This is a genomic window from uncultured Paracoccus sp. (assembly GCF_947496875.1).
Lineage (GTDB): Bacteria > Pseudomonadota > Alphaproteobacteria > Rhodobacterales > Rhodobacteraceae > Paracoccus.
Map to the genome: position 1 here is coordinate 1 of NZ_CANMEH010000006.1, position 204679 is coordinate 204679.

A 204679-nucleotide genomic window follows, 5' to 3' on the forward strand; every position below is an offset into this window, starting at 1 on the left:
CCACAATGTCCACTATCAATGGTGGACACTATCCCGCACTCTCACACCGCGGCAGAGCGGTTAGACCGGACGGTTACTAATTTATGCGTGCTCGAGGATATGAAACCGAAAAGGAACGAGCGCGGTTTCCGAGAGGAGCCAGCAGTAGGTTCCTTGGCGCCACGACCCAGCCGCCGCGTGATGGCCCGAGTAGTGCCTGCTTGCCATGGGGGGCGTCCATCGGCTCAGTCCCGGAGCCAGCTTATGTACGCCCGAAAACCTTGATTAGTGATCACAAATGGGGTGACCACGCCATACTCACCGGCTAGGCTCACCATCGAGTAGATTGGCCCGTGCACGTTGGCGTAGGCGAGACTCGCTCATCAAGGGAGGAACCATGAACAGGATTTCGACTGTCGCAGCCGTTTCGGTCATGATCAGCGCCTCTGTGCTGCCGGCAAACGCGACCGCAATAGACATCGCCAGCACGTTCCCCGAGGACATGATCTTTCTTGGAGATGGGCTGAAGAGCTTCAAGGAATCGCTCGAAGCAATCTCCGCCGGCGAAACTACAGTGAACATCCACGGTGCCGGCGAACTCGTTCCCGCTCTCGAGGTGCTGAACGGGGTTTCGACTGGCGCGGTGTCTGCCGGCTATGACTGGGTCGGCTATTGGGGTGGCACGATTCCGGTGGCGAATCTCATCGGCTCGCTCCCCTTTGGCCCACCTCCAGAGGTTCTGGCCGAGTGGATATGGGAAGGTGGCGGCCTCGAAATCGTTCAGAAAGCGTACGACCCCCACAACATCAAGTTCCTGCCCTGCGTCATTGTTCCGGCCGAGCCAGCCGGCTGGTTCCGCAAGGAGATCAACACGGTTGAAGACCTTCAGGGCTTGCGGTTCCGGATTGGCGGCCTCGCCGGTCGCGCCCTGACCAAGGTTGGCGTGTCCCCGCAACTGATTCCTGGTGGCGAAGTATTCGTGGCGCTCGAACGCGGGCGGATCGATGCGGCAGAGTTTTCGCTGCCGACGATCGACGTGACGCTTCAGCTCCAGACGGCCGCCGACTACTACTACTTTCCGGGCTGGCACCAGCCGTCGAGCATCAACTCGATCACGTTCAACAAGGGGTTCTGGGACGGCCTGACGGAACTCGAGCAGACCCAGATCACGGCGGCATGCCGCTCGTCGTTCCTCTGGACGATGACGAGCGCGGTTCAGCAGCAGGCCGAAACGCTGAGCCAGCTCGAGGAGGGCGGCACCCAGATCAAGCGGTTCCCGGATGAGGTGCTCGCTGCGCTGCGTACCGCCACGGACGAGGTGATCGCCGAGGAGCGGGCCAACGATCCGATCTTCGATGAGGCCTATCAATCGCTCACCGCTCACATCGACTCGCGGGCGCGCTGGAACGAATTGCAGAGCCTGGACTGAACCCGTAATGGCAAATCGCTCCCTCGGCCCCGGCTTGGTTAGGTTCGGGGCTGCGCTGATGAAATTCAGCGCAGCGCCCGGTTGGGCGAGTTCGATACTCGTTCTTGTATTGGTGATCGTTGTCAGCCTGGGCGTTCTCGGTGCCTGGTTTGGCTACAGTACCGTTGCAACTTGGGACACCTCGGTCCCGCTGTTCGGCGATCGGCTGACAATGACGGGCATCGGCGAGCTGCAGTGGCATATCTTCGCGCTGCTCATCATGCTCTCGGCGGCTTACGCGACCACTGCCGACCGTCATGTGCGGGTCGACGTGTTTTCTTCATCTTTCTCTCCTCGAACCCGCATCATCATCGACATGGTCGGGGATATCGTTCTGCTGGTCCCGTTTTTTGCGCTGCTGTTCTGGTTCTCGTGGTCGTTCGCAGCAAACGCGTACCAGTTTGGCGAACAATCAAACAGCGGTGGGCTGATAGACCGCTACCTGGTCAAGGCCGTATTGCCCATCGGCAGCCTGCTGATGCTTGGCGCCGGTATCGGTCGGATTGTCCGCAATGCCGGTCTGCTTCTCTCGGGACCAGACGCAATCGCGACCGTTGCCACCTCGACCCACCAGGAATTGACATGAGCTATGTCGTACCTTCCATGATGCTTGTCGCCCTCGCGGCAGGCATTTTCTCCGGCTACCCGGTCGCGCTCCTCCTCGGAGGCCTTTCGGTCATCTTCATGGTCGTGGGCGACGTCCCGATGACCTCGTTTCTCCTGGTCGTCAGCCGGGTGTTCGGCGCGGTTCTCGAGAACTGGATCCTGGCGGCGATCCCGCTGTTCATCTTCATGGGCATCATGCTGGAGAAGTCGAAGGTTGCAGCTAGCCTTCTGACGGAGCTGGAAGCCATGTTCGGCAACCGCGCCGGCGGGCTTGGCCTGGCCGTCATCGTGATCGGGATCATCATGGCGGCGAGCACGGGCATCATCGGTGCGTCGGTGGTTCTGATGGGATCACTCGCGTTGCCGATGATGCTCAAGCAAGGTTACGACAAACCAGTTGCGATTGGCACTATCCTGGGTTCCGGCACGCTCGGGATCCTGATCCCGCCTTCTATCATGCTCGTCGTATTCGGCGACATCATGCAGGTGCCAATCGGCGATCTGTTCGCCGCGGCTCTTTTCCCGGGCCTCCTTCTCGGAGGGCTTTACGCAGCGTACATCGTGTTCCTCGCCCTGGTCCGCCCCGCCAGAGTGCCGCCGAGTCCGCGCACAGCAACCAGCAGCTTCGGCGCGACCTTGTTGCGGGTGCTCGCAAATCTCATCGTCCCCGCGCTGCTGATGTCGAGCGTGCTCGTTTCCATCATCGTCGGTCTGGCGACTCCAACCGAGGGCGCGGCCATTGGGGCTCTGGGTGCCCTTCTTCTTGCCTTGGCAAAGGGTCAATTGTCCTTCCGTGTTCTGGGTGAGAGCCTCAAAGAGACCACGCTTACGACCGCGATGATCCTGGTTCTCGCCATCGGCGCGACGGCCTTCAGCCTCGTCTTCCAGCGCGTCGGCGGGCAGGAGATGATCGAGGACGCAGTCGGGATCATCGGCGACAACGCGGCCCTGGTGCTGATCGCCATCATGCTGATCGTGTTCGTCCTGGGCTTCTTTCTCGAATGGATCGAGATCTCGTTTCTCGTCCTTCCGCTGTTTACGCCGATTGTCGCCGGCCTCGATTTCGGCTCCGGATTCGCCCACTCGGGTGAAGTTCTTATCTGGTTCGCCGTGCTGATGGCCGTAAATCTTCAGACATCGTTTCTCACGCCGCCCTTCGGCTATGCGCTGTTCTACCTGAAAGGGATTGCTCCGCCGGAAGTTTCGACCGCCGATATCTATCGTGGCGTCACCCCGGTCGTCGTCATGCAGCTCCTCGGCTTGCTGCTGGTGGCGCTGTTCCCGGCCCTTGCGCTGTGGTTGCCCTCGAAACTCTGACTGTAGCTGCCCCGGGACGCGGCTGAGGTGGCGGTCGGCTGCCTTCGTTCGCCGTGGTGAGTAACTTAGGCGAGCTTTTCTGAGCCTTCAATGTAGCAGGCAGCATCCTGTATATCGGATACTACCGCCAGCCGCGCCATCGCCGCGTCACGGCGTTCCAATGCAACGAGAAGGCGTCGATGGTGATCGAACGACTCCCACGCGTCCGCCCGACGATCTTTGCTCGACATGCTGAGCGAGAAGATCGGCGAAACTTTCAGCCAAATGGTTTCGATCATGTTGACGAGGACCGGCATCCGCGACGCCTCGTAGAGGGCGAAATGCAACCGTCTGTTAGCATCGATCACCTGGACAGGATCGAGCGGCTCGGCTTTGCCGACCGCTTCATATCGTGCCACCAAGGCTGCAATCCGGTCTATGTCTTTCGCGGTGAGGTGGGCAACAGCCTCCTCCGTTGCAAGTCCTTCAAGGGCCAGACGAATCTTCACCACTTCACGAAACTCAAAGAGGCTCGGCTTGTGAACCCGCAAGCCGCGTGACGGCATCAGGTCGAAAGCGCCTTCGGTCACGAGACGCCGCACGGCGTCGCGTACCGGCATCGGACTTGTGCCTGTGAGCGCGGCAAGCCCGCGGAGGGTAATTTTCTCGCCGGGCGGGATGGCGCCCGTCATGAGAAGCCGCCGAATATCCTCGTAGACCTCGTCCGCGATGGTGGTGCGCGGCTGGCGCTTAACCAATCCATCAAAGGCGCTCGTCATCCGCAGCCTCAGTTCATGTAGACGCCGCCATTGACGTCGAGGGTGGTGCCACAGATATAGCTCGCCGCGTCCGACAGGAGGAACGCTACCGGCCATGCGATTTCTCGGGGATGTGCTACACGACGCAGCGGGATGCCGGTGTTGTCGAACTCCTGTCCTGCGGTCATGGACGTCGCCGTGGCGCCAGGGGCTACTGCATTGACCGTGACACCGTAAGGAGCCGCCTTGCGAGCCATCCACTTTGTCATTGCGATGACGCCGCCCTTCGCCGCGACATAGTGGGGCGCGGCCTTGAGGCCGCCCATCCGGCCTGCGACCGAAGCGAGAATAACAGCCCGACCCCCACCGCTCTTCGTCATTCGGGTGAGTGCCGGTCGCATCAGGTTGATGACGCCGAGTACATTCACGTCGGTCACGTCGCGGAATACCGCGTCCCAGTTCTCATCGGCCCAATCATCCCAGGGGCACCAGCCGGCGTTTGCCACTACCCCGTCGAGCTTGGGGAGGCCATCGATAAGCGCCTCGGTGGCTTCCCGGTCCCGCACGTCGAAAGCGGCCGTGGTCACCTCCGCACCTGAGGCGGCGAGCCGGTCGGCGACCGCACCGGGTGTTTCCCGGTCGGCGAGTACCAGCGCGGCCCCGAGGGAGGCGCAGATCGTCGCGATCTCCGCTCCGATGCCGCCTGCTGCGCCGGTGATGACGATGGTCTTCCCGGCGAGACTGAAGCTCATTGCAACGTGCCGATGTTGAGACCTGACTCGGCAAACATCTCCACGATCATCGCTTCGACATCGCCGGGCCCCGCCAGCGCAGCGTTCTCGAGGACTTTCGAGACCACCGGCGGTGCCCACCGGCCTGTCACCCGCTTCACCGGCTGATCGAGATAGTCGAAGAAGCGCCGCTGGATTTCGTCGGCAATGATCGCGCCGATGCTCGCACCCCGTGTCGTCTGCTCGATGATGGCGACGCGCCCGGTCTTTTCGATGGAGTTGCCAATAGTGTCATAATCCATGTCCCGTTGCGAAAGGGTGCGCAGGTCGATGATGTCGGCACGGACCCCCATTCTTTTCGCCGTCTTGACGCAGACATCAACCATGGAGAGCGTGGCGAGCAGGGTCATGCTGCTGCCTTCGCTTACGACTCTCGCCTTGTCGAGCGGCAGGACGTGGTCGCAGGCAGTCGGCACCATTGTCTTGCGCCGATGCAGCTCCTGCGGTTCGATCACCAGCACAGGGTCGTTGCAGAGCAGTGCCGCGTTCATCAAACCGACATAGTCGAAAGCGTTGGACGGGGCGACGATGTGCCAGCCAGGAAAATGAGCGAACAGGCCGGACGGGTCCATCGAGTGTTGCGATCCATAGCCTTCGCGGCCCGGCACACGGCACCGGAGCACGAGTGGGACATCGGCCGTGCCGTTGAACAGGTGCCGTATCTTTCCGGCCTGATTAAGAAGCTGATCGCCCGCGACCAGAAAGAAGTCGCTGTACATCAGCTCAACGATTGTCCTGAGGCCCGACATGGCGGCGCCTGTCGCCAAGCCGCAGAACCCGTTTTCCGTGATCGGCGTATTGACGATCCGGCCAGCAAACTGCTCCAGCAGCCCCCTTGTGGCGCCGACCGTGCCGCCTCCGAGGTTTGCGACATCCTCGCCGAACAGATAGATGGACGGATCGCGGGCCATTGCCCTTCCCACAACCCGCGGCACGGCCTCGATATACGACATTTCCGACATCTCGTCTGCCGCGAAGTCCTCGGCCTCCCGATATCGGACACCGGCGAACTCGCGCAGGTCGGTCGTCAGATGCAGATCCACAGAAGCGATGTCTGGCCAGAGCTCCGGCTTGATCCGCGACGCTCGGCCTTTGCCGTCGATGCACGAGTCCGCCGCTGACTCGACCGCGTCGACGACAGCGGCGTCGATTGCCTCAAGTTCTTCCTCTGGGACGACATCCCGGGCGAGAAGTGCCCCGCGGAAAAACTCCCAGGGACTCCGGGCACGCCACTCCTCCTCTTCCTCCTTGGTTCGGTAGCCGAAGGCGCTGCCGACAACCGACGAGCTCTGATGATAGTAGCGGTAGACATCCGCCTGGATGAAGGCAGGCCCGCCCGTGGCGCGGACCTGATCGGCGGCCCAGCGAGTGCCCAGCCAGACGGCAAGCGGATTCATCCCGTCCACCTTCACGGCAGGGATGCCGTGTGCAACAGGACGCGTAATGAGCTCCGTCTCGTAAGTCGACTGCTCGATGCTCATCGACACGGCGTAACGATTGTTCTCGAGGAAGAAGACAAGTGGCAGGCGATAGAGGGCCGCAAGGTTCATCGCTTCGTGCGTCGCGCCCTGGTGCAATGCACCGTCTCCGAAGTAGCTGACGGTCAAGGTACCCGAGCCACGAACTTTCTCCGCAAAGGCGTGACCGCATGCGATCGGCAGGCCGCCCGCAACGATCGCGTTGGTGCCCATGACTCCCAGATCGGCCTTGCGCAGGTGCATTGATCCGCCGCGCCCGCCTGTCCAGCCGTCCTTGAGACCGAGGATCTCGTGCATCACTCGCCGGACCTCGTCGCGCATCCTGTCCGAGAGGCCCGCTGCGGGGTCGAAGTCGCTCGAGTAGAGCGCGTTTATTGTCTTTGCGATGACCTGGTGGTGAGCTCTGTGGGTGCCGTTGATCAGGGTTCCGGTCGGGAGCGCCGCCACCGAGGCCCCGGCGCCGCCCTCCTGGCCGAGGCTCGAGTGCGCCGGGCCGTGCACGAGACCCAGCTTGTCAAGCTGGAGAATCTTCTCTTCGAACCGTCGGGCGGACAGGATCAGGGTCGCGATGCGCTTGGCGTCAGGAGCAGAGAGGCGGGACCAGTCCGCATCTGTCACTTGGAGCCACAATGCCTGGGTACGGGCTTCGAGCGGAACGAGGTTCAGTGGAGGAGAATCGAGCATCATACCTGCGCCATTACACCGCCATCGACGACGACGTGCGCGCCAGTCACGAAGTCCGAGGCGGAGCTGGAGAGAAATATGGTAGCGCCCACCAGATCAGCTGGCATGCCCCAGCGTCGCATCGGCGTCGTCTCGACAACACGCTCGGCATGTCCCGGGATGTCGATCCGAGCCTGTCGGGACAGGGGGGTGTCGATCCAGCCCGGAAGGATGGCGTTCACCGAAATGCCGTCCTCCGCCCAGGCGCAGGCCAACGATCGCGTCAGCTGCAGCACACCGCCCTTGCTGGCGGAATAAGGCGCAGTGACCGCATTCGATGCCAGGGACAGGATCGATCCGAAGTTGACGATCTTCCCGCCACCTTTCAGCGCGGGATAGGCCGCCTGGCTCATGAGGAACGTGCCCTTGAGGTTAACGTCAACGATCTGGTCCCAGGTGGCCTTGTCATACGCCTCCGGCCGCAACCGCGTATTCACGCCGGCGCAATTGATGAGGACATGCAGTCCGCCGTAAGCCTCCATTGCGGCACTCACGGCGGTGGCGCAGGAGGCCTTGTGCGCAACGTCGAGGGAAACCGCCGTGGTATTCTCGAGCTGATCCGCGAGCCGCTTGGCCGCCTCGGCACTGCGGTCTGCAACGACGAGGCGGGCTCCCGCCGCTGCAAAGGCGCCGGCGATAAATGCGCCGATTCCACCCACCGCACCCGTGATAAGCACGACCTTTCCGGAAACGTCGAACAGAGCCGCATGGGCCGCCTGGCCCTGCCGCACGGCTTCGATGTCGGGACCGTTCATCCGCAGGATCCTCTCTATCGCCCTCTCTGCGCCCCACGCGACGGTACCCGTGCAGCGCGCATGCTGCAAGATCATATCTGTGATCACAAGATACGTTTAGTTCGCCGATCCAACTGACTCCCCGCAGACGTCCAGCATATCCGGTGGAAATGGCTAACGCGCTGTCAGGTCAAAAAAGGCAGAGGATGCGCGCCGCCCGCAGTCCAAAGATTCATATGTTGCCACATTCCTGCCGCCTGTCGGCTGCCAACAGGATTAGCTCGCTGCTGAGTCATAACGATAAATCGTTGACGACGTGGTTCCATCACTCTGGACGGCATTATCGATGCTGCGTGAGTCACGGTCGAGGGCTGCCGGATCATGCCACAACGCACAGAAGGGGCGGTTTGACATCGGTATCCCACGCGGCATACGCTTCGGCGGCTGGCCGCAGGTCGCACTAACTATAATCGTGAACTTGGGAGGGTTTACATGAAAAGGAAGATTCTCGCCTGTGTGGCGGCCGTGTTGCTCGCGGCTGGGCCTGCCGCGGCTCAGTACCAGCTGTCTCACAACGCCGCGCCGGGGAATCCGAAGTCAGACGCCTCGATCCGCTTCGCCGAGCTCGTCGCTGAAAAGACCGAGGGCAGGGTCAATATCGACGTTGGAGGCAGCGCCCAGTTCGGCGAGGATGCCGAGGCGCTCACCAACATGCGACTTGGCACGCTCGCCTTCAGCGCGAACTCACAAGGCACGTCGTCCGCAGTGGTTCCGGAATTTGCCCTCCTGGGCTTGCCCTTTTTGTTTGAAAGTCTGCCGCAAGCTTGGGAGGTCATGGACGGACCGTTCGGGGAGAAGCTCAGTGCCGCCGCAGAAGAGCAGGGCCTGGTCGTTCTCGGCTTTTGGGACAACGGCATTCGCCAGACCAGTAACAACGTTCGGCCGATCAACGTGCCCGGAGACTTGGCAGGGTTGAAAATTCGGACGCCGCCGGACCCGATGACGATAGACATATTTACGGCGCTTGGTGCGAACCCACAGCCGCTCGCTTTTTCCGAGCTCTATATTGCCCTGCAGCAGGGGGTAGTTGATGGGCAGGAGAATCCCATGATCAACATCTATTCTTCCAAGCTACACGAGGTCCAGAAGTATATCTCGCTTACAAATCATAAGTACGAGGCTACTCTGCTTCTAGCGAGTAAGGCGATATTCGATACATTTTCGCCGGAGGATCAGGAAGCTATTCGGGAGGCAGGCATCGAGGCGGGCGACTTCAATCGTGAACGTTCGCTGAACGACGAAGCCGAATTGCGGACCACGCTCGAAGAGGCCGGCATCGAATTCAATGAGGTGGAAGCGGACGCTTTCGTAGAAGCGACGGAAGCTGTGTACGGCAAATGGCGTGAGCAGTTCCCCGACCTCGTCGACGAAGTTGTTGCGGCTGCGGCGGCTGCCAAGAAGTAAGATGGAGTCGCGGGCGACTGAAACCAAAACGACACGCGAGGAGGGTTCCCCTGCCTTGCGTGTCATTGTCATGGTTGAAGAGGTTGTGCGCTACGTCGCCTCGGCGATTGCGGTGTTCTCTCTTGTCGCAATATTTCTGGCGCTGATGGCCGACGTAATCGTGCGCTACCTTACCAATCGGGGCCTCGGCTGGCCGGCCGAAGTGCCCAACTTGCTTTTTCCCTGGATGGTCATGGGAGGTATCGTGCTTGCTGCGCATCGCGGTGCACATATCGCCGTCCCCATCCTGCTCTCTTCCTTGAGCCGGGCGTCTGCACGGATACTGCTGGCAGCGATGCAACTGCTCGTCTTCGCGACCTTTATTTTTCTGTCCTACATCGCCATTGATGTGATCCAGATCACGGGGCAGCAACTCTTTCCGGTCACCGGGATTCCCCAGTTTTACGCGTATGCCGCCATGATCTTCGGCTTTCTCGGTATTGCGGCGATGTCGCTTACTACATTCGTGCGCGTTATGGTTACCGAAGATCCGAGATCCATCCACCACGGCGAAATAGAGGGTTAGCCAACATGACGGCCATGATGATTGCTGTCTTTGCTGTTCTGCTAATTCTCGCCTTTCCGGTCGGCTACGCACTGATAATTGCTGCCGGCTCTGCCGTTCTGTTTTTGGGCGGCGTTCCACCAGTTATTGCGGTGGTCAAGCTGTTTCAGCCGACCCAAAGCTTTCCGCTGTTGGCCATTCCCTTTTTCATTCTGTCTGGATCGCTCATGATGTCCGGCACGCTTGGCAAGCGGCTCGTTGACTTCGCCGCCGCGCTCGTCGGTCGGTTCCATGGTGGCCTAGGTCAAGTTACCGTCGTGGGCTCCACCATCTTCGGTGGTGTTTCAGGATCAGCAGTTGCCGAAGCGTCAGCCCTGGGGTCGATGTTGATTCCCTGGCAGAAGCGGGAAGGGTATCCGCCGGCATTTGCCGCAGCTGTTACGTCATCGTCGTCGGTTATCGCCGGATTGATTCCGCCTTCCATCCCTCTGATTATCTTTGCGACGGTGTCGAACGCGTCGATCGCGTCACTCTTCCTGGCCGCAGTTCTACCAGGTCTGATGCTGGCTGCCGGGATGATGCTTGTGTGCTATGCCAGCGGTCGAATGCGGGGGTTCCCCCGCCTGTCCACCCAAGTTGGTCTGCGCGGGATCGGCCAAGCCGTGGCCACCGCGGCGCCGGCGCTGATCATGCCGATATTCATTGTTGCCCTTCTCCGGCTGGGGGTTGCCACGCCGACAGAGGTCAGCGTGATCGCCGTTGCCTACGCCCTGCTGGTCAGTGTTATCCTTTACCGCGATCTGACGCTGTCGCGGTTGCTCGACGCGCTTATCACCACCGCCGTGACGACGGGAGTTGTCATGCTGGTCATCACTGCCTCAAGTCTTGTCGGTCACGTTCTCATAACTGAGCGCGTGCCAGCGACAGTTGCTGCCTGGGCGATGGAAACGTTGCGTGACAAGTGGCTGATCATCCTTGCAATGAACTGCATGATGTTGGTCATCGGGATGTTCCTTGATCTGCCCGCCGCAATCCTACTGCTCGGACCGATGCTCGTCGCGATCGGGCAGGAAGTCGGGATGGACCCGATCCAGCTCGGGATCATGGTAGCTGTCAACTTGTCGATTGGTCTGTTCACACCGCCGATTGGCACGACCCTGTTCATTGGCGCGGCCTTGGCACGGGTGCCGATCATCTCGGTCGTGCGCGAACTCTGGCCGTTCTATCTCGTCGCCTTCGTGGTACTGGGACTGATCTCCTATGTGCCGGCATTCACACTCTACTAACTGAAAGTGGGGTCACAGTTGAGCGACATCGCGTTCTTTGGTCTTGGGTCCATGGGGCTTCCTATGGCCGTCAACCTCGCCAAAGCCGGCTTTCGTCTTCGCGGCTTTGATTTGCGGCGCGAGGCGATGCACCGGCTTGCAGAGCAAGGCGGGGAAGCGTCAGCGACCATCGCCGAGGTCTGTGCGGGGGCCGATATCCTGATCCTCATGGTGGTTGATGCCGATCAGGCGGAAAGCGTTCTCTTCAACGAGGGCGCGCTAAACATGGTGGAGCCGGCGAGCACAGTTTGCCTTATGTCGACCTGTGCTCCGGGCGCCGTGCAGAAGCTGGCCGAGCGGGTCCGCGCAGCGGGACACGCCTTCGTCGACTGTCCGGTGTCCGGTGGCGTCGCCGGTGCGGAAGCCGGGACGCTGACGATGATGGCTGCATGTCCTCAGGAGCTGTTCGCACTGATCAGACCGGTACTCTCGGCGATGGGTTCCAAGCTCTACCATGTGGGCGAGCAGCCGGGTCAAGGCGCAGTCGTGAAATCCATAAATCAACTGCTCTGCGGCGTTCACCTCGCGGCCGCCGCCGAGGCGCTGTCGCTGGGATCTAAGGTCGGTCTCGACAATTCAGTTCTACTTGAGATCATCGGGGGATCGGCCGCGTCAAGTTGGATGCTCCGGGATCGGGGGCCTCGAATGCTCGAGGTCGACCCGGCGATCACCAGCGCCGTCGACATTTTCGTGAAGGATCTCGGCATCGTAATGGAGGCGGGGAGGGACGCGAAGACTGCCCTTCCGCTCGCCGCTATGGCTCACCAATTGTTCCTGTCGGTATCTGGTGCGGGTGACGGAGCGGCCGACGACAGTCAGGTAATCCGTGCTTATAAGCGCATCAACGCCCTCGTATGAGGGCTTTCGCCCGTTGGGAGCCGCGGTATACTACTTGGTATCCCAACTGCAGAACGGGTGTGCGCTTGTCCCAGATGCATCACCTCTACAGCCAGATCCGAGACGACATCATGTCAATGGCTGTCGCGCCTGGGGAGCGGTTGAGCGAACGGATCCTGGAGTCGAAATACGGCGGCTCACGGACGCCAGTGCGCGCGGCGCTCTCCCGGTTAGAGGTTGATGGGCTTGTTCAACGTGACGCCCGCGGATGGGCGGTCACGCCACTCTCGTTTCAAGAAATGGAGAGGGCATTCGAGTTCCGGGGAGCAGTGGAGAGAGGGGCAGTGGCTCTGGCCTGTAGCCGTGCGAGCGGTGAACAGATCGATGCAATCGAGGAGATGGTGGTGTCCGTCGCCATGGACATGTCCCACGACGAGTGGCACCGAGCGGGCCGCGATTTCCACGTAGAGCTTGCTCGTCTGTCCTGTAACGCTTTCTTCGTACGGGCAATCGAGGACGTAATGACCCGGCTTGGGCGGGTTCGCTGGCTGGAGATTCGGACCGAGGCGGGCCGCGCGCGCACGGTAACCGAGCACTGTCACATCCTTAGTCTGGTCCGGCGCGGTGACGCCGACGCAGCGATCAAGGCAATCTCCGACCATGCGGGAAGTGCGCAGAAACGACATGCCGAGGCCCTAATGGGCGGTGCACGCCAGCGTGGCGAAATTGTCATCCTGGCGGGAGCACGGGCATGAGCGAAGCGTCAAATGCGGGCTCTCTCGCGGGCCTGAATGTCATTGAGATGGGGTCGTTCATCGCGGGCCCGTTCTGTGGGCAGCTACTGGCGGACCAAGGTGCCGACGTCATCAAGATCGAGCCCCCCGGGAGTGGTGACGCGATGCGTCAGTGGGGTACAGTTCAGCACGAAGGCAAGTCCCTCTGGTGGCCAGTGATCGCGCGCAACAAGCGGTCTCTGACTCTCGACCTCCGCAAGCCTGAGGGAGTTGAAATTGCGGCGCAGTTGCTGTCGCAGGCCGATATACTCGTGGAAAATTTTCGCCCCGGTACGCTTGAGCGGTGGGGGTTGGCGCCGGCTCAATTGCTCGAGCGCAACCGAGGACTGATTGTTGCGCGCGTTTCGGGGTTCGGTCAAACGGGTCCCTACGCCGAACGGGTTGGTTTCGGCGCCGTCGCCGAGGCCATGGCTGGCATGCGGGCGCTTGGCGGATTCCCCGATCGCCCACCTCCTCGGGCAGGGCTTTCGCTCGGCGACAGTCTCGCTGGGATGTTCACCACGATCGGCGTGCTATCCGCGCTGAACGCTCGCCGAACGACGGGGAGGGGCCAGATCGTCGACGTCGGCATCACCGATGCGGTTCTCGGTGTCCTGGAAAGCGTCCTTTCGGAATACTCCGCCACGGGCTTGATCCGGGAACGCGCAGGCACTGTTCTGCCCGGCATCGCACCGTCAAACCTCTATCCGACGGCCGACCACCAGTGGATACTTATCGCCGGCAATGGCGACGCAATCTTCCGCCGACTGGCGCAGGTGATGGATCGACCGGAGCTCGCGAGCGATGCGCGTTTCTCGACGCACAGGGCCAGAGGCGATCGGCAACAGGAACTGGACGGAATCGTTGCGGCTTGGACGCGTACCTGCACGCTTGCCGATCTTCTCTCCATTCTCGAAGAGAGCGGTGTCCCGGCAGGACCTGTGTCCGACGCTGCCGAAATCTCTCGGAATCCGCATTTCCTAGAACGTGGCGCACTGGTGCAGGTTCCAAGCGAAGAGTACGGCGCCCTCACCATGCAAGGCGTCGTACCCAGACTGTCGGACTCTCCTGGCGAAATCCGGTGGGTCGGCCCCGCGCTCGGCGAGCATACCGATCAGATCCTCGGTGAGGAACTCGGATACGATTCCGACGCTATCGACGACCTCCGCCGTCGCGGCATCGTCTGAACAGCTACAGGGGAGTGTGATGGGAATGGCAAGCGCTACCGTCTTCGGGTCGATAGAACGCATCGTGCATGGCCGCGGACAGATCAGGACTTTGCCTGAGGAGGTCGAGAGGCTACGCGGATCGAAGCTTCTGATCGTTACCGATATGGGGCTCGTCAAGGCCGGAATAGCGGACCACGTGCAGCAACTGCTCGCCTCATACGACGTAGAGATTTTTCGGGACGTGGAGCCCGACCCCAGTATTGAAACCGTGGCAGCGTGCGTTGAACACGCTCGACGTTCCGGATGCGACCTGGTCGTCGGGCTCGGAGGGGGCAGCGTTCTCGATGTCGCCAAATGCGCGGCTGCGCTTGTAAAAAACCCAGGGGACGTGCGCGAATATCTCGGCATCGACCAGGTGCCCAACCCCGCGGTACCGAAGATCATGGTTCCGACGACGGCGGGCACCGGGAGCGAGGTTACAAACGTCGCCGTTCTAAGCTTGAAATCCGAGAAGACCAAAAAGGGAATTGTCAGCCGACATCTCTTCGCAGACGCGGCAATCCTTGATTCAGAATTGCTGCTGGGGCTTCCCGCTGCCGTGACCGCGGCAACCGGGATGGACGCCCTGACTCATGCGATCGAAGCATACGTCTCTCGCTTCGCCCAGCCGTTGACGGACCGCTTCGCTATTGACGCTATCACCATGATCTCCGCATCACTTCGCACTGCCGTCTTTCACGGTGCCGATATCGAAGCGCGCGAGACGATGCTGACGGCCAGCCTTTATGCCGGGCTGGCATTTGGTAGTGCGGCAACGGGCATGGTACATGGTCTCGCAATGCCACTCGGTGGACAGTTCAACGTTGCCCACGGCATCGCTAACTCGGTTCTGCTACCTCATGTGATGCGCTGGAACCTGAGAAGCGCGCTCTCACGCTATCGAGACATCGCAGTCGCCATGGGTGAGAAGGTGGAGCATCTGTCTCTCCGCGAAGGAGCCGAGCGCGCCGTGTCGGCGGTCGAGGCGCTGTCGCGAGATATCGGCATTCCGGTCTATCTCGACGATCTCGATGTTCCGAGAGACGCCATTGAGGCGCTGGCGCGCGACGGCATGACCAACGAACGCCAGATCCGACCCAACCCTCGCGACGTAACCTACGACGGACTCGTGGGCATTCTGGAAGGAGCCTTTCGGAAGTGACGAACCTCAACGTGCCCTCCAATGTTCGGATTGTCGAAGTCGGCCCCCGCGACGGCCTGCAAAATGAACCCGAGAACCTTCCAACGGCGCAAAAGATCGAACTGATCCGTCGACTTGCAGCTGCCGGCCTGACGGAAATCGAGGTGACGTCATTCACCCATCCGAAGTGGATCCCCAATCTCGCCGACGCCGAAACGGTGACGAGAGAGATCGCAGACCTGTCCGTGATAAGCTTTGCGCTTGTTCCAAACCGTCGGGGTCTAGAGCGCGCGCTGGCGTCGGGTGCGAAAGGGGTCACGCTGGTCCTCTCGGCAAGCGAGTCCCACAACAAGGCCAATCTTAACCGTTCAACCGCCGAATCTCTCGACGAATTAGTCATGCTGGAAAGCGATGCACGGCAGGCGGGATTGAAGACGCGCATATCGCTCTCGGTGGTCTTCGGCTGTCCGTTCGAGGGCGAAGTCCCGCCCGACCGCGTGGCCGAGATCGTCGCACGCTTCGTCGAAGCTGGATCTACGCGCATCGGACTCTGCGACACGATAGGGGTCGCCAACCCGCAACAGGTCTTCGCGGTGTCCAGGAAGTTACGGGAGCGGTTTTCCACAACGGAGTTCGAGCTTCACCTTCATGACACCCGCGGCCAGGCTCTCGCGAATACGCTCGCGGGGTTGCAGGCAGGGATCGTTTCCTTCGACAGCTCTATCGGTGGGCTTGGGGGCTGCCCATATGCGCCGGGAGCGACGGGCAACGCTGCGACTGAGGACGTCGCGTCAATGCTGCACGCAATGGGCATCCATACGGGGGTCGACGAGACGCGGCTTCTCTTCGCGGCGTCTCTCATAGCCGACTGGCGGGAAAGACCGCTTGACAGCGCAGCTTGGCGCGTCAGCGCCGCGGGAAGAACCGCCGCTACGGTGAACGGATGCAATGCGATGGAACGCAGGGAAACGACATGATGCAGAAATACCAGCTCTTCATCGACGGGCAGTACTGCGATCCGACCAGTGGCGAATGGTTCGACAGCGTCAATCCGTACACTGGAGAAGTCTGGGCGCAGATCCCACGAGCTGACCGCGCAGACGTCGATCGCGCCGTTGCCGCCGCCAGCCGGGCCCTGCACGACGGCCCGTGGGCTACGATGACGCCCTCTGCGCGTGGTAAGCTCATGCGCCGACTGGGTGATCTCGTTGCCGAGCACGCCGATCGGCTCGCTGAAATTGAAGTGCGTGACAATGGCAAGCTGCTGGCGGAGATGGCAGGGCAGGTCCGCTACCACCCGGAGTGGTGGTACTATTTCGGGGGGTTGGCGGATAAGGTCGAGGGTTCGGTCGTGCCGATCGACAAGCCGGATCTGTTGACCTACACGACGTCCGAACCAGTTGGCGTCGTCGCTGCATTAACTGCTTGGAACTCACCGCTGCTCTTTATCGCATGGAAGTGCGCGCCGGCAATCGCTGCGGGTTGCACGGTGGTGATCAAGCCCTCTGAATACACCTCCGCCAGCACGCTTGAATATATGGAACTGACGAAACAGGCCGGTTTCCCTGACGGCGTGTTCAACGTCGTTACAGGGGTCGGCGCGGAGACCGGCGCGATGCTCGTTGAGCACAGGGACGTTGCCAAGGTTACTTTCACTGGTTCCGACGTGACGGGTCGGGCCGTCTATCAGTCCGCCGCGAAAGGCCTCAAGCGCGTCTCACTAGAACTCGGCGGCAAGTCACCGAACATCGTCTTCGATGATGCCAACCTCGACGCAGCCGCGGCCGGTGTGGTCTCCGGTATCTTCGCAGCGACAGGCCAGACCTGCATCGCGGGCTCACGGCTTCTTGTCCAGAACTCGATCAAAGACCGTTTCGTAGAGAAGCTGGTCGGGATGGGCCAAACCGCGAGGATCGGTGACCCGATGCTGCCGGACGTCAATATCGGGCCGGTGACTACACCGCCGCAATTCCAAAAGATCCTCGACTACATCGACGTGGCGCGGACGGAAGGCGCGCGATGTGTTCTCGGCGGCAAGCGCGCCGAGGGTGATGACGTTGCCAATGGTCTCTTCGTTGAGCCGACAATCTTCGTTGATGTCACGAACGACATGCGAATTGCACAGGAGGAGGTCTTCGGACCGGTTCTCTCCGTGATCGGATTCGACGACGAGGACGACGCCGTTCGAATTGGTAATGACGTTATCTACGGTTTGGCGGCCGGAGTGTGGACCAAGGATATCGGACGCGCTGTCCGGATGACGAAGGCGTTGAAGGCCGGCATGGTCTGGGTAAATACCTATCGGGCGGTCAGTTACATGATGCCGTTCGGAGGCATCAAAGGTTCAGGCATAGGGCGAGAGAGCGGAATGAAGTCCATCAACGAATTTCTTGAGACCAAGAGCGTATGGATTTCGACGTCCGACGCCGCTCCTGCAAACCCCTTTATTCAACGGTGACGGTCCCATCGCCAGCGCCGCTCACATAGCAGATGTGGCGTGCTACGATGCTGCTGCTTGGACGCACTGATGATAATGACTAGGGCACGCCTGTTATGCAGGTGTGGGTTGATGGGGGCTCAAGGGCCCTGTCCGTTGCTCTCGATGACACTGCATGCTGTAGTTTGTCGAACGACGACCTGCACATGCCCGCTAAGCAGAAGGAGCGTCTCATGATGAAACCGACAAGCGCGATCGGGCCACTCTCCAACGTGTCGCTTGCCCGAAGGGCTTGGAACATCCGGCGAAAGGCGTTGCTGATGGGCGAAGTTCAAGGACAAGGTTATATAGGCCAAGCGCTCGGCGTCGCCGATGTCCTTGCCGCGTCGTATTTCCATGCGCTGAACTACCGACCAGACGACCCGGAATGGGAGGGACGAGACCGCTTCCTTCTTTCGATCGGCCATTATGCCATTGCACTCTATGCGGTGCTGATGGAGGCTGGCATTCTGCCCGAAGACGAGCTGGAGACATACGGGATGGACGACAGCCGCATGCCGATGTCGGGCATGGCGTCCTACACGCCAGGGATGGAGATCACTGGCGGCTCGCTTGGTCACGGCCTCGGCATCGCGGTCGGCATGGCAATGGGCCTCAAGCGAAAGAACTCCAGTTCCTTCGTCTACAATCTCATGTCTGACGGCGAACTCGGGGAGGGCTCTACTTGGGAAGCCGCAATGGCGGGCGCTCACCACAAGCTCGATAATCTCATCTGCTTGATAGACTTCAACAACCAGCAGGCAGACGGCAAATCGACCGAGATGCTCTCGTCCGAGCCTTTGGAGGCGAAGTGGGAGGCCTTCGGCTGGCATGTCCAGCGCGTTGACGGCAACGACATGGAAGCGGTGGTCGCGGCCCTTGACGCCGCCAGAGCCGTCGCAGAGTCGAAGCCTCGCGCTATCGTTTTCGACACCCGGATGTGCAAAGGCGTGCCGTTCCTCGAAACACGCGAAATCACTCACTTCGTCCGTGTCGAGCCCGACGAATGGTCGAAAGCTCTGGCCGTGCTCGAGGAAGGAACACCCGCATGACTCGAGCATCCATGAGTCGCAAGTACGAGCGGCGTGCTACCATCGCGCCCGAAAACCGGATCGCCACCTCCGCGATGATAGCGTCGCTGGCGGCAGAAGGATACGACACCGAACCTGCTCCCTTCGGTCACGCCTTGGTTGAGCTCGCCAACGAGCGTCCCGAGATCGTTGGTCTTACCGCTGACCTGGCAAAATACACCGATCTCCACATATTCGCCGAGGCGATGCCTGACCGCTTCTACCAGATGGGTATGGCGGAACAGGTGATGATCTCCGCCGCGGCAGGCCTCGCACGCGAGGGGTTCGTCCCCTTCGCGACGACCTACGCCGTGTTCGCCTCACGTCGCGCTTACGACTTCATCGCAATGGCGATTGCCGAGGAGAACCTGCCGGTCAAGATCTGCTGTGCGTTGCCTGGGCTCACCACGGGATACGGTCCTAGCCACCAAGCGACCGAGGACCTGGCCATCTTCCGCGGCCTTCCGAACATGACGATCATCGACCCCTGCGATGCGGTGGACATCCGCCAGTCGGTGAGGGCCATGGCCGATCACGATGGACCGGTCTACTCGCGCTTGCTCCGTGGCAAGGTCCCCGCGGTTCTGACGCGCTACAAGCCGGAGTACACATTTGAGCTCGGTCGCGCGCAGGTGATCCGCGAAGGAAAGGATGTTCTGGTCGTCTCGTCAGGTTTCATGACAATGCGTGCGCTTGATGCTGCAGAAGTGCTGGCGCAGGATGGGATCGATGTTGCAGTGCTGCACTCGCCGACGATCAAGCCGCTCGACACCGAGACAATCCTAGAGCAGGCCGGCAAAGGTCGACTTCTCGTCACGGCCGAGAACCACACGATTGTTGGGGGCCTCGGTGAGGCGGTCGCGGCCGTTCTTCTGCGTGCGGGAGTCACGCCAACCTTTTGCCAGATCGCGCTCCCCGACGAGTTCCTGGAGGCCGGCGCACTGCCCACGCTTCATGACCTGTACGGCATCTCGGTCGAAAAAGTGGCCGAGCAGATCAGGAGCTGGATCTGAGAAGCGGCCGAATAATCAAATCACCGGAGGACGGGAGCCATGGGACTGCTCAAGGGTAAATTCGCGGTTATCACCGGCGCGGCATCCCCGCGCGGCCTCGGCAAGGCGACCGCCCGGCTATTCGCCGAACATGGTGCTAAGGTTGCGATCCTCGATCTTGACAAGCAGCAGGCAGAGGGTGCCGCGGCCGACCTGGGGGAGGGTCATGTCGGGCTCGTTTGCAACGTGGTGAACAAAGTCGCGTGCAGTGCGGCGATCGAGGAACTGATAAAACTCTGGGGGCGTGTCGATGTACTCGTCAACAATGCCGGTATCACCCAGCCGCTCAAGATGATGGAGATCGGGCCGGAAAACTATGACGCGGTTCTGGACGTGAATCTGCGCGGCACCCTCTACATGAGCCAGGCCGTGATTCCGGGTATGCGCGAGCGGAAGTCGGGGAGTATCGTCAATCTAAGCTCGGTTTCTGCGCAGCGCGGCGGCGGCATCTTTGGAGGCCCGCACTATTCCGCGGCAAAGGCAGGGATTCTCGGCCTCACAAAGGCCATGGCGCGCGAGCTCGCACCTGAAAATGTCCGCGTTAACGCGATCTGTCCGGGCTTCATTGCGACGGACATCACTGGCGGAAAGCTGACGCCAGAGATGAACAGTGCGATACTCGAGGGCATTCCGATGGGTCGAGCTGGAGAGGCGAAGGATGTGGCTGGCTGCGCACTTTTTCTCGCATCAGAGCTCTCCGCTTACTGCACGGGCACCGAGGTCGACGTGAACGGTGGCTCCCTCATCCACTAACTGGGTTTGCCGCTTTGGGCCGACTTCGTCGTTCACTCGACAACCAAGTACATCAACGGCCACGCCGACGTGGTCGGCGGCGCAGTGATGGCCGCCGCGCCGGCCGATGTCGAGGAGCTCTCGGCCTGGGCCAACATCGTGGGCATTGGCGGCGCGCCGTTCGATGCAGGAGGGGTTCGGCGCGATGCTGAGCTTCAACATCGCCGGGGACGGAGGCGGTGCGGCGCTTTGTGGAGGCGGTGGAGGTCTTCACCCTCGCCGAGTCGCTGGGCGGCATCGAGAGCCTGGTCGCCCACCCGGCCACGATGACCCATGCGGGCATGGGCCCCGAGACGCGGCGCGCCGCCGGCATCAGCGACAGCCTGCTGCGTCTCTCCATTGGTCTGGAGGCCGAGACCGACCTCCTCGCAGACCTCCACCGCGCCCTTGTCGCAGCCGAAGGGCTGGCGTGAACCGGTGGCGGCACTCTCAATGGAGCAACGCGACAAGCGGCGATGCCGCGGGCAACGCGGACGAACCACCCGGCGCTTGTCCTGCTGTGCGCGGGGACGGCCGGACCCGGCCTCTGCGATGCCGACGCAGAGGATGCTGTCGCAGCGCTACGGATTGGTGGTGCTCCGCGTTCAGCTTGGACGCAGGGCACTGGTGCGGCGGGAACTGGCGCATGTCCCTGCCGGGATCACGACATCGACGACGTGCGCGCCTGTGTCGGGCTGGATCGATCACCGGCTCTGCTGACAACCCGCCGCTTGTCGAGCAGGTCCGGGCCCTGCTGTCGAACCGGGGCGCGGATGCCCCCTGCTTTACCTACCAGGGGCTGGCGACAACGCTGGGCCTGACGCCCCCCGGCACCATCCAGCGGAGTGCCGCCGCGCTGGAGCAGACCATGCGCGAGAATGTTGTCGCAGGCCCCCCCATGATCGCGGCGCTGGTCGTCAGCCGTGCGGATGGCCTGCCCCGGCGCGGTTTCTTTGATCTTGCGGTCGCTCTAGGCCGCTTTCCGGCCGACCCGAGCCGCCATCGCGCGGCGTGGCAGGCGGAATGTGCCACGGTGCTCGGGCAGGTCGAGGAAAGGTGGGCGTGATCCTGGTCGTGGAAGCGGGGCCGCCCGAGGCGTCTTCTCCATGCTCGACCAGTTGGAGACCCGCCCCCGCAAGGCGCAGCATCACGGCGTCTGTGATCTTGGCACCAGCGCCAGTCCCCCCAGACCAGACGCGAAGATCACGGCGAGGCCGACGAGCGCCAGCGGTTCGGGCCAGTCTCCGAACACGAGAAAGCCGATCAGGGTGGCGGCGATCAGTTGGAAATAGATCAGCGGCGCGGACACCGTGGCCGGCGTGGTCCGGTTCACGACCACCAGGAGATAGTTACCGAAGGCCGAGGCAAGCGAGTTGACGATCAGCAACGTCCAGATCCGAAGGTCAGCGCTTGCCGGAATGCCGGCAAGGCCTGCCGGCAGCAGCAGTATGGCCCCGATGACCAGTTGCGAGGCCAACAGGAAGGACGGCGGATGAAAGGGTGCCAGCCAGCGCGTTGCGGTGAGGTAGGAGCCGTAGAACCCGCCGGCCATCAGCGCGAAGAGCATGCCGGTTCCCATCTCGCCGCCCGGCCGGACCACCAGCAGCACGCCGCCAAATCCCAGCGCCAGCATCGCCGTGCGCGCCCAGGAGACCCGTTCGCGCAGCAGCAGGGCCGACAGCGCATAGGCCACGACCGGGCCGATGAAGAACGCGCCGAAGACGTTTGCGATGGGCTCGGTCCTGAGCGCGGTCATGATCGAGCCGATGCCGCCGACGATCAGTGCCGCCCGCAGGATCAGCCGCCAGTCAAGCAGGTCGCGCAGGTTGGAGCGCCGCAAGCCCAGCGACCAGGCGAGCAGCAGCGCGGCCAGGGCGAAACGCGACCATGCCACGAACAGCGGCCGCACCCCTGCCTCCGTCAGCAGCTTGCCGGCCGTATCGCCGCAGACGATCGCCGTTGTGGCGAGGGCAACAAGGCCGAGAACCGCCAAGGGCGCAGGGGTGTGCATCCGCAATTTCCTTTAGCTGGATGAGCGTGCCCACTTGTCAGGGCGCGAGCCCGTTCAGAGCCCCTGCGCCCCACTGCATCTGCAAGCCACCACCCAGCTGAAGGGCCAGAGCAGAAGATGTCCGGAGCAGAGGCGGCGACCCCACGGAGATTCGAGCCATCGGTCCGTCAGGTATCCGGGGCGAGGCAAACAATGAAGCCCGCACAAGCTCCGACTCGACCACGACGGGGCATGTCGAACTGCCATCGGGGCGTCGCCGCGGAGGGCGAGATGGCGAAGGTGACGGAGGAAGGTGGGCTAGATAGCAAAGGCTTACGCCATCTAGCGGCGCCGACCGTGTCAGCGCGCAAGTGAGTGCGTGACCTTGCATCAGGTTACCGGCTGATCCCGTAAGGCTGAGGCGGCCTTCGTCAGGAACGGGGTGTATCGCCGATGCCGGGGTTGAAGCGTGCCAATGGATCGAGGCTTTCGTAGAATGCGGCAAGCTGGGGCTTGGCATGGTAGAGATGCCCCACGTTATGCTCCGCGGGATACTCGGCGCCGTCGGCATCGAGCATCGCCAGCATGGCTTTCTTGAATGCGATCGGGTCGGCCCCCTTCTTGAGTACGTAATCCAGATGGAAGACGTGGCACAGGAAGTGGCCATAGGCGAGTGTCGCGGCGACCTGGTGCGCGAGCGCCGGGGGAACCGGCTTAATCCAGTCGCGGTCGTTGCGTCGCAGCGCCACGTCAAGTGCCACGAGGCCGCCGGTGCGCCGGCGGTTCATCGCTTCGTAGCGGACAGCCGCACCCGCCACCGCAAAGCGGTGCAAAAGCGCCTTCGTGCCCTCGGTCTGCGTGCAACGGAACCAGCCGTCGGCGCCGACCGTCTCGGTCAGGATCCGCTCGGCCTGGTCGCTCGGGGCTTCCACCTTGATTATCAGGTGGTGCTCGAAGCGGTCCCGGAAGTGCCGCATCCGGCGCGGCAGGCGTCCCGGCGCCAGTTGTCCCGCAAACTGAAGGAAGCGGTCGCTGAGGTCGGAGGTCAGCGGGACTTTCCTGAGCCGCGCATCCGCCCAGCCCTTCAGTGCGAACATCGCCGGCATTCGAGCGGTGCCGAACCATTCGATAAACAGGCGGGTGTCGCGTCCGAAACGAGCCGCCATGTCCCAGGCTTCGCGATGAATGTACTCACCGACGATCGGCAGGGGCTCGAGTTCCGTCAGCAGCCGGCGGCGCAGGGGGGCCAGAGCGTCGGCGCTGTTGGTTCCGACATAGAGGACATCGGTCGCGGCCGGCTTTGGGAACGTGTCGAGCATGGGGTTCAACGGAGACGGGGTGTGCCTCGACACTGGTCTGGGATGGCTGCTTCACGGTCATGAGCTCCAGTCATATCGGCATAAAAGGTGCGCAGCCTGGCCGAGGGACGGCCGGGCGGAAATGGCCGGGACTAGGATCCGACCATGACGACGTGCAGAAATCCCGGACCATGCGCACCCCGGACATAGCTGCCCTCGATGTCCGTCGTGCCACTCGGCCCGGTAATGAGGATGGCGTTGCGAGGCTGCGCCTCGCCCTGCATGATCGCGGCGTAGTCATCGAGATGGGCGACCAGGGTGTCTGCGCGCAGCACAACGATGTGGTGCAGCGGCAGGAACGACAAGAGGATGGGCTTGTCAGCCCCCGAGCGGATGACAAGCGAGCCGCTTTCGGCGATGCCCCGCACGGCGATCCCCAGCGCAGCAACCTCGTCCGGAGCGATGCTGGCGTGCGTCTCGATTCCCGACCAGTCCAGCCCGGTCAGGTCCCTGGATTGCTGCAGAGCCAACGAGGGGGGCAGGGCGTGGGCAGCGAGGTACCGGCGAACGGACCCCGACATCTGATCCATGCTGGCCACCCGCTCAACCGTGGTTCCCAGCACCGCGGCCTTGAGCTCGAAGGCCTCAGGCAGGGTGGTTGCGACGAGCGCCGGCCGAATGAACTCCGGGTCGTCAAGCAGCATCGCGGCTTGCGCGGCGATGGCTGCGGGGGGCCGCCGCGTGCCTCCCAAACCCCGGCGGACAGCGGTCAGGATGCGGTTGCGCGCGGTCATGGTCGCCCCCTCTTCCGGCCCTGCTTGGCGCGGTACTGGTCCATGAATGTCCGTCCCGGCGGACGCGGCAGGTCGCGGTGTCTCGTCCACCCTCCGGCCAGCGGAACACTGGAAATCCAGCCACCCTTCCCGAACAGCCGCAGCGCGCGCACGCCGATACGGCTGCCGAGACGGTAGAGCGCCGGCCGCCGCGCCAACTGCGCCCAGAGCCCGACGGCGACTCGCGGCAGGCCGTTCTCCAGACCCGACCGCCAGCCGCGCCGCCGCCAGGCGCGCAGCAACGTCGGCAGCGGGATCTCGACCGGGCAGACCTCGGCGCGGCGGCCGTTCATCGTGCAGGCATGCGGCAGGTCGCGCGACGCGGCCAGCCCGTCCAGCACCGGCGTCAGCACCGAACCCATCGGGCCGGGATAGAACCCGCCATAGGCGTGCCCGCCGATCTGGCGATAGACCACACAGTGATTCATGCAGGCGCCGCAGCGGATGCAGCGCAGCATGTCGCGGAACTCGTCGGCCAGCATCCTTGTGCGTCCGTTGTCGACCAGCACGATGTGCATCTCGTGCGGCCCGTCGGCGTCGCCGTCGCGCCGTGGACCGCAATGGAAGGTGGTGTACTGGGTCAGCTCGCCCCCGGTGGCCGACCGCACCAGCAGTCGCAGCAGCGCGAAGGCATGCGCAGTCGAGGGCACCAGCTTTTCGATCCCTGCCGTGACGATGTGGATGCGCGGCGGGGTAGTGGTCAGCTCGGCATTGCCTTCGTTGGTCACGGTGCAGGTGGCGCCGGTATTGGCAACAAGGAAGTTCGCGCCGGAGATGCCGATGTCGGCGGACATGAACTTGACCCGCAGCTCGCGCCGGGCGCTTTGCACCATCGTCGCGGGATCGTCCGCGGCGGGCGGCGGATGGTGACCGACCTTGAAGAGTTCGGCCACCTGTTCGCGGGTGCGGTGCATGGCCGGCCAGACGATGTGCGAGGGCCGCTCGCACGCCAACTGAATGATGTGCTCGGCGAGGTCGGTCTCGACCCGCTCGATCCCGGCATCGGCGAGAGCATGCGGCAGCCCGATCTCCTCGCCGAGCATCGACTTGGCGCGGGTGACGAGCTTGGCGTTCGCATCCAGGCAGATGTGGGTCACAATGGCGCGGGCCTCGGCGTCATCCGAGGCCCAGTGGACCTTGGCGCCGGAAGCCGTGGCATTGCGCTCGAACTGCTCGAGATAGTGGTCGAGGTTGGCGATGACGTGGTCCTTGATCGCCCGGCCGCGCGCGCGTGCCGCCTCGAACTGAGGGAAGGCGGCAACCGCGCCCGCGCGCTTGCGCTCGGCGGTGTCGGTGGTGCGGTCGATCGCCAGCTTCAGCGTGCGGTCCGCCAGCGCGGCGTCGGTACGGGCCTTGAAGGACGGCTGTGGCGCAGTCATGGTCAGGCCTCCTCACCGATTGCAGGGCCGTCGGCGCGGCCCGCCAGAACCTCTCGATGGTGTGGAAGCAGCGGGTCTTCGCGCCGCGCCGGTGCAGCTTGCCAGCCATGTTCATCAGGCAGCCGAGGTCGGTGGCCAGCAGCAGGTCGGCCCCGGTGCGCTCGATCGCCTCTGCCTTCTCGGTGACGATGGCGTTCGAGATGGCTGAATACTTGACGCAGAAGGTACCCCCGAAGCCGCAGCAGACGTCGTTACCCTCAAGACCTCGCATCTCCAGGCCCGCGACATGGGACAGAAGCTGGCGGGGCTGCGCGGCGATGCCGAGTTCGCGCAACCCCGCGCAACATGGGCCAATCTGCGGTCGACGTCGGATGCCATGGCTAGGGCGGCGCCGTGATCGACATGCACATAGGCCAGATACCTGCCGTTAAACGCCTCGATGCGGTCCATATAGCGCCGGCACACGTCGAGTGCAGTCTATTGCCGGGTGCGGATGCGGTTCGCAAGACCCCTGATGCCGCCCGATGCGGTGAACTCGGTCTGCATAGGCCGCTCCTTTAGATCAGTGCCAAGCTGATGAACGGGATGTACATGATCAGCAAAAGCGCGACCAGCATTGCTATTAGAAAGGGAACGACGGCCCAGCTCAGCTTTTCGATGCTAATGCCGCTTATTCCGCAGCCGACGAATAGGTTGACGCCGACCGGGGGGCAAAAAACCGATGACCACGCTAACGATCACTACGATTCCGAAATGCGTCGGATCGACGCCGACCTGTTTCACGATGGGCAGGAACAGCGGCTTGAAGATCAGGATATTGGCCAGTGCAACCATAAATGTTCCAAAAACTAGAAAGATCAATACGATCACCAGCAGCACCAGAAACTTGCTGTCGGGGATGTGCGAAAACAGCTCCATCACGGTGCCGGGCACGTTGTTGTACAGCAGCACCTGACCGAATGCGGTGGTTGGTGGCGACTAGGAACAGGATCGTGCCATGGTCATCGAGGCGCTCCGCAACGCGTCCCACAGCTTGGCCAAGGTCATCGATTTGAGAAAGAACGTCTCGGCCAACAGTGCATAGGCGACAGCGCTCGCACCAGCCTCGGTCGGGGTCATGATGCCGCCATAAATCCCGCCCAGCACGATCACAGGCACCATCAAAGCATGGCCGGCGCGCCGCAGGGCCGCGAAGGTCTCGGCCCAGCTGGCGCGCTCCGCTGATGCCGCGTAGTCCCGGCGCCTGGCGATGACATAAGCAGTGACCATTAGCGCCACTCCGACCAGGACTTCGGGGACAATGCCGGCAATAAATAGGTCGCCCACGGACACGCCGGCGGTGGTGCCATAGATGATCAGCGGAATGCTGGGCGGTATCAGAACGCCCAGACAGCCGGCCGATGTATTGACCGCATTGGAGAAGGCATTGTCATATCCCCCCCTGCGCATGGTTGGGATCATGATTCCGCCCACGGCGGCAACCGTCGCCGGTTCCGAACCGCTGAGCGCACCGAAAAACAGGCTGGTCAACATCGACACCTGCGCCAATCCGCCCCGGATATGGCCCACCAAACAGCGAGAGAAATCCAGCAAACGATGGAGACCAGCTTTGTAGAACTGCCCGTTCTAGGCTCCGATCGCCTGATTCCAGTATTCGCGGCATCGCGTCTCGCCGATCTGGAGTACGATATCGACCATGGCGAGCTGCCGGTCGTCGCCTATCCTATAAATGTCCTCTTCGGCAGGGTCGTGCGGGATGAGATCTGGCCGCGCCTCGATGGGCTGACCCTCAGACCAAAAGCAGAAACAGCGCTGACCTTGGCTGCGCTGCAGCTTGCTTCGACCGGGGTCGCCGTGGCTTGGGTGCCCGAGACCTTGGCATTTCAACCTGTACGAACGCGAGATGAAGGGGCTGGACGATGGCATAGCCGCCCCGATCCAGGGCGCCCAAGGCACCACCCTTCCTCTCACCCGCAAGAATGACCAGGAGTGACCCTCGCGGTGGTTCCAGGCGCGACATACCTCGGTGACTGAAGCGCGGCCCTTCAACAAGCCTCAGCATCCCGTCCGACAACGAACGCTACAGCTTTCCGGCAATCTCGACGGCCGCGGTCATCCACGTTTCCCAGTCCTCGGGATGCGTCAGAATGACCGGCATCGCCCCTGGCCTCACCTCGGCGTTCGGCTCGGTCGTCAGTACGACGAACAGGTCGTCTGTCCTTTCGCTATACTTCGCCTTGCGCAGAGCGCTCCAGCCGCGACCCTGGATATGATCCTCCGCGTCGCGCAATGTTAATCACTCCGGGCTCCCAGATTGCGCCATGGTCCGTTATCGCTTAACGTCGGACGCTGAACCTTCATCCGATCTGCCGCTCCGACGGTGCATCGTGCAGCCGGGACAAGGCGCGTGGAGAAGCGAGCACTCAGTGAGCGAGACATTTGCACCAAATTTGTCACCACGGCGCTCCGAGCTGCCGGTTGGGACGAGATAACCCAGATCCGCGAGGAGGTCAGCTTTACCAAGGGCCGGATCATCGTTCGCGGCAAACTGGTCAGCCGGGGAAGCGGCAAGCGGGCCGATTACATCCTTTCCGTCAAGACGAACATCCCCCTCGCCCTGATCAAAGCAAAGGCGAACGCCCAAGCCATCGGTGCGGGAATGCAACAGGCTCTCGAATACGCGGAGACACTCGGTATCCCGTTTGTATTTTCGTTGAACGGCGACGGATTCGTCTTCCATGACCGGACCGGCATGAGTGCGACGCCAGAGGTCACGCTCGGCCTGAACTAGTTTCCATCCCCTTCCGAACTCTGGGCGCGTTACCGTCAATTTCGAAGACGGCATCGGCAAGGCGCCGCGCTACTATCAGCTCAATGCCGTGAACGCGGCCATCGAGGCGATCGCCAAAGGACAAGACCGGGTGCTACTCGTTATGGCGACCGGGACGGGCAAGACCTATACGGGGTTCCAGATCATTTCGCGTCTTTGGAAAGCCGGGCAGGAGAAGCTGAAACTTTTCCTAGCCGACCGAAACGTGCTCATCGAGAATACTATGGTGAATGACTTTCGACCCTTCGCGGGCAACATGGCCAAACTGTCGACCCAGTCAAAAACCATCGAACGTCCCGATGGCACATCAGTCGACCTCACGCTCGCCTTGGATAGGCGACGCCGGATTGACACATCGTATGAAATCTACCTCGGACTCTATCAGGCCATCACCGGCCCGCACGGAAGTCAGAAGCTCTACAAGGAGTTCTCCCGGGATTTTTTCGATCTGATTGTGATTGACGAATGCCACCGGGGCAGCGCTGCGGAGGACAGCGCCTAGCGAGAGATTCTCGACCACTTTACATCAGCGACACAGATAGGGTTAACTGCCACGCCGAAGGAAACGGAGTACGCCTCCAACATCGATTACTTCAGGGGATCAGTTTATAGCTACTCGCTTAAGCAAGGTATTCGTGATGGGTTCCTCGCCCCTACAAGGAAGTCAAGGTCCACATCGACCGCGACGTAGAGGGATATCGCCCGACGCCGGGTCAGCTCGACCGCGATGGCGAAGAGGTGGAGGATCGGAACTACAATACAAAAGACTTCGACCGGACTCTGGTGCTCGATAATCGCACCAAGTTGGTTGCGCGTGAGGTGACTTCCTGAAGCAGAGCGGCGACCGGATGGCAAAGACAATCGTCTTTTGCGTTGATCAGGAACATGCCGCCTGGATGGGCCTGGAAGCCTATGACCAGCGCGCAATGTGCCATCGAGGGGTGATGGAGCTGGCTGCGATGACGACGAGATCGCCAGCTATGCGGACACTCCTCGAAGGCGATGATCATCAAGTACGCGGGCGAGGCCGGGCAGATCATGAGGGCCAAGCGGGTAGCGAAGAAACGGAAATGAACAGAACGGGTGCAGAACAAGAAACTGATAACCGGGGTGATAACTCCCGCCGAGTGTTCTTGACGCGACTCGCGTCAAACCCTATCAGGGCTGGGCTGCAGGGGTATAGCTCAGTTGGTAGAGCATCGGTCTCCAAAACCGAGGGTCGTGGGTTCGAGTCCCCCTGCCCCTGCCAGTTCCGCCGGCCGCGCGTTGCCTGCCGGGCTGAGGGATAAGGGCGCCTTGCATCGCTGGCGCCCCGCGTCTATCTGACCTGCTGCACGGCCAAGGGAACGTCATGACCAACCCCGCACAATTCATCAGTCAGGTTCGCGCCGAGGCGGCCAAGATCGTCTGGCCAGGCCGACGCGAGGTGACCACGACCACGATCATGGTCTTCGTGATGGCGGCGCTGTTCAGCCTGTTCTTCTTCCTGGTCGACCTGCTGATCCGGACCGGTGTGACCGAGGTTCTGCGGGCAGTGGCTGGCTGACCGAGCGTTTGCCGGGGTGGTCCTGGGCCGGGTCGCGCCCTGGGTGAATGGCTTGCCAAGCCGGGCAGGGGTCGATATGTCGCCCCGACCTTGCTCCTGACGGGCGTGCAGCGAATCGGCATGCGCGCCCTTTCGATTTGGGGCAGGGGCATTCTGGAATTCCGACGGGCCGCGCGCCCGAACGCAGGCACGAACGGGGAATGGTCTGACTATGGCAAAACGGTGGTACTCGGTCAGCGTCCTGTCCAACTTCGAGAAGAAGGTTGCTGAGGCGATTCGCCAGTCGGTCGCCGAAAAGGGTCTCGAGGACGAGATCGACGAGGTCCTGGTTCCGACCGAAGAGGTCATCGAGGTCCGCCGCGGCAAGAAGGTCACCTCCGAACGCCGCTTCATGCCCGGCTATGTGCTGGTGCACATGGACCTTTCGGACCGCACCTACCATCTGGTCAACTCGATCAACCGGGTGACCGGTTTCCTGGGCGCGCAGGGCCGGCCGATGCCGATGCGCGACGACGAGGTCAACCTGATGCTGAACCGGTCCGGCATCGGCGGCGCGGCGCCCGAACCGCGGAACCTGATCCGCTTCGAGGTGGGTGAGAATGTCAACGTGACCGACGGTCCTTTCGAGGGGTTCTCGGGCATGGTCGAGGAGGTCGACGACGCGGCGGGGCGCGTGAAGGTCACGGTGTCGATCTTCGGCCGGCCCACGCCGGTCGAACTGGAATTCACGCAGGTCACCAAGGCCTCGTGAACATCGAGCGGGAGGCACGAGCCGTACCGCTATATCGGCCCGCATCCGGGCGTGATGAAAAGGAGAAGGCCACATGGCCAAGAAAGTCGTCGGCAGCCTGAAGCTGCAGATCAAGGCGGGGCAGGCGAACCCGTCCCCGCCGGTGGGCCCCGCACTGGGTCAGCGCGGGATCAACATCATGGAATTCTGCAAGGCGTTCAACGCGCGCACGCAGGAAATGGAACAGGGATCCCCGGTTCCGGTCGTGATCACCTATTTCGCAGACAAGTCGTTCACGTTCGACACCAAGACGCCGCCGGCGGCGTTCCTGCTGAAGAAGGCCGCTGGGCTGAAGCCGCAGGGCAAGCGCAACCGCGCGCGGGGATCGGACAAGCCCGGTCGCCAGCCGGCGGGGACCGTGACGGCGGCGCAGGTGCGTCAGATCGCCGAGACGAAGATGAAGGACCTGTCGGCGAACGACGTCGAGGCGGCAATGCAGATCATCCTGGGCTCGGCCCGGTCGATCGGCATCGAGGTGAAGGGCTGAGATCATGGCAAAGCTGGGAAAGAAAAAGGCTGCTGGCCGCGCCGCGTTCGAGGGCAAGTCGCAGATGCCGGTCGAAGACGCCGTGCAGCTGGTCAAGGCCAACGCCACCGCCAATTTCGACGAGACGGTCGAGATCGCGATGAATCTGGGCGTCGACCCGCGCCACGCCGACCAGATGGTGCGTGGCGTCGTCAAGCTGCCCAACGGCACCGGGCGGGACGTCCGCGTGGCGGTGTTCGCCCGCGGCGCCAAGGCTGACGAGGCCAAGGCCGCCGGCGCCGAAGTTGTCGGTGCCGAGGACCTGATGGAATCCATCCAGGGCGGCACGATCGATTTCGATCGCTGCATCGCCACCCCGGACATGATGCCGCTGGTCGGCAGGCTCGGCAAGATCCTGGGGCCGCGCAACCTGATGCCGAACCCCAAGGTCGGAACCGTGACGATGGACGTCAAATCCGCCGTCGAGGCCGCGAAGGGCGGCGAGGTCCAGTTCAAGGCCGAAAAGGCGGGCGTGGTCCATGCCGGCGTCGGCAAGGCGTCGTTCGAGCCCGAGAAGCTGGCGCAGAACATCCGCGCCTTCGTCGAGGCGGTGAACCGTGCCAAGCCTGCGGGCGCCAAGGGCACCTACATGAAGAAGGTGTCGATCAGCTCCACGATGGGCCCGGGCGTGTCGCTGGACCTGGCGTCGGCGACCCAGGCCTGATCCTGCGCAGGACGCCGGATCGGCTTTGCGGTCTTGCGTCCTGCCTTGCGTTCCGGCCCATGCGCACGTATGAGGCCGGTTCCATCCTGAATCCTCGCGATTCGGGATGCCTGTCCGAGACGGAGGGTGCGGGGCCGGCGGCCTCGCTTAATGTCCTTCCCGAGATGGAAGTCGAGCATTTTTCCGAAGGTTCCGCCTTCGGGGCGATCTCGGGTCCATCAAGCGGACCCGACCGGTGGCCGCCGTGCGACCGGATAAGAGAGCCGGGGGGAAACCCCCTACTTGGAGTGAACCGTGGATAGAGCCCAAAAAGAACAGGTGGTCGAGGAACTCGGCCAGATCTTTGCAAGCTCTGGCGTCGTGGTGGTTGCCCACTACGAGGGGATGACGGTTGCCGAGATGCAGGACCTGCGGGCGCGCATGCGCGACGCCGGCGGGTCCGTACGCGTTGCCAAGAACAGGCTTGCCAAGATCGCCCTGGATGGAAAGCCGTGCGCCAGCATTGCCGACTATCTGACGGGGATGACCGTTCTCGCCTATTCCGAGGATCCCGTGGCTGCGGCCAAGGTCTCGGATGGCTATGCCAAGGGTAACGACAAGTTCGTGATCCTGGGCGGCGCCATGGGCGACGCGGCGCTTGACCCGGCTGGTGTCAAGGCCTTGGCGCAGATGCCGTCGCGCGAGGAGCTGATTGCTTCGATCGCGGCCTGCATCGGCGCTCCGGCCGCGAACATCGCGGGCGCGATTGGCGCACCTGCTTCGAACATCGCGGGCATCCTTTCGACGCTGGAAGAGCGTGAAGCTGCCTGAGGCAATCCCGTCCCGTCGTGTGGCTGGTCCCTCGACGTCGGAACATTTACTGAAAGAACGGAAAAATGGCTGATCTGAAACAACTCGCCGAACAAATCGTCGGTCTGACCCTGCTGGAAGCGCAGGAGCTGAAGACCATCCTGAAGGATGAATACGGCATCGAGCCCGCCGCCGGCGGCGCGGTGATGATGGCCGGTCCGGCTGCCGGTGGCGCCGCCGAGGCGGCCGAGGAGAAGACCGAGTTCGACGTGGTCCTGACCGAGGCCGGTGCCAACAAGATCAACGTGATCAAGGAAGTTCGCGCGATCACCGGTCTTGGCCTGAAAGAGGCCAAGGATCTGGTCGAGGCCGGCGGCAAGGTCAAGGAAGGCGCGGCCAAGGCCGACGCCGAGGAAATGAAGAAGAAGCTCGAGGCGGCTGGTGCCAAGGTCGAGCTGAAGTAATCAGCGGGTCTGATTGCGTGACAGGGCAGGGTCCGGGCAGCGCCGGTCCCTGCCGAACCTGTCTTGAAGGGCGCTTGGTGGATCCCGATATGGGCACCCGAGCGTCCTTCAGGGCATGTTCGCGGTTCGGGAGCCGTGCGGTGGGACGCGCGGCACGAATGGGACCGCACCCCTGACATTCGTAGGCGTGCCATCGATCGTGCCCCCGACGGTCGACCACACGCGGTGACGAAAGGCGAGAGACCCCATGGCGCAAGCTTATGTCGGCCAGAAGCGCATCCGGCGCAATTACGGCAATATCCGCGAAGTTCTGGAAATGCCGAACCTCATCGAGGTGCAGAAAAGCTCGTATGACCTGTTCCTCGCCTCGGGCGAGGGCGAGGGGCACAACGACGGCGAGGGGATTCAGGGGGTCTTTCAGTCGGTCTTTCCGGTCAAGGACTTCAACGAGACCGCGACGCTGGAATTCGTCAAATACGACCTGGAGAAGCCGAAATACGACGTCGAGGAATGCCAGCAGCGCGACATGACCTATGCCGCGCCGCTGAAGGTGACGCTGCGCCTGATCGTGTTCGATGTCGACGAGAATACCGGCGCCCGGTCGGTCAAGGACATCAAGGAACAGGATGTCTACATGGGGGACATGCCCCTGATGACCCAGAACGGAACGTTCATCGTGAACGGCACCGAACGCGTGGTCGTCAGCCAGATGCACCGCAGCCCCGGCGTGTTCTTCGACCACGACCGCGGCAAGACGCATTCCTCGGGCAAGCTGCTGTTCGCCTGCCGGATCATCCCCTACCGCGGCTCGTGGCTGGATTTCGAATTCGACGCCAAGGACCTGGTGTTCGCGCGCATCGACCGTCGCCGCAAGCTGCCCGTGACGACACTGCTGTATTCGCTGGGGCTGGACCAGGAAGGCATCATGGATGCTTTCTACGACACGGTCGACTACACGCTGCAGTCGGGCAAGAAGGGCGCGCCGTCCGGCTGGGTCACGCGGTTCTTCCCCGAGCGGGTTCGCGGTACCCGTCCTGCCCATGACCTGATCGACGCCGACACCGGCGAGGTGATCACCAAGGCCGGCGAAAAGGTCACCCCGCGTCTGGTAAAGCAGCTGATCGAGGCCGGCGAGGTCACCAGGCTGCTGCTGCCGTTCGAGCGGATCATCGGCCGGTTCGTGGCGCGGGACATCATCAACGAGGAAACCGGTCTCATCTATGCCGAGGCAGGCGACGAGATCACCGCCGAATACAGCAAGGACGGCACCGAACTGACCGGTGGACTGCTGAAGGTCCTGCTGGACAACGACATCACCGATGTGCCGGTGCTGGATATCGACCACGTCAATGTCGGCCCGTACATCCGCAACACCATGGCCGCGGACAAGAACATGAACCGCGAAGGTGCCCTGATGGACATCTATCGCGTCATGCGCCCGGGCGAGCCGCCGACGGTCGAGGCTGCCTCGGCCCTGTTCGAGTCGCTGTTCTTCGATTCCGAGCGCTACGACCTCTCGGCCGTGGGCCGGGTCAAGATGAACATGCGCCTGAACCTGGACGCGCCCGACACCCAGCGCACGCTGCGCCGCGAGGACATCATCGCCTGCATCCGCGGGCTGGTCGAGCTGCGCGACGGCAAGGGCGAGATCGACGACATCGACCACCTCGGCAACCGCCGGGTGCGCTCGGTCGGCGAGCTGATGGAAAACCAGTACCGCATCGGCCTGCTGCGCATGGAGCGGGCGATCCGCGAACGCATGTCGGGTGTCGAAATCGACAACGTCATGCCGCAGGATCTGATCAACGCCAAGCCCGCGGCCGCGGCGGTGCGTGAATTCTTCGGCTCATCGCAGCTCTCGCAGTTCATGGACCAGACCAATCCGCTGTCCGAGGTGACGCACAAGCGGCGCCTGTCGGCGCTGGGGCCGGGTGGCCTGACGCGCGAACGGGCGGGTTTCGAGGTGCGCGACGTGCACCCGACCCATTACGGCCGGATGTGCCCGATCGAGACGCCCGAAGGTCAGAACATCGGCCTGATCAACAGCCTTGCCACCTATGCACGGGTGAACAAGTACGGCTTCATCGAGACGCCCTATCGCAAGGTGATCGAGGGGCAGGTCACGGACGACGTTGTCTATATCTCGGCCACCGAGGAAATGCGCCACACCGTCGCGCAGGCGAACGCCGAACTGGATGAGAACGGCCGGTTCGTGCAGGAGCTGGTCAGCACGCGGCAGGCCGGCGACTTCACCATGAACCCGGTCGAGGCGGTGGACCTGATCGACGTGTCGCCCAAGCAGCTGGTTTCGGTTGCCGCGGCGCTGATCCCGTTCCTGGAAAACGACGACGCCAACCGCGCCCTGATGGGGGCCAACATGCAGCGCCAGGCCGTGCCGCTGCTGCGGGCCGAGGCGCCGTATGTCGGAACCGGCATGGAGGCAATCGTCGCCCGTGACTCGGGTGCCGCAATCATGGCGCGTCGCGGCGGGATCATCGACCAGGTTGATGCCAGCCGGATCGTCGTACGCGCAACCGAGGATCTGGGCGCCGGCGACGCAGGGGTCGACATCTATCGGCTGCGCAAGTTCAAGCGGTCGAACCAGTCCTCGACCATCAACCAGCGCCCGCTGATCAACGTGGGTGATCGGGTCCAGATGGGCCAGGTCATCGCGGACGGTCCGTCCACCGACCAGGGCGAGCTGGCCATCGGGCGCAACGTGGTTGTCGCGTTCATGCCGTGGAACGGGTACAATTACGAGGACTCGATCCTCGTCAGCGAACGCATCCACCGCGACGACGTGTACACCTCGATCCACATCGACGAATACGAGGTTGCCGCCCGCGACACCAAGCTGGGCCCGGAGGAGATCACCCGCGACATCCCGAACGTGGGCGAGGAGGCGCTGCGCAACCTCGACGAGGCTGGCATCGTCTATATCGGCGCCGAGGTCGGGCCGGGCGACATCTTGGTGGGCAAGATAACCCCCAAGGGTGAAAGCCCGATGACGCCGGAAGAAAAGCTGCTGCGCGCGATCTTCGGCGAAAAGGCCAGCGACGTGCGCGACACCTCGCTGCGTCTGCCGCCGGGGGCCTATGGCACGATCGTCGAGGTCCGGGTGTTCAACCGCCACGGCGTCGACAAGGACGAACGCGCGCTGCAGATCGAGCGCGACGAAGTCGAGCGCCTGGCCCGTGACCGCGACGACGAGATGGCGATCTTGGATCGCAACATCTATGCCCGCCTGCGGACGCTGATCGAGGGCAAGAAGGCGGTCAAGGGTCCCAAGGGCATCAAGTCCGGGTCCGAGATCACCGACGAGCTGCTGGGCAGCCTGAGCCGTGGCCAGTGGTGGCAACTGGCCGTCGCCGAAGAGGACACGGCGAAGGAAGTCGAGGCGCTGAACCAGCAGTACGACAGCCAGAAGAAGGCGCTGGAAGCCCGCTTCGAGGACAAGGTCGAGAAGGTCCGCCAGGGCGACGACCTGCCCCCCGGCGTGATGAAGATGGTCAAGGTCTTCGTCGCGGTGAAACGCAAGCTGCAGGCCGGCGACAAGATGGCCGGGCGCCACGGCAACAAGGGCGTTGTGTCCAAGGTCGTGCCGATGGAGGACATGCCGTTCCTTGCCGACGGTACCCCCGTCGATCTGGTGCTGAACCCGCTGGGCGTGCCGTCGCGCATGAACGTGGGCCAGATCCTGGAAGTGCACATGGGCTGGGCGAGCCGCGGCTTGGGCCAGCAGATCAACGAGGCGCTGGAGGAATACCGGCGCAACGGTGACATGACCCCGGTCCGCGACGCCATGAAGAACGGCTATGGCGACGACATGTTCGACGCGGAATTCGCCGGCCTGGACGATGACCAGCTGATCGGCCATGCCGAGTCGGTCCGCGAAGGCGTCCCGATCGCGACGCCGGTCTTCGACGGCGCGAAGGAGGCGGACATCAACGACGCGCTGCGGCGGGCCGGCTTCGACCAGTCGGGCCAGTCGGTCGTCTTCGACGGCCGCACCGGCGAGGCGTTCTCGCGCCCGGTGACGGTGGGGGTGAAGTACTTCCTCAAGCTGCACCACCTCGTCGACGACAAGATGCACGCGCGTTCCACCGGACCCTACAGCCTGGTCACCCAGCAACCGCTTGGCGGCAAGGCGCAGTTCGGCGGCCAGCGCCTGGGCGAGATGGAGGTGTGGGCCCTGGAGGCCTACGGCGCCGCCTACACGCTGCAGGAGATGCTGACCGTCAAGTCGGACGACGTCGCGGGCCGCACCAAGGTCTACGAGTCCATCGTCAAGGGCGAGGACAATTTCGAGGCCGGGGTGCCGGAATCGTTCAACGTGCTCGTCAAGGAGGTCCGGGGTCTGGGCCTCAACATGGAACTCCTGGATGCGGAGGAGGACGGCTGAGGGCGCGCTGCGCCCTCTGACCCCCTCTGCTCCATCACAAGGATCGAAAGATGAACCAGGAACTGTCCACCAATCCGTTTAGCCCGGTCGCCGCGCCCCGCCAGTTCGACGAGATCAAGATCTCGCTCGCCTCTCCCGAGGAAATCCTGGCTTGGTCGTTCGGCGAGGTGAAGAAGCCCGAGACCATCAATTACCGCACCTTCAAGCCCGAGCGCGACGGGCTGTTCTGCGCCCGCATCTTCGGGCCGGTCAAGGATTACGAGTGCCTGTGCGGCAAGTACAAGCGCATGAAGTATCGCGGCCTGGTCTGCGAGAAATGCGGCGTCGAGGTGACGCTGCAGAAGGTCCGGCGCGAGCGCATGGGCCATATCGAGCTGGCCTCGCCGGTCGCCCATATCTGGTTCCTCAAGTCGCTGCCCTCCCGCATCGGCCTGATGCTGGACATGACGCTGCGCGATCTCGAGCGGATCCTGTATTTCGAGAACTACGTCGTGATCGAGCCGGGTCTGACGGACCTGACCTATGGTCAGCTGCTGTCCGAGGAAGAGTTCCTGGACGCGCAGGACCAGTACGGCGCCGACGCCTTCACGGCCAATATCGGCGCCGAGGCGATCCGCGAGATGCTCGCCAACATCGACCTGCAGGCGACCGCCGATCAGCTGCGCGAGGAGCTGAAGGAGGCGACCGGCGAGCTGAAGCCTAAGAAGATCATCAAGCGGCTGAAGATCGTCGAGAGCTTCCTGGATTCGGGCAACCGGCCGGAATGGATGGTGCTGACCGTCATCCCGATCATCCCGCCGGAGCTGCGGCCGCTGGTTCCGCTGGATGGCGGCCGGTTCGCGACCTCGGACCTGAACGACCTGTACCGCCGGGTGATCAACCGCAACAACCGCCTGAAGCGGCTGATCGAGTTGCGCGCGCCCGACATCATCGTCCGCAACGAAAAGCGGATGCTGCAGGAATCGGTGGACGCGCTGTTCGACAACGGCCGCCGCGGCCGCGTCATCACCGGCAACAACAAGCGCCCGCTGAAGTCGCTATCGGACATGCTGAAGGGCAAGCAGGGCCGGTTCCGCCAGAACCTGCTGGGCAAGCGCGTCGACTTCTCGGGCCGCTCGGTCATCGTGACCGGGCCGGAGCTGAAGCTGCACCAGTGCGGCCTGCCGAAGAAGATGGCGCTCGAGCTCTTCAAGCCGTTCATCTACTCGCGGCTCGAGGCCAAGGGGTATTCCTCCACCGTCAAGCAGGCCAAGAAGCTGGTGGAAAAGGAACGTCCCGAGGTCTGGGACATCCTGGACGAGGTGATCCGCGAACATCCGGTGCTGCTGAACCGCGCGCCGACGCTGCACCGCCTCGGCATCCAGGCGTTCGAGCCGATCCTGATCGAGGGCAAGGCGATCCAGCTGCACCCGCTGGTCTGCTCGGCCTTCAACGCCGACTTCGACGGCGACCAGATGGCCGTGCACGTTCCGCTGAGCCTCGAGGCGCAGCTGGAAGCGCGCGTCCTGATGATGTCCACGAACAACGTGCTGTCGCCGGCCAACGGCGCACCGATCATCGTGCCGTCGCAGGACATGATCTTGGGGCTCTACTACACCACCATGTTGCGCGAGGGCATGAAGGGCGAGGGGATGGTGTTCGGCTCGGTCGACGAGGTCGAGCACGCCCTTGCGGCGGGCGAGGTGCATCTGCATGCCAGCATCACCGCGCGCATTCCCCAGATCGACGAGGACGGCAACGAGGTCCTGAAGCGGTTCGAGACGACACCCGGCCGGGTCCGTCTGGGCGCGCTGCTGCCCCGCAACGCCAAGGCCCCGTTCGATCTGGTCAACCGCCTGTTGCGCAAGAAGGACGTCCAGAACGTCATCGACACCGTCTACCGCTACTGCGGCCAGAAGGAGTCGGTGATCTTCTGTGACCAGATCATGTCCATGGGCTTCCGCGAGGCATTCCGCGCCGGGATCAGCTTCGGCAAGAACGACATGGTCGTTCCCGACGACAAGTGGTCGATCGTCGGCGAGGTGCAGGAGCAGGTGAAGGAGTTCGAGCAGCAGTATCTCGACGGCCTGATCACCCAGGGCGAGAAGTACAACAAGGTCGTGGACGCCTGGTCCAAGTGCAACGACCGTGTGACCGACGCCATGATGGCGACCATCTCGGCCAACACCAAGGATGAGAAGGGCGCCGAACCCGAACCCAACAGCGTCTACATGATGGCCCATTCGGGCGCGCGGGGGTCGGTCAGCCAGATGAAGCAGCTTGGCGGCATGCGCGGCCTGATGACCAAGCCCTCGGGCGAGATCATCGAGACGCCGATCATCTCGAACTTCAAGGAAGGTCTGACCGTTCTCGAGTACTTCAACTCGACCCACGGCGCCCGCAAGGGGCTGTCCGACACCGCGCTGAAGACCGCGAACTCGGGTTATCTCACCCGGCGTCTGGTCGATGTCGCGCAGGACTGCATCATCCGCGACCATGACTGCGGCACGGATCACGCGATCACCGCGTCCGCGGCGGTCAACGACGGCGAGGTCATCGCGCCGTTGTCCGAACGCGTGCTGGGCCGCGTCGCGGCCGAGGATGTCCTTGTTCCGGGTGGCGACGAGGTGCTGGTCCGCAAGAACGAGCTGATCGACGAACGCAAGGCCGACGCCATCGAGACGGCGGGGGTCGAGGCGGTTCGCATCCGTTCGGCGCTGACCTGCGAGGCCGAGGACGGGGTCTGCGCGCTGTGCTATGGGCGCGACCTGGCCCGTGGCACGCTGGTCAATATCGGCGAGGCGGTGGGGATCATCGCCGCCCAGTCGATCGGCGAGCCGGGCACCCAGCTGACGATGCGGACCTTCCACATCGGCGGCATCGCGCAGGGCGGGCAGCAGTCCTTCATCGCCGCGAACCAGGACGGCACGGTCAAGTTCGAGAACGAGGCGGTTCTGGAAAACGCCGCCGGCGAACTGATCGTGATGAGCCGCTCGATGCAGCTGCATGTCGTGAACGAGCACGGCACGGCCCTGGCCAGCCACAAGCTGTTCTACGGCTCCAAGCTGTTGGTGCGGGACGGCGACCACGTCGCGCGGGGCGGCAAGCTGTTCGAATGGGACCCCTATACCCTGCCGATCATCGCGGAAAAGGGCGGCATCGCCCGCTTCGTCGACCTGCTCAGCGGGTTGTCGGTGCGCGACGACACCGATGACGCGACCGGGATGACCCAGAAGATCGTGACCGACTGGCGGTCGGCGCCGAAAGGCAGCGACCTCAAGCCCGAAGTCATCATCATGGGCGAGGATGGCGAGCCGGTCCGCAACGAACAGGGCAATCCGGTCAGCTACCAGATGTCCGTGGACGCGATCCTGTCCATCGAGGACGGGCAGGAAATCAGGCCCGGCGACGTGATCGCCCGGATTCCCCGCGAGGGTGCCCGCACCAAGGACATCACCGGCGGTCTGCCGCGGGTGGCGGAACTGTTCGAGGCGCGGCGCCCCAAGGACCACGCGATCATCGCCGAACTCGACGGCACGGTGAAGTTCGGCAAGGACTACAAGAACAAGCGCCGGGTGATCATCCAGCCGTCGGACGAGAACCTGGAGCCTGTCGAGTACATGGTGCCCAAGGGCAAGCACATCCCGGTGCAGGAAGGCGACTTCGTGCAGAGGGGTGAGTACATCATGGACGGCAACCCCGCGCCGCACGACATCCTGCGGATCATGGGGATCGAGGCGCTGGCCGACTACCTGATCGACGAGGTGCAGGACGTCTATCGCCTGCAGGGCGTCAAGATCAACGACAAGCATATCGAGGTGATCGTGCGGCAGATGCTGCAGAAGATCGAGATCCTCGACAGCGGCGACACCACGCTGCTGAAGGGCGAGAACGTGGATCGCGACGAGTTCGAGGAGGAGAACGCCAAGATCGAGGCCCGGGGCGGTCGCCCCGCCAGCGGCGAGCCGGTGCTGCTGGGCATCACCAAGGCGAGCCTGCAGACCCGCAGCTTCATCTCGGCGGCGTCGTTCCAGGAAACCACCCGCGTGCTGACCGAGGCTGCGGTCCAGGGCAAGCGCGACAAGCTGGTCGGGCTGAAGGAGAACGTCATCGTCGGTCGGCTGATCCCGGCCGGGACCGGCGGAGCGACGCACCGGATCAACCGGATTGCCGAGGACCGCGACAAGGAGGTCATCGAGATGCGCCGCGCCGAAGCCGAGGCCGCGGCTGCCCTGGCCGCCCCGGAACCGGCCGCCGACACGGGTGCCGCCGACGTCGATATCGACGAGGTCATCACCTCGCCCGAGGAGTGATCCCGCCCGAGGAGTGATCCCGTACAGTGAAGAAAGGCCCGGCGATCACGCCGGGCCTTTTCATTGCGCGCGTGGGTTCCGGCGGCTCCACCTGTTATCGCCCCCCCGCCGCAACCGAAGTCCCGGCGCAGGCAATGCGCCGCAGGGCCTTTCATTAGCGGTCCTCGACGCATACAGGCGACCTGATCCGGTCAGGTAGCAAGACGCGATGCGCACCCCTTTCATCTCCGTCAACCGGCGGGTCAGACCCCAGTCCGAGCCCAGGGCGCGCACCCAGGCGGGTGACAACCTGCGCGGTGCCGGCCTGATGGTTGCTTCGATGGCGGCCTTCATCGCCAACGACACGGCGATCAAGCACGTGACCCAGACGCTGCCACTGCCGCAGGCCATTCTGGTGCGGGGGGCGCTTGTTCTGATCCTGCTGTGGTTCATCGCGCAGCGCGACGGCGGCATCGTCTGGCGGCCCGAGTTGCGGCGCGACCGCAGGCTGCTGACCGTGCGGACGCTGGGCGAGGTTGCTTCGACCCTGCTGTACCTCACTGCGCTTCAGCACATGGCGCTGGGCAGTCTGTCGGCCATCATGCAGTCGCTGCCATTGCTGGTGATGCTGGCGGCCGCCGTCGCCTTTCGGGAACGGATTGGCTGGCGGCGTCTGTCAGCCGTGGCGGTGGGCGTCGCCGGGGTGCTGCTGATCCTGCGCCCCGGCACCGCCGCGTTCAACCTGTGGTCGGTTGTGGCGCTCGGTGCGGTTCTGATGATCGTCCTGCGGGACATCACCACCCGCAGCCTCGGGCCTGAAATCCGGTCCAGCACCGTTGCCTTCCACGCCGCCCTTGCGGTGACCGCAAGTGCGTTCGTCATGCCGTCCGATGTCCCGTGGCGCCTGCCCACGATCCCCGAAGTCGGCTGGCTCGGGCTGGCGGCGCTCTTTCTCTCCGGCGGATACCTGACCGCGGTGGCGACGATGCGGGTGGGCGAGGTCGCCTTCGTCTCGCCCTTCCGCTACACGTCGCTGATCTTTGCGGCTACGCTGGGTTATGTGTTCTTCGACGAGCGCCCCGACGGCTGGACGCTGATCGGGGCCACCCTCATCGTGCTCGCCGGGCTGTATTCGATCTGGCGGGAAACCCGCCTGAGAGGGGGCAGCTGATGCGGGTACAGATGCTGGGCCTGTGCCGGTTCTCCCATCTCGGCGCCCCGGCGTTCCAGCAGGAACACGCGACCCTGCAGGAGCGCCGCGCCTTTCTCTATGACCCCGCTCGCCTGGCGCGCCGCTGGTTCTGGTTCGAGAACGTGGCGCTGCCGGGGCTGCTGGCGCAGACCGATCCGGATTTCACGCTGGTGGTGATGACCGGACCGGACCTGCCCCAGCCCTATCTGGACGACCTGCGCGAACTGACCCGGCTGGTGCCGCAGCTCAGGCTGGAACTGGTGGGGCCGCGCGACACGCATCTGCAGGCATGCATGGCCGCGATCCGCCCGCATGTCGATCCGGCCGCCGATGTCGTGGGTCATTTCCGCCACGATGATGACGACGCGATCTCGACCGATTACATCGCGGCTGCCCGCGCCGATTTCCGGTTCGCCCGGCCGCTGTTCCGGCAGGCGGGCCGGGTGTCCGTCGACTATTGCCGTGGCTTCGTGCTCAGGGCCGACGGGACCGGCGTGCGGGCCCGCCCGCAGGTCATCCACAATGCCTCGGCCGCGCTGACGATCTATCTTCAGCCCGACGTGGATCGCTGCGCGATCCATTTCCCGCATTGGCAACTCGCCTTGAGCATGCCGGGACTGGTGCTGGCGGACCAGCCCCGGTTCGTCCGGGTTCTGCACCACGACAACGACTCGGGCGCGATCGGGGCGGGCTACCCCTGGATGCTTCCGCAGGACCAGGTGTCGGAGATGCTGGCAAACCGGTTCCGCCTGCATCTGCCCACGATCGACCAGGGGGTCCGCCGCTTCGGAGAGCCGCCGGCCGGGTAGGCTGCTCAGCCCCGCGCCGCCGCGGCGGCGGCGTTGACACCCTGGAGGAATCTCCGTATAGCGCCGACACCTGCCGGGAAACCGCGCGGGGCCCAGAACCTTTTTGGTCATGATCCGGGCCACACCTGCCCCGATCCTCTGGAATATCCGCCCGTCCCGCCCTGTCCGGGGTTGGATGGGTTTGGGCATTTTGCGATGGGCGCAGAATGTCGTCGAGAAGTGGCGCGCCTAGGCCCGGGTGCGAGTATTGACGAAAGCAAGGCGGGGAACCGAATGCCGACGATCCAGCAGCTGATCCGCAAGCCGCGGCAGCCCAAGGTGCAGCGATCCAAGTCGCAGCACCTGCAGGGAAATCCACAGAAGCGCGGCGTGTGCACGCGCGTCTACACCACCACACCGAAAAAGCCGAACTCAGCCATGCGGAAGGTCGCCAAGGTGCGGCTGACCAACGGGTTTGAGGTGATCAGCTACATTCCGGGCGAAAAGCACAACCTGCAGGAACACAGCGTCGTGCTGATCCGCGGCGGCCGGGTCAAGGACCTTCCGGGTGTGCGCTACCACATCCTGCGCGGTGTTCTGGATACCCAGGGCGTCAAAGATCGTCGTCAGCGTCGTTCGAAATACGGCGCCAAGCGTCCGAAGTGAGGGTTTGAGAGATGTCCCGTCGTCACGCCGCTGAAAAGCGCGAAGTCCTGCCCGACGCCAAGTACGGCGATCGCGTGCTTACGAAATTCATGAACAACCTGATGGTCGACGGCAAGAAGTCGATCGCCGAACGCATCGTCTACAACGCGCTCGAGCGCGTCGAGGGACGCCTTAAGCGCGAGCCGATCGAGGTCTTCCACGAGGCGCTCGACAACGTGAAGCCGTCGGTCGAGGTCCGCTCGCGCCGGGTTGGTGGTGCGACCTATCAGGTCCCGGTCGAAGTCCGTCCGGTCCGCCGCGAGGCGCTGGCCATCCGCTGGCTGATCGACGCCTCGAAGAAGCGCAACGAGCACACGATGGAAGAGCGGCTGGCCGGCGAGCTGGCCGACGCGGTGAACAACCGCGGCACCGCCGTGAAGAAGCGCGAAGACACCCACAAGATGGCCGACGCCAACAAGGCGTTCAGCCACTATCGCTGGTAAGGAGCCATCATGGCACGCGAATATCCGCTGCAGCGGTACCGCAATTTCGGCATCATGGCCCACATCGATGCCGGCAAGACCACCACGACCGAACGCATCCTGTTCTACACCGGCAAGTCCCACAAGATCGGCGAAGTCCATGACGGCGCCGCGACGATGGACTGGATGGAGCAGGAAGCCGAGCGCGGGATCACCATTACCTCGGCCGCCACGACCACCTACTGGCAGCGCCAGGAGGACCCGACCACCGAGGGCACGAGCGACACCAAGTATCGCTTCAACATCATCGACACCCCCGGCCACGTCGACTTTACCATCGAGGTGGAGCGGTCCCTGGCCGTGCTGGATGGCGCGATCGCGCTGCTGGACGCCAATGCCGGGGTTGAGCCGCAGACCGAGACGGTCTGGCGCCAGGCCGACCGCTACAAGGTGCCGCGGCTGGTGTTCGTCAACAAGATGGACAAGATCGGCGCCGACTTCTTCAAGTGCGTCCAGATGATCAAGGACCGGACCGGCGGCACGCCGTGCCCGATCGTCCTGCCGATCGGGGCCGAGGACAAGCTGGAAGGCATCATCGACCTGATCAAGATGGAAGAGTGGGTCTGGAAGGGTGAAGACCTCGGCGCAAGCTGGGTCCGTCAGCCGATCCGCGACGATCTGCAGGATCTGGCCGACGAATGGCGCGGCAAGATGATCGAACTGGCCGTCGAGATGGACGACGACGCGATGGAGCAGTACCTGGAGGGCAACGAGCCCGACGAGGCGACGCTGCGCAAGCTGCTCCGCCAGGGGACGCTGACCATGACCTTCTTCCCGGTGCTGGCCGGGTCGTCGTTCAAGAACAAGGGCGTGCAGCCCCTGCTGAACGCCGTCATCGACTACCTGCCGGCGCCGGTCGACGTGCCGACGCTGATGGGCTTCTCGCCCGACGACGAGGCGGAAGAGCGCAACATCGCCCGCGAGGCTTCCGACGAGGCGCCGTTCTCGGCGCTGGCGTTCAAGATCATGAACGACCCCTTCGTGGGCTCGCTGACCTTCACGCGCATCTACTCGGGCACCCTCAAGAAGGGTGACCAGATGCTGAACTCGACCAAGGGCAAGCGCGAGCGTGTCGGCCGGATGATGGTGATGCACGCCATCAACCGCGAGGAAATCGAGGGGGCTTTCGCCGGCGACATCATCGCGCTGGCCGGTCTGAAGGACACCACCACGGGCGACACGCTGTGCGATCCCGCCAAGCCGGTGGTGCTGGAAACCATGACCTTCCCCGAGCCGGTGATCGAGATCGCCGTCGAGCCGAAGTCCAAGGCCGACCAGGAAAAGATGGGCCTGGCCCTGCAGCGCCTGTCTGCCGAGGACCCGTCCTTCCGGGTCGAGACCGACCTGGAATCCGGGCAGACGATCATGAAGGGCATGGGCGAACTGCACCTCGACATCCTCGTTGATCGCATGAAGCGCGAGTTCAAGGTCGAGGCGAACATCGGTGCCCCGCAGGTGGCCTATCGCGAAACGATCAGCCAGCCGGCCGACATCGATTACACCCACAAGAAGCAGACCGGCGGCACCGGCCAGTTCGCGCGCGTCAAGCTGGAGATCCAGCCGACCGAGCCGGGCGAGGGCTACAGCTTCGAGAGCCGGATCGTCGGTGGCTCGGTGCCCAAGGAATACATCCCGGGCGTCGAGAAGGGAATCAAGTCGGTGATGGATTCCGGTCCGCTGGCCGGGTTCCCGGTGATCGACTTCAAGGTCGCGCTGGTCGACGGGGCGTTCCACGATGTCGACTCGTCGGTTCTGGCCTTCGAGATCGCTTCGCGGGCCGCCATGCGCGAGGGGCTGAAGAAGGCCGGCGCCAAGCTGCTCGAGCCGATCATGAAGGTCGAGGTCGTGACACCCGAGGAATACACGGGATCGATCATCGGCGACCTGACCAGCCGCCGCGGCATGGTTCGCGGTCAGGACACCCGCGGCAACGCCAACGTCATCGACGCGATGGTGCCGCTGGCGAACATGTTCGGCTACATCAACAACCTGCGGTCGATGTCGTCGGGTCGGGCGGTGTTCACGATGCAGTTCGACCATTACGAGGCCGTGCCGCAGAACATCTCGGACGAGATCCAGAAGAAATACGCCTGACGCGCGCGGCGGGGCTTGCCCCCGCCCGCCTCACCCCAGAGATTCAAGGAGCTTTGCAATGGCAAAGGCAAAATTCGAACGGACGAAACCGCACGTCAACATCGGGACGATCGGTCACGTCGACCACGGCAAGACGACCCTTACGGCGGCGATCACCAAGTATTTCGGCGAGTTCAAGGCCTATGACCAGATCGATGGCGCGCCCGAGGAGAAGGCCCGGGGGATCACCATCTCGACCGCGCATGTGGAATACGAGAGCCCGAACCGCCACTACGCTCATGTCGACTGCCCCGGCCACGCCGACTACGTCAAGAACATGATCACCGGCGCCGCGCAGATGGACGGGGCGATCCTGGTCGTGAACGCCGCCGACGGCCCGATGCCGCAAACGCGCGAGCACATCCTGCTGGGCCGCCAGGTCGGCATCCCCTACATGGTCGTCTACCTGAACAAGGTCGACCAGGTCGACGACGAGGAGCTGCTGGAGCTGGTCGAGATGGAGGTACGCGAGCTGCTGTCCTCCTACGACTACCCGGGCGACGACATCCCGATCATCAAGGGCTCGGCGCTGGCGGCGCTGGAAGGCCGTGACCCGGAGATCGGCGAGAACTCGATCCGTGCCCTGATCGAGGCGGTCGACGCCTACATCCCGACCCCGGAACGCGCGATCGACCAGCCGTTCCTGATGCCGATCGAGGACGTGTTCTCGATCTCCGGCCGCGGCACCGTGGTGACCGGCCGCGTGGAACGTGGCGCGGTCAATGTCGGCGACGAGCTGGAGATCGTCGGCATCCGCCCGACCAAGAAGACGACCTGCACCGGCGTCGAGATGTTCCGCAAGCTGCTGGACCGCGGCGAGGCGGGCGACAACATCGGGGCGCTGCTGCGCGGCGTGGACCGCGACGGGGTGGAGCGCGGCCAGGTGCTGTGCAAGCCGGGCTCGGTCAAGCCGCACACCAAGTTCGAGGCCGAGGCCTACATCCTGACCAAGGAGGAGGGCGGGCGGCACACGCCGTTCTTCGCCAACTACCGCCCGCAGTTCTACTTCCGCACCACGGACGTGACCGGGACGGTGAAGCTGCCCGAGGGCACCGAGATGGTGATGCCGGGCGACAACCTGAAGTTCGAGGTCGAGCTGATCGCCCCGATCGCGATGGAGGAGCGGTTGCGCTTCGCCATCCGCGAAGGCGGCCGCACCGTCGGCGCCGGCGTGGTCTCCAAGATCCTCGAGTGATCTGACCCTGCGGCGCTGCTGCACAAGAACCCGAAGGCCGCCCCACCGGGCGGCCTTATTCCGTGTTCATGATCTGCTGGAACGGTCGCGCATGGGGGTGATCTAGGCCTGCGGCCCGGATGTACCGCGGTACCGGCTATGCGAGCCTAGCAGCGAAGATAATGGGCCATTCACGAAGTGCCCGGACCCCGGACAAGCCGCGAACATCTCGTTGTGTGCAGACGCCTTGACTCGGCGGCTACCGCTCGCCATAAGCCCGCATCGCCGCCGGTTCAGTCCACTCGCGCAGAATCGGTTGCACCTGCGAAGGCCGCCCGCTATGGGGGCGGCCTTGCAGTTTTTCAGACAGGTCCGACGCTGGCCCCGCGTGGTGCGTGGTCAGCCTCTCGACTGAAATCCCCGTTACGAGGGATGCATCGATGCAAAGCCAGACCATCCGTATCCGGCTCAAGGCGTTCGATTACCGGGTGCTGGACGCCAGCACGCTGGAAATCGTGAACACCGCCAAGCGGACCGGCGCGACCATTCGCGGCCCGATCCCGCTGCCGAACAAGATCGAGAAGTTCACCGTCCTGCGCGGCCCCCATATCGACAAGAAGTCCCGCGACCAGTGGGAAATCCGCACCCACAAGCGGCTGCTGGACATCGTCGACCCGACGCCCCAGACCGTGGACGCCCTGATGAAGCTCGACCTCGCCGCCGGCGTGGATGTCGAGATCAAGGTCTGAGGGGAGCATCATGCTGCGAACTGGTCTGATTGCCAAGAAGCTGGGCATGACCCGGCTGTTTCTTGAAGACGGGCGCCAGGTGCCCGTGACCGTGCTGCACGTCGACAGCCTGCAGGTTGTCGCGCAGCGCACCGCCGAGCGTGACGGCTATGTCGCCGTCCAGCTGGGCGCAGGCGAGGCCAAGGCCAAGCGCGTGTCGGCGCCGATGCGCGGGCATTTCGCCAAGGCGAATGTTGCGCCCAAGCGCAAGATCGCCGAATTTCGCGTGGCCGCGGAAAACCTGATCAACGTCGGCGAAGAGATCACCGCCGACCATTACTTCGCCGGCCAGTATGTCGACATCGCCGGCACCTCGATCGGCAAGGGTTTCGCCGGTGCCATGAAGCGGCACAATTTCGGCGGTCTGCGGGCCAGCCACGGCGTGTCGATCAGCCACCGCTCGCACGGCTCCACCGGCCAGTGCCAGGACCCCGGAAAGGTGTTCAAGGGCAAGAAGATGGCCGGCCATCTGGGCGCGGTGCGGGTCACCACCCAGAACCTGCAGGTGGTGCGGACCGACAGCGACCGCGGCCTGATCATGGTCAAGGGCTCGGTGCCCGGTTCCAAGGGCGGCTGGGTCACGATCAAGGATGCGGTCAAGAAGCCGGTTCCTGAGAACGTGATCTACCCGGCCGGCCTGCGGTCGATGGCCGAGGAGGCCCGTCGCATCGCCGAGGAAGCCGCCGCCGCCGCCGCCGCCGAAGAGGAAGCCGCGCGTCAGGCTGCCGCCGAGGCCGAAGCCGCCGCCATTGCTGCCGCCGAAGCCGAAGCCGCCAGCGCGACGGGCGACGAGGGCGACGCCGCGCCGGAAGGAGACAAGGAATGAAACTCGACGTGACGTCTCTGTCCTCGGGCAGCGCCGGGGACATCGATCTGGCCGACGACATCTTCGGGCTGGAGCCGCGTGCGGACATCCTGCACCGGGTGGTGCGCTGGCAGCGCGCCAAGGCCCAGGCTGGCACCCATTCGACTTTGGGCCGGTCCGAGGTGTCGTATTCTACCAAGAAGATCTATCGCCAGAAGGGGACCGGCGGCGCACGCCACGGATCCCGCAAGGCGCCGATCTTCCGCAAGGGCGGAATCTACAAGGGCCCGGTTCCGCGCAGCCATGCGTTCGACCTGCCCAAGAAGGTTCGGGCGCTGGGGCTGAAGCACGCGCTGTCGGCCAAGGCCGCGAGCGGCGAGCTGGTGATCCTGGACAATCTGGATCTTGCCGAAGCCAAGACCTCGGCGGTGGCAAAGGCGATCAGCGAAAAGGGCTGGAAGCGGGTTCTGGTCATCGACGGCGCCAGCATCAACGAGAACTTTGCCCGCGCTGCCCGCAACCTGGACGGCGTCGATGTGCTGCCCTCGATGGGCGCCAACGTCTATGACATCCTGAAGCGTGACACGCTGGTGATCACGCGGGCCGGTGTCGAAGCCCTGGAGGCCCGACTGAAATGAGCGCGACGGACACCACGAAGCCCGAGCATTATGACGTGATCGTTCGCCCGATCATCACCGAGAAGGCCACGATGATCGGCGAGACCGCGAACGCGGTCGTGTTCGAGGTCGCCAAGTCGGCCAGCAAGCCGCAGATCAAGGATGCCGTCGAGGCGCTGTTCGGCGTCAAGGTCAAGGCCGTGAACACCGCGATCACCAAGGGCAAGACCAAGCGGTTCCGCGGTCGCCCGGGCGTGCGCAGCGATGTCAAGAAGGCCTACGTGGCGCTTGAGGCAGGCAGCACGATCGACGTGAACACCGGTCTCTGACCGTCGGATGATAGAGCGCTGTCCCCGGAGGTGACCGGGGACCGCGCGTCGAACTGAAACGGACCTTTGGTCCAAGGCAACGGAAGACAGAAAGCATGGCACTCAAGTCGTACAAACCGACGACGCCTGGCCAGCGCGGGCTGGTTCTGATCGACCGTTCGGAGCTTTGGAAAGGCCGCCCCGTCAAGACCCTGACCGAGGGACTGACCAAGACGGGCGGCCGGAACAATACCGGACGCGTCACGATGTGGCACAAGGGCGGCGGAGCCAAGCGGCTCTATCGCATCGTCGATTTCAAGCGTCGCAAGTTCGACATGGCGGCGACGGTCGAGCGGATCGAATACGATCCCAACCGCACCGCCTTCATCGCGCTGGTGCGCTATGAGGATGGCGAGCAGGCCTACATTCTTGCGCCCCAGCGTCTGGCGGTCGGCGACAAGGTGGTCTCGTCCGCACGGGCCGACATCAAGCCGGGGAATGCGATGCCGTTCAGCGGCATGCCGATCGGCACGATCGTCCACAATGTCGAGCTGAAGCCCGGCAAGGGCGGGCAGATCGCGCGGTCGGCCGGCACCTATGCCCAGTTCGTGGGCCGGGACGGCGGCTATGCCCAGATCCGGCTGAGCTCGGGCGAACTGCGCCTGGTGCGCCAGGAATGCATGGCGAGCATCGGGGCCGTTTCGAACGCCGATCATTCGAACCAGAATCTGGGCAAGGCGGGCCGCAAGCGGCACATGGGCGTGCGTCCGACGGTGCGCGGCGTTGCCATGAACCCGATCGACCACCCGCATGGTGGTGGTGAGGGCCGGACATCGGGCGGTCGTCACCCGGTGACGCCGTGGGGCAAGCCGACCAAGGGCAAGAAGACGCGCAGCAACAAATCGACCGACAAGTACATCCTGCGGTCGCGTCACGCCAAGAAGAAGGGGCGCTAATCCATGGCACGTTCTATCTGGAAGGGCCCTTTCGTCGACGCCTACGTCCTGAAGAAGGCCGAAAAGGCGCGCGAATCCGGTCGCTCGGACGTCATCAAGATCTGGTCGCGCCGCTCGACCATCCTGCCGCAGTTCGTCGGCCTGACCTTTGGCGTCTACAACGGCCACAAGCACATCCCGGTCAACGTGTCCGAGGACATGATCGGGCAGAAGTTCGGTGAGTATTCGCCGACCCGGACTTATTACGGTCATGCGGCCGACAAGAAAGCGAAGAGGAAGTAATCCCCATGGGTAAGGAACAAAATCCGCGCCGCGTGGCGGAGAACGAGGCGATGGCGAAGACCAAGATGCTTCGCACCTCGCCGCAGAAGCTGAACCTTGTGGCAGCGCTGATCCGCGGCAAGAAGGTGGACAAGGCGCTGGCCGACCTGACATTCTCCAAGCGCCGCATCGCTGGCGACGTGAAGAAGTGCCTGCAGTCGGCAATCGCCAATGCCGAGAACAACCACAACCTGGACGTCGACAACCTGGTGGTTGCCGAGGCCTGGGTGGGCAAGAACCTGGTGATGAAGCGCGGACGCCCACGGGCCCGTGGCCGGTACGGCAAGATCATGAAGCCGTTCTCGGAGATCACCATCAAGGTGCGTGAGGTCGATCTGGCCGCTGCCGAAGCCGCGAAGAAGGCGGCCCGGGACCAGAAGCGCACCGCGTCCAACCGGCAGGCCGAGGCCACCGCCACCCCCGAAGCCGCCGTCGAGGAGCACGCGTAATGGGACAGAAGGTCAACCCCATCGGGATGCGGCTGCAGGTCAACCGGACCTGGGACAGCCGCTGGTTCGCCGACAGCAAGGAATATGGCAACCTGCTGCTCGAGGATCTGAAGATCCGCGAGTTCATCCACGACGAGGCGAAGCAGGCCGGCGTCAGCCGCGTGATCATCGAGCGCCCGCACAAGAAGTGCCGGGTCACGATCCATGCGGCCCGTCCCGGCGTGATCATCGGCAAGAAGGGCGCGGATATCGAGACGCTGCGCAAGAAGCTGGCGAACTTCACGGACTCGGAGCTGCACCTGAACATCGTCGAGGTCCGCAAGCCGGAGCTGGACGCCCAGCTTGTGGCCGAGTCCATCGCCCAGCAGCTGGAACGCCGGGTGTCGTTCCGCCGTGCCATGAAGCGGTCGGTGCAGAACGCCATGCGCATGGGTGCCCTGGGCATCCGCGTGAACGTGGCCGGTCGCCTGGGCGGCGCCGAGATCGCGCGGACCGAATGGTACCGCGAAGGCCGGGTGCCGCTGCACACGCTGCGCGCCGATATCGACTATGCCCTTTCCGAGGCCACCACCCCGTACGGAATCATCGGGGTCAAGGTCTGGATCTTCAAGGGCGAGATCATGGAACACGATCCGCAGGCTCACGAGCGCCGCGCGTCCCAGGCGCAGGAAGGCCCGGCCTCGCGCGGTGGACCGCGCCGCGATCGTGACGCGCGGTAAGGAGACAGGGACATGCTGCAACCGAAACGCACCAAGTACCGCAAACAGCACAAGGGCCGCATCCACGGCGAGGCCAAGGGCGGGTTCAACCTGAACTTCGGCTCGTTCGCGCTGAAGGCCACCGAGCCGGAACGCGTGACCGCGCGCCAGATCGAGGCCGCCCGGCGGGCGATCACCCGCCACATGAAGCGCCAGGGCCGGGTGTGGATCCGGATCTTCCCGGATGTTCCGGTCTCGTCCAAGCCGACCGAAGTGCGGATGGGCAAGGGCAAGGGCTCGGTCGACTTCTGGGCCGCCCGCGTCCATCCCGGCCGGATCATGTTCGAGATCGACGGCGTCAGCGACCAGATCGCCCGCGAGGCGCTGCGGCTGGGCGCGATGAAGCTGCCGATCCAGAGCCGGATCGTTCATCGCGAAGACTGGTAAGATACCGGGGCGACGTCCCCGCAGTCGAAGCCCCGCCCGAGACGGCGGGGCTTTTTCGTTGTAGAGTGCGGGCATGAGCGACAGCGACCCGCCGAAGCTGCTTGCAGGTGGAAACCCGCAGATCCCCAAGGGTGATGGGAACGGGCCGGTGCAGGCATGGATTGCGGCTGCGCCCGGCTGGAAGGGCGAAGTTGCCGCCAGGATCGACGGGCTGGTGACCGAAGCCGTGCCCGGCGTCCGCAAGGCGGTGAAGTGGAATTCCCCCTTCTATGGCGCGGGCGAGGACGGCTGGTTCCTCAGCTTCCACGCCATGACCCGCTATCTGAAGCTCGCGTTCTTTCGCGGCGCCAGTCTCGACCCGCCGCCACCGGTCGGCTCGAAGCATCCGAAGGTTCGCTACCTTCACGTCGGGCCCGACGATCTCGACGAGGCGCGGCTTGTGGACTGGGTGAAACAGGCAAGCCGGCTGCCGGGCGAGAAGATGTAGCCTGCGCTGGTCTTTGTGCTTGCCAGGGCGCCGATCGGCCTGTATGCGCAGGCCTTCATCTCGAAACTCCACCGGGAATCAGGGTGGCCCTGGCGACAGGGGCTCTCCGGTGATGTTGAAAAGGAACACGCGCATGACCGCGCAGGAACTGAATGACAAGACGCCCGAGCAGCTGCGTGAGCAGTTGCTGGCGCTCAAGAAGGAAGCGTTCAACCTGCGCTTCCAGCAGGCGACCGGCCAGCTTGAATCGACCGCGCGCATGCGGGCCGTCCGCCGCGACGTGGCCCGCGTCAAGACAATCATGAACCAGAAAGCCGCGCAAGCGGCCGCGTCGAACTGAGGAGCCGTAGCCCATGCCCAGACGCATCCTGCAAGGCAAGGTGACCAGCGACAAGAACGAGCAGACCGTCACGGTCCTGGTCGAGCGCCGGTTCAAGCACCCGCTGCTGCACAAGACCGTCCGTTCGTCCAAGAAGTACCGGGCGCACGACGCGACCAACCAGTTCAAGGTCGGCGACACCGTCCGCATCGTGGAATGTGCGCCGATTTCAAAGACGAAACGCTGGACCGTCCTGACGGACGAGGCCCAGGCCGCGCAGGCCTGATCCGCTCCAGTCTGATCGAAACCCTGGGGCCGGTCCTGCAAACGGTCCCCAAAGGTCGGGAGTTACCAAATGATCCAGATGCAGACCAACCTGGATGTCGCTGACAATTCCGGCGCACGCCGGGTGCAGTGCATCAAGGTTCTGGGCGGATCGCACCGGCGCTATGCGTCGGTGGGCGACATCATCGTCGTCTCCGTCAAGGAAGCCATTCCGCGCGGCCGCGTGAAGAAGGGTGACGTCCGCAAGGCCGTCGTCGTGCGCACCGCCAAGGAAGTCACGCGCGAGGACGGCACGTCGATCCGTTTCGATCGCAACGCCGCCGTCATCCTGAACAACCAGGGCGAACCCGTCGGAACCCGTATCTTCGGGCCGGTCGTTCGCGAACTGCGCGCCAAGAACTTCATGAAGATCATCTCGCTTGCCCCGGAGGTGCTGTGATGGCCGCCAGGCTCAAGAAGGGTGACCGCGTCGTCGTTCTGACCGGCAAGGACAAGGGCCAGACCGGCGAGATCACGCAGGTCATGCCCAAGGACAACAAGGCGATCGTCGATGGCGTGAACATCGCGCTGCGTCACACCCGCCAGTCGCAGACCAGCCAGGGCGGCCGCATTCCGAAGGCGATGCCGATCGACCTGTCGAACCTGGCGCTGATGGACAAGAACGGCAAACCCACCCGGGTCGGCTTCCGCATGGAAGGCGATCAGAAGGTGCGCTTCGCCAAGACCACGGGAGACGTGATCTGATGCTGGACGACGCGAACTACACCCCGCGGCTCAAGTCGGTCTATCGCGACCAGATCCGCCCCGCGCTCAAGGAAGAGTTCGGCTACAAGAACGACATGCAGATCCCTCGCCTGGACAAGATCGTCCTGAACATGGGCGTGGGCGAGGCGGTCAAGGACACCAAGAAGGTCAGGCAGGCCGCCGAGGAGCTGTCGCTGATCGCCGGTCAGAAGGCCGTCATCACGCACGCCAAGAAGTCGATCGCCGGCTTCCGTGTGCGCGAGGAAATGCCGCTGGGCTGCAAGGTCACGCTGCGCGGCGCCCGGATGTACGAGTTCCTGGATCGCCTGATCACCATCGCGCTGCCCCGCGTCCGCGACTTTCGCGGCGTCAAGGGCACGTCATTCGATGGCCGCGGCAACTTTGCCATGGGGCTGAAGGAACATATCGTGTTCCCGGAAATCAACTTCGACAAGGTCGACGAAGTTCTGGGAATGGACATCATCATCGCGACCACGGCCAAGACCGATGCCGAGGCAAAGGCGCTGTTGAAGCATCTCAACATGCCCTTCAACAGCTGATCGCGCGAGGAAACTGATATGGCAAAGAAATCCATGGTCGAGCGTCAGAAGAAGCGCGAGCGGCTGGTGAAGAAATACGCCAGCCAGCGCGCCGCTCTGAACGAGGTGATCAACGATCAGGACCGCCCGATGGAAGAGCGGTTCAAGGCAACGCTGAAGCTGGCCGAGCTGCCGCGCAATTCGTCGCCCACGCGGCTGAACAACCGGTGCGAACTGACCGGTCGTCCGCGCGCGTATTACCGTAAACTGCGTCTCAGCCGGATCATGCTGCGCGAGCTCGGCTCGCAGGGGCAGATCCCCGGCATGGTCAAATCGAGCTGGTAAGGGGGCAATCGATGTCGATGAACGATCCGCTCGGCGATATGCTGACCCGCATCCGGAATGCCCAGATGCGCGGCAAGTCGACCGTACGCAGCCCCTCGAGCAAGCTGCGGGCCTGGGTTCTGGATGTGCTGAAGGCCGAGGGCTATATCCGCGGCTATGAGCAGGTGACGACCGAAGCCGGTCACGCCGAACTGGAAATCAGCCTGAAATACTTCGAAGGCACCCCGGTGATCCGCGAGCTTGCCCGCGTGTCGAAGCCCGGGCGCCGCGTCTATGCCGGCGCCAGGGAACTGCCACAGGTCCGCAACGGCCTGGGTGTCTCCATCGTGTCGACGCCCCGGGGCGTCATGTCTGATGCAGCGGCTCGCAGCGCCAATATCGGCGGCGAAGTCCTCTGCACCGTGTTCTAAGGAGGGCAGGATGTCTCGGATTGGTAAGAAGCCGGTCGATCTGCCCAAGGGTGTCACGGCCGACATCAAGGGGCAGACGATCGAGGTGAAGGGTCCCAAGGGCACCCGGTCGTTCACCGCGACCGACGACGTGACTCTGACGGCCGAAGATGGCGCCGTGACGGTGACCCCGCGCGGCACGTCCAAGCGGGCGCGTCAGCAGTGGGGCATGACCCGCTCGATGGTCGAGAACCTGGCCGTGGGCGTGAGCGAAGGCTTCAAGAAGGAGCTGGAGATTCAGGGCGTCGGCTATCGTGCCCAGATGCAGGGCAAGACGCTCAAGCTGGCGCTCGGTTACAGCCACGACGTGAACTTCGAAACGCCCGAGGGCGTGACGATCACGGCACCCCGGCAGACCGAGATCGTTGTCGAGGGGATCGACCAGCAACTGGTCGGCCAAGTCGCCGCCGATATCCGCGAGTGGCGCCGCCCCGAGCCCTACAAGGGCAAGGGCATCCGCTACAAGGGCGAGCAGGTCTTCCGCAAGGAAGGCAAGAAGAAGTGAGGATTCGCAAATGGCACTGAACAAACTAGAGCTGTTCCAGAAGCGCCGTCTGCGCGTCCGGAACAAGCTGCGGGCAATGTCGAACGGCCGTCCCCGGCTGTCCGTCCACCGGTCGTCCAAGAACATCAGCGCCCAGCTGATCGACGACGCGAACGGCGTCACGCTGGCCTCGGCCAGCACGCTGGAAAAGGATCTGGGCCTGGCCGGCAAGAACAATGTCGAGACGGCGGCGCGGATCGGGGCGACGATCGCCGAACGGGCGCGCGCCAAGGGGATCGACGAGGTCGTGTTCGACCGCGGCGGGTTCCTGTTCCACGGCAAGATCAAGGCGCTTGCCGATGCCGCCCGCGAAGGTGGCCTGAAGTTCTGACAAGGTGGGTGGCGTCCGCGCCACCCCGATGATCCGGGGGTCCCGGCGGTCGCCGTTGCCCACCAAGGATCGATGATGACGGCGCAGGCTGCGCCACCACGAAAGGGAATGCCGCATGGCAGAACGTGACAACCGCCGGGGCCGCCGCGACGACCGCGACGAGAACCCGGAATTCGCCGATCGCCTCGTGGCGATCAACCGCGTGTCCAAGACCGTCAAGGGCGGCAAGCGCTTCGGCTTTGCCGCACTTGTCGTGGTCGGCGACCAGCGCGGCCGCGTCGGTTTCGGCAAGGGCAAGGCCAAGGAAGTGCCCGAGGCGATCCGCAAGGCAACCGAGCAGGCCAAGCGCGGTCTGGTCCGCGTCCCGCTGCGCGATGGCCGCACGCTGCACCACGACATCGAGGGGCGCCACGGTGCCGGTCGCGTCGTGATGCGCACCGCCGTCCCGGGAACCGGCATCATCGCCGGCGGTCCGATGCGCGCCGTGTTCGAGATGCTGGGCGTCCAGGACGTGGTGGCGAAGTCGCTGGGGTCGCAGAACCCCTACAACATGATCCGCGCCACCATCGACGGGCTGAAGGCCGAGGCCAGCCCGCGCAATGTCGCGCAGCGCCGTGGCAAGAAGGTCGCCGAGATCCTGCCGTCGCAGGACCGCGCCCCGGAATCGCAGCAGGGAACGGACGCGACCGTCACCTCGGCTGCCCTGCAGGAGGCCTGATCCATGGCAACCATCGTCGTCAAGCAGATCGGCTCGCCGATCCGTCGGCCCAAGGAACAGCGGGCCACGCTGAAGGGCCTGGGGCTGAATAAGATGAACCGGACCCGGGAACTGGAGGATACCCCTGCCGTTCGCGGCATGGTCAACGCCATCCCCCATCTGGCCCGGATCGTCGAAGAACGCAGCTGAGCCACGGCTCGGCATCTTGGCAAGGGCGCTCCGATCCCGCGATCGGGGCGCCCTTGTCACAGCAGGGATCCTTCTGTGACTCGGACCATGCGACGGCCTTGCCGTTGGGGCAGGCCTGTTCTATAGCCCCCACTTGGCCCGCCGGGCCTTCACTCGACAATATGCCGTGTCCGTCCCGCTACGCTTCCGGGGATGCGTCCGGCTTGCAGGAGAAGCGACATGAGACTGAACGAACTTCACGACAACGAAGGCGCCACGCGCAAGAAGAAGCGCGTTGCACGGGGCCCTGGCTCGGGCAAGGGCAAGACCGCCGGCCGCGGGATCAAGGGCCAGACCTCACGCTCGGGCGTTGCGTTGAACGGCTATGAAGGCGGCCAGATGCCGCTGTACCGCCGCCTGCCCAAGCGCGGCTTCACCAAACCGAACCGGCTGAAGTTCGCAGTCGTCAACCTCGGACAGCTGCAGGCGATGGTCGACGCTGGCAAGCTGGACGCCGGCACCGCGCTGACCGAAGATCTGCTGATTTTGGCGGGCGCCACCAAGCGCAAGCATGACGGGATCCGCCTGCTGGGCAAGGGCGAGCTCACCGCGGCGCTGAACCTGACGGTCGCCGGGGCATCCAAGTCGGCGATCGAGGCGGTCGAGAAGGCCGGTGGCAGCGTCAGCCTGACCCGTCCGGTGCGCGAGACCGCCGACGCCACCGCCGAATGAGCTGTTGAAGGTGTCCCGGGACGCCAATAGATAGCTAGGACGATGCAAGCGCCGCCGACCGGGTGACGGGCCGGCGGCCTTCACATGACCGCCGGCACGCGCTGCCGGACCGCACATGAGGACAGCATGGCGTCAGCCGCAGAACAGATGGCCGCGAATCTCAGCTGGGGTCAGCTGGGCAAGGCTACCGAACTCCGCCAGCGGATCTGGTTCACCATCGGCCTGCTGATCATCTATCGGCTGGGGACCTACATCCCCGTGCCAGGGATCGACGGCGGCGCGCTGCGCAGCTTCATGGAGCAGGCGCAATCCGGCATCGGCGGAATCCTGTCGATGTTCACCGGCGGCGCGCTGGGGCGCATGGGCGTCTTTGCGCTTGGCATCATGCCCTATATCTCGGCCTCGATCATCGTTCAGCTGCTCGCCAGCATGGTCCCGGCACTGGAGCAGCTGAAGAAAGAGGGCGAGCAGGGCCGCAAGAAGATCAACCAGTACACGCGTTATGCGACCGTGGCCCTGGCCTTCTTCCAGGCGTACGGGCTCGCCGTCAGCCTCGAGGCTGGCGACCTAGCCCATGATCCGGGGCTGTTCTTCCGCATGGGGGTCGTGATCACCCTTGTCGGGGGCACGATGTTCCTGATGTGGCTGGGCGAACAGATCACCGCGCGCGGGATCGGCAACGGCATCAGCCTGATCATCTATGTCGGCATCCTGGCGGAAATTCCGGGCCAGCTGGCCCAGTTCTTTGCACAGGGGCGGTCCGGCGCGATCTCCACCCCCGTGGTGCTCAGCATCATCGTCCTGATCATCGCGGTCATGGCGTTCGTCGTGTTCATGGAACGGGCGCTGCGCAAGATCCGCATCCAGTACCCGCGCCGCCAGGTCGGGATGAAGGTGTATGACGGCCAGTCGTCGCATCTGCCGATCAAGGTCAATCCGGCGGGCGTGATCCCTGCGATCTTCGCCAGTTCGCTGCTGCTGCTGCCGGTCACGATCTCGACCTTCTCGGGGAACGAGACGGGTCCGATCATGTCCACGGTGCTGGCCTATTTCGGTCCGGGCCAGCCGCTGTACCTGCTGTTCTTTGCGGGGATGATCATCTTCTTCACGTATTTCTATACGCAGAACGTCGCCTTCAAGTCCGACGACGTGGCCGACAACCTGAAGAACCAGGGCGGCTTCATCCCGGGAATCCGGCCCGGCAAGCGGACCGAGGAATACCTGGACTATGTCGTGAACCGGATCCTCGTGATCGGATCGATCTATCTGGCCGCCGTCTGCCTGCTGCCCGAGGTGATCCGCGACCAGTTCTCGGTTCCGTTCTATTTCGGGGGAACGTCGCTGCTGATCATCGTGTCGGTGACCATGGACACGATCAACCAGCTGCAAAGCCACTTGCTGGCGCATCAATATGAAGGTTTGATCGAGAAATCGCAGCTGCGTGGTCGGCGCAAGCCGGGTCAGCGCAAGATCCGCAAGGCACCGGCGCGGCGCTGACAAACACTCGATCGTCAGAGGGGGGACATGACGATGACGACCAATATCATCCTGCTGGGGCCGCCGGGCGCCGGAAAAGGCACCCAGGCCCGCCGGCTGGTCGAGGAGCGCGGTCTGGTCCAGCTGTCGACCGGCGACATGCTGCGCGAGGCCCGCAGTTCCAACAGCGAGATGGGCAAGGTCGTCGCCGACGTCATGGACAAGGGCCAGCTGGTCACGGACGAGATCGTCATTGGACTGATCCGTGAAAAGCTGGAAACCACCGAGGCACCCGGCTTCATCTTCGACGGGTTTCCCCGCACCCTCGCGCAGGCCGATGCGCTGGGGGACCTGCTCACCGGGATGGGTCAGCAGATCGACGTGGTGATCGAGATGCAGGTCGATGACGCGGCCTTGGTCGACCGGATCAGCGGCCGCTTCACCTGCGGCAACTGCGGCGAAGTCTATCACGACACGACCCGGCCGACGGAAAAGCCGGGGGTTTGCGACGTGTGCGGCTCGACGGACCTCAAGCGGCGTGCCGACGACAATGCCGAAAGCCTCAAGACCCGCCTGCTGGAATACTACAAGAAGACCTCGCCCCTGATCGGCTACTACTATGCGCAGGGGCGGCTGCAATCGCTCAACGGGCTGGCCGACATCGAGGAGGTGGCCGGCAGGATGGGGCAGATCGTGGACGCCGCCGTGTCCGCTTGACAGCACTTTGGCTGTCCTCTAACCCACACTCTCTCGCTTGAGAATCGGCCATCATGGTTGATCGAATCGGGCCCGAAGGTAAGCCTTCGGGTCTTTGGTTGTGAAAAAAGGTTCCGGTGCTACGGAACCGCAACGATAAGGATACACGCGTGGCTCGTATTGCTGGCGTCAACATTCCGACGGGGAAACGCGTCCCCATCGCACTGACCTACATCCATGGCATCGGCCGGATGTACGCAGACCAGATCTGCGAAACCGTGGGGATCGACGCGTCGCGCCGGGTCAACGAACTGTCCGACGCGGAAGTTCTGGCCATCCGCGAATATATCGACGCCAACCTCACCGTCGAGGGTGACCTGCGCCGCGAGGCGCAGATGAACATCAAGCGGCTGATGGACCTCGGCTCGTATCGCGGTCTGCGCCACCGTCGCGGCCTGCCAGTGCGCGGCCAGCGCACCCACACCAACGCCCGCACCCGCAAGGGCCCGGCCAAGCCGATCGCCGGCAAGAAGAAGTAAGGGGCAGGACCATGGCACGCGACAAGACGCGCATGAAGCGCAAGGAACGCAAGAACATCGCCACCGGGGTGGCGCATGTGAACAGCAGCTTCAACAACACCAAGATCCTGATCTCGGACGTGCAGGGCAACGCCATCGCCTGGTCGTCGGCCGGGGCCATGGGGTTCAAGGGGTCGCGGAAATCGACGCCCTATGCCGCGCAGATGGCGGCCGAGGACGCCGGCAAGAAGGCCCAGGAACACGGCGTCCGCACCCTCGAGGTCGAGGTTCAGGGTCCTGGCTCCGGACGGGAATCGGCGCTGCGGGCGCTGGCTGCGGCGGGTTTCAACATCACCGCCATTCGCGACGTGACGCCGATCGCCCATAACGGCGTTCGCCCGCCCAAGCGCCGCCGCGTCTGACCCTGCTTCTGATATTCACCGGCCCGACCGTGCATCGGTACGGGCCGGATATTCGCATTTTACCTCGGGCGTTTCCGGCGGCTGGACATGAGCCGGAGACAGGAATGGAGGAAATCGCATGATCCACAAGAACTGGGCCGAACTGATCAAGCCGATGCAGCTTGACGTCCGTGCGGGCGCCGACGCGGCACGCGTCGCGACCCTGATCGCGGAGCCGCTGGAACGGGGTTTCGGCCTGACGCTGGGCAACGCGCTGCGGCGGGTCCTGATGTCGTCGCTGCAGGGTGCCGCGATCGTCAGCGTGCAGATGGACAACGTGCTGCACGAGTTCTCGTCGGTGGCCGGTGTCCGCGAGGACGTGACCGACATCGTCCTGAACCTCAAGGGCGTGACGCTGAAGATGGACGTGGACGGCCCCAAGCGGCTGACCCTTTCGGCCAAGGGCCCGGGCGAGGTCAAGGCGGGGCAGATCCAGGAAACCGCGGGCATCACCATCCTGAACCGCGATCACGTCATCTGCCACCTGGACGAGGGGGCAGAGCTGCACATGGAACTGACTGTCGCCAACGGCAAGGGCTATGTCGCGGCGGACAAGAACCGCCCCGAGGATGCGCCCATCGGGCTGATCCCGATCGACGCGATCTTCTCGCCGGTCAAGAGGGTCAGCTATGAAGTCACGCCGACCCGCGAGGGCCAGGTGCTGGACTATGACAAGCTGCTGATGAGGATCGAGACTGATGGCAGCCTGACACCCGATGACGCCGTGGCCTATGCCGCGCGCATCCTGCAGGATCAACTGTCGGTGTTCGTGAACTTCGACGAGCCGGAATCGGCCTCGCGCGGCGACAGCGACGACGGACTGGAGTTCGACCCGCGGCTGCTGAAGAAGGTCGACGAGCTGGAGCTGTCGGTGCGGTCGGCGAACTGCCTGAAGAACGACAACATCGTCTATATCGGCGATCTGATCCAGAAGACCGAGGCCGAGATGCTGCGGACCCCGAACTTCGGCCGCAAGTCCCTGAACGAGATCAAGGAAGTGCTGTCGGGCATGGGCCTGCACCTGGGCATGGACGTGGTGGACTGGCCCCCCGAGAACATCGAGGATCTGGCCAAGCGCTTCGACGACCAGTTCTGAGATCCCGGTGCGTGTCGTGCACGCGCCGGAAAGACCGGGCTTTAGCCCCAAGGAGAGCGGACCGCACGCACGGGACGCCGGACAAAGCAAAACACGGTATAGGAGATCATCATGCGTCACGCCCGCGGCTATCGCCGCCTGAACCGCACCCACGAACACCGCAAGGCGCTGTTTGCCAACATGGCCGGCAGCCTGATTGAGCACGAGCAGATCAAGACCACGCTGCCCAAGGCCAAGGAACTGCGCCCGATCATCGAGAAGCTGATCACCCTGGCAAAGCGCGGCGACCTGCATGCGCGCCGTCAGGCCGCCGCGCAGCTGAAGCAGGACGCGTATGTCGCCAAGCTGTTCGACGAGCTGGGTGCCCGCTACAAGGACCGGCAGGGCGGATATGTGCGCGTCCTGCGGGCCGGGTTCCGCTATGGTGACATGGCCCCCATGGCCATCATTGAATTCGTTGACCGGGACGTGTCGGCCAAGGGCGCGGCGGATCGTGCCCGGGTCGAAGCGGAGTTCGACATGGAAGATGCGACCGCCTGAGGCGGTGACGTCGCGTCGCAGATTTCAGCCCCCTGTCCTTCGGACAGGGGGCGTTTCGATGCGGCAGGATGAATGTGGTGGGGCGACGGATCGGTCGGGCGTCAGCCCCGGGCGCGCTTCGTCAGCCACGACGGGAGACAGACCACGGCGCTCGCAGGTCTTTGATTCAAATGCGTTGCAAGTCGATCGGCGACCTGATCGGCCTCGCTCGGCGACAGGATTCCGGCTTGCTTCATGGCGTTAAGGGCAGATTCCGCATGTGCCGGCAGCTTGCCCCGAGACCGTCCCGTCTGGATTATGTCACCCACTGAGCACACCCAACTGAACCACGCGCCTTCCCCAAGCGATAATCAGATTGACGGCCACGAAAGCAATTTGTCTAAAAGGTCATGTCTGCTCGTGCTGAAATCAACGCGGCTCTGACCCGCTTCAACAAGATCGCGCCGGCGGGGTACTACGCGGCGTTGCACATCCGCTTTGCGGCGCCCGTGATGCAGTTCCAGACATACCCGGCCGCGTGGACGCAGCGTTACGCGCAGAATGGCTACGCCTTGCGCGATCCGACGATCGCCTGGGGCTTTTCGACGACGGGATCATGCCGGTGGTCGGCACTGCCGGTTCCGGACCCGTTCGGGATCATCAAGGACGCGGCGGCACACGGGCTGCCCTTCGGCATGACGGTTTCGTGGGGTCCGATCACCTCACGCTCAATTTGCAGTTTCGCGCACAACAAGCGCGAGTTCACGGATGACGAGGTCGAAACGATCTTGGTCACGGTACGACGGCTTCATGACATCACAGAGCCGCCGGAGAGCCTGACAAAGGCTCAGCAAGAGGCCCTCCGGTGCATCGCGGAGGGCGACCGTCATGCAGCAGCGGCTGCCAAGTTGGGAATCACCGAAAGTGCCTTCAAGGCTCGTCTCATCGCGGCCCGCGAGCGTTTGATGGCCCGCACGACAGCGGAGGCGCTTCAACGTGCCAAAGAGTACCGCCTGCTTTAAGGACGGCGCCCGATTTCGCCGCGTCACTCCGGAGGGTTGTTTCATAACCCCAGGAGTAGTTCCATGCAGACCACCACGCTTTCCTTCAGCAATCTCCACGTCCACGGCGAACTGTTTGCCAACCTGTTCCGCGCTCGGCGTGAAAGCTTCATTGTCCAGAAGAACTGGGACCTTCCGCAGGCGGACGGAATGGAATTCGACCAGTACGACACGCCGCAAAGCCGCTGGATCGCGGTTCACGACGCCGGACAGGTGCTGGGCGGGTTCCGCCTGACCCCCACCACCGCCCGGTGCGGCATGTATTCCTACATGATCCGGGATGCCCAGAACGGCATGCTGGGCGGATCGATACCCCAGGACCTTCTGTACGAGACCGCGCCCGTCGACCCGCAGGTCTGGGAATGCACGCGCGTGTTCGTCACCCATTCGACACCCCAGGCGATCCGCCGCAAGGTCCATTTCAGCATGGTCGATGCGATGACCGGGGCGGCCCGCGAACTGGGCGCGACCCGTCTGATCGCCCTCACTGGCGCCACGTGGCCGCGCTGGTACGCCCGCTGCGGCCTCGAGGCCGAGGCGATCGGTCCGGTGAAGTGGATTGACGACGGGGATTTCCAGTGCGTCTCGATCAACCTGACCGGCAAGATGCACTAAGTGGATGAGTAGGGGGATAGCAAGAACATGACGGGCGGCCTAGTGTCTGCCCGTCATGACCGATCTCTTCGACAGCCTTCCTGAAGCGCCGCCCCCGACCGCCCCTCAGGCGCACAGGCCATTGGCCGATCGCATCCGGCCAACCGCGCTGTCAGAGGTCATAGGTCAGGAGCATGTTCTGGGCCCGACCGGCCCGCTGGGTGCCATGCTGGCCGCCGGGAGCCTGGGTTCGCTGATCCTGTGGGGTCCGCCGGGGGTCGGCAAGACGACGATCGCGCGGCTGCTGGCCCATGAGGGCGGGCGCAGCTTCGTTCAGATCTCCGCCATCTTTTCGGGCGTGCCCGAACTGCGCAAGGTGTTCGACGCGGCTGCGCTGCGGCGCCGGCAGGGGCAGGGCACCCTGCTGTTCGTCGACGAGATCCACCGGTTCAACCGGGCGCAGCAGGACAGCTTTCTGCCGCACATGGAGGACGGGACCATCCTGCTGGTCGGCGCCACGACCGAGAACCCGTCCTTCGAACTGAACGCCGCGCTTCTGTCGCGGGCGCAGGTCATCGTCCTGAACCGCCTGACCCTGGCCGACCTCGAGCGGCTGGTGCAGCGCGCCGAGCGGGAGCTGGGGCGCGCGCTGCCGCTGTCCGGCCCGGCCCGCGAGGCGCTGCTGGACATGGCCGACGGGGACGGCCGCGCCTGCCTGAACCTGGTCGAGCAGGTCATGGCGTGGCAGGTTGCCGCGCCCCTGGACACCGAGGAACTGGGCCGACGGCTGATGCGGCGGGCACCGCTCTACGACAAGTCGGGGGACGGGCACTTCAACCTGATCTCGGCCCTGCACAAGGCGGTGCGGGGATCGGACCCGGACGCCGCCGTCTACTGGCTCGCCCGGATGCTCGATGGCGGCGAGGATCCGCGCTACCTGGCCCGTCGGATCACCCGCATGGCCATCGAGGATATCGGGCTGGCCGATCCGGCGGCGCAGCGGCACTGCCTCGACGCGTGGGCGCTCTACGAACGGCTGGGCAGCCCCGAAGGCGAGCTGGCGCTGGCGCAGGCGGTGATCTACCTGGCCCTGGCTCCCAAGTCGAACGCCGGGTACATGGCCTACAAGGCCGCGCGCGCCGAGGCGAAGCGCACCGGCAGCCTTGCGCCGCCCGCCCATATCCTGAACGCCCCGACCAGGCTGATGAAGGAGCAGGGTTACGGGGCCGGCTACGCCTATGATCACGATGCCGAGGACGGGTTTTCGGGGCAGAACTATTTCCCCGACGGCATGAAGCGCCCGATCTTCTATCACCCCGTCGAACGCGGTCACGAGCGCGAGCTGAAGAAGCGTCTCGACTGGTTCGTGGCCCAGCGACGCAGGCGCGGCGGTTGACTTTGATGCGGGCCGGGAACAGGACGGCAGCATGATGAACCCCTTCCTTCAGGTGGCGCTGGGTGGCGCCGCGGGCGCCGTCGCACGCTACGGCGTGAACCGCGCCACGATGGCCGTGCTTGGTCCCGGATTTCCGGTGGCGACCCTGATCGTCAATGTCGTCGGATCCTTTCTGATGGGGCTGCTGGTGGTGCTGCTGGCGACCCGCGGCAATGCCTGGGCACCGCTGCTGATGACCGGCGCCCTGGGCGGCTTCACCACGTTTTCCGCGTTCTCGCTGGATGCACTGACGTTGTGGCAACGGGGGCAGCACGGGGCGGCCGCGGCCTATGTCCTGCTCTCGGTGGGTCTCTCTCTTTCGGCGATCGTCGCCGGGCTGGCCGTGGGGCGCGCGGCATGAGTGGTGTCCAGACGGTCCGCGTGGGCGGCGACGAAGGCTACCAGCGGCTGGACCGGTGGCTGCGCAAGCGGTTTCCGCAGCTGAACCAGATCGCGATCGAGAAGCTGTGCCGCACCGGCCAGCTGCGGGTCGATGGCGGTCGCGTCAAGCCCGCGACCCGGATCGAGCCCGGCCAGGAGGTCCGCGTCCCGCCCTTGCCCGACGCCGCACCACCGGCCGCGCCGCGGCCGGGCCCGCGTGACAGCGACGCGCAGATGATCCAGGCGGCGGTGCTGTGGCGGGACGATCACATCATCGCCCTGAACAAGCCCGCCGGGCTGCCCAGCCAGGGTGGCTCGGGGCAGGGCGACCGGCATGTGGACGGGCTGACCCCGGCGCTGATGTTCGGCTACAAGGACCGGCCCAAGCTGGTGCACCGGCTGGACAAGGACACCTCCGGCGTCCTGCTGCTGGCCCGCACCGACCGGGTGGCGCGACGGCTGTCCGAGGCGTTCCGCGCGCGGACGACGCGCAAGATCTACTGGGCCGCGGTCGCCGGCGTTCCCGCGCCGCGGATGGGCACGGTCCGGTTCGGCCTGGTGAAGGCGCCGGGCCACGGCCGCGGCGGCGAAGGCGAGAAGATGATCTGCATCCACCCCTCGCGCGTGGAGCAGACCGAAGGCGCCAAGCGCGCCACGACCGACTACGCGGTGCTGGACAGCCTGGGGACACGGGTCAGCTGGTGCGCGCTGGTACCAATCACCGGGCGCACCCACCAGCTGCGGGCCCACATGGCCGAGCTGGGGCACCCGATCATCGGGGACGGCAAGTATGGCGGATCGGGCCAGGAAAACCTGGGGGACGGCTGGGGTGCCCAGCTGGGCGGCGAGATCAGCCGCAAGCTGCATCTGCACGCCCGCTCGATCGCCTTCGATCACCCGATCACCGGAAAGCGCGTCACCCTGACCGCGCCGCTGCCGGACCACATGGCGCGCACCTGGAAGACGCTGGGATGGCACGAGAACGACGTTCCCGCCGATCCGTTCGAGGTGCAATCGTGAAGCTGGTCATCTGGGATGTGGACGGGACGCTGGTCGACAGTCACGACATGATCGTCCGGTCGATGGCGCACGGGATGGCCGCCGCGAACCTGCCGGAACTGCCCGCCGCGCAGGTCAGCCGGATCGTCGGCCTGTCCTTGCCCGTCGCCGTCGCGACGCTGTTGCCCGACGCCGACGAGCCCACCCGGGGCGCCGTGGTCGCGGGCTACCGGCGCAGCTATCAGGCCGCCCGCACCCGGCAGGAATCGCCGCTGTTCAGTGGCGCCCGCGCCTGCCTGGACCGGCTGGCCGGCTGCACCGACCTGCTGATGGCGGTCGCCACCGGCAAGTCGCAGCGCGGCCTGTCGGCCCTGATCGCCGCACATGACCTGTCCCGTTATTTCGTCAGCACCCACTGTGCCGACGGTCACCCGTCGAAACCGGCCCCCGGCATGGTGCTGGCCTGCCTCGCCGATGCCGGCGTGGCGGCAGACGACGCGGTCATGATCGGCGACACGACATTCGACATCATCATGGCCGGCAATGCGGGTGTCGCCGGGCTGGGGGTGGCGTGGGGTCATCACGCGCCGGCGGACCTGACCGCGGCCGGGGCGCGCGCCGTCGCAGGTGATTTCGATCACCTGACACGGCTGATCGAGGAGTGGGCGGCGTGAGTGAATGGAAGTTCCGCCGTTTCTGGCAGGACGCGGCGCTGGTGGACTTGCCGGATGGCTGGCAGGTCGTGCTCGACGGAAAGCCCGTGAACACCCCCGGCAAGCTGCCGCTGGTGCTGCCTACCCTCCCCTTGGGGCAAGCAGTCGTCGCCGAGTGGGATGCCGTCGACGAGGTGGTGAACCCCGGCGCCATGCCCCTGACCCGCGCCGCCAACACGGCCATCGAACGGGTCACGCCGCAGTTCGACGGCGTGGCCGCCATGTTGGCCGACTATGGCGGCACCGACCTGTTATCCTATCGGGCCGACCGGCAGGAAGCGTTGCGCCGGGAACAGGCGGCTGCGTGGGATCCGCTGCTGGACTGGGCCGGCGATGTGCTGGGGGCGCGACTGGTCGTGACCGGCGGGGTGATCCCCGTCGCGCAGGATCCGGCGGCGATACGCGCGCTGGCAGGCCATGTCACCGCGCTGGATGTCTGGGGTCTGACGGCGCTGCATGAACTGGTGACGCTGTCGGGGTCGCTGGTGCTGGGCCTTGCCGTGCTGCACGGGCGCCTGTCGGCCAACGACGCGCACGGGCTGGCGCGGCTGGACGAGGCCTATCAGGCCCGCATCTGGGGACCGGATGAGGAAGCCGAGGCCGCGGCCGAGGCGCGCCGCCGGGCCATGGCCGATGCCGAGCGCCTGTGGCAGTTGTCCCGGCCGGCCTGAGCGGGACCTTTCGATCCGTCCGGCCAGCCGTCCTCGCGTCCCCCAGCCGTCATGCTGGGGTTGATCGGCAGCCGCCGGCGCGTCGCTCTGCGGGCTTCTTCCTTGACGGGCTCCGATCGATCGTCACAATCATTGGCGATCGGGCCCGCAGGCCCGCAATTCGCAGGGCCGGACCACGGCTCGTCATTCTTCCCGGCCGCAGGGGCGGGTCAACAGAGAGGTTCGCATGAACAATTCGGTATTCTTCGGTGCCGTGGCAGGTCTGGCCGTCCTGTCTGGTGGTCCTGCGCTTGCAGCCGAGGGCGACACGCTGAAGGAGGTCAAGGCGCGCGACCAGCTGATCTGCGGGGTCAACACGGGTCTGGTCGGGTTCGCGGCGCCGGATGCGAACGGCAACTGGTCCGGTTTCGACATCGCGCTGTGCAAGGCCATCGCCGCTGCGGTGCTGGGCGATACCACCAAGATCAAGTACGTGCCCACGACCGGCCAGACGCGCTTTACCGCGTTGACCTCGGGCGAAGTAGACGTGCTGGCCCGCAACTCGACCTGGTCGTTCCAGCGCGACACCGACCTGACGATGGATTTTGCCGGCGTGAACTATTACGATGGGCAGGGCTTCATGGTCAGCAAGGATCTGGGCGTCAGCAGCGCCAAGGAGCTGGACGGCGCGACGATCTGCGTCCAGACCGGCACGACGACCGAGCTGAACCTCGCCGACTGGATGAAGGCCAACAGCATATCCTATCAGCCGGTCAACATCGATTCCAACGCCGAGGGCGAACAGCAATACCTGGCGGGGGCCTGCGACGCCTACACCACGGACGCATCCGGACTGGCCGCGACCCGCGCGGCGTTCGCCGATCCGGAAAACCACGTCATCCTGCCGGAGATCATCTCCAAGGAGCCGCTTGGCCCGGTCGTCCGCCACGGGGACAACAACTGGGGCGACATCGTCCGCTGGACCCTCTACGCGCTGATCGCGGCCGAGGAATACAACGTCACCTCGGCCAACATCGAGGAACTGGCGAAATCGTCCACGAACCCCGAGATCCAGCGCCTGCTGGGCGCCAGCGACGACCTTGGCGCGATGATCGGGCTGGACAAGGAATGGGCCAAGCGGGCGATCAGCGCGTCCGGCAACTACGGTGAGATCTTTGCCGCGACGATCGGCGAGCAGACACCGATCGGTCTGGCCCGGGGCCTGAACGCCCAGTGGACCCAGGGCGGGCTGATGTACGCGATGCCGTTCCGCTGATCCGCGACACCCGAAATCGGGATCGCGCGGCCGCAGCCGCGCGATCGCGCCTGCAGGACCGAACCTGACGCCGGGATCGCCGGGACAGCCCCGTCGACCCGCGCCACCAGAGGACATTGAATGACCGACCTGCCGCCGGCAGACCACAGGCCGTTCCGTCTCTCCATGCTGGTCTACGACCGGCGCTATAGATCCCTGACCATCCAGGCCGTCGTGTTCATCGCGGTGATGCTGGTTGCCGCATGGCTGATCGACAATACGGTCCGGAACCTTGCCGCGATGGGCAAGACGTTCAGCTTCTCGTATCTGTGGAACCGCGCCGGGTACGACATCCCGTTCAGCGTCATCCCCTATACTTCGGATTCCACGCATCTGCGCGCCGCCGGTGTGGGGCTGCTGAACACCCTGCTGGTGTCGGCGCTGGGCTGCGTGCTGGCCACCATCGTCGGCGTGCTGGTCGGCATCCTGCGGCTGTCGAACAACTGGCTGATCGGCCGTTTGATGACGGTCTATGTCGAGATCTTCCGCAACATCCCGCTGCTGCTGTGGATCCTCGTCATCCTGGCCGTGTTCACTGAGGTCATGCCGACCCCCCGCGATTATCGCGGTGACAACCCGGCCGCGACGATGATCCTGTTCGACGCGGTGGCGCCGACCAACCGCTATACCGCGGTCCCCCGCCTCGCGATGGAACGCGATCCCGGAGTCGTGATGCTGGGCGACGTGGCGATCAGCAAGGCCTTGCTGGCATTCGTCGCGGCGCTGGTCCTGGCGTGGCTGGGGTGGCGCGCCCTGCGCCGCTGGGCCGCCGCCCGGCAGGACCGGACCGGCGTGCGCCCGACCACCTGGTGGATCTCGGTCCTGCTGTTCGTGGTTCCGCTCGTGGTCCTGATCCGGCTGTTCGGGATCCACCTGGTCCCGCCCGAGCTGCGCGGCTTCAACTTTGCCGGCGGGATGAACCTCGACAACGGCTTTGTCGTGCTGCTGCTGGCGCTGACGCTGTATACCGGCGCGTTCATCGCCGAGATCGTGCGGGCCGGCATCCTGTCGGTCAGCCGCGGGCAGTCCGAGGCTGCCGCGGCGCTGGGAATGCGGGCGCGTCCGACCATGGGGCTGGTGATCCTGCCGCAGGCGCTGCGGGTGATCATTCCGCCGCTGATCTCGCAATTCCTGAACCTCACCAAGAACAGTTCGCTGGCGATCGCCGTGGGGTTTCCGGACCTGCGGGCCACCCTGGGCGGCACGACCCTGAACCAGACCGGGCGCGAGATGGAATCGATGATCCTGATGATGGGCGTGTATCTGGCGATCAGCCTGATCATTTCGGCCGTGATGAACGTCTACAACGCCCGGATCAGGCTGAAGGAGCGGTGAGATGAGCGAACTGCACGCCGAAACCGTCCCCTATGTCCGCGACACCATGCTGCCGCAGGCCGCCCCGCCCGCGTCCCAAGCCGGCGCAGTGAAATGGCTGCGCGACAACCTGTTCTCGGGGCCCGTGAACACGCTGCTGACCGTGATCGGGCTGGCGATCATCTGGTGGCTGTTCCAGCACTTCTACCCGTGGTTCCGCCATTCGGTATGGAACGCGTCCAGCATGGCCGAATGCCGCGCGCTCATCACCGCGCAATGGGGCGACGGCGCGACCGGCGCCTGTTTCGGGGTGATCCGCGAACGCTGGAACCAGTTCATGTTCGGATTCTACCCGTCCGAACACTACTGGCGCCCCACGGCCACGTTCGGCCTGCTGTTCCTGGCCGTCGCGCCGGTGCTGTTCACCGAAAGCAGGCTGCTGCGCTGGACGGTGCTGGCGATCGCGGGGGTGCTGACCTTTGCCCTGGCCATGGTGCTGGACGGCCCCACGACAGGCCTGGCGCTGCTGGCCGTCGGTATCGTTCTGTGGACCGCCCTGATCGAATACGCCCCGTCGCGGGCGCTGCTGCTGAGCCTGATCTATCCGTTGTTTGCCGTGTGGATGCTGTGGGGCGGCCCGGTCTGGGGACCGGCGATGGTCCTGGCGGGGGCGATCATCGGGCTGGTCGTCTGGCGCCTGCTGGCGCGTCTGGGGGTGGTCGGCGCGGTGCTCGGACTGCTGGCCGCGGTGGCGTGGTGGGCGTTCTACGCAGGCGCGGCGGCGGCGGATCTGCAGGTCCTGGTGCCGGCGGCGCTGCCCCCGGTGTCGTCGCGGATGTTCGGGGGGTTCCTGCTGGCGATCACGATCGGCGTCGCGGGGATAGTCATGTCGCTGCCGCTGGGGATCATCCTGGCGCTGGCGCGGCAGTCGGACATGGCGGTGGTCAAGTCCTTTGCCGTGATCTTCATCGAGTTCATCCGCGGCGTGCCGCTGATCACGCTGCTGTTCGTCGCCTCGATCCTGCTGAACTATTTCCTGCCGCCGGGGACCAGCTTCGACATCATCCTGCGGGTGATCATCATGGTCACGCTGTTCGCGTCGGCCTACATGGCCGAGGTGATCCGCGGCGGCCTCGCCTCGTTGCCGCGCGGGCAGTACGAGGCTGCGGGGGCGCTGGGGCTGGATTACTGGAAGGCGCAGCGCCTGATCATCCTGCCGCAGGCGCTGAAGATCTCGATCCCCGCGATCGTCGGGACGTTCATCGGCGTGTTCAAGGACACGACACTGGTCACCTTTGTCGGGCTGTTCGATCCGCTGAAACAGATGGCCGACACGATCCGCGCGTCGTTCGAATGGAAGGGTGCCTACTGGGAGCCGTACATCTTCACCGGCGCCATCTTCTTCATCCTGTGCTTCAGCATGTCGCGCTATTCCATGTATCTGGAACAGCGGCTGAAGCGCGAGCATAGCTGAGGGCCGATCATGACCACCCCCGACCCCCGACCTGCCGCCGCCGCGCCAACGCCGCTGGACCGCAGCCGCATGACCGTGGGCGACGAGATCGCGATCGAGATCGTCGCGATGAACAAGTGGTTCGGGACGTTCCACGTGTTGCGCGACATCGACCTGACCGTGCGGCGGGGCGAGCGCATCGTCATCGCCGGCCCGTCCGGGTCGGGAAAGTCGACGCTGATCCGCTGCATCAACCGGCTGGAGGAGCATCAGTCCGGCCGCATCGTCGTCGACGGGGTCGAACTGACCAACGACCTAAAGAACATCGACAAGATCCGATCCGAGGTCGGGATGGTGTTCCAGCACTTCAACCTGTTCCCGCATCTGACGGTGCTGGAGAACTGCACGCTGGCGCCGATCTGGGTGCGCAAGACCCCGCGCCGGCAGGCCGAGGCGACGGCGATGCAGTACCTGGAAAAGGTCAAGATCCCGGAACAGGCCCACAAATATCCGGGCCAGCTGTCCGGGGGCCAGCAGCAGCGGGTCGCGATCGCCCGCAGCCTGTGCATGGAACCCAAGATCATGCTGTTCGACGAACCGACCAGCGCCCTTGACCCCGAGATGATCAAGGAGGTTCTCGACACCATGATCGAGCTGGCCCAGGACGGCATGACGATGATCTGCGTGACCCATGAGATGGGCTTTGCCCAGGCGGTGGCGAACCGGGTGATCTTCATGGACCAGGGGCAGATCGTCGAGCAGAACAACCCGCGCGACTTCTTCAACAATCCCCAGTCGGAACGGACCAAGCTGTTCCTCAGCCAGATCCTGGGACATTGACGGGCTGAGCATCCCGCGAGGAGAGAGTGATGAACCAGATGTACATGATGCTGTTCGGGGCGCTTGCCCTGGCCGGACTTGCGGGGCTGATCAGCAGTGCCGACGACGATGACGAGGAGGAGCTGCCGCCGCTGCCCGAAGACATCTTCGAGGGGCGCGAGCAGGTCGAGGGGACCGACGACGACGAGGTCCTGACCGGCACGGACGGACCGGACGTGGTGCAAAGCTACGACGGCGACGACACGGTGAATGGCGGGGCCGGCGACGACTACATATTCACCGGCCGCGACGACGACGTGGTCACCCCCGACCCCGGCAACGACCACATCTATCTGGGGCTGGACGACGACCTGTACAATCCGGCGGGTTCGACCTCTAACGCGGGCAACGACACGATCTGGGGCGGTAGCGGCGACGACACGATCGCCACCGGCGAAGGCGCGCATCTGCTCCTGGGCGACGACGAGGATGACGACCTCCGCGGCGGTGACGACAGCATCGTGGCCACCAACGGCACCGACCGGCTGCTGGGTGGCGACGGGGACGATTACCTCAGCGCCCTGGATGACGCGGGACGCGAGACGGAGCAGGCCGACTATCTGGACGGCGGCGACGGCGACGACACGCTGGTGGGCGACGGGGACGACACGCTAGCAGGGGGCACGGGCGCGGACCGGTACGTGCTGGCGGCGGATTCGGATGCGCCGGCGCGGGTGGTGTACGGGTCGAGCGACACGGTCGTCATCACGCACGACGACAGCTATGCCGGGCGGGGCGTGGTCAGCGTCGAGCAGGTGGACGAGAATGCCCAGGTCCTGCTGGACGGAAAGCTGGTCGCGGTGCTGCCCGAGGTGCCCGCGTCCGAGGTCCGGGCGATCGTCGAGAGGGTCTGACCCGCCGCAGCCGAGGTGCGAGCGGTCGCCGGGCGGCATGTGCGCCGCCTGGCGATGTTCACGCATGGTTCATGCAGTTTTCATGCATCGTTCCGGGGGGCGTTGCGCAACACCCGCGCCGTCGTGCGGGCGATGACCGGGGCGGGCGGCCCCGCCCTCGGCCCGCCGCGGTTCGGCAGCCGGTGCCCGCGGGATCTGCGGTCGTGGGGGCGGGCGTGCGCCCCGCGATCAGATCGCGGCCTTGCGGCTTTCCTCCAGGTAGATCTCGCGCAGGCGGCGGGCCACCGGGCCCGGAGTGCCGCTGCCGATCGTCGCGTCGTCGATCCGGACCACCGGCAGCACGAAGGCGCTGGCCGAGGTGATGAAGGCCTCGTCCGCGGCCTGAGCCTCGTCCACGGTGAAGCTGCGTTCCTCGATCGTCATCTGCGCCTCGCGCGCCAAGCGCAGCACCGCGGCGCGGGTGATCCCGTGCAGGATGTCGTTCGACAGCGCCCGGGTGATGATCCGGCCGTCCTTGACGATATAGGCGTTGTTCGACGTGCCCTCGGTGACCAGCCCATCCTCGACCAGCCAGGCGTCGTCGGCGCCGCGGGCCTTGGCCTCCATCTTGGCCATCGAGGGGTACAGCAGCTGCACCGTCTTGATGTCGCGCCGGCTCCACCGCAGGTCGGGCAGGGTCACGACGGTGAGGCCGGTGTCGGCCTGCGGGTTGTCGGCCAGCCCCGGCTTGTTCCAGCCGAACAGCACCACGGTCGGGGGCGTGTCGGCGGGCGGATAGACGAAGTCGCGGTCGCCGCCGTTGCCGCGGCTGATCTGCAGGTAGATCATGCCGTCGGTGATCCCGTTCTCGGCGATCAGGCGGCGATGCACCGCCAGATAGTCGTCGCTGTCCATCGGATTGCGGATCCCGAGTTCGGACAGCGACCGGTCGAGCCGGGCCATGTGGCCCGGAAAGTCCACGAGCTTGCCATCCAGCACGCTGGTCACCTCGTACACCGCATCGGCCATGACGAAGCCGCGGTCGAAGATCGACACCCTGGCCTCGGTCTCGGGCAGATAGTCGCCGTTCAGATAGACGGTGCGCTGGGCGGGGCTGGACGGGACGGCGCCGGATGGGGCGGTCGTGGGGGGTGCGGTTGTGGCAGTCATGGGGGGGCCTCTTGCCGGATGCTCTGGCCGGTCCTGCGCCAGCCGGGCGGACCCGTCAAGGCGGCGCGGCCGGCCGGGGCCGCCGCGGGGCCGCAACTTGCCGCCCCGGCCGCAATAATCTACGCACGGGGCCAGCACCCACGACACATCGTTACGCAGGAAACCGCATGTCCTTTCGCATCCAGCCCGCCCCGCCCGCCCGCCTGAACCGCTGCCAGCTGTTCGGGCCCGGATCGCGCGAGTCGCTTTTCGCCAAGATGGCCAAGTCCGCGGCCGACGTGATCAACCTGGACCTGGAGGATTCGGTCGCCCCCGACGACAAGGCGCAGGCGCGGCGCAATGTGATCCAGGCGATCGGGGATATCGACTGGGGCAACAAGACCCTGTCGGTGCGGATCAACGGGCTGGACACGCCCTACTGGTATCGCGACGTGGTCGATTTGTTGGAGCAGGCGGGCGAGCGGCTGGACCTGATCATGATCCCCAAGGCCGGCAACGCGTCGGACATCTATGCCGTCGACGCGCTGGTCACCGCGGTGGAACGGGCGAAGGGCCGCAGCAAGCAGCTGGGGCTGGAGGTGATCATCGAATCGGCGGCCGGCATCGCCCATGTCGAGGAGATCGCGGCATCGTCGCCGCGGCTGCAGGCGATGAGCCTGGGGGCGGCTGACTTCGCGGCGTCGATGGGCATGGCCACCACCGGAATCGGCGGCACGCAGGAAAACTATTACATGGCGCATGGCGGCCAGAAATACTGGTCCGACCCGTGGCACTGGGCGCAGACGGCGATCGTCGCGGCCTGCCGCACCCATGGGGTGCTGCCGGTGGACGGGCCGTTCGGCGATTTCAGCGACGAGGAGGGATTCCGCGCCCAGGCGCTGCGCTCGGCCACGCTGGGCATGGTCGGGAAATGGGCGATTCACCCGAGCCAGGTGGCCATGGCCAACGAGATCTTTTCGCCCAGCGCGCAGGCGGTGGCCGAGGCGCGCGAGATCCTGGCCGCCATGGAGGAGGCGCAGAAATCCGGCGCCGGCGCGGCGGTATACAAAGGTAGACTGGTTGACATCGCGTCCATCCGTCAGGCAAAAGTGATCGTGTCGCAGGCAGAGTTGATCGGCGACTGACCAATTCCCAGGGCGCTGTGCGTGGAGGCGCAGGGCCCGTACGGGGGAGGAGCAGCAGGCCCCGCGCCGTCACCGGCCGGGGCCTGTTCGTGTCAGGCATAACGTTGTTGCAGACCAGGAGTGCCGCGGAGGCCGCCCTGCAGGGTGGCGCGCGCGACCCCGGGGGCTGCGCGCGCGGGGCGTCACTGGTTCTCGGCGACGTGGCGGTGTTCGTCCATCAGCCCGCGGACGACCGCATAGCAGGCGCCCAGCAGCACGAAGGTGAACGGGAACCCGGTCGAGACCGCCATCGCCTGCAGCGCGGTCAGCCCGCCGCCCAGCATCAGCGCGATCGCCAGCAGACCCTCGAAGGTGCACCAGAACACCCGCTGCGGCACCGGCGAGGCGACCTTGCCGCCTGACGCAATGGTGTCGATCACCAGCGAGCCGGAATCCGACGAGGTGATGAAGAACACCAGCACCAGCACGATGCCGAGCAGGCTGGTGATCGCGGTCAGCGGCAGCTGGCTGAGCATCGCGAACAGCTTGAGTTCCAGCGCCGCGTCCACCGCCTCGGTGAAGCCGCCCAGATACTGGGTGATGGCGGTGCCGCCCAGTGCGGTCATCCACAGGATCGAGATCAGCGACGGGATCAGCAGCACCGCGATCAGGAACTGCCGCACGGTACGACCGCGCGAGACGCGGGCGATGAACATGCCGACGAAGGGCGACCAGCTGATCCACCACGCCCAGTAGAACCCGGTCCAGGCCTGGCGGTAATTGTCGTCAGTGCGGCCGAACGGGTTCGACAGCGGCACGATTTCCCGCGCATAGGCGGCGAGGTTGCCGAAGAACCCGGTGAGGATCTGCAGCGTGGGGCCGGCCAGGATGATGAACAGCAGCAGCCCCATCGCCATGATCATGTTGATCTCGGACAGCATCTTGACGCCCTTTTCGACGCCCAGCATGACCGACAGGGTGGCGACGAAGGTGACCGCCACGATCACCAGGATCTTGGTCAGGTTGGTTGCCGGAAACCCGAACAGCTGGTTCATCCCCGCGGTCGCCTGTTCGGCGCCGAAGCCCAGCGAGGTGACGAGGCCGAAGATCGTCGCGAACACCGCCAGGATGTCGATGACATGGCCGGGCCATCCCCAGATCCGGTCGCCGAAGATCGGGTAGAACACCGACCGCATGGTCAGCGGCAGCCCCTTGTTGAAGCTGAACAGCGCCAGCGCCAGCGCGACGATCGCGTACATCGCCCAGGGGTGCAGCCCCCAGTGGTAGATGGTCGCGGCCATGCCCAGCCGGCGCGCGGCCAGGGGATCGCCCTCGGCCCCGTTCAGGGGGGCCCAGTCGGTGCGGACGCCGTTCTCGACGGTCACGCCGCCCAGCGACGATTCGAAATGGCTGAGCGGTTCGCTGACCCCGTAGAAGACGAGGCCGATGCCCATGCCGGCCGCGAACAGCATCGCGAACCAGCCGAACAGGGTGAAGTCGGGGGTGGCGTCCGGGCCGCCCAGCCGGACCCTGCCCAGCGGGGTCACGATCAGCACGAGGCACAGCAGCACGATGATGTTGCCCGCCGACAGGAAGAACCAGTCGAGATTGCCGGTCAGCGCGTCGCGCAGGCTGGTGAAGGCGCGTTCCAGGCCGCTGGGCTGGGCGACGCCGTCGATCGGCGGGGTGGCGGTGACGATCTGGCCGATCAGGGTGCCGATCGTGAACAGCGCGATCATGCTGGCCGAGATCAGGAAGACGATCTTGTGGATGTCGATTTCCAGCGTGATGGCGTGGCTCACGTTGTCCTGCCCGAGCTCGTAGTCGGTCTCGATGATCCGGGTCGGACCTTCGGGTTCGGGCATGTCGGGTTCGCCGGTGGACGGCGGTTCGGCGGGCACCTGCTCGGGGTGCCCGGCCAGGATCGGCTGTTCATAGCGCGGGTCGCCGGGGTGACCCGGCCCGTGCAATGGATCGCTCATTCGGCATCCTTTCGCTGAGGGGAAGCGGCTGCATACCCGATCGTGACGAAAGGTGAAATCCCGGTGAGCCGGAAACCGGGTGCCGCTCAGCTGAAGTCGAAGATGTCCGACAGGAACGACTCGCGGCGCTTGCGGGGCCGATAGTCGTCGCGGGGGCGGTCGTCGCGGTAGCGGTCGTCGCCGCGCCAGGGCTCGGGCGGGCGGGCGTCGCGGCGGTCGTCGGGATAGCCGCGCGGGTCGGGGCGGTGATCTGCCGGGAAGCGGTCGCCGCCGAACGCGTCACGCGGCCCCGGGTCGGCCACCCGGGCGGCCTGGGCGATGTCGGCGCCGGCGCGGTCGACGATCTTGTCCAGCTCGCCCCGGTCAAGCCACACGCCGCGGCATTTCGGGCAGTAGTCGATCTCCACCCCGCTGCGTTGGGTCATCACGAGGGTTTCGCCGTCGACGGGGCACTGCATGGCACGATCCTTTTGCTGGCGCGGTCCGGGGTCCGGCCCGGCGCGCTGGGTGTGGAGCCGAGTTGGGATGACCGGGGCGGCGATGCAAGGCTTGCCGCGCGCGTCGGCGCCGGTCCGCGCTGGCCGCCCGTTGTCGGGCGAGGGGTCAGCCGGGCGCCCAGCCCTCCGGGATGCGCGGGGTCGCGGCGACCAGTTCGCGGGCCGGGTCGCTGCGCGGGGCCTGCAGCACCTGTTCGGTCGGCCCGTCCTCGACCAGCCGCCCCTGGTCCATGACCAGCACGCGGTCGGTGATCGAGCGGACCACCGACAGGTCGTGGCTGATGAACAGCCAGGCGATGCCGTGGCGGCGGCGCAGATCGGCCAGCAGGTCCAGCACCTGCGCCCGCACCCGCACGTCCAGCGCGCTGACCGCCTCGTCCAGGACGATCAGCCGGGGGCGGATGATCAGCGCGCGGGCGATCGCGATGCGCTGGCGCTGGCCGCCCGAGAACTGGTGGATGTGGCGGTTCATCGCGTCCGCCTCGATCCCGACCTCGGCCAGCGCCTCGGCGACGCGTTGCCGCCAGTCGGGCGGGCGGCCGGTCAGGTGGAACGGCTCGGCCACCAGCCGGTCCACGCGCCAGCGCGGGTCGAAGCTGCCGAACGGGTCCTGGAACACCACCTGGACCCGGGCCCGCAGCGCTGCGGGCATGCGCCCGGCGATCACCGGCTGGCCGTCCAGAAGGATGCTGCCCCCCTGCAACGGGTCCAGCCCGAGGATGGCGCGGGTGAGGGTGGATTTGCCGCAACCGGATTCCCCCACCAGCCCGACGCTTTCGCCTTCGCCCAGGGTGAAGCTGACATCGTCGATGGCGCGCAGTTCGGTCGCTGCAGTCGCGTCCGGACCGACGGGCGGGCCCGCGGGCCGGGCGGCGCGCTGCAGGTGGTAGATGCGCGTCGCGTTCTGCACCTGCAGGATGGGCTGGCGGCCGGTCCGCGGCGGGGCCGCCGCCGGCTGGTGGCGCGCGGCCGCGAACAGCGCCCGGGTATAGGGGTGGTGCTGGGTGCGGAACAGCGTCTCGGTCGCGGCTTCCTCGACGATGCGGCCGTGCTGCATCACCGCGACCCGGTCGGCGATTCCCGCGACGACGGCCAGGTCGTGGGTGATCAGCAGCAGCGCCATCGCCTCGTCCCGGACCAGGTCCCGCAGCAGCTCCAGGATCTGCGCCTGGGTGGTCACGTCGAGCGCGGTGGTGGGTTCGTCGGCGATCAGCAACTCGGGCGCATCGGCGATGGCCATGGCGATCGCCACGCGCTGGCGCTGGCCGCCGGACAGCTGGTGCGGAAACAGGTCGAGCGGAAAGCGCGGCGCCGGCAGGCCCACGCGGTCCAGCCGCTGGCGCGCCACCTGCCGGGCGGCGCGGCGGGTCATGCCGTGATGAAGGGTCAGCACCTCGGCCACCTGGTCGCCGATGGTCATCAGCGGGTTCAGCGCGGTCATCGGTTCCTGGAAGATCATCCCGATCCGGCGGCCGCGCAGGTCCGCCATCTGCCGGTCGGTCAGGTCCAGCAGGTTGCGCCCGTCCAGCCCGACATGGCCGCCGGTCTGCGCCCGGTGCGGCAGCAGCCCCATGATTGCTAGCGCAGTCATCGACTTGCCCGAGCCGCTTTCGCCCACCAGCCCGGTGATGGTGCCGGACTGCAGCTGCAGGTCGACATCGGCCAGCACGGCGGCGGTCCCGATCGTCACCGACAGGTCGCGCAGTTCGATCACGTCAGCCTCGTGCGCAGCCGCGGGTCCAGCGCGTCGCGCAGCGCGTCGCCCAGCAGGTTCAGGCCCAGCACCGTGCCGACGATGGCGAGGCCCGGGATGATCGCGACATGCGGGGCCAGCGTCACCATGGTCTGCGCCTCGGCCAGCATCCGGCCCCAGCTGGGAATCGGGGGCTGGGCGCCCAGACCGACATAGGACAGCCCGGCCTCGGCCAGGATGCCCAGGCTGAACTGGATGGTGCCCTGCACGATCAGCAGGTTGGCGATGTTGGGCAGCACATGTTCGGCGCTGATCCGGGCCCGGCCCTTGCCGGCCACCCGGGCGGCGCGGATATAGTCCAGCGTCCAGATCGGCAGCGCCCCGGCCCGGGTGACGCGGGCGAAGACGGGGATGTTGAAGATGCCGATGGCAATGATCGCGTTGACCGCCGACGGCCCCATCGCGGCGGTGATCAGGATCGCGATCACCAGCGACGGAAAGGCAAAGATCAGGTCGTTGCCGCGCATGATCACGTCGTCGACGAGGCTGCCGCGGGTCGCCGCCGCCCACAGGCCGAGCGGTACCCCGAAGGTCATGCCGATTCCCACCGCGACCAGCGCCACCGCCAGCGAGGTGCGCGCGCCCACCATGACCATCGACAGGATGTCGCGGCCGAAGTGATCGGTGCCAAGCCAGTGGCCGGGGCCGGGGGGCTGCAGCCGGTCGGCAATCGCCATGCTGGTCACGTCGAAGGGGGTCCAGACGAAGGACAGCAGGGCGGCCCCCAGCGCCACCGCCGTCAGCACCGCACCGAGCCACAGGCCCAGGCGGGCCCGCCCCCCCTCGGGCCGACCGGCCCCGGACCGGCCGGCACCCGATCCGCCTGCGGGCAGCCGCGCGGCGCGGGGTCGCGGCGCGGTCATCGGGTCCGCAACCGCGGGTCGATCAGCACATAGGCGAGATCGACGAGAAAGGTGACCAGGATCACCGCCGCCACCAGGACCAGCACCGCCGACTGCACCACGACCAGGTCGCGCTGGGTGATCGCCTGGAAGATCAGCCGGCCGATGCCGGGCAGGTAGAACACGTTCTCGATGATGATGGCGCCGGCCAGCAGGAAGGAAAACTGCATCCCGAGGATGGTCAGCACCGGGATCAGCGCGTTGCGCAGGGCGTGGCGGCGCAGCGCCTGGCCGCGGGTCAGCCCCTTGGCCCGGGCCGAGCGGATGTAGTCCTGGCCCAGCGTCTCGACCAGCGCAGAGCGCAGCACGCGGGCCAGGATCGCGCCCTGCGGCAGGGCCAGCGCGACGGCGGGCAGGATCAGGGCGCGCAGCGCCGCCAGCGGCTGGTCCCAACCCGGAAAGCCGCCGGCGGGCAGCAGCCGCAGCTTGACCGCGAACAGCAGCACCAGCAGCATCGCGAACCAGAAATTCGGCAGCGCGATGCCCAGCTGCGTGGCCCCCATCACCGCCACGTCGCCGCCGCGGCCGCGCCGCGCCGCCGCGAACATCCCGGCCGGGAACGCCACCGCGACCGCCAGCACCAGCGCCATCACCGCCAGCGGCAGCGACACCTGGATCCGGTCCCACAGCATTCCCGCCACCGGCGTCTTGTAGGCGAGGCTGGTGCCCAGATCGCCGGTGAGGATGCCGCCCATCCAGCGCGCGTAGCGGACCGGCCAGGGCAGATCGAGCCCCATCTGCTGGCGCAGCGCGGCCAACGTGTCGGGGCGCGCCCCGGTGCCCAGCATGAAGCTGGCCGGATCGCCGGGAACCAGGTCGACCACCGCGAAGATCGCCGCCGAGGCGACGAGCAGGCTGAGGATCAGCGTGGCCAGGCGGCGGGACAGGTGGCGGACCATGGGCCTGACGCTAAGGCGCGGGGCGGCGCGCCGTCCAGCGCCTTGGCACCGGCGTCGGGCCGTGACCCCGGGCGGGACCGGTGCGACGGGGCGCCGCGGTCATGCCCCCGGCACCTCGAGCTTGCCCAGCAGCGGCAGGTCGTCGGCGGGACTGACGCTGTGGCGCTCGATCATCCGCACCACCACCGGATCGTCCGGTCCCCGGTGCAGGGCGCGCAGGGCGACGGTCACCTCGGCGTCGGACTTGGTGCGGCGCAGGTTGTGGCGCACGTAGTCGTCCCAGGTGGCGATGTGGTAGCTTTCGGTCCAGCGTTCCGGGTGTTCCAGATCGCGCAGCAGCGCCCAGTTGCGGGCGCCGTCGCGGCGGCGGATGATGCGGCGCCGCGCCATCAGGCGCAGGAAGGCGGGCACGTCGTCCTGGTCGACAAGGTACTGGACCATCACCATGATCGGCCCCGACCGGCCGCGCAGGTCCAGCGCCAGCGGCGGTTCGCGGAACCGGTTGGCCGGGTCGAGGTCCAGGTTGCCGAATTCCGGCTGGCTGAACCAGCGGCCGATCAGCGCCCCCACCAGCAGCAGCGCGCTGGCGGACAGCAGCGCCGCCTGCACCGAGTGGCTGCCCGCGATCCCGCCCCACAGCCAGGCGCCCGCCGCCATGCCGCCGAAGGTCGCGGTCTGGTAGAGCGCCAGGCTGCGCGCGACGACCCAGCGCGGCGTGGACAGCTGCACCGTGACGTTGAACAGCGACAGCGCCATGACCCAGCTGGCGCCGGCCGGCAGCAGGGCCAGCCCCTGCAACCAAGCGCGGTCGGTCAGCGCCAGCACCAGCGTCGCCAGCGAAAACCCCAGGAAGGCCAGCCGCACGATCGCCTCGTTCGACATGGTGGCGCGCAGCCGCGGGTTCAGCACCGCGCCCAGGATCGCGCCGACGCCATAGCAGCCCAGCAGCAGCCCCAGCATCAGCGACCCGCCGGTCGGGTGCTGCACGGCGATCAGCGGCAGCAGCGCCAGCACCGCGACCGCCGACAGGCCGAACAGCGCGCCGCGGGCCAGCACCCGGATCAGGTGCGGCGACAGCGCCACATAGCGCAGCCCCGCCGCCAGCGCCGGACCTAGCGTTTCGGGTCTGCTGCGGCTGGACCGCTCCGGCGGGGTCCAGCGCGCCATCGCGGCCAGCAGCGGCAGGTAGCTGGCGGCGTTCACCGCGAAGGCCGCGGCGGCGCCAAAGGCGGCGGTGATCAGCCCGCCGGCCGCCGGGCCCACGCTGCGCATCAGGTTGAAGCCGACCGAGTTCAGCGTGACCGCAGCCGGCAGATCCTCCCGCGGGACCAGATCGCCCATGCTGGCCTGCCACGGCGGATTGTAGAGCGCCTGGCCCACCCCGATCAGGAAGGTCAGGGCCAGCAGGCTCCACGGGGCGAGCACGCCCCGCCACGCGGTGACCGCCAGGATCAGCGACACGGTCGCCATGATCGCCAGCGCCACCAGCATCACCCGCCGCTTGTCGAAGATGTCGGCGAGCGCCCCCGACACCAGCGCGAACAGCATGATCGGCAACGTGTTGGAGGCCTGGACCAGCGCGATCAGCGTGGCGCTGTCGGTGAGCCGGGTCATCATCCAGGCGGCGCCCACCGCCTGCACCAGCCCGCCGAAGTTCGACACCAGCGTGGCTGTCCACAAGGTGCGGAAGGCGGTATGTCGGAACGGTTGAAGCGCAGCGCCGGGGACCATGGCGGCCACAGTAGCGCGGCGTCAGGCGGGGGCAATCGCTCCGGGTACGCTACCGGCGGCCCGACGCGCCACAAGGATCGCCCGGAACCCGGGCCGGAGGAAACGAGGCATGGACGAGGCGGCGCGAACCGAGGGGCCGGAAGCGGCGCGGGACAATGACCGGGCCCGGCAGATGGCGATCCGCGCGATCATCGATGGCAGGGGGGCGGAACTGGCCGTGCTCACCTCGTCCGACAGCATCTGCTGGCTGACCGGGCGCCGGGCGGACGACGCATCCGGGATGGTGGCGGTGATCGTGACCGCCTCGAGGTGCGTGCCGGTCACCGACTGGGCGCAGATCGCGCGGGGAGCGGGGCAAGGCCGGCCCGTCGCCGTCGAGACCGGCGCGCTGGGCGCGGACGGGCTGGCGGCGATCCGGGCCGCGCTGGCGCCTGCGCGGATCGTCTGCATCGCAGCGGACACGGCCCGGCTGTGCGCGCCGCGCCGCGACGGGACCACGGCCGGAACCGGGACCACCCCCATGCGCGGCGCATCGGCCCCGGCGCCCGGCACAACGAAAAGCCCCTGCCGCGCGGGCAGGGGCTGATCGAGGGCGAAGCGGGCGGCCGTTATCAGGCGCGCCGGAACATCCGCAGCAGCAGCAGCAGGATGACGGCGCCGATGGTCGAATAGATGACCGCGCCGATGAAGCTCGCCTCCGGCCCGATCCGCAGGCCGATGGCCGGGAACAGGAACGAGGCCAGCAGCGCGCCGACGATGCCGACGACGATGTTCATCACCACGCCATGCCCTTCGCCGCTCACGATCTTGCCAGCCAGCCAGCCGGCGATCGCGCCGATGATCAGAGAGACGATCAGTCCCATGCCGTTCAATACCATGGTCAAGTACCCTTCTGTTTGCCGGTCCCGCAGAGCCGGCGTGCCATATTCCCCCGAACAATCAGGATATTCGCATTGTTCCAGCCTGGTTGCAGCGTCGCATGTTTCGGCGCCGCGTGCGACATTTTGGCAACTTGCCCCGGCACAGCAGATCCGAAGCATTTTTATCACGTCACGATCTGGTGCAGGCCCCTGCGCATTGACCTTTGAGTCGTGTAAACGGCGAATGAATGTCAGACGAATCGCCCCCGGTTCTGCCGCCGGGAGGTGCGGTTTGCTGTCCGCTGCCATGGGCGCGCCCCGCGCCGCCCGATGAACTCGAAGGATATCGCGATGCGTTTCGCCACAATTTCGCTGGCGGTCGCGCTGGGCCTTGCGGCCTGCGGCCCCGCAGACAACCCGCAATCGCAGGCACCGGCCGCCGCCGAAGCGACGCCACCGATCTATCAGGAGCGGATCGACACCGGACCCAATGGCGAGCCGCTTCGGATTCCCGCCATCAAGCCCGCCTATCTGACCGAACGCAACCAGCGCCAGCGCGTCGCCTATTACGGGTCCGAGGCCCCGGGCACCATCGTCGTCGACCCCTATGCACGCGTGCTCTACGACGTGATGGAAGGCGGCGAGGCGATGCGGTTCGGCATTGCCGTCGGCAAGGAAGGCACCGGTTTCGCGGGCGAGGCCAACATCAAGCGCAAGGCGAAATGGCCGTCCTGGACGCCAACCGCCAACATGGTCGCGACCCAGCCGGAGCTGTACGAGCCCGTCAAGGCCGGGCTGCCGGGCGGGCTGGAAAACCCGCTGGGGTCCCGGGCGCTGTATCTGTACCAGGGCGGTCGCGACACGATGTACCGCATCCACGGCACCATGGACCCGTCGTCGATCGGCAAGGCGACCTCGGCCGGGTGCATCCGGCTGTTCAACCAGGACATCATGGATCTGTTCGACGAAACCCCGCTGGGGACTCGTGTGAAGGTCCGGACCCCGGCGGAAAGCGCCCAAATGGAAGGCCCGCTGACCGAAACGCCCGATGGCTATCTGCTGCCCGCCGGCCCGACCCCGCAGCCCGGAACCGGGCAGGTGTCGGCTGCGGCGCCGGCGCCGGTCGCCCCGGCCGCACCGGTGCGGGTCGCCGCCGCGCCGGCCGCCACGGCCCCGGCTGCGGTCGCGCAGGCCAGCCCCGCACCCGTGACCGTCACCCCGCTCGCCGCCGCGCAGACCAGCCCGGCGGCCGTCCCGGTCGAACCGGTGGCCATCGCGCCCACCTATGTCGCACCGCTGCCGGTCGCTCCGGTCGCTCCGGTCGCCGCGGCACCGATGGTGTCCCCGGTCGAAAGCGCCGTGTCGCCGCGGCGGGGCATCGTCCCGGCGTTCCGCCCGTCCGTGATAGCGGTCGACGGCACGTCGCCGGTCGAAAGCGCCGTCAAGCCGCGGTTCTGACCTCCCGCCAGGCCGGACCGCTGTCAGTTGCCCCCCCGGCGTCCTGCGCCGGGCGGCGCGTGAGGCCGGCCCGATCGGATAGTCCGGCCGACCATGGCGCAACCGCCGGGCGCATGCCCGCCCGGTTCCCACACGTGGACAAATCTGCTAATCCTGCGCGGCTGATGCGAGGGCCATGATGCTGCGGATTGTTCTGACGATGGTCGGGCTGGCGCTGGGGGTCGGCGCAGCCCCTGCGCGCGAGGCGGTGGACGCCTATGAGGGGCTGACCCCGCCACGCCTGTCCGACGACCGGCGCTGCACCGACGACGGGCGCAGCTGCATCGAGGCCGCGACCTATGTGGTCGATGTGTGCACGACGATCGAGCGGGCGGCCACCGACAACAAGCTGGACCCGAATTTCCTCGCGCGCCTGCTGTGGAAGGAAAGCCTGTTCGAGCCCAACGCCGTGTCGCATGCCGGCGCGCAGGGGATCGCGCAGTTCATGCCGGGCACGGCCCGGATCCGCAAGCTGGACGACCCGTTCAACCCCGCCAAGGCGATCCATGCCTCGGCCGCCTATCTGGCCTATCTGGCCGACGGGTTCGGCAATCTCGGCCTGGCCGCCGTCGCCTATAACGGGGGCGAGACGCGGGCGATGAACTTCTACAACGGCGGCCAGGTTCTGCCGTACGAGACCCAGGACTATGTCGAGGCGATCACCGGCCACAACGCCTGGAAGTGGCGCGACAACCCGCCGGCCGAGGTCGACCTGCGCCTGGACAAGGGCCAGCCGTTCCGCGAATCCTGCATCAAGCTCGCCGGAAACCGCAAGCTGAAGGAATTCGGCATCAAGCCCCGCGACTGGCCGTGGGGGGTGATCGTCGCGTCCCACCCCAACCAGTCGGGCGCGCAGGCCCAGGTCAGCCGGCTGAACCGGCAGTTGCGGCCGATCCTGGGCGGTCGCAAGGTCGATTACGTCCGCAAGTCGCTGACCGGCAATGTCCGAAAGGTGTACACCGCCCAGGTCGGCTATGGCTCGCGCGGCGAGGCGGCGGCGTTCTGCAACCGGCTGAAGTCGCTGGGCGGCCGCTGCATCGTGCTGAAGAACTGAGCGCCCCGGCGCGGCCGGGACGCGCCGCAACCGGATCGTCGGGGCCGTCGAAACCCCGGCCGGGCGACCCGACCGGGGGGGCGGTTCATTCGGTCCAGCGCACCTCGGTCAGGTCGTTGGCGGGGGTGGGCGAGTTTTCCCACAGCCCCTCGATCTTCGCGTTCGCGACCCCGGTCTTGGCCAGCTGGAAGAGCCAGGCGACCGGCTGATCCTCGGCCAGCTTGGCCTGGATCTCCTTCAGCAGGGCGCTGCGTTCGGCGGGATCGACCGCGGCCTTGAGCCGGTCGTGCAGGGCCACGTAGTCCGGGTCCGCATAGCCGAAATAATAGTCCGGGCGGGCAAAGATATCGACGTCCATCGGCTCGACATGGCTGATGATCGTCAGGTCGTAATCATGCCCCTTGTGGACCGTTTCCAGCCACTGGGCCCATTCCATGTTGGTGGTCTCGGTGGCGATCCCGACCGCGCGCAGCTGCGTCGCGACGATCTCGCCCCCGCGGCGGGCATAGGGCGTGGGCGGCAGGGCGAGGCGCAGGGTCAGGTCCTGAACCCCCGCCTCGGCCAGCAGCTGCCGGGCCTGCTCGGGGTCGTGGGGCGACTTGTCCAGCAGGTCGACGTAATCGGGGTGATGGGGCGGGAAATGGCTGCCGATCGGGGTGCCGTAGCCGAACATGGCACCGTCGATGATCGCCTGCCGGTCCACAGCCAGCGCGATCGCCCGGCGCACCCGGATGTCGTCCAGCGGCGGGTTCCTGTTGTTCATCGACAGGATCGTCTCGCCCTCGGTGGTGCCGACGATCACCTTGAAGCGCGGGTCGGCCTTCAGCTGTTCCAAGGTCTCGGGCGCCGGATAGGTCGGGAAGGCGTCGACATCCTCGGCCATCATTGCCGCAAACGCCGCAGTCGGGTCGCCGATGAACCGGAAGGTGGCCTGCGCCAGTGCCGGCTTGTCGCCCCAGTAGCCGTCGAACCGGGTCAGCGTCAGCCGGTCGCCCTGGCGCCACTCGCCGAACATGAACGGACCGGTGCCGACCGGACGGGTCGAATTGCCGGCGGCCGACGCCTCGTCCACCATGGCCGCGTCGCCCCAGGCCATCTTGAACGGGAACGCGCCGTCCGGCGCCTTCAGCGTGACGCGCGCCAATTGCGGGGACACCGCCTCGACCGACTCGATCCCCTCGAACAGGCCCTTCTGTGCATTCGTCGACTCCTCTGCCATGGCGCGGGTCAGGGAAAAGACGACATCGTCGGCGGTGAAATCGGCGCCGTCGTGGAACTTGACGCCCGGATGCAGGTGGAAGTCGTAGACCCGGCCGTCTTCCTGCACGTCCCAGCGCTCGGCGAGGGATGGCAGGATCGATCCGTCAGGACCGAACCTGGTCAGCCCCTCGAACAGGTTCGTGTAGGTGACCTCGTCGATGGCGGCAGCCGCACCCGAGGTCGGGTCGAGCGTCGGCGGTTCCAGGACCATGCCCAGCGTGATGGCGTCCTTGGCGGCCAGCGCCGGACCGGACAGCACAGCCAGCGCGGCGGCCGTCGTCAGTAGCGTGCGGAACATCGTCTTCCCCCGGTGATGCGTCCGGCCAGCGGGCCAGTTCGGTCAGGGCGCAGCCTGCGGTCAAAACCGGGTCCGATCAAGCCCCGCGCGGCACCGCCCGGCTGGCGCTGGTCCGGTCCGGTCAGGCCCGGACACCGCGCGTGGCGCGGGCGGGGATCAGCTGCTGCACCAGCCCGGCCAGCAGCAGCCACAGCGAGGTGATGACCAGCCCCCAGTGGGCCCAGCTCTGCGGGTCGAAATGGACCAGCGCGGCCCAGGCGGCAAAGCCGACCCAGGCGACGGCGATCGGGAGGGACACCGCGCGCCAGCGTTCGGTGCGGACCGGGTGGATGAACTTGATGTTGGTGAACATCGTGATCGCCAGCGCGACCACCACGAACAGCGTCAGACGCCAGTCAGGTTTCAGCGCGAACAGCACCAGCACCACCATGTTCCAGCAGGCCGGAAAGCCCGCAAAGCTGTTGTCGCGCGTCTTCATCCGCGTGTCGGCGAAATAGATGACCGAGCCGTAGACGATGCAGATGATCGCCACCCAGCCGGTCCAGCCGTCCAGCAGGTTCGACTTGAACAGCGCATAGGCCGGGATGAAGACATAGGTGATATAGTCGATGATCAGGTCCATCAGGACCCCGTCATAGGTCGGCCAGTTTTCCTTGGCGCCATAGCGGCGCGCCAGCGGCCCGTCGATCCCGTCGACGGCCAGCGCCGCGACCAGCCAGGCGAACATCACCGACCAGCGCTCCTCGACCGCCGCCAGCATCGCCAGCATCGCCAGGACCGCACCGGTGGCCGTCAGCAGGTGGACGGACAGGGCCTTGAGCCGCAATTCCATGGCGCGCCTTGTCGCATTGCGCGTCGCAGGGTGCAATGGCAGGAGCCGGGGCACAGGCCGGGGCAGGCCCTGATGGCCCCGGATCCGACGCTCACCGGCTTGCCGTCTTTCGATCGGGCGCGGATTGGCCTAGACAGCTGCCAGATTCCAACGGGGACCACCGCATGGCCGACATGCCGAAGCCGACCAGATCCGTCACGCAGCCCGACCTGCAGACGGTGACGCATGTGCGGCACTGGACGGACTGGCTGTTCTCGTTCCGGGTGACGCGGCCCGCGAGCCTGCGGTTCCGGTCGGGCGAGTTCGTGATGATCGGCCTGCCCGACGACGCCGGCAAGCCGGTGCTGCGGGCCTATTCGATCGCCTCGCCGGCCTGGGACGACGAACTGGAGTTCTATTCGATCAAGGTGCCGGACGGGCCGCTGACCTCGCGGCTGCAGCATATCCGCCCCGGCGACCCGATCATCCTGCGGCCCAAGCCGGTCGGCACGCTGGTGCTGGACGCACTGCTGCCGGGCCAGCGGCTGTGGCTGCTGGCGACCGGCACCGGGATTGCGCCGTTCGCGTCGCTGCTGCGCGACCCCGACACCTTCGGGCGCTATGCGCAGGTGGTGCTGATGCACACCTGCCGGACCGGGGCCGAGCTGGCCTACGGGGCGGCGCTGGTCGCGGGGCTGGAGGACGACCCGCTGCTGGCCGAGCTGTTCGGCGACGGCTTTGCGGACCGGCTGCTCTACTATCCCACCACCACGCGCGAGCCGTCGGCGCGGATGGGGCGGATCACCGACAACCTGCGCTCGGGCCGGGTGTTCGCCGATCTGGGGCTGCCGCCGATGAATGCGGCGGACGACCGGGCGATGGTGTGCGGGTCGCTGCCGTTCAACCAGGACGTCAAGGCGGTGCTGGAGGGATTCGGCCTGCACGAGGGCGCCAACAGCGACCCGCGCGAGTTCGTGGTGGAAAAGGCGTTCGTGGGCGAGGGGGTCTGAGGGCGGCGGCGGGCGGGGCAGGCAGCGGGCGGCGCGGGCGGTAGTCGGGTTCTGACCGGATCGGCGGGTCCCGCGCGATGCCCCGGAACCGGCCGGACAGCGGGGCTCCGCGCCGGGACGCAGCAACGGCATCCGCGCCGAACCGGCTGGCGGCGCAGGCCACGCGTCATTGACAGGCCCGGCGGCGCCACCCATGTTCGCCCCCCGAAACGCCCAGGGGGCCTGCCATGCCAGTCGTCGTCGTCGAATCGCCTGCCAAGGCCAAGACCATCAACAAGTATCTGGGCGACGACTACACCGTGCTCGCTTCGTTCGGGCATGTCCGGGACCTGCCCGCCAAGGACGGTTCGGTGGACACCGACGCCGATTTCGACATGAAGTGGGAGGTCGCGTCCGAGTCCAAGAAGCACGTCAAGGCGATCCGCGACGCGCTGGCCAGCGACCCCAAGCTGATCCTGGCCACCGACCCCGACCGCGAGGGCGAGGCGATCAGCTGGCACCTGCTCGAGGCGCTGGCCCCGGCGCTGAAGAAGGGCGCCGAGGTCAGCCGCGTCACCTTCAACGCGATCACCAAGTCGGCGGTGACCGAGGCGATCGCCAACCCCCGGCAGATCGACCAGCCGCTGGTCGACGCCTATCTGGCGCGGCGCGCGCTGGACTACCTGGTCGGCTTCAACCTGTCGCCGGTGCTGTGGCGCAAGCTGCCGGGCGCCAAGTCCGCGGGGCGGGTCCAGTCGGTGGCGCTGCGCATCATCGTCGACCGCGAGATGGAGATCGAGGCGTTCCGCGCCCGCGAATACTGGACCGTCCATGCCACGCTGGCCACGCCGGGGGGCGAGACCTACCGGGCGCAGCTGGTCAGCTATGCCGGCCGCAAGCTGGACCGGTTCGACCTGGGCGACGCCGAACAGGCGCGGCTGGCGGTCAGCGCGGTGCAGTCCCGCGACCTGACCGTGACCTCGGTCGCGTCCAAGCCGGCCAGCCGCAATCCGTGGCCGCCCTTCATGACCTCGACCCTGCAGCAGGAGGCGTCGCGCAAGCTGGGGCTTGGCGCGCGCGCCTGCATGTCGGCGGCGCAGCGGCTCTACGAGGCGGGCCACATCACCTACATGCGGACCGACGGGATCGACATGGCGCCCGAGGCGGTGATGGCCGCGCGCGACGCCATCAAGGCGCGGTTCGGCGCCGAATACGTCCCGAAATCGCCGCGGATGTACAAGAACAAGGCCAAGAACGCGCAAGAGGCGCATGAGTGCATCCGTCCGACCGACATGATGCTGTCGCCCGACCGGCTGAACGCCGAGACCGAGCAGAAGAAGCTGTACGATCTGATATGGAAGCGTACGCTGGCATCCCAGATGGAGGCCGCCCGGATGGAGCGTACCACCGTCGAGATCGGCAGCGCCGACGGGCAGGTCGGGCTGCGCGCCACCGGGCAGGTGATGCTGTTCGACGGTTTCCTGCGCGTCTATGACCAGGGCCACGACGATGACGAGGGCGAGGACAGCGCCCGCCTGCCGCAGATCGCCGAGGGCGAGGCGGCCGCCAAGCGCGACGTCGTGCCGGAACAGCATTTCACCCAGCCGCCGCCCCGCTATACCGAAGCCACGCTGGTCAAGCGGATGGAGGAGCTGGGGATCGGCCGTCCGTCCACCTATGCCAGCATCGTCACGACGATCCAGGACCGCGAATATGTCCGCAAGGACAAGAACCGCCTGATCCCCGAGGACAAGGGGCGGCTGGTGACGGTGTTCCTGACCCGGTATTTCCCGCGCTATGTCAGCTATGACTTCACGGCCGACATGGAAGGCGAGCTGGATGACATCAGCAGCGGCAGCCGCGCCTATCGCGAGGTCTTGCGCCGGTTCTGGCGCGATTTCTCGGCCGCGCTCGAGGACACCAGCGAGCTGCGCATCACCGAGGTGCTGCAGGCGATCGACGAGGCGTTGGCCCCGCATCTGTACCCGCCGCGGGCGGACGGGGGCGATCCGCGCGAATGTCCGCTGTGCGGGCAGGGCCGTCTGAACCTGAAGACGGCGCGGTCCGGCGGCGCCTTCGTCGGCTGCACCAACTATCCCGAATGCCGCTATACCCGGCCGCTGTCCGGGCCGGAGGGCGAGACGCTCGGCGACACCGTGCTGGGACAGGACAGCGCCGGCAACGAGATCAGCCTGAGGAACGGCCGGTTCGGCCCCTATGTCCAGCGGGGCGAGGCGACCGAGGACGATCCCAAGCCGCAGCGGGCGTCGGTTCCCAAGGGGTGGGACGCTGCATCGGTCGATCTGGACCGGGCGCTGATGCTGCTGGACCTGCCGCGCCAGATCGGACCGCACCCCGAGGATGGGGTCCCGATCGAGGCGTCGATCGGCCGCTACGGGCCCTATGTGAAGCACGGGCCGAAATACGCCAACCTGCCGGATGTGGACGAGGTGTTCACCATCGGCATGAACCGGGCGGTCGAGGTGCTGGCGCAGAAACAGCAACGGGGCCGCGGTGCGGCCGCCGCACCGCTGTCCGAACTGGGCGAGCATCCCGAGGGCGGTCCGGTGCAGGTGATGAACGGGCGGTTCGGCCCCTATGTGAAATGGGGCAAGATCAACGCCACGCTGCCCCGCGACCTGGCGCCCGAGGCGGTCACCATGGACCAGGCGCTGGAACTCATCGCCGCCCGCGCCGCCAAGTCGGGCAAGGGCACCGGCAGGACGGCCGCTGCCAAGACAGCGTCGAAGCCCAAGACGGCGGGCAAGACCGCGACGAGCAAGGTGGCCAAAAGCGGGGGCAAGGCCGCGGCAGGCAAGACGATCCGGGGCACGTCGAAAGCCGCGGCCGGGGCAAAGTCCAAGGCGGCCGGCACGACAACCCGCAAGGCGCCGGCCAAGGCTGCGCCCCGCAAGAAGGCCGCCGCCACCGGTGCGGCAGGGGGCAAGGCCGCCGACCCGGCCGTCTGACGACAGGCGGTTTGACCTTGCCGTGAGCTCCGCTAGCCTTGGTTCAACCCAGGGAGGAGACATAACGATGACCACGCTGACGCACCGCACGGGCCGCGCTGCCCGGCAGGGACTGATCGCGCTTGCGCTCTCGGCTTTCGCCCTGCCGGCCGGGACGCTGCCCGCGATCGCCCAGGATGCCGCGATCTATTCGGGCATGGACCTGTTCCATCCCGTCTGGGCAAAGAACGGGCTGGTCTCGGCCCAGGAACGTGTCGCTGCCGAGATCGGGCGCGACATCATGGCCCAGGGCGGCAATGCCGTCGATGCCGGGGTCGCCGTGGCATTCGCGCTGGCGGTCACCCTGCCACGGGCCGGCAATCTGGGCGGCGGCGGCTTCATGCTGGTCCACGACGCGGAGACCGGCGAGACCCACGCGATCGACTATCGCGAGATGGCGCCCAGGGGGGCCAGCCGCGACATGTTCCTGGATGCGCAGGGCGAGGCCGACAGCGACAGGTCGCGCTATACCGGTGCCGCCTCGGGCGTGCCGGGGACCGTGGCGGGGATGAAGCTGGTTCTGGACAGCTATGGCAGCATGGACTGGGCCGACGTGATCGCCCCGGCGATCCGCCTGGCCGAGCAGGGGATCACCGTCACCCCCGATCTGGCCGACAGCCTGGCAGGGCTGAGGGACCGGCTGACCCGCTATCCGTCCGCTGCCGCGATCTTCTACAAGCCCGACGGATCGCTCTATGCGCCCGGCGATACCCTGGTGCAGGCCGACCTGGCGCGGACGCTGAAGAAGATCGCCGACGAGGGGCCGGCCGGTTTCTACACCGGCGAGGTGGCGCAGGCGATCGCCAGTTCCGTGCAGGCCGCCGGCGGGCAGATCACCGTCGAGGACATGGCCGCCTATCGGGCCGTCGAGCGGGAGCCGGTGCGGGGCAGCTATCGCGGCCACGAGGTCGTGTCGATGCCGCCTCCGTCCTCGGGCGGGGTGCACCTGGTGCAGATGCTGAACGTGCTGGAAGCCTATCCGATCGGGGCGCTGGGCCAGAACAGCTCGGAAACGATCCACCTGATGGCCGAGACGATGAAGCGGGCCTATGCGGACCGGTCCGAGTTCCTGGGCGATCCGGACTTCGTCGACGTGCCGCTGGACGCGTTGATGTCCAAGGCCTACGCGGCCGACATCCGCGACGCGATCAGCGCCAGCTTTGCCACGCCGTCCGAACAGATCCGCCCCGCCGACCTGGCCGCCTACGAATCCGACCAGACCACCCATTTCTCGATCATCGACAAGGCGGGCAACGCCGTCTCGAACACCTACACGATCAACTTCTCCTACGGGTCGGGGCTGGTCGCCGACGGCACCGGGGTGCTGATGAACAACGAGATGGACGATTTCTCGGCCAAGCCCGGGGTACCCAACGCCTATGGCCTGATCGGCGGCGAGGCCAACGCGGTCGAGCCCGGCAAGCGGCCGCTGTCCTCGATGACGCCCACCATCGTGCTGAAGGACGGCAAGCCGGTCCTGGTCACCGGCTCGCCGGGCGGGTCGCGCATCATCACCACGGTGCTGCAGGTGGTGATGAACATGATCGACCACGGCATGAACGTGGCCGAGGCCTCCAGCGCCCCGCGCGTCCACCACCAGTGGCAGCCCGACGAGCTGCGGACCGAGGAGGGGATCAACCTGGACACCATCCGCGCACTGCGCGCCAAGGGCCATGCCGTGACCGTCGAAGAGGCGATGGGATCCACCCAGTCGGTGATGATGGACCCCGAATCCGGGTTCCTGCTGGGCGCGTCGGACCCGCGCCGGCCCGACGCGGCCACCGTCGGCTTCTGACCCCGCGGGCCGACGGCGGCCGGGCGCGGCCACGTTCCGCGCCACCGGCCGGGCAGCGGCCAGCCGCCGGGGCGTGTGATTGACAGCCGGTCCCCGCCGGGCGAAACACGGCGGTGACTAGTCAGTCGGGGGATGGATGAAAAAGGTCTACGAGAACGCCGCCGCCGCGGTGGACGGGCTACTGAAGGACGGGATGACGATCGCCGCGGGCGGGTTCGGCCTGAGCGGGATCCCCGAACTGCTGATCGATGCGATCCACAAGGCCGGCACCAGGGATCTGACCGTCGCGTCCAACAACTGCGGCGTGGACGGCTTCGGGCTGGGCATCCTGCTGGACAGCAAGCAGATCAAAAAGATGATCAGCTCGTATGTCGGCGAGAATGCCGAGTTCATGCGCCAGTATCTGTCCGGCGAACTGGAGCTGGAGTTCAACCCGCAGGGCACGCTCGCCGAACGGATGCGCGCCGGCGGTGCCGGGATCCCCGGGTTCTATACCAAGACGGGCGTCGGCACGGTGATCGCCGAGGGCAAGGAATCCAAGATCGTCGACGGCGAGGAATACATCTTGGAACGCGGGCTGGTGGCGGACCTGGCCATCGTCAAGGCGTGGAAGGCCGACGAGACCGGCAACTTGGTGTTCCGCAAGACCGCCCGGAACTTCAACGTGCCGGCAGCCACCTGTGGCAAGGTCTGCATCGTCGAGGTCGAGGAAATCGTGCCGGCCGGCGGGCTGGACCCGGATCACATCCACCTGCCCGGGATCTATGTCCACCGCATCTTTCAGGGCCCGCACGAAAAGCGCATCGAACAGCGCACCGTGCGCCAGCGCAAGGAGGCCTGAGCCATGGCCGATGGAAACAAGGGTTGGGACCGCAACCAGATGGCCGCCCGGGCCGCAAAGGAATTGCGCGACGGGATGTATGTGAATCTGGGGATCGGCATTCCGACCCTGGTGTCGAACTACATCCCCGAGGGCGTGCACGTCACGCTCCAGTCCGAAAACGGCATGCTGGGCATGGGACCGTTCCCGTATGAGGGAGAAGAAGATCCCGACCTGATCAACGCCGGCAAGCAGACGATCACCGAACTGCCGCATTCCGCCTATTTCGACAGCGCCACCAGCTTTGCGATGATCCGCGGCGGCAAGATCGCAATGGCGATCCTGGGCGCGATGGAAGTGGCCGAGAATGGCGACCTGGCGAACTGGATGATCCCCGGCAAGCTGGTCAAGGGCATGGGCGGCGCGATGGATCTGGTAGCCGGCGTCGGCCGCGTGGTGGTGGTCATGGACCACACCAACAAGCACGGCGAATCCAAGGTGCTGCAGGAATGCACCCTGCCGCTGACCGGCAAGGGCGTGGTCGACCGGATCATCACCAATCTGGGTGTGCTGGACGTGGTGCCGGGCGGGCTGAAGATCGTCGAGTGTGCGGACGGGGTGTCCGAAAAGGAACTGCGTGCCGCGACCGAGGCCACGATCGTCGACTGATCGGTTGCCGGGACGGCCATCATGGAAGGCGGTCTGCCGCGCCGCCGGTCCGTTCAACCGGCGTCCGTCGGTGCCGGGCAGGCGGGCGCACCCGGCATGACCGGCTCCGATACCGAGCCGGCACTGACGTCCGATGCCATCGCATCGCTGTTCACCCGCCCGGACGGGACGTTCCTGTGCGCCCGCTGGGGCCGCCCGGTGGCTCCGGTGGTGTTCGGGCTGGATGACGCCACCCTGGCCGTGTTCCGATCGGCCCTGCGCGCCGCCTTCACGCATGCCCGCCAGCCGCTTGTCGAGACCGATCCCGAGATGGGCGCGAACCTGATGGTCTTTGCGGTGCGGGACTGGGGCGAACTGAACGGCCTGCCGGACCTGGAGCGTCTGACCGGCATGCTCGACCTGCCGCAGCGCCTGGCGGACGAGGGGGACGGGCAGGGCGCCGACCGCTATCGGCTGTTCCGGTTCGACCCCGACGGCAGCATCCGCGCGGCGCTGGTGTTCCTGCGGCTCGGGCCCGCGGCCGACCGGACCCATCCGGCCGCGCTGGCCGAGGAGGTGGCGGTGAACGCGCTGCTGACCTGGGCCCATCCGGTCCGCGCGTCGGGCGCCTTGGCGGGGCTGATCCGGGCCGCGTATGATCCGTTGCTTCCCGCCTGTGCCCGCGACCCCAGCCATGCGCTGCGCCTCGCCGCACGGCTCTAGCGCGCCGGAGGGCGGCGGCGCGGCCATGCCGTCCGCACAGATCGGCGTCCCGTCCGCGACGCCTGCCCTTGGGATCCGTCGCGTCGATGCCCACGTGGTGAGGCGGAAACCCGCAACGGCCGCATGGCTGCAAAGCAAGGAACACCCATGAAGATCCTGATGATCCTGACCTCTCACGACCAGCTGGGCGACACCGGCGACAAGACCGGTTTCTGGCTCGAGGAGTTCGCGGCACCCTATTACGTCTTCCGCGACGCGGGGGCCGAGGTCACCCTGGCCTCGCCCAAGGGCGGTCAGCCGCCGCTGGACCCGAAAAGCGCGGATCCATCCGCGCAGACCGAGGCGACCCGCCGCTTCGATGCCGATCCGCAGGCGCAGGCCGCGCTCGCCTCGACCCGCAAGCTGGCCGATGTCGACCCGTCTGAATTCGACGCGGTGTTCTATCCCGGCGGTCACGGCCCGCTGTGGGACCTGGCCGAGGATGCCGACAGCCGGCGGGTGATCGAGACGACCCTGGGCGCGGGACGTCCGCTGGGCGCCGTGTGCCACGCCCCGGCGGTGTTTCGCCACGCGCAGGTCGATGGGCGCCCGGTGGTCCAGGGCCGCCGCGTGACCGGGTTCACGAATGGCGAGGAAGAGGGCGTGGGGCTGACCAAGGTAGTGCCCTTCCTGCTCGAGGACATGCTGCAGGAGCGTGGCGGGCTGTATGAGAAGGGCCCGGACTGGGCGTCTCATGTGGTGACCGACGGAATGCTGGTCACCGGTCAGAACCCCGCCTCGTCCGAGGACGCGGCCCGGGCGCTGCTGAAGCTGCTGGGCTGAGGCCCGAAACCCGTGCCGACGCGGCCCCCGGTCGCGTCGGCAAACCGTGCCACCCGCCAGCAGGACCAGCCAATGCCGCATTGCTTTCCCGTACGGGTCTATTACGAGGACACCGATCTGGGGCAGGTGGTCTATTACGCAAACTACCTGCGCTTCATCGAGCGGGCGCGCAGCGAATGGCTGCGCGCTGGCGGCGTCGACCAGGCGGGGCTGCTGCGCGACCACGGCATCGCCTTTGTCGTCCGCCGGGTCCAAGCAGACTATCTGCGGCCCGCGCGGTATGACGACCTGCTGCAGGTGAGGTCCGAACTGCGCGAGGTGACCGGCGCCCGGATCCGCCTGACCCAGCGGGTCGAGCGCGCGGGCGAGATCCTGTTCACGGCCGAAGTCGATCTGGTCTGCATCGCGCAGCCCTCCATGCGGCCGGTGCGCGTGCCGGCCGGGATCAGGACCGCCCTGACGTCCGCCTGACGCCGCAAGGGCTTGAGCGGGCCCGGCGACTCGACGTGCGGACATGTCGGTGACACAACTGTGTTGGCCTTGACGTCGGGTTTGGAGTTAAAAGGCCGCGCAAAGATCGCGACAAGGCGACCCACGCACAGGGGCAACGACAGGCACGTCTCATGGAAAACCTCGCTGCCGGCTCACCGGCTGATTTCACGCTGATCGCGCTGTTCCTGCGCGCCTCGCTGACCGTCAAGCTGGTGATGGTGGTGCTGGTGCTGGCGTCGGTCTGGGCCTGGGCGATCATCATCCAGAAGGTGATCACCTACGCGGCGGCGCGCCGCGACGTGGACCGGTTCGATCGTCGCTTCTGGTCTGGCGAGCCGCTGGACGACGTCTATGACCGCCTCGCCGGCAATCCCAGCGGGGCGTCGGAACGGATCTTTTCGGCCGGGATGCTGGAGTGGCGCCGCTCGCAGACCGATGACGGCGGGATCATTCCGGCCGCCCAGGCGCGCATCGACCGGGCCATGACCGTGGCGATCAACCGCGAGGCCGACCGTCTGACCGGCGGCCTGCCGTTCCTTGCGACGGTCGGATCGACCGCCCCGTTCATCGGCCTGTTCGGGACCGTCTGGGGAATCAAGAACGCGTTCGAGGGCATCGCGCTCAGCCAGAACACCAGCCTGGCGGTCGTGGCGCCCGGCATCGCCGAGGCGCTGGTCGCCACCGCGCTGGGCCTGCTGGCGGCCATCCCGGCCGTCGTCGCCTACAACAAGCTGGCCTCGGATGCGGACCGGATCAGCGGCAGTCACGAGGCGTTTGCCGACGAGTTCTCGACCATCCTGTCGCGCCAGATCGGGGAAGAGTGATGGCTGCGGGGCTGGTCCGCCGCGCCGCCACCCGCAAGGGCCGCCGCCGGCATATGCCGATGGCCGAGATCAACGTGACGCCGTTCGTCGACGTGATGCTGGTGCTGCTGATCATCTTCATGGTGGCGGCGCCGCTGCTGACCGTGGGGGTGCCGCTGGAACTGCCGCGCACCGCGGCCGAGGCGGTGCCCACCGAACCGGAAGAGCCGCTGACGATCAGCGTGCCCCCGACCGGACCGCTGATCCTGATGACCGCCGAGGTGCCCGAGGATCAGCTGATCGGGCGGCTGCGCGCGGTGCTGGCCGAACGGCAGAGCGGGCGGATCTACCTGCGCGCCGACGGCACGATCCCCTATGCGCGGGTGATGCAGGTGATGGGCGCCCTGAACGCTGCCGGGTTCAACAACATCGTGCTGGTCACCGAGACCGGCGGACCGCGGATGGACGGCTAGGCCGATGGATCGGGCGGGCCGGATCGGCGGATGGGTGTCGGGCGTGACGCACGCCGGGCTGATCGCCTGGGTGGCGGTCGGCGGCGCACTGTTCCGTGGCCAGCCGTCCGAGCCGATCCGGATGACCAATGTCGAGACGATGACCGACGCCCAGTTCCAGCAGATGGCCGCCGCGACCCGCGGCGCGGGACCGGTCGGGACCGAGGCCGCGGCCCAGCCGGCGCAGCCCGCCCCACCCTCGGCCGAGGTCGTAGAGGGCGGAACCGTATCGGTCGCACCCGAGGCGCCGCAGGTCGATCCGCTGGCGATGCCGGCCCCCGAGACCGCCCCCGAGCCGGCCCCCGACCTGTCCGAACTGCGCGCCCCGCAGGAGGCCGTGGCCGTTGCCTCCGTCGCCCCGGTGCAGCCGGACGCCCCGGCCGAGGTCAGCGGCACCGTGATCCTGCCCGACACCGCGCCGGGACGCGCCGTCGCCGTGGCCGCACCCGGCGCCCGGCCGGCGCCGACCGAACGGCCGTCCGAGACGGCCGCCCCGGACAGCGCCCCGGATGTCAGCGACCTGCAGGCGCCCCAGCCCCAGGTCGTCGTGACGGATGCGGCGCCCGCCCAGCCCGGCGCCCCCGCAGAACCGGCGGCGCCGGCCGACCTGCCGCAGGCCGCACCCGCGCCGCGCCAGATGGCGGCACTGCCGCAGCCCGTGCGCCCCGCCGCGCCGGGGTCCGAGGCGCCGGTCGCCCCGCTCGCGCCACCCCCCGAACCGGGGCTGGCGCCGCTGAGTTCGGCGGTGCCGCTGTCTGCCGATGCGGCCCGCGAACGCCGCGCCGAACGGCAGGCTGCGGCGCGGGCCGAGGAGCTGGCCCGGCAGGCCGCCGCCGAGGCCGCCCGGCAGGCGGCCGAACGGGCCGCAGCAGAACAGGCGGCGGCCGAACGGGAAGCGGCGGAGCAGGAAGCGGCCGAGCAGGAAGCCCGGCGCCTTGCCGAGGAAGCCGCGGCCGAGGAACGCCGCCTTGCAGAAGAAGCGGCGGCCGAGGAACGCCGGCTGGCCGAGGAAGCCGCCGCGGCCGCCGCCCGCGAGGCCGCGGAACGGGAACGCGAGCGCCTGGCCCGCGAGGAGGCCGATCGGCGGGCTGCGGAAACCGCCGCCGCGGCAGAGGCGGCGCGGGTCGAGACCGAACGCCGCGCCGTCGAGGAACGCGCCCGCGAAGAGGCCGAGGCGCAGCGCCGCGAGGAAGAACGGCTGGCGGCCGAGGCCGCGGCCCGGGAACAGGCCCTTGCCCGCGAACTCGCGGCGCGAGCCGAGGCCGAGGCGCAGGCGCGCGAACAGGCTGAACGCGAACGCATGGCGCCCCCCGACGATGCGCTGACCCGGGCGCTGGAGCTGGCCATGAACCGGGATCTGCCGCTCGACGGCGCCGGCGCAGAAGGTGGTGGCGGCCGCGCGCCGTCCGGACCGCCCCTGACCCAGGGCGAACGCGACGGGTTGCGGGTGGCGATCCAGGACTGCTGGAACTCGGGCGCCCTGTCACGCGAGGCGACAGCGGTCACCGTCTCCGTCGCGTTCTCGATGACGCCGGATGGAATGCCGCGCGAGGACAGCGTCGAGTTGATCGGATCCGACGGCGGCCCGGAGCAGGCGGTGCAGCAGGCATTCGACGTGGCCCGACGTGCCATCATCCGCTGCGGATACCAGAAGGAGGGCTATGACCTGCCTGTCGACAAGTATGGACGGTGGAAGGACGTGATCGTCGACTTCTCCGTCGCCGGATCGGGCATCAGCCTGAGGTGACCCGTCATGGCATCCCGCGCGCGCCTGCTCTAGGCTGCGCCCCCCGAACCGCAAGGACCCGCCCGATGTTCCGTTTTCCGTCGATCGCCCGATCGACCGCCCTGTCGAGAACCGTGACCACAACCCTGTCGCTCACCCTGTCTGCCGCACTGGCCGTCGCGTTCGCCGCGCTGCCGCTGCCGCTGCGGGCGCAGGAGGACACCGGCCCGTTGCGGATCGAGATCACCGAGGGCGTGACGGAACCGATGCCCATTGCCATCGCGCCGTTCCTGAATGCCGGCAACGGGGGTGACATGGTGGACCGGGTCCAGCAGGTGGTGACCGACGACCTGACCGGCACCGGGCTGTTTCGCGCCATCGGACCCGCGGCCCAGATCGCCCGCCCGACCGGCATCGACGACCCTGTCGCCTATGAGGACTGGCGCGCCATCAATGCCGAGGCGCTGGTGATCGGCGACGTCGCCATGGCCGACGGGATGGTCACGGTCCGGTTCAGGCTGTTCGACGTGTTTTCCGGGCGGCCGCTGGGCGACGGCATGCAGTTCGAGGCCACGGAACAGGGCTGGCGTCGCGCCGCGCACAAGGCCGCCGACCAGATCTATTCCCGGCTGACGGGCGAGGATCCGTATTTCGACAGCCGTGTGGCGTTCGTCAACGAGACCGGGCCCAAGGACGCTCGCCGCAAGCGGGTCGGCCTGATGGATTATGACGGGGCCAACCAGATGTGGCTGACCGGCGACGCCACGCTGGTCCTGTCGCCCAAGCTGTCGCGGGACGGCCGGCGGCTGCTCTATACCTCCTACAGCTCGGGCTCTCCCCGGCTGATGCTGATGGATGTCGAGACAGTGACGGAGGTCGAGGTGCCGACCGATCCCGGCACCATGGCGTTCGGCCCGCGGTTTTCCCCGGACGGACGCTGGATCATCTATTCCCGCGCGCAAGGGGGCGACACGGATATCTGGCAGATGGACCCCGGCACCGGCGCAGGCCGGCCGCTGATCGCCGGGCCCGCGATCGAGACGGCACCCAGCTACAGCCCCGACGGCACCCAGATCGTGTTCGAAAGCGACCGGTCCGGCACCTCCCAGCTGTACGTGACCGGCGCGGACGGCAGTGGCGAGCCGCTGCGCATCAGCTTTGGCGAGGGCAGCTATGGCGCCCCGGCCTGGTCGCCGAAGGGAGACCTGATCGCCTTCACCCGACAGGACGGCGACAAGTTCCATATCGGGGTGATGCGGCCCGACGGCTCGGGCGAAAAGACCCTGACGGAGTCGTTTCTGGACGAGGGGCCCACCTGGGCGCCGAATGGCCGCGTGGTGATGTTCACCCGCCAGACCCCTGGCGGGAACGGGGTCGCGCGGCTGCATTCGGTGGACGTGACGGGCCGCAACATGCGTCCGCTGGACATTCAGGGGGCGGCGTCCGATCCTGACTGGGGCCCGCTTCTGCCGTGACGAGGACCGCGATGACCACATCGAAACCCGCTTTTCTGCTGCTGCTGGCACTGACGCTGGCGGGCTGCGCCGCGCCCCCGCCCCCGGCGGTTGTTACCGATCCCTATGCCGGCTTGCCAGGTGGCGGGGCGGTCTATACCGCGCCGATCCCTGACGGGACGCTGGGCGGCACCGGGACCGCCGACTATTTCCGCACCACTCTCGGCGACACCGTCCTGTTCCCCAGGGATCAGGCGGCGCTGACCGCCGAGGCGCGCCTGACGCTGGCCCGCCAGGCCGACTGGCTGAAAACCAACGGCAGTTTCTCGACCGTCGTCGAGGGCCATTCCGACGAACAGGGCACGCGCGAATTCAACCTTGCCCTGGGCGCGCGCCGGGCCGGGGCGGTCGAGGAATACCTGATTTCGCAGGGCGTGCCCGCCGGCCGGATCCGCACCGTCAGCTATGGCAAGGAGCGTCCCGTGGCCGTCTGCTCGGACGAGGAGTGCCTGGCGCGGAACCGGCGCGCGGTCACGGTGGTACAGCCGGGGGCCGGGGTATGAGCCGCGCCACCAGACGCGTCCGTGGCGCGCCCCGGGTCTGGCGCGGTCTGCGCGCGGGCGTTGTGGCGATGACCATGCTGGCGCCGCTGACCGCAGCGGCACAGACAGCGCCGGATGCGCCGGCACAAGCCCCGAACGGTGGCGAAACCCTTGCCGATCTGCGGGCGTCGCTGACGGTGCTGGCGGCCGACCTGCAATCGCTGCGGGCCGAGCTGCGCGCCGGGGGCCAGTCCGCCTATGCGGCGGCGGGCGGCGAGAGCGCCATCGATCGCATGAACGCGATGGAGGCCGAGATTGCCCGCCTGACGGCGCAGGCCGAGGGGCTGCGCCACCGCATCGAGCGGGTCGTCGCGGATGGGACCACCCGGCTGGGCGATGTCGAATTCCGCCTGTGCGAGATGGAGGAGGGCTGTGACCTGGGGGCGCTGACCACGCCGCCGCTGGGCAGCCAGGGCGACGGGGCCGGGATGCCCTTTGCCGCGCCGCCCGTGCCCGGGTCAGCCGGAACCGCGTCACGCGGGGCCGAGGCCGCACCCGATGGCGCCGCGACCGCGGAGGAGCAGGCCGCCTTCGACCGCGCCCGGGCCGTGTTCGACGCAGGTGACGCCCGGGCCGCGGCGGCCCAGCTTGCGGATTTCGCCGCCAGCCATCCCGGCAGCCCCCTGACCACCGAGGCGCTGTGGCTGCAGGGCGCCGCGCTGGAACAGGCCGGCCAGCCTCGCCCCGCCGCGGCGGCGTGGTTGCAGGTGTTTTCGGCCGATCCGAACGGCGGCCGGGCGGCTGACGCCCTGCTGGGCCTCGGCCGGCTGGCCGCCGAAAGGGGCAGCACCGAACAGGCCTGTACCTATCTGGCCGAGATCCAGGCGCGGTTTGCGGACTCCGCCCAGGCCGCCGCTGCTGCGACAGAGCAGCAGGCGCTGTCCTGCCCCGCGCCGCCCGCCCCTGACGCCGCGCAGGATCCCGAGGATGCCGCCGACGCGGCCCTGGTCCCGGATGGCGGCTGAGCCGCAGGCGATCGTCCACGCCGCGCTGGATCGACTGGCCGGGGGCCAGCGTGCCCTGGGGATCGCGCTGTCAGGCGGGGGGGACTCCACAGCGCTCATGCACCTTGCGGCGGAGTGGGCCCGGCCGCGCGGCATCGTGCTGCGCGCCGCCACCGTCGACCACGGGCTGCGCCCCGGATCCGCGGCAGAGGCCGAGGAGGCCGGGCGTGCCGCGCGGCGGCTGGGCATCGCGCACGAGGTGCTGCGATGGACCGGCCCCGGCGGCGGCAACCTGATGGCGCAGGCGCGGGCGGCGCGGCTGGAGCTTCTGGCGGCATGGGCCGGGCAGCAGGGGATCGGTGCTGTGGCCCTGGGGCACACACGGGACGATCAGGCGGAAACCGTGCTGATGCGGATGCTGCGCGGGGCGGGCGTCGACGGCCTGTCGGGGATGGCACCGGCCCGCCGGTCGCACGGCATCCTGTGGTTGCGGCCCCTGCTGGCCACCGGCCGGGCCGAACTGCGCGACCTGCTGCGACAGCGCGGGGCGACATGGACGGACGATCCCACCAACGACGATCCGCGCTACGACCGTGCCCGGCTGCGCCAGATCATGGCCGCACTGGACCTGCCCGCCGAGGCGCTGGCGCGCAGCGCGGACAACCTGCGTGCCGCGCGCGTGGCGCTGTACCACGCGGCCCGCGAGGTGGCGCGCGGCTTTGCCGCCGATCGGGGCACCCTGTGCCTGCCCCGACAGGCGTTCGCGTCCGCCCCGGCGGAACTGCAGCGCCGGGTGATCGTGGCCGGGCTGCAGTGGGTGGCGGGCGCCGAGCATCCGCCGCGCCACGACGCGATCGCCGCCGTCCTGGGCAGCCTGGCGCAGGATCGGCAGGCCACGCTGGCCGGCGTGATCGTGTCGCCCGTTGCCTCGGCCGCGGGTGGACTGATCCGGCTGACCCGGGAACCCGCCGCGGCGGCGAAGGCGCCAGTCGTCACGGGAGATCCGGCCATCTGGGACCGGCGCTGGCGGCTGACCGGCCTGCCGGCGGGGGCGCGGGTCACCACGCTGCCGCCCGGCGAACTGCCGCGTTTCGACTGGCGTGCCGCTGGTCTGACCCGCGCCGAGGCTGCGGCAAGCCCGGCCGTCTGCCTGCCGGACGGGACCTGGCACGCGCCGGTGATCGAGCCGGGGCAGGGGATCGGCGCGGTTCCGCTGCGCGGCGCAAATGACTTTCTGTGCCCAGAGTCACATTGATCCCGGACCCTGCGGCACCTATTTTCAGACAAACGTCTTATCCCGCGGAGGACATGCCCTTGGGCAACGCGCGCAACATCGCCTTCTGGGTGGTTCTGTTCCTGATGATCCTGGCGCTGTTCAACGCCTTCGGCGGGAACTCGGCCCAGCTCAACAGCAGGCAGATCAGCTATTCCGAGTTCATCGAGCGGGTGGAACAGGACGAGGTCGCATCCGTGACCATCGACGGCGAACAGGTCGGCATCGTCGGAAAGGATGGCAAGCAGTACATCACCGTCCGTCCGCAGGGCGAGGAAATCGCCGACCGCCTGATCGACCGCGAGGTCGAGGTCAAGGTCGAGCGTCAGCAGCAGTCGGGCTTCATGTCCCTGCTGGGCGTGTGGCTGCCCTTCATCCTTCTGATCGGCGTGTGGATCTTCATGATGAATCGCATGCAGGGGGGCGGCAAGGGCGGCGCCATGGGCTTTGGCAAGTCGAAGGCCAAGCTGCTGACCGAGAAGCACGGCCGTGTCACCTTCGACGACGTCGCCGGGATCGACGAGGCCAAGGAGGAACTCGAAGAGATCGTCGAGTTCCTGCGCAACCCGCAGAAGTTCTCGCGGCTCGGGGGCAAGATCCCCAAGGGCGCGCTGCTGGTCGGCCCCCCGGGCACCGGCAAGACGCTGCTCGCCCGCGCCATCGCCGGCGAGGCGGGCGTGCCGTTCTTCACCATTTCCGGTTCCGACTTTGTCGAGATGTTCGTGGGCGTGGGTGCAAGCCGCGTGCGTGACATGTTCGAGCAGGCCAAGAAATCCGCCCCGTGCATTGTCTTCATCGACGAGATCGACGCGGTGGGCCGGGCCCGTGGCGTCGGCATCGGCGGCGGCAACGACGAACGCGAACAGACGCTGAACCAGCTGCTGGTGGAGATGGACGGGTTCGAGGCGAACGAGGGGATCATCATCATCGCCGCCACGAACCGCAAGGACGTGCTGGATCCGGCACTGCTGCGCCCGGGCCGCTTCGACCGCCAGATCCATGTGCCGAACCCGGACATCAAGGGCCGCGAGAAGATCCTGAACGTCCACACCCGCAAGGTGCCGCAGGGCCCCGATGTCGACCTGCGCCTGATCGCGCGCGGCACGCCCGGGTTCTCGGGTGCGGACCTGATGAATCTCGTCAACGAGGCGGCGCTGATGGCGGCGCGGATCGGCCGGCGGTTCGTCACGATGGCCGATTTCGAGAACGCCAAGGACAAGGTCATGCTGGGCGTCGAACGCCGCAGCATGGTGCTGACCCCCGAGCAGAAGGAAAAGACCGCCTATCACGAGGCCGGGCACGCGATCGTGGGTCTTTCGCTGCCGAAATGCGATCCTGTCTACAAGGCCACGATCATTCCGCGCGGCGGGGCGCTGGGCATGGTCGTCAGCCTGCCCGAGGTCGACCGGCTGAACTATCACAAGGACGAGGCCAAGCAGAAGATCGCCATGACGATGGCCGGCAAGGCCGCCGAGATCATCAAGTATGGCGAGGAAGGCGTCTCGAACGGTCCCGCCGGCGACATCCAGCAGGCCAGCGCGCTCGCCCGTGCGATGATCATGCGCTGGGGCATGTCGGACAAGGTCGGGGCCGTGGATTACGCCGAGGCGCACGAAGGCTACAGCGGCAATACCGGCGGCTTCTCGATCAGCGCCAAGACCAAGGAACTGATCGAGGATGAGGTGCGGGGTCTCATCGACGAAGGCTACGAGACGGCGCACCGGATCCTGACCGAGAAGACGGTCGAGTTCGAGCGACTGGCGCAGGGTCTGCTGGAATACGAGACCCTGACCGGCGAAGAGATCGGCAAGGTGATCCGCGGCGACAAGCTGGGTGGCGACGACGACACGCCAAGTTCGTCGGTTCCCACGGTGGCACCGCCCCGGGTGGTCCAGCCGTCCGGCGGGCCGGAGCCGGTGCCGACCGCCTGACGGTTCCATCAGCACGACAGCGACCCCGGCCTCAGGCCGGGGTTCTTGCATGTGAGACGGCGGGATGTGGGTGCCGGGCGATGCCGTCGCCGGCGCGCCGAGGGCTTGCACCCGGTCGGCCATGCGGGCAATGACCCCACTATGACAAGCCGCGCCCCTGCCTGCCCGCGCCCGCTGACCGATGCCGACATCGCCGCCTTGCCGGACATGGCGGCGCTGCGCAGCGCGATCGACGGGCTCGATGCGCAACTGGCGCAGCTGCTTGCTGTGCGGTCGCGCCTGATCGACCGCGCCGCCCAGATCAAGGCGGCAAGCGGGCTGCCCGCCCGGATCCCTTCGCGCGTCGAGGAAGTCGCAGCGAACGCCCGGCGCAACGCTGCCGCCGCGGGCTATGACCCGGATCTGGCCGAGGCGCTCTGGCGGACGATGATGGACCACTTCATCGCGCAGGAGGCCCAAATCCTGGGGGAAGCCGATGACCGCTGACCTGATCGACGGAAAGGCGTTCGCCGCCGGACTGCGCGGCCGCATTGCCGAACAGGTCGCAGCGATGCGTCAGGCGCACGGGATCACCCCCGGTCTGGCCGTGGTGCTGGTCGGCGAGGATCCGGCCAGCGCGGTCTATGTCCGCTCCAAGGGCCGGATGACCGCCGAGGTCGGGATGCAGGGATTCACCCACCGTCTGCCCAACACCACGGCGCAGCACGACCTGCTGGATCTGGTCGCGCGCCTGAACGCCGATGCGGCGGTGAACGGTATTCTCGTCCAATTGCCGCTGCCCGCGCATCTGGACGAGATCGCGGTGATCAACGCCATCGCCCCGGAAAAGGACGTGGACGGGTTCACCGTGCTGAATGCCGGCCGTCTGGCGACCGGGCAGCGGGCCATGGTTCCCTGTACGCCGCTTGGCTGCCTGATGCTGCTGCGCGACCGGCTGGGGGCGCTGGCGGGCAGGGACGCGCTGGTGATCGGGCGGTCGAACATCGTCGGCAAGCCGATGGCGCAGCTGCTGCTGTCCGAAAGCGCCACGGTGACGGTCGCGCATTCCCGGACCCGCGACCTGCCGGGCCTGTGCCGGCGCGCCGAGATCGTGGTCGCGGCGGTCGGACGCCCCAGCTTCGTTCAGGGGTCGTGGATCCGCCCCGGCGCGACGGTGATCGACGTGGGGATCAACCGTACGGATGAAGGGCTGGTCGGGGACGTCGACTTTGCCGCCGCGCGCGAGGTGGCGGGGGCGATTACCCCGGTGCCGGGCGGGGTGGGGCCGATGACCATCGCCTGCCTGCTGGCGAATACGCTGACCGCGACGGCGCGGGTCCACGGGCTGCCTGACCCCGAGGGGCTGACCCCCTGATGACGCGCGCTGCCCGCGTGGTGCAGCCCCGGGTCTAGATGTCGCGCAGGAACAGCGTGTTGAAGAGCCAGGCAAAGACCGCCATCGCGGGGATCGCCAGAATCATCCAGCCGGTCGAGAACGCCCAGATCGTCAGCGCCAGCGGCACGGCCAGCACCAGCAGTTTCAGGATCAGCGGCCAGCGGCTCATGGCGTCACCGGGATCATCGTGCCCTGCAGCATGGCGATGTGCTTGCGGCCCTTCGCGGTCTCGGACCACACGTCGGCGGCCACGACGGCGATCCGACGCCCCGACTTGATCACCCGCCCTTCGGCCACCAGCCGGTCACCCACGGCCGGGGCCAGCAGGTTGATCTTCATCTCGACCGTCATGACCTCGGCCCCGTCGGGCATCAGCGACAGCGCGGAATAGCCCGCGGCGCTGTCCCCGATCGCAAAGGCCAGGGCAGCGTGGCCCGCACCGTGCTGCTGCAGTACATGCGGGCCGACCGGGGCGGCGATGACCGCCCGCCCGGCGCCCGTCTCGACCAGTTCGGCCCCCAGCGTGGTCATCATTGTCTGCCGGGCAAAGCTGGCCTTCAGCCGTTCCGCGATCTCATCCATCGAACAATCCTGCCTGTACCACCCTGGGCTGTTCCAGTCCCAGATGCCGCCAGCCCAGATGGCCCAGCATCCGCCCGCGCGGCGTGCGCTGGATCAGCCCCTGCTGCAGCAGATAGGGCTCGATCACCTCTTCGATCGCGTCGCGGCTTTCGGCGAGGGCTGCGGACAGCGTTTCCACGCCCACCGGGCCGCCGGCGTAATGTTCGGCCATCAGCGTCAGATAGCGGCGGTCGGCGCCGTCCAGCCCCAGGTCGTCTACCCCCAGCCGGGTCAGGGCGCTGTCGGCGATGGCGCGGGTCAGCCGCCCGTCGCCCTCGACCAGCGCAAAGTCCACCACCCGGCGCAGCAGCCGGCCCGCGATGCGTGGGGTGCCCCGCGCGCGCCGGGCGATTTCCCGGGTTCCGTCCGGTTCGGCGCTGATCCCCATCAGCCGGGCGCCGCGCGCCACGATCTGGTCCAGCTCGTCGATCGTGTAGAACTGCAGCCGGGTCGGGATGCCGAACCGGTCGCGCAGCGGCGTCGTCAGCAGCCCCAGCCGCGTCGTCGCACCAACCAGCGTGAAGGGCTGCAGCTCGATCCGCACCGTGCGCGCCGCCGGCCCCACGCCGATCACCAGGTCCAGCTCGAAATCCTCCATGGCGGGGTAGAGCACCTCTTCCACGGCGGGGTTCATGCGGTGGATCTCGTCGATGAACAGCACGTCGCGGGCATCCAGATTGGTCAGGATCGCGGCGAGGTCGCCGGCCCGGGCCAGGACCGGGCCCGAGGTCATGCGGAAATTGACCCCCAGCTCGCGGGCCATGATCTGGGCCAGCGTGGTCTTGCCCAGCCCGGGCGGTCCGTGGAAAAGGGTGTGGTCCATCGCCTGGCCGCGCATCCGGGCGCTGTCGATGAACACCCGCAGATTGGCCCGCGCCTCGGCCTGCCCGACGAAATCCTCCAGCCGCTGGGGGCGCAGGGCGCGATCCTCGGCGTCGCCCTCGACCGGGTCGGGCCGCAGGGTGGGGTCGGGTCGGGTCATCCGGCGGCCAGGGCTTGCAGGCGGGCGATCCGTTCCTCGGTCGGCGGGTGGGTCGCGAACATCCGGTCCATCCGCATCCCCGACAGCGGATTGATGATGAACATCGCGGCCGATGCGGGGTTGCGCTCGGCCGGGATGTTCACGGTGCGCCCGGCGGCATTCGCGATCTTGACCAGCGCCGAGGCAAGGCCGCGCGACGAGCCGGCGATCAACGCCCCGTCGCGGTCCGCGTCGAATTCGCGGGTCCGGGAAATCGCCATCTGCACCAGCGTGGCGGCCAGCGGCGCCAGGATCATCAGCAGCAGCGCCCCGATCATGCCGCCCTGACGTTCCCGGTTGCCCGACCACATCAGCATGTTGCCCATGATCGCGATCGCCCCGGCGAGCGTCGCGGTCACGGTCATGATCAGCGTGTCGCGGCTGCGGATATGGGCCAGCTCATGCGCGATGACCCCCGCCAGCTCGTCCCGGCTCAGCGTCCGCAGCAGTCCCTGGGTCACCGCCACCGCCGCGTTCTGGGGGTTGCGGCCGGTGGCGAAGGCGTTCGGCTGGTCGGTCTGTAGCACGTACACGGCCGGCATCGGCAACCCGGCATTGTCGGCCAGCTGGCGCACCAGCGCGATCAGGTCACCGCCGTTCGCCTCGGTCACCGGGACGGCGTTGTGCTGGCGCAGCAGCGCCTTGTCGCTGTTCCACCAGGCCCACAGATTGCCCGCGCCGGCCAGCACCAGCGCCAGGATCGCCCCCTGGGTGCCGCCCAGCAGCCAGCCGAGGGCGGCCAGCAGCCCGGTCAGCGCGGCCATCAGGACAAAGGTGCGAAGGGTTCCGGACATCACGCGCTCCTCCTTGCCTATTCGGGCGGCGCCAGCAGGCGCAACGCCGCGCGGATCAGAACCGGTGTGGTGGCGTCGGGTTCCGTGGCGGCGGCCCGGGTCACCGCCGAGGCCGCGTCGGACGGACCATATCCCAGATTGGTCAACGCCGACAGCGCGTCCGCGGTCACCGCCGCCGACGCCGACGCCGACGCTGCCGGGGCCGGCGCGGGACGGGTCCCGCCTGCGCCGGTGGGGGGCCGCGGGGTCCCGGCATCCTCCTCGATCACCGGGGCGCCGGGATCGACGGTCAGCGCCCCGCCCATGGCGATGATGCCGGGCGCGCGGTCCCTGAGTTCCAGCACCACCCGCTGCGCCAGCTTGGGCCCCACCCCCGGCGCCTTGCGGATCGCCGCCGCGTCGCCCAGCGCGATGGCCCGCCCGGTACCCTCGGCGCCCAGCGTGCCAAGGATCGCCAGCGACGCCTTGGCGCCGACCCCCTGGACGCTGGTCAGCAGCCGATGCCATTCCTTTTCCAGCAGCGTCGCGAAGCCGAACAGCTGCAGCAGATCCTCGCGCACCAGCAGGTCGGTATAGAGCGCGGCGGCCTGTCCCACCGGCGGCAGGCTGGCGGCGGTTCGTTCCGACACATGGACGAGATAGCCGACGCCCCGCACGTCGATCAGGACATGATCGGGCGCGCGATGCAGGATGATGCCCGCCACCCGCCCGATCATGCGATGACCTTGATGCGCAGGGTGCGGGACTGCAGATGGCGGGCGTGGCAGATGGCGATGGCCAGCGCATCGGCGGCGTCGGGTCCGGCCAGTTCGACCCCCGGCAGGGTCAGGCGGACCATGTGCTCGACCTGCTGCTTCTGCGCGTGCCCGACGCCGACGATCGCCTTCTTCACGGCGTTGGGGGCGTATTCGCCCACGCTGAGCCCGGCCTGCGCCGGGACCAGCAGCGCGATGCCGCGGGCCTGGCCCAGCTTCAGCGTGCCGACCGCGTCCTTGTTGACAAAGGTCTGTTCCACCGCCGCGGCATCCGGCGCGTGGGCGGCCAAGACCGCGGTCAGGCCGCGATGCAGATCCGCCAGACGCGCGGCCAGTTCGGTCCGGCGGGACCGCACGATGCCGTTCGCCACGTGGCGGATGCGCGACCCGTCGACCAGGATCACACCCCATCCCATGTTGACCAGACCGGGATCGATGCCCAGCACCCGCATGGTTGACCTGCCCCGTCGTTGGTGTCGGCCGTCGGCCTTTTTCAACTGGCTAGCAGGATTGGCGCCCATCGCCTAGCCGCTTCTCGGTCCGCGCCCGTCTTCGGCTTGACCCCCCAAGGGGATTCTGGAACATCTGGATGAAGGTCACGAGGTGCCATGTCCCCAGCTTTGATCGCCATCTTGCCGTTCCTCGGGGCCCTGCTGCCCGGCCTTCTGATCCGGTCGGGGCGGAACGTGGCGGCGATCGGCTGCGCCACCTTCACGCTGGTGGCCCTGCTGGGACTGTGCCTGCACATCCCGGCTGTCATGGCGGGCCAGGCGGTCACCACGTCGTTCGACTGGCTGCCCCAGATCGGGTTGTCGGCCAGCTTCCGGCTGGACGGGCTGGGGCTGCTGTTCGGCATCCTGATCCTGGGGATCGGCCTGCTGATCATCCTCTACGCCCGCTATTATCTGGATCGCGACGATCCGGTCGGGCAGTTCTATACCTATCTGATGCTGTTCCAGGGCGCGATGGTGGGCATCGTGCTCAGCGACAACGTGCTGTTGCTGCTGGTGTTCTGGGAACTGACGTCGCTGTCGTCGTTCCTGCTGATCGGCTACTGGAAACACCTGCCCGAGGGGCGGCAGGGCGCGCGCATGGCCCTGGCGGTGACCGGCATGGGCGGGCTGTCGCTGATCGCCGGGCTGCTGATCCTGGGCCAGATCGCCGGGTCGAACGATCTCAGCGACATCCTGCTGGCCAGGGACGCGATACAGGCCTCGCCGCTCTATGTGCCGGCGCTGGTGCTGATCCTGATCGGGGCGTTCGCCAAGTCGGCGCAGTTCCCGTTCCATTTCTGGCTGCCGCGGGCGATGGCGGCGCCCACCCCGGTCAGCGCCTATCTGCATTCGGCGACGATGGTGAAGGCCGGGATCTTCATGATGGCGCGGCTGTGGCCGGTGCTGGCGGGGACGCCCGAATGGTTCTGGATCGTCGCCAGCGTGGGCCTGCTGACGATGCTGGTCGGCGCGGTCGTGGCGCTGTTCCAGGACGACCTGAAGGGGCTGCTGGCCTATTCCACGGTCAGCCATCTGGGCCTGATCACCATGCTGCTGGGCTTCGGCACCGAGGCTGCGGCGGGGGTAGCGATGTTCCACATCGTGGCCCATGCGACGTTCAAGGCGGCGCTGTTCATGACCGCCGGGATCGTAGACCACGCCGCGCACACGCGGTCGATTCGGCAGCTGGGCGGGCTGGCGCCGCTGATGCCCGTGACCTTCTGGATCGCGGTGATCGCCTCGCTCTCGATGGCCGGGTTTCCGCCGCTGAACGGCTTCATCTCCAAGGAGCTGATGCTGGAGGAAGCCGCCCACACCTCTTGGTTCGGCGGGGCCCATACGCTCGGCTGGCTGGCGACGCTGGGGGCGCTGCTGTCGGTGGCCTATGCGCTGCGCTACATCTTCCACGTGTTCATGGGCGACGTGCGGACCGACTACCCCGCGACGCCGCACGATCCGGGCTTCGGCCTGTGGGGCGGCCCGGCGCTGCTGGTCGTGCTGGTCGTGCTGATCGGCGCCTTTCCGAACCACATGGTCGGATGGCTGGTGACCGCCGCGGCGTCGGCCGTGACCGGGACCCCCCAGCACCCCCATTTCGCACTGTGGCACGGGATTACCCCGGCGCTGAAGATGTCGGCGATCGCGATCATCGGCGGCGCCCTGCTGCTGGCCGTCTGGCCGGTCGCCGATCGACTGCGGCAGCGGCTGCCGGCGCTGGACGCCAAGGGATATTACGACGCGATGGTCGCCACCAGCACGCAGTGGTCGCAGGGCTTTGCAAACGGCCTGACCAACGGGTCGATGTCGCGCGCGCTGGCGGCGCTGGTGCTGACGATCGTGGGCACCGGCGTAATGGCGTGGGCAACGGGGGTGGGCGGCGAACTGACCCGCCCCATGGTGCCGGTCACCCCCATCGCGGTCGTGGGCTGGGTCCTGCTGATGGTTGCCAGCGGCTGCCTGGTCGCGTTCCACCGCGACCGGATCCTGGCGCTGGTGCTGATCGGCATCGTCGGGCTGATGGTGTCGGCAAGCTTCGTCTATCTGTCCGCGCCCGATCTGGCGCTGACCCAGATCAGCGTCGAGGTCGTCACCGTCGTCCTGCTGTTGCTCGCCCTGAACTTCCTGCCCAAGGTGACGCGGGTGGAAACCGGCATGCCCAAGCGCGGCCTGCACGCCTTCATCGCGACCCTGGCGGGGCTGGGGTTCGGCGGCCTGGCCTACGTCATCACCCGCACCGACGCCGCGTTTGCGACGATCTCGGGCTACATGCTGGACAACAGCTACAAGCTCGGGGGCGGCGACAACGTCGTGAACGTGATCCTGGTGGATTTCCGGGGCTACGACACGTTCGGCGAGATCACCGTCCTGGGGATCGCCGCGCTGACCATCTTCGCGCTGACCCAGACCCTGCTGGTCGGGTCGTCGGGACGCCGCCTGCGCAACTGGACCTACGACATGCTGCGCGCGGGCGACCGACACCCGCTGATGCTGGTCGTGGCGACGCGGGTGGTGCTGCCGGTCGCGCTGGTCGTCGGCATCTACATCTTCCTGCGCGGGCACAATGCGCCCGGCGGTGGCTTCGTCGCCGGACTGGTCGTCTCGATCGCGCTGGTGATGCAGTACATGGCCTCCGGCTTTGCCTGGGCACAGGAACGCCAGAAGGTGCCGTATCACGCGCTGATCGGGCTGGGCGTGCTGTCGGCGGGCATCACGGGCGTGGGCGCCTGGTTTGCGGGGCGGCCGTTCCTGACCTCGGCGTTCGGCTATTTCAAGCTGCCGGGGCTCGAGAAGTTCGAGCTGGCGACGGCGATGGGCTTCGACCTGGGCGTGTTCCTGTGCGTCGTGGGGGCGGTGATGCTGGCGCTGTATTCCCTGTCCAGCATCGCCAGGATGGCCGGCCAGACCGTCAACGTGCACGCCATGGACTATGACGCCACGCGAGAGGATCTCTGATGGAACTGCTGGTTTCGACAGGCATCGGGTTCGTGACGGCCGTGGGCGTCTATCTGATCCTGCGCAAGCGCAGCTTCGCCGTCGTGCTGGGCATGACCATGCTCAGCTATGCAATCAACATGTTCCTGTTCGTCACGGGGCGGCTGGTCATCAACGCGCCCCCGGTCCTGCATGACGGCGTGACGGTCTACAGCGACCCGCTGCCGCAGGCGCTGGTGCTGACCGCCATCGTGATCAGTTTCGGGATGACCGCCGTCGTGGTGATGATGGCGCTCGGTTCCTTCCTGGAGGGGGGGGATGACCGCATCGACATGCCCCGCCGCGATCGGGAAGGGGGCGGTGCGTGAATCACTGGCTGATCGCCCCCATCGTCCTGCCCGCCTTCATCGGACCGCTGATCATCATGTGGATGCGGCACGACCTGGTGCTGCAGCGGATCTTTTCCCTGGCCGCGACGGTGGCGCAGCTGGGGATCGCGCTCTATCTGCTGAGCCTCGCTGCAGGCGGGGACATCCATGTCTACCGGCTTGGGAACTGGGCGGTTCCCTTCGGCATCGCGCTGCTGCTGGACCGGTTGGCCGCCATGATGCTGGTGCTGACCGCGATGCTGGCGATCGCCGTGCAGCTTTACGTCATCGGGTCCGGCTGGGACCGCAAGGGCTGGCATTTCCACGCGCTCTACCAGTTCCAGCTGATGGGGCTGATGGGGGCATTCCTGACCTCCGACGCGTTCAACCTGTTCGTGTTCTTCGAAATCCTGCTGATCGCCAGCTATGGCCTGATGGCACATGGTGGCGGCGAGATGCGGCTGCGGGCCGCCGTGCAGTACGTGATCTACAACCTGGCCGGATCGACCCTGTTCCTGGCGGCACTAGGCACGCTGTACGCCGCGACTGGAACGCTGAACATGATCGACATGGCGCAGAAGGTGGCCGACATGCCGGCCGACGACACCGCCCTGCTGCGGGTCGGCGCGGTGCTGCTGATGCTGGTCTTTGCCGTCAAGGCTGCGCTGGTGCCGCTGCATTTCTGGCTGCCGTCGACCTATGCGAATGCGCCGGGGCCCGTGGCCGCGCTGTTCGCCATCATGACCAAGGTCGGCATCTACGGCATCGTCCGGGTCTACACCCTGGTGTTCCCGACCGACGGGCCGGTGGGCTGGCTGATCGCCGATCTGCTGTTGCCCGCGGCGCTGCTGACCCTGGTGCTGGGACAGATCGGGGTTCTGGGAAGCCGGAACCTGAACCGGATGACCGCTTTTGCGACGATCGCATCGGTCGGCACGCTGGTGATCGCGGTGGCGCAGCTGACCCCGCAGGCGATCTCGGCCGGGCTGTGGTACCTGATCCACTCGACATTCGCGGCCGCGGCGCTGTTTCTGGTGGTGGACCTGGCCGGGGCGCGCCGCGAAAGGCTGAGCCTCTGGCTGCAGCCGATGCCGCCGATCACGCAGTCGGGGCTGACCGCCTCGCTGTTCATGGCCGCCGCGGTGGGAATCGCCGGGCTGCCGCCGCTGTCGGGGTTCGTCGGCAAGCTGGCGATCCTGCAGGCGACCCGCGACGCCGAATCCGCGGCACTGATCTGGGCGGCGATTCTGGTCACCTCGCTTCTGGCGATCGTGGGGCTGGCAAGGGCCGGATCGATCGTCTTCTGGAAGGGGTATCAGGTCGGCCCCGAGCCACCGGCGGTGACGCGCCCCGACGTTGATCGGCGCCCGCTGCCCACCAAGGTTGAACCGGACGAGGTGCTGCAGGATGTGGGCGACTCGCCGTCACCGGTGCTGGCCTTTGCCGCCGCCGGGGCGCTGATCGCGGGGCTGGTGGCGCTGACGGCCGGGGCGGGGCCCGTCATGCGCTATACCGATGCCACCGCCGGGCAGCTTTTCGATCTGGCCCCCTATGTCGACGCGGTCCTGGTCCGGCAGGAGGGCGCCCGATGATGCGCAGGTTCCTGCCCCATCCGCTGCTGTCGCTGATGGTCATCCTGGTCTGGATGGCGCTGGTGAACCAGTTCGCCTGGGGCTCGCTGGTCTTTGCGATCATGCTCGGGATCATCGTGCCGCTGCTGACCGCGCCCTACTGGCCGGACCGGCCGGGACTGCGCAACCCGGCGATGATCGTGGAATATGCGCTGATCGTGCTGCTGGACATCGTGCGGGCCAACATCGACGTGGCACGGATCATCCTGTTCCTGCCAACCCGCGACCTGCGTCCGGCATGGATCGTGATCCCGCTGGAACTGGAAAGCGCCGAGGCGATCACCGTGCTGGCCGGCACGATCACCCTGACCCCCGGCACGGTCAGCTCGGATCTGAGCGAGGACGGCAATGCGTTGCTGGTGCATTGCCTGCACGCCCCTGACCCGCACGCGGTCGTCGCCGAGATCAAGTCCCGCTACGAGGCACGTCTGAAGGAGATCTTCCGATGACCGATCTGCCGCTGATCCACTACGCCGTCTGGTTCTCGCTGGGCTGCTTCGCGCTGTCGCTGCTGTTCTGCCTGTATCGGGTGGTGTTCGCGCCCGGCCTGACCGACCGCATCCTGGCGCTGGACACCATGGCCATCAACATGATCGCCCTGCTGATCATCTTCGGCATCGCCGAAGGCACGGCCATGTATTTCGAGGCGGCGATGCTGTTCGCGATGGTTGGGTTCGTCTCGACCGTAGCCTTTGCACGTTTCGCCCTGCGCGGGGACATCATCGAATGATCATCGCGGTGCAGATCATCGTGGCGGTGCTGCTGGTCACCGGTGGCGTGTTCGGGCTGGTCGGCGGATGGGGGCTGGTCAAGCTGCCGGACCCGATGACCCGCCTGCACGCCCCGACCAAGGCCGCCACGCTGGGCGTCGGCGCAACGCTGATCGCGTCGATGGCGTATTTCTGGGGTGTTCACGGCCATCTCAGCTGGCACGAGCTGATGATCTCGCTGTTCCTGTTCCTGACCGCCCCGGTGACCGGGCTGTTTCTCGCGAAGGCCAACATGCACCGGCGCTGGCCCGAGGGCGACTTGCCGCAACCGCCGGGCGACGACGTCAAGTGGTCGACCTATGGCGACACCGCGCTGGAACAGGATCGCCATACCGGCAGTCTCAAGCAGACCGAGTGACGTTCAGCTGCGCGGGTGGGCCGCGCGGTGGACGTCGACGAGGCGGGCGTCGTCGACACCGGTATAGACCTGCGTCGTGGACAGGCGCGCGTGCCCCAGCAACTCCTGGATGGTGCGCAGGTCGCCGCCTGCGGCCAGCAGGTGGGTGGCAAAGCTGTGCCGCAGCGCATGCGGCGTTGCCGTCGGGGGCAGGCCCAGGCCGTGGCGCAGCTGCACCATCAGTTTCTCGACGGCCCCGGCGCTCAACCTTCCACCCCGAACGCCCCGGAACAGCGGGTCGTCGGGGCCAAGGTCCCAGGGTGACAGCCGCAGATAGGCCGCGATGGCCTGACGCGCGACCGGCAGCACCGGCACCTGCCGCTCGCGTCCTCCCTTGCCGCGGATGGTCAACGCCTCGGCCAGCGGCCAGTCCCGGCCGTTCAGCGCCAGGGCCTCGGAAATCCGCAAGCCGCACCCGTAGAGCAGCGTCAGCACGGCCGTGTCGCGCGCCGCAACCCAGGGCGTGTCGTGGCTGACGGCGGCAAGATCCAGCACCGCGCGCGCCTGATCGCGGCCAAGGGGACGGGGCAGGCTGCGCTGATACCGCGGGGCGCGGGTTGACAGGGCGCGGCTGACGTCCAGCCCTTCGCGGTCCGCAATCCACCGCAGGAACGACCTGATCGCCGAGAGTCGCCGGGCGAGCGATCGCGCGGAGATGCCCCGCCCCCGCTCGGAGGCGGCGAAGGCGCGGATGTCGGACTGGGTCAGGTCGCCAAGCCGGCCCGGAACGGCCGGCGCGCCGTGATGCATGCCGAGGAAGGCAAGGAATGCCAGCAGATCGGCCTGATACGCCGCGATCGTGTGATCCGACCTGTCGCGGGTGGCGCGCTCGCCGTCAAGCCACCGGGCCAGCGCATCGGACATGGCGGGTGCCAGGGCCAGTTGCACGGGGCGTGCGGCAGGCTCGTCCGAGCCACTGCCCGCGCCCCGCCCGCGCGTCATTCGCGCAGCCACCCCAGCAGGATCAGCCGGAACACCTGTCCGAAGAACCGCAGCAGATCTGTGCCTTGCGCGGGCGTGAACCGGCTGGGATCCTCGGACCCCATCAGCAGCAGGGCAGGGGGACGAGTTGGACCCAAGTCGATCGGCAGCAGCGCCTCGGACGCGACCCGCGTGCCGTGGATCGCCCGGGTTTCGGTCGCTGCCTTGCGCAGGATGATGTCGTCGCCGCGCGGCGCCCGCCGCCCGGCCGAAATCAGCTTTGCCACGCTGCCGGCGGGCAGCATCTGCAGCGCCCCGTCCGGGGCGGCATGGGCCTCGTCATCCGCAGCCTCCATCACCAGGCGCAGCGTGTCGACGCGCAGGATCGGCGCAACCTCGGCCTGCAGCGTTTCGACGAAACCTGCAAAGTCCACCGGCTCCAGCAGCGCGATGATCGCCCGGTGGATCGTGTGGGTGCCCGTCTGGTTTTCGTAGGCGGTCGAGATCACCGTCTGGTGGGCGGCTTCCAGACGGTCCAGCCGGCTTTCCAGCGCCTCCATCGCGCGGCCGCGGATGTCGACGACATTGGCGCCCAGCTCGGCCTCGCGCGCCGCGACCAGGGCGCGCATCAGGTCGCGGTCCTGCAGGATCAGCGACGGGTCGGACAGCAGTCGCCCCCGCGTCGGTTCGTCCAGCCCGTCCTTGTCTGCCTGGGTGGTCATGCGCCGATCTTCTGCCCCGTCTTCGCCCAGTCGGCGTTGAACTGTTCCAGCCCCTTGTCGGTCAGGACGTGGCTGGCCATGGCGCGGATCACCGCCGGCGGGGCGGTGATCACGTCGGCGCCGATCCGTGCGCAGTCAGCAATGTGGTTGACCGACCGGATCGAGGCGGCCAGCAGGTTCGTCTCGTACCCGTAATTGTCGTAGATGGTGCGGATGTCGGAAATCAGCTCCATCCCGTTCAGCCCCAGATCATCCAGCCGCCCGATGAACGGGCTGATGAACGTGGCCCCCGCCTTGGCCGCCAGGATCGCCTGGGCGGCGGTGAAGCACAGCGTCACGTTGACCATGTGGCCGTCATCGCTCAGCGCCTTGCAGGCCTTCAGCCCGTCCCAGGTCAGCGGCACCTTCACGGCGATGTTGGGGGCGATCTGCGCCAGGTGCTTGCCTTCGCGGATCATCCCCGCGGCGTCGCCCGCCACCACCTCGGCGCTGACCGGACCTTCCACCAGGTCGCAGATTTCCCGGGTGACCTCGGCGATGTCGCGGCCGGACTTGAGGATCAGGGACGGATTCGTCGTGACGCCGTCGACCATCCCCAGATCGTGCAGCTCGCGGATGGCGTCGATGTCGGCAGTGTCAACGAAGAATCTCATGGCGGCCTCTGGCATGATCGGTTGGCCGGGGTGTAGCGCAGAACCGCTTGGGCCGAAAGCCTGCAGGCGCTTGACCGGTGCCGGACACATGCCCCATGCGGGTGGCATGAGCGCCCGTTTCCCCCCATTCGCCAACGCCGGGCGTCCCGGCCCGTGAACCGGTCCGATGCCTATTCGCCGGGGTCGCGGATCGGGGTGCTGACGACTGAACCGGTCGGGCTGCTGGACTATCTCGCGCCCCAGGGCGGGGTGCGCCCGGGCCAGCTGGTGATCGTGCCGCTGGGGCCGCGGCAGGTGATGGGCTGCGTGTGGAACGCGGGCGAGGGGACCGTCGACGCGGCGCGGCTGCGGCCGGTGATCCGGCTGGTCGATGCGGCGCCGCTGACCCCCGGCATGATCGAGTTCCTGACCCGGGCGGCGGATTACACGATGACGCCCCTGCCGGTGATGCTGCGGATGGCGTTGCGGGCGCCGGACCTCGGGCATCCCCCGGCGGCGCGGCGGATCGTCCAGCGTGCCGGGCCGCCCCCCGACCGCATGACCGAGGCACGCGCCGCGGTGCTGCGGGTCATCGACGACCACGGCGGGGCCCATTTCGCCCCGGCGGAACTGGCCCGGCTGGCCGGGGTCGGCACTTCCGTGGTCAAGGGGCTGGTTGCCGCGGGCACCCTGGTCGAGCTGCAGGCGCCGCGCGACACCCCCTTTCCCCGGCTGGACCCGACCCGCCCCGGCAAGCCGCTGGCCCCCGACCAGGCGGCCGCCGCCGACGCCCTGTGCGCGGCGATCCGGGCGGGCGGATACGGGACGACGTTGCTGCGCGGGGTGACCGGCTCGGGCAAGACCGAGGTCTATCTGGAAGCCGTGGCCGAAACCCTGCGCCAGGGCCGGCAGGCGCTGGTGTTGCTGCCGGAAATCGCCCTCTCGGCCGAGTTCCTGCAGCGCGTCGAGGCGCGGTTCGGGGCGCTGCCCGGCGAATGGCACAGCGGCATCACCGGGGCCGAGCGGCGGCGGCTGTGGCACATGGCCGGTCGGGGCGCCGGTGCCGACAGTGACGGTGGTGTCGGGCTGGTTGTGGGGGCCCGGTCGGCCCTGTTCCTGCCGTTCCGGGACCTTGGGCTGATCGTCGTGGATGAGGAACATGATGGCAGCTACAAGCAGGACGAGACCGTCTATTACAGCGCCCGCGACATGGCGGTGCTGCGCGCCTCGATCGAGGGGGCGCAGGTGGTGCTGGCCTCGGCCACGCCATCGGTCGAAAGCTGGGTCAACGCGGCTGCCGGGAAATATCATCGGCTGGACCTGCGCGCCCGGTATGGCGAGGCCGAGCTGCCCGAGATGGCCGCCATCGACCTGCGGACCGAGGACATGCCGTCCGGACGCTGGATCTCGCCCACGCTCGCGCGGGCGGTGGACGAGCGGCTGGCCCGCGGCGAACAGTCACTGCTGTTCCTGAACCGGCGCGGCTATGCGCCGATCACCACCTGCCGGGCCTGCGGCCACCAGATCGGCTGCGACGACTGCGACGCGCGGATGGTCGAACACCGGTTCCAGAAGCGGCTGGTCTGCCATCAATGCGGGGCCAGCCGACCGATCCCCGCGGCCTGCCCCGCCTGCGGGGTCGAGGGGCGGCTGGCCGCCATCGGCCCGGGGGTCGAGCGGCTGGCCGAGGAGGTGGCGGACCGCTTTCCCGATGCGCGGGTGGCGGTGCTGTCGTCGGACCTGTTCCAGTCCGCTGCCGCACTGAAGGCGACGATCGCCGACATCGCTGGCGGCGGCGCCGACATCATCATCGGCACCCAGCTCGTCGCCAAGGGGCACAACTTTCCGCTGCTGACGCTGGTCGGCGTGATCGATGCCGATCTGGGGCTGCAGGGGGCCGACCTGCGGGCCGCCGAGCGGTCCTTCCAGCTGATGCGCCAGGTGGCAGGTCGGGCGGGGCGGCAGGCCGGGGACCGGCCCGGCGTCGCCTTGCTGCAGACGCACCAGCCCGACCATCCGGTGATCCGGGCCATCCTGTCCGGCGAGGACGAGGCATTCTGGACCGCCGAGGCAGAGGCCCGGCGGGCTGCGCAGATGCCCCCGTTTTCCCGGCTGGCCGGGGTGATCCTGTCGCATCCGGATCAGGCGGTGGTCGAGGCCCATGCCCGTGAACTGGCCCGGGGCAGCCAGACGCTGCGGGACATCGGGGCCGAACTGTTCGGCCCGGCGCCGGCCCCGATCGCCCGGATCAGGGGGCGCCACCGGATGCGGATGCTGATCCGGGCACCCCGGCAGGCCCCGGTGCAGGACGCGATTGCCGCCTGGCTGGCCGCCGGCCCCAAGCCCCCGGCGAACCTGCGGTTGAGCGTCGACATCGATCCGCAGAGCTTTCTTTGACCCACAGGTCCGGCGCAGGCGCTGCCGGACGGGATCTCGCCTACGCGCCGCTGTCCTGCAGCACCCGGTTCATCAGCGGCGCCAGCCGGTCGGCCCAGACCTGCTGGCCCGCATCGTCCCGGATCAGGTCGTTCCTGACCTCGATCAGCAGGTTCGGGCGTCCGTGTGCCAGGGCGTGTCGGTCGATCGAGTCCCCGTCCAGATGGCCGGCATAGGGCTGATTGTCGCCGGTGACCCAGCCCTGGTCGCGGCAGGCCTGTACCATCGCCGGTCCCAGCCGCTCGTCCCGATGCGAGTAGAGGATGCCGACGGCCCAGGGCCGCGACGACCGGCCGCGCAGCCGCGGGGTAAAGCTGTGAACGGCACAGATCGCCCGGTGCGGATGGGTGGCGGCTATCCCGGCCAGAGCGGTGTGGTAGGGGCGATACAGGTCCCGCAGGCGCCGCTCGCGTTCGGCGCCGTCGGCGTGCCGGTTGGCCGGGATGACCGTCCCGTCATACAGGCGCATCAGCAGGGTGGGATCATCCTCTCCGCGGTTGGGATCGATCACCAGCCGCGAGAAATGCGACAGGATCGCCGGTGCGTCCAGCTGCTCGGCGAGCGCCAGGGCCAGGCCCGCCGCGCCCACGTCATAGGCGATATGGCGGTCCATGTCGGCCTGCGCGATGCCCAGATCGCCGCCGTTCACCCAGGACGGAACATGATTGCTGGCGTGATCGCAGGTGATCAGCCAGCGTGACGGGCGATCCGCACCGACGACGCGGAACGGCACGGCGTTAACCAGATGTTCGTTCATATTTCCGATATAGAAGCTGTAATTTCCGCGCGCCAGTTGCCGCACACAGCCCGTTGGGACATACAGTTAACGCAAACAGCGACCCGGAAGCGGGCGGGCGACGTGGCAAGGGATACGGGCATGAGACGGCATCGGAACGTGAAGATCGTGGCGACACTGGGCCCGGCATCGACGGACGAGGCGACGATACGCGCCCTGTTCGAGGCCGGCGCGGACGTGTTCCGCATGAACATGAGCCATGGCAGCCAGGCGGACCACCTGTCCCGGCTGGAGATCGTTCGCAGGATCGAGGCCGAGACCGGGCGGCCCATCGCGGTGCTGGCGGACCTGCAGGGACCGAAGCTGCGCGTCGGCACCTTCGCCGAGGGGTCGGTCGATCTGGTCGAAGGGCAGACGTTCCGCTTCGATCTGGACGACGTGCCGGGAACCGCCGAGCGGGTGCAACTGCCCCATCCCGAAATCTTCCAGGCGCTGGAGGTCGGGTCGCGGCTGCTGGTTAGCGATGGCAAGATCCGGTTGCGGGTGGATGAATGCGGACCCGATTTCGCCACCTGCACCGTGACGATCGGCGCCACCATCTCGGATCGCAAGGGCGTCAACGTGCCGGATGTGGTGCTGCCGCTGGCCGCGCTGTCCGAAAAGGACCGCGCCGACCTGGAATTCGCGTGCGAGGCCGGCGTCGACTGGCTGGCGCTGTCATTCGTGCAGCGTCCCGAGGACGTGATCGAGGCGCGGGCGCTGGCCCGCGGCCGGGCCGCGATCCTGTCCAAGATCGAGAAGCCCGCTGCGGTGCGGGCCTTTGCCGAGATCCTCAAGGTGTCGGACGGGATCATGGTCGCCCGCGGCGATCTGGGGGTGGAACTGCCGGTCCATTCGGTGCCGCCCATCCAGAAGCGTCTGGTTCGGGCCTGCCGGCAGGCCGCGACGCCGGTGATCGTTGCCACACAGATGCTGGAAAGCATGATCGACAGCCCGATGCCCACCCGGGCCGAGGTCAGCGACGTCGCGACCGCAATCTACGAGGGCGCGGACGCGGTCATGCTGTCGGCCGAGTCGGCCGCCGGCAAGTATCCGATCGAGGCGGTGCGCACGATGGATGCGGTCGCGCGGTCCGTCGAGTCCGATCCGGTCTATCGCGAGATCATCGAAAGCTCGCGCAGCACCACCAACCGCACCTCGGTCGCCGACAGCATCGCCGTTGCGGCCCGCGAGATCGCCGAGACGACCGATATCGCCGCGATCTGCGCGTTCACGGAATCCGGCACGACGGTCCGGCTGGCGGCGCGGGAACGGCCCCGGGTCCCGATCGTCGCGATGTCGTCCGAACTGACGGTGCTGCGCCGGATGAACCTGATCTGGGGCACCCACTGCGTGCTGACCCCCCCGCTGGAGCGGTTCAAGCAGGCGGTGGTCAATGCCGCGCGGGCGGCCCGCGACTTCGAATTTGCCGATGCGTCGCGACAGATCGTCGTGATCGCCGGCGTTCCGTTCAAGACGGCGGGCACGACCAACATCCTGCGGGTGGCACCCTGCGATGAGCGGTTGATCTACAACACGGACCCGGAATAGACGCCGGGCACACGACACGGGTGACAGCACATGACCGACATTCTGATCCTTCTGGGTACCGCAGCGCTGGCGCTGGCCGTGATCCTCGCCATCGCCGCGCTGGCCCGGACCGAACCGCCGCGCGGTGCCGCGATCATGTTCGTGCTGGGCGTGGCCGCGATCCTCGCCGGCGCCTGGATCGATCCGACCCCGTTCCGCGTCCAGGACCTGGGCCTGGCGTGGCAGCGGCTGCTGGCCGGCGACATCCGGGTCTGACCGGGTAGCATCCCGGTCGCGCGCTTGCACCGGCGCGGGCGCCCGGCTATAGGGCGTGCTTCGATCCTCCGCGCGTCCGGCCGATACGGCATTGCCGAGTCGCGCGTTCACTCTGATCAGGAGATGAAAATGCCCAAGATGAAGACCAAGGCCGCGGCGAAGAAGCGGTTCTCGATGACGGCCAACGGCAAGGTCAAGGCCGGGCCGGCGGGCAAGCGGCACGGCATGATCAAGCGGTCGACCAAGTTCATCCGCGAGGTCACCGGGACGATGATCCTGTCCGATGCGGACGCGAAGATCGTCAAGAAATACATGCCCTATAACCGCTGATCGAGGAGCCGAGACATGTCCCGAGTGAAATCCGGCAAGGTCACCCACGCCCGCCACAAGAAGATCCTGGACGCGGCCAAAGGCTATTATGGCAACCGGTCGCGCAACTTCCGCACCGCCACCCAGGCTGTGGACAAGGCCAACCAGTACGCCACCCGCGACCGCAAGGTCCGCAAGCGCAACTTCCGCGCCCTGTGGATCCAGCGGATCAACGCAGCCGTGCGCGCCGCCGACGCCGAAATGACCTATTCGCGGTTCATCGCCGCGATGGCGAAAGCGGGGATCGAGGTTGATCGCAAGGTGCTGGCCGACCTCGCCGTGCACGAGCCCGAGGCGTTCAACGCGATCGTCGCCCAGGCCAAGGCCGCAGCCTGACATCGGCACGCCCGGTCAGGATTGCAGACGGACCCGCCACTGGCGGGTCCTTTTCGTTCGGGATGCGCCGACGGGAAAACCGAGGCAGAGCCGGTGCGGCGGCCCGGGACTTGATCGGCAGGAAGCCGTGCATCCACGCACTACGGCCGGGGCGACGTCGGCCACATCCCGCCCCGCTGCAGCCTTGCGCCGCTCGGTCGCCGCGGGCTTGTCGGACAGCGACCGGGATCCTTGCCCCGGGACGCTCAGCCGGGCAGGTCGATCACCTGGCGCAAGGCCACGCCGTCGTTCAGCTGGTCCATCGCCACGTTGATGTCGGCCAGGGGCATCCGCGCGCTGAGCATCCGTTCCACCGGCAGCAGCCCGCGCGCATACATCGCCAGCATCCGTGGCAGGTCGCGCTGGGGGACGCAGGACCCGATATACGACCCTTTCAGCGTGCGTTCCTCGGCCACCAGCTTCAGGGCGGACAGCGGCATCCGCTCGGACGGGTGCGGCAGACCCGCGGTGATCGTCATGCCGCCGCGGCGCGTCACGTCGAAGGCGGTTTCCAGCGCCTTGACCGACCCGGCGAGCTCAAAAGCGTAATCCACGCCGCCGCCGGTCAGGTCGCGCACCGCCTCGACGGTGGAGGCGTCGGCCGTGACGGTCTCGGTTGCCCCCATGTCGCGCGCCGCGTCCATCTTGGCCTCGAACGGGTCGATGGCGATGATCTGTCCGGCGCCCGCGGCGGCCGCACCCAGGATGGTCGACAGCCCCACGCCGCCCAAGCCGATCACCGCCACCTTGGCGCCGGGGCGCATCTGCGCGGTGTTGAAGACGGCACCCGCGCCGGTCAGCATGGCACAGGAAAACAGCGCCGCGATATGCGGCGGCACGTCCCCGTCGATCCTGACGATCGATGGCCGGGCGACCACGGCGTGGCTGGCAAAGGCCGAGATGCCGATGTGATGGTGGATCGGCTGCCCGTCCATGGACAGGCGGCGCTGGCCGGTCATCAGCTCGCCGATCCCGTGATGGCGCGCGGCGACCTCGCACAGCGCCGGGCGACCTTCGGCACAGGGCAGGCAGTGGCCGCAACCGGGCGCGAAGATGCAGACGACCTGATCCCCGGGTGCCAGATCGGTGACGCCTTCGCCCGTCTCGATGACGCGGGCTGCGGCCTCGTGGCCCAGCACCATTGGCAGCGGCCGGGGCCGCGTCCCGGTGATCACCGACAGGTCGGAATGACAGACCCCCGCGGCCTCCAGCTTGATCAGCACCTCGCCCGGCCCGGGCGGGTCCAGATCGACCTCGCGGACGTCCAGCGGCCGTTCGCGGGCGAAATCGCCCTGAACCTGGTCGCGCATCAGCACGGCGGCTGTGATCTTCATCGGCTCCTCCTGATCCATCCGGCGCACATGCTGCCGCATGTCTCGGGCCGGGTCTACGGCCTGTTGTGGCGGGGATGCAGGGGGTTGCACAAACTGCATTGCCGGATCGTCGATCGTTGGCCTAGTCTGCCGACACCGGGCCGGCGGGAGGCCAGCCCGCAATTACGAGTATCTCGTTCCGGGGAGGAGTTGCATGGATCTTTCAACACGATACGCGCTGGTGGGGCTGGCGATGCTGATCGCCGGACCCGCGGCGGCCCAGCAGACGGAGCCTGCCGCCGCAACGGGCAGCGAGCCGCCGGCCGCTGTCGCGAGCGATGCGGCGCCGGATCAGATGGACGCCGGGACGGCGACATCGGAGGCTGGTGACAGCACCGCCGCTGACAGTGCCACGGCTGACGCCGCAGGGGCAGAAGCAGGGGCATCGGCCGGCGCGCCCGAATGGGTCAAAACGCCTTGGGGCAGCGACGATCAGATCGGCTCGGCCAACCTGATGACTCCGGAAAGCGTCAAGGCGGCGGCCGAACTGGTCACCGAAGGAAAGGTCTACAGCCTGGGGCTGGTGATCGGTACTGACACGCCGGCCTTTCCGCCGCGGTCGCTGTCGCTCACCGTGCTGCAGCCCGGGCAGGCGGACAATTCGGGGCTGGGCGCGAACGCCTTCACCTATAACGACGACATCTTCATGGGCTGGCTCGGCATCGGGTCGCAGATCGACGGCCTGGGCCATGCGGGCATCGACCATCACTACTACAAGGGCCTGGCCGGGTCCGACTTTGCCAACCCCGCCGGCCTGACCGAACTGGGTCTGGACCACCTGAAAGGGCTGGTCGGTCGTGGCGTGGTGCTGGACATGGCCAAGCATTTCGGCGTCGACATGGTCGAGGAAGGCACCGCCTATACCGAAGAGGACATCAAGGCCGCGGCCGAGGCGCAGGGCGTCGAACTGCGCAAGGGCGATGTGGTGCTGTTCCATTCCAACTGGATGGAGCTGCTGGACGGCGACACGCCCGATCCGGCGCGGTTTGGCGCGGCGGAACCGGGCGTCGGCGTCAGCGGCGGCGAATACCTGGCCGAACTGGGTGTCATGGCGGTTGGCGCCGACACCTGGGGGATGGAGGCCGTCCCGGCCGAGACCGAGGGCGACGCGTTCCGGGTGCACCAGATCCTGCAGCCGGAAAACGGCATCTACATCCTTGAAAACATGGACACCCGCGAACTGGTGGCCGACGGGGTGAGCGAATTCCTGTTCGTTCTGGGCCAGACCCGCCTGAAGGGCGCCGTGCAGATGATGATCAATCCCATCGCGATCCGCTGAGCTGCCGATGAACATTTTTGGAAAGGACACGAGGATGAAGCATCTTCTTCTCGCCTCATTGGTCGCGGCGGTGCCGCTGACGACCTACGCACAGGACAAGCCGGCCGAGCTCAAGATCGGGGTGGCCACCTTCCTGACCGGCCCCGCCTCGGTCTTCGGGGTGCCGGCCCGGGCCGCGGCCGAGCAGATCGTGGAAGACATGAACGCGGATGGCGGCATCGGCGGCGTGCCGGTGCGGTTGAGCTTCATCGACGAGGGGGCTGGCGCCGAGGCGCTGACGACCGAATACCGCCGCCTGGTCGAAACCGAAAAGGTCGACGCGATGCTGGCGGCGATCTCCTCGGGCAGCTGCGTCACCCTGGCGCCGCTGGCCGAGGATCTGGAGGTGCTGAACCTCATGTGGGACTGCGGCACCCAGCAGATCTTCGAGCAGGACGAGTACAAATACGTCTTCCGCACTCAGGCGAACGCCACGCCGGAAATGCTGGCGACGGTGGCGTACCTGCTGAAGACCCGGCCCGACTTCAAGACGCTTGCAGTCGTGAACCAGGATTATGCCTGGGGCCGGGACAGCTGGGAGATCTTCTCGACTGCACTGAAGGCGATGAAGCCGGATGTGGAGATCGTGGGCGAGTTTTTCCCCAAGTTCGGCGCGGCCGACTTCTCGACCGAGATCTCGCGGCTGCAGGCGCTGCAGCCCGACGTGATCCTGTCGACCTCCTGGGGCGGCGACCTGGACACCTTCGTGCAGCAGGCGGCACAGCGCGGCCTGATGAACACCTCGCTGTTCGTGCTGCCGCTCGCCGAAAGCTCGCTGGAACGGCTGGGGTCCACGTTGCCGGCCGGCCATATCGTCGGGGCGCGCGGCGACCACTACTTCCTGCATCCGGAGTTCCGCGACGATCCGGAACTCAAGGCGTTCGTCGAGGAGTTCCGCGAAAAGACCGGGGCGTACCCGATCTACTCGGTATTCCACATGGTTCAGGCGCTTGCCGCGCTGGAGGCCGCCTATGACAAGGCGATCGAGGCGAATGGCGGTGCCTGGCCATCCGAGGACCAGCTCGTGGCCGCCTTCGAAGGGTTGGAGTTCCAGGGCTACGGCCGTCCGGTCACCATCCGCGAGGACAACCAGGGGATCGAGGCGCAGTTGCTGGGAACCACGGTGCAGGGGGGTGAATATCCCTTTGCCACGATGGAAAACGTCATGATCTTCGATGGCGCCGGCATCACCACCCCGATCGGCGAGGAATCGGTGGAGTGGGTCGGCGGCCTGGGCCCCGACTTCGTCGAGTCGGTCAAGGTCGACACCTTCGAGAACTGACCCGAGGCTGCGCGGCCGGGCGACAGTCCCGGCCGCGCAGCACCCTGACCTGATCGGACATCCCCATGAATTTCGTGACCGTGCTGCTCGCCACCTTCGACGGCATCGCCTATGCCGCGCTGGTGTTCATCGTGGCAGTCGGGCTGACGTTGATCTTTGGCGTGATGCGGATCGTCAATGTGGCGCACGGGTCGCTCTATGCCATCGGCGCCTATCTGACCGCGTCCCTGACCGCGGCGATCCTCGCGGCGGGGCTGCCACCGTATCTCGGCTTTCCCGTCATGCTGGTGGCGGCGGTGGTGATCGGCGTGGTGATCGGCGGCCCGATGGAATGGCTGCTGCTGCGCCGCATCTACGACAAGCCCGAGGTGCTGCAGCTTCTGGTCACCTTTGCCGTGTTCATGATCCTGGAGGACGTGCAGCGGCTGGTATGGGGCACCCAGCCCTATTTCCAGTCGGCGGCGCTGCAATCGCTGGGCATGGTGCAGGTGTTCGGCGTGAACTACACCGTCTATCAGCTGATCGTGCTACCCCTGGCGGCGATCGTGCTGCTGGTCGGGCTGCGCTATTTCCTGCGCCGCACCCTTGTCGGGAAACTGATCCTTGCCACGACCGAGGACCGCGAGGCCGCGCAGGCGATCGGCATCAACGCCGACCGGGTGTTTCTGCTGACCTTCGTGGTGGGCGCCGCGCTGGCCGGTCTGGGCGGCGCCCTGGCGCAGCCGACGACATCCGTCCTGCCGGGCATCGGCGCCGACATGATCGTGCTGTCCTTCGCCGTGGTGGCGACCGCCGGGCTGGGCCAGATCGAGGGCGCCGCCGTGGCGGCGCTGCTGATCGGGCTCGGTCGCAGCTTTGCGGTCTATCTGTGGCCCGAGGCGGCGGTGCTGGTCCCATATATCATCATGGTGCTGGTCCTGATGGTCAGACCCGAAGGGCTGTTCGGCAGCCCCGCGGCACGCAAGATCTGACCGGAGGTTCACGGCAATGACACGACTCCTGCCCGCTCTGCTGGTCCTGGCCATCGCTGCCGTGCCCTGGCTGATGCCGAACCTGCAGGTACTGCTCACGCTGGCGCTGGCAAAGGGCATCGCGGTGATGGGGGTCACGGTCCTGTTGCGGGCCGGGCAGGTATCGTTCGGGCACGCGCTGTTCTTTGCGGTGTCCGCCTATGCCGCCGCCTTCCTGATCGCGGCCTGGCCCGGTGCGGACCTCATCCTGGTCCTGGTGGCCGGCGTCGCCGGGGCACTGGTCGCGGGGCTGCTGGTGGGCCTGTTCGTGGTCCGCTATCGCGGCATCTTCTTTTCGATGCTCAATCTCGCTTTCTCGATGATCTTCTGGTCGTTCCTGGAAAAGTTCTATCACCTGACCGGCGGCGCCGATGGCAAGCGCATCCGGCGCCCGCCCGTGCTGGGCGCCGACATCGGGCGAAGCGATTTCGAGCTGCTGCTGTTCTACATCACCCTCGGACTTGCCCTGGCGCTCGCCTGGTTCACCCTGCGCTGGCTCGGCTCGCCGCGCGGCCACCTGTTCCGCACCATCAAGACCAACGAGACCCGGCTGCAGTATCTGGGCATGTCGCCGCGGCACGTGATGCTGTCGGGCTATGTTCTGTCGGCGGTGCTGTGCGGCGTCGGCGGCGTGCTGATGGGGCTGAGCCAGGGCGTGGTCACGCCGGACTTCGCCTGGTGGGTCCGCTCTGGCGAGATGGTGTTCATCGCCGTCCTGGGCGGGGCAGGGTCCGTGGCCGGGGCCCTGCTGGGTGCCATCGTCTACGAGATGGTGCGCATCTACGCCTCGGCCTTCGCGGGCGACATCTGGCAGATGCTGCTGGGCGGCTTCCTGTTGATCATCATCCTGTTCGCCCCGGGCGGGCTGGTCGGAATGTTCCACCGCTTCTTCCCGGGCAGGGCGCAGGACGGCGAGGACCGCACATGACCACCCCGCATCTCCTGGAAGCGCGCAATCTGGAAATCCGCTTTGGCGGGGTGGTCGCGGCCAATGACGTCTCGCTGCACGTCAATCGCGGCCAGAACATGGCCATCATCGGTCCGAACGGGGCGGGCAAGACCACCTTCCTGAACATCTGCACCGGCTGGCTGAAGCCGACCCGGGGACAGGTTCTGCTGGAGGGCCGGGACATCACCCGGCTGTCGCCGCGCGACATCGCCCGGCGCGGGGTGGCCCGCGCCTTTCAGATCCCGCAGCTGTTCACCGAGCATACCGCGCTCGAAAACCTTCTGATCGCGGTGGCGGCCCGGGATCGTCTGTCCAATCCCCTGCGCGATCTGCACCGCATCCCAGAACGGGCCGAAATGATGCACATGCTCGAGATGGTGAACTGCGCCGACGTCGCCCATCGACAGGTGGACGAACTGTCGGAAGGGCAGCGCAAGCTGATCGACATCGCGATCGCCCTGGCGCTGAAGCCGCGGCTGCTGCTGATGGACGAGCCGACCTCGGGCGTCGCCTCGTCCGAGAAATTCGCCGTTATGGATATCCTCGTCCGTGCGCTGCACGAGGCCCAGGTCACCAGCGTCTTCGTGGAACACGACATGGCCATCGTCGAACGCTATGCCGACGAGGTCGCCGTCTGGGCTGCCGGCGATGTCCGCCTGCGCGGCGCGCCGGCCGAGGTCCTGGCCCATCCCGACGTCATCCGTGACGTGATCGGCGAGGTGGTCTGATGCTGCGCTTCGACCGGCTCGACGCCGCCATCGGCAAGATCACGATCCTTCGCGGGCTGGATTTCAGCATCGACGCGGCCGAGACGGTGGCCCTGATCGGGCGGAACGGCGCCGGCAAGACCACGCTGCTGCGCACGGTGATGGGGTTCACCCGCACCACCGGACGCCTGCTGTTCGACGATCGCGACATCACCTCCGTCGAGCCCCCCCGCCGCCCGGCCCTGGGGATCGGCTATGCGCCTGAGGACAGGCGGCTGTTCTCGGCATTCACCGTCGGGGAAAATATCCTGCTGCCGGCCCAGGTGGCCGGCCTCGACGCGGCAGAGACGCAGCGGCGCCTCGACCGGGTCTACACGATCCTGCCGGAACTGCGGGACATGGCCGACCGGCCTGCCGGCAATGTCTCGGGCGGGCAGGGCAAGATGGTGGCGCTGGGTCGCGCGCTGATGCTGGGGACGCGGCTGCTGATGCTCGACGAACCGTTCCAGGGCCTCGCCCCCGCGCTGGCGGCGCGGTATGCCGAGGCCTTGCGGGCATTGCGCGACGCCGACCGCACGGTCACCCTGATCATCACCGAATCGAACCCTGCGCTGCTGCGCGGCTTTGCCAGCCGCACCCTGGTGATCGAGCGCGGCGAGGTCACCGAGGGGGCGCTGGAAGCTGAAAGGACGCACTGATGGCATCGAACATGCGGATCCCCGATCCCCTGAACCTGATCGGCGGACAGTGGGTACCGCCGCGTTCCGGGAAGACGCTGGAGGTGGTCTCGCCCATCGACGGCGAGGTCTTCACCCGGATCGCGGATTCGGGTGCCGAGGACATCGACGCCGCCGTTGCCGCCGCCCGCAGCGCCTTCGAGGAAGGCGAATGGTCGCGCCTGACCGCCGCCGAGCGGGGCCGCTTGCTGCTGCGCTTTTCGCAGGCGATCCTCGACAATGCCGAGGAACTGGCGCAACTGGAAACCCGCGACAACGGCAAGCCGATCGCCCAGTCGCGCGCGGACATGACGGTCACCGCCCGCTATTTCGAATTCTACGGCGGCGGCGCCGACAAGGTGCATGGCGACGTGATCCCGTTCCTGAACGGCTACAACGTGCAGATGACGCGCGAACCGCATGGCGTCACGGGCCACATCATTCCGTGGAACTACCCCGCCCAGATGTTCGGCCGGTCGGTGGCCGCGGCTCTGGCGATGGGCAATGCGGCGGTGATGAAACCGGCCGAGGATGCGTGCCTGTCGGTGCTGCGGCTGGGCGAGATCGCGAACGCGATCCTGCCACCCGGTGCCCTGAACATCGTGGCGGGTCGGGGCGAGGTGGCCGGCAAGGCGCTGTCGCAGCATCGCGGCATCGACTTCATCAGCTTCACCGGCTCTCCCGAGGTCGGGCAGATGATCCAGATCGAGGCGGCCAGGAACTTCATCGGCTGCACGCTGGAACTGGGCGGCAAGTCCCCGCAGATCGTCTTCGAGGACGCCGATCTGGACGCGGCGCTGCCGGTGCTGGCGAATGCCATCATCCAGAACGGCGGCCAGACCTGTTCGGCGGGCGCGCGGGTGCTGGTCCAGCGCAGCATCTACGACAGCCTGATGGCCCGGCTGAAGGAGCGGTTCGAGGCGGTCGAGGCCTCTCCGTCGGAGGAGGGTGCGATCCTGGGTCCGCTGATCTCGGCCCGGCAGAAGCGCCGGGTCGAAGGCTATATCGACAATGCCGACGCGCCGCTGGTCGCCCGCGGCCGGGTCGCGGAGCACGCCCCCAAGGGCGGCTACTATGTTGCACCGGCCCTGTTCGGTCCGGTCGCGCCGGACGCCCGAATCGCGCAGGAAGAGGTGTTCGGTCCGGTTCTTGTGGCGATCCCCTTCGACACCGAGGCCGAGGCGATCCGGATCGCCAACGGCACCGAGTACGGCCTCGTCGCCGGGATCTGGACCCGCGACGGTGGCCGCCAGCACCGGGTCGCCAAGGCGATGCGCTGCGGGCAGGTGTTCGTGAACGGCTATGGCGCAGGGGGCGGGGTCGAACTGCCCTTTGGCGGGATCCGCAAATCCGGCCACGGCCGCGAGAAGGGGTTCGAGGCGCTGTACGAGTTTTCCACGATCAAGACGATCGTGATCAATCACGGCTAAGGAAAGGACACGGAATGCGCTTGCAGGGGAAACGGAGCCTCGTCACCGGCGCCGCCTCGGGGTTCGGCAAGGGAATTGCAGAAGCCTTTGTCCGCGAGGGCGCCCGGGTGGCGATCGTCGACCTGAACGGCGATGGCGCGCGGCGGGTCGCCGACAGCCTGGGTGACGCGGCGATCGCCATCACCTGCGACGTATCCAGGCGCGAGGATATCGACCGTGCCGTGCAGGAAACCCGCGACGGTCTCGGCGGGCTCGACATCGTCGTGAACAACGCCGGCTGGACGAACCGCAACCAGCCCTTGCTGAACACCGACGAGGCGACGTTCCGCAAGATCTACGACATCAACGTCCTGTCGATCTTTCACATGACTCATGCCTGCGTGCCCTACTGGCGCGAGGCCGGGGGCGGGGTGATGATCAACATCGGCTCGACCGCTGGCATCCGGCCGCGCCCGGGGCTGACCTGGTACAACAGCTCCAAGGGCGCGGTGAACCTGATGACCCGCAGCCTGGCCGTCGAACTGGCGCCGGACGGCATCAGGGTCAACTGCATCGCCCCGGTCATGGGCAACACCGCCCTGCTGCAGGACTTCATGGGCGTCGAGGATACGCCGGAAAACCGCGCCCGTTTCGTGGCGACCATCCCGTTGGGGCGCATGTCCGAACCCCGCGACATCGCCAACGCGGCGCTGTACCTGGCCTCGGACGAGGCCGATTTCATCACCGGCGTCGTGCTGGAGGTGGATGGCGGTCGGACCATCTGACCGCCCGTCCGGTGTTCGACCCCTCCTCGATGACGGGCGCGACCGGCCGGACCTGGGGTAGTGATCCGCCAGCGCTGGGCGGCCCGTCACCCGTGGACAGCAAGGTTGATCCCTGGACCGCCGCGATGCGCCGGGGCGATTACGCCACGGCATGGTCCATCGCTGCGGCCGAACAGGCGCGTCGCGATCCCGCCCGGCGGGACGATCACGATCTGCCCTATCACCTGCGCTGGGTGTGGGACGGCCGTCCGTTCGACGGGGGCGACGTGCTGGTCCGGTGCTACCACGGCTTGGGCGACACGGTGCAGTTCGCCCGCTATCTGCCGCTGCTGCGCCAGCGTGCTGCCTCGGTGACGGTCGAGATGCAGCCGCGGCTGCTGCCGTTGTTCCGCGACCATCCGGGGATCGACCGGCTGGTCCCGTTCGACGTCGCCGCGCCCGTGCCCCCGCTCGACTGCGACCTCGAGATCATGGAGCTGGCCTTTGCCCTGCGGATCCCGCCCGACGCCGCGCCGCCGGTCCTGCCGCCGGTGCCACCGGCCCATCTGCCGCCCGGCTGCATCGCGCTGTGCTGGCGCGGGGGCGACTGGGATCCGGATCGGTCGATCCCCGAGCCGCTGATGAGGCCGCTGGCGCGCGGGCCGGCGGTCAGCCTGGTGGCGGCCCCGACCGAGCTGCCGGTGATCAATCCGCAGGGCTGTCCCATGGACATGATGCAGACCGCCGCGCTCATCTCGGGGGCGGCGCTGGTGATCACCGTCGACACCCTGGTCGCCCATCTGGCGGGGTCGCTGAACCGTCCGACCTGGCTGCTGGTCAAGCATGACCCGGATTGGCGCTGGCCGGTCGAGGGAATGCGCACTTCCTGGTACCCGTCGATGCGGGTGTTCCGTCAGGACCACCCCGGCGACTGGCCGGGGGTGATCGCCCGCGTCACCAACGCCCTGGACCGACAGGCCGGGGCGCCCCGGTCGCGGGCGCCGGCTTGACGTCGCGACGCGGAACGGGCCAGAGAAGGCCATGACTGCGCCCCGGCCTGCCACCGACCAGATGAACGCAACCCCATCGCGAGGCGGCAAGACCGCGATGCCGCTGGTGCCCGTGTCCTGGGGCGAACTGCTGGACAAGATCACGATCCTGCAGATCAAGGCCGACCGCATCCGCGAGCCGACGGCGCTCGCGAATGTCCGGCGCGAACTGCATCTGCTCGATCAGGTTGCAGAAAGGGTGCGTGGGACCCCCGGGCTTGCGCCGCTGGTGGCGCAGCTGCGGCTGGTCAACGAAAGCCTGTGGGACATCGAGGACGACATCAGGCGCAAGGAACTGCTCGGGTGTTTCGACCACAGCTTCGTCGCGCTGGCCCGCGCCGTCTATCAGACCAACGACGAACGCGCCGCCATCAAGCGGCGGATCAATATCCTGCTGGGGTCGGCGCTGGTCGAGGAAAAGCACCATCCCGTGCAGGCAGGTTGATCCTGATCGATGCAACTTGACCGGGCTTTGCGTTGACGCAAGCGCCCGAACATGCTGCTGCTCTGCCGTATTCAGAAAAACAGGATTGACGTGATGAAGATTGCAGTGGCCGGGCTTGGATATGTCGGTACCGCCAATGTCGTCCTTTTGGCGCAGAACCATCAGGTCACCGCGGTCGATCTGAACCCCGACCGCGTTGCGGCGATGGGGCGCCGGGAAAGCCCGATCGAGGACGCGCTGGCGACCGAGTATCTGGCGACCCGGGATCTGGACCTGCGGGCCACCACGGACGGCCCGTCCGCCTATGCCGATGCCGGGCTGGTGCTGATCGCCACGCCCACCGACTATGACCCGGTCAGCAACCGCTTCAACACCTCGTCGGTGGAGGCGGTAATCCGGCAGGTCCAGCAGGTGAACCCGCAGGCGCTGATCCTGATCCGGTCGACCATCCCGGTCGGATTCGTGGAGCGGATGCGCGCCGAGACCGGTTCGGACCTGATCCTGTTCGCGCCCGAATTCCTGCGCGAGGGGCAGGCGCTGGCCGACAGCCTGGCGCCATCGCGCGTCGTGGTGGGCGACCGGGGCCCCCGCGGCCGGCAGGTGGCGGACCTGCTGTTGCAGGGTGCCACCCGCAAGGATGCGCCCGTGCTGCTGACCGGGCCGACCGAGGCCGAAGCGATCAAGCTGTTCGCCAACACCTATCTCGCCATGCGGGTCGCTTTCTTCAACGAACTGGACAGCTATGCCGAGGCTCGCGGGCTGGTCACCCGGGAAATCATCGACGGGGTGTCGGGCGATCCGCGCATCGGTCGCCACTACAACAACCCCAGCTTCGGCTATGGCGGATACTGCCTGCCCAAGGACACCAAGCAGATGCTGGCCAACTATGACAAGGTGCCGCAGAACCTGATGGCGGCGATCGTCGACAGTAACCGGACCCGCAAGGATTTCGTTGCCGAACAGATCATCGCCCGCCAGCCCCGTGTGGTCGGGATCTATCGCCTGGCGATGAAGGCCGGGTCCGACAATTTCCGGCACAGTTCGATCCAGGGCGTGATGAAGCGGATCAAGGCCAAGGGGATCGAGTGCATCGTGTACGAACCGGCGCTCGAGAAGCCGGACTTCTTCCGCTCTCGCGTCGTCAACGACCTCGACGCCTTCAAGCGCGAGGCCGATGTGATCGTCTCCAACCGCCTCAGTTCCGATCTGTCGGACGTGGCGGACAAGGTCTACACGCGCGATCTCTCCGGGCGGGACGACTGACCCCCGAAACGGCTGACGTGCGATCGCCGACGGACGCCGACGTCACCGGGTCCTGTGATCTTCGGACCGCACCAGTGGCGTCCCGGTGGTTGGATGCGGTGACGAACCGCTCGCCTTCGACGTGAACCGTGCTAGGTTAACGGTCGTGACGGGCGCAGGGGGCGGCGCATGGCGATAACGGATGGAGAACCGGCAGGCTCGCACGAGCGGGCCGAGAACGATCTTGTGCTGTCGTTCCTCCGGGTGCGACAGGCGATCGGATTGCTGGGCTATTTCCTGCCGGCCGCGCTGCTCGGCTTCGGGATCGTGTTCGCCGATGGCATCCCGGCCAGCATGTCGGCGTCCTACTATTCGCCGATGCGCGAAATCTTCGTCGGGACCGTCTGCGCGATTGCCGTGTTCTTGTGGAGCTATGAGGGGTATCGGCCCCGCTCGGGCGAATGGATCAGCGACCTGGTCACGGCCCGCATTGCGTCCCTGGGGGCGCTGGCGGTTGCCTGGGTGCCGACGATGCCCGACATGCCAGTTGGCTGCACGCTGAGCCAGTGCGTGCTCGGGTTTTCGCTGGCAAGCACGATCCACTGGCTTGGCGCGGCCGTGTTCTTCGGTGCGCTGGCGGTATTCTGCCTGGTCCTGTTCGTCCGCGGACCGGCCACGACCGAGGAAAAGACGGCCAGCAACACTATCTACCGGATCTGCGGCTGGATCATCCTGGCGGCGATGGCGGGAATCGCGGTGGTCCTGTTTGCTCCCGATCCCGTCAAGCTGCGGCTGCTGCCGCTGCGACCGGTATTCTGGCTGGAGAGCGTGGCGACGGTCGCGTTCGCGACCTCGTGGCTGGTCAAGGGCGACGCGCTGCGCCCGATGGTGCGGGCGATGGCGCAAGACTGAGGGACGGCGCGGATTCGCGGGCGCATCCCCGCGCCCGTCAGGTCCGGCCTTGCCCCATTTCCGTGACACCCGCGCCGATCTCCTCCTCGAACCAGGCATAGGTCGCGGCCAGACCCTCGGGCAGCGACACGACCGGGTGCCAGCCCAGCAGCGACACGGCGCGGGTGATGTCCGGCTGGCGCCGGCGCGGATCGTCCACCGGCAGGGGGTGATGGACCACCCGCGCCCGCGACCCCGACAGGGCCAAGACTTGGTCTAGCAGCTCGTTCACCGTCATCTCGACCGGGTTGCCCAGGTTGACCGGCTCCATCCCCTCGAATTCCGCCTCCATCAGGGCCATCAGCCCCGCGACCAGATCCGAGACGTAGCAGAAGCTGCGGGTCTGGCTGCCGTCGCCATAGATCGTCAGTTCGTCGCCCCGCAGCGCCTGGCAGATCAGGTTCGACACCACGCGACCGTCTGCCGGGTCCATGTTCGGTCCGTAGGTGTTGAAGATGCGGGCCACCCGCACCTCGGCCCGGCCGGCGCGGGCGTAGTCGAAGGTCAGGCTTTCGGCCGCGCGCTTGCCTTCGTCGTAGCAGGCGCGGGGGCCCGTGCAGCTGACGCTGCCCCGGTAACCTTCGGCCTGCGGATGGATCTCCGGATCGCCATAGACCTCGGAGGTCGAGGTCAGCAGGAACCTTGCCCCGGCCGCCTCGGCCAGCCGCAGCAGATGGTTCGTGCCCACGACATTGGTCAGCATCGTGTGTTCGGGATCGCGCTGATACAGCGGCGGCGACGCCGCGCAGGCAAGATTGTAGACGCGGGCGATGCGTGGCGCGTCGCCCAGCAGGTCCGGCGGCAGCGGATTGACAATATCCCAATGCAGGAAATCGAACCTGGGATGCCCCTGCAGGGCATGCAGGTTGGATGGGCGGGCGGTCTGCATGTTGTCGATGCACAGGACCGCATCGCCCCGGTCCAGCAGCGCGCGGCACAGATGCGATCCGATGAAGCCTGCGCCGCCGGCAACGACCGTCAGGCGGCCGGTGTCCCGCGCCCGCCGATCCGTGTCCCGCCGTACCGGCAGCGGGGTGATCCGCCTTGACGTGGTCATCGCGCGTCTCCCCTTGCCAGTTGCCGGGCGCTTGCTTGTGCTGACGTGGCGCCCACCGAGGGCCGATCGGCGGCTTCGTGCAGGTAAGCCTCCAGCTCCGCGGCCCGGTGATCGGCGGAATGTGCCGCCTCGATCCGTGCGCGCGCGGCGCGGCCCATCGGCGCCGCGTCGCCATCCAGTGCCGCAAGGACATCATCGGCGGTATCGGCCAGAACGATCTCTCGCCCCGGCGCGAACAGCGTGTCGATCCCGTCCCAGCGGTCGGAGATGATCGGGGTGGCGCAGGCGGCCGCCTCGAACAGCCGGACCGACGGCGACCAGCCGGCGCGGATCATGTCGGCACGGGTAACGTTCAGGGTGAAGCGGCTGGCGGAATAGAACGCTGCGTGATCGGCGGGCGGGCAATGGTCGATCCGCTCGACATTCGCGGGCCAGCCGATGCTGGCCGGGTATTGCGGGCCGGCCACGACGAAGCGCAGGTCGGGTCTGCGCCGCGCCGGTTCCAGCAGCAGCCGGTCCAGCGTCTGCTGGCGGTCGTCGCTGTAGGTGCCCAGATAGGACAGATCCCAGCGCAGCGGCACGTCGCGTGGACCGTACAGGTCCAGATCGACCGAACAGTACAGCGCCCGTGCCGCAACCGCGCCAAAGCGCGCCTCGATCTGGCGCAGCGTCGGGCCGCCGGTGAATGACAGGTAAAGGTCGAAATGCGGGATCACGTCCGGCGACAGATACGCGAAATCGCCGCGCTCCAGCTTGGCCAGCGTCACCGGGGTGTCGATGTCGTAGAACGCGGTGGCGCCGCGGGCCCAGCCTTGCACGCGGCGGGCGACCTCGACGCCGTCGGGCACGTAGGAGCCGATCATGACCGCGTCGGCGGCCGCGATCTGCGGGCGCCAGCGCTCCAGATCCGCCAGGTCCGCATAGAAGGCCAGCCGGCACCAGTCGGGATCGACCAGATCGCGCTGGCTGGCGTACCAGGGCACGTCACGTTCGAGAAACAGCACCCCGTGGCCGCGGCGCGCGAAGGACTTGAGCAGCGCCCGAAACGTCGTCGCATGGCCGTTCCCCCAGGACGAGGACAGGCTGAGACCAAGCACCACCAGCTTCATGCCTGCACCCCGCGCGACTGGGCCCTGAACAGCGCATCGACCTGCGCGCCGCGCAGGGCATAGGTATGTTCCGTCTTGACCCGCGCCAGCGCGGCCTGGCCGATCGCCTGCGCGCGCTCCGGCGTCAGCGCCCCGAGGTGGTCGGCCACGTCCTGCCCGTCGCGCGCGACCAAGACCTCCTCGCCAGGGGTCAGGAACAGCTCGATCCCCTCCCACGCGTCGGTGATCAGGCAGGCGGCGGCCCCGGCGGCCTCGAACACGCGGGTCGCGGGCGAAAAGCCGACATGGGCCATGCTGTCCCGTGCGACGTTCAGAACCGCCAAGGGCGTGCTGTTGAAGGCGTTGTGTTCGGCGGTGTAGACATGCCCCAGATGCCGGACGTTGCCGGGCATCTGCTTCGTTTCCCAGCCATTGCCGCCGATCAGGAACTGCCGGTCCGCCAGCAGCGCCGCGGGCCTCAGGAAGAACTCTTCGACCCGCGCCTCGCGATCGGGCAGGCGATTGCCCAGGAACGCCAGATCGGCGGCAAAGCGGGGATCCGGCGGAACCGGATGGTGGGTGCTGGCGTCCAGCGCGTTGTAGACCGGCTCGCAGTGGCGGGCGCCGAATGCCGTGTAGGCCTCGACCACCGGCGGGCCGCCCCCGTAGGTCAGCACCATGTCCAGGTCCGGCAGGGCCTGACGGACCGGATGATCGGGCGCGCTGCGCATCTCGTCCAGCGTGGCCGCGGCGTCCACGTCCCAGAAGACCTTGAGCGCATCGGGACGGGCGCCGGCGATGGCGCCTTCCAGCAGCTCGCGGTCGAAGATCCCGACGCCGTTTGCCTTGACCACGATGTCCGCGTCCGCCGCCTCGGCCAGCACGCCCCGCATCGCCGCCTCGGTCGCCGGATAGACGACCGATCGGCACCAGTCGGGCGGGTCGATGTCGCGATGCTTCTGCCGGTCGAAGGCGTCGGGTTCGTAGAAGGTGATGTCATGGCCGCGCCGGGCCAGTTCGCCCAGGATGCCGCGGTAATAGGTGGCCGCGCCGTTCCAGTAGGACGACACCAGACTGGACCCGTAGAATGCGATCTTCATGCCGCCGACTCCTTGGTATCCTGCAGCCCCAGCGTTGCCGCGACCTGCAGGAGTTCCCTGGCGCGATGCGCGCAGGTGTGACGGGTGCGGACCGTATCCAGGCCGCTGGCGACCAGGGCTGCCCGCAGATCCGGATCGGCAGCAACGGCGCGCAGATGGGCCGTCATCTGCTCGCCGTCGGCGGCGAACAGGAAATCCTGCCCGGGCCGGAACAGGCCCTCGCTGTCCTGCCAGGGGGCCGACACCAGCGGGATGCCGCAGGCCAGCGCCTCGAACACCCGGATGGTGGGAATGCCGGGCAGCAGCGTCTTGTAGAACCGCCGCGGGACATGCACGGTGGCGAGATGCCGGGCGAAGATTTCGGGCGCAGCGGCATTCGGCGCCCAGCCGTGATAGCGCACGCCGTAGCGCTGCAGCGTGGCCAGCGCCTCGGTGGGATAGCGGACCCCGTGGATGTCCAGCGGCAGGCCGGCATCGCGGACCGGGCGGAACAGGAACTCCTCCAGCTCGACAGTCCGTTCGCCGTCCCCCCAGTTGCCGATCCAGACCAGCCCGTCGCGCCGGGGATCGTCGGCCGGGGGCCGGAACAGCCGCGTGTCGGCGGCCTCGTGCCAGACCCACACGCGGTCCCCCCAGCCCCAGCGGCGATAGACGCGGGCCAGCGTCTCGCCAAAGGCCAGCACGCCGTCGAAGCCGGACAGGTCGAAGGCGCGGATCGCATCCGGGTCGCTGACGGCACGGTGGTGGGTGTCATGGAACAGCAGCCTGAAGGTCGCGCCTGCACCGCGCGCCGCGCCCAGCCGGGCGGCCAAGCCGGGGTCGTTCCATTCGTGCACGATGACCAGATTCGCGTCCCCGGCCAGTTCCACGGGGTCGGCGTCGGGTTCGTAGACGTCGACCGTCAGTTCCGGGTAATGCGTCCGAAACGCCGTCAGCCCGGCCTCGCCGTGATCCCGCAGCAGGTTCTCCAGGCTCCACGACCCCTTCGGTTCCAGCGCACGGACGTCATGACCCAGCGCCGCCAGTTCCCGCAGGACGCCGCGCAGGAAATGCGCGTTCCCGTGGTTCCAGCAGGACTGCAGCGAGTGGGTGAAATAGGTGATCTTCATGGGGTTCCCGTCATGCCGCGCGGGTGCCGGCGGCGCGCGCATCGGCGTAGATCGCCGTCATCGCGGCGGCCATCGCGGCAGGCGTGTAGCGGGCAGCCCGAGCGCGCGCGGCCTGACCCCGGGCTTCGCGCGCTGCGGAATCGGCCAGCAGCCCGGTGATGGCCGCGGCAAATGCGTCCGGATCGTCCGGGTTCCCAAACAGCGCGGCACCGTCCCACAGTTCCCGGAAGGTGGCGATGTCCGACAGCACCAGCGGGCAGCCCGCCTGCGCCGCTTCCAGCACGGCCAGGCCGAACGGTTCGAACCGGGCGGCGCTGACGAAGACGGGGCGCCGCGCCAGCCAGCCGGCGAGATCGGCGGCCGGCAGCGGACCGGTCAGCCGCAAGTGTTCGGCCCTGACGACCGCACCATGCGGGGCCCGGGTTGCCCCGATCGCCACGAAGGGCGCGTCGATTCGCGCGGCCACCTGGTCCAGCACGGACGTGTTCTTGACCTCGTCCCACAGGCGGCCGGCCGTCAGCGCACCCGCAAGCGGCACCGCGTCCCGCGGCTGCGGCAGCGGCAGGGGCGTCCGGCCGTTGTGCACGGCAACCGGGCGGACGGGCAGGGCATAGCGGCGGGCGATCTCGTCGGCATAGGCGCGGGTGGGTGCGACGACGCGATCGGCGACGCGCAGGCCGCGCCCGACCAGCTCCGGCAACCAGCCCAGCGCCGGATCGACGGGCCCCTTGCCGGCGGCGTCCCACCATGTGCCCAGGCAGCCGTGGTTCATCGCCACCACGGGGGTGGCAAACCCGCCGCCCGCGGCCAGGGCGGGGGTGTTCAGATGCACCACCTCGGCGCCGATGTCGGCGGCCAGGCGGGCGACGGCGCGGCCAGCATCCAGCACCGGGCCGGGACCCTCGGCCAGCCAGTCCAGCGGCAGCCCGGTTTCGACCAGCCGCAGCCCCGGCACCCGAGCGGCCGCCGCGCGCTGGTCCGCGTCGGGCGAGGGCCCCAGCAGCGCCAGCGTGACCTGAACACCGTCGAGCGCGCCGGCGAGTTCCAGCGCATACTGCCAGACTCCGCCCACCGCGTCCGAGGTCATCAGCACCCGCGTCACGCCGACTGGGCCAGCCGGGGCCTGCGGTCGACCGGCAGGGCGATCCCGCCCTCGGCCGCGAGCCATTGCGCCAGACGCGCCACGCCGTCCTGCCAGGGAACCTTGGGCCCAAGCCCCAGCGCCGCGTCGGCCGCCCGGGTGTCGGCCACGAAATAGCGCTGGTCGCCGGCCCGCCAGTCGGCAAACCCGATATCCACGGGTCGGCCGATGATCTGGCCGACGAAATCCAGCAACTGCCGCAGGCTGACGGCGTTCTGCGGCCCGCCGCCCAGGTTGAACGCGCGCCCCGAAACGCTGTCGATGTGCCGCCAGGCGGCAAGATAGGTCTCGACAGCGTTCGAGACGTCCAGGATGTCCCTAACCTGACAGCCGTCGCCGAACAGGGTGATCGGCTGACCCTTCAGCGCCCGGATCAGGAAATGCGCGACCCAGCCCTGATCCTCGGTGCCCATCTGGCGCTGGCCATAGATGCAGCTCATCCGCAGCACGGCGGTGGGGATGTCGTAGCTGCGGGCATAGTCCAGCACGTACTGGTCGGCGGCCCCCTTGGAACAGCCATAGGGCGTGTGGAAATCCAGCGGACGGCTTTCCCCGATGCCATGCGCGCGCACCCGGGGATCGGTTGGGCGATAGGCGTCGCCTTCAAGGGCGAAGTCCAGATCGGCCAGATCCCCATAGACCTTGTTGGTCGAGGCAAGGATCAGCGGCGTGCGTCCGTCGCCGGTGCGCAGCGCCTCCAGCAGGTTGACGGTCCCGATCAGGTTCACGGCCAGGTCGGCCACCGGGTCCACGAGGCTGGTGGTCACGGCCACCTGCGCGGCCAGGTGGAACACCACCTTGGCACCCGACGCCGCGTCGGCCAGCCGGTCGGCATCGCGGATGTCGGCGTGCAGGTGCCGGATCAGGTCGCCGTGGCGGGTCTGCAGCCATGCCAGGTTGCGTTCAACGCCGGCCCGGCTCATCGCATCATAGACGATGACCTGGTGCCCGTCCCTCGCCAGCCGGTCGGCCAGGTTCGATCCGATGAACCCGGCGCCCCCGGTGACCAGCACCGGTCGCGGATCGGCCGCCGGGTCGGTGCGGTCCCCTGACGCTTGCCCGGTCCCGCTCACGCCACCAGACCCCGCTTGTCCAGCTCGGCCCGCGCCTGTTCGACGCGGTCGACCGCCGTCTGACTGGCCACCCAGTCGGCCAGTTCGGCAAGCCCAGCGCGGAAATCCGTCTGCGCGGCAAAGCCCAGCCGGTCGGCAGCCAGCGCGGTGTCGCAGAAGCAGTGCCGGATGTCGCCGATCCGGGCCTTGCCCACGATCTGCGGGTCCAGGTCGTTGCGCCCCATGGCCCGCCCCAGTTCGCGCGCGACTTCGGTCACCGACCGGTCATGACCCGACCCGATGTTGAACGTGCCGCCGGCTGCCTGCGGCAGCGACAGCGCCTCGGCGAAGGCCCGCGCCACGTCCGACACGTGGACGAAATCGCGGCGCTGCCCGCCATCCTCGAAGATCATGGGGGCCTGGCCGTTCAGATAGCGCGAGGCAAAGATCGCCAGCACCCCGGTATACGGGTTGGACAGCGCCTGTCCGGGTCCGAACACGTTGAACAACCGCAGGCAGACGCCTTCGATCCCGTAGGGCGCAGACATAATGTGCGTGGTGCGCTCCTGCACGAACTTGTTGAGCGCATAGATCGAGGCCAGGTTCGGGCGCTTCCATTCGGGGGTCGCGACCGGCGTGAGGGGACGGCCCTGTGCGTCGGTGGGGTCCCAGTTCTTGAGCCCGTCGCGAATGCCGACCCGCTCGGCATCCTCGACCAGGTTGCCGTCGGCGTCCTTGTACAGCCCCTCGCCATAGATCGACATCGAGGATGCGGTGACCACCCGCCGCACCGGATTGTCGATCAGCTTCTCGAACAGGACCGCGGTGCCCACGTCGTTGGTCGAGGTATAGCGCTCGACCTCGTACATCGATTGACCGACACCCACCTCGGCGGCCAGGTGGACGACGCTGTCGACGCCCTGCAGCGCGCGTGCCACCGCGTCGCCGTCGCGCACATCGGCGTGGATGAACTCGGCCTCCGCATTCAGGCTGTCGGGCCGCGTCGTCGCATCGCCATGGACCTGCGGGATCAGCGCGTCCAGCACCCGGACCTTGTGTCCGCGCCGCAGCAGCTCGTCCGTAACAAAGCGACCGATGAAGCCGGCGCCCCCGGTAATCAGAACCTGTTCCAATCGTCCCTCGAAATATAGTTGCGCCGTCGGCAGTTGTCACAGCAGTTCGGGTATGGTTTTAACCACTCATGTCCGCGCAGTTCCAGCCCCAGCTTCTTCTTCTTGATCTTTGCTGCGCAATCCGTGGCCGCAGGCGGGCATGAGCCGACGGATCGGGCTGGTGCGGCACGGGGCGCATGACGAGCTGGGCCGGGTGCTGAGCGGACGGGCGACCGACGTGGCGCTGAACGCTGCCGGTCGGGACGAGGCCGCAGTCCTGGGACGCGCGCTGAGCAAGGGTTGCGGTCAGGATGCTGGCGCGATCGGGGCCATCCACGCCAGTCCGCAGCGGCGCACGCGCGAAACGGCCGGGATCCTCGGCGAGACACTTGGCGTGGTCCCGCAGGTCGATCCCGCGCTGGACGAGGTGGATTTCGGCCGCTGGGCGGGACAGGGCTTTGCCGCACTGGACAGCGATCCCGACTGGCAGGAATGGAACCGGCGGCGGGCATCCGCGCCCAGCCCCGGGGGCGAGACGATGCAGGCGGCGACGCTGCGCGCGGCGCGGCGCCTTGACACCCTCGCGGCAGAGGCGGGCGGCGGCGCCGCGCTGCTGTGCGTCAGCCATTGCGACATCATCCGCGGGGTGATCGCCCATTACCTACGCCTGAGCCTCGATCACATCCTGCGGTTCTCGATCGATCCCGGTCGGGTGTCGTGGCTGGACGTCGATGGACAGGGCGGCGCCCAGGTTCTAAGCGTTAACGCCCGAAACTGACGGACCCATGATGGCAGACACAGAAGTGCAGCAGGACGTCGCGCGGCTTGGCCCGTGGTTCCACAATCTGGACCTGAACGGGGTGCGGACCGCCCCGGACCATTTCCTGGGCGACTATCCCACCGACAAGTTCCGCCGCTTCGCCGACCTGCTGCCCGCCGACCTGACCGGCCGCAGCGTGCTGGACATCGGTTGCAACGCCGGGTTCTACAGCCTGGAAATGAAGCGGCGCGGGGCGGCGCGGGTGGTCGGCATCGACAGTGACGACCGCTATCTGGCCCAGGCGCGCTTTGCCGCGGACACGCTGGGCGTGACCGGGATCGAGTTCCGCAACCTGTCGATCTATGACGTCGCGGCACTGGGCGAACGCTTCGATCTGGTGATCTTCATGGGCGTCCTCTACCACCTGCGCCATCCGCTGCTGGCGCTGGACCTGATCCGTGAACATGTGGCCGCCGACCTGATGCTGTTCCAGACGCTGACCCGCGGCCCGGACAGCGTGGCCGAGGTGGCCCCCGACTACGACTTTGCCGACGACGCGCATTTCCAGGACCCGTCCTATCCCCGCATTGCATTCGTCGAGCGGGCCTGGGCCAGTGACTGGACGAACTGGTGGGTGCCCAATCGCGCCGGGGTCGAGGCGCTGCTGCGCGCCTCGGGCTTCGTGATCGAGGACGGACCGCGCGACGAGGTGTATCTGTGCCGCATCGGCCCCGTGCCCTATGCGCAACACGGCCCGGTGACGGTCTATCCCGCCCGGGCGCCGGAAGGAGACGCAGCCCGATGATCGAAGCCGCGATGATCTGGAACGAACCGAACAACAAGTCGCACTGGGACCCCGAGCTGGACCCCGACTGGTCCCGCTATGGCGAATGCGTGACCCTTGCGGGGCAGGCGATCCGGCGGGTCAATCCGGCGATCACCCGGGTTCTGGGCGGCATGTCGCCCATCGATCCGCTGTGGGTGCAGCGGATGGAGGCGCATGGCGCGCTGGACCATGTCGACGCGGTCGCCGTGCACGGCTTTCCGCTGGACTGGAACCTGTGGCCGATCCACGACTGGCCGGCCAAGCTGGACGAGATCGCGGCGGTCACCGACAAGCCCGTCTGGGTGACGGAGGTCGGCGTCGGCAGCTTTGGCGCCGAAGAGGTGCAGGTGTTCGGCGTCGAACGGACGGCGGCGCTGCTGATCGGGCGGGCGCCGCGGATCTTCTGGTATTCGCTGTTCGATCTGCCGCAGGAATGGGGCGCCACCACGCGCCACCGCGAGGCCGAGGGGTCGTCCTATTACCGGCATTTCTACATGGGCCTGATCCGCGCCGACGGCACCCCGAAACCGGGTCTGGACGCCTATGCCCCGCATGCGGACCGGATGGGGCTGATGCAGTGGTTCCACTATCAGGACCCGCGGCTGGACGATGCCGTGGCTTGGATGAAGCGGCTTGGCGTGCGCCACCTGCGCACCGGGCTCTCCTGGGCCGACAGCTTTCGCCCCGATGCGCTGGGCTGGTTCGACCGGCAGATGGAGGCGCTGGCCGATTTCGACACCACCGTCACTTTCTGCTTTACCCCCGAACATCTGGGCCCGGGGGCGCATCACACCAGCCCGCCCCACGATCCGCAGCAATTCGCCGATTTCTGCGCCGCGATGATCGACCGCTATGCGGCGGCCGGATCGTCTCCCGCCCCATCCGCGCCCCAGCCCGCCCTGACCTGACCTGAAGGCCATTCGATGACCGACCAGCGTTCCACCATCAACGTCGCCATCATCGGGGTGGGCAACTGCGCCAGTTCGCTGGTGCAGGGGCTGGCGCATTACAGCGGCCGCAACGACGCCGCCGGGCTGATGCACCACACGCTCGGCGGCTATCGCCCCGACGACATCCGGATCGTGGCCGCCTGGGACATCGACGCCCGCAAGGTGGGCAGCGATGTGGCCCGGGCGATCTTCGCCCCGCCGAACTGCACCACCGTCTTTGCGCCCGACGTGCCGGACACCGGCGCCGTCGTGCGGATGGGCCGGGTGCTGGACGGGGTCGCCGACCACATGGCCGACCAGCCGGCCGAGCGGACCTTTGTCACCTCGGACGCCGCCGAGCCGACGCGCGCCGACGTGGTCGCGGCGCTGCGCGAGGCGCGGGTGGACGTGCTGGTGAACTACCTGCCGGTCGGCAGCCAGAAAGCGACCGAGTTCTACGCCGAATGCGCGCTGGAGGCCGGCGTCGCCTTCGTGAACAACATCCCGGTGTTCATCGCGTCGGACCCGGTCTGGGCCAAGCGGTTCAGCAAGGCGGGCGTGCCGATCATCGGCGACGACATCAAGGCCCAGATGGGCGCGACCATCGTTCACCGCGTCCTGACCGACCTGTTCCACAAGCGCGGCGTCAAGCTGTGCCGCACCTATCAGCTGAACACCGGCGGCAACACGGATTTCCTGAACATGGCCAACCGGCGCCGGCTGGAAAGCAAGAAGATCTCCAAGACCGAGGCGGTCCAGTCGGTCGCGGCCGAGCGCCTGGCCGACGAGAACATCCATATCGGCCCGTCCGACTATGTCGCTTGGCAGAACGACAACAAGGTCTGCTTCCTGCGGATGGAGGGCGAACTGTTCGGCGGGGTTCCGATGAACCTCGAACTGCGCCTGTCGGTCGAGGACAGCCCGAATTCCGCCGGCGTGGCCATCGACATGATCCGTTGCGCCGCAATCGCCCGGGATCGGGGCCTTGCCGGGCCGGTGCTGGCGCCCTCGGCCTATTTCTGCAAGCACCCGCCGCGGCAGATGACCGACGATGCAGCCCACGACGCGGTCGAGGCGTTCATCGCCAAGGCGCCCGCGGCGTCCGGGGCGCTGCTGGAACCGGCGGATGCCGTGACCGGATCGTGACCGGTCCAGCCAGGGGAACATGATCATGAGCCAGACCATGCAGGCCGCGGTGCTGCGCGGCCCGGAGCAGATCGAGATGACGACGGTGCCGGTGCCGCAGCCCGGTCCGGGCGAGGTGCTGATCCGCCTGGAAGGCTGCGGAATCTGCGCCTCGAACGTGGAGCCGTGGCAGGGCCAGCCCTGGTCCACCTGGCCGGGCGCCCCGGGGGGGATGGGGCACGAGGCCTGGGGGCGAATCGCTGCGGTGGGGGATCGCGTGACCGGGCTGTCCGTGGGCGACCGGGTCACCGCGCTGACCGAGCGGTCCTACGCCGAATATGATCTCGCCCCGGCCGATCAGGTCGTCCCGCTGCCGGAGGCGCTGGCCGGCCAGCCGGTGCCGGGCGAGCCGGTGGCCTGCGCGATGAACATCTTCGCCCGTTCCGATATCCACCCGGGCCAGACCGTCGCGATCATCGGCATCGGCTTTCTGGGGGCGATCCTGACCCGGCTGGCCAGCGACGCCGGCGCGCGTGTGGTGGCGATCTCTCGGCGGCGCAGCTCGCTTGACCTCGCCCGATCGCTGGGCGCGGCCGAGGTCATCGTCATGGATGACCACGCGCGCATCATCGAGACGGTCAGTGCGCTCACCGGGGGCCGGATGGCCGAACGGGTAATCGAGTGCGTGGGCCGGCAGTGGCCGCTGGACCTGGCCGGCGAGCTGGTCGCCGAGGGCGGCCGGCTGGTCATCGCCGGCTATCACCAGGACGGCCCGCGCCAAGTCAACATGCAGATGTGGAACTGGAAGGGGATCGACATCGTCAGTGCCCATGAACGCGATCTGCAGGTCCGGATGGCGGGTCTTCGCGCGGCGGTGGATGCGATCGCCACCGGAAAACTGGACCTCGCGCCGCTGCTGACCGGAAGCTATCCGCTGGACCGGCTGGGCGACGCGCTGGCCGCGACCCGCGACAAGCCGGGCGGCTTCGTCAAGGCTTGGATCGCGCTGTGACGCGCCCGTTAAGGCCCCGCCTGGGGTTCCTGGGTACGGGATGGATCGGGCGGCACCGGATGGCCGCGATGGCCGGCACGGACCTGGCCGACATCGTTGCGGTGGCCGAGCCGGATGATGCCGCGGCGGCCGAGGCGCTGCAGCTTGCCCCCGCCGCGCGGCGGGTCGACGGTCTGGACGCGCTGCTGGACGCGGGTGTCGACGGGGTGGTGATCGCCACCCCCAGCGCCGCCCATGCCGCGCAGTCGACGGCCGCGCTGAGCGCCGGCAAGGCGGTGTTCTGCCAGAAGCCGCTGGGCCGGAGTGCCGCCGAGGTCGCGGCCGTGGTGGAGGCGGCGGCCTGCGCCGATCGCCTGCTGGGGGTCGATCTGTCCTATCGCCACACGGCCGGGATGACGGCCATTCGCGACCTGCTGGCGCAGGGGGCGCTGGGGCACGTCTTCGGCGTCGATCTGCTGTTTCACAATGCCTGGGGGCCGGACAAGCCGTGGTTCTACGACCCGGCGCTGTCTGGGGGCGGCTGCGTCGCCGATCTGGGCGTGCACATGGTCGACATGGCCCTGTGGGCCCTGGACTGGCCAGAGGTCACCGGCGTGCAGAGCCGGCTGTTCGCCAAGGGCGCCCCCCTGGCCGATCCCGACCGGCAGGTCGAGGATTATGCCGTCGCGACCCTCGACCTGGCCGGCGGCACCGTCGTGCGGCTGGGCTGTTCCTGGGGCCTACAGGCCGGCCGGCCGGCGGTCATCGGGGCCGAGTTCTTCGGCGCCGAGGGCGGTGCCAGCCTGCGCAATGTCGACGGATCGTTCTACGACCTGATTGCCGCCCGTCATCACCACACGCAGGAAGAACCGCTGTCGTCCCTGCCCGACGAGTGGGGCGGCCGTGCGGCGGTGGACTGGCTGGCACGCCTGGCGCAGGGGGCGGGCCATGATCCCCGATCCGATCGGCTGGTGACGGTCGCGCGGGTTCTGGACGCCATCTACGGGCGCGCGTGACTGTCAGGGATGCGGAGAAGGAACAGCGGCCGCCACGAGGATGGCGGCCGCGACCTTGCGAGCTTGTCGCCGAGCGGCGGATGCCGGGTCAGCTTGCCTGCCGGTTCAGGCGGGCTTCGGCCACCTTCGTCAGCTTCTGGTCCGCGGCGTACTCCTCGTCCAGGTTCTGCTTCAGAAGCGCGGCGGCATCGTTGCGACCCAGCTCCTGTGACCACGCGATCAGCGTGCCGTAGCGGCTGATCTCGTAATGCTCGACCGCTTGGGCCGACGCGGCCAGAGCGGCATCCAGAGCCGACTTGTCGTCGATGTCGCCCGCGATCGAGTTCGCTTCCTCGATCAGGCCGTCGATCGCCGGGCAGTCGGTGCCCTTGGGGCTGAGCCCCAGCATGCCGAACACCTGGTCCAGACGGCTGATGTGGTTCTCGCTCTCGACACGGTGCTGCTCGAACCCCTGCCGCAGCGTCGGGTCGGTCGCCATCGTGCTCATCTTGGTCAGCGCGGTGACGATCTGGTTTTCTGCGTAGTAGATGTCCTGCAACGTGTGCACGTACAGGTCTTCAAGCGTGCTCATGTTCTGGAAAAGGGCCATGGTCTGTCTCCTGCATGGATGGCCGTCCTGCCGGCTGTGGGCAGTCGCGGCCGTGACCGGTTAGCCCGGCCCAACCGGTCTCGGACCGGGGAGGTTGCGCGGTTTGACAAATATTGACTGCATCCCCGGCTCGCCTCTTGGCACTGGACCTCCGGCTCGCCGGCTGGTTCAAGCGTCGCGGCCGGATCGAAGGATCGGGCGGCCCGACTGACAGACGAAGGATGTTTCATGCGCGTCGGCGTGCTGACCTTTCACCGCTGCATCAACTACGGGTCGTACTGGCAGGCACGCTGTCTGGTGCAGGGCATCGCCGCGCGCGGCCATGAGGCGGTCCTGCTGGACCACCGGTCCTGCGCGGTCACCTCGCGGGAATGGCGCTATGCGTTCCAGCCGCTGTTGCCCGACCGCAGCGGCCGGGCCGACATCCGCCGCTATGGCGTCAAGCTGCGGCGGTTCCTGGATGCGTTCCGCGACCTGCCGCTGTCGCACCCCTTCGATCTGGACGACCGGAACGGGGCGCCGCCGGCGGATCTGGTGGTGATCGGCAGCGACGAGGTGCTGAACCTCAGCCATCCTTGGTACGGCGGCAAGCCGATCTTCTGGGGAGAGGGGCTGCGGGCGCCGCGCCGGGTGACCTACGCGGCCAGTTGCGGCAATTATGACGCGCAGGTCGGCCTCGCGCCCGAGTGGCGGGCGGCGCTGGCCGGGCTGGACGCGGTGTCGGTGCGCGACCAGAACACCCGCACCCTGGTGGCGACCGCCACCGGGCAGGAGCCTGAGATGGTGCTGGACCCGGTGCTGCAATTCCCGCCCGCGGTGCGGCCGGCGGAGGAAGGCGCGCCCTATCTGCTGGTCTATGGCCATCACATCCCCGACTGGTTCGCGGATCGGGTGCAGGCCGAGGCAAGGCGCCGCGGCTGGCGGATGATCAGCGTCGGCTATCGCAACGACTGGGCCGACGAGCAGCGGCTCGAGGCCGGTCCGCTGGAGTTCGCGGCCCTGGTCGCCGGGGCCAGCGGCATGGCGACCACCTATTTCCACGGCTGCGTCTTTGCGCTGGTCAACGGCGTGCCGCTGGTCTGCGCGCCGTCCGATTACCGGTGGAACAAGCTGCGCGACCTGACGGCGCTGCTGGGACTTGACCGGCAGCTGACCTTTGCCGATCGCGATCCGGCCGAGATTGCGGCCGCGCTGGATGCCCCGGCCGACGTACAGGCACGGCTGGCGGCGCTGCGCGCCCAGTCCGACGCCTATCTGGACCGGGTGCTGGCATGACCAACGCCCCGCCGGTCGTCAGTCCCGGGCAGATCGTCCGGTCCGGCCTGTGCATCGGCTGCGGTGTCTGCGTGGCCGACCAGCAGCAGGCCCGCATGGCCTGGGACCGGTTCGGCCAGTTGAAGCCGGACGGACCGGCTGACTGGCGCGACGCCCCGGATCCCCGGTTCTCCGCCATCTGCCCGTTTTCCCCTGCCGCCGCGGACGAGGACGAGATCGCCGCCGCCCGGCTGGCCGATGCGCCGCTGCACGACGACCGCATCGGCCGGCATGTCAGCTGCCATGTGGGGGCGGTGGTCGAACCGCCGTTCCGGCCGGCCGGCAGCTCGGGCGGCATGGTCAGCTGGGTCGCCGCAGAACTGATGCGGCGCGGCGAGGTCGATGCCGTGCTGCACGTCCACCCGCGCCCGCAGCGAAAGGGGGCAAACGGGCCGTTCTTCGGCTACCGCATCGCCCGGACCGTGGACGACCTGCTGGCGGGTGCCCGGTCCCGCTATCACCCCGTCCACCTCGCCGACGTGCTGGCCGAGGTGCGGCGCGTGCCGGGCCGGTATGCGGTGGTGGGCATTCCGTGCTTCATCAAGGCCGTGCATCTGGCCCGCGCGCAGGACCCGGTGCTGGCCGAGCGCATCGGCTTTACCCTCGGCCTGTTCTGCGGCCACATGAAGAGCGCGCGGTTCGTGACCAGCTTCGCCTGGCAGCTCGGCGCCGATCCGGACCGGGTGCAGGCCGTCGAATATCGGCGCAAGGACGAGGGCCGGCCGGCGAACTGGTACACCGCCCACCTGACGCTGGATGGCGGCGAGACGGTGCAGCAGGACTGGTGGCATCTGGCCGATGGCGACTGGGGAGCCGGCTATTTCCAGAACAGCGCCTGCAACTGGTGCGACGACGTGGTGGCCGAGACGGCCGACATCAGCTTTGGCGATGCCTGGGTCGAGCCCTATTCGTCGGACGGCCGGGGCACGAATGTCGTCGTCGTCCGCACGCCGCTGATGCGGGAGCTGGTGCAGCACGGGCTGGCGACCGGACGGCTGGAACTGTCCGAGGTGGATGCCGATTTCATCGTCGGGACCCAGGCCGCCGGGTTCCGGCAGCGGCGCGAGGGGCTGGCCTATCGCCTGACCTGGCGGCGCCGGGGTATCTGTCCGCGCAAGCGCGTGGTCGCCTCGGCTGCGGGGCTGTCCTGGCGCCGCAAGCTGGTCTATCGGCTGCGCGCCGCGATCAGCCGCGATTCACACCGGATGGCCGATCTCGCGCTGCGGGCCGGGCGACCGGGGATTTATCTGCGCTGGGCCTGGGCGGCGTATCGCCTGTACGAGGGCGCCGTCTACGGGCGCGGGCGCTGGGGAACGGTGTTCGACTACGCCGAACGGGTGTGGTGCAAATCCCGGTCGTGAGGGTGCTCAGCCGAGCCGCCCCCGGCGCTTTTCGACAGGCCCTGATGCGGATGGGCGGGACGGGCTTCTCCTTGTGGAAGGACTCGGGCGACGTGGCTTGTTCCCGATCCGGCGCGCGACCCGGTTATTTCAATGCGGACGCGTCCACAGCCCGTCACGCGCGACATCCATCTGAACGGCCCTGCGGCTGCGCAGCGCATCGCCCTTGGCCGCCGTGATTAGTGCCAGCTTGGTGGGTAGGGTCGTGCCGATGCGGCGGCGATAGGCCTCGGGTCCGCCGGACCGGATCCGCAGGCCGATCGCCCGATAGATCCGAAGCGCGGCGGCGATCGACCAGGCGGCCCGGTAGGGCAGGGCTGCCAGCCCGATCCGGGCCGACGCGTAATAGGGTTCGGCCATGTCCAGCAGACGCAGCGTTGCCGCATGGACCGCCGCCGGCGGGGTCGCGGCGCGGGGGTCCGGAACCGCGCCGTCCAGCCATTCGCCGGGCAGGTAGACCCGGCCCATCCGGGCATCGTCCATGACGTCCCGGGCGATGTTCGTCATCTGGAACGCCAGCCCCAGATCGCAGGCCCGGTCCAGCACCGCATCGTCGCGCACACCCATCACTCGCGCCATCATCACCCCCACGACGCCTGCCACATGGTAGCAGTAGCGAAGCGTGTCCTCGGCCGTGGCATAGCGGCGCCCGGCCACATCCATGGCGAACCCGTCGATCAGGTCCAGCGGCCAGCGGTCGGGAAAGTCGTGCCGGCGCGCGACGTGGCGCAGCGCCTGGAACGGGGCAGGGACAGGACCATCGCCGTGCAGCGCGCGCAGGGTGTCGGCCCGCAGCGCCTGCAACCGCTCGGCCGCGTCTGGCGGCGTCAGCCCGGCGCCCCCCATATCCTGACCGTCAATCACGTCGTCGGCGTAGCGGCACCAGGCGTACAGCATGACCGTGTCCTGCCGCATCGCCGCCGGCATCAGCAGCGAGGCGGCGGCAAAGCTCTTTGATCCCTTGCGGATCACCTCGCCGCTGTCGCGGGCCAGTCGATGATCGGTCGCCGGTGCCGCGGTCACACCTGATCCTGCCGGTCGGGGTTCCACGCGTCGGGGTGGGCCGAGGCGCGCTTTGCCAGCACGCCCGAGCGTCTCAGGCGGTCCTTCAGCCCGTCCACCTTGGGGGCGTACAGGAACCCGAAGGACACGCAGTCCTCGCGCCCCTCGACCGCGTGATGCAGCCGGTGTGCCTGGTACAGGCGCCGCAGATAGCCCCGCCTGGGGACATGCCGGAACGGCCAGCGCTGGTGGACCAGCCCGTCATGAACAAAGAAATACAGCAGCCCGTAGACCAGCATGCCCATCGCCACCCACCACAGCGGCGCCCACCAGGCCGATCCGACGATGAACAGCAGGATCGACAGCCCGGCAAACACGATCGCGTACAGGTCGTTCTTTTCGAACGGGCCGTGCGTCACCTCGTGGTGGGACGCGTGCCAGCCCCAGCCGAGCGGGCCGTGCATGACCCAGCGATGCACCGCATAGGCGACGAATTCCATCACGGCAACAGTCGCAACGATGATGAAGATGGGGGCAAGCACGCTCATCCCGCGCTCCGCTGCAGCCGTGTCCGCGGCAGCCGCCACCAGGGCACGGTGGGGTACAGGTGATGTTCGTGATGATACCCGCCGAAATGATAGCAGCTGAGCAGCGAGGCCAGATCGTTCATCCGCGGCGAACGGGCATTGTGCCGGTCCGGAAACGGGGTGTCGTCCCGGCGGTGCGGCATCCAGGTGCCGAAAACAAACAGCTGGACCGAGGCAAGGATGGAGGGGAGCGCCCAGAACAGCACATAGGGCCAGCGATCCCCCAGGATCAGCGCGTAGAGTACCGTCGCGCTGCCCAGCAGCCAGAATTCGCGCCAGCCGAAGTACTGCCGCACGAACGCGACGTACCAGCGGACCGGGCCGCCCGGCGCGAAATCGGGGTCGTCGTCGGACCCGGGCGACCGGTGGTGGCGCATGTGCTGGACGATCATGCGCCGGAACGAGAATCCGGCATAGAGCGCCAGGGTCAGCGTGCCGATCGCGGCGTTCAGCCGCGGTCGCCCGGGCGCCACCGCGCCATGCATCGCGTCATGCGCGATGATGAACAGGCCGACCGACAGCCATGTCAGTGCGACAAATATGAACGCGGCCAGGATCGGGTGCGCGGGGGCATCCAGATGCCAGACCGCACCGACATGCAGGACAAGCCAGGCGAGCACGATCAGCAGCGATGTCCCCAGCCCGATCAGGGTCTGGCGCTGGCGGGACAGGGCGGGAACGGGGACGGACACGGGGGCAGTCACGACAACTCTCCGCCGGTGGCGCTGGCTGTCCCTATCTAGGGCGCGCGCGGCGTTCCGGCAAGGCGGTGCAACCTTCCGGAGGCTGGCAGGTTGGCAGGGGACGACGGCGGAACGGGGGTGGCCAGGGTGACGACGATCTGCTGGTTCCGACGCGATCTGCGTCTGACCGACAACCTGGCCCTGACCGCGGCGGCGGAACGCGGGCCGGTGCTCGCGCTGTTCGTGGTGGACGAGGTGCTGACGGCTCAGGGTGCGGCAACCCGCTGGCGGCTGGGCCGGTCGCTGGCGGCGCTTGCCGGCGAGCTTGGCGCGCGCGGCGGCGGCTTGACGATCCGCCACGGACCGGCGGCCGAGACCGTGGCCCGGGTCGCGGCGGACCACGGCGCGGACGAGGTTCACGCAACCGACTGGCCCGAGCCGTCGCGCCATGCCGCCGATCACCGGGTGGCAGACCTGTTGGCACGGGACGGCCGCCGGCTGGTTCTGCATGCCGGTCACACGCTGGTGCCGCCGCACCGGATCCGCACCGGATCGGGCGGCGTCTACAAGGTCTATACTCCCTTTGCCCGCGCCATCCGCGCGCACGGGGTGCCCGACGCCGTGCCGGTGCCGCCCGGACTGAAGCTGGTGGCGCACCCGGCCGATGCGGTGCCCGATCTCGCCCCGGACATGAACCGCGGCGCGGCGGTGCTGGATCGGCACGCCGGCCCGACGGGCGAGGCCGCGGCGCTTGACCGGCTGAACGCATTCCTGCCCGCTGCTGGAGGCTATCATCAGGACCGGGACCGTCCGGACCGGCCCGGTGCCACGTCGGAACTGTCCGAGGCGCTGGCCGTGGGCGAGATCTCGCCCTGCACCATCTGGGCAGCCGCCCGGCGGCACCTGGACGACCCCGCGCTGTCGGCGCCCGCGGAAAAGTTCATGGCAGAGGTGATCTGGCGTGATTTCGCCTGGCATCTGCTGGCCGCCTATCCGACCTTGCCGACCCACGCGTGGCGGCCCGCGTTCGCCGCCTTTCCGTACCGCCGCGACGCGCATGACGAAGCCGCTTGGACGCGCGCGGTCACGGGCGAACCGCTGGTCGATGCGGGGCTGCGCGAGATGTTCGTGACCGGCCGCATGCACAACCGTGTGCGGATGGCGGTGGCCAGCTATCTCGTCAAGCACCTGCTGATCGACTGGCGGGTCGGGCTGGCCTGGTTCGCCGACACGCTGACCGACTGGGACCCGGCCTCGAACGCGATGAACTGGCAGTGGGTCGCGGGCAGCGGCCCGGATGCCGCCCCGTTCTTTCGCATCTTCAACCCCGCCACGCAGGCCGCGCGGTTCGACCCGGACGGCACCTATCGCCGCCGCTGGCTGTGGGACTGGCAAGGCAGCACCTCACCCGACGCAGGAGACTATTTCGAGGCGGTGCCGCGGTCTTGGGGGCTGGATCCGGACTATCCCTATCCGCCGCCGCCGGTGGTGGACCTCAAGGCCGGACGGGCCCGCGCGTTGGCGGCGTTGGCGCGGATGAAGCGGGCCCAGACCGACCCGGACAGTGCCGCCGGCGCGCCCCCATAGCCGCCGCGGGCAGCGCCATCTCAGCGACCGGCGTCGGCCAGCATCAGCCCCGCCGTGGCCTTGGCCGATCCGACCACGCCCGGGATCCCTGCGCCCGGATGGGTGCCGGCGCCCACGATATAGACGTTGCGGATCCGGTCGTCGCGGTTGTGCGGCCGGAACCACGCCGATTGCGTCAGGATCGGCTCGACCGAAAAGGCACTGCCGTGGTGGGCGTTCAGTTGCGACGCGAAATCGGCCGGGGTGAACACGAACCGGGTGGTCAGGGACCGGCGCAGGTTCGGGATCAGCCGTTCCTCCAGCGTGGCCAGGATGCGGTCGGCGTAACGCTCGCCCTCGGCCGCCCAGTCGACCGCGGCGCGGCCCAGATGCGGGACCGGCGCCAGGACGTAATGCGTCGACATGCCGGGCGGCGCCATGTCGGGATCGGTCACCGAGGGCGAATGGAGGTACAGGGAATAATCCGGCGGAAGGGCGGGGCCGCGGAAGATCTCGTTGACCAGCTCGCGATAACGCGGACCGAACAGGACCATGTGGTGGGCCAGCCCGTCGGGCAGGTGATCCAGACCGAAATGGCAGACGAACAGTGACATGGACCAGCGCTTGCGGCCCAGGCTGCGGGCCATGCGCTGGCCGCGCTCGGTCCCGCCCAGCAGGTCGCGGTAATGGTGCATCACGTCGGCGTTTGAGGCGACCCGGTCGCAGGCGATGTGCCGTCCGTCGGCCAGCGTCACCCCGGTCGCGCGATCGGCCGCGACCTCGACCCGGGCGACCTTGGCGTTCAGTTCCAGATGGCCGCCCAGCCGCTGGAAATGCCGGGCCATGCCCGCGACCAGCGCGTTGGTGCCGCCCTTGGCGAACCACACGCCGCCCTTGCGTTCCAGGGCATGGATCAGCAGGTAGATCGAGCTGGTCGAGAACGGGTTGCCGCCGACCAGCAGCGAATGAAAGCTGAAGGCCTGCCGCAGCTTGGGGTGGCGGATGAAGCGCGACACGACCGCATAGACGGAGCGATAGGCCTGCAGCCTGACCAGCTGCGGCGCCACCCGCATCATGTCCGAGATCGACAGGAACGGCACCGTGCCCAGCTTGTCATACCCTTCGGCCATCACCTCGCGCGAATAGGCCAGAAAGCGGCGATACCCCTCGACATCCTCGGGGCTGATGGCCCGGATCGCCGCCTCGATCTGCGCCTGGTCGTCGGCGTATTCGAAGGTGCTGCCGTCGGGAAAGACCAGCCGGTAATAGGGCTCGACCGGCAGCAGGGTCACGTCAGCCTGCATCCGGTGGCCCGAGACGGACCACAACTGCTCCAATGCGTCCGGGTCGGTGATCACGGTCGGGCCCGCGTCGAAGACATGGCCCTGACGGTGCCAGACATAGGCGCGGCCGCCGGGCTTGTCCCGCGCCTCGATCAGGACGACGCGCTGTCCGGCCGCCTGCAGGCGGATGGACAGCGCCAGCCCGCCCATACCGGCGCCGATCACAACTGCGTCGCATCGGTCCGGCATGGGCATCATCGGGCACGCTCCTGTCGCAAGGCGGTCAGCATCGGTTCTTCGCGCAGGCACGGCAAGGCGGCGCGGATCGGGATCGGGGGCTTGCCCACCAGAATACGAGCCTGGTCGGCGACGGTCAGGTTGCCGGCGTAGAAGCGTTCGATCAGCGGTTCGGGCAGGCGGTAGAACCGTTCCAGCACGGCCCGCCGCGCATCCGGCGCGGCCCCCTTGAACAGCATCCGGCTGAGTAGCCGCAGGAAGCGCTGCCGCCGCGCCATGTCCAAGGCCAGTTCGCGCACGGCGGCAAGGACGGTAGCGCTGTCGCCCGGGGTCGCGGCCACCAGATCCGCCACAAGCGCGGCTAGGGGCAGCGAATAGCCGGTCACCGGGTGGAACAGCGCGGCCCGCATCCCCACCGGAACCGCGCCGCCCGCCGCGTCGCGCCAGAACGCGGCCGAATCGAAGGCCATGGCGATCGGCAGCACCCCGCGTTCGCGCCGCCGCGTGGTCCCGGACCAGCCCTGCGCCGCGGCATAGGCGGCGATGCCGTCGTCGAAATCCGATTCGTCCAGCCGAGGTCCATCGGCATAGCGGGTATCCTCGATCAGGATGCGCTGGGGACCGAAGGGCAGCGTGTAGACAAACCGATAGCCGTCGCGCTGGTCGACCGTGGCATCCATGATGATCGGACGCTGGCGGCCGTGGGGCTGTTCCGTGTCCAGTTCCACCCCCACGAATTTCTGCCAGCCCAGAACAAGATAGCGGCGCGGGATCACGCCGGTGGCGTCGATCACGCAGGGGGCAGTCAGCCGTTCGCCGGTGGCAAGCTGCACATGGTCCGCGGTGATCCGCACGGCGCGGCGGGCGTGAACCGTCGCGCCCGCTGCCACGGCATCGCGCAGCGACCGGCTGGTCAGGCTGGCATAGCCGGTGTCGAGGTCGCGGCGATAGCCGGGGAACCGGACCTCCTGCCCCTGCCAGCGATGGGCCACCGCGGGCGCGATCCAGCGCTGGGCGGGTTCCGACAGGTCCGTGTCATGGAACGACCAGGTGTGGCTGTCGGCGGGATCGGCCGGGGCGATGATCATCACCCGCCGGCCGGGGTCGCGCGCCGCGACGGCCAGCGCGATCAACCCGCTCGCCAGCCCGCCGCCGACGATCAGCAGATCGGCGTCCTGCCCTGAACTGGGGGCCGTCCGGGTCATCCTGTCTGCCGCAGGGCGGCCTCGATTGCGTCGGCCGCCGCCGCCGCCCCGCCCGCCGCCGCGATCTCGGCCCGCGCCGGATCCAGGGCTGTGCGCCAGCCCGGCTCGCTCGTGACGGCAACCAGCGCATCGGCAAGCGCGGCGGGTGTGACCCGCCTGGCCGACAGGATGATGGCGCCGCCGATCCGCTGCAGCCGGGCCGCCATGCCGTTCTGGTCGTTCCCCAAGGGCAGGGCGATCATCGGCACCCCGGCCTCGGCCGCGTCCAGTACCGTGTTCAACCCGGCGTGGGTAATGACCGCGGATGCGGCGCGGATCGTCGGCCGCTGGTCGAAAAAGCCGCGGATGTCGATCCGTCCCGGCGCAAGCGCCTGCAACTCGCGGACCTGCGCGGGGGACAGCCCGTCGCAATGCGCCAGCGCCAGATTCATCCCCGTGCGGCTGGCGGCCTCGGCAATGATCCGGAACAGCCGCTGCCGTTCGCCGGCGATCGTCCCCAGCGAGGCAAAGACATAGGGTGCGCCATCGAACGGAACATCCGCGTCATCGGCAGCCGGGCGGCGGATCGGTCCGACCAGCGGCCCGACCGGCTGCGGTCGGGGGAAATCCAGGCCGCCGACCAGCTGGGCGATGGAACCGCCGGGCGCCACCCAGTCGGACGGGCGGTCCCGAACCGGCAATCCGTGATCGCGACAGGACTGCACCAGCGCCCGGCGCTGCGCCGTCATCAGCGCGTCGGACACCCGCCAGGCGCCCCTGGCCCGCCGCTCGCCGTCCGGTCCCGGGCGCCAGTCCCAGCCCACATAGGGGGGCGGCACACCCGGGTCGCGCCGCAGCGGCAGCGACATCGCCAGCGTGATCCGGGGGACGCCCGCGGCCTCGGCGGCCAGGCTGCCGCCGGGCTCCATCTCGTCTACGGCGACCAGATCGATGCCCGCCCTGCGCAGCGCGGCCGGTCCGCCCGCCCCGTGGGCCGCGGTCGCCGCGGCGGTTTCCCACATCAGGCGGACAAAACCGCGCAGACCGCTCTCGATGCGCGCCGCCGCGGCAGGACCGGGGAAGGGCGCAAAGGACGCGCCTTCCCGCCGGGCATGGGGCGCCAGTGCCGGCGGCCCCACGAACACCGTGTCGTGCCCTCGGCTACGCAACACCTCGGCGAGCGCGCCATGCACCGCCGCATGGCTGCGATAGCCCGGCATCATGAATCCGATCCGCGCCATCCAGCTAGGCCGGCGCCGCCCGTGGCTCGGCTGGCCACTCGGCGGCCATGTTCTCACTGCCCAAGCCGGGATTCAAACTGTGGGGCAGCACCTGGGCGATCAGCCGGTCGACATCGGTTCCGCTTAGCGTGCAGTCGGCAAGCGCCGCATCCAGTTCGCTGCGCAGATGATGATAGTGGCGGACGGCGCCGGCCACGCTGCGCACCGCCATCTGCCCGCGCCGGGCGTCGGGCCCGACGTCGCGGCCGACCGTCTTGCCGGTCTGAGCTTCGGTCGCAAGAACGTCCAGCAGGTCGTCGAAACACTGAAAGCAGCGGCCCAGCAGCTTGCCCGCATTCGCCAGGCGGTGGTGCAGTTCCGCCGACACACCGGCGATCCGGCCAACCATCGCGAATCCGCAGACGAACAGCGCGCCGGTCTTCAGGTCGTGCTCTGCCTCGATCCCCGCAGGCGACTTCTGCGAGTCGAGATCGCGCATCTGACCTTCGCACAGGCCGCGCAGTCCCGAGGTTTCGGCGAGGTCCCTGATCAGGTCGACCCGCAGCGGCGCGGGGATCGGGGCGGCGTCGGCGATCACCCGGATCGCCTCGGTCAGCAGCCCGATCCCGCCCAGGATCGCCGCCGCCTCGCCATGCTGGACATGGAAGGCGGGCGTGCCGCGGCGCAGGGTCGCGTTGTCCATGCTGGGCAGATCGTCGATCAGCAGGGATGCGGTGTGGACCAGTTCGCAGGCGACCGCGGCTTCCAGCACCGCGTCAGGGTCGGCGGACAGGCAGTCGCCCGCCACCATCATCAGCGTGCCGCGAAAGCACTTGCCCTGCTGGCCGACCGCATCGGCGAGCAGGACGGCGAGCTGCAGATCGGTGCCGCGCAACTGATCGCCAAGGTCGTGCAGCCGGCTCATCAGCCGGTCGCGAACCGGCGCGCCGGCATCCCCCGGACCGGCCGAGATATCCTTGTTGAATCCCATCTGCACCCGCATCCTGCCCGGTTCCGGGCCCCCGGGTTCAAAGTTGGGGCTTGTTTGCGCGAAATGCAAACGGAACTGGTGCCGCCCGGGTCTCCTCGACCAGCCATGGCGAGATCACAGCGGAAAGACGATCAGCAGCAGGGGGACCGCCACGGCCAGGCTGATCACCTCCAGCGGCAGGCCCAGCTTCCAGTAATCGCCGAAGCGATAGCCGCCCGGTCCCATGATGATGGTGTTGTTCTGATGGCCGATAGGGGTCAGGAAGCTGCAGGACGCGGCGATGGCGATGCCCATGATGAAGGCGTCGGGGTTGTGGCCCATCTCGTCGGCAAGGCGACTGGCGACCGGCAGCCCGATGATGACCGTTGCGGCATTGTTCACGATCCCCGACAGCACCATGGTCACGGCCATCAGCACCAGCAGCGCCACCCAGGCCGGCGCGCCCTGGCTGACGATCCCCAGCCCGGCGGCGATCTGCGCGGAAACGCCGGTGGTTTCCAGCGCCTCGCCCAGCGGGATCATCGCCCCCAGCAGCATGATGATGGGCCAGTCGACATGATCGTAGAGTTCCTCGATCGTCAGGATGCCCAGCAGGACATACAGGATCACCACGACGCTCAGCGCCGTCGCCATCGCGGCAAGTCCCGCGGTGACCAGCGCGATCGCGGCCCCGAACAGCCCCATCGCGAGCCACAGCCGCTTTTCCCGGGTCACGGCCAGCCCGCCGCGTTCCAGCACCATCAGATCGGACGGGTCCACCTCGTCCAACGCGTGTTCGGGCATCAGGATCAGCAGGACGTCGCCGTTGCGGATCCGCTTGGCGCCCAGCTTTTCGCGCAGGGTCAGGCCCTGACGCTGGATGCCCAGCAGCGTGCCCTGGATCCGGCCCTGGCCGATCACCCGTTCGGCCCGGCGGCCCAGGATGCGCGAGGTCTGGGGCACGACCGCCTCGACCAGCAGGCGGCCGGGGCCGTCGGGCACGATCTCACCTTCGTCGCCGGTCGGAAAGGCAAGGCCCAGAGCCGATCGGAACTCTTCCAGCCCGGCGGGTTCGGCTTCGATGATCAGCCGGTCGCCTGCCTCCATCACCAGCATCGGGGCGGTCCGGTAGTGGCGTGTGCCGCCACGCTCGACGGCCAGGATGACGACCTCTGCCTCGACCGCGGCCTCGGTCACCTTGCCGAGGGTCAGGCCGATCGTCGTGGATCCCTTCGGCACCACCAATGCCGCGACGTAATCGCCAAGCTTTTCGCGAATACCGACCAGGTGCCCGCGGTCCTGCGCGCTTCCCCGCATTAGCCGCCAGCCGACCAGGGTGATGAACGCCACGCCGGCCACGGCCACCGCGCCGCCCACCGGCAGGAAATCGAACATCTGGTAGCCCTCGCCCAGCTCATCTTGCCGGAACGCCGAGGCGAGCAGGTTGGGCGGCGTGCCGATCAGGGTCAGCAGGCCGCCCAGCACGGTGGCAAAGGCCAGCGGCATCAGGGTCAACGACGGGCTGCGGCGCGCCTTCTTGGCCGCCTGCAGGTCGATCGGCATCAGGATGGCCAGCGCCGCCACGTTGTTCATGAAACCCGACATCGCGGCCCCGACCGTGGCGAGCACCCCGATATGGGTCGAGATGGGGCGATCGCGGTTGGCCAGCTTCCTGGTCAGCAATGCGACGACACCGGCCCGCTGCAGGCCGGCCGTGGTGATCAGGATCAGCGCCACGATCACGGTCGCGGGGTTGCTGAATCCGGTGAAGGCCTGATCGGCCGGCACCAGCCCCGCCGTGACGGCAGCGATCAGCCCGGCAAAGGCCACGAGGTCGTAGCGCCAGCGATCCCACAGCATCAGCGCGATGACCCCGGTCAGTATGGCACAGATCATGATCTGGTCGGGCGTCATCGAGCAGGTCCCCCGTGGCCGGTCCCGCAGCAATGCCGTCCGGTTCCGGCGCTGTCCACCGGTGCGGTGCGGTCCCGCGGTTGTCCCGGCGCGCTGCGGTCAGCACAAACCGTCAAAGAATCGATGGCGTGTCCCGGCGGGATCAGCTAGCAGCCAGCGGTCTTTTCCCGGCTTGCGCGTGCGGATCGGCACATCCGGCCGGCGGCCGCCAAGCCGCGTCGAGCGAACGGATGCACCGCGGCCAATCCGGCCCAGAGAGTGGAAGTCATCATGGCCAGACCGACCGACCCGACTGCAGCCCCGCGTCTCGGACATGCCGAAACCGCCGTCGCGATTGCGGAATGTCTGACCGAAGGCGACGTGATCTATGCCGCGGACAGCGAAACGGACGCCATTGCCGTTGCTCGCGCCCTGCGGGTTGCGGATCCACGCATCGAAGTTGTGCTGATCCCGGACAGTGACGCGCTGCTCAGCCAGGACGCCCCGGCCTCGCCGGCCAATATCGGCGCGCGCAACGCGGCGCTGGTTCGGCTGCGGCAGCTGTCCGCCACCCCCGATCGGAGTCCGGTTGCCTTGATCACCACGGGCGACGCGCTGGCCTACGCCTACCCCGCGCTGGCGGACATCGCGCCCGACCTGCTGACCATCCGCACCGGGGATGCGGCCGAGGCCGCGGCCCTGGTCGAGACCCTCGCGGAACTGGGCTATATCGACGACAACCGAGTCGACGAGCCCGGCGAGGTGGCGCTGCACGGCCGGGTCCTGGACGTGTTTCCCGGCCAGTCGGACAAGCCGGTTCGGATCGAGATCGAGCAGCGCCGCGTCGTCGAGATCCGGACCTATGATCTGGTCGACCAGCGTACCTTCGACGAGATCGACAGCGTGTCCATTGCCCCTCTCGTCGAGTTGCCGCTCGGCGATCATCGCGACAGCCTGCTGGACTACCTGCCGCAGGCGCGCCTGGCGCTGACCCCAACAGCGGACCGGCAACGGCGCCGCATGCTGACCCTGGGCACCGAGATCCTGGGCGAGGCCGCGGTGGTCCGGCGCCTGCTGCCCGACGCGGACTGGCAGCCGCGGGTGGCGGATCGTGTCGTGATCGCGCTGGAACGGGCCGGTGATCCGCCCCCGCGTTTTGTCGAAAGCAAGGGACCGGTGCGTGCCTTTGGCCGCGCGGCGAAGGCGGCAATCGCGGCGGGCGACCGGCTGGTCCTGCTGGGCAGCGGCCGCGACCTGCGGTTCCTCGCCCGCCGGGCCGCCCCGGTGCTGGGCCGCGAGGTGACGCCGGTGCAATCCTGGGCCGAGGTCACGGGCGCCGCGCCTGGCAGCCTTCTGTCGCTGCCGATCCCGTGCGAGCGCGGGTTTCGCCGCGACGGCGTTCTGGCCGTGTCCGCCGCCGACCTGCTGGGCAGCCGCGCCGAGCGGGAAGACGCGGTCGGCACCGGTCTGCCGACGATGCCGGACGCGGTGGCGATCGCCACCGGCGACGTGGTCGTGCACGAAGATCACGGCATCGGCGTCGTCGCCGGGATCGAGCCGCTGCCCGACATGGGCGACGGGAACGAGCCGGACGATGCGATCCGGCTGACCTATGCCGCCGACGGGGTGCGGCTGGTTCCCGTGTCGCAGGCGTATCAGATCTGGCGCTATGGGGCGGAACCGGACGCCGTCACGCTGGACCGGCTGGACGGGTCCGGCTGGCGCAAGCGGCGCCTGGAAATCGAGGCGGCGGTGGCCGAGACCGCCCGCGAACTGACCAGGCTGGCCGAGGCCCGCAAGGACCGGCGCGCCCCGGTGCTCGACCCCGACGCATCGGCCTATGAACGCTTTGCCGCCGGGTTTCCCTATGCCGAAACGCCGGATCAGTCCCGCGCGATCGAGGCGGTGCGCGACGACATGGCATCAGGGCGGCCAATGGATCGGCTGATCGTCGGCGATGTGGGCTTTGGCAAGACCGAGGTGGCGCTGCGTGCCGCCGCCATCGCGGTGCTGGAGGGCAAGCAGGTGGCTGTGGCCGCGCCCACGACCGTTCTCGCCCGCCAGCATGTCGAGGAATTCACCCGCCGCTTCGAGAATCTGGGCATCAGGGTCTGCGGCCTGACGCGCCTGACCGGCAGTGCCGAGCGCAAGGCGGCCCTGGCCGGGCTGGCCGACGGCTCGATCCAGATCGCCGTGGGCACCGGGGCGGTGGCCGGCAAGGGGGTCGCCTACAAGGATCTGGCCCTGGTGGTCATCGACGAGGAGCAGCGTTTCGGCACCGCCGACAAGCAGAAGCTGCGCGACCTGTCGTCGGGTCATGTCCTGACCCTGACCGCCACCCCCATTCCGCGGACGCTGCAGACCGCCCTGATCGGATTGCAGCAGCTGTCGGTCATCGCGACCCCGCCGGCCCGGCGGCAACCGATCCGCACCAGCGCGGCCACCTTCGACCCCGAGACGCTGCGGGCGGCCCTGCTGCGCGAACGGGCCCGACGCGGCCAGAGCTTCGTGGTGGTGCCGAGGATCGGCGACATGGCCGGCGTGGCCGCGCAGCTGAGCCGGCTGGTTCCGGACCTGGAGGTGCTGCAGGCGCATGGCAAGCTGCCGGCCGCGGACATCGACGAGGCCATGATCCGCTTTGCGCGCGGCGAGGGCGATGTGCTGCTGGCCACCAACATCATCGAGGCGGGGCTGGACGTGCCGCGCGCCAACACGATGATCGTGTACAGGGCGGACCGCTTTGGCCTGGCGCAGCTGCATCAGTTGCGCGGCCGGGTCGGCCGGGGCAACCGGCGCGGCGCCATGCTGATGTTCACCGACGAAGGCGCGGCGATCGCACCCCGGACATTGCGGCGGCTGCAGACGCTCGAGGCGCTGAACCGCCTCGGCGCAGGGTTCGAGATCAGCGCCCGCGATCTGGATCTGCGCGGCGCGGGCGACATCCTGGGCGACATCCAGGCCGGGCACGTCAAGCTGATCGGCGTCGATCTGTACCAGCAGTTGCTGGCCAACGCGCTGGATGAACTGCGGGGTCAGTCGGTTGCGCGCTGGGTTCCCGAACTGCAACTGGGCGTTCAGGGCCGGCTGCCGCCGGAATGGATCGCGGACGAGGACACAAGGCTGGGTCTGTACATCCGCCTGGCCCGTGTCGATGACCGCGACGCGGTCGATGTGATCGAGACCGAGCTCGAGGATCGGTTCGGCGACCTGCCCGAACCGGCCCGGCGCCTGCTGGCGATCACCCGGCTCCGGTCGGACGCGCGGACCGCCGGTGTGGCAAGGGTGGTGGGCGGGCCGAACGGCATCGCCTTCTATCCCTGGCCGGGCACGAAACTGGACGGGGCCGGGCTGGGCCTGCAGGACAAGGACGACTGCCTGGTGCTGGCCGAGGCGATCGAGGATCCCGAGCAGCGGCTGAAACGGGCGGCGGACCTGGTTTTGGCCTTGGCCGAGGCTAATGCCGCGCTGCCCGAGGCCGCGTGAGCCGCGTATAGCGCAGTCGGAAAGAGAGCGAGATGACCGGAATTTCCATCGGTCCGCTGGCCTTCGATCCGGCGCGGTTCGGCGCCGTACTGGCGATCCTGCTTTATGTCAGCGTGGCGGAACTGGTGTCCTGGGTGCAGCGCCGGCGCGGCCGGCCCGACACCGGCCTGTACTGGTCCACCCTGACGCTGATCGGCTGGGTCGTGGGCGCACGGATCGGTTTCGTCGCGGCCAACGCCGCGGTCTTTGCCGATCATCCGCTGGACGCGATCAAGCTGTGGCAGGGCGGCTTTGCGCCGGCCGCGGGCTGGATCGCCGGGGGGCTGGTCCTGCTCGTCGCGCTGCTGGGCGGGCAGCCCGGCGCATTGCGCACGACCCTGCCGGCCGCGGCCGTCGCCGCGCTGACGCTGCTGCTGACCGCGGCGTCGTTCCCGCCCCCGGACATCCGCCTGCCGGCGCTGTCGCTGCAGACGCTGGACGGCCGGGCGGCGCAGCTGGCCGGGCAGGGGCGACCGGTCGTCCTGAACCTGTGGGCGACCTGGTGCCCGCCCTGCCGTCGCGAGATGCCGATGATGATGGAGCTTGCGGCATCGACGCCGGACGTGCGGTTCGTCTTTGCCAATCAGGGCGAATCCACGGCGCAGATCCGCAGCTTCCTGGCTGACGAAGGCCTGCCCGCCGACGACGTCCTGCGGGACAACCAGCAGCAGCTGACGGCGGAGCTGGGCGTCGCGGGCATGCCCAGCACGCTCGTGTTCGATGCCGACGGCGACCTGGTCGCCGCCCGGACCGGCGAGCTGTCGCGGGCAGCGCTCGTTGGTCTGGTCGATTCAGCGCGTCAGTGATCGAACGCCCCCCGGTGAGGCCGGTCAGGCGGGCACGGCGGGCGCCGGGTTGCGGGCCAGTTCGGCCGCCACATCGTCGTCGAGCGGCGTGTCGAAACTGTTCACGATGAAGCCCAGCACGTTGTAGAATCCCACCGTCGCCATGACGTCCAGTACCGCCTGCGGGCCCAGCCGGTCGTGAACGGCCGCGATGGTTTCCGGCGCCATCCGCCGCCGGGCGAACAGCTCGTCGACGGCCCCGGCGAGCAGCGCGTCATCGCCCTGCATCCGGTCGATCGGCCCGCGCTGGGCCGCGATGCGGTCGTCCGACAGACCGGCCTTGCGGCCCCGGACGACGTGGTGGGCCCACTCGTACTCGGCACCCAGATGGTGCCCGGTTCGCAGGATGACGATCTCCGACTGCTCGGGCGTCAGGACGCTGGACTGCACGACATGGCCGCGCAGCGGCGCCCATGCCGCCAACAGGTCAGGGTGATGCGCCATCGTCCGATAGACGTTCAGGCGCCCGGCGAAACCGTCGCGCAGATCGGCCGCCGCCTCGGGCCAGTCGTCGTCGCCCAAGGGTTGGAATCGGTTCGGCATCGTCGCATCCTTTCGGCATCGTTTCAGAAGGTCCATGTGCATGTCCCACGTCTTTCCGCGTCATTGCAAAGCCGAACTGCCGACCGCCACCGGCGGCGAGGGTGTCTGGATCATCGATGCCGAGGGCCGGCGCTATCTGGACGGGTCGGGTGGTGCGGCGGTATCGTGCCTGGGTCACGGGCATGCGGCGGTGACGCAGGCCATCAAGGACCAGCTGGACCGGATCGCGTTTGCGCATACCGGATTCTTCACCTCCGACCCCGCGGAACGTCTGGCCGATCTGCTGGTCGCGCAGGCGCCCGGCGATCTGGACCGGGTCTATCAGGTATCGGGCGGGTCCGAGGCGACCGAGGCCGCCATCAAGCTGGCGCGCCAGTACTGGGTGGAGCGGGGCCAGCCGCAGCGCCGGCACCTGATCGCCCGGCGCCAGTCCTATCACGGCAACACGATCGGGGCGCTGTCCGCCGGCGGCAACGAATGGCGCCGGGCGCAGTTCGGACCGCTGCTGATCGAGGTCAGCCACATCGCCCCGAGCTACGAATACCGCGACCGTGCCGAAGGCGAGACGCTCGAGGAATACGGCCGGCGCGCCGCGGATGAGCTGCAGGCCGAGATCACCCGGCTGGGCCCCGAGAACGTCATGGCCTTCATCGCCGAGCCCGTCGTCGGCGCCACGGCAGGCGCGCTGGTTCCGGCGCCCGGATATTTCCGGCGCATTCGCGAGATCTGCGACGCCCACGACATCCTGCTGATCCTGGACGAGGTGATGTGCGGCATGGGCCGGACCGGCACGCTGTACGCCTGCGAGCAGGAGGGGATCGCTCCGGACATCCTGTGCATCGCCAAGGGGCTGGGCGCGGGTTATCAGCCCATCGGGGCGATGCTGGCGTCGCGGCGGGTCTATGACGCGATTGCGCAGGGATCGGGCTTCTTCCAGCACGGCCACACCTATATGGGCCATCCGGTCGCGGCCGCGGCGGGGCTGGCGGTGGTCTCGACTCTGCTCGACGAGGGGCTGATCGACCGCTGCGCGGTCCAGGGCGAAAAGCTGGCCGGGTTGCTGGAGCAGCGCTTCGGCGACCATCCCCATGTGGGCGACATTCGCGGCCGCGGGCTGTTCCGCGGGCTGGAATTCGTCGAGGATCGCGCGACCAAGGCGCCGTTCGATCCCGGTCGCGGCATTGCGGGCCGTCTGAAGAAGGCCGCCTTTGCCGAGGGGCTGATCTGCTATCCCATGGCGGGGACGATCGACGGACGGCGGGGCGATCACGTGCTGCTGGCGCCGCCCTTCATCATCTCGGACGACGAGCTGGAGCAGCTGGTGACCCGGCTGGAACGGGCGATGGCGCAGGTCCTGCCCGGCTGAGGGATGATCGGGCGGGCTGCCGGTGCCCGCCGGGTTTTCGTTGCACTTCGGCCGGATTTCGCCCACGCTTCCGCCATCTTCCCCCCTTGCGGGGGCTCTGTCGCAGCAAACACGGAGAATTCGATGACATTCACCAGGATCGTCGCCACCGCCATGACGATGGGGATGCTGACCGCCGCCGGCGCCCAGGCGCAGGCCGCCGAAGAGCGGTTCATCACCATCGGCACCGGGGGGCAGACCGGCGTCTATTACGTCGTGGGCCAGTCGATCTGTCGCCTGGTCAACCGCGCCACCGCGGAAACCGGCCTGAAATGCACCGCCCCCTCGACCGGCGGGTCGATCGCGAACGTCAACGCCATCAAGGCCGGCGACATGACCATGGGGGTCGCGCAGTCCGACATCCAGTACCACGCCTATAACGGGTCCAACCCCGACTTCGAGGGCGACAAGAAGTTCGAGAACCTGCGCGCGGTGTTTTCCGTCCATCCCGAGCCGTTCACCGTCGTCGCCCGCAAGGACGCCAACGTCGCCAGCTTCGACGACCTGAAGGGCAAGCGCGTCAACGTCGGCAACCCGGGATCGGGCCAGCGGGCCACGATGGAGGTCGTCCTGCAGGCCAAGGGCTGGACCATGGACGATTTCAGCCTGGCGTCGGAACTGAAGCCCGCCGAACAGGCCGCGGCGCTGGGTGACAACAAGGTTGACGCCATCGTCTATACGGTGGGCCACCCGAACGGCTCGATCCAGGAGGCGACCTCTTCGGTCGAGGCCAATCTGGTGCCGGTGAACGGGCCGGAGATCGACAAGCTGGTCGCCGACAATCCGTTCTATGCCAAGGCGGTCATCCCGGGCGGCATGTACCCCGGCACCGACGAGGACGTGGACACCTTCGGCGTCAAGGCGACCTTCGTGACCTCTGCCGACGTTCCCGAGGACATGGTGTACGAGGTGGTCAAGTCGGTGTTCGACAATTTCGACCGCTTCAAGGGCCTGCACCCGGCCTTCGCGAACCTGCAGCCGGAACAGATGGTGTCCGAGGGCCTGTCCGCGCCGCTGCACCCGGGCGCCGAGAAGTACTACAAGGAGCAGGGCTGGATCCAGTGACACGGGACGTCCCGCACGATCACTGACAACGACAGGCGGTCTCATCTTGCGGTGAGGCCGCCTTTTCCGTCAGGATGATCTTAACCGGCGCGGCTCGCAGCCGCCCACACTGGGAGGAGGGGGCCATGGCCGAACAGGAACACAGGCCGCACGACGACCCGCGTGCGCCGCATCCCCACCAGCGGGAATCCGCGGCGGTCGAGATGCAGAGTTCCGGTCATGGCGCGCTGAGCCAGGACGAACTGGACGAACTCGTCTCCTCATCCGACACCGGCGCGCGGACGCCCGCCGGTGTCGTCGGAAAGATCATCCTGACCACCGCCCTGCTCTGGTCGCTGTTCCAGATCTGGATCGCCTCGCCGCTGCCGTTCGTCTTCGAGTTCGGCATCCTGAACGACACCGAAACCCGTTCCATCCACCTCGCCTTCGCGATGTTCCTGGCGTTCATGGCGTATCCGGCCGAGCGGACCAGGCTGCAGCTCTTTCTCGCCGTTGCGGTCCCGGTCACGCTGACCGGTCTGTTCATCTATGGCGCCGATCCGGGCATGACCTGGTGGATCGTCCTGATCGGGGTGGCGGTCATTGCCGCGGTTCTGGCGGGCAGCCCCAAGAACTGGGTTCCGCCATGGGAATGGGCGCTGGCGATCGTGGCGGCGGGGGCCGCGCTCTACATCTATTTCTTCTATGACGACATCGGTGGCCGGGTCGGCGCACCGATCACCCAGGACTTCGTGGTGTCGGTGATCGGCTTGATGCTGCTGCTCGAGGCGACCCGGCGGGCGCTTGGTCCCGCGCTGACGATCGTGGCGACGGTGTTCCTGGTCTATACCTTCCTCGGCCCCTACATGCCGGACCTGATTTCCCACAAGGGGAACTCGCTCTCCGAGGTGGTGAACCACCAGTGGATCACCACCGAAGGCGTGTTCGGCATCGCCTTGGGGGTCTCGACCAGCTTCGTGTTCCTGTTCGTGCTGTTCGGCGCGCTGCTGGACAAGGCCGGGGCCGGCAACTACTTCATCCAGGTGGCCTTTTCTTTGATGGGCCACATGCGCGGCGGTCCGGCCAAGGCCGCCGTCGTTAGCAGCGCGATGACCGGCCTGATTTCCGGATCGTCGATCGCCAACGTCGTGACCACCGGCACCTTCACCATCCCGCTGATGAAGAAGGTGGGGTTCTCTGCGGAAAAGGCCGGTGCGGTCGAGGTCGCGTCGTCGGTCAACGGCCAGATCATGCCGCCGGTGATGGGCGCCGCCGCGTTCCTGATGGTCGAATATGTCGGCATTCCGTATTTCGACGTGGTCAAGCACGCCTTCCTGCCGGCGACGATCTCCTACATCGCGCTGGTCTATATCGTCCATCTGGAAGCGATGAAGGCCGGGATGGAGGGGTTGCCGCGATCCTATGATCCGGGGCCCTGGGGGCGGCGGATCATCACCTGGGTGTTCATGGTCGCGGCGATCTCGGGCCTGTCGCTTGCCGTGTACTACGGAATGGGCTGGATCCGCCCGACCTTCGGTGATGCGGCGCCGTATGTGATCTTTGCCATGCTGACGCTGGTCTATCTGGCGCTGCTGTGGGTGGGGTCGCGCGAGGAGCCGCTGCAGATCGACGATCCGAATGCCGACGTCAAGGAACTGCCGTTGCCCGGACCGACGGTCCGGTCGGGGCTGCATTTCATCCTGCCGGTCGTGGTGCTGGTGTGGTCGCTGATGGTCGATCGCCTGTCGCCCGGCCTGTCGGCGTTCTGGGCGACCGCGTTCATGATCTTCATCCTGCTCACGCAGCGGCCGCTGTTCGTGCTGATGCGCGGCCATGACCGCAGCGGGACCGGATCGGTCGGCCGCGCGCTGCGCAGCGGCGTGTCGGATCTGGTGGATGGCCTGATCGCAGGCGCGCGCAACATGATCGGCATCGGCATCGCCACCGCGACCGCCGGCATCATCGTCGGGGCCGTCAGCCAGACCGGGGTCGGATCGGCCCTGGCCGACGTGGTCGAGGTGCTGTCGGGCGGTAACCTGCTGGCCATCCTGTTCCTGACCGCGATCCTGTCGCTGATCCTGGGAATGGGGCTGCCGACCACCGCGAACTACATCGTCGTGTCGGCGCTGCTCGCGCCGATCATCGTCACCCTGGGTCAGCAGAACGGGCTGATCGTCCCCCTGATCGCGGTGCACCTGTTCGTTTTCTATTTCGGGATCATGGCCGACGTGACCCCGCCCGTCGGTCTGGCATCCTTTGCCGCCGCCGCGGTGTCTGGCGGCGATCCGATCCGGACCGGCGTGGTGGCGTTCTTCTACAGCCTGCGCACCGCGGCGCTGCCGTTCCTGTTCATCTTCAACACGGACCTGCTGCTGATCGATGTCGGATGGCTGCAGGGCATCCTCGTCTTCGTGGTCGCCACGGTCGCCATGCTGCTGTTCGCGGCCGCCACGCAGGGATGGTTCCTGACCCGGAACCGGATCTGGGAATCGGCGCTGCTGCTGTTGATCGCGTTCGCGATCTTCCGGCCCGGTTTCTTCATGGACCAGATCTATTCTCCCTGGAACGACTATGAACCGGCACAGCTGACCCAGGCCCTGGCCGAGGCACCCGAGGGCGGGTCCTTCCGGATGGAGGTGGCCGGGCTGAACGACATCGGCACGCCGACCACCTTCCGGGTCGAACTGCCGGTCCCCGCGGGCGCCACCGGCGAGGAGCGGCTGCAGGCGCTGGGGATCGACGTGATCGAGAATGGCAGCGATGTCATCATCGACAACGTGGCGTTCGACAGCCCCGCCCAGCAGGCCGGGCTGGACTGGGATCAGACCATCCAGATGGTCCGGATGCCTGCGGCAACGCCGTCGAAATACCTGATGCTGATCCCGGCCCTTGCGCTGCTGGCGTTCGTGGTCTGGCTGCAACGCCGCCGGATCGCGGGCAAACTGCCGCCGGCCGTGGCCGTCGCTTGAAGGAGGACCCGATGATCAAGTCCATCCTGCTGCCGATCGACATGCAGCACGAGTCGAGCTGGGTGCGCGCCCTGCCCATGGCGCGTTCCATCCTGCAGCCCGGGGGCGAGCTGCATTTGCTGGGCGTGGTTCACGACGTGGGCAATGCGTGGGTCGCGAGCTACCTGCCCAAGGGCTACGAGAAGAAGGCGCTCGAAGACCTGAAGGCGGCGCTGCAGGCCTTCGCGCGCGACAAGCTGCCCGATCTGCCGGGGGTGCAGACCCATGTCGGCTATGGCCATGTCGCGGAAACGATCATCGCGATGGCGGCCAAGGTCCATGCCGACCTGATCGTCATGGCATCGCAGTCACCCGACGAACTGCGGACGTTCCGGATCGCCAGCCAGGGCGACCGCGTCGCCCGTCATGCCCCGACCAGCGTGCTGCTGGTGCGCTGACGGCCCGGCCGCGCAGCACGAGGTAGCGTCTGACTAGGGAAGGGGCTGCCGCGGGGCCTGCGCGCCGGATGCAGCCGGCGCCGCGTCATCCGTCCGAGGTGGACGCACGCCGAACACTACACAGTACAGGGCCGGCACGAACAGCAGCGTGATCAGCGTGCCGGCGATGATGCCGCCCATCATCGAAAACGCCATCGGTCCCCAGAACACCTGCCGCGAGATCGGGATCAGCGCCAGACTGGCCGCGGCGGCGGTCAGCAGGATCGGCCGGGCGCGACTGTCCGACGCCTCGAACACGGCGTCCCACCGGGTCCGACCCCTGCCCAGCAGATTGTCGATCTCGTGCACCAGGATCACCGCGTTCCGGATCAGGATGCCCATCAGCGCCAGGATCCCCAGGATCGCCACGAACCCCATCGGCACGCGGAACGGGACGAGGATCGCCACCACCCCGATCAGTCCCAGCGGCGCCGTCGCAAAGACGATCAGGCTCAGCCGGAAGCTCTGCATCTGGGCCATCACCAGCAGGCTCATGATGAGCAGCATCAGCGGCACGACGGCCGCGATGGGGGCCTGGCTTTCGCCGGACGTCTCGACAGTCCCGCCGACCGTGATATCGACCGATGCGGGCTGCTCGGCCGCGAACGCGGCGACCCTGGGCGCCAGCGCCGCGACCAGGGTGGCGGGCTGATCGGCCGTGGCAATCGCCGCCTGGACCGTCACGGTGGGCCGGCCGTCGCGCTGGATGATCAGGGGCTGTTCGGTCCCGTATTCCAGCCGGGCCAGCGAAGCCATCGGGATCGGGGTGCCGGTCATCGTCGCAAGCTGCAGGTTCCGGATGGTTTCCAGCGACTGTCGGTCGGCCTGAACCCCCCGCGCCACGACGTCGATCAGGAAGATGCCGTCCCGCAGCTGGGTGACCGTGGTTCCCGAAAACAGCGCGACAAGCGCCCCCGAGATGGCCTGGCTGCTCACCCCCAGCTGGCGGGCCTTGTCCTGGTCGACGACGACCCGGACCACGCGCGCCGGTTCGTTCCAGTCCAGCGAAATGTCGCGCAGGCGTGGCTCGTCGGCGAGCACGGCGGCCAGGCTGCGGGCCGTGTCGCGCGCTTCTTCGATCCTTGCCGAGCTGACGCGGTACTGCACGGGCTTGCCGACCGGGGGGCCGATTTCCAGGTTCTTGACGAACACGTCGGTGCCGATCAGCTCGCGCCGGGCCATCTCTCGCAGCCTGGCCTTCAGCGCGTCGCGATCCTCCAGACTGGCCGTCTGGATCACGACCTGCCCCATATGCGGCCCGGCCGTCGGGATATCCATGGCGAGCACGAAACGGGGCGCGCCGCTGCCCACATAGGAGGTCCAGAACCGGGCCTCGGGCTGCTTGGCCAGGAAGGCGTCGATATGGCGGATCGTCGCGTCGGTCCGGGCGATCGAGGCGTTCTGGCGTTCGCCGACGTCCACGATGATCTCGGTCCGGTCCGAGGTCGGAAAGAACTGCTGCTCGACGAACCGCATCCCCCAGACCGAGCCGGCGAAGATCCCCAGCGTCAGGATGACGGTCGTCCACTTGAACCGCATGACCCGGCGCAGCAGGGCGTGGAAGATCCGACGCAGCAGCCCGACCCGGTTGCCGTGATCGGCCATCGTGGCGGGCAGGAACGCGACCCCCAGAAGAGGCGCGAACAGCACCGCGACGATCCAGCTGACCAGCAGTGACACGGCGATCACGACGAACAGGGAAAAGGTGAATTCGCCCGCGGCAGAATTGTTCAGGCCGATGGGAATGAAGCCCGCGACGGTGACCAGGGTCCCGGTCAGCATCGGAAAGGCGATCGACGTCCATGCATAGCTGGCCGCCTCGACCAGCGACTCGCCCAGTTCCAGCCGCGAGATCATGGTTTCGATCGCGATCATCGCATCGTCCACCAGCAGCCCCAGCGCGATGATCAGCGCCCCCAGCGAGATCCGCTGCAGGGTGATCCCGTACCATTCCAGGATGACGAAGGTGATCGCCAGGACCAGCGGGATGGTCAGGGCCACGACGAACCCGGCCCGCATCCCCAGGCTGACGAAACTGACCAGCAGCACGATGGCGACGGCTTCCATCAGCGCGGTGACGAAATGCCCGACCGCCTCCTCCACCACATGCGGCTGGTCGGCAAACTTGTGCATCTCGATGCCGATCGGCAGATCGGCGGCGATCCGGCTCATCAGCGCGTCGAGCTCGTCCCCGTAGGTCTGGATGTTCTCGCCTTCGCGCATGGCGACCTGCAGCCCGATCGCCTCCCGCCCGTTATGGCGGAACAGCGATTGCGGGGGGTCGGTATAGGTGCGCCGGACCGTCGCGACGTCCGCCAGGTTGAAGAACCGATCGCCGATCCGCAGGTTCACGGCGGCGATGGCGTCGATATCGTCGAATTGCCCTCCGACGCGGACCAGCACCCGTTCGGGACCCGAATCCACCACACCGGATGCCGCGATGGCGTTCTGCGAAGCCAGGGTCTGCATCACGTCCATCTGGTTCAGCCCCAGCCCGGCCAGGCGGGACGGCGAAAACTCCAGATAGATCTCCTCGTCGCGCACGCCCAGCAGCTGCGTCCGGCCAGCCGCCGGCAGGGCCTGCACCTGCTTGCGGATGTCCTCGACCCGGTCGCGCATCTCCCGCAGGGTGAAGCCGTCGCTGGTGAAAGCATAGATGTTGCCGAACACGTCACCGAAACTGTCGTTGAACTGGAACCCGGCGAATTCCTGCGGGAATTCGGGCCGGATGTCGGACATCATCTGGCGCACCCGTTTCCAGATCTCGGGCACGGCGGGGCTGCGGATGGTGGGCAGCAACTCGACATAGACGACCGCCTGGCCGGGCATGGTGATCGAGCGGGTGAATTTCAGCTCGTCCAGCTCTTCCAGCTTGGTCTCGATCCGGGTGGTGACCTGGCCCAGCGTCTCCTCGATCGTCGCCCCGGGCAGCGTGGCGCCGATCACCATGACCTTGATGGTGAAGTTCGGGTCCTCTTCCCGGCCCAGTCGGGTATAGCTGATCGCGCCCGCGACCATCGACACGATCAGCAGGAACCAGACGAACGACCGGTGGTCGAGCGCCCAGTTGGACAGGTTGAAGCCGCGTCCTGCGCGGCGGCGCGCCGATCTCATGGCGGCACCGGACGTCCGACCGGTTGCCCGTCGGTCAGCGAATTGACCCCGCGCACGACGACCTCTTCGCCGGGCGCAAGGCCTGCCGTGATCCGCACCCGGCCGCCGATCTCCTCGCCGATGTTCACGTCGCGGCGCGTGACCGTCGCCTGCTCGCCCTGCCGTGTCACGACCCAGACCACCGCGCCGGCGTCATCGCCGCTTCGCAGCAGCGCCGCGGGTGGCACGGTCAGCACCACGCCGGTGTCGTAGTCACGGCTGGCCCTGACCAGCGCCCCAATGCGCAACTTCCGTCCGGGGTCGAGGGCAAGATGGACGCGCCGGGTACGGGTCGCGGCGTCCGCCAGCGGTTCGATCCGGTCGATCACTGCCGGCAGGCTGCCGGACGGATCGGTTTCCGGGGTGACGGTGAACGCGTCCCCCGGCTGCAGCTCCTGCAGTTGCGCTTCGGTCAGGTCGATGACGGCTTCGCGTGCGTCCTGCGAGGCGAGCGTCAGAACTGCCTGTCCCGCCGACACGACGGTGCCCGCGGTCAGATGAACGGCACTGATCACCCCGTCGAATGGGGCGATCAGTTCGGCAAACGCGGCGGCATCGCGGGCCCGAGCCAGTTCCGACTGGGCCTGCTGACGCGCGGCCTGAGCAGTGGCCAAGGCGCGTTCGGCCTGTTCCAGCTGCGCCGTGCTGGCGACGCTGCGCTGGTTCAGCTCCCGGGTCCGTTCGGCTGTGGCCTGGGCGGTGGACAACTGCACCTCAGCCGCCGACAAGGCAGCCTCGGCCGCACGGACATCGGCCTGCAGATCGTCGGGGTTCAGGCGCGCGAGCACCTCGCCCGCTGGGACCTCGTCGCCGATGTCGACGCTCTGTTCGATGATGGTGCCGGGGGTCTGAACGCCCAGCACCGCCTCGGTTGCCGCGACGACAATGCCCGGCACCGATCGCTGGGCTGCCGGCAGGTCGGCGACAATCTCGGTGACGACCGGTCGCGGCGGGGCCTCGGCGGGCGGCGGGGCCTCGCGCTGCCACGGCAGCGTCAAGGCAGCGGCGGGACCGGCCAGCCAAAGGGCCGCGCTCAGCGACAGGGCCGCAAGCGGCCAGGCAGACCGCCGGTGCCGGGATCGACGCAATTCCGGTCGCTTCCTCATTCTTCGTCCGCGCCGCTGCCGACGGGCAGGGCTGCCGCGACGCAACGTCCCGGGTACAGCAGCTGCGATCCGGCCGCGACGATCCGTTCACCCTGCGCCAGTCCGGACGCGATCAGCACCTCGGCCGTATGGAACCGGTCGATCACGACCGGTCGGATCGCGACCTTGCAGTCGTCCCCCACGACCCACACTGCCGGCGCGTCATCCGTCGCCGTCAGCGCCGTCCAGGGGATCGGGATGCCCTGACCGTCCGGCATCTCGATCTCGCCCCGCACGGCCGCCCCCAGCAATGCGGCGTCGGTGGGGGCGTCGATGATCCCAGCCCGCACGGTGACGGATCCCGTCTGCGGATCCACCAGAGGCGAGATCTCGTCCACCGCGGCGGTCATCGTCCGGTCCGGGTCGTCCACCAGTGTCAGCGTGACCCGCAATCCCATGGCGCCGTCCAGCAGGGGTGTGTCGGGGATCTGGAACACTGCCTCCAACCCGGACAGCCCGGCCAGTGAGACGACGGTCTGCCCCGGGCCGACGATCTGCCCCGGGTCCACGGCGCGACCTGTCACCACGGCATCCACCGGTGCACGCAGCACGGTGTCGTCCAGCGCTCGCTGCGCCTGATCCAGACCCGCCCGCGCCTGCCCCACGGCCCCCTCGGCCGTGGACAGCGCCTCGACCGCGGCATCGCGGCTGGCGCGGGTGCCGACGCCGCGTTCCAGCAACGAGATCGCGCGATCCGCCGCTTGCCGGGCCTGATCACGGGCAGCGACGGCACTGTCCAGCGCCGAACTGGCGACCTGCACCATCTGTTCCTGCTGCACCGAGTCGGTCCGCGCCAAGGGATCGTCCTGTTGCACCCGGTCGCCGGCCCTGACCAGGACCTCGGTGACGCGTCCGCCCAGGCGAAAGCCCGCGTCGACAGTGTCGCGTGCCTCGATCGCGCCGGTCAGGCTGACATGCAGGACGACGGGTGTCTCGGCCACGGTGATCACCTCGACCGGCAGGGCGCTGTCGCCGTATGCACCTACGGCGGTATCGCTGGCGGAGGGCGCGACAGATGGGGCGGTCGTCGCGGGCTGCTGTCCTGCTGCAAGCGCCGACATGCCGGCCAGCGATGCAGCCAGGCAGGTCAGACACGCAAGCCACATGGCAATCCATCTCCGTTACGGGTGCATGCGATAGTTTCATTGCCTGCAAGATGGAAGGGCAACCCCCACCGGGCAGGCAGATTCCAGCTGCTGCCCGACGCTTGCCGAGGCTGCCCGACGTGTTTAGCCTGCGCGCATGCGGGCTTGATGCGGGTCGACTACGCCTGAGTGGCGGTGGCCCGTGTCTCGTATCTGCAACTGCTGCACGAACGTCATGTCAGGTCCGGACTTGGTCACACCCAACTCGACCCTCGGCCCCAGCCCGGCAGGGCCGCCCGCTCCGCAGCAGCCCGATGTGGTGCGGCTCGCCGCGATGCTGGTGATCGCGGCGGTCATCGTCGCCGCGCTGTATCTGGGCCGCGACATCCTGATCCCGCTGGCCATCGCCTTCTTGATCAGCTTCGCCCTCGGCCCGCTCGTGAACTGGGTGGTTCGGCGGGGCCTGCCGCGGATCATCGCCGTGTTCGCGGCGGTACTGCTGGTGTTGGGCGTGCTCGGCGGGCTGGGCACCGTCGTCACCATGCAGGTGCGCGCGCTCAGCGAGCAGCTGCCCACCTACCAGACCACCATCCGCACCAAGATCGAAGGTCTCGGCACCCGGCTGCAGGGTCCGGGCATGTTCGATGGTGCCCTGCAGACCGTGGACACGGTGCAGGAAGAGGTCGCCGAGGTGGTCGGCGAGGAGGAGGAAGAGGACATCGCGCCGCAGCGCGTCAGGGTGATCCCAGAGCCCGTCTCGCCGTTCGAGACCGCGATGCTGTGGCTGTCACCGCTGCTGGCGCCGGTCGCGACCGCGGGCATCGTGCTGGTCTTCGTCGTGCTGATCCTGCTGGACCAGGGCGACCTGCGCGACCGCCTGCTGCGGATGCTGGGGGGCAATCTCTACCGGTCGACCGACGCGCTGGAAGAGGCCGGCAAGCGCATCTCGAAATATCTTCTGATGCAGCTGCTGGTGAACGTCTCCTATGGTATTCCGATGGCGCTGGGGCTGTGGCTGATCGGGGTGCCGGGCTGGATCCTGTGGGGCACGCTGGCCGCGGTCATGCGCTTCATCCCCTATGTCGGGCCGATCCTGTCGGCCGTCTTTCCGCTCAGCCTCGCCTTTGCCGTCGATCCGGGCTGGAACATGGTGCTGTTCACGCTGGGCCTGATCCTGGTGCTGGAACTGGTGTCGAACAACGTGGTCGAGCCGCTGCTCTACGGTTCCAGCACCGGGTTGTCGGCGATCTCGCTCATTGCGGCGGCGACGTTCTGGACGGCGATCTGGGGGCCTGTGGGGCTGGTGCTGTCCACCCCGCTGACCGTCTGCCTGTTGGTGATCGGGCGTTACATTCCGCAGCTTTCGGTGCTGGAGACCCTGCTCGGCTCGACACCCGCGCTGGACCTGCCCACGCGGATCTACCAGCGTCTCATCGCCAATGATCCGGACGAGGCGATCGAGACGGCCGAGGACGCGATCGAAACGACGTCGGTCACACGCTTCTACAGCGACCACGGGATGGAGGTGCTGCGTCAGGCCAGCGCCGACTATCTTCACACCGCGCGCGCCGAACACCGGCTGCGGATCGCCACGGGAATGGATGCGCTGCTGGATTCGCTGCGCGAGGATCATCCGGCCCCGATCGCCGCTGACGCGCCGCCGCAGGTCGTCTGCGTCGCCGGGAAATGGGACATCGACCGCAGCGCCTGCGAGATGCTGGCCCACAGCCTGCGGCTGGAGGGGATCGCCGCCGACGAACGTGCCGCCGGCGCGGCGACGACGCGCTATGTCGACGGTCTGGAACTGGATCGCGCGCAGGTGGTCCTGCTAAGCTATTTCAGCCGGGAACCCGACGCCGCGGCCCGCAACCTTGCGCGCCGGATCCGCCGCCGCTGGCCCGGCATCAGCATCGTGATCGGCCTGTGGGGCCTGTCCGGCGAGGACCTGGATCCGCAGCGAGCCCAGGCGTTGGGCGCCGATGCCGTGGTGGCGTCGATCGACGAGGCGGTGCTGCGCATCGAACGGATAATCGGGCTTGCGGAGAAGATGCAGGTGGACCGCCCGGACCCGCAGACCACCGCCGAACGCGCGGCGGCGCTGGCCGACGTGAACCTGGGCGACCCGGACCTGCGCGAGGACTTGGACGACCTAGCCAAGCGTGCCGCCGACGTCTTTGACGTCAGGATGGCCGCCATTCTGGTCATGGAGCCCGAGCAGGAGGTGATCGTCGGTCAGAACCGCGAACTGCGCGGCATCGCGACCACCGATGGCCGTGACCTGACCGTGATGCCGCCGGACGGGCGGATCGCTGCCCAGGTCGCGGCCGAGGATGGCCCGATCATGGTCGCGGATGTGGAGCGCGATCCCCGCTTTGCGGACAGCACGGCGCTGCGATCATGGTCGGTGCGGGCCCTGACGGCGACCCCGGTGCGCCAGGCCGACGAGGTGATCCTGGGGGCGCTTTGCCTGATGGACGACGAGATCCGCACCCTGGACGACGACGAACTGCGGCTGCTGCAGTCGCTGGCGGCAGAGGTGGCGGAACGTCTGACCGGGGCCGAACCGGCGCCGGTCGTCGAACCGCCGCCACCGCCGCCCTCTGCGGTGATCGGCCAGAAGCTGCCCGAGTAGCCGCAGGAGATCGTCGGCTGCCTTTGCCGGCGCGTCGCCGCTACATCTCGGCCAGCAGCGTCGTGCCGTCGCGACTTTCGATCTCGATCACCCACAGATCGGGGTCTGACGCGCGGTCGCGCTGGATGCGGCGATCGACCTCGGCCTCGGGTCCGGCCAGCACCTCACGCCAGGGCAGGCTGTCGGTCTCCATGTCCCATTCGCGCAGCCACAGCGTCGCCGTTCCGTCCAGCCGGGCGCATTTCACGGCAACGGCGCCGGCGGTCTCGTCGCCCCGATGCAGGACATAGGCCGGGATCGTGGCCTGGCCCAGCCGGGTCAGATAGGCCGCGACCCAGATCCCGGACGCCAGCCGCGGCTGCATGATCAGCCCTGCTTTCCGTCGCGGAAATCCAGGCCCATCTCGGTATAGCGCTCGCGTTCCTCCAGCCAGTTCTCGCGCAGCTTCACCTGCAGGAACAGGTGAACGGGGCGCCCCATAAATTCCATCAGCTCGGCCCGCGCCTGCTGGCCGACGGCCTTGATCGTCTCGCCGCCCTTGCCCAGGACGATGCCCTTGTGGCCGGGGCGGGACACGTAGACGATCTGGTCGATCCGCGCCGAGCCGTCGGGCTTTTCCTCCCACCGCTCGGTTTCCACCGTCAGCTGATAGGGGATTTCCTCGTGCAGGCGCAGGGTCAGCTTCTCGCGGGTGATCTCGGCCGCGATCATCCGCATCGGCAGGTCGGCGATCTGGTCCTCGGGGTACAGCCAGGGTCCGGCCGGAACGGTCTCGGCAAGCCAGGCCAGCAGGTCGTTGGTGCCGTGGCCGCGCTCTGCCGAAATCATGAAGGTGCGCGCGAACCCGAACTGTGCATTGACCTGCTGTGACAGGGCCAGCAACTCCTCAGCCTTGACGCGGTCGATCTTGTTGATGGCCAGCGCCACGGGCACGGCGCCCGCCTTGTCGCGCAGGTTGTCGATGATCGCCTGCGCCCCGGCGGTCAGTCCCCGATGCGCCTCGATCAGCAGCACGACGACGTCGGCATCGGTGGCCGCGTTCCAGGCGGCCGCCACCATCGAGCGGTCCAGATGGCGGCGGGGGCGAAAGATCCCCGGCGTGTCGACGAACACCACCTGCGACGATCCGTGCATCGCGATGCCCCTGATGCGGGCGCGGGTGGTCTGTACCTTGTGGGTGACGATCGACACCTTGGCCCCGACCATCCGGTTCAGCAGGGTCGACTTGCCGGCATTCGGCTCGCCGATCAGCGCGACAAAGCCCGCCCGAGTCGGGGCCTCGGCGCCTGCCGGCTCTGCAGGATCGGGGATCGGGGTGGGGGTCTCGTCAGTCATTCGGCGTCCTTGATGAGGTCCAGCATCGCTTGGGCTGCGGCCTGTTCGATGCTGCGCTTGGTGCCGGTGCCGCTGGCCGCAGCGCTGCGGCCATCATGCAGCCGTGCGGTGATGGTGAAGGCGGGGGCGTGGTCCGGACCGCTGCGCTCGGTCTGTTCGTAGACGGGCGGTGGCATCCCCTGGGCCTGCGCCCATTCCTGCAGCGCGGTCTTGGGGTTGAAGGCCGCCGCCTCGGCGCCGTGCAGACGGTCGCCCCACAGCGACAGGATCACCCGCCGCGCCGTCTCGAACCCCGCGTCCAGATAGACCGCAGCCAGCACCGCCTCCATCGCGTCGCCCAGCAGCGCGTCCTTGCGGCGGCCGCCGGTCTTCATCTCCGACCGGCCGAGCTTCAGCACCTCGCCCAGTCCGATCTCGCGGGCCACGTCGGCGCAGGTTTCGCCGCGCACCAGCGCATTGTAGCGCGGCGCCAGCCGGCCTTCGCTGGCGTCGGGATCAGCCTGCAGCAGCGCCTCGGCGATGACCAGCCCCAGGACCCGGTCGCCCAGGAATTCCAGCCGCTGGTTGTCCGGCCGCATCGGCGTCGAGATCGAGCCGTGGGTCAGGGCGCGGACAAGCAGCTCGGGCCGAGCGAACTCGTGTCCGACCCGCTGGCTGAACGCGCGCAAATCTCCGGCAAGCTTCACGACGCGCAACTCACTGTGGCAGACCGCTCAATGCACCGCCTTGAAGAACCGGTCGGAGCGCCAGGTCCAGAAATACAGCAGCGACCTGCCGGCGGACGAGAACATGATGCGGTCGGCCCGGCCGATCAGGTATTCGGCGGGAACCATGCCCAGCCCGCCGGTCATCGTCGGGAACCGGCTGTCCTCGGAATTGTCGCGGTTGTCGCCCATGAAGAAATACTGTCCCGCCGGCACGGTGAAGACGGGCGTGTCGTCGGCCAGCCAGCCATCCACGATGTTCAGGACCTGGTGCGGTTCGGCGCCGGGCAACTGTTCGACAAAGCGCGGCTTTTCACAGGCGCCGCCTTCGGGCACCGGATCGTTGTAGCAGCGCGGCAGGCTGGACTGCGGACCCTGCGGCAGCTTGGCTTCGACGAACACGCCGTCCGGTGTCTGGGGCACCTCCTGGCCGTTCAGGTACAGCACGCCGCCCTGCATCTGCACGGTGTCGCCGGGCAGGCCGATCACCCGCTTGATGAAGTCGACGCCGGCGGTCGGGTGCCGGAACACCACCACGTCGCCCCGGTCCGGATCGGACCCGAGCAGGCGGCCGGAAATCGGGCACAGGCTGAACGGGCAGGAATGGCGCGAATAGCCATAGGCCATCTTGTTCACGAACAGGAAGTCGCCGATCAGCAGCGTGTCCTTCATCGAGCCGGACGGAATCCAGAACGGCTGGAAGAACAGGGTGCGGAAGATGCCGGCGATCACCAGCGCCCAGAACACCGTCTTGACGGTTTCCCAAAGCCCCTCTTCCGTCTTTACGGTGCTGCGCGCCATCATGTCCCCGGGGCTGCCTGGATGTCGGGCGTTCATGGTGCGGCGCGGGGGCGAGAGTCAAGGCGGGCAGGGGTCACGCGAGCGCGGGATCGGCGGCGCCCAGAAAACCGCCCGACTGCCGGTTCCAGAGCCGCGCATACAGCCCCTGTCGGGCCAGCAACTCGGCGTGGGTCCCCATCTCGACGATGCGCCCGGCGTCTAGCACGACCAGCCTGTCCATCGCGGCGATCGTGGACAGCCGGTGCGCGATCGCGATCACCGTCTTGCCGGCCATCAGCCTTTCAAGCTGGCTCTGGATGGCGGCCTCGACCTCGCTGTCCAGTGCGCTGGTCGCCTCGTCCAGCACCAGGATCGGCGCGTTCTTCAGCGCCACGCGGGCAATGGCGATGCGCTGCCGCTGGCCCCCGGACAGCTTGACCCCGCGCTCGCCGACATGGGCGTCCAGCCCGCGACGACCGGCGCTGTCGGTCAGCGCCGGGACGAACGACGCCGCCTCGGCCAGTTCGGCGGCGGCAATGATCTCGGCCTCCGTTGCATCGGGGCGGCCATAGGCGATGTTGTCGCGGACCGACCGGTGCAGCAGGCCGGGATCCTGCGTCACGACGCCGATCGACGCGCGCAGGCTGTCCTGCGTGACCCGCGCGATGTCCTGCCCGTCGATCAGGATGCGGCCGGATTCCGGGTCGTGCAGCCGCAGCAGAAGATTGACCAGCGTGGACTTGCCGGCGCCGGACCGGCCCACCAGTCCGATCCGCTCGCCCGCCGCGATCTGCAGCGACAGATCGTCGAGGACAGCCAGCTTCCGGGCCCCGGGATCGTCGCCATAGCGGAAGGTGACGTGGTCGAAGGTCACGGCGCCCGGGCCGGGTTCCAGCGGCCGGGCGCCAGGCGGATCGACGACCATCCGGGGCAGGGCTAGGCTGCCGATCCCGTCCCGCACGGTGCCGATATTCTCGAACAGGCTGGCGAATTCCCAGGTGATCCAGTGGCTCATCGTGTTCAGCCGCATCGCCAGCGGGATCGCGACCGCCAGCGCCCCCACCTCGACCCGTCCATCCAGCCACAGCCACAGCCCCAGTGCGGTGGTGCAGCCGACCAGGGCCGCGTTCAGCAGGGACAGGGTGACGTCATTGACGGCCGACAGCCGCATCTGCCGGTAGACGGTCTGCAGGAAGTCGTCCATCGACGCGCGGGCATGCGCCTCTTCCCGGGCGGAGTGGCTGAACAGCTTGACGGTGGCGATATTAGTATAGGCGTCCACCACCCGGCCGGTCATGGATGCGCGGGCACCCGCCTGCGCCTCGGCGGCGCGGCCCAGCCGCGGGATCACCACCGCCAGCAGGATGCCGTAGCCGATGCCCCAGCCGAGAAACGGGATCGCCAGCCGCCAGTCCTGCGTCGCGGCAACGACCAGCGCGCCCGCGAAATAGACCAGCACGTAGACCGCGACGTCCATCAGCTTCATCGCGACCTCGCGGACCGCCAGCGCGGTCTGCATCAGCTTTGTCGCCAGCCGGCCGGCGAACTCGTCCTGGAAATAGCTGACCGACTGGCGCAGCAGATAGCGGTGGGCCTGCCAGCGGATCCGCTGGGGAAAATTGCCCAGCAGCGTCTGGTGCATGATGGCGGTGTTCAGCAGGCCGAGCAGCGGCAGGACGACCAGCAGCAGCGCGCCCATCCAGATCAGCCGCGGCCCCTCGACGGCCATGAACTCCGCCCGCCCGGTGGTCGCGACCCGGTCGACCAGGTCACCCAGATAGCCGAACAGCACGACCTCGGCGATCGCGATCAGGGCCGACAGCAGCCCCAGCCCGAGCAGCCAGGGCAGCATGCCGCGTGAATAATGCAGCACGAAGCCCCACAGGGAAGCCGGCGGCATCTGCGGGGGATCGGTGGGGTAGGGATCGATCCTGCGTTCGAACCAGCCGAACATGGTCAGACCTTCCGGAACAGCGGGCATGGGGCAGAACACGGCGCCGGGGCGAGAGTCAAGATCGCCCGGAACGCCAGCGGCACCGTCGCGTTGGGTCGCCAACGACCACCTGCGGAAAGGAACGCCCCATGGCAACGATCAAGAATCTCAAGGACCTCTATATCGACGGCGTGAAGGACATGCACAGCGCCTGCAAGCAGTCGATTCCCGTGACCGAGGAGATGGTGCGCGCCGCCCAGAGCGAGGACCTGAAGAAGGCCCTGGAGGCCAGCATCAAGGGCACCCGCGAGGGCATGGCCAGCATGGAAAAGCTGGCGCGCGCGCATGGCGCCGATCCCGCAGGCGAGCACTGCAAGGGCATGGAAGGGCTGGCCGCCGAGGCGCGCAAGCATGCGCTGGAGGCCGAGTTCGCGGACGAGGACACCCAGGACGCGGCGATCATCGGCCAGTATCAGCGCCTCGCCCACTACGCGATCACCGGCTATGGCACGCTGAAGGCGTGGGCCAAGCGCCTCGGTTTCAATGATGATGCCAAGGTCCTGGATCAGTGCACCGCCGCGACCTACGAGGGCGACGAGGACATGACCCGGATCGCCGTCAAGGGCGGCATCAACAAGGCCGCGATGTAAGCGTCGCAGCCACAGGCCCGTGGATCAGGGGCGCGCCCGAATGGCGCGCCCCTTGCCGTTACAGATGCCGGATTTCCGGCGGGGCATTCCACCAGTTGTCATGCGCACCGTCGGCCCAGCGAATGGGCGCTGCAACCAGCTCGTCCTCGGTGGCGTCGTCCAGCGCAGGGACGAAAACGGCGACGAACTCGCCGCCCATCTCTGCGATGTTGCCATGCGTCCACAACCGCGTCCCGCACGTGCCGCAGAAATAATGGTGCATGTGGTCGGACTCGTCGGCCGACGGCCGGCTGGCGGGGTTTCGGCCAGGTTGTCCTTGCCCCGCGTTATCCGAAAGCCCGCCGGATCGGGGAGGCGCAGTTCCCAATAGCGCATCTTTCGGCAGAACCGGCAGTTGCAGCGCATCGTGCCGTCCGCCAGGTCGCCTTCGGCCTCGAAGGCGACCAGACCACAGAAACAGCTGCCGTGATAGGTCTTCACCCCGCGGCTCCGTGAAACACCGCCTCGATGTTGTTGCCATCGGGGTCAAGGACAAAGCCGCCGTAATAGCCCGGATGATATTCGGGCCGCAGTCCGGGGGCGCCGTTGTCCCGCCCGCCCGCTTTCAGAGCGGCGGCGTGGAATGCATCGACCGTGGCGCGATCCGCTGCCGCCAGCGCCACGTGGACGCCGGAGACCGCCGGCCCGCCGGTCCCGACCCAGAAGTCGGGCTTGCCATCCCGGCCATAGCCCAGATGGCCGCCCCTGCCGCCCGTCTGCTGCTCGTCAACCTCAATCAGAACCGACATTCCCAGCGGCTTCAGCGCCTCATCGTAAAACGCGCGTGCCCGGTCCAGGGCCGCGACCCGCAATCCGACGTGATCAATCATGGTCCGTATCCCTTTGCTGTATAGATAACCAAACCGAACTCGCAATAATGACAACTCGCGTCAGCATGCCCGTGGCCCGGCCCAGGGATCAGTCGGTCGCCAGGGCGCGGGCGATCGCGGCCATCTCGTCGGCAGGCAGGGGCGGCGGGGCGGTGAACCCGGTGATGCCTTCCGCCATAGAGGCCAGCGAGGTCCGTCATGGACGTGCTGCAGCGGCACCACATGGGCATGGACGTGCGGCACGTCGATGACGGTAAAGAAAACCGCCACACGCTCGACCCGGTAAAGGCGCTTCATCCGCCGGGCCAGCATCTGGCCAACCTCGATCACCCGCCCGGCAAGCGGCGCCGGCAGGTCCTCGAGCCAGCAGTGATGCTCGCCCAGGATGACCAGCGTGTGGCCGGGACGGATCGCGTGCAGGTCGAGAAAAGGCGAGCACCGAGTGATCCTCGTGAACGCGGTGGGCCGGGATATCATCCTCGGCGATACGGCAGAACAGGCAGTCGTCGGGCATGGCGACACCATATCTCTCGTGGCAGACGGGATGGTGGGCCTGACCGGCATCGGAAGCAACCGTCCCGATCGGAAGGCCGCTGTCCGCGAACGAACGACAAAGGCCGCCCCACGGGGCGGCCTTCGGGTTCTTGTGCAGCAGCGCCGCAGGGTCGGATCACTCGAGGATCTTGGAGACCACGCCGGCGCCGACGGTGCGGCCGCCTTCGCGGATGGCGAAGCGCAGCCGCTCCTCCATCGCGATCGGGGCGATCAGCTCGACCTCGAACTTCAGGTTGTCGCCCGGCATCACCATCTCGGTGCCCTCGGGCAGCTTCACCGTCCCGGTCACGTCCGTGGTGCGGAAGTAGAACTGCGGCCGGTAGTTCGCGAAGAACGGCGTGTGGCGGCCGCCCTCTTCCTTGGTCAGGATGTAGGCCTCGGCCTCGAACTTGGTGTGCGGCTTGACCGAACCCGGCTTGCACAGCACCTGGCCGCGCTCCACGCCGTCGCGGTCCACGCCGCGCAGCAGCGCGCCGATGTTGTCGCCCGCTTCCCCGCGATCCAGCAGCTTGCGGAACATCTCGACGCCCGTGCAGGTGGTCTTGCGGGTGTCGCGGATGCCCACGATCTCCAGTTCGTCGCCCACGTTGACCGCACCGCGCTCAACCCGGCCGGTCACAACCGTGCCGCGGCCCGAGATCGAGAACACGTCCTCGATCGGCATCAGGAAGGGCTGGTCGATGGCGCGCTCGGGCGTCGGGATGTATTCGTCCACGGCGGCGATCAGCGCGCGGATCGAGTTCTCGCCGATCTCGGGATCGCGGCCTTCCATCGCGGCCAGGGCCGAGCCCTTGATGATCGGGATGTCGTCGCCCGGATAGTCGTAGGAGGACAGCAGTTCCCGCACTTCCATCTCGACCAGTTCCAGCAGTTCCTCGTCATCCACCTGGTCGACCTTGTTCAGGTACACGACCATGTAGGGGATGCCGACCTGACGGCCCAGCAGGATGTGCTCGCGGGTCTGCGGCATCGGGCCGTCGGCGGCGTTCACCACCAGGATCGCGCCGTCCATCTGGGCGGCGCCGGTGATCATGTTCTTGACGTAGTCGGCGTGGCCGGGGCAGTCGACATGGGCGTAGTGGCGGTTCTCGGATTCGTATTCCACATGCGCCGTCGAGATGGTGATCCCCCGGGCCTTCTCCTCGGGCGCGCCATCGATCTGGTCATAGGCCTTGAACTCGCCGAAATACTTGGTGATCGCCGCCGTCAGGGTCGTCTTGCCGTGGTCGACGTGACCGATCGTCCCGATGTTGACGTGCGGTTTCGTCCGTTCAAATTTTGCCTTTGCCATCATGGCCTCCTGGTGACGGGCGGCGGCGACTCCGCCCCCTCGAGAAACATCGCCGCGACTTATAAGCGGCAGGGGGGAAAATCAAGCGCCGCAGGCAGGCGAGAGCAGGCAATGTCAGGGCGCTTGCGCGCCACGGGGAGCCGTGAGATGCCGGCAGTCGCATCAGGGCTGCGAACCGCCGATAGGACCCCCGGACATGGACACCAGGACGATGGAAACGGAGTGGGCGCCGCGGATGCTGAGCATTCTGCGGATCGTCAGCGCGCTCATCTTCTTTGCGCATGGCACGCAGAAGATCCTCGGCTTCCCGGCCTCCGACATGAACCCCCCGGCCCTTTCGCTGTCATGGACGGCGGGAATGCTGGAACTGGTGGGCGGTGCGCTGCTGATCATCGGGCTGTTCACCCGTCCTGTCGCCTTCGTGCTGTCGGGGCTGATGGCGTTCGCGTACTGGATCGCCCATGCCCCGCAAGGGCCGTTTCCGGCCCTGAACGGCGGTGACGCGGCCATCCTCTATTGCTTCGTGTTCCTCTATTTCGTGTTCGCCGGCCCGGGGCCGTGGAGCGTCGATGCGATGCGCCGGGACACAGCCTAGACGCCCGAACCGCACCTGATCGACGGCTCCGGCGATCTCCGCCGTCCTGACCTGCGCCTGCTCGTCCAACTGGAGTGACCTGCGCAATCTGTGGACGAGCGTATCCGGCGCATGCGGCGCCTCGCGGCCGCACGGGCGCGATCAGCCGCTGTCTGCCTGCGGAACCCGCCGCCCGGCGGCGCGTTCGCCCGGCAGACAGACGTCGGCGCATCCTGCAGTCCGGCGCAGATTCCGGAGGAAGCCATGTCCCTGATGAAATCACTCGCCCGGGTTGCCGCAGGCGTCATGCTGGCGAAAGGCGTCGGTTCGATGATGCAGCGGGGCCAGTCCCCGCAGCAGGGCCGGAGGTCGACCCGCACCACCGGCGGCGGGATCCTGGGTGACCTGCTGGGCGGCCGCGGGTCCACCGGCTCGGCCGGCGGTGGACTCGGCGGCATGCTGGGACAGGTGCTGGGCGGCCGGACCGCGGCGAACCCCGGCACCGGGCGCCCCTATGGCGGATCGATGTCGGGCGGCGCGTCCGGCGGGCTGGGCGGCATCCTCGACCAGTTCACCCGCGCCGGCGCGACCCGCACCGGCAGCATGAGCGGCGGCACGACGGGCGGGGCGTCCGGTGGCATGGGCGGTCTGCTGGGCGGCCTGCTGGGGGGTGCCGCCGGGGGCGCCGCGGCCGGGGGGCTTGGCGGCCTGCTGGGCGACATGCTGAACGGGCCCGCGCAGCGGGGCGCGCAGCCCCGCAACGACCGCAGCTTTGGCGAGGAATTCAACGACGCGCTGGTCCGGCAGGACGAGCCGGAGGTGCCGCCCACCCCCGAACAGAACGCGGTGGCCGGGCTGATGCTGCGTGCCATGATCCAGGCGGCGAAGGCCGACGGCAAGATCGACGATCAGGAGCGCGAACGGCTGCTGGGGCAGCTTGGCGATCTCGACGATGCGGACCGGCAGTTCATCCGTGACCAGATGGCGGCGCCCGTGGATGCCGCCGGGCTGGCGCGCGAGGTTCCGCAGGGTCTGGAACGGCAGGTCTACATGATGTCAGTGCTTGCCATCGACTTCGACAACGAGGCCGAAGCCCGTTACCTCCACGACCTTGCGCAGGCGCTGGGGCTGGCGCAGGATGACGTGAACGAAGTGCACGAAAAGGTAGGCGTGCAGAACCTTTACGGCTGATCCGGCGCGCTGCCCGTCTCTGCGCCGTGCCACGGCAGGCGCCGGGGCGGGCAGTGCAGCCGGCCATCCGTCCCCGAGCGACCTCAGGAGGAGAATGAGATGCGTTTGCTAGTTGCCGCTGCCCTGACACTGGTTCCCGCGATGGCGGTGGGTCAGGAAACCGCCGTCGATCAGGCCCTTGAGGCGCGGCAGGGTTTCATGACCATGCTGGGGACGAACATGGGTACGCTCGCCGGCATGGCCAAGGGCGAGATCTCCTATGACGAGACCCAGGCGGTCAGGGCCGCGACCAACATCCAGGCGCTGACCGGCTATGATCCCACGATGCACTTCATCGAGGGCACCAGCACCGACGACCTGCAGGACCGGACCGAGGCGCTGCCGGACATCTGGCTGGACCTTGAGGGGTTCGGCGAGAAATACGCGGGCCTGCAGCAGGCGGCCCAGGGCATTCCGGACGCCGTTCGGGGCGGTCAGGAGAATGTCGGGCCGGTGGTCGAAAAGCTCGGCGGCGCCTGCAAGGAATGTCACGACGACTTCCGGAAGAAATGAACGGCACGCCCGTTCGCGTGAAACTGTGGGACCCGTTCCTTCGCGGGTTCCACTGGCTGCTTGCAGCCTCGGTCATCATCGGCTGGACCCTGGGCCAGTTCGGTCCGTCCAAGATGACGCTTCATTTCTGGCTGGGCTACCTGTCGGGCGCGCTGATCCTGTTCCGGGTGGTCTGGGGGCTCGTCGGCCCGCCAGAGGCCCGCTTCATCCATTTTCTCAGCGGGCCCCGCGCGATCATCCGCTATGCGCGGGGCATGTTCCGCCGCGAACCCAGCTATTGGCACGGTCATAATCCGATGGGCGCGTGGTCGGTGATCGCGCTGCTGGTGCTGATCGCCCTGCAGGTCGCCAGCGGGCTGGTCAGCGATCCGGACGACTACATCAATATCGGCCCGCTGGCGTCCGAGGTCAGCGCCGCGACCCGCAAGCTGGCCCTGCGCTGGCACCACATCGGCAGCACGCTGATCCTGATCATGGTGGTGCTGCATGTCGGCATCGTGCTGTTCTACCGGTACTGGAAGCACGAGGATCTGATCCGGCCGATGATCACCGGCTGGAAAGAGGTCATTCGCCGGGACTGATCCTGCGCCGGTGCCCGCCGCGCTCAGGTGAACCGGTTGTTGCGCGGAAAACCGCGCGGGGCCATCCGCCCCGATCCGGCCCGCTTGCCCAGCCATTCCGTCAGATCGGTTTCGGTGCGCGTCCGCCCGGCGGGGTCCAGCCAGGACAGGCCCACCGACAGGGTGATGAAGCGGGCGTCGGCCAGTCCGCCATCCTTGAAGCGCTGCAGCCGCACACCCTTGCCGCGCGACATCTCCGGCAGGTCCGCGAGGGGGAAGACCAGCATCTTGCGGTTCTCGCCCACCACGGCCAGATGGTCGCCCGACACCCTGCGGATCAGCGCGGCCTGTCCGTTCAGGACCTGCTTGCCGGTGCGGGTCTGGGCCAGAATGTCGCGCGCATTCACGATGAACCCGTCCCCATCCTTCGACGCGACCAGGAACTGGTCCGTCTCGCGCCAGGGGAACATGTCGATCACCTCGACATCGTTTGGCAGGTCGGTCATCAGCCGCAGCGGCTCGCCCAGCCCACGACCGCCCGGCAGCGTGTTGGTAGGCAGCGTGTAGAACCGGCCATTCGCGGCGAACACCACCAGCTTGTCGGTGGTCTCGGCGTGGATCGCCAGGAACGGCCCGTCGCCGTCTCGGAACTTGACCTCGGCATCCAGCGGCTGATGCCCCTTCATGGCCCGGATCCAGCCCATCCGCGACAGGATCACCGTGACCGGCTCGCGCTCGATCATCGAATCCATGTCCAGCGGCTGCACGTCCTCTGACTCGGTGATCTCGGTCCGACGCATCCCGTTGGGCGTCGACTTGCCGAACAGGCCGCGGACCTCCTTCAACTGGGTCGCGATCCGTCCCCACTGGGCGTTTTCGTCGGCGAGCATGGCGGTCAGCACCGCCTGTTCCTCGATCAGCCGGTCGCGTTCGGCGCGCAGTTCGATTTCCTCCAGGCGGCGCAGCGCCCGCAGCCGCATGTTCAGGATCGCCTCGACCTGCGTGTCGGTCAGGCCGAACTCGGCCATCATCACCGACTTCGGATTGTCCTCGGTCCGGATGATCTCGATCACCCGGTCGAGATTCAGGAACGCGACGATATAGCCTTCCAGCACCTCGAGCCGGGCCGCGATCTTGTCCAGACGGAACCGTGAGCGCCGGACCAGGACCTCGCGCCGGTGGTCGAGAAAGGCGCGCAGCACCTCCTTGAGCGAGCAGACCTTGGGGACGCGGCCGTCGATCAGCACGTTCATGTTCAGCCCGAACCGGACCTCCAGGTCCGACACCTTGAACAGGGCCGCCATCAGCTGATCGGGATCGACGCTGCGGCTGCGCGGTTCCAGGACGATGCGGACGTCCTCGGCGGACTCGTCCCGGATGTCGGCCAGCACCGGCAGCTTGCGCGCATTCACGAGGTCCGCGAGACGCTCGATCAGCTTCGATTTCTGCACCTGGTACGGGATCTCGGTGACGATGATCTGCCACTGGCCGCGGCCCAGATCCTCGCGTTGCCAGCGGGCCCGCAGGCGCAGGCTGCCCCGGCCCGTCCGGTAGGCCTCGCGCAGGGTCGCCGCGCTTTCCACCAGCACGCCGCCGGTCGGAAAGTCCGGGCCCGGCATGATCGACATCAGCGTGTCGTCGCGCGCATCCGGCGACTTGATCAGGTGCAGGCAGGCGTCCACCACTTCGTGCAGGTTGTGCGGGGGGATGTTGGTCGCCATGCCGACCGCGATGCCCGAAGAGCCGTTGCACAGCAGGTTCGGAAACGCCGCCGGCAAGACCACGGGCTCTTCCAGAGTGCCGTCATAGTTGGGCCGGAAATCGACCGCATCCTCGGCCAGCCCGTCCATCAGGGCCTCGGCGGCCAGCGTTAGGCGCGCCTCGGTATAGCGGCTGGCGGCGGGATTGTCGCCGTCGATGTTGCCGAAATTGCCCTGTCCGTCGACCAGCGGATAACGCATGGCAAACGGCTGGGCCAGGCGCGCCATCGCGTCGTAGATCGCGGAATCCCCATGCGGGTGATAGTTCCCCATCACGTCGCCCGAGATCTTGGCCGACTTGCGAAAGCCCCCCGACGGCGCCAGACGCAATTCCCGCATCGCATACAGGATGCGGCGGTGCACCGGCTTCAACCCGTCGCGGGCATCGGGCAGCGCCCGGTGCATGATCGTCGAGAGCGCGTAGGTGAGATAGCGTTCGCCGATCGCGCGGCTGAGCGGCTCGGCCATCGTGCGAGGCAGCGCGGCCGCGGGATCGGCAGTCAGGTCGGGATCGTCGTCTGGATCAGTCGTCATGGGGCGCATCGATAGGCAAGCGACACCTTCAGGGAAAGGTGCGACGTACCTACTGGTGCATTTTTGATGCGATTGGCAGGTCGTCGACAAGATTCCGCGAAGGCGCGGGAACGGCGGCGCGGGCGAGGCGTTCAACAGGGTGAATGCAACGGAAAGGACAGCCCCGCAGAAGCGGGGCGACGACGCGGATGTTCAGGATACTGATCGTGACATTGTCGGCACTTTTTGCCGCGCTGGCGCTGTTGGGACCGGGGCCGAGTGGGCCTTCGTCCACGATGGCCGGCTTTGGCACGGCCGGGCTGCTGTCCGATCCGCGCGCCTTCAACAGGCTCCAGTCCACGGCGGACCAGCCCGTCAGACTGGCGCGGGACGTCCGGATATGGGCCGAGCCGACGCTGAAGTCGCAGGTCGTCGGTCTGCTGAAAGGCGGCGATAAGGTCCAGATCCTGCACGAGGCGCGTCCCGGCTGGATGACGGTGATGCTGCCCGAGAGCGTCGGCTACATTCCCGCGCGGGCCGTCGAGCGGATCGCGAACTAAGCCGCGGCCGGGTGCCCACCGTTCTCATCACCGGCTGTTCGTCCGGCATCGGTCTGAATGCGGCGCTCACACTGAAAGCGCGCGGCTGGACCGTGCTCGCCACCTGCCGCAACCCCGACGACCTGCGGGCGCGCGCCGCCGAAGGGATGGTGCCGATCGCGATGGATCTGTCCGACCCGCACTCGGTCGAGGCGGCGGCGACGGCGGCGCTGTCGCATGGTCCCGTCGACGCGCTGGTCAACAATGCCGCCTTTGCGCTGCCCGGCGCCGTCGAGGATCTGCCGCGCGACGGTCTGCGCGCGATCTTCGAGGCCAATCTGTTCGGTACGCATGACCTGACGCGGTGCCTGATCCCGCATTTCCGGGCCAATGGCGCCGGGCGCATCGTCAATGTCAGTTCGGTCCTCGGGCTCGTCGGCATTCCCTGGCGCGGGGCCTATGTCGCCACGAAATTCGCGCTGGAAGGGCTGACCGACGTGCTGCGGCTGGAAATGGCCGACACCCCGATCAGGGTGGTCCTGATCGAACCCGGCCCGATCACCAGCCGGATCCGGGTGAATTCCATCCCGCATTTCGAACGCCATGTCGACTGGCGCTCCAGCCCCCGGGCCGACCAGTACCGGTCCCATCTGCTGAAGCGGTTGTACGAGCCATCGGGCAAGGACCGGTTCGAGTTGCCACCCTCTGCCGTCAGCGAGCGGCTGGTCCATGCGCTGGAAAGCCGATCGCCCCGCGCCCGCTATGTCGTGACCACCCCCACCCGCATCGCGGCAGTGGGGCGCCGGGTGCTGCCGACGCGCGCACTGGACTGGTTCGCCCGGCGGAGCTAGGGTGGCGGACGCGCGATGCAGTTGGCGTCGCGCCCAAAGGCGGGTCTGATGCAAGACAAACCCCTGTTCCTGCTCGCCGCGCTGGCGGTTCTGGTCGTGACCGCGATTCTGGCGACAGGTCTGGCCGGCTTTGCACGCGGCGGAGAGTTCAATCGGCGCAACGGCAACCGGCTGATGCGGTGGCGGATCATCGCGCAGGCCGTGGCATTGCTGCTGATCCTGGGCTTCGTGGCGATCAGGGACAGCTGATGGTCGTCCTGAATCGCATCTACACCCGCACCGGCGACCGGGGTGACACGGCCCTGTCCGACGGCAGCCGTGTCGCCAAGCACGATCCTCGGGTCGAAGCCTACGGTACCGTTGACGAACTGAACGCCACGCTGGGCCTGTGCCGTCTCGTCGCCGAGGGGGAGCTGGCCGACCGCCTGTCGATGATCCAGAACGACCTGTTCGATCTTGGCGCGGACCTGTCGCGCCCCGACCTGGCGGCGGATGCCGATGCCGGCCATCCGGTGCTGCGGGTCATCCAGTCGCAGGTGGACCGGCTGGAATCCGAGATCGACGCGATGAACGCCGCGCTCGACCCGCTGCGCAGCTTCATCCTGCCGGGCGGCTCGCCCTTGGCGGCACATCTACACCTGGCGCGGACGGTCGCGCGGCGGGCGGAACGCCGGGCCACGGACTTGGCCGCAGGCGGCGACGTCAATCCGGCGGCCATCCGGTATCTCAACCGACTGTCGGACTGGCTGTTCGTGGCCGCACGCGTGGCGAACGTCGACGCCGGCGGCGACATCCTGTGGGTTCCGGGCGCGTCACGGTGAAGAGACGGCGGCCGCAGCCCCCGCCTCAGCCCCGGTGGTCCGATTTGCCCTGTAAAACCCCGGGCCGCCCCGCTATCTGGTCACTGGATTATGTGACGCATCAAGGGGAGATGGGCCGATGAAGGTTCTCGTGCCGGTCAAGCGTGTGATCGACTACAACGTGAAGGCTCGGGTGAAGGCGGACGGAT

Annotated in this window: 200 protein-coding genes, 1 tRNA gene and 6 pseudogenes; 145 read left to right on the forward strand and 62 right to left on the reverse strand. The window is 67.4% G+C overall.

Features of this window, described 5'->3' with window-relative positions:
• Positions 1–376: 376 nt before the first annotated feature.
• Genes Q0938_RS09040 through Q0938_RS09050 form a run of 3 tightly spaced genes read left to right on the forward strand, consistent with a single transcriptional unit; the run spans position 377 to position 3370 of the window.
• The gene (locus Q0938_RS09040) at positions 377–1408 is read left to right on the forward strand and encodes a TRAP transporter substrate-binding protein (protein ID WP_299361188.1); all 1032 of its coding nucleotides are present in this window, start codon (positions 377–379) and stop codon (positions 1406–1408) included.
• Between the two features lie 58 nt (positions 1409–1466).
• The gene (locus Q0938_RS09045) at positions 1467–2033 is read left to right on the forward strand and encodes a TRAP transporter small permease subunit (RefSeq protein WP_299361190.1); all 567 of its coding nucleotides are present in this window, start codon (positions 1467–1469) and stop codon (positions 2031–2033) included.
• Positions 2030–3370: a TRAP transporter large permease subunit gene (locus Q0938_RS09050; RefSeq protein WP_299361192.1), complete on the forward strand. Its 1341-nt coding sequence runs from the start codon at positions 2030–2032 to the stop codon at positions 3368–3370. The genes Q0938_RS09045 and Q0938_RS09050 overlap by 4 nt, the downstream gene beginning before the upstream one ends.
• A 65-nt stretch (positions 3371–3435) precedes the next feature.
• On the opposite strand, the gene Q0938_RS09055 is transcribed toward Q0938_RS09050, so the two are convergent.
• The 4 genes from Q0938_RS09055 to Q0938_RS09070 are packed head-to-tail and all read right to left on the reverse strand — an operon-like array spanning position 3436 to position 7854.
• A complete protein-coding gene (locus Q0938_RS09055) occupies positions 3436–4128 on the reverse strand; it encodes a GntR family transcriptional regulator (RefSeq protein ID WP_299361194.1) in 693 nt (230 codons plus the stop codon).
• An 8-nt stretch (positions 4129–4136) separates the two neighbouring features.
• Entirely contained in the window at positions 4137–4859 is a 723-nt protein-coding gene (locus Q0938_RS09060; protein WP_299361196.1) for an SDR family NAD(P)-dependent oxidoreductase, read from the reverse strand.
• Entirely contained in the window at positions 4856–7063 is a 2208-nt protein-coding gene (locus tag Q0938_RS09065) for a thiamine pyrophosphate-dependent enzyme (protein WP_299361198.1), read from the reverse strand. The genes Q0938_RS09060 and Q0938_RS09065 overlap by 4 nt, the downstream gene beginning before the upstream one ends.
• Positions 7060–7854 carry an SDR family oxidoreductase gene (locus Q0938_RS09070; RefSeq protein ID WP_299361200.1) on the reverse strand — a complete coding sequence of 265 codons (795 nt, stop codon included), beginning with the start codon at positions 7852–7854 and terminating at the stop codon, positions 7060–7062. Before Q0938_RS09070 ends, Q0938_RS09065 begins: the two co-directional genes overlap by 4 nt.
• Before the next feature lie 471 nt (positions 7855–8325).
• Here Q0938_RS09070 and Q0938_RS09075 point away from each other — a divergent pair, with 471 nt between their 5' ends.
• From Q0938_RS09075 to Q0938_RS09140, 15 genes are all read left to right on the forward strand, one after another.
• Complete coding sequence (locus Q0938_RS09075) at positions 8326–9297, forward strand: TRAP transporter substrate-binding protein (protein WP_299361201.1); 972 nt, start codon at positions 8326–8328, stop codon at positions 9295–9297.
• 1 nt (position 9298) lies between these two features.
• Positions 9299–9862: a TRAP transporter small permease gene (locus Q0938_RS09080; RefSeq protein WP_299361203.1), complete on the forward strand. Its 564-nt coding sequence runs from the start codon at positions 9299–9301 to the stop codon at positions 9860–9862.
• Positions 9863–9867: 5 nt separating this feature from the next.
• Positions 9868–11127 (forward strand): TRAP transporter large permease, encoded by a 1260-nt coding sequence (locus Q0938_RS09085; protein ID WP_299361205.1) that lies wholly within the window; start codon positions 9868–9870, stop codon positions 11125–11127.
• 18 nt (positions 11128–11145) lie between these two features.
• Complete coding sequence (locus tag Q0938_RS09090) at positions 11146–12024, forward strand: NAD(P)-dependent oxidoreductase (RefSeq protein WP_299361207.1); 879 nt, start codon at positions 11146–11148, stop codon at positions 12022–12024.
• A 74-nt stretch (positions 12025–12098) separates the two neighbouring features.
• Positions 12099–12758 carry a GntR family transcriptional regulator gene (locus Q0938_RS09095; RefSeq protein WP_299361656.1) on the forward strand — a complete coding sequence of 220 codons (660 nt, stop codon included), beginning with the start codon at positions 12099–12101 and terminating at the stop codon, positions 12756–12758.
• Positions 12755–13963, forward strand: coding sequence for a CoA transferase (locus Q0938_RS09100; protein ID WP_299361210.1), 1209 nt, complete (start codon positions 12755–12757; stop codon positions 13961–13963). Before Q0938_RS09095 ends, Q0938_RS09100 begins: the two co-directional genes overlap by 4 nt.
• A gap of 19 nt (positions 13964–13982) precedes the next feature.
• Positions 13983–15146, forward strand: coding sequence for an iron-containing alcohol dehydrogenase (locus tag Q0938_RS09105; RefSeq protein ID WP_299361212.1), 1164 nt, complete (start codon positions 13983–13985; stop codon positions 15144–15146).
• Positions 15143–16102 carry a hydroxymethylglutaryl-CoA lyase gene (locus tag Q0938_RS09110; protein WP_299361214.1) on the forward strand — a complete coding sequence of 320 codons (960 nt, stop codon included), beginning with the start codon at positions 15143–15145 and terminating at the stop codon, positions 16100–16102. Before Q0938_RS09105 ends, Q0938_RS09110 begins: the two co-directional genes overlap by 4 nt.
• Positions 16099–17583, forward strand: coding sequence for an aldehyde dehydrogenase (locus tag Q0938_RS09115; RefSeq protein ID WP_299361216.1), 1485 nt, complete (start codon positions 16099–16101; stop codon positions 17581–17583). The genes Q0938_RS09110 and Q0938_RS09115 overlap by 4 nt, the downstream gene beginning before the upstream one ends.
• 212 nt (positions 17584–17795) lie before the next feature.
• Positions 17796–18653: a transketolase gene (locus Q0938_RS09120; RefSeq protein ID WP_299361219.1), complete on the forward strand. Its 858-nt coding sequence runs from the start codon at positions 17796–17798 to the stop codon at positions 18651–18653.
• Positions 18650–19684, forward strand: a complete 1035-nt coding sequence (locus Q0938_RS09125; protein ID WP_299361221.1) for a transketolase family protein — start codon at positions 18650–18652, stop codon at positions 19682–19684. The genes Q0938_RS09120 and Q0938_RS09125 overlap by 4 nt, the downstream gene beginning before the upstream one ends.
• A gap of 39 nt (positions 19685–19723) precedes the next feature.
• Positions 19724–20476 carry a glucose 1-dehydrogenase gene (locus tag Q0938_RS09130; RefSeq protein WP_299361223.1) on the forward strand — a complete coding sequence of 251 codons (753 nt, stop codon included), beginning with the start codon at positions 19724–19726 and terminating at the stop codon, positions 20474–20476.
• Between the two features lie 6 nt (positions 20477–20482).
• On the forward strand, positions 20483–20785 hold the full coding sequence (locus Q0938_RS19390; protein ID WP_366942744.1) for a PLP-dependent transferase: 303 nt from the start codon (positions 20483–20485) through the stop codon (positions 20783–20785).
• Complete coding sequence (locus Q0938_RS09135) at positions 20695–20928, forward strand: PLP-dependent transferase (protein WP_299361225.1); 234 nt, start codon at positions 20695–20697, stop codon at positions 20926–20928. The genes Q0938_RS19390 and Q0938_RS09135 overlap by 91 nt, the downstream gene beginning before the upstream one ends.
• A gap of 212 nt (positions 20929–21140) precedes the next feature.
• Positions 21141–21560 carry a hypothetical protein gene (locus Q0938_RS09140; protein WP_299361226.1) on the forward strand — a complete coding sequence of 140 codons (420 nt, stop codon included), beginning with the start codon at positions 21141–21143 and terminating at the stop codon, positions 21558–21560.
• Between the two features lie 81 nt (positions 21561–21641).
• On the opposite strand, the gene Q0938_RS09145 is transcribed toward Q0938_RS09140, so the two are convergent.
• The 6 genes and pseudogenes from Q0938_RS09145 to Q0938_RS09170 all read right to left on the reverse strand — a co-directional run bounded on the left by Q0938_RS09145 (position 21642) and on the right by Q0938_RS09170 (position 27563).
• Positions 21642–22505, reverse strand: coding sequence for a DMT family transporter (locus Q0938_RS09145; protein WP_299361228.1), 864 nt, complete (start codon positions 22503–22505; stop codon positions 21642–21644).
• A gap of 410 nt (positions 22506–22915) precedes the next feature.
• A complete protein-coding gene (locus tag Q0938_RS09150; protein WP_299361231.1) occupies positions 22916–23803 on the reverse strand; it encodes a hypothetical protein in 888 nt (295 codons plus the stop codon).
• Positions 23804–23934: 131 nt separating this feature from the next.
• Positions 23935–24576, reverse strand: a complete 642-nt coding sequence (locus Q0938_RS09155; protein ID WP_299361233.1) for an LUD domain-containing protein — start codon at positions 24574–24576, stop codon at positions 23935–23937.
• A complete protein-coding gene (locus Q0938_RS09160) occupies positions 24573–25994 on the reverse strand; it encodes a lactate utilization protein B (protein WP_299361235.1) in 1422 nt (473 codons plus the stop codon). Before Q0938_RS09160 ends, Q0938_RS09155 begins: the two co-directional genes overlap by 4 nt.
• Positions 25995–26160: 166 nt before the next feature.
• Positions 26161–26328: pseudogene (locus Q0938_RS09165) on the reverse strand ((Fe-S)-binding protein); the annotation flags it as partial.
• A gap of 223 nt (positions 26329–26551) precedes the next feature.
• A pseudogene (locus Q0938_RS09170) lies at positions 26552–27563 on the reverse strand (TRAP transporter large permease).
• Between the two features lie 27 nt (positions 27564–27590).
• Between Q0938_RS09170 and Q0938_RS09175 the strand changes: the two are divergent.
• Complete coding sequence (locus Q0938_RS09175; RefSeq protein ID WP_299361237.1) at positions 27591–27977, forward strand: hypothetical protein; 387 nt, start codon at positions 27591–27593, stop codon at positions 27975–27977.
• 97 nt (positions 27978–28074) lie between these two features.
• On the opposite strand, the gene Q0938_RS09180 is transcribed toward Q0938_RS09175, so the two are convergent.
• Entirely contained in the window at positions 28075–28284 is a 210-nt protein-coding gene (locus Q0938_RS09180; RefSeq protein WP_299361239.1) for a hypothetical protein, read from the reverse strand.
• A 117-nt stretch (positions 28285–28401) separates the two neighbouring features.
• On the opposite strand from Q0938_RS09180, the pseudogene hsdR reads away from it, so the two are divergent.
• The 56 genes and pseudogenes from hsdR to Q0938_RS09465 form a co-directional block, all read left to right on the forward strand.
• Positions 28402–29717, forward strand: a pseudogene (gene hsdR / locus Q0938_RS19395) (EcoAI/FtnUII family type I restriction enzme subunit R); the annotation flags it as partial.
• Between the two features lie 280 nt (positions 29718–29997).
• Positions 29998–30073 (forward strand) — tRNA-Trp (locus tag Q0938_RS09195).
• A 102-nt stretch (positions 30074–30175) separates the two neighbouring features.
• Positions 30176–30370, forward strand: coding sequence for a preprotein translocase subunit SecE (gene secE / locus Q0938_RS09200; protein ID WP_299361245.1), 195 nt, complete (start codon positions 30176–30178; stop codon positions 30368–30370).
• A 211-nt stretch (positions 30371–30581) separates the two neighbouring features.
• The gene (gene nusG / locus Q0938_RS09205) at positions 30582–31121 is read left to right on the forward strand and encodes a transcription termination/antitermination protein NusG (RefSeq protein ID WP_299361248.1); all 540 of its coding nucleotides are present in this window, start codon (positions 30582–30584) and stop codon (positions 31119–31121) included.
• 73 nt (positions 31122–31194) lie between these two features.
• The gene (gene rplK / locus Q0938_RS09210; protein WP_299361251.1) at positions 31195–31647 is read left to right on the forward strand and encodes a 50S ribosomal protein L11; all 453 of its coding nucleotides are present in this window, start codon (positions 31195–31197) and stop codon (positions 31645–31647) included.
• Positions 31648–31651: 4 nt separating this feature from the next.
• The gene (gene rplA / locus Q0938_RS09215) at positions 31652–32350 is read left to right on the forward strand and encodes a 50S ribosomal protein L1 (RefSeq protein ID WP_299361253.1); all 699 of its coding nucleotides are present in this window, start codon (positions 31652–31654) and stop codon (positions 32348–32350) included.
• Positions 32351–32644: 294 nt separating this feature from the next.
• Positions 32645–33160, forward strand: coding sequence for a 50S ribosomal protein L10 (gene rplJ, locus Q0938_RS09220; protein ID WP_299361256.1), 516 nt, complete (start codon positions 32645–32647; stop codon positions 33158–33160).
• Positions 33161–33225: 65 nt separating this feature from the next.
• Positions 33226–33603, forward strand: a complete 378-nt coding sequence (gene rplL, locus Q0938_RS09225) for a 50S ribosomal protein L7/L12 (protein ID WP_299361258.1) — start codon at positions 33226–33228, stop codon at positions 33601–33603.
• Positions 33604–33850: 247 nt separating this feature from the next.
• Positions 33851–38005 (forward strand): DNA-directed RNA polymerase subunit beta, encoded by a 4155-nt coding sequence (gene rpoB / locus Q0938_RS09230; RefSeq protein WP_299361261.1) that lies wholly within the window; start codon positions 33851–33853, stop codon positions 38003–38005.
• A 50-nt stretch (positions 38006–38055) separates the two neighbouring features.
• Positions 38056–42297 (forward strand): DNA-directed RNA polymerase subunit beta', encoded by a 4242-nt coding sequence (rpoC, locus tag Q0938_RS09235; RefSeq protein WP_299361263.1) that lies wholly within the window; start codon positions 38056–38058, stop codon positions 42295–42297.
• A 208-nt stretch (positions 42298–42505) separates the two neighbouring features.
• Entirely contained in the window at positions 42506–43447 is a 942-nt protein-coding gene (locus Q0938_RS09240; RefSeq protein WP_299361266.1) for a DMT family transporter, read from the forward strand.
• On the forward strand, positions 43447–44277 hold the full coding sequence (locus Q0938_RS09245; RefSeq protein ID WP_299361269.1) for a glycosyltransferase: 831 nt from the start codon (positions 43447–43449) through the stop codon (positions 44275–44277). Before Q0938_RS09240 ends, Q0938_RS09245 begins: the two co-directional genes overlap by 1 nt.
• Positions 44278–44550: 273 nt before the next feature.
• A complete protein-coding gene (gene rpsL / locus Q0938_RS09250; RefSeq protein ID WP_073068257.1) occupies positions 44551–44922 on the forward strand; it encodes a 30S ribosomal protein S12 in 372 nt (123 codons plus the stop codon).
• Positions 44923–44933: 11 nt separating this feature from the next.
• Entirely contained in the window at positions 44934–45404 is a 471-nt protein-coding gene (rpsG, locus tag Q0938_RS09255; protein WP_299361279.1) for a 30S ribosomal protein S7, read from the forward strand.
• A gap of 9 nt (positions 45405–45413) precedes the next feature.
• Positions 45414–47537, forward strand: coding sequence for an elongation factor G (fusA, locus tag Q0938_RS09260; protein ID WP_299361281.1), 2124 nt, complete (start codon positions 45414–45416; stop codon positions 47535–47537).
• Between the two features lie 58 nt (positions 47538–47595).
• Positions 47596–48771, forward strand: a complete 1176-nt coding sequence (gene tuf / locus Q0938_RS09265; protein WP_299361282.1) for an elongation factor Tu — start codon at positions 47596–47598, stop codon at positions 48769–48771.
• 419 nt (positions 48772–49190) lie between these two features.
• Positions 49191–49499 (forward strand): 30S ribosomal protein S10, encoded by a 309-nt coding sequence (rpsJ, locus tag Q0938_RS09270; protein WP_299361284.1) that lies wholly within the window; start codon positions 49191–49193, stop codon positions 49497–49499.
• Between the two features lie 10 nt (positions 49500–49509).
• On the forward strand, positions 49510–50364 hold the full coding sequence (gene rplC, locus Q0938_RS09275; RefSeq protein ID WP_299361286.1) for a 50S ribosomal protein L3: 855 nt from the start codon (positions 49510–49512) through the stop codon (positions 50362–50364).
• Entirely contained in the window at positions 50361–50981 is a 621-nt protein-coding gene (gene rplD, locus Q0938_RS09280; protein ID WP_299361287.1) for a 50S ribosomal protein L4, read from the forward strand. Before rplC ends, rplD begins: the two co-directional genes overlap by 4 nt.
• Positions 50978–51289 (forward strand): 50S ribosomal protein L23, encoded by a 312-nt coding sequence (locus Q0938_RS09285; RefSeq protein WP_299361290.1) that lies wholly within the window; start codon positions 50978–50980, stop codon positions 51287–51289. Before rplD ends, Q0938_RS09285 begins: the two co-directional genes overlap by 4 nt.
• Positions 51290–51384: 95 nt before the next feature.
• On the forward strand, positions 51385–52224 hold the full coding sequence (gene rplB, locus Q0938_RS09290) for a 50S ribosomal protein L2 (RefSeq protein WP_299361292.1): 840 nt from the start codon (positions 51385–51387) through the stop codon (positions 52222–52224).
• A 3-nt stretch (positions 52225–52227) separates the two neighbouring features.
• On the forward strand, positions 52228–52506 hold the full coding sequence (rpsS, locus tag Q0938_RS09295; protein ID WP_299361295.1) for a 30S ribosomal protein S19: 279 nt from the start codon (positions 52228–52230) through the stop codon (positions 52504–52506).
• Between the two features lie 5 nt (positions 52507–52511).
• Positions 52512–52889 (forward strand): annotated as a pseudogene (rplV, locus tag Q0938_RS09300) (50S ribosomal protein L22); the annotation flags it as partial.
• Positions 52890–52993: 104 nt separating this feature from the next.
• The gene (gene rpsC / locus Q0938_RS09305) at positions 52994–53713 is read left to right on the forward strand and encodes a 30S ribosomal protein S3 (protein WP_299361297.1); all 720 of its coding nucleotides are present in this window, start codon (positions 52994–52996) and stop codon (positions 53711–53713) included.
• Between the two features lie 12 nt (positions 53714–53725).
• Entirely contained in the window at positions 53726–54139 is a 414-nt protein-coding gene (gene rplP, locus Q0938_RS09310; protein WP_299361300.1) for a 50S ribosomal protein L16, read from the forward strand.
• Positions 54140–54212: 73 nt separating this feature from the next.
• Positions 54213–54626 (forward strand): DUF1801 domain-containing protein, encoded by a 414-nt coding sequence (locus Q0938_RS09315; RefSeq protein ID WP_299361302.1) that lies wholly within the window; start codon positions 54213–54215, stop codon positions 54624–54626.
• Positions 54627–54759: 133 nt separating this feature from the next.
• Entirely contained in the window at positions 54760–54966 is a 207-nt protein-coding gene (gene rpmC, locus Q0938_RS09320) for a 50S ribosomal protein L29 (RefSeq protein WP_299361304.1), read from the forward strand.
• Positions 54967–54979: 13 nt separating this feature from the next.
• Complete coding sequence (rpsQ, locus tag Q0938_RS09325) at positions 54980–55231, forward strand: 30S ribosomal protein S17 (protein ID WP_299361306.1); 252 nt, start codon at positions 54980–54982, stop codon at positions 55229–55231.
• Between the two features lie 69 nt (positions 55232–55300).
• Positions 55301–55669, forward strand: a complete 369-nt coding sequence (gene rplN / locus Q0938_RS09330; RefSeq protein WP_090746457.1) for a 50S ribosomal protein L14 — start codon at positions 55301–55303, stop codon at positions 55667–55669.
• Positions 55669–55974: a 50S ribosomal protein L24 gene (rplX, locus tag Q0938_RS09335; RefSeq protein WP_299361312.1), complete on the forward strand. Its 306-nt coding sequence runs from the start codon at positions 55669–55671 to the stop codon at positions 55972–55974. Before rplN ends, rplX begins: the two co-directional genes overlap by 1 nt.
• Positions 55974–56534, forward strand: coding sequence for a 50S ribosomal protein L5 (gene rplE / locus Q0938_RS09340; protein WP_299361315.1), 561 nt, complete (start codon positions 55974–55976; stop codon positions 56532–56534). Before rplX ends, rplE begins: the two co-directional genes overlap by 1 nt.
• Before the next feature lie 18 nt (positions 56535–56552).
• Positions 56553–56858, forward strand: a complete 306-nt coding sequence (gene rpsN, locus Q0938_RS09345; RefSeq protein WP_299361318.1) for a 30S ribosomal protein S14 — start codon at positions 56553–56555, stop codon at positions 56856–56858.
• 11 nt (positions 56859–56869) lie between these two features.
• Positions 56870–57268 (forward strand): 30S ribosomal protein S8, encoded by a 399-nt coding sequence (gene rpsH / locus Q0938_RS09350; RefSeq protein WP_299361321.1) that lies wholly within the window; start codon positions 56870–56872, stop codon positions 57266–57268.
• A gap of 10 nt (positions 57269–57278) precedes the next feature.
• The gene (gene rplF / locus Q0938_RS09355) at positions 57279–57812 is read left to right on the forward strand and encodes a 50S ribosomal protein L6 (protein ID WP_299361323.1); all 534 of its coding nucleotides are present in this window, start codon (positions 57279–57281) and stop codon (positions 57810–57812) included.
• Between the two features lie 10 nt (positions 57813–57822).
• Positions 57823–58182 (forward strand): 50S ribosomal protein L18, encoded by a 360-nt coding sequence (gene rplR, locus Q0938_RS09360; RefSeq protein WP_299361325.1) that lies wholly within the window; start codon positions 57823–57825, stop codon positions 58180–58182.
• A gap of 115 nt (positions 58183–58297) precedes the next feature.
• Positions 58298–58900, forward strand: coding sequence for a 30S ribosomal protein S5 (gene rpsE, locus Q0938_RS09365; RefSeq protein ID WP_299361329.1), 603 nt, complete (start codon positions 58298–58300; stop codon positions 58898–58900).
• A gap of 3 nt (positions 58901–58903) precedes the next feature.
• Entirely contained in the window at positions 58904–59089 is a 186-nt protein-coding gene (gene rpmD / locus Q0938_RS09370; protein WP_299361331.1) for a 50S ribosomal protein L30, read from the forward strand.
• Between the two features lie 219 nt (positions 59090–59308).
• The gene (gene rplO, locus Q0938_RS09375) at positions 59309–59800 is read left to right on the forward strand and encodes a 50S ribosomal protein L15 (protein WP_299361333.1); all 492 of its coding nucleotides are present in this window, start codon (positions 59309–59311) and stop codon (positions 59798–59800) included.
• Positions 59801–59926: 126 nt separating this feature from the next.
• A complete protein-coding gene (secY, locus tag Q0938_RS09380; RefSeq protein ID WP_299361336.1) occupies positions 59927–61297 on the forward strand; it encodes a preprotein translocase subunit SecY in 1371 nt (456 codons plus the stop codon).
• A gap of 33 nt (positions 61298–61330) precedes the next feature.
• On the forward strand, positions 61331–61993 hold the full coding sequence (locus Q0938_RS09385) for an adenylate kinase (protein WP_299361339.1): 663 nt from the start codon (positions 61331–61333) through the stop codon (positions 61991–61993).
• 149 nt (positions 61994–62142) lie between these two features.
• Positions 62143–62511 (forward strand): 30S ribosomal protein S13, encoded by a 369-nt coding sequence (gene rpsM / locus Q0938_RS09390; protein WP_299361341.1) that lies wholly within the window; start codon positions 62143–62145, stop codon positions 62509–62511.
• Between the two features lie 11 nt (positions 62512–62522).
• Entirely contained in the window at positions 62523–62912 is a 390-nt protein-coding gene (gene rpsK, locus Q0938_RS09395) for a 30S ribosomal protein S11 (protein ID WP_299361343.1), read from the forward strand.
• 118 nt (positions 62913–63030) lie between these two features.
• Positions 63031–64047 carry a DNA-directed RNA polymerase subunit alpha gene (locus Q0938_RS09400; protein WP_299361345.1) on the forward strand — a complete coding sequence of 339 codons (1017 nt, stop codon included), beginning with the start codon at positions 63031–63033 and terminating at the stop codon, positions 64045–64047.
• A 111-nt stretch (positions 64048–64158) separates the two neighbouring features.
• The gene (gene rplQ, locus Q0938_RS09405) at positions 64159–64587 is read left to right on the forward strand and encodes a 50S ribosomal protein L17 (protein ID WP_299361350.1); all 429 of its coding nucleotides are present in this window, start codon (positions 64159–64161) and stop codon (positions 64585–64587) included.
• A 389-nt stretch (positions 64588–64976) separates the two neighbouring features.
• Complete coding sequence (locus Q0938_RS09410; RefSeq protein WP_299361353.1) at positions 64977–65588, forward strand: autoinducer binding domain-containing protein; 612 nt, start codon at positions 64977–64979, stop codon at positions 65586–65588.
• 63 nt (positions 65589–65651) lie between these two features.
• Complete coding sequence (locus Q0938_RS09415; RefSeq protein WP_299361355.1) at positions 65652–66242, forward strand: acyl-homoserine-lactone synthase; 591 nt, start codon at positions 65652–65654, stop codon at positions 66240–66242.
• A 55-nt stretch (positions 66243–66297) separates the two neighbouring features.
• Complete coding sequence (locus Q0938_RS09420) at positions 66298–67617, forward strand: replication-associated recombination protein A (RefSeq protein ID WP_299361361.1); 1320 nt, start codon at positions 66298–66300, stop codon at positions 67615–67617.
• A 31-nt stretch (positions 67618–67648) separates the two neighbouring features.
• Positions 67649–68017 carry a fluoride efflux transporter CrcB gene (gene crcB / locus Q0938_RS09425; protein WP_299361363.1) on the forward strand — a complete coding sequence of 123 codons (369 nt, stop codon included), beginning with the start codon at positions 67649–67651 and terminating at the stop codon, positions 68015–68017.
• Positions 68014–69057 (forward strand): RluA family pseudouridine synthase, encoded by a 1044-nt coding sequence (locus tag Q0938_RS09430; protein ID WP_299361365.1) that lies wholly within the window; start codon positions 68014–68016, stop codon positions 69055–69057. The genes crcB and Q0938_RS09430 overlap by 4 nt, the downstream gene beginning before the upstream one ends.
• Positions 69054–69710: an HAD-IA family hydrolase gene (locus tag Q0938_RS09435; protein ID WP_299361367.1), complete on the forward strand. Its 657-nt coding sequence runs from the start codon at positions 69054–69056 to the stop codon at positions 69708–69710. The genes Q0938_RS09430 and Q0938_RS09435 overlap by 4 nt, the downstream gene beginning before the upstream one ends.
• Positions 69707–70420, forward strand: a complete 714-nt coding sequence (locus tag Q0938_RS09440) for an ATP12 family chaperone protein (protein WP_299361369.1) — start codon at positions 69707–69709, stop codon at positions 70418–70420. Before Q0938_RS09435 ends, Q0938_RS09440 begins: the two co-directional genes overlap by 4 nt.
• A 226-nt stretch (positions 70421–70646) precedes the next feature.
• A complete protein-coding gene (locus Q0938_RS09445; RefSeq protein WP_299361371.1) occupies positions 70647–71675 on the forward strand; it encodes an amino acid ABC transporter substrate-binding protein in 1029 nt (342 codons plus the stop codon).
• Positions 71676–71795: 120 nt separating this feature from the next.
• Positions 71796–73049, forward strand: coding sequence for an ABC transporter permease subunit (locus Q0938_RS09450; RefSeq protein ID WP_299361374.1), 1254 nt, complete (start codon positions 71796–71798; stop codon positions 73047–73049).
• Between the two features lies 1 nt (position 73050).
• A complete protein-coding gene (locus tag Q0938_RS09455; RefSeq protein ID WP_299361376.1) occupies positions 73051–74502 on the forward strand; it encodes an amino acid ABC transporter permease in 1452 nt (483 codons plus the stop codon).
• Positions 74503–74511: 9 nt separating this feature from the next.
• Complete coding sequence (locus Q0938_RS09460; protein WP_299361379.1) at positions 74512–75321, forward strand: amino acid ABC transporter ATP-binding protein; 810 nt, start codon at positions 74512–74514, stop codon at positions 75319–75321.
• Positions 75322–75350: 29 nt separating this feature from the next.
• Positions 75351–76214 carry a calcium-binding protein gene (locus tag Q0938_RS09465; protein ID WP_299361380.1) on the forward strand — a complete coding sequence of 288 codons (864 nt, stop codon included), beginning with the start codon at positions 75351–75353 and terminating at the stop codon, positions 76212–76214.
• A gap of 228 nt (positions 76215–76442) precedes the next feature.
• Here the strand turns inward: Q0938_RS09465 and Q0938_RS09470 are convergent, their stop codons facing one another.
• A complete protein-coding gene (locus Q0938_RS09470) occupies positions 76443–77363 on the reverse strand; it encodes a D-amino-acid transaminase (protein WP_299361381.1) in 921 nt (306 codons plus the stop codon).
• 167 nt (positions 77364–77530) lie between these two features.
• Between Q0938_RS09470 and Q0938_RS09475 the strand changes: the two genes are divergently transcribed.
• Positions 77531–78487, forward strand: coding sequence for an L-malyl-CoA/beta-methylmalyl-CoA lyase (locus tag Q0938_RS09475; protein ID WP_299361382.1), 957 nt, complete (start codon positions 77531–77533; stop codon positions 78485–78487).
• Positions 78488–78669: 182 nt separating this feature from the next.
• Here the strand turns inward: Q0938_RS09475 and Q0938_RS09480 are convergent, their stop codons facing one another.
• The 6 genes from Q0938_RS09480 to Q0938_RS09505 all read right to left on the reverse strand — a co-directional run bounded on the left by Q0938_RS09480 (position 78670) and on the right by Q0938_RS09505 (position 86230).
• Positions 78670–80331 carry a BCCT family transporter gene (locus Q0938_RS09480; protein WP_299361658.1) on the reverse strand — a complete coding sequence of 554 codons (1662 nt, stop codon included), beginning with the start codon at positions 80329–80331 and terminating at the stop codon, positions 78670–78672.
• Positions 80332–80534: 203 nt separating this feature from the next.
• Complete coding sequence (locus Q0938_RS09485; protein WP_299361385.1) at positions 80535–80906, reverse strand: zf-TFIIB domain-containing protein; 372 nt, start codon at positions 80904–80906, stop codon at positions 80535–80537.
• A gap of 145 nt (positions 80907–81051) precedes the next feature.
• The gene (locus Q0938_RS09490) at positions 81052–82659 is read right to left on the reverse strand and encodes a dipeptide ABC transporter ATP-binding protein (RefSeq protein ID WP_299361387.1); all 1608 of its coding nucleotides are present in this window, start codon (positions 82657–82659) and stop codon (positions 81052–81054) included.
• Positions 82656–83561 carry an ABC transporter permease gene (locus Q0938_RS09495; protein WP_299361389.1) on the reverse strand — a complete coding sequence of 302 codons (906 nt, stop codon included), beginning with the start codon at positions 83559–83561 and terminating at the stop codon, positions 82656–82658. The genes Q0938_RS09490 and Q0938_RS09495 overlap by 4 nt, the downstream gene beginning before the upstream one ends.
• Complete coding sequence (locus Q0938_RS09500; RefSeq protein WP_299361391.1) at positions 83558–84499, reverse strand: ABC transporter permease; 942 nt, start codon at positions 84497–84499, stop codon at positions 83558–83560. The genes Q0938_RS09495 and Q0938_RS09500 overlap by 4 nt, the downstream gene beginning before the upstream one ends.
• A 99-nt stretch (positions 84500–84598) precedes the next feature.
• Positions 84599–86230: an MFS transporter gene (locus Q0938_RS09505; protein WP_299361394.1), complete on the reverse strand. Its 1632-nt coding sequence runs from the start codon at positions 86228–86230 to the stop codon at positions 84599–84601.
• A 109-nt stretch (positions 86231–86339) separates the two neighbouring features.
• Between Q0938_RS09505 and Q0938_RS09510 the strand changes: the two genes are divergently transcribed.
• Complete coding sequence (locus tag Q0938_RS09510) at positions 86340–86816, forward strand: hypothetical protein (protein WP_299361397.1); 477 nt, start codon at positions 86340–86342, stop codon at positions 86814–86816.
• A gap of 25 nt (positions 86817–86841) precedes the next feature.
• Here the strand turns inward: Q0938_RS09510 and Q0938_RS19400 are convergent, their stop codons facing one another.
• Positions 86842–87399 (reverse strand): GlsB/YeaQ/YmgE family stress response membrane protein, encoded by a 558-nt coding sequence (locus Q0938_RS19400; protein WP_366942745.1) that lies wholly within the window; start codon positions 87397–87399, stop codon positions 86842–86844.
• 42 nt (positions 87400–87441) lie between these two features.
• Between Q0938_RS19400 and Q0938_RS09520 the strand changes: the two are divergent.
• Together Q0938_RS09520 and Q0938_RS09525 are read left to right on the forward strand one after the other, a co-directional pair.
• Positions 87442–88119, forward strand: a pseudogene (locus tag Q0938_RS09520) (L,D-transpeptidase); the annotation flags it as partial.
• A gap of 607 nt (positions 88120–88726) precedes the next feature.
• Entirely contained in the window at positions 88727–89641 is a 915-nt protein-coding gene (locus Q0938_RS09525; protein WP_299361399.1) for a lytic transglycosylase domain-containing protein, read from the forward strand.
• Positions 89642–89726: 85 nt separating this feature from the next.
• Here Q0938_RS09525 and Q0938_RS09530 read toward each other — a convergent pair whose 3' ends face one another.
• Complete coding sequence (locus tag Q0938_RS09530; protein WP_299361402.1) at positions 89727–91199, reverse strand: ABC transporter substrate-binding protein; 1473 nt, start codon at positions 91197–91199, stop codon at positions 89727–89729.
• Between the two features lie 121 nt (positions 91200–91320).
• The gene (locus tag Q0938_RS09535; RefSeq protein WP_299361405.1) at positions 91321–92031 is read right to left on the reverse strand and encodes a CDP-alcohol phosphatidyltransferase family protein; all 711 of its coding nucleotides are present in this window, start codon (positions 92029–92031) and stop codon (positions 91321–91323) included.
• A 173-nt stretch (positions 92032–92204) separates the two neighbouring features.
• Here Q0938_RS09535 and Q0938_RS09540 point away from each other — a divergent pair, with 173 nt between their 5' ends.
• From Q0938_RS09540 to folD, 18 genes are all read left to right on the forward strand, one after another.
• Positions 92205–93020: a ferredoxin--NADP reductase gene (locus tag Q0938_RS09540; protein WP_299361663.1), complete on the forward strand. Its 816-nt coding sequence runs from the start codon at positions 92205–92207 to the stop codon at positions 93018–93020.
• A gap of 227 nt (positions 93021–93247) precedes the next feature.
• Entirely contained in the window at positions 93248–95968 is a 2721-nt protein-coding gene (gene topA, locus Q0938_RS09545) for a type I DNA topoisomerase (protein WP_299361407.1), read from the forward strand.
• Between the two features lie 67 nt (positions 95969–96035).
• Positions 96036–97802, forward strand: coding sequence for a gamma-glutamyltransferase (gene ggt, locus Q0938_RS09550; protein ID WP_299361409.1), 1767 nt, complete (start codon positions 96036–96038; stop codon positions 97800–97802).
• 136 nt (positions 97803–97938) lie between these two features.
• Positions 97939–98643, forward strand: coding sequence for a CoA transferase subunit A (locus Q0938_RS09555; protein ID WP_299361412.1), 705 nt, complete (start codon positions 97939–97941; stop codon positions 98641–98643).
• A gap of 3 nt (positions 98644–98646) precedes the next feature.
• A complete protein-coding gene (locus tag Q0938_RS09560; protein WP_299361414.1) occupies positions 98647–99291 on the forward strand; it encodes a CoA transferase subunit B in 645 nt (214 codons plus the stop codon).
• A gap of 96 nt (positions 99292–99387) precedes the next feature.
• Positions 99388–99993 carry a hypothetical protein gene (locus Q0938_RS09565; RefSeq protein ID WP_299361417.1) on the forward strand — a complete coding sequence of 202 codons (606 nt, stop codon included), beginning with the start codon at positions 99388–99390 and terminating at the stop codon, positions 99991–99993.
• A 147-nt stretch (positions 99994–100140) separates the two neighbouring features.
• Positions 100141–100815: a type 1 glutamine amidotransferase domain-containing protein gene (locus Q0938_RS09570; protein ID WP_299361420.1), complete on the forward strand. Its 675-nt coding sequence runs from the start codon at positions 100141–100143 to the stop codon at positions 100813–100815.
• 72 nt (positions 100816–100887) lie between these two features.
• Positions 100888–101286, forward strand: a complete 399-nt coding sequence (ybgC, locus tag Q0938_RS09575) for a tol-pal system-associated acyl-CoA thioesterase (RefSeq protein ID WP_299361422.1) — start codon at positions 100888–100890, stop codon at positions 101284–101286.
• 152 nt (positions 101287–101438) lie between these two features.
• A complete protein-coding gene (gene tolQ, locus Q0938_RS09580) occupies positions 101439–102131 on the forward strand; it encodes a protein TolQ (RefSeq protein ID WP_299361425.1) in 693 nt (230 codons plus the stop codon).
• Positions 102131–102583: an ExbD/TolR family protein gene (locus Q0938_RS09585; RefSeq protein ID WP_299361427.1), complete on the forward strand. Its 453-nt coding sequence runs from the start codon at positions 102131–102133 to the stop codon at positions 102581–102583. The genes tolQ and Q0938_RS09585 overlap by 1 nt, the downstream gene beginning before the upstream one ends.
• 4 nt (positions 102584–102587) lie before the next feature.
• A complete protein-coding gene (locus tag Q0938_RS09590; protein WP_299361429.1) occupies positions 102588–104369 on the forward strand; it encodes a protein TolA in 1782 nt (593 codons plus the stop codon).
• Positions 104370–104434: 65 nt separating this feature from the next.
• Entirely contained in the window at positions 104435–105823 is a 1389-nt protein-coding gene (tolB, locus tag Q0938_RS09595; protein ID WP_299361431.1) for a Tol-Pal system beta propeller repeat protein TolB, read from the forward strand.
• 11 nt (positions 105824–105834) lie between these two features.
• Positions 105835–106365 (forward strand): OmpA family protein, encoded by a 531-nt coding sequence (locus tag Q0938_RS09600; protein ID WP_299361433.1) that lies wholly within the window; start codon positions 105835–105837, stop codon positions 106363–106365.
• Positions 106362–107369, forward strand: a complete 1008-nt coding sequence (locus Q0938_RS09605; protein ID WP_299361435.1) for a tetratricopeptide repeat protein — start codon at positions 106362–106364, stop codon at positions 107367–107369. The genes Q0938_RS09600 and Q0938_RS09605 overlap by 4 nt, the downstream gene beginning before the upstream one ends.
• The gene (gene tilS / locus Q0938_RS09610) at positions 107332–108603 is read left to right on the forward strand and encodes a tRNA lysidine(34) synthetase TilS (RefSeq protein ID WP_299361437.1); all 1272 of its coding nucleotides are present in this window, start codon (positions 107332–107334) and stop codon (positions 108601–108603) included. Before Q0938_RS09605 ends, tilS begins: the two co-directional genes overlap by 38 nt.
• A 59-nt stretch (positions 108604–108662) precedes the next feature.
• Positions 108663–110552, forward strand: coding sequence for an ATP-dependent zinc metalloprotease FtsH (gene ftsH / locus Q0938_RS09615; protein ID WP_299361439.1), 1890 nt, complete (start codon positions 108663–108665; stop codon positions 110550–110552).
• A gap of 207 nt (positions 110553–110759) precedes the next feature.
• Positions 110760–111038, forward strand: a complete 279-nt coding sequence (locus tag Q0938_RS09620) for a chorismate mutase (RefSeq protein WP_299361664.1) — start codon at positions 110760–110762, stop codon at positions 111036–111038.
• Positions 111028–111906, forward strand: coding sequence for a bifunctional methylenetetrahydrofolate dehydrogenase/methenyltetrahydrofolate cyclohydrolase FolD (folD, locus tag Q0938_RS09625; RefSeq protein WP_299361442.1), 879 nt, complete (start codon positions 111028–111030; stop codon positions 111904–111906). Before Q0938_RS09620 ends, folD begins: the two co-directional genes overlap by 11 nt.
• 34 nt (positions 111907–111940) lie before the next feature.
• Here the strand turns inward: folD and Q0938_RS09630 are convergent, their stop codons facing one another.
• Genes Q0938_RS09630 through ruvC form a run of 6 tightly spaced genes read right to left on the reverse strand, consistent with a single transcriptional unit; the run spans position 111941 to position 115570 of the window.
• Positions 111941–112096, reverse strand: a complete 156-nt coding sequence (locus Q0938_RS09630; RefSeq protein ID WP_299361445.1) for a hypothetical protein — start codon at positions 112094–112096, stop codon at positions 111941–111943.
• Positions 112093–112509 (reverse strand): PaaI family thioesterase, encoded by a 417-nt coding sequence (locus Q0938_RS09635; RefSeq protein ID WP_299361448.1) that lies wholly within the window; start codon positions 112507–112509, stop codon positions 112093–112095. The genes Q0938_RS09630 and Q0938_RS09635 overlap by 4 nt, the downstream gene beginning before the upstream one ends.
• Positions 112502–113530, reverse strand: coding sequence for a Holliday junction branch migration DNA helicase RuvB (ruvB, locus tag Q0938_RS09640; protein WP_299361451.1), 1029 nt, complete (start codon positions 113528–113530; stop codon positions 112502–112504). Before ruvB ends, Q0938_RS09635 begins: the two co-directional genes overlap by 8 nt.
• Positions 113527–114363 carry a zinc metalloprotease HtpX gene (locus Q0938_RS09645; RefSeq protein ID WP_299361454.1) on the reverse strand — a complete coding sequence of 279 codons (837 nt, stop codon included), beginning with the start codon at positions 114361–114363 and terminating at the stop codon, positions 113527–113529. The genes ruvB and Q0938_RS09645 overlap by 4 nt, the downstream gene beginning before the upstream one ends.
• A gap of 17 nt (positions 114364–114380) precedes the next feature.
• Positions 114381–115079, reverse strand: a complete 699-nt coding sequence (gene ruvA, locus Q0938_RS09650; RefSeq protein ID WP_299361457.1) for a Holliday junction branch migration protein RuvA — start codon at positions 115077–115079, stop codon at positions 114381–114383.
• Complete coding sequence (gene ruvC / locus Q0938_RS09655; protein ID WP_299361460.1) at positions 115076–115570, reverse strand: crossover junction endodeoxyribonuclease RuvC; 495 nt, start codon at positions 115568–115570, stop codon at positions 115076–115078. The genes ruvA and ruvC overlap by 4 nt, the downstream gene beginning before the upstream one ends.
• Positions 115571–115726: 156 nt before the next feature.
• Between ruvC and Q0938_RS09660 the strand changes: the two genes are divergently transcribed.
• Genes Q0938_RS09660 through Q0938_RS09685 form a run of 6 tightly spaced genes read left to right on the forward strand, consistent with a single transcriptional unit; the run spans position 115727 to position 121670 of the window.
• Complete coding sequence (locus Q0938_RS09660) at positions 115727–118564, forward strand: monovalent cation/H+ antiporter subunit A (RefSeq protein WP_299361463.1); 2838 nt, start codon at positions 115727–115729, stop codon at positions 118562–118564.
• Positions 118564–118911, forward strand: a complete 348-nt coding sequence (locus Q0938_RS09665) for a Na+/H+ antiporter subunit C (protein WP_299361466.1) — start codon at positions 118564–118566, stop codon at positions 118909–118911. Before Q0938_RS09660 ends, Q0938_RS09665 begins: the two co-directional genes overlap by 1 nt.
• Positions 118908–120503 carry a monovalent cation/H+ antiporter subunit D gene (locus Q0938_RS09670; protein WP_299361469.1) on the forward strand — a complete coding sequence of 532 codons (1596 nt, stop codon included), beginning with the start codon at positions 118908–118910 and terminating at the stop codon, positions 120501–120503. Before Q0938_RS09665 ends, Q0938_RS09670 begins: the two co-directional genes overlap by 4 nt.
• On the forward strand, positions 120500–120991 hold the full coding sequence (locus tag Q0938_RS09675) for a Na+/H+ antiporter subunit E (protein ID WP_299361471.1): 492 nt from the start codon (positions 120500–120502) through the stop codon (positions 120989–120991). The genes Q0938_RS09670 and Q0938_RS09675 overlap by 4 nt, the downstream gene beginning before the upstream one ends.
• 11 nt (positions 120992–121002) lie before the next feature.
• On the forward strand, positions 121003–121272 hold the full coding sequence (locus Q0938_RS09680; RefSeq protein ID WP_299361665.1) for a K+/H+ antiporter subunit F: 270 nt from the start codon (positions 121003–121005) through the stop codon (positions 121270–121272).
• On the forward strand, positions 121269–121670 hold the full coding sequence (locus Q0938_RS09685; RefSeq protein WP_366942746.1) for a Na+/H+ antiporter subunit G: 402 nt from the start codon (positions 121269–121271) through the stop codon (positions 121668–121670). Before Q0938_RS09680 ends, Q0938_RS09685 begins: the two co-directional genes overlap by 4 nt.
• Positions 121671–121673: 3 nt before the next feature.
• Here Q0938_RS09685 and Q0938_RS09690 read toward each other — a convergent pair whose 3' ends face one another.
• The 3 genes from Q0938_RS09690 to fsa are packed head-to-tail and all read right to left on the reverse strand — an operon-like array spanning position 121674 to position 124005.
• Positions 121674–122651 (reverse strand): tyrosine recombinase XerC, encoded by a 978-nt coding sequence (locus tag Q0938_RS09690; protein WP_299361473.1) that lies wholly within the window; start codon positions 122649–122651, stop codon positions 121674–121676.
• Positions 122648–123352 carry a DUF484 family protein gene (locus Q0938_RS09695; RefSeq protein ID WP_299361476.1) on the reverse strand — a complete coding sequence of 235 codons (705 nt, stop codon included), beginning with the start codon at positions 123350–123352 and terminating at the stop codon, positions 122648–122650. Before Q0938_RS09695 ends, Q0938_RS09690 begins: the two co-directional genes overlap by 4 nt.
• Positions 123349–124005, reverse strand: coding sequence for a fructose-6-phosphate aldolase (fsa, locus tag Q0938_RS09700; protein ID WP_299361479.1), 657 nt, complete (start codon positions 124003–124005; stop codon positions 123349–123351). The genes Q0938_RS09695 and fsa overlap by 4 nt, the downstream gene beginning before the upstream one ends.
• A 153-nt stretch (positions 124006–124158) precedes the next feature.
• On the opposite strand from fsa, the gene Q0938_RS09705 reads away from it, so the two are divergent.
• Positions 124159–126381, forward strand: a complete 2223-nt coding sequence (locus Q0938_RS09705) for a primosomal protein N' (protein ID WP_299361481.1) — start codon at positions 124159–124161, stop codon at positions 126379–126381.
• Positions 126382–126421: 40 nt separating this feature from the next.
• Here the strand turns inward: Q0938_RS09705 and Q0938_RS09710 are convergent, their stop codons facing one another.
• Positions 126422–127177 (reverse strand): N-formylglutamate amidohydrolase, encoded by a 756-nt coding sequence (locus tag Q0938_RS09710; protein WP_299361483.1) that lies wholly within the window; start codon positions 127175–127177, stop codon positions 126422–126424.
• A 120-nt stretch (positions 127178–127297) separates the two neighbouring features.
• Between Q0938_RS09710 and pyk the strand changes: the two genes are divergently transcribed.
• The 4 genes from pyk to rplT all read left to right on the forward strand — a co-directional run bounded on the left by pyk (position 127298) and on the right by rplT (position 129706).
• The gene (pyk, locus tag Q0938_RS09715; protein ID WP_299361486.1) at positions 127298–128746 is read left to right on the forward strand and encodes a pyruvate kinase; all 1449 of its coding nucleotides are present in this window, start codon (positions 127298–127300) and stop codon (positions 128744–128746) included.
• A gap of 30 nt (positions 128747–128776) precedes the next feature.
• Positions 128777–129001, forward strand: a complete 225-nt coding sequence (locus tag Q0938_RS09720) for a hypothetical protein (RefSeq protein ID WP_299361488.1) — start codon at positions 128777–128779, stop codon at positions 128999–129001.
• Between the two features lie 129 nt (positions 129002–129130).
• Complete coding sequence (gene rpmI, locus Q0938_RS09725; RefSeq protein WP_299361491.1) at positions 129131–129331, forward strand: 50S ribosomal protein L35; 201 nt, start codon at positions 129131–129133, stop codon at positions 129329–129331.
• 15 nt (positions 129332–129346) lie between these two features.
• Positions 129347–129706: a 50S ribosomal protein L20 gene (gene rplT, locus Q0938_RS09730; protein ID WP_299361494.1), complete on the forward strand. Its 360-nt coding sequence runs from the start codon at positions 129347–129349 to the stop codon at positions 129704–129706.
• Between the two features lie 245 nt (positions 129707–129951).
• On the opposite strand, the gene Q0938_RS09735 is transcribed toward rplT, so the two are convergent.
• A complete protein-coding gene (locus Q0938_RS09735) occupies positions 129952–131079 on the reverse strand; it encodes a zinc-dependent alcohol dehydrogenase family protein (RefSeq protein ID WP_299361496.1) in 1128 nt (375 codons plus the stop codon).
• 193 nt (positions 131080–131272) lie between these two features.
• On the opposite strand from Q0938_RS09735, the gene Q0938_RS09740 reads away from it, so the two are divergent.
• The 12 genes from Q0938_RS09740 (at position 131273) to Q0938_RS09795 (ending at position 142921) form a co-directional block, all read left to right on the forward strand.
• A complete protein-coding gene (locus Q0938_RS09740; protein WP_299361498.1) occupies positions 131273–132397 on the forward strand; it encodes a cyclase family protein in 1125 nt (374 codons plus the stop codon).
• A gap of 34 nt (positions 132398–132431) precedes the next feature.
• Positions 132432–133718: an ABC transporter substrate-binding protein gene (locus Q0938_RS09745; RefSeq protein WP_299361501.1), complete on the forward strand. Its 1287-nt coding sequence runs from the start codon at positions 132432–132434 to the stop codon at positions 133716–133718.
• A 65-nt stretch (positions 133719–133783) separates the two neighbouring features.
• Positions 133784–134689, forward strand: coding sequence for a branched-chain amino acid ABC transporter permease (locus Q0938_RS09750; RefSeq protein WP_299361504.1), 906 nt, complete (start codon positions 133784–133786; stop codon positions 134687–134689).
• Positions 134690–134705: 16 nt separating this feature from the next.
• The gene (locus Q0938_RS09755; protein ID WP_299361506.1) at positions 134706–135656 is read left to right on the forward strand and encodes a branched-chain amino acid ABC transporter permease; all 951 of its coding nucleotides are present in this window, start codon (positions 134706–134708) and stop codon (positions 135654–135656) included.
• Positions 135653–136405 carry an ABC transporter ATP-binding protein gene (locus Q0938_RS09760; RefSeq protein ID WP_299361508.1) on the forward strand — a complete coding sequence of 251 codons (753 nt, stop codon included), beginning with the start codon at positions 135653–135655 and terminating at the stop codon, positions 136403–136405. Before Q0938_RS09755 ends, Q0938_RS09760 begins: the two co-directional genes overlap by 4 nt.
• A complete protein-coding gene (locus Q0938_RS09765) occupies positions 136405–137082 on the forward strand; it encodes an ATP-binding cassette domain-containing protein (protein WP_299361511.1) in 678 nt (225 codons plus the stop codon). Before Q0938_RS09760 ends, Q0938_RS09765 begins: the two co-directional genes overlap by 1 nt.
• The gene (locus Q0938_RS09770) at positions 137082–138530 is read left to right on the forward strand and encodes an aldehyde dehydrogenase family protein (RefSeq protein ID WP_299361513.1); all 1449 of its coding nucleotides are present in this window, start codon (positions 137082–137084) and stop codon (positions 138528–138530) included. The genes Q0938_RS09765 and Q0938_RS09770 overlap by 1 nt, the downstream gene beginning before the upstream one ends.
• 14 nt (positions 138531–138544) lie before the next feature.
• On the forward strand, positions 138545–139294 hold the full coding sequence (locus Q0938_RS09775; protein WP_299361515.1) for an SDR family oxidoreductase: 750 nt from the start codon (positions 138545–138547) through the stop codon (positions 139292–139294).
• An 11-nt stretch (positions 139295–139305) separates the two neighbouring features.
• A complete protein-coding gene (locus Q0938_RS09780) occupies positions 139306–140283 on the forward strand; it encodes a glycosyltransferase family 9 protein (protein ID WP_299361517.1) in 978 nt (325 codons plus the stop codon).
• A gap of 31 nt (positions 140284–140314) precedes the next feature.
• The gene (locus tag Q0938_RS09785) at positions 140315–140767 is read left to right on the forward strand and encodes a DUF6165 family protein (protein ID WP_299361520.1); all 453 of its coding nucleotides are present in this window, start codon (positions 140315–140317) and stop codon (positions 140765–140767) included.
• 93 nt (positions 140768–140860) lie between these two features.
• Complete coding sequence (locus Q0938_RS09790) at positions 140861–142030, forward strand: nucleotide sugar dehydrogenase (RefSeq protein WP_299361522.1); 1170 nt, start codon at positions 140861–140863, stop codon at positions 142028–142030.
• A gap of 168 nt (positions 142031–142198) precedes the next feature.
• Positions 142199–142921 (forward strand): hypothetical protein, encoded by a 723-nt coding sequence (locus tag Q0938_RS09795; protein WP_299361524.1) that lies wholly within the window; start codon positions 142199–142201, stop codon positions 142919–142921.
• Between the two features lie 37 nt (positions 142922–142958).
• Here Q0938_RS09795 and Q0938_RS09800 read toward each other — a convergent pair whose 3' ends face one another.
• Genes Q0938_RS09800 through Q0938_RS09830 form a run of 7 tightly spaced genes read right to left on the reverse strand, consistent with a single transcriptional unit; the run spans position 142959 to position 150640 of the window.
• On the reverse strand, positions 142959–144017 hold the full coding sequence (locus Q0938_RS09800) for a UDP-glucuronic acid decarboxylase family protein (RefSeq protein WP_299361527.1): 1059 nt from the start codon (positions 144015–144017) through the stop codon (positions 142959–142961).
• Positions 144014–145126 carry a glycosyltransferase gene (locus Q0938_RS09805; protein WP_299361529.1) on the reverse strand — a complete coding sequence of 371 codons (1113 nt, stop codon included), beginning with the start codon at positions 145124–145126 and terminating at the stop codon, positions 144014–144016. The genes Q0938_RS09800 and Q0938_RS09805 overlap by 4 nt, the downstream gene beginning before the upstream one ends.
• The gene (locus Q0938_RS09810) at positions 145123–146205 is read right to left on the reverse strand and encodes a glycosyltransferase (protein WP_299361532.1); all 1083 of its coding nucleotides are present in this window, start codon (positions 146203–146205) and stop codon (positions 145123–145125) included. Before Q0938_RS09810 ends, Q0938_RS09805 begins: the two co-directional genes overlap by 4 nt.
• On the reverse strand, positions 146202–147314 hold the full coding sequence (locus Q0938_RS09815) for a glycosyltransferase (RefSeq protein ID WP_299361534.1): 1113 nt from the start codon (positions 147312–147314) through the stop codon (positions 146202–146204). The genes Q0938_RS09810 and Q0938_RS09815 overlap by 4 nt, the downstream gene beginning before the upstream one ends.
• A gap of 10 nt (positions 147315–147324) precedes the next feature.
• Positions 147325–148416 carry a glycosyltransferase family 4 protein gene (locus Q0938_RS09820; RefSeq protein ID WP_299361537.1) on the reverse strand — a complete coding sequence of 364 codons (1092 nt, stop codon included), beginning with the start codon at positions 148414–148416 and terminating at the stop codon, positions 147325–147327.
• Entirely contained in the window at positions 148413–149528 is a 1116-nt protein-coding gene (locus Q0938_RS09825; protein WP_299361539.1) for an SDR family NAD(P)-dependent oxidoreductase, read from the reverse strand. The genes Q0938_RS09820 and Q0938_RS09825 overlap by 4 nt, the downstream gene beginning before the upstream one ends.
• Positions 149525–150640, reverse strand: coding sequence for an NAD-dependent epimerase/dehydratase family protein (locus tag Q0938_RS09830; RefSeq protein ID WP_299361542.1), 1116 nt, complete (start codon positions 150638–150640; stop codon positions 149525–149527). Before Q0938_RS09830 ends, Q0938_RS09825 begins: the two co-directional genes overlap by 4 nt.
• 139 nt (positions 150641–150779) lie before the next feature.
• Between Q0938_RS09830 and Q0938_RS09835 the strand changes: the two genes are divergently transcribed.
• Genes Q0938_RS09835 through Q0938_RS09860 form a run of 6 tightly spaced genes read left to right on the forward strand, consistent with a single transcriptional unit; the run spans position 150780 to position 156266 of the window.
• Positions 150780–151397, forward strand: coding sequence for a histidine phosphatase family protein (locus Q0938_RS09835; protein WP_299361545.1), 618 nt, complete (start codon positions 150780–150782; stop codon positions 151395–151397).
• A gap of 10 nt (positions 151398–151407) precedes the next feature.
• Positions 151408–152184, forward strand: coding sequence for a TIGR04290 family methyltransferase (locus Q0938_RS09840; protein ID WP_299361547.1), 777 nt, complete (start codon positions 151408–151410; stop codon positions 152182–152184).
• The gene (locus tag Q0938_RS09845) at positions 152181–153113 is read left to right on the forward strand and encodes a glycosyl hydrolase (RefSeq protein WP_299361550.1); all 933 of its coding nucleotides are present in this window, start codon (positions 152181–152183) and stop codon (positions 153111–153113) included. Before Q0938_RS09840 ends, Q0938_RS09845 begins: the two co-directional genes overlap by 4 nt.
• Before the next feature lie 15 nt (positions 153114–153128).
• Positions 153129–154280, forward strand: coding sequence for an inositol-3-phosphate synthase (locus tag Q0938_RS09850; protein WP_299361552.1), 1152 nt, complete (start codon positions 153129–153131; stop codon positions 154278–154280).
• A 25-nt stretch (positions 154281–154305) separates the two neighbouring features.
• The gene (locus Q0938_RS09855; RefSeq protein WP_299361554.1) at positions 154306–155271 is read left to right on the forward strand and encodes a zinc-binding dehydrogenase; all 966 of its coding nucleotides are present in this window, start codon (positions 154306–154308) and stop codon (positions 155269–155271) included.
• The gene (locus tag Q0938_RS09860; RefSeq protein WP_299361556.1) at positions 155256–156266 is read left to right on the forward strand and encodes a Gfo/Idh/MocA family oxidoreductase; all 1011 of its coding nucleotides are present in this window, start codon (positions 155256–155258) and stop codon (positions 156264–156266) included. The genes Q0938_RS09855 and Q0938_RS09860 overlap by 16 nt, the downstream gene beginning before the upstream one ends.
• A gap of 88 nt (positions 156267–156354) precedes the next feature.
• Here Q0938_RS09860 and Q0938_RS09865 read toward each other — a convergent pair whose 3' ends face one another.
• Positions 156355–156855 (reverse strand): DUF892 family protein, encoded by a 501-nt coding sequence (locus Q0938_RS09865; RefSeq protein WP_299361558.1) that lies wholly within the window; start codon positions 156853–156855, stop codon positions 156355–156357.
• Positions 156856–157083: 228 nt separating this feature from the next.
• Between Q0938_RS09865 and Q0938_RS09870 the strand changes: the two genes are divergently transcribed.
• Together Q0938_RS09870 and Q0938_RS09875 are read left to right on the forward strand one after the other, a co-directional pair.
• Positions 157084–158130, forward strand: coding sequence for a polysaccharide pyruvyl transferase family protein (locus tag Q0938_RS09870; RefSeq protein WP_299361560.1), 1047 nt, complete (start codon positions 157084–157086; stop codon positions 158128–158130).
• Positions 158127–159530, forward strand: a complete 1404-nt coding sequence (locus Q0938_RS09875; RefSeq protein ID WP_299361562.1) for a Coenzyme F420 hydrogenase/dehydrogenase, beta subunit C-terminal domain — start codon at positions 158127–158129, stop codon at positions 159528–159530. The genes Q0938_RS09870 and Q0938_RS09875 overlap by 4 nt, the downstream gene beginning before the upstream one ends.
• Before the next feature lie 129 nt (positions 159531–159659).
• Here Q0938_RS09875 and Q0938_RS09880 read toward each other — a convergent pair whose 3' ends face one another.
• Genes Q0938_RS09880 through Q0938_RS09890 form a run of 3 tightly spaced genes read right to left on the reverse strand, consistent with a single transcriptional unit; the run spans position 159660 to position 161862 of the window.
• Positions 159660–160592 (reverse strand): phytoene/squalene synthase family protein, encoded by a 933-nt coding sequence (locus Q0938_RS09880; RefSeq protein ID WP_299361564.1) that lies wholly within the window; start codon positions 160590–160592, stop codon positions 159660–159662.
• Positions 160589–161119 (reverse strand): sterol desaturase family protein, encoded by a 531-nt coding sequence (locus Q0938_RS09885; RefSeq protein ID WP_299361566.1) that lies wholly within the window; start codon positions 161117–161119, stop codon positions 160589–160591. The genes Q0938_RS09880 and Q0938_RS09885 overlap by 4 nt, the downstream gene beginning before the upstream one ends.
• A complete protein-coding gene (locus Q0938_RS09890) occupies positions 161116–161862 on the reverse strand; it encodes a fatty acid desaturase (RefSeq protein ID WP_299361568.1) in 747 nt (248 codons plus the stop codon). Before Q0938_RS09890 ends, Q0938_RS09885 begins: the two co-directional genes overlap by 4 nt.
• Before the next feature lie 90 nt (positions 161863–161952).
• On the opposite strand from Q0938_RS09890, the gene Q0938_RS09895 reads away from it, so the two are divergent.
• A complete protein-coding gene (locus Q0938_RS09895; protein ID WP_299361571.1) occupies positions 161953–163428 on the forward strand; it encodes a deoxyribodipyrimidine photo-lyase in 1476 nt (491 codons plus the stop codon).
• A 20-nt stretch (positions 163429–163448) separates the two neighbouring features.
• Here Q0938_RS09895 and Q0938_RS09900 read toward each other — a convergent pair whose 3' ends face one another.
• The 5 genes from Q0938_RS09900 to Q0938_RS09920 form a co-directional block, all read right to left on the reverse strand.
• Positions 163449–164948 (reverse strand): phytoene desaturase, encoded by a 1500-nt coding sequence (locus Q0938_RS09900; protein WP_299361573.1) that lies wholly within the window; start codon positions 164946–164948, stop codon positions 163449–163451.
• The gene (gene crtY, locus Q0938_RS09905) at positions 164945–166132 is read right to left on the reverse strand and encodes a lycopene beta-cyclase CrtY (RefSeq protein WP_299361575.1); all 1188 of its coding nucleotides are present in this window, start codon (positions 166130–166132) and stop codon (positions 164945–164947) included. Before crtY ends, Q0938_RS09900 begins: the two co-directional genes overlap by 4 nt.
• On the reverse strand, positions 166129–167352 hold the full coding sequence (locus Q0938_RS09910) for a glycosyltransferase (RefSeq protein ID WP_299361577.1): 1224 nt from the start codon (positions 167350–167352) through the stop codon (positions 166129–166131). Before Q0938_RS09910 ends, crtY begins: the two co-directional genes overlap by 4 nt.
• 4 nt (positions 167353–167356) lie before the next feature.
• The gene (locus Q0938_RS09915; protein ID WP_299361579.1) at positions 167357–168322 is read right to left on the reverse strand and encodes a polyprenyl synthetase family protein; all 966 of its coding nucleotides are present in this window, start codon (positions 168320–168322) and stop codon (positions 167357–167359) included.
• A 114-nt stretch (positions 168323–168436) separates the two neighbouring features.
• Positions 168437–170215 (reverse strand): SLC13 family permease, encoded by a 1779-nt coding sequence (locus Q0938_RS09920; RefSeq protein ID WP_299361581.1) that lies wholly within the window; start codon positions 170213–170215, stop codon positions 168437–168439.
• A 270-nt stretch (positions 170216–170485) separates the two neighbouring features.
• On the opposite strand from Q0938_RS09920, the gene Q0938_RS09925 reads away from it, so the two are divergent.
• Positions 170486–173677, forward strand: a complete 3192-nt coding sequence (locus tag Q0938_RS09925; protein ID WP_299361583.1) for a helicase-related protein — start codon at positions 170486–170488, stop codon at positions 173675–173677.
• Between the two features lie 32 nt (positions 173678–173709).
• The gene (locus Q0938_RS09930) at positions 173710–174522 is read left to right on the forward strand and encodes a TlpA disulfide reductase family protein (protein WP_299361585.1); all 813 of its coding nucleotides are present in this window, start codon (positions 173710–173712) and stop codon (positions 174520–174522) included.
• Positions 174523–174546: 24 nt separating this feature from the next.
• On the opposite strand, the gene Q0938_RS09935 is transcribed toward Q0938_RS09930, so the two are convergent.
• The gene (locus tag Q0938_RS09935) at positions 174547–175104 is read right to left on the reverse strand and encodes a carboxymuconolactone decarboxylase family protein (protein WP_299361588.1); all 558 of its coding nucleotides are present in this window, start codon (positions 175102–175104) and stop codon (positions 174547–174549) included.
• 40 nt (positions 175105–175144) lie between these two features.
• Here Q0938_RS09935 and Q0938_RS09940 point away from each other — a divergent pair, with 40 nt between their 5' ends.
• The 4 genes from Q0938_RS09940 to Q0938_RS09955 all read left to right on the forward strand — a co-directional run bounded on the left by Q0938_RS09940 (position 175145) and on the right by Q0938_RS09955 (position 180959).
• On the forward strand, positions 175145–176470 hold the full coding sequence (locus Q0938_RS09940; protein WP_299361590.1) for an aspartate aminotransferase family protein: 1326 nt from the start codon (positions 175145–175147) through the stop codon (positions 176468–176470).
• A gap of 153 nt (positions 176471–176623) precedes the next feature.
• A complete protein-coding gene (locus Q0938_RS09945) occupies positions 176624–177574 on the forward strand; it encodes a TAXI family TRAP transporter solute-binding subunit (protein WP_299361668.1) in 951 nt (316 codons plus the stop codon).
• 125 nt (positions 177575–177699) lie between these two features.
• Entirely contained in the window at positions 177700–180522 is a 2823-nt protein-coding gene (locus Q0938_RS09950; protein WP_299361592.1) for a TRAP transporter permease, read from the forward strand.
• Between the two features lie 11 nt (positions 180523–180533).
• Positions 180534–180959 carry a universal stress protein gene (locus Q0938_RS09955; RefSeq protein ID WP_299361593.1) on the forward strand — a complete coding sequence of 142 codons (426 nt, stop codon included), beginning with the start codon at positions 180534–180536 and terminating at the stop codon, positions 180957–180959.
• A 33-nt stretch (positions 180960–180992) separates the two neighbouring features.
• On the opposite strand, the gene Q0938_RS09960 is transcribed toward Q0938_RS09955, so the two are convergent.
• Genes Q0938_RS09960 through Q0938_RS09970 form a run of 3 tightly spaced genes read right to left on the reverse strand, consistent with a single transcriptional unit; the run spans position 180993 to position 186402 of the window.
• The gene (locus Q0938_RS09960; protein WP_299361595.1) at positions 180993–184112 is read right to left on the reverse strand and encodes an efflux RND transporter permease subunit; all 3120 of its coding nucleotides are present in this window, start codon (positions 184110–184112) and stop codon (positions 180993–180995) included.
• Positions 184109–185257: an efflux RND transporter periplasmic adaptor subunit gene (locus Q0938_RS09965; protein WP_299361596.1), complete on the reverse strand. Its 1149-nt coding sequence runs from the start codon at positions 185255–185257 to the stop codon at positions 184109–184111. The genes Q0938_RS09960 and Q0938_RS09965 overlap by 4 nt, the downstream gene beginning before the upstream one ends.
• Positions 185254–186402: an efflux RND transporter periplasmic adaptor subunit gene (locus Q0938_RS09970; protein WP_299361598.1), complete on the reverse strand. Its 1149-nt coding sequence runs from the start codon at positions 186400–186402 to the stop codon at positions 185254–185256. Before Q0938_RS09970 ends, Q0938_RS09965 begins: the two co-directional genes overlap by 4 nt.
• 214 nt (positions 186403–186616) lie before the next feature.
• Between Q0938_RS09970 and Q0938_RS09975 the strand changes: the two genes are divergently transcribed.
• Positions 186617–189013, forward strand: a complete 2397-nt coding sequence (locus Q0938_RS09975; RefSeq protein WP_299361601.1) for an AI-2E family transporter — start codon at positions 186617–186619, stop codon at positions 189011–189013.
• 40 nt (positions 189014–189053) lie between these two features.
• Here the strand turns inward: Q0938_RS09975 and Q0938_RS09980 are convergent, their stop codons facing one another.
• The 5 genes from Q0938_RS09980 to Q0938_RS10000 all read right to left on the reverse strand — a co-directional run bounded on the left by Q0938_RS09980 (position 189054) and on the right by Q0938_RS10000 (position 193786).
• Positions 189054–189377 (reverse strand): DUF1491 family protein, encoded by a 324-nt coding sequence (locus Q0938_RS09980; RefSeq protein ID WP_299361604.1) that lies wholly within the window; start codon positions 189375–189377, stop codon positions 189054–189056.
• A 2-nt stretch (positions 189378–189379) separates the two neighbouring features.
• The gene (gene era, locus Q0938_RS09985) at positions 189380–190348 is read right to left on the reverse strand and encodes a GTPase Era (RefSeq protein WP_299361607.1); all 969 of its coding nucleotides are present in this window, start codon (positions 190346–190348) and stop codon (positions 189380–189382) included.
• A complete protein-coding gene (gene rnc, locus Q0938_RS09990) occupies positions 190345–191034 on the reverse strand; it encodes a ribonuclease III (protein ID WP_299361611.1) in 690 nt (229 codons plus the stop codon). The genes era and rnc overlap by 4 nt, the downstream gene beginning before the upstream one ends.
• A gap of 27 nt (positions 191035–191061) precedes the next feature.
• A complete protein-coding gene (gene lepB / locus Q0938_RS09995) occupies positions 191062–191853 on the reverse strand; it encodes a signal peptidase I (RefSeq protein ID WP_299361614.1) in 792 nt (263 codons plus the stop codon).
• Between the two features lie 73 nt (positions 191854–191926).
• On the reverse strand, positions 191927–193786 hold the full coding sequence (locus Q0938_RS10000) for an ABC transporter ATP-binding protein (RefSeq protein WP_299361616.1): 1860 nt from the start codon (positions 193784–193786) through the stop codon (positions 191927–191929).
• A gap of 128 nt (positions 193787–193914) precedes the next feature.
• Between Q0938_RS10000 and Q0938_RS10005 the strand changes: the two genes are divergently transcribed.
• Positions 193915–194415, forward strand: a complete 501-nt coding sequence (locus Q0938_RS10005; RefSeq protein ID WP_299361618.1) for a DUF892 family protein — start codon at positions 193915–193917, stop codon at positions 194413–194415.
• A 58-nt stretch (positions 194416–194473) separates the two neighbouring features.
• Here Q0938_RS10005 and Q0938_RS10010 read toward each other — a convergent pair whose 3' ends face one another.
• From Q0938_RS10010 to tuf (Q0938_RS10025), 4 genes and pseudogenes are all read right to left on the reverse strand, one after another.
• Positions 194474–194677, reverse strand: a complete 204-nt coding sequence (locus Q0938_RS10010) for a hypothetical protein (protein WP_299361621.1) — start codon at positions 194675–194677, stop codon at positions 194474–194476.
• Positions 194678–194891: 214 nt separating this feature from the next.
• The gene (locus Q0938_RS10015; RefSeq protein ID WP_299361624.1) at positions 194892–195284 is read right to left on the reverse strand and encodes a VOC family protein; all 393 of its coding nucleotides are present in this window, start codon (positions 195282–195284) and stop codon (positions 194892–194894) included.
• A 264-nt stretch (positions 195285–195548) separates the two neighbouring features.
• Positions 195549–195848 (reverse strand): annotated as a pseudogene (locus tag Q0938_RS10020) (HIT domain-containing protein); the annotation flags it as partial.
• Positions 195849–195954: 106 nt separating this feature from the next.
• Positions 195955–197130 carry an elongation factor Tu gene (tuf, locus tag Q0938_RS10025; protein ID WP_299361628.1) on the reverse strand — a complete coding sequence of 392 codons (1176 nt, stop codon included), beginning with the start codon at positions 197128–197130 and terminating at the stop codon, positions 195955–195957.
• 196 nt (positions 197131–197326) lie between these two features.
• Here tuf (Q0938_RS10025) and Q0938_RS10030 point away from each other — a divergent pair, with 196 nt between their 5' ends.
• The 4 genes from Q0938_RS10030 (at position 197327) to Q0938_RS10045 (ending at position 200028) form a co-directional block, all read left to right on the forward strand.
• Positions 197327–197725, forward strand: a complete 399-nt coding sequence (locus tag Q0938_RS10030) for a DoxX family protein (RefSeq protein WP_299361631.1) — start codon at positions 197327–197329, stop codon at positions 197723–197725.
• 243 nt (positions 197726–197968) lie between these two features.
• Positions 197969–198895, forward strand: coding sequence for a tellurite resistance TerB family protein (locus tag Q0938_RS10035; protein ID WP_299361634.1), 927 nt, complete (start codon positions 197969–197971; stop codon positions 198893–198895).
• Positions 198896–198994: 99 nt separating this feature from the next.
• Entirely contained in the window at positions 198995–199447 is a 453-nt protein-coding gene (locus tag Q0938_RS10040) for a cytochrome c (RefSeq protein WP_299361637.1), read from the forward strand.
• On the forward strand, positions 199444–200028 hold the full coding sequence (locus Q0938_RS10045; RefSeq protein WP_299361640.1) for a cytochrome b/b6 domain-containing protein: 585 nt from the start codon (positions 199444–199446) through the stop codon (positions 200026–200028). Before Q0938_RS10040 ends, Q0938_RS10045 begins: the two co-directional genes overlap by 4 nt.
• Positions 200029–200051: 23 nt before the next feature.
• Here Q0938_RS10045 and parC read toward each other — a convergent pair whose 3' ends face one another.
• Positions 200052–202235: a DNA topoisomerase IV subunit A gene (gene parC, locus Q0938_RS10050; protein WP_299361670.1), complete on the reverse strand. Its 2184-nt coding sequence runs from the start codon at positions 202233–202235 to the stop codon at positions 200052–200054.
• Positions 202236–202489: 254 nt separating this feature from the next.
• On the opposite strand from parC, the gene Q0938_RS10055 reads away from it, so the two are divergent.
• The 4 genes from Q0938_RS10055 to Q0938_RS10070 are packed head-to-tail and all read left to right on the forward strand — an operon-like array spanning position 202490 to position 204491.
• Positions 202490–202840 carry an SH3 domain-containing protein gene (locus tag Q0938_RS10055; protein ID WP_299361643.1) on the forward strand — a complete coding sequence of 117 codons (351 nt, stop codon included), beginning with the start codon at positions 202490–202492 and terminating at the stop codon, positions 202838–202840.
• Between the two features lie 11 nt (positions 202841–202851).
• Entirely contained in the window at positions 202852–203670 is an 819-nt protein-coding gene (locus tag Q0938_RS10060; RefSeq protein WP_299361646.1) for an SDR family NAD(P)-dependent oxidoreductase, read from the forward strand.
• Between the two features lie 48 nt (positions 203671–203718).
• On the forward strand, positions 203719–203919 hold the full coding sequence (locus Q0938_RS10065; RefSeq protein WP_299361650.1) for a twin transmembrane helix small protein: 201 nt from the start codon (positions 203719–203721) through the stop codon (positions 203917–203919).
• On the forward strand, positions 203919–204491 hold the full coding sequence (locus tag Q0938_RS10070; protein WP_299361653.1) for a cob(I)yrinic acid a,c-diamide adenosyltransferase: 573 nt from the start codon (positions 203919–203921) through the stop codon (positions 204489–204491). The genes Q0938_RS10065 and Q0938_RS10070 overlap by 1 nt, the downstream gene beginning before the upstream one ends.
• Positions 204492–204679 lie beyond the last annotated feature (188 nt).

What these genes read in the sequence shown, in the direction of transcription:
- Q0938_RS09040 (WP_299361188.1), top strand. Translation starts at nt 377, where the DNA reads ATGAACAGGATTTCGACTGTCGCAGCCGTTTCGGTCATGATCAGCGCC.
- Q0938_RS10010 (WP_299361621.1), bottom strand. Translation starts at nt 194,677, where the DNA reads ATGCACCATTATTTCTGCGGCACGTGCGGGACGCGGTTGTGGACGCAT.
- Q0938_RS09620 (WP_299361664.1), top strand. Translation starts at nt 110,760, where the DNA reads ATGGCGGCGCTGCGCAGCGCGATCGACGGGCTCGATGCGCAACTGGCG.
- Q0938_RS09950 (WP_299361592.1), top strand. Translation starts at nt 177,700, where the DNA reads ATGGCCGAACAGGAACACAGGCCGCACGACGACCCGCGTGCGCCGCAT.
- Q0938_RS09960 (WP_299361595.1), bottom strand. Translation starts at nt 184,112, where the DNA reads ATGAGATCGGCGCGCCGCCGCGCAGGACGCGGCTTCAACCTGTCCAAC.
- Q0938_RS09805 (WP_299361529.1), bottom strand. Translation starts at nt 145,126, where the DNA reads ATGAAGCTGGTGGTGCTTGGTCTCAGCCTGTCCTCGTCCTGGGGGAAC.
- Q0938_RS09470 (WP_299361381.1), bottom strand. Translation starts at nt 77,363, where the DNA reads ATGACTGCCACAACCGCACCCCCCACGACCGCCCCATCCGGCGCCGTC.
- Q0938_RS09495 (WP_299361389.1), bottom strand. Translation starts at nt 83,561, where the DNA reads ATGACCGCGCCGCGACCCCGCGCCGCGCGGCTGCCCGCAGGCGGATCG.
- Q0938_RS09935 (WP_299361588.1), bottom strand. Translation starts at nt 175,104, where the DNA reads ATGCCGAACCGATTCCAACCCTTGGGCGACGACGACTGGCCCGAGGCG.
- Q0938_RS09660 (WP_299361463.1), top strand. Translation starts at nt 115,727, where the DNA reads ATGTCCCCAGCTTTGATCGCCATCTTGCCGTTCCTCGGGGCCCTGCTG.
- Q0938_RS09740 (WP_299361498.1), top strand. Translation starts at nt 131,273, where the DNA reads ATGGATCTTTCAACACGATACGCGCTGGTGGGGCTGGCGATGCTGATC.
- Q0938_RS09525 (WP_299361399.1), top strand. Translation starts at nt 88,727, where the DNA reads ATGCTGCGGATTGTTCTGACGATGGTCGGGCTGGCGCTGGGGGTCGGC.
- Q0938_RS09080 (WP_299361203.1), top strand. Translation starts at nt 9,299, where the DNA reads ATGGAGTCGCGGGCGACTGAAACCAAAACGACACGCGAGGAGGGTTCC.
- Q0938_RS09145 (WP_299361228.1), bottom strand. Translation starts at nt 22,505, where the DNA reads ATGCACACCCCTGCGCCCTTGGCGGTTCTCGGCCTTGTTGCCCTCGCC.
- Q0938_RS09815 (WP_299361534.1), bottom strand. Translation starts at nt 147,314, where the DNA reads ATGAAGATCACCTATTTCACCCACTCGCTGCAGTCCTGCTGGAACCAC.
- era (WP_299361607.1), bottom strand. Translation starts at nt 190,348, where the DNA reads ATGACTGACGAGACCCCCACCCCGATCCCCGATCCTGCAGAGCCGGCA.
- tuf (WP_299361628.1), bottom strand. Translation starts at nt 197,130, where the DNA reads ATGGCAAAGGCAAAATTTGAACGGACGAAACCGCACGTCAACATCGGG.
- fsa (WP_299361479.1), bottom strand. Translation starts at nt 124,005, where the DNA reads ATGAGATTCTTCGTTGACACTGCCGACATCGACGCCATCCGCGAGCTG.
- Q0938_RS09975 (WP_299361601.1), top strand. Translation starts at nt 186,617, where the DNA reads ATGTCAGGTCCGGACTTGGTCACACCCAACTCGACCCTCGGCCCCAGC.
- Q0938_RS09970 (WP_299361598.1), bottom strand. Translation starts at nt 186,402, where the DNA reads ATGTGGCTTGCGTGTCTGACCTGCCTGGCTGCATCGCTGGCCGGCATG.
- Q0938_RS09645 (WP_299361454.1), bottom strand. Translation starts at nt 114,363, where the DNA reads ATGTCCGGAACCCTTCGCACCTTTGTCCTGATGGCCGCGCTGACCGGG.
- Q0938_RS09940 (WP_299361590.1), top strand. Translation starts at nt 175,145, where the DNA reads ATGTCCCACGTCTTTCCGCGTCATTGCAAAGCCGAACTGCCGACCGCC.
- Q0938_RS09795 (WP_299361524.1), top strand. Translation starts at nt 142,199, where the DNA reads ATGGCGATAACGGATGGAGAACCGGCAGGCTCGCACGAGCGGGCCGAG.
- Q0938_RS09900 (WP_299361573.1), bottom strand. Translation starts at nt 164,948, where the DNA reads ATGATGCCCATGCCGGACCGATGCGACGCAGTTGTGATCGGCGCCGGT.
- rplO (WP_299361333.1), top strand. Translation starts at nt 59,309, where the DNA reads ATGAGACTGAACGAACTTCACGACAACGAAGGCGCCACGCGCAAGAAG.
- Q0938_RS09635 (WP_299361448.1), bottom strand. Translation starts at nt 112,509, where the DNA reads ATGGATGAGATCGCGGAACGGCTGAAGGCCAGCTTTGCCCGGCAGACA.
- Q0938_RS09045 (WP_299361190.1), top strand. Translation starts at nt 1,467, where the DNA reads ATGAAATTCAGCGCAGCGCCCGGTTGGGCGAGTTCGATACTCGTTCTT.
- Q0938_RS09965 (WP_299361596.1), bottom strand. Translation starts at nt 185,257, where the DNA reads ATGAGGAAGCGACCGGAATTGCGTCGATCCCGGCACCGGCGGTCTGCC.
- Q0938_RS09920 (WP_299361581.1), bottom strand. Translation starts at nt 170,215, where the DNA reads ATGACGCCCGACCAGATCATGATCTGTGCCATACTGACCGGGGTCATC.
- pyk (WP_299361486.1), top strand. Translation starts at nt 127,298, where the DNA reads ATGAGACGGCATCGGAACGTGAAGATCGTGGCGACACTGGGCCCGGCA.
- ggt (WP_299361409.1), top strand. Translation starts at nt 96,036, where the DNA reads ATGACCACGCTGACGCACCGCACGGGCCGCGCTGCCCGGCAGGGACTG.
- Q0938_RS09910 (WP_299361577.1), bottom strand. Translation starts at nt 167,352, where the DNA reads ATGGCGCGGATCGGATTCATGATGCCGGGCTATCGCAGCCATGCGGCG.
- Q0938_RS09925 (WP_299361583.1), top strand. Translation starts at nt 170,486, where the DNA reads ATGGCCAGACCGACCGACCCGACTGCAGCCCCGCGTCTCGGACATGCC.
- Q0938_RS09400 (WP_299361345.1), top strand. Translation starts at nt 63,031, where the DNA reads ATGATCCACAAGAACTGGGCCGAACTGATCAAGCCGATGCAGCTTGAC.
- Q0938_RS10000 (WP_299361616.1), bottom strand. Translation starts at nt 193,786, where the DNA reads ATGTTCGGCTGGTTCGAACGCAGGATCGATCCCTACCCCACCGATCCC.
- rplB (WP_299361292.1), top strand. Translation starts at nt 51,385, where the DNA reads ATGGCACTCAAGTCGTACAAACCGACGACGCCTGGCCAGCGCGGGCTG.
- Q0938_RS09075 (WP_299361201.1), top strand. Translation starts at nt 8,326, where the DNA reads ATGAAAAGGAAGATTCTCGCCTGTGTGGCGGCCGTGTTGCTCGCGGCT.
- Q0938_RS09175 (WP_299361237.1), top strand. Translation starts at nt 27,591, where the DNA reads ATGGAGACCAGCTTTGTAGAACTGCCCGTTCTAGGCTCCGATCGCCTG.
- rpsK (WP_299361343.1), top strand. Translation starts at nt 62,523, where the DNA reads ATGGCACGCGACAAGACGCGCATGAAGCGCAAGGAACGCAAGAACATC.
- folD (WP_299361442.1), top strand. Translation starts at nt 111,028, where the DNA reads ATGACCGCTGACCTGATCGACGGAAAGGCGTTCGCCGCCGGACTGCGC.
- ruvC (WP_299361460.1), bottom strand. Translation starts at nt 115,570, where the DNA reads ATGCGGGTGCTGGGCATCGATCCCGGTCTGGTCAACATGGGATGGGGT.
- rplP (WP_299361300.1), top strand. Translation starts at nt 53,726, where the DNA reads ATGCTGCAACCGAAACGCACCAAGTACCGCAAACAGCACAAGGGCCGC.
- tuf (WP_299361282.1), top strand. Translation starts at nt 47,596, where the DNA reads ATGGCAAAGGCAAAATTCGAACGGACGAAACCGCACGTCAACATCGGG.
- topA (WP_299361407.1), top strand. Translation starts at nt 93,248, where the DNA reads ATGCCAGTCGTCGTCGTCGAATCGCCTGCCAAGGCCAAGACCATCAAC.
- Q0938_RS09530 (WP_299361402.1), bottom strand. Translation starts at nt 91,199, where the DNA reads ATGTTCCGCACGCTACTGACGACGGCCGCCGCGCTGGCTGTGCTGTCC.
- Q0938_RS09980 (WP_299361604.1), bottom strand. Translation starts at nt 189,377, where the DNA reads ATGCAGCCGCGGCTGGCGTCCGGGATCTGGGTCGCGGCCTATCTGACC.
- Q0938_RS09560 (WP_299361414.1), top strand. Translation starts at nt 98,647, where the DNA reads ATGGCCGATGGAAACAAGGGTTGGGACCGCAACCAGATGGCCGCCCGG.
- Q0938_RS09070 (WP_299361200.1), bottom strand. Translation starts at nt 7,854, where the DNA reads ATGAACGGTCCCGACATCGAAGCCGTGCGGCAGGGCCAGGCGGCCCAT.
- rpoB (WP_299361261.1), top strand. Translation starts at nt 33,851, where the DNA reads ATGGCGCAAGCTTATGTCGGCCAGAAGCGCATCCGGCGCAATTACGGC.
- Q0938_RS09245 (WP_299361269.1), top strand. Translation starts at nt 43,447, where the DNA reads ATGCGGGTACAGATGCTGGGCCTGTGCCGGTTCTCCCATCTCGGCGCC.
- rpoC (WP_299361263.1), top strand. Translation starts at nt 38,056, where the DNA reads ATGAACCAGGAACTGTCCACCAATCCGTTTAGCCCGGTCGCCGCGCCC.
- Q0938_RS09565 (WP_299361417.1), top strand. Translation starts at nt 99,388, where the DNA reads ATGACCGGCTCCGATACCGAGCCGGCACTGACGTCCGATGCCATCGCA.
- Q0938_RS09055 (WP_299361194.1), bottom strand. Translation starts at nt 4,128, where the DNA reads ATGACGAGCGCCTTTGATGGATTGGTTAAGCGCCAGCCGCGCACCACC.
- rplD (WP_299361287.1), top strand. Translation starts at nt 50,361, where the DNA reads ATGAAACTCGACGTGACGTCTCTGTCCTCGGGCAGCGCCGGGGACATC.
- Q0938_RS09420 (WP_299361361.1), top strand. Translation starts at nt 66,298, where the DNA reads ATGACCGATCTCTTCGACAGCCTTCCTGAAGCGCCGCCCCCGACCGCC.
- fusA (WP_299361281.1), top strand. Translation starts at nt 45,414, where the DNA reads ATGGCACGCGAATATCCGCTGCAGCGGTACCGCAATTTCGGCATCATG.
- Q0938_RS10040 (WP_299361637.1), top strand. Translation starts at nt 198,995, where the DNA reads ATGCGTTTGCTAGTTGCCGCTGCCCTGACACTGGTTCCCGCGATGGCG.
- rpmC (WP_299361304.1), top strand. Translation starts at nt 54,760, where the DNA reads ATGACCGCGCAGGAACTGAATGACAAGACGCCCGAGCAGCTGCGTGAG.
- Q0938_RS09760 (WP_299361508.1), top strand. Translation starts at nt 135,653, where the DNA reads ATGACCACCCCGCATCTCCTGGAAGCGCGCAATCTGGAAATCCGCTTT.
- Q0938_RS10005 (WP_299361618.1), top strand. Translation starts at nt 193,915, where the DNA reads ATGGCAACGATCAAGAATCTCAAGGACCTCTATATCGACGGCGTGAAG.
- ruvB (WP_299361451.1), bottom strand. Translation starts at nt 113,530, where the DNA reads ATGACCCGACCCGACCCCACCCTGCGGCCCGACCCGGTCGAGGGCGAC.
- Q0938_RS09605 (WP_299361435.1), top strand. Translation starts at nt 106,362, where the DNA reads ATGAGCCGCGCCACCAGACGCGTCCGTGGCGCGCCCCGGGTCTGGCGC.
- Q0938_RS09050 (WP_299361192.1), top strand. Translation starts at nt 2,030, where the DNA reads ATGAGCTATGTCGTACCTTCCATGATGCTTGTCGCCCTCGCGGCAGGC.
- Q0938_RS09140 (WP_299361226.1), top strand. Translation starts at nt 21,141, where the DNA reads ATGTCCCTGCCGGGATCACGACATCGACGACGTGCGCGCCTGTGTCGG.
- Q0938_RS09105 (WP_299361212.1), top strand. Translation starts at nt 13,983, where the DNA reads ATGGGAATGGCAAGCGCTACCGTCTTCGGGTCGATAGAACGCATCGTG.
- rpsL (WP_073068257.1), top strand. Translation starts at nt 44,551, where the DNA reads ATGCCGACGATCCAGCAGCTGATCCGCAAGCCGCGGCAGCCCAAGGTG.
- Q0938_RS09570 (WP_299361420.1), top strand. Translation starts at nt 100,141, where the DNA reads ATGAAGATCCTGATGATCCTGACCTCTCACGACCAGCTGGGCGACACC.
- Q0938_RS09745 (WP_299361501.1), top strand. Translation starts at nt 132,432, where the DNA reads ATGAAGCATCTTCTTCTCGCCTCATTGGTCGCGGCGGTGCCGCTGACG.
- Q0938_RS09085 (WP_299361205.1), top strand. Translation starts at nt 9,868, where the DNA reads ATGACGGCCATGATGATTGCTGTCTTTGCTGTTCTGCTAATTCTCGCC.
- Q0938_RS09755 (WP_299361506.1), top strand. Translation starts at nt 134,706, where the DNA reads ATGACACGACTCCTGCCCGCTCTGCTGGTCCTGGCCATCGCTGCCGTG.
- crcB (WP_299361363.1), top strand. Translation starts at nt 67,649, where the DNA reads ATGATGAACCCCTTCCTTCAGGTGGCGCTGGGTGGCGCCGCGGGCGCC.
- rpsE (WP_299361329.1), top strand. Translation starts at nt 58,298, where the DNA reads ATGGCAGAACGTGACAACCGCCGGGGCCGCCGCGACGACCGCGACGAG.
- rpsS (WP_299361295.1), top strand. Translation starts at nt 52,228, where the DNA reads ATGGCACGTTCTATCTGGAAGGGCCCTTTCGTCGACGCCTACGTCCTG.
- Q0938_RS09855 (WP_299361554.1), top strand. Translation starts at nt 154,306, where the DNA reads ATGAGCCAGACCATGCAGGCCGCGGTGCTGCGCGGCCCGGAGCAGATC.
- Q0938_RS09130 (WP_299361223.1), top strand. Translation starts at nt 19,724, where the DNA reads ATGGGACTGCTCAAGGGTAAATTCGCGGTTATCACCGGCGCGGCATCC.
- secY (WP_299361336.1), top strand. Translation starts at nt 59,927, where the DNA reads ATGGCGTCAGCCGCAGAACAGATGGCCGCGAATCTCAGCTGGGGTCAG.
- Q0938_RS09415 (WP_299361355.1), top strand. Translation starts at nt 65,652, where the DNA reads ATGCAGACCACCACGCTTTCCTTCAGCAATCTCCACGTCCACGGCGAA.
- rpsH (WP_299361321.1), top strand. Translation starts at nt 56,870, where the DNA reads ATGTCGATGAACGATCCGCTCGGCGATATGCTGACCCGCATCCGGAAT.
- rplK (WP_299361251.1), top strand. Translation starts at nt 31,195, where the DNA reads ATGGCCAAGAAAGTCGTCGGCAGCCTGAAGCTGCAGATCAAGGCGGGG.
- Q0938_RS10045 (WP_299361640.1), top strand. Translation starts at nt 199,444, where the DNA reads ATGAACGGCACGCCCGTTCGCGTGAAACTGTGGGACCCGTTCCTTCGC.
- rplX (WP_299361312.1), top strand. Translation starts at nt 55,669, where the DNA reads ATGGCCGCCAGGCTCAAGAAGGGTGACCGCGTCGTCGTTCTGACCGGC.
- Q0938_RS09665 (WP_299361466.1), top strand. Translation starts at nt 118,564, where the DNA reads ATGGAACTGCTGGTTTCGACAGGCATCGGGTTCGTGACGGCCGTGGGC.
- rplR (WP_299361325.1), top strand. Translation starts at nt 57,823, where the DNA reads ATGGCACTGAACAAACTAGAGCTGTTCCAGAAGCGCCGTCTGCGCGTC.
- Q0938_RS09770 (WP_299361513.1), top strand. Translation starts at nt 137,082, where the DNA reads ATGGCATCGAACATGCGGATCCCCGATCCCCTGAACCTGATCGGCGGA.
- Q0938_RS09885 (WP_299361566.1), bottom strand. Translation starts at nt 161,119, where the DNA reads ATGAGCGTGCTTGCCCCCATCTTCATCATCGTTGCGACTGTTGCCGTG.
- Q0938_RS09765 (WP_299361511.1), top strand. Translation starts at nt 136,405, where the DNA reads ATGCTGCGCTTCGACCGGCTCGACGCCGCCATCGGCAAGATCACGATC.
- rpsQ (WP_299361306.1), top strand. Translation starts at nt 54,980, where the DNA reads ATGCCCAGACGCATCCTGCAAGGCAAGGTGACCAGCGACAAGAACGAG.
- rplC (WP_299361286.1), top strand. Translation starts at nt 49,510, where the DNA reads ATGCTGCGAACTGGTCTGATTGCCAAGAAGCTGGGCATGACCCGGCTG.
- Q0938_RS09285 (WP_299361290.1), top strand. Translation starts at nt 50,978, where the DNA reads ATGAGCGCGACGGACACCACGAAGCCCGAGCATTATGACGTGATCGTT.
- Q0938_RS09685 (WP_366942746.1), top strand. Translation starts at nt 121,269, where the DNA reads ATGATCATCGCGGTGCAGATCATCGTGGCGGTGCTGCTGGTCACCGGT.
- Q0938_RS09430 (WP_299361365.1), top strand. Translation starts at nt 68,014, where the DNA reads ATGAGTGGTGTCCAGACGGTCCGCGTGGGCGGCGACGAAGGCTACCAG.
- Q0938_RS09100 (WP_299361210.1), top strand. Translation starts at nt 12,755, where the DNA reads ATGAGCGAAGCGTCAAATGCGGGCTCTCTCGCGGGCCTGAATGTCATT.
- rplN (WP_090746457.1), top strand. Translation starts at nt 55,301, where the DNA reads ATGATCCAGATGCAGACCAACCTGGATGTCGCTGACAATTCCGGCGCA.
- Q0938_RS09850 (WP_299361552.1), top strand. Translation starts at nt 153,129, where the DNA reads ATGACCGACCAGCGTTCCACCATCAACGTCGCCATCATCGGGGTGGGC.
- rpsN (WP_299361318.1), top strand. Translation starts at nt 56,553, where the DNA reads ATGGCAAAGAAATCCATGGTCGAGCGTCAGAAGAAGCGCGAGCGGCTG.
- rpsC (WP_299361297.1), top strand. Translation starts at nt 52,994, where the DNA reads ATGGGACAGAAGGTCAACCCCATCGGGATGCGGCTGCAGGTCAACCGG.
- Q0938_RS10030 (WP_299361631.1), top strand. Translation starts at nt 197,327, where the DNA reads ATGGACACCAGGACGATGGAAACGGAGTGGGCGCCGCGGATGCTGAGC.
- Q0938_RS09060 (WP_299361196.1), bottom strand. Translation starts at nt 4,859, where the DNA reads ATGAGCTTCAGTCTCGCCGGGAAGACCATCGTCATCACCGGCGCAGCA.
- Q0938_RS09600 (WP_299361433.1), top strand. Translation starts at nt 105,835, where the DNA reads ATGACCACATCGAAACCCGCTTTTCTGCTGCTGCTGGCACTGACGCTG.
- Q0938_RS09500 (WP_299361391.1), bottom strand. Translation starts at nt 84,499, where the DNA reads ATGGTCCGCCACCTGTCCCGCCGCCTGGCCACGCTGATCCTCAGCCTG.
- rplE (WP_299361315.1), top strand. Translation starts at nt 55,974, where the DNA reads ATGCTGGACGACGCGAACTACACCCCGCGGCTCAAGTCGGTCTATCGC.
- ybgC (WP_299361422.1), top strand. Translation starts at nt 100,888, where the DNA reads ATGCCGCATTGCTTTCCCGTACGGGTCTATTACGAGGACACCGATCTG.
- rplF (WP_299361323.1), top strand. Translation starts at nt 57,279, where the DNA reads ATGTCTCGGATTGGTAAGAAGCCGGTCGATCTGCCCAAGGGTGTCACG.
- tilS (WP_299361437.1), top strand. Translation starts at nt 107,332, where the DNA reads ATGCCGCCGACGCGGCCCTGGTCCCGGATGGCGGCTGAGCCGCAGGCG.
- rplA (WP_299361253.1), top strand. Translation starts at nt 31,652, where the DNA reads ATGGCAAAGCTGGGAAAGAAAAAGGCTGCTGGCCGCGCCGCGTTCGAG.
- rpsG (WP_299361279.1), top strand. Translation starts at nt 44,934, where the DNA reads ATGTCCCGTCGTCACGCCGCTGAAAAGCGCGAAGTCCTGCCCGACGCC.
- Q0938_RS09410 (WP_299361353.1), top strand. Translation starts at nt 64,977, where the DNA reads ATGTCTGCTCGTGCTGAAATCAACGCGGCTCTGACCCGCTTCAACAAG.
- Q0938_RS09125 (WP_299361221.1), top strand. Translation starts at nt 18,650, where the DNA reads ATGACTCGAGCATCCATGAGTCGCAAGTACGAGCGGCGTGCTACCATC.
- rpmD (WP_299361331.1), top strand. Translation starts at nt 58,904, where the DNA reads ATGGCAACCATCGTCGTCAAGCAGATCGGCTCGCCGATCCGTCGGCCC.
- Q0938_RS09120 (WP_299361219.1), top strand. Translation starts at nt 17,796, where the DNA reads ATGATGAAACCGACAAGCGCGATCGGGCCACTCTCCAACGTGTCGCTT.
- Q0938_RS09240 (WP_299361266.1), top strand. Translation starts at nt 42,506, where the DNA reads ATGCGCACCCCTTTCATCTCCGTCAACCGGCGGGTCAGACCCCAGTCC.
- Q0938_RS09790 (WP_299361522.1), top strand. Translation starts at nt 140,861, where the DNA reads ATGAAGATTGCAGTGGCCGGGCTTGGATATGTCGGTACCGCCAATGTC.
- Q0938_RS09775 (WP_299361515.1), top strand. Translation starts at nt 138,545, where the DNA reads ATGCGCTTGCAGGGGAAACGGAGCCTCGTCACCGGCGCCGCCTCGGGG.
- Q0938_RS09590 (WP_299361429.1), top strand. Translation starts at nt 102,588, where the DNA reads ATGGATCGGGCGGGCCGGATCGGCGGATGGGTGTCGGGCGTGACGCAC.
- Q0938_RS09555 (WP_299361412.1), top strand. Translation starts at nt 97,939, where the DNA reads ATGAAAAAGGTCTACGAGAACGCCGCCGCCGCGGTGGACGGGCTACTG.
- Q0938_RS09065 (WP_299361198.1), bottom strand. Translation starts at nt 7,063, where the DNA reads ATGATGCTCGATTCTCCTCCACTGAACCTCGTTCCGCTCGAAGCCCGT.
- rpsJ (WP_299361284.1), top strand. Translation starts at nt 49,191, where the DNA reads ATGCAAAGCCAGACCATCCGTATCCGGCTCAAGGCGTTCGATTACCGG.
- Q0938_RS09915 (WP_299361579.1), bottom strand. Translation starts at nt 168,322, where the DNA reads ATGGGATTCAACAAGGATATCTCGGCCGGTCCGGGGGATGCCGGCGCG.
- Q0938_RS09800 (WP_299361527.1), bottom strand. Translation starts at nt 144,017, where the DNA reads ATGACCACGTCAAGGCGGATCACCCCGCTGCCGGTACGGCGGGACACG.
- Q0938_RS10065 (WP_299361650.1), top strand. Translation starts at nt 203,719, where the DNA reads ATGCAAGACAAACCCCTGTTCCTGCTCGCCGCGCTGGCGGTTCTGGTC.
- Q0938_RS09460 (WP_299361379.1), top strand. Translation starts at nt 74,512, where the DNA reads ATGACCACCCCCGACCCCCGACCTGCCGCCGCCGCGCCAACGCCGCTG.
- Q0938_RS09750 (WP_299361504.1), top strand. Translation starts at nt 133,784, where the DNA reads ATGAATTTCGTGACCGTGCTGCTCGCCACCTTCGACGGCATCGCCTAT.
- Q0938_RS09465 (WP_299361380.1), top strand. Translation starts at nt 75,351, where the DNA reads ATGAACCAGATGTACATGATGCTGTTCGGGGCGCTTGCCCTGGCCGGA.
- Q0938_RS09455 (WP_299361376.1), top strand. Translation starts at nt 73,051, where the DNA reads ATGAGCGAACTGCACGCCGAAACCGTCCCCTATGTCCGCGACACCATG.
- crtY (WP_299361575.1), bottom strand. Translation starts at nt 166,132, where the DNA reads ATGACCCGGACGGCCCCCAGTTCAGGGCAGGACGCCGATCTGCTGATC.
- Q0938_RS09945 (WP_299361668.1), top strand. Translation starts at nt 176,624, where the DNA reads ATGACGATGGGGATGCTGACCGCCGCCGGCGCCCAGGCGCAGGCCGCC.
- rplL (WP_299361258.1), top strand. Translation starts at nt 33,226, where the DNA reads ATGGCTGATCTGAAACAACTCGCCGAACAAATCGTCGGTCTGACCCTG.
- rplT (WP_299361494.1), top strand. Translation starts at nt 129,347, where the DNA reads ATGTCCCGAGTGAAATCCGGCAAGGTCACCCACGCCCGCCACAAGAAG.
- Q0938_RS09540 (WP_299361663.1), top strand. Translation starts at nt 92,205, where the DNA reads ATGCCGAAGCCGACCAGATCCGTCACGCAGCCCGACCTGCAGACGGTG.
- Q0938_RS10015 (WP_299361624.1), bottom strand. Translation starts at nt 195,284, where the DNA reads ATGATTGATCACGTCGGATTGCGGGTCGCGGCCCTGGACCGGGCACGC.
- Q0938_RS09150 (WP_299361231.1), bottom strand. Translation starts at nt 23,803, where the DNA reads ATGCTCGACACGTTCCCAAAGCCGGCCGCGACCGATGTCCTCTATGTC.
- nusG (WP_299361248.1), top strand. Translation starts at nt 30,582, where the DNA reads ATGGCAAAACGGTGGTACTCGGTCAGCGTCCTGTCCAACTTCGAGAAG.
- Q0938_RS09630 (WP_299361445.1), bottom strand. Translation starts at nt 112,096, where the DNA reads ATGAGCCGCTGGCCGCTGATCCTGAAACTGCTGGTGCTGGCCGTGCCG.
- Q0938_RS09930 (WP_299361585.1), top strand. Translation starts at nt 173,710, where the DNA reads ATGACCGGAATTTCCATCGGTCCGCTGGCCTTCGATCCGGCGCGGTTC.
- Q0938_RS09810 (WP_299361532.1), bottom strand. Translation starts at nt 146,205, where the DNA reads ATGAAGATCGCATTCTACGGGTCCAGTCTGGTGTCGTCCTACTGGAAC.
- lepB (WP_299361614.1), bottom strand. Translation starts at nt 191,853, where the DNA reads ATGGCGCGCAGCACCGTAAAGACGGAAGAGGGGCTTTGGGAAACCGTC.
- Q0938_RS09720 (WP_299361488.1), top strand. Translation starts at nt 128,777, where the DNA reads ATGACCGACATTCTGATCCTTCTGGGTACCGCAGCGCTGGCGCTGGCC.
- Q0938_RS09840 (WP_299361547.1), top strand. Translation starts at nt 151,408, where the DNA reads ATGGCAGACACAGAAGTGCAGCAGGACGTCGCGCGGCTTGGCCCGTGG.
- secE (WP_299361245.1), top strand. Translation starts at nt 30,176, where the DNA reads ATGACCAACCCCGCACAATTCATCAGTCAGGTTCGCGCCGAGGCGGCC.
- Q0938_RS09870 (WP_299361560.1), top strand. Translation starts at nt 157,084, where the DNA reads ATGCGCGTCGGCGTGCTGACCTTTCACCGCTGCATCAACTACGGGTCG.
- rpmI (WP_299361491.1), top strand. Translation starts at nt 129,131, where the DNA reads ATGCCCAAGATGAAGACCAAGGCCGCGGCGAAGAAGCGGTTCTCGATG.
- Q0938_RS09095 (WP_299361656.1), top strand. Translation starts at nt 12,099, where the DNA reads ATGCATCACCTCTACAGCCAGATCCGAGACGACATCATGTCAATGGCT.
- Q0938_RS09955 (WP_299361593.1), top strand. Translation starts at nt 180,534, where the DNA reads ATGATCAAGTCCATCCTGCTGCCGATCGACATGCAGCACGAGTCGAGC.
- Q0938_RS09695 (WP_299361476.1), bottom strand. Translation starts at nt 123,352, where the DNA reads ATGACCACCCAGGCAGACAAGGACGGGCTGGACGAACCGACGCGGGGG.
- Q0938_RS09865 (WP_299361558.1), bottom strand. Translation starts at nt 156,855, where the DNA reads ATGGCCCTTTTCCAGAACATGAGCACGCTTGAAGACCTGTACGTGCAC.
- Q0938_RS09845 (WP_299361550.1), top strand. Translation starts at nt 152,181, where the DNA reads ATGATCGAAGCCGCGATGATCTGGAACGAACCGAACAACAAGTCGCAC.
- Q0938_RS19400 (WP_366942745.1), bottom strand. Translation starts at nt 87,399, where the DNA reads ATGGCAGCGGACAGCAAACCGCACCTCCCGGCGGCAGAACCGGGGGCG.
- Q0938_RS09875 (WP_299361562.1), top strand. Translation starts at nt 158,127, where the DNA reads ATGACCAACGCCCCGCCGGTCGTCAGTCCCGGGCAGATCGTCCGGTCC.
- Q0938_RS09505 (WP_299361394.1), bottom strand. Translation starts at nt 86,230, where the DNA reads ATGGTCCCCGGCGCTGCGCTTCAACCGTTCCGACATACCGCCTTCCGC.
- Q0938_RS09675 (WP_299361471.1), top strand. Translation starts at nt 120,500, where the DNA reads ATGATGCGCAGGTTCCTGCCCCATCCGCTGCTGTCGCTGATGGTCATC.
- Q0938_RS09835 (WP_299361545.1), top strand. Translation starts at nt 150,780, where the DNA reads ATGAGCCGACGGATCGGGCTGGTGCGGCACGGGGCGCATGACGAGCTG.
- tolQ (WP_299361425.1), top strand. Translation starts at nt 101,439, where the DNA reads ATGGAAAACCTCGCTGCCGGCTCACCGGCTGATTTCACGCTGATCGCG.
- rplQ (WP_299361350.1), top strand. Translation starts at nt 64,159, where the DNA reads ATGCGTCACGCCCGCGGCTATCGCCGCCTGAACCGCACCCACGAACAC.
- Q0938_RS09450 (WP_299361374.1), top strand. Translation starts at nt 71,796, where the DNA reads ATGACCGACCTGCCGCCGGCAGACCACAGGCCGTTCCGTCTCTCCATG.
- Q0938_RS09535 (WP_299361405.1), bottom strand. Translation starts at nt 92,031, where the DNA reads ATGGAATTGCGGCTCAAGGCCCTGTCCGTCCACCTGCTGACGGCCACC.
- Q0938_RS09710 (WP_299361483.1), bottom strand. Translation starts at nt 127,177, where the DNA reads ATGAACGAACATCTGGTTAACGCCGTGCCGTTCCGCGTCGTCGGTGCG.
- Q0938_RS09735 (WP_299361496.1), bottom strand. Translation starts at nt 131,079, where the DNA reads ATGAAGATCACAGCCGCCGTGCTGATGCGCGACCAGGTTCAGGGCGAT.
- ruvA (WP_299361457.1), bottom strand. Translation starts at nt 115,079, where the DNA reads ATGATCGGGCGGGTGGCGGGCATCATCCTGCATCGCGCGCCCGATCAT.
- Q0938_RS09690 (WP_299361473.1), bottom strand. Translation starts at nt 122,651, where the DNA reads ATGACGCGCGGGCGGGGCGCGGGCAGTGGCTCGGACGAGCCTGCCGCA.
- Q0938_RS09785 (WP_299361520.1), top strand. Translation starts at nt 140,315, where the DNA reads ATGACTGCGCCCCGGCCTGCCACCGACCAGATGAACGCAACCCCATCG.
- Q0938_RS09155 (WP_299361233.1), bottom strand. Translation starts at nt 24,576, where the DNA reads ATGACCGCGCGCAACCGCATCCTGACCGCTGTCCGCCGGGGTTTGGGA.
- Q0938_RS09480 (WP_299361658.1), bottom strand. Translation starts at nt 80,331, where the DNA reads ATGCCCGAACCCGAAGGTCCGACCCGGATCATCGAGACCGACTACGAG.
- Q0938_RS10055 (WP_299361643.1), top strand. Translation starts at nt 202,490, where the DNA reads ATGTTCAGGATACTGATCGTGACATTGTCGGCACTTTTTGCCGCGCTG.
- Q0938_RS09445 (WP_299361371.1), top strand. Translation starts at nt 70,647, where the DNA reads ATGAACAATTCGGTATTCTTCGGTGCCGTGGCAGGTCTGGCCGTCCTG.
- Q0938_RS09485 (WP_299361385.1), bottom strand. Translation starts at nt 80,906, where the DNA reads ATGCAGTGCCCCGTCGACGGCGAAACCCTCGTGATGACCCAACGCAGC.
- Q0938_RS09475 (WP_299361382.1), top strand. Translation starts at nt 77,531, where the DNA reads ATGTCCTTTCGCATCCAGCCCGCCCCGCCCGCCCGCCTGAACCGCTGC.
- Q0938_RS10035 (WP_299361634.1), top strand. Translation starts at nt 197,969, where the DNA reads ATGTCCCTGATGAAATCACTCGCCCGGGTTGCCGCAGGCGTCATGCTG.
- Q0938_RS09510 (WP_299361397.1), top strand. Translation starts at nt 86,340, where the DNA reads ATGGACGAGGCGGCGCGAACCGAGGGGCCGGAAGCGGCGCGGGACAAT.
- tolB (WP_299361431.1), top strand. Translation starts at nt 104,435, where the DNA reads ATGTTCCGTTTTCCGTCGATCGCCCGATCGACCGCCCTGTCGAGAACC.
- Q0938_RS09315 (WP_299361302.1), top strand. Translation starts at nt 54,213, where the DNA reads ATGAGCGACAGCGACCCGCCGAAGCTGCTTGCAGGTGGAAACCCGCAG.
- Q0938_RS09160 (WP_299361235.1), bottom strand. Translation starts at nt 25,994, where the DNA reads ATGACTGCGCCACAGCCGTCCTTCAAGGCCCGTACCGACGCCGCGCTG.
- Q0938_RS10070 (WP_299361653.1), top strand. Translation starts at nt 203,919, where the DNA reads ATGGTCGTCCTGAATCGCATCTACACCCGCACCGGCGACCGGGGTGAC.
- parC (WP_299361670.1), bottom strand. Translation starts at nt 202,235, where the DNA reads ATGGCCGAGCCGCTCAGCCGCGCGATCGGCGAACGCTATCTCACCTAC.
- Q0938_RS09385 (WP_299361339.1), top strand. Translation starts at nt 61,331, where the DNA reads ATGACGACCAATATCATCCTGCTGGGGCCGCCGGGCGCCGGAAAAGGC.
- Q0938_RS09585 (WP_299361427.1), top strand. Translation starts at nt 102,131, where the DNA reads ATGGCTGCGGGGCTGGTCCGCCGCGCCGCCACCCGCAAGGGCCGCCGC.
- Q0938_RS09115 (WP_299361216.1), top strand. Translation starts at nt 16,099, where the DNA reads ATGATGCAGAAATACCAGCTCTTCATCGACGGGCAGTACTGCGATCCG.